Genomic DNA, 185,561 nt, shown 5'->3' with positions numbered 1-185,561 from the left:
CAGCGATGGGACCGTGTTGGTCTCGACACGCCTCCGCCTAGCGGCTCCGGCGGCTCGACCAGCGGGGGCCGGCTAGAGCTTGATGCCCAGGGCCGCGTCGACGACCTTGGAGATCGTCTCCCCGGCGAGAGCGTCGGAGGTCTCGGCGAGACCGCCCGCGCCGAGGGTGGCGGCGACCCACGCGTCGACGGCCTCGACCGCACGCGGGGCGTCGAGGTCGTCGGCCAGGGCACCGAGGACCGTCTCGACGACCGGGGCCGCGGGGGCGCCACGACCGAGGGCGACGGCCTTACGCCACTCGGCGACCTTGTCGACGGCGTCGAAGAGCTTGGCGTCGGTCCACTCCCAGTCGTCGCGGTAGTGGTGGCCGAGCAGCACCAGCCGGATCGCCATCGGGTCGATCTCGGAGTTGCGCAGGGCGGAGACGAAGACCAGGTTGCCGCGCGACTTGGACATCTTGTGGCCGTCGTAGGCCACCATCCCGCCGTGGGTGTAGATCTCGGCGAAGTCCTTGCCCGCCGACCGCGCGTGCGATCCGGACATCTCGTGGTGCGGGAAGACCAGGTCGGAGCCGCCGGCCTGGACGGTGAACCCGGCGCCGAGGTGCTCCAGGGCGATCGCGGTGCACTCGATGTGCCAGCCGGGGCGGCCGGGACCGTAGGGCGAGGGCCAGGACGGCTCGCCAGGACGCTCGGCGCGCCACAGCAGCGGGTCGAGCGGGTCCTTCTTGCCGGCCCGCTCGGGGTCGCCGCCCCGCTCACCGAAGAGCTCGATCATCTCCTCGCGCCCCAGGCGCGACTCCTCGCCGAACGCGTCGTCGACTGCCACCGAGGCGTAGACGTCCTCGTCGACCTTGTAGATCGCACCGGCCTCCTCGAGCTCGCCGATCAGCGAGAGCACCAGCGGGATCGACTCGACCGCGCCGATGTAGTGCTGCGGAGGCACGACCCGCAGCGCCTCCATGTCCTGGCGGAAGAGCTCGGTCTCGCGCTCGGCGAGCGCCTCCCACTCGATCCCGACCTTGTCGGCCCGCTCGAGCAGCGGGTCGTCGACGTCGGTGACGTTCTGCGTGTAGCCGACCTCGTGGCCGGCGTTGAGCCAGGCCCGGTGGAGCAGGTCGAAGGCGACGTAGGTGTTGGCGTGGCCCATGTGGGTCGCGTCGTAGGGCGTGATGCCGCATACGTAGAGCGAACGCCGCCCCTGACCCTGGGTCGGGACGACAGCGTCCCGCTGATGGTCATAGAGCTGCACCTCGGGTCCGTTGACGGACAGCTCTGGGACTTCGGGTGCAGACCATGCGCGCATGGGTGCAGCCTACTTGGCGGGGACCACGTGTCTCAGAAGGGCGGCCACGGGATGACATGGCGGTCGTACTCCGGCCGCGGGAAGACGCCCTCGGCGAGCAGGATCTCGCAGCGCCGGCCGAGCGCGTCGACCTCCCGACCCGTCAGGTACGCAGCCAGCTCCCGCCCCAGCGCGCCGGCGAGCCCCGCGTGGACCGCCCGGATGCCGGAGAGCTCCTCGGCGGAGAAGCCCTGTCCCCGCCATCCCCACAGGATGGTGCGCAGCTTCGGCTCCTCGTGGAAGGTCAGCCCGTGGTCGCAGCCGTATCGGCGCCCGCCGGAGACCGGCAGGACGTGACCGCCCTTGCGGTCGGCGTTGTTGGTGATCGCGTCGAAGACCGCCATCCGTCGCAGCCCGGGCGTGTCCTCGTGGGCCAGGGTCACGACCCGGTCCTGCTCGTCGAAGCCGTCGAAGACCCGCAGGTAGCCGTCGGGAACCGCCCCTTCCGGCACGATCGTGACCGGCTCGATGCTCTCGTCGGCATGGACCCACCGCTGGATCATCCCCGGGCCGTGCGGCCCCTCACCGAGCCAGGTCTCGGGGACCACCGACCATCCCAGCGTCTGCGAGACGAGGTGGGCGGCGACCTCGCGGTGCGCGAGCTGACCGTCGGGGAAGTCCCACAGCGGCCGCTCCCCCGCGATCGGCTTGTAGACCACCTCGGACTCGCCGAGCATGGCCAGGAACGTCGCGTTGGAGGCCGTGGTCAGCCGTCCGACGAGCTCCAGGGTCCCGTCGTTCTCGGGGGCACTGGGCGCGATCTCCGGAGCCGGATCCACAGGATCAGACCGGGTCACGCCGCTTGAACCCGTTCGCCCGCACACACAGGTGTCCCTCGGGGTCGATCGGGCTCCCGCAGAACGGGCAGTTGGGGCGTCCGGCGCCCAGCACCGCCTCGGCCCGCTTGACGAAGGCACGGGCGTTGCGCGGGGCGATCCGCACCAGGAGCACCTCGTCGGGCTCGGCCTCCTCCAACTCGATCTCGGCCTCCTCATCGACCAGCCTGCCGGACTCGTCGACCTCGGCGATCACCTCGACCTCGCTGATCGGGAAGACCTCGAGGACGACCAGGTCCTCGTCGGGGTCCCAGGCCAGCGTCATCGTGCCGGCCCGGAACTCCTCCTCGATCGGCTGCTCCAGCGGGCCGTTGTCGTCGAGGTCGTAGGGCGCGATCGCCGGCACCACGGCGGGCGCCGACTTCATCACCTCGTCGAGGAGCTCGTCGAGCCGCTCGGCGAGCACCGTGACCTGCTGCTTCTCCAGGGCCACGGAGACGACCCGCGCTCCCTCGCGCGCCTGGAGGAAGAACGTACGCGCCCCAGGCTCACCGACGGTGCCGACGACGAATCGCTCGGGCGGGTCGAAGGCGTGCATCACAGGCATGGTCAAACCTTATCCAGACCTGCCTCAGGACCCGAGCCACCGCCCACGACGGCGTCGTCGCTGCGGCGTCGCGGCGACTTGCGCCCCTTCTTCGCGGGCGCCCTCTTGGACGAGCCCTGTGGCGCCAGCCAGGACAGATCGCCGTCGTGCGTGTTCGTCGCCAGGACCGAGGGGCGCCCTTCGCCGTAGCGGACGACCGAGATCGAGGCCGGGTCGACGTGCAGCCGCTGGAAGAGGTCCAGGTGCATCCCGAGCGCGTCGGCCAGGATCGACTTGATCAGGTCGCCGTGGCTCACGCACAGCCAGACCGCCGCGTCCCCGTGGGCGGCCGTGACGGCGGCGTCGTGGCGGCGTACGGCCTCGACTCCTCGGGCCTGCATCGCGGCCATCGACTCGCCGCCGGGGAAGGTCACGGCGGAGGGCTGGGTCTGCACCGTCTTCCACAGCTTGCGCCGCGCCAGCGTCGTGATCTTCTCCCCCTGCCACTCGCCGTAGTCGCACTCGGAGACGCCGTCCTCGACGACGACGGACGGCTGCTCGGCGCGGCCCTCCAGGATCGCCGACAGCGTCTCCTGGCAGCGCTCCATCGGGCTGGTCACGGCAAGCGCCAAGGGCACCGGTGCGATCCGCTCGGCCGCTCGGCTCGCCTGCTCCCGACCGCGCTCGTCCAGCCTCACCCCGGGAAGTCGGCCGGCCAGGGTGCCGGATGCGTTCGCCGTTGTACGGCCGTGTCTCACCAGGATCATCGTCGCCACGTCGGGGACCCTATCCACACCGTGGGGAGCGGCCCACATGCCCTAACCTGACAATGTGATCGTCGACAGCGCTCTCTACCGCGCCGGTGAGCGCGACAAGACCGACTGCGCGCCCCACGACTACGCGTCGCTGCGCAGCGGCGTGACGGAGGAGGGCGACTTCGTCTGGCTCGGGCTCTACCAGCCCAGCCAGTACGAGCTCGACGAGGTCGCCGAGGCGTTCGGGCTGCATCCGCTCGCCGTCGAGGACGCGCTCACCGCCCACCAGCGCCCCAAGCTGGAGCGCTACGAGGGCGGGATGTTCCTGGTCGTCAAGACGCTCTGGTACGTCGACGCCGAGGACGCCGTCGAGACCGGCGAGGTCGCCTTCTTCATCGGCCCCGACTACGTCATCACCGTCCGCCACGGCCGAGGCTCCCGCCTCGCGCCGGCCCGTGAGCTGCTGGAGACCAGCGAGGAGCAGCTGCTCACCGAGGGCAGCTACTCGGCCGTCTACGCCGTGGTCGACTACATCGTCGACGGCTACGTACGCGTCATGGACGGCCTCACCGAGGACGTCGACGAGGTCGAGACCTCGGTCTTCTCCAACGAGCGCACCCGGGACTCCGCCCGGATCTATCGCCTCAAGCGGGAGCTGGCCGAGGTACGCCGGGCGGTGATGCCGCTGCGGGAGCCGGTGCGCCGCTTCGCCACCGGCGAGGGGGCTATCGATCCCGACCTGCGCCCCTACTTCCGCGATGTGCTCGACCACCTCTCCTCGATCGCGGAGACCGTCGAGAACCTCGACACCCTGCTCTCCTCCGCGTTCGAGGCGCACCTGGCCCAGCTCTCGCTGCAGCAGAACGAGGACATGCGCAAGATCTCCGCGGGTGCGGCGATGGTCGTGGTGCCCACTCTGATCGCCGGCGTCTACGGGATGAACTTCACCCACATGCCCGAGCTCGACTGGACCTTCGGCTATCCGTTCGCCCTGATCCTGATGGCCTCGGTGATGGCCGGCCTGTGGATCTTCTTCCGCAAGTCCGGCTGGTTCTGACCGCTTCGCTACCCTCTGCGCCACCAGCCGCGCGGCTGCCGCTCCGCGGCCTCGCGTGCGCACTCTCGCGCGCACTCTTGGAGCTCATGTGCCACGGCTCGATACACGGTGGCCCACTGCTCCCCCGAGAGTCCGCCGACCTGAAGGTCGCTGGTCCTGGCACTCGTGAAGACCTTGGCGTCTTCGACGTACTTCTCGGCTTTCGCTTCGAGCCACGCGATGTGGTGCTCGGTGCTACTCATCGCCCGCCAGTTTTCCACGTGTAGGCAACAAGGACGTCCCATCGGGAAACTGATCTCAACAGCCGAAACGGGACGAATACCCATACGAGTATCCGGACCGGCAGGTCGGGCTGGTTCTAGTCGAGCTGCTTGACCGGGCGGGCGTCGAGATGCTCCCGGTCGCACCACAGGGACAGGTCGTCGGCGAACTCCGACTCGCCCTCGCCGCCCTGCGCGTCGAGCTGCTCCCCCTGGTACCACTCGGTGAGCATCGCGGCGTCGTCGTAGGCAGCCGGCATCGGCGGACCCTGGTAACGCACCGCGACGACCTCGTCCCTGCGCATCGAGATCATCCAGGCCCAACCGGGATCCTCACCCTTGGCAGGCTTCCAGGCGAAGACCAGCGGGCCACGCTTGCCCTTCGTGGCGACACAGTGCGTACGCAGCGTCGGTGCCGAGCAGGGTTCGCGGGTCATCCAGGCGGGCGGGGAGGGCGCGGCGAGGACGTCGATGTCGGCGTCCGGCATGCCCGTGAAGTCAGGTGAGGAGCGCTGCAGCAGTCGACCGCCGATGGCCTCGGGGCCGAACCGCTCGCGAAGCGGGGACCGGATGACGCCCTGGTAGTAGCCATAACCCCCGCGGCCGCCGACATAGGCCTGGGCGATGCCGTGGTCGGTGTTGCGGACCAGCTCGTACGCATCAGGGTCGGGCTCGCCGCCCTCCCAGTCCTCCAGCTCCTCACCGAGAGCCAGGGTCGAGGAGGTCGCCTGGTAGCGGAGCCGCGGGTCCTCGACGACGGCGACCAGGTTCTCGACGCCGATCGGCATGTCGAGCTTGCGGGGGTCGCCGGTGATCGTGGGCCCGGAATAGCCGATCGAGGCGGTCTCGCCACCTTCGCGCAGCAGCACGATGCCGACGACTCCGGGGTCCTCCTCGGGCTCCTCATCGGTCCAGCGGAGCTGCATCTCGGCGCCCTCGACGTCGCTCGGCAGGTCGACGCAGTGCTGCCCGCCCTCAGCTGTGCAGGCACCGCCGTCCTCGGGCGGCTGGGCCGAGACGGCGACGCTGACCAGGTCGCCGTCGTACTCGCCGTCGGTGCCGTAGCGGAGGTCGACCGAGACCAGCTCGGGAGGTGTCGACTCGGAGGTGTAGGACGCGGCCCGGCTGGAGGTGCCGGTCGGTAGATGCTCGAGCGCGACCGCCGCGACGGCGCGGTGGGTGATCCGGTCGGGATCGCCGCCGGCATCGACCGCCTTGCCGGAGCACCCCGAGACGGCCACGACACCGGCCACGACTCCGATCATGGCGACCTTGGCGGAGATGCGCATCAGTGCAGGAAGGTGAACAGCGGTGAGTCCGGCTCGATCCGCTCGATGAGCAGATCGCTGTCGCCCATCCGCGCGAGCAGCCCGTCCAGGCCGTCGGCGGAGTCGAGGTCGATGCCGATCAGCGCAGGCCCGTGCTCGCGGTTGGACTTCTTGACGTACTCGAAGACGACGATGTCCTCGCCGTCGGCCAGGACGTCGTCGAGGAAGCCGCGCAGCGCGCCGGGAGCCTGCGGGAACGAGACCAGGAAGTAGTGGCGCAGACCCTGGTGGATCAGGGCGCGCTCGAGCACGTCGGCGTAGCGGGAGACGTCGTTGTTGCCGCCGGAGAGGACGGCCCCGATGCGCGTCGCGCCACGCAGGTCGATCTGCCCGAGGGCGGCCACCGCGAGCGCACCCGCGGGCTCGGCGATGATCCCCTCGGTCTGGTAGAGCTCGAGCATCTCCACGCAGATCGCGCCGACCGGCACGGAGACGAGCTCGTCGACGTACTCCTTGACGATCGGGTACGTCACCTTCCCCGCGGTCGCGACCGCGGCACCGTCCACGAACGTGTCGAGCGTGTCCAGCCGGACCGGCCCGCCGGCCTCGATCGCGGCCGCCATCGAGGCGGCGCCCGCGGGCTCGACCCCGATGATCCGGGTCTGCGGCCAGACCTCGCGCACCCAGGTCGACACCCCCGAGGCGAGCCCGCCGCCACCGACCGGCAGCAGCAGGACGTCCAGCGGCTCGCCGATCTGGGAGGTCAGTTCGTAGCCGACCGTGCCCTGCCCGGCGATCGTGCGCGGGTCGTCGAAGGCGGAGACGTAGGTGGCCCCGAGCCCGCGGCCGAGCTCGTAGGCGTAGGCCGAGGCCTCGTCGTAGGTCGAGCCGTGGAGGGTCAGCGTCACGTGGGAGCCGCCGAGGGCGGTGATCCGGTCGCGCTTCTGCTTGGGCGTGTTCGTCGGCACCACGATGTGGCCGGGCACGCCGAGGCGGGCGCAGGAGATCGCGACGCCCTGGGCGTGGTTGCCGGCGCTGGCGCACACGACGCCGCGCTCGAGCTCCTCGGGCGTCAGCGAGCTCATCAGGTTGTAGGCGCCCCGGACCTTGTAGGAGCGCCCGAGCTGCAGGTCCTCCCGCTTGAGCAGGACCTCGGCGGCGTACCTCTCCGAGAGTCTGACCGAGCGTTCGACCGCCGTGCGCGTGGCGATCGTGCGCGCGGCGGCCTCCTCGATGGCAGCGGGTGTTACGGCAGGCTTCTTGCCGCCGGAGGGATCGAGTGCAGCAGACACGTCCCTGAGTTTGTCACGATCACCACTCGGTGAGCACTCCCGCGCCGAGGAGCGCCAGAACCACGAGCCCGAGGACGACCCGGTAGATCACGAACGGGGTGTAGGTGTTGTGCGAGAGGTACTTCAGCAGCCACGCGATCACGGCGTAGCCGAGGACGAAGGAGACGATCGTGGCGACGATCGTCGGACCCCAGCCGTAGAGGTTGGCGCCATGGGCGATCTCGCCCATCTCGAACAGACCGGCACCGAAGACCGCCGGCAGCGCCAGCAGGAAGGCGTAGCGGGTCACGGTGGCCCGCTCGTAGCCGAGCGCGCGGCCCATCGAGATCGTGGCCCCCGAGCGCGAGACGCCGGGGATCAGAGCGCATGCCTGGGCGCAGCCCATCAGGATCGCGTCGCGCCAGGACAGGTCGTCGAACTGCTTGCGGTTCGCGCCGAGCCGGTCGGCGACACCGAGGACGATGCCCATGACGACGAGCATGGTGCCGACGACGTACAGGCTGCGCAGGTCGTGCTCGATGATGTCCTTCATCACGAATCCGATCACCACGATCGGGATCGAGCCGACGATGATGAACCAGCCCATCCGGGCATCGGTGTGGCTGCGCAGCTCGGCGTTGAAGAGGCTCTTGAACCAGGTCACGATGATGTCGCGGATGTTGCGCCACATGTAGAACACCACGGCCAGCTCGGTGCCGATCTGGATCACGGCGGTGAACGCTGCACCGGGGTCTCCCCAGCCGAGCAGCTCGGGGAAGATGCGCAGGTGCGCGCTGGATGAGATGGGCAGGAACTCGGTGAGTGCCTGAAGAATGCCCAGTGCGATCGCCTGCAGATAATCCACGGGCGGAAACTCTAAGGGGCAGGTACGCCGCACCCGACCGCTGCCTCCCCGTCGGTGTGTCCGCGGTCACTGCCAGCGTGTCCGGCCGGGGCCCTGCCACGGGCACGGATAGATTGGTCTCATGCAGAGCCGACTCCTCGGAGCCACTGGGCTGCGAGTCTCGTCTCTCGCCCTGGGCACCATGACCTGGGGCAGCGTGACCGACGAGCACGAGGCCCGCGAGCAGCTGGCCGGTTTCACCGAGGCCGGCGGCACGCTGGTCGACACCGCCGCCGGCTACGGCGACGGTGCCTCGGAGGCACTGCTCGGCTCTCTCCTCCAGGAGCGTGTCGTGGCTCGTGACGACGTCGTCGTGGCGACCAAGGGCGGGATCACCTGGCGCGGCGGCAACCGGGGCGTGGACACCTCTCGCGGTGGCCTGCTGACCGGCCTCGACGCCTCGTTGAAGCGGCTCGGCGTCGACCACGTCGACCTGTGGCAGGTGCACGTCTGGTCCCCCGATGTGCCGCTCGAGGAGACCCTCACCGCGCTCGACATGGCACTGAGCAGCGGCCGGGCCGCCTACGTCGGTGTCTCCAACTACAGCGGGTGGCAGACCGCCCAGGCCGCGACCTGGCAGAGAGCCGTCCCGGGCCGGGCGACGCTGGCCTCGACCCAGGTGGAGTACTCGCTGCTGGCCCGCGACATCGAGTACGAGGTGCTGCCCGCCACCGAGGCGCTGGGGATGGGCCTGCTGGCCTGGTCGCCACTGGCCGGCGGCGTGCTGACCGGGAAGTACCGCACCGGCATCCCGACGCACTCCCGCGGCGCCGACCCGAACTTCTCGGCACGGGTGGACGCCTTCGACGACGAGCGCTCGCGCGGGATCGTCACCGCCGTCGCCAAGGCCGCCGAAGGCCTGGAGTGGACGCCGCTGCAGGTCTCGCTGGCGTGGGTGCGCGACCGGCCGGGCGTCACCGCACCGATCCTCGGGGCGCGCACCGCGGCTCAGCTCAAGGAGGCGCTGCAGGTCGCCGACCTCACTCTCCCGCCCGAGATCGCGCTCGCCCTCGACGACGTCTCCGCCGTCTGACTCTCACTGCCGAAACAGCACCACGAGGGAACATCTCTTCCGGCACACTGGTTCTCCTGAGTAGTCCATCAGAAGGAGTGCCGCCTTGGCCCGAGCCGAACGCCGTCCGCCTCGTCCTGGAGTGATGTGGGAGTACGACAAGGTGATCTTCTCGCGTGAGTTCTCCCGCAACATCGTCACCAAGCTCCTCGTCGAGCGCGCCGAGCACGGTGGCTGGGAGCTCGACCGCGTCCGGATCACCGCCGACGGCACCCGCCGGGTGACGCTTCGGCGCAAGATCATCCGGCAGCGGCTCACCGTCTGAGCGCGTCTCCGCGCCCCTCGCGCGTCCAGATATTAGGGTCCTGCGGGTGATCCATCTCGTACGCCACGGCGAAGCCGCCGGCGGGGACACCTTCGACCCCGGCCTCTCCGACCTCGGCCGACGGCAGGTCCAGGCGCTCGCCAACCGACTCGCGTTCCGCCCGATCCGCCAGGTCCTGCACGGCCCCAGCCGGCGTACGACCGAGACGGCCTCCATCCTCACCGAGAACCTGGGTGCGGGGCCGGTGTCCTCCGACCTTCTCGCCGACCGCACCCCGGTGCCGTCGCCGGAGCGTCGTGGCGACTACCCGACCCACCGCTGGGAGTGGTTCGAGGACGTACCCGAGGCCGAGGCGGACCTCGACGGCGCCGACCTCACCACCGCCTGGCACAGGCTCTGGTTCGAGCACCACGACGAGGAGATCGTGCTGGTCACCCACGCGTTCGTGGTCGCCTGGTTCGTACGCGAGGTGCTCAACGCCCCGCCGGCGACCTGGATGCGGATCGGCCCGATCGGCAACGCGACCCTCACCAGCATCGGCCCCAACCTCGCCGGTGAGCCTGTCGTCGAGACGTTCAACGCCGAGGTCATCCTCCCGATCTGAGCCGATCCGGGCTGATCTGAGCTGATCTGGATAAGCGGCGCCCACAAGGCGCCAACAACATGGACATCTCGCCGCGACACGGCAGCTGGGGCCTGCTCGGCGCTGGCAGGATCCGCCCGTGATCTCGGCACTCGACACCCTGACCCCCGCCCAGCGCGACCTCCTCGACCAGTGGCTCCCCGGAGCCGAGGTGGTCACCGACCGCAGCGCACTGCACCGCGCCGGCACCACCGCACTCGTGCTCTCCGCCGGTGAGGACCGGTTCCTGGTGAAGACCACGGCGGAAGGCGTACGCCACATCGACCGTGAGCTCGCGGCCCACCGCAGCTGGCTGGCCCCCTGGACCGACGCCGGCCGCGCGCCGAGCCTCGTCGAGGCCGACCTGGACGCCCGCATCATCGTGATGACCCACCTCGACGGCGAGCCGGCGAGCACGTCGACGGCCATCCACGACCCGGAGATCTACCGCCAGGCGGGTGAGCTGCTCGCGACGTTCCACGGCCAGGCCAGCGTCGAGGACGAGGACTACGAGCCGGAGCTCGACGAGCGCGCCCTCGCCGCCCTGGACGGGACGGGTCTCGAGACCGACCTCACCGAGCGTCTTCGCACCGAGATCACCTCATGGCCGACGCCGACCACGGTGCTCGTCCCCACCCACGGCGACTGGCAGCCGACCAGCTGGGTCGTCGACGCCGGCATCCTGCGTGTCATCGACTCCGGCCGCTTCGGCTTCCGCCCGGCCCTCTACGACCTCTCCCGGCTCTCCGCGCAGGACTTCGTCCGTGACGACACCTTCGAGAAGGCCTTCCTCGAGGGCTACGGCTCCGATCCCCGCGAGCCCGAGGCCTGGCACCGCCTCCAGGTCCGCGACGCCATCTCCGTCGCCGCCTGGGCCCACCGCACCGGCCACGCCGAGGTCGCCACCCTGAGCGAGAACACCCTCGCCGCTCTCGTCCCCTGAACCGACGCCGACCCGGCCCATCCTGACCAAATCCCCTGCCGAGTCGGCTCGTCCTAACGAGCCGACTCGGCGCCGTTTCTCGTCAGGACGAGCCGACTCGGCGCGGGAGGTCAGACCTGGTCGAGGAAGCGGTCCATGACGCGCGCCCCGAACTGGAGCGCGTCGACCGGGACCCGCTCGTCCACGCCGTGGAAGAGTGCGGTGAAGTCCAGCTCCTCGGGCAGCCGCAACGGCGCGAAGCCGTACGTCCTCATCCCGAGCCGCTTGAAGTGCTTGGCGTCGGTGCCGGCGGACATGAGGTAGGGGGCGACCAGGGCGTCGGGATCCTCGGCGACCAGCGAGCGCTCCATCGCGGCGACGAGAGCGCCGTCGTAGGGGGTCTCCCACGGCATCTGGTTCTGGTCGAACTCGATGTCGATCCCTTCGCCGCACAGCTTGCGCAGCGTCTCGAAGAAGTCGTCCTCGAAGCCGGGCAGGAATCGGCCGTCGACGTGAGCGGTGGCCTCGGTCGGGATGACGTTGACCTTGTAACCGGCACTGGTCATGGTCGGGTTGGTCACGTTGCGCAGGGTGGCGCCGATCATCCGGGCGGCCGGGCCGAACTCCTCGACGAGCCGCTCGGCGTTCTCCGGGGTGGGCTCCTCCCCCGCGATCTCGCCGACCGCGGCGAGCAGCGTCTGCATCGTCGGGGTCAGCTGCACCGGCCACTCGTGGGCGCCGATGCGCGCGATCGCGCCGGAGAGCCGGGTGATCGGGTTGTCGCGGTTGATCATCGAGCCGTGCCCGGCAGTGCCACGGGCCGTCAGCTTCATCCAGGCCATGCCCTTCTCGGCAGCCTCGATGAGATAGAGACGGCGTCCCTTCACCGTCGTCGAGAAGCCACCGACCTCACCGACCGCCTCGGTGCAGTGGGCGAGCAGGTCGGGGTGGTCCTCGACGAGCACGTGGGCGCCCTTCATCCCGCCGGCTTCCTCGTCGGCCGTGAAGGCGAGCGTGATCGGGCGCTCCGGGATCCTTCCGGTGCGCTGGCGCTCACGGACGACCGCGAGCAGCATCGCGTCGAAGTCCTTCATGTCGACGGCGCCGCGGCCCCAGACGTAGCCGTCCTGGATCTCCCCGGAGAAGGGGTCGATCTGCCAGTCCTCGGCTGCGGCGGGGACGACGTCGAGGTGACCGTGCAGGAGCAGCCCGTCACCGGACGACCCACCCCACTGCGCGACGACCGACGCCCGGCCCTGCTCCGACTCGTAGATCTCGGAGGAGATCCCGACCTCGTCGAGCTGCGCCGCGACGTACTCGGCTGCCTTCCGCTCCCCCGGCCCCGGGTCGTTGCCGTAGTTGCTGGTGTCGATCCGGATCAGGTCACGGCAGAGGTCGACGACCTCGGTCTCGGCGCTGGTCATGAAGCCACCGTATCGACCGGGTGCGACAAACCGCCGTCTGACGTCCACCTGTATAAGGGCAAAGGATTTCAGTGTGTTCGGCCGGGTGGGTTTCCATGGACGCATGCAGAAGCGCGCCCTCCTCTCCGCTCACCGCGCCGCGGCGCGTCAGTCGGGGCACCGTGACAACTCCTGGGAGTCGCTCCTGGAGGCCGTCCGGATGGAGGTCGACTACGTCGAGTTCGACGTGCACCGCACCCGCGACGGCGAGTTCGTCCTTCACCACGACGGCCACATCCGCGACCGCATCGGCCGCAGGGTGAAGATCGAGGACAGGACGTACGCAGCACTCGCGAGGCTCGCACCGTTCCGCCTGGTGCGCTACCGGGAGGCTCTCGAACTGCTCGCCGCCCACGGCAAGCACGCCCACATCGACCTCAAGTTCGCCTCGCCGTCGAACCACCTCGGGCTCCCGCAAGAGGTCGACGCCGCCGAGATCGCCCTCGAGGTGATGAACGAGAGCTTCATCGTGACCACGATGGTCGACGAATCCGTACGCGCCCTGCGCGACTGGGCCGACCTCCGCTCCCCCTCGACGCTGGTCGGCCTCTCGCTCGGCGGCGTCGACTTCCGCCACCACCCGATCAAGCTCTTCCGGCTCAAGCTCTCGGAGTTCTTCCCCGAGGGCCGCATCCGCCGCTGCCGCTCCAACCTGGTCGTCGTCGAGCAGCGCCTCGCCGATGTCTGGCTGCTGCGCTGGGCGCATCACCGCAACATCAAGGTCCTGGTCTGGACCGTCGACAACCCCGGCCGCCTGCGCCGTTTCGTGTACGACAAGCGGGTCTGGATGGTCACCAGCAACCACCCCGCCCGCGCTCTTCTCCCGGCCTGACCTGGGCGTGTGCCCACAGGGCCATCCCGATTCGGCACCGGGACGGCCTCCTGATAATGTTCTTCTTGTTGCGCGCGGGTGGCGGAATAGGCAGACGCGCTAGCTTGAGGTGCTAGTCCACGTATTAGTGGGTGGGGGTTCAAGTCCCCCCTCGCGCACAGAGAGAAACCCCAGGGAGACCTGGGGTTTCTCGCGTTTCACCCGACCTCGTCGGGCCCTGTGGGGCCACCCGGCAATTGGCCTAGGCGAACGCCTTCTCGATCAGGCCCACGAGGTCTGGGTAGCGCTGAAGATGTGCACCACCATTGATGTCGAGCGTCTCGCCAGTGATCCACCTGGCGTCGTCGGAGAGCAGATACCGGATGGCTGCGCCGATCTCCTCCGGCTCACCCGAGCGTCCAAGCGGCGTGTTCTCCAAGTAGCCTTCACGGACACCTGGCAGACCCATCGCCGGCTCCGTCAACGGAGTGACCACGAGCCCGGGCGCGACCGCGTTGACGCGCACCTTTCGAGGAGCAAGCTCGAGCGCGGCGACCTCCGTCAGGGCGACCAGACCCGCCTTGGCTGCGCAGTACGCCGCCAACCCAGTGCCCGGCTGTCGTGCGTTGAGCGAGGTCAGGGAGACCAACGAGCCGCCGTCGGCGACACTTCGCCCGGCGTGCTTGAGAACCAGGAAGGCACCTGTCAGGCAGACGTCGACAACGCGGCGCCACTCAGTGATGTCGTGGTCGACGATCCGAGCCAGAGTGCTGATCCCGGCACAGTTCACCACGCCGGTGTATCCGCTCTCCTCGACGGCAACCCCTTCGAACAGGGCAGCCACGGACGCCTCGTCGGTGACGTCCACGGCTACGTCTGCGCCCGTCCCGGCGAGATCAGCAGTGATGACGCGATGGCCGGCGTCGCGAAGTACGCAGGTGGTCGCGGCGCCGATCCCGGACGCGGCACCGATCACGATCGTTGTGAGCATTCCAGCCTCCAGGTCCTCAGCTGACATCTGTCTAGGTCTATTGACACGTGTCAATTCACCGCCCTAACGTGACGGAGGTCACCTCGCTTTGTCAAGGGCTCTCTCCCGGGCCCACAGGGAAGGAGCACCGATGAGTGGTCCCACCGTCGCCGTGATCGGCGCGGGCATCAGTGGCCTCACGATGAGCAAGATGCTGGCCGACTACGGCCTCGAGTTCACGACCTTCGAGTCGTCCGATCGGGTCGGCGGCAACTGGGCCTTCGGAAACCCCAACGGGCACAGCAGCGCCTACCGATCGCTGCACATCGACACCTCCAAGCACCAGCTGTCCTTCAAGGACTTCCCGATGCCCGAGGAGTACCCCGACTTCCCGCACCACACCCAGGTGAAGGAGTACCTCGACAGTTACGCGGACGCCTTCGACATCCGTAAGGACATCGAGTTCGAGAACGGCGTCGTCCACGCGCGGCGCCACCCCGACCGGGGCTGGGAGCTCGAGACCGAGCGCACAGGCAGACGCCACTTCGACCGGATCGTCGTTGCCAACGGCCACCACTGGGACCCCCGGTTCGCGCACAAGCCGGGCGAGTTCACCGGCTTGACGATGCACTCGCACGCTTACGTCGACCCGCACACCCCGTACGACCTCAGCGGGAAGCGGATCCTGATCATCGGCCTGGGCAACAGTGCCGCCGACATCGCCGTCGAGCTGTCCAGCAAGACCCTCGACAACGATGTGGTCATCTCGACCCGTTCCAGCGCCTGGATCGTGCCGAAGTACTTCGCGGGCAAGCCAGCCGACAAGTACTACAAGACCTCGCCCCACATCCCCTTCGCGTGGCAGCGCAAGTTCGTCCAGCTGATGCAGCCGATGACCGCGGGTCGTCCCGAGGACTACGGGCTGCCGACGCCGAACCACAAGTTCTTCGAGGCGCACCCGACCCAGTCGGTGGAGCTGCCGCTGCGCCTCGGTTCCGGCGACCTACGCGCCAAGGGGGACATCGAGCGCTGGGACGGGCAGACCGTGCACTTCGCCGACGGCACGAGCGAAGAGTTCGACGTCGTCATCCACGCCACCGGGTACAACATCACGTTCCCGTTCTTCGACGAGGACTTCATCAGCGCGCCGGAGAACCAGATCCGCCTCTACAAGCGGATCTTCAAGCCCGGCTTCGACGACCTGGCGTTCGTCGGGTTCGCGCAGTCGACCCCGACCCTCTTCCCGTTCGTCGAGTGCCAGACCCGCCTGGTGGCCGCCTGGCTCGCCGGCCGCTACCAACCGCCGAGGGCGGAGGAGATGGAGCAGGTCATCGACGAGGACCAGGAGAAGTACACCGCGCACATGGTCCAGCGCCCGCGGCACACCCAGCAGGTCGACTACTTCCTCTATGAGCACGACCTGCGGGTCAAGGAGATCCCCGCCGGCCTGGCCAGGGCAAACCTCAGGGGTGCCCGATGAGCGACGAGCGCCTCTGGGCACGAATGGTGGACCGCCGCACCGTCAACCGTGGCGACCAGCGTCGCTCGGCGCTCCTCGAGGCGCTTGACGAGCTGCTCCGCGAGCAGACGCTCGAGGAGATCAACGTCGCCGAGATCTCTCGGCGCGCAGGCGTCACGCGATCGGCCTTCTACTTCTACTTCGAGAGCAAGGCGACCGCCGTCCTGGCCCTCATGGCCGAGCTGTACGACGACGCATCGGACGCCACCGACCTGCTGGTCAAGGCAGAAGGAGAGCCCCGAGCGCGGATCCGCACAGTCATCGCCACCCTCTTCGCGTCGGTCGACAAGACGCCGCACACCTATCGTGCTCTTCTCGAGGCTCGCGCTTCCAGCGCGGCGGTCCGCGAGCTGTGGGAAGCGGGGCGTGCCGAGTTCGCGGACATGACAGCGGAGATGATCGAGCGCGAGCGGGCCCTCGGCCACGCGCAGTCGGGCGTCGACGCGCACGCGCTCGCCGCTGTCCTGCTCGACCTCAACGACCACGCCGTCGAACGGCACGCGCTGGGGGTCGGCCCCGAGCGAGAGGCCCACATCGACGCGATCACCCACATCTGGATCCAGAGCATCTACGGGAGCACCCTGTGAGCAGAGTCTTCGACTTCACCTCCGCCGACGTGCGCTGCGCCGCGACCCACTTCGCGGGTGCCGACGGCGCCCCGGTCGTCATCCTCGCGCACGGCCTGGCCGGCACCCAGGACTCCGGCATGTGGCCCTTCGCCGAGGCGTTCGCCGCGGCCGGCCTGCACGCGGTGACCTTCGACTACCGTGGCTTCGGTGCCAGCGACGGCCAGCCCCGCCAGGTCGTATCGATCGCGGGTCAGGTCGCCGACCTGCACGCCGCCGCCGATGCCGCCAAGCGGCTGCCGGGCGTCGACCCCACCCGGGTCGTGCTCTGGGGCATCTCGCTCGGTGGCGGTCACGTGGTCTCGGCGGCGACACAGCGCACCGACGTCGCGGCGGTCGTCTCCGTCGTTCCCATGGTCGACGGACTGGCCGCCGCACGTCTCGCCACCAAGCACCACGCGCCCGGTCAGCTGCTGGCGTCGACAGGCCGCGGCCTCACCAGCGCCGTACGACGCAGAGCCGGCCGGGGCCCAGTGATGACTCCGGTCGTCGGGCGCCCTGGCCAGCCCGGCGCACTCACCCTGGAGGGCGCTTACGAGGACTATCTGGCGATAGCCGGCCCGACCTGGCGCAACGAGATCGCCGCCGACGTCGTGCTCGAGCTCGGCACCCGCGCGCCGTCCAATGCTGCCGCGAGTCTCAGGGTCCCGTGGCTGGTCCAGGTCGCCGACTTCGACCGCAGCGCTCCCCCGCAGGCAGCGATGAAAGCCGCCTTCGCCGGCCGCGCAGAGGTCCGTCACTACCCTGGCGATCATTTCGACCTGTTCTCAGGCAAGCCCTTCCACGGACCTGCCGTACGTCACGCGATCCACTTCCTGCGTCGTACGTTCTCCGATCTCGTGGCGGTCGACAGCTCCGAAGCGGGCGACGCCACTGACGCCGTGGAGGCCGTCCGCGGTTGACACCGGACCAGTGCAGGTCGGCGATCACAGCACGACTTCGCCGCGACACGAGCCCGAGACCTGGCCCTGACATGCTGAGCGCATGGACAACGCCTCGCTCGCTCCCGTCGGCACCCTCTTCGGGGTTCCCGCCCGCCCCGCAGACGCAACCAGCTCGGTCGCCGTCATGGGCGTGCCCTTCGACATGGGCTACCACCCGACCCGGGTCGGCGCGCGCTCGGGCCCGGCCCACGTACGCACCCACTCCGCCCTCGTCGCCGAGCATCTGGACGGCTTCGACGTCGACCTGATGGGCGAGCTCGGCGTCGTCGACACGGGCGACGCGAAGGTGCTGCCGGGCAACGTCGAACAGAGCTTCGACGCGGTCGAAGCCGGAGTCGCCGCGATCCTCGCCGCCGGCGCGACCCCACTGACCTTCGGCGGCGACGGCGCAGTGACCCTGCCGCAGCTGCGCGCGCTCAAGAAGACCCTCGGGCGCGAGTTCGCGGTTCTGCACTTCGACGCCCACACCGACGCCTACGAGGGCATCTACCCCTACGAGTACAACAACGCCAACACCTTCGTGCACGCGGTCCGCGAGGGACTCATCGATCCGGCAGGGTCTCTGCACGTCGGGATGCGCGACACTGCGTACGACGGGCGACCCGGCATCGTCGGCGTGGCGACCGGCCTCGGCTACGAGGTCATCACGATGGACCGGATCGTCGCGATGGGCATCCCCGCGCTCCTCGCCCGCCTCCGGGAACGGCTCGCCGGCGTGCCGATCTACCTCTGCTGGGACATGGACGTCTTCGACCCCTCGGTCTCCCCCGGCGTCGTCACCCCGTCCTGGGGCGGCATCACCGTACGCGAGGGGCTGACGATCCTGCGCGGACTGCGCGGGCTCGAGTTCGCGGCCTTCGACATCAACACCGTGAGCCCGCCGCACGACCACCTGGGCATCACCGCGAGTCTCGCCGCGCAGGTGGCGATGGAGTGCCTCTTCCTCCGCCACGCCGCCGCGTAGCCCCGACGCGACTCCGGGTGCGCGTCGTCACCCCGGGCGGATGAACCGCATCGGGCCGTGCCCCGGCGACGACTCACTGCTGCAGGAGCCCCAGTTCGCGAGCACGCCTGACCGCGGCGTTCCGGCGGCTGACACCCAGCTTCCGAAGGATGTTGCGCACGTGGGTGCGGATCGTGTTGACGGAGATGTACATGACGCCTGCTATCTCCTCGGTTGTGAGGAGGTTGGCCAGGTGGCCCAGGACCTCCATCTCCTTCTCCGTGAGCTCTTCGAACACGGGTGCAGACGGGCGCGCCGGGGTGGAGGTCAGCGCACCCTTCTGGACGGACGACCTCCGCGAGGGCGCCGTCGAGATCTCGAAGAGCCATGCGTGCTCGGCGCTCAGCTGCTTGTCCCGCACGAGCAGCTGCCGCACCACCGATGGCGCCTCGTGGAAAGGGCGTCGCACTCGTTCCGGCGAGGCCAGCACGAGGGCCCGGTGGAGCGCCGCGTGTGCCCGCGCTGATGGTCCGTCGTGGAGCCGGCGCGAGCACTCCACCAGCCAGCCGGAGACCTGGACCGGCACAGCAGCCCGCTTCGACAGGACCGTGGACATCGCGGCGTCGGCTGCGTTCGCATCACCCAGCTGCAGCTGCATGAGCCCGACGACGAGGGCCGCCTCGGGCTGGCCGCCAAGGCCCTCGATCTCAGCCGCCGCCGGCTCACCAGCGGCGACTCGAACGTGGGCGAGCTCGATGCGTAGCTGCTGACCGAGCCAACCACGCTCGTCCTTGACTCCCGCGGCCGCCTGCTCGAGCCTGCTGACCGCGCCCAGCCGGTCACCGTGCGCCACCTGGAGACGCGCCCTGATCAAGGCCAGGAAAGCAACTGGGATCGGATCACGCAGCGACAGGTCCAGACGCTCGACCGCCTGGACGTGATCGGCTGCCGCGCGCAGGTCGTACCGCTCCATCGCCACCCAGCCAAGGGCAACCCGGGCGGCGACCGCCCGGTCTGCCGCGTTGACACCGATGCACTCGGCCGCACCGAGCGCTCGATCCCCGAGTCTCGCCGCCCTGGACAGCTTGCCCCGGCAGCAGGCGATGACGGCCTGGTAGCCCAGACACTCCGCCAGGAGGGCCTCGGATCCGGCTCCGACGGCCGCTGTGACGCCGGACTTGAACATCGCATCAGCCGTCGCCAGCCTTCCCTGGCGCAGCGCCGCGATGCCCTTGCTGAGAAGGACGAGGGCAACCAGCTCGGGACGGGAGCTCCCCTTCGGCCCGCGGTCCGGCGCCTCTAGTGCCTGTTCGGCCGCCGTGGCGAGGGACATCGCTTCGCTCGGGTCCTCCGACGCCTGCGCGCCCACGGCTTCCAGCACCCTGACCGCAACGTTCGTGGCCCAAGGACGAGAACCTGATGACACACCCGGATCGGTCCGCACCTGGGCCAGCTCGTTCGTGAAACCGGTGGTGTCGCCGGCTCCCAACGCGAGGGTCGCCCGCACGACGGTGGATGCGGGGTCCTCCAGCTCGGACGGGATCGACCGCAACGACTGGGTCAAGGCGCTCGTGCTGTCGTCGAGCAACAGCTGGCCGACTGCCAGGTCGTCGACCACCTCTGCGGCCGCCTCTTCCCAGGCCTCGATCGCCACGAAGTGACCGACGGACGCAGTGACCTGGCCGTCGCGGGCGTACCACTCAGCCGCCGTTCGCTGCAGGTGTCTCATCTCATCCGGCGACTCGTAGGCGAGCACAGCGCGAAGGAGGTCCCGGAAGAGCGGGTGGTAGCGGTAGCACCCAGGACTCCCCGGTACGGGCTCGATGAGCACGTTGTCCCGGGTCAGAAGGTTCAGCGTACGTTCGGCCGTGGGACCGGCGAGCGCCTCGGCCAGTCCTGGTTGGATCGTGTCGGGAACGCTCGTCGCCAGGAGCAGGGATCGTACTTCTGGGCTCTGGGCGGCCAGCATCTCGCCCACGAGGTACTCCGCGATGTTTCCGGTGTCGCCGACGATCTCCGAGACGGTGTCGTCCGGATCCTGCCGCATCCGCAGCAGCTGTGCACCGAAGCGCAGCCCAGCGGCCCATCCCTTCGTCCGAAGGTTGAGCGCGTGCACGGACTCCGGCGTCAGGGTCAGTCCCGCCCGCAGGGTCAGCTCACCGGCTTCCTCATCGGTGAAGGCCAGGTCCGACATCCGCACCTCGACGACCGTGTCGTCGAGCCGGTACCGGTACATCGGAAGCACCGGATCGGCGCGCGTCGCCATCACCAGGCGGAGACGGTCGCCGGTATGTCGCAGCAGGAAGTCCAGATCTTCCGCGACCTCGGCAGAGAGCACGTCGTGTCCGTCCACCACGACCGTCAGTCGTTCCGAGTGGTCGCAGACCGCCTCCGCAACCGCCCGGCGAACCTGGCGGTCGAGCGGGCCCTCATCCCTGCGGACCGTCTCGGGTGAGACCGCCGCGCCCAGGCTTTCGAGGCACCCGAGGAGACCGGGCCAGAACGCGACATCCGTCTCCTCGAAGGTGATCCACGCCGTGCGGTCCCGCTCCCCACCTGCCGCGACCCAGTCCGCCAGCAGGGCCGTCTTACCGGTTCCGGCCGGCGCGCTGACCAGCACGAACGGGCAGGCGTCACTGCGATCGAGCAGCTGCAGGAGGCGGGGTCGCGGCACATATCCCGAGGGAACCGTCGGGACGCCGAACCAGCCATCGCCGGGGTGAGGTCCCATCGCGTCGACCTGCCTCCTAGATCGAACCGGTGCGCGAGAGCGCCCAACGGACACAAGGGGGAACGTCAGACCCGAGGAAATCACCACGCTAGTACGGCGTCCTGATGCCGTACATAGCCCGAATGCGTTAGCTCGGGTGAGTCAGTGGAGAAGGACCTTCATCCAGGTCAGACCCAGTCCGAGCAACCCACACGCCCCGGCAGCGACCAAGGATCCGACCCACGAGCGGCCCGTCCGGCGAAGCCAGAACAGCGGGACGAGAACCAGGAGCACGACGCCGGACCACATGGCCCAGGCGATGGCGCGTCCGTCCTCGAGCCACCCGATCGCGCCGAGGAACAGGATGAGCAGCGGGACGAAGACACCCTCCACGATCCCGATCTCGTGACGCACGCCCGCGATGAGGACACTGCGCCAGGGCTCGACCTCCGGCCCCGAGTCTGCCAGCATCGACGCGTAGACGTGCACGGTCCAGATCACCACGCTGGAGACCACGGCGAAGGCGAAGACTCGGCCGGCGGAGTCGTCGAAGTGTGAGGCCGCGGCGATGACGGCGATGACCGAGACGAGGCCGTAGACGGCACCGGCGACCGCGCGGGGCCCCCGACCCAGCTGCAGATCGTGTCCCCGATGCTCCCCGCCGACCTCGCGACCCACATCCTCGCTGTTCATCGGAGACCGGCCACCCGGATGTCCTCCACCGTCAGCCCCTCCGCATCCAGCATGCCCACGAGGTCGGCCAGGTCGAGACCCGCACCGGCAGTGGCTCGAAAGGTGGTGCACGGGTGCCGCTCGACGGCATCCGGTTGCAGCGCACAACGGAGCACCGGACCCAGCTCGCCCTCGACGGTCAGCTCGAACACGACCTCTGCCTCGGGCCCGGCCTCACTCATGCCTCGCCCCCGGTCGGCCCCTCGTCCGCCGTCCCGGTGATGAGCCTTCGGACCTCCACGACCTCGAGACCGAAGGTCCGAAGTCTCGCGAGCAACCCGTGGAGCTCGGCCTGGTCCCGACACCGGCAGATCAACACGGTCCTCGTCTCGCGTGAGGAGGTCTCGACGTCGGCGAGCTGCAGCAGGACCTGCTGCGGGACCATTCCGGCGACCCGTATCTCGAAGGCCTGGGCATCGGCGGCACCGGCGGTTCCCGGCTCCAGCGGGTTCTGACCCATGATCTCAACTCGACTTCCCGCGCTCGATGCTTCCTCGGCTGCGTCATGACCCTTGACCTGCGTCCTTCGGCGTACGAGCCGCATCATCGTCGGCCACAGCTGAACCAAGCCTGGTACGGAAGCAACGATCGGGCGTCGTCCGTGGTGGATGAGGACCGCGGCGTCGCCGGTCGAGCTACCCGGTCAGCTCGCTTGCGAAGTACTCGAGCGCTGTGGTCGTCTTGGTCCGCTGATCACCCGAGATCTCCAGCCCACGCCCGGCCAGGAACGCCTTGAGCTCCGCGGCGACCTGGAACGCGTTCACGGGTGCGCATCTGGAGGAGAGCTCGAGGACTCGCGCGCCATCCGGGTAGAACCACAGCTCGGCGACCAGCCGGCCCGCGTACTCCTGTGGCCTCAGCTTCTGCTTCAGAACGGTGATCGGGCCGAGCGGCACCAGGTCATCGAGCGCGAGGTCCGAGGCGGCGTTGGCCCGGAAGAAGCCCTGCTGCTCCTTCGTGTACAGCTTGTGGATCGGGCGCGTGCCCGCGGCGACCTCCTTGACGTCTGTCCGGCCACGGGTCGCCTTCATCGAGGCCGAACAGACGAAGCCTCCTGGCATCGCATCGACCTCGACGGTCAGGTTCTTGGACTTGCGCGCCGTCGAGAGCTCGGCCGGGTTGACGGGCCGCAGCTTCACGACGGAGTCGTCGTTCCGTCCCTGGATCCGACGCGCGCGGACGACGAGCCCGCGTTGGTTGAGCGCCAGGTCAGCAGTGTCGAAGAAGAACACCTGCCGGATCTGGGCATCCAGGGGATCGAGCCCCAGGGCGGCCACGGCCAGAGGTCGTTCGGCGTTCGGCACGGTCATCTTGAGCTCGACGCTGTCGGCCTGCCTGATCAGCTCGATCAGCTCACCGAGCTGTTCGGCGGAGAGCAGTCCCGGTGGCTGGGTACTTGCGGACATGGTCCGTCACGTTTCCACCCCGAGACGGCCGGGGCATCACCCCGGCCGGACGACTGGGGTGATGCCGCGATGACGAGCTCGCTGATGCGGGGCCGGTCAGTTGGTCAGGGCCTTCGCCTTGAGGGCGGCGAACTCGTCCGCCGTGATCGTCCCGGCATCGAGCAGCTGCTGGGCCTTGGCGATCTCCTCGGCGGGAGATGCGCCGGCGACCGAGCGGATGTAGTCGTCCTGGGCCGCCCGGGCGTCTTGGAAGGCCACGCTCTGACGCTCCGCCATCCCCTTGCCCCGGACGATCAGGTAGATGATGGCGGTGAGGAACGGCAGGAAGACGAGGCAGATCATCCAGACGGCCTTCATGACACCGGAGACCGACTTGTCCCGGAAGAGGTCGGTGACGATGTTGAACAGGATCATCAGGTAAGCCACGAAGGCGAAGGACACGATGATGAACCAGATGATGTCCCAGAAGCTCATGTGAGTAGTTCTCCTTCATTCAGGATGAGGCAGACAATGCTGGCCAGCACCCGAGCTCGGCTCAGCAGCATGGACCCATGGTTGGCGCTCCCGCACGAGTTCCCTTCACCCGCAACGGGTGATAGCCGACTCCGCTCAGCCGCAGGAACGACGCGGCTGCCTCACCCGAGTCAGGTGAGGCAGCCGCGCGCCCGCGGCGTTGCGATGGTGCGGTGAGCAACCCCGCGTACGCCACCGACGGCCGACCCAAGGCCCGATGCTGACCTGGCTGCGCGAGCGGATCACTCTGCCTCGCCATCTCTTCGATCGGCGTACGGCCCGACGCGATGCCGCTGCCGGCGCCGTGCTCGGCATCGAGTCGGTCCCGGACGGCCTCGCCAGCGGTCTTCTCGCCGGGGTGAACCCGGTCGCGGGACTCTACGGCTACCTGTTCGGGCTCGCCGGCGGGGCGCTGTTCACCGGGACCGCCACGATGGCGATCCAGGGCACAGGGGCGATGGCGATCATCGTCGCCGACGTGGACCTCGACGCGTACGACGACCCGGTGCGGGCGCTCGCCACCCTCTCGATCCTCACCGGCATCGTCATGATCGTCGCCGGTGCCCTCGGCCTGGGCAGGCTGCTGCGGTTCGTGTCCAAGTCGGTGATGACGGGGTTCATCTCCGCGGTCGGGATCAGCATCGTGCTCGGACAGCTCGACAACCTCACCGGCTACGACTCCCAGGGAAGCAACCGCGTCACCGCGGCGCTCGACCTGCTCCTGCACCTTCGCGGGGTCGACCTCGCGTCCCTGGTCGTCGGCCTGACCACCATCGCCGGCATCCTCGTCCTGCAGCGCACCCGCCTGGGCGCGACCGGACTGGTGGTGGCCGTCGCCGCGGGCTCCGCGCTGGCTGCCGTGCTCAACGCGCTGGGAAGCGACACCGTGGCGTTGGTCGCCGACGTCGCCGAGGTCCCCGGCTCGCTGCCGCTTCCGGTGTTCCCGGACCTGTCGGCCACGCTCGACCTCCTCCTCCCCGCCGCCGCCCTCGCGTTCGTCGGGATGGTCCAGGGCGCCGGGGTCTCGGCGGGCTTCCCGAACCCGGACGGCACCACCAGCCCCTCGCGCGACTTCATCGGCCAGGGAGCGGGCAACATCGCCTCCGGCCTCTTCCGCGGCGTACCGGTGGGCGGGTCGATGTCGGCCACCTCGCTGGTCGTCGGCGCGGGCGCCCGGAACCGGTTCGCCCTCCTCGTCGCGGCAGCCGTCATGGCCGCCGTCATCATTCTCTTCGCCGGCGTCGTCGAGCTCGTCGCCATGCCTGCCCTCGCCGGACTGCTGATCGTGGTCGGCGTCAGTACGGTCAAGCCGGCCAAGCTGCTCGCGGTCGGCAAGACCGGGCCGGTGCCGCTGACGGTGATGCTGACGACGCTGGTGCTCACCCTGCTGATGCCGCTGCAGTACGCCGTGCTGGTCGGTGTCGGGCTGTCGGTGCTGCTCTTCGTGATCGGCCAGTCCTCACGGCTGGTGACGCGCCGACTGGTGATGGGCGCGGACAACCGGGTCATCGAGACCAACCCGCCGACGAGTCTCGGCGAACGCGAGGTCGTGGTGCTCCAGCCGTACGGGCCGATCTTCTTCGCCACCGCCACCGCTCTGCGCTCCCAGATGCCGGATCTGACGCCGGCCTCACGCAGGTCCGTGGTGATCCTGCGGCTGCGTGGCGCCGACGATGCCGGCGCCACGCTGCTCGAGGTGCTGGGGACGTACGTTGCCGGGCTCGCCGACCTCGGCAGCAGGCTGGTGATCGTCACCGACAACGAGCGGCTGGTGCGCCAGCTGCAGACCGACGACACGCTCGGCTCGGCGGGTTCCGTCTACCAGGGCACCGCGGTGATCTGGGAGGCGACCCGCGAAGCCTACGACGATGCCGTCGCCTGGGTGGCGCAGGACACGGACGAGGCCGGCGACCGGGGGTGGCCGTCGGCCGGGCGCACCTACCGCGACCCGCACGAGGGCGACTGGCCACCGGACCAGATGGCCCTCTAGGAGAGCTGTCGCAGGCAGCCGGTTCACCCCTTTCCGGCGATCACCGAGACCTTCCGGCACGGGCAGTCTGGGAAGGTGACGAGCTCGGTGACCCTCGACGAATCGCGTACGGACTGGCGCGAACTGATCGCGATCGTGCTGCTGTCCGTGACGGCGATCCTGACCGCCTGGACCGGCTTCCAGGCGAGCAAATGGAGCGGAGCGATGTCGATCTCCTTCTCGCAGGCATCGACGAACCGGATCCAGGCCGCCCGGCTGGAGTCCACCGCCAACCGCAAGCTGTCGGTCCAGGTGTCCCTGTTCGTGCAGTGGCTCGAGGCGTACCAGAGCGGCGACACCGAGCTGACCGAGTTTCTCGAGGCTCGCTTCCCGGAGCCGCTGGCCACCGTCTTCCCGGCGTGGCTCGATGCCCGCCCGCTGAAGGACCCCGACGCTCCCGCCACACCGTTCGACATGGAGGAGTACGTCATCCCCGAGTCCGTGCGCGCGAGCGCCGCGGACGAGGCGGCCGACCGCAAGTTCGTCCAGGCTCTCCGCAACAACCAGCGCGGCGACAACTACACCGTCTTGACCATCGGCTTCGCCTGCGTGCTGTTCTTCGCAGCCATCTCCGAGCGCATGCGCCGGCGCCGAGCTCAGTGGGCGCTGCTCTGCATCGGCGGCGTGGGCTTCCTGGTCCTGACGATCGTGCTCATCTCGTTCCCGAAGATGATCTGAGGCCGGTCACCCGAAATAGGTGATCCTTTCGCCGTTTTTTGCCGTTTACTTTGAGTAGCATCGCAGCATAGCCGGGCGGGTATTACCGGCTCATCTACGGCGCGGTGACGCTCATCAGCACTCTCCCCCCAAACGAGCGCACGACGCCGGTGTCATCTGAGCTCTGACCGAGGGGAGAGGTTGTGCAGCGCAGCAGGCCGGCGCCCGCTACAGACCCGACGACAGCAGAATCCGCACCGATGCCGCGCACTGAGCCGGCGGTGATACCCACGGCCAGGGCCGGGGATGCCGCAGCCAGCGCCCCCTGGCCCCGCCTCCCGAGGGTCTACGTGCCGCGCCGCACGCTGTGGGACGACCTCGACCGCTCCGCAGATGCCGCGATCACCCTGCTGATCGCGCCCGCCGGCGCCGGCAAGACCCTGGGGGTCGCCGGGTGGCTGCGGCAACAGACCGACGACGGAGCTCCCCGCGCCCAGCGCTGGGTGGATGCCGACGGCACGATGACTCCCGACCAGCTCTCCGCGATGCTCGACGAGGCCGCCGAGGGCACGCCCCCTCGCATCGTCATCGACGACGCGCACCTGCTTCGTGCCGCCACGCACCGGATGCTCAACGAGCGGCTCAACGACGATCCCGACTCGATGCGGCTGGTGATGATCAGCCGTTGGGACCTGCCCTTCACCAGGCTCGTACCGGAGCTGCTCGGCAACTTCTCGGTCGTGCGAGGCAACGTGCTGCAGCTGAGCGACGCCGAGGCCGAGGCGCTCATCGTCGAGCACGCCCGCACCCATTCCAGGCCCGTCATCGACGCCATCGTCCACCAGGCCCGCGGCTGGTGCGCCGCGGTCGTCCTGGCGGCCCGGTCCGCCCATGCGAGCCCTCCGGGCAGGGCGGGCGAGTCCGCTTTCGAGGACGGCACCATCGGCCTCGGTGACCGGGTGGCGAGCGAGGTGTTCGCGTCGCTCTCCGCACGTGCGAGGCATCTGCTGCTGTGCACCTCCGCCGAGACGCTCGTGACCGCCAGGACCGCCGCGCATCTCTCCCAGAACCCGAGCGCCGGAGAGACGCTGACCGATCTGGAGAGCACCGGGCTGCTCGTGACCCGCGCGGTCCCGCTCATCCCCGACGCCGGAGGCGAGGAGGCCTACCGGATCCATCCGCTGCTCGCCGAGGTCGTACGCCGCCGGCTGGTCGCCGGCGGGGTCGACGTCGCCCGGGCGCGATCGACGGTGGTGCGTGCTGTCCGGATCGACCGCACGCGCGGCGAGACGCCGGGCGCGCTGCGCCGACTCGAGGCCGTCGGTGCCCACGAGGAGATGGCGGTCGTGCTCGCCGACGACGGAATCAGAACGGCGATGCGCGGCGACGGCGACCGCCTCCGCCCCTTCGCGCGCAACCTCGCCGAGCACGTCGAGACGACCCCGAGGGCCTGGTTCGCCCTCGCGGTGGAGGCCTGGCTCGAAGGCGACGTACCCGAGGCCGAGCACTGGCTCGACAGGTGTCTGGCGGAATCGGCCGCGATGTCGGAGGAGGAGCTCGCCTGCATCGGGTTGATGCGGGCACGGCTCGGCCTCGAGCCCCTACGAGCCGCGGTGGACCGGGCGGCCGAGGTGGTCCGGGGCAGGCACGGCGCCGGAGGCGAGGCCGATATTCTGCCGCAGCTGCTCACCGAGCTCGGCATCACCCAGAGCTGGCTCGGTCAGCTGCTGGAGGCGGAGCAGAGCCTGACCTCGGCGATCGGGCTCGCCCGCACCTGGGACATGCCGGCGGTCGGGGCCGATGCCTCCAGCCATCTGGCGATGACGGAGTACATGCTCGGTCGCGAAGCGGCCTGCGGGGAGATCGCCGAAGAGGCCGCGACCCTGCTGGAGCGGGCCGATCGAGGTCGCCCCCACGGCACCCGTAGCGACTTCACCCGCACCCGGACGGCGCTGGCCGCAGCCCTGGCGCGCAGCTCACGGCTCCCCTGGCTCGAGCTGGCGCCCATCGCGGACGCCAAGCTCCATCCCGCAGACCTGTGCACCCGGTTCTGGATGAGGCTCCGGGAGGCGCACATCACCCTCTCGGGCCACTCGGTCGTGCGCGCCCGCCAGATGCTCGGCGAGCCGTTGGACCTGCCCGGAGCCTTCCGGCTGCCGGACCACCTGCAGGTCACTCTGCTGATCAACCTGGCCGAGCTGGCCGCGCTGGCGACCGACCGACGTTCGCTGAAGTCTGTGGAGGACGAGCTCACCGAGCGCGGGATGAACGGCGAGGCCGCCCTGGCCAGGGCGTTGCGCGCGGACCTCGACGGAAACCGGCGCCTTGCCGCGGACCAGTTCGACATCGCAGCGCAGCAGGCGACCTGGTCCCAGCCGATGACCCGGGGGATCGCGCTCGTCGGGCGCGCGGAGCTGCTCCACGAGCTGGGGGAGGTGGACGCGGCGGCCGAACATCTCCAGCAGGTGGCGATCGAGACCGAGGTGCGCCAGAACGCGATCCCGTTCCTCGGCTGGACCCGACAGGGGACGCCTGTGCAGACCATGCTGGGACGGTTCCCAGCGCTCCGGCCGCATCGCTGGGTCGGCCGGATCGCGGCCGGCATCGCTGACATGCCCAGCCTGACGACCTACTTCGACCAGGGCACGCCCCGACCGACCGAGGCGGTCGACGAGTCGGCCGGGCCCCTCCCCGGGCTGAGCGCCCGGGAACGGGACGTCCTTCGTGAGCTCGCCCGCGGATCGACGTACGCCGACATCAGCGCCGCGCTCTTCGTCTCCGAGAACACGGTGAAGACCCACGTCAGCAGCCTGTACGCCAAGCTCGGTGCCTCACGGCGCAGCGAGGCACTGGCCGTGGCGCGGAGCCTGAACCTCATCTGACCGCATCGGGCTCGGCCGCCGTGGGACCCGGCGGCCGAGCCGATGTCAGTGCGGGTTCTGGACTGCGCTCATCCTCGAATCTCAGCTCTTGGCCTCGGCACGGAGGCGGAAGGCCATCACGATGGCGATGATGCCGACGGCGATCAGCCAGATGCAGGAGACCAGCAGGAGTGCGCCCAGCGACAGCTCCGGGTTGATGAGGAGCACGGCACCGGCGAGGACCGTGATGACACCGGCGGTGATTTCCCACAGGCGCCGCCCAGGGGCTGGCCGGAGGATGGCGCCGATGATGTCGACGATGCCTCCGATGACCCACCAGACTCCGAGCAGGATGGTGACGATGAGCAGCGTCTGGACCGGGTCCCGCAGGAAGAGCAGGCCGACGACGATCGCCAGCGCCCCCGAGAAGCCGACGACCGCTCGCAGACCGCCGTCCATGGACCTGCCGGCCACCGCGGCGATGAGCCGGAACACTCCCGACACGATGATCTGGATCGCGATGATCACCGCGACGACGACGAGCGTCTGCTTCGGCCAGACCGCCAGGATGACGCCGAGTACCGTGGTGACCAGCCCGTAGGTCAGGACCAGGCCCCAGTAGTCCCCGAGGCCCTCGAACACGGAGCCGGAGCCCACGGGACGGTCCTGGGGCGATGTGGCCGCACTCGGATCCTGTCCGGCACCCGGGCTCCGTACGTCGGGGCCCGCAGGCTCCGAGCCGGAGACGCCAGGGCCTGGGATGTCGGAGCTGGCCATGTCAGAGCTCGGCACGACTCGACATCAGCTGCGCGAGCGACCAGATGACGAAGATGTAGAGCGCCAGCATCGCGAGCGCCCAGAACGGGTAGTAGGGCATGAAGGCGAACGCGGAGATCGAGCCGATGACCGCGATCACGATGCCGGCGATACGGGCCCACGTCTGTCCGAGGAGCAAGCCGATGCCGACCGCTACCGCGATCGCGCCCAGGACGATGTGGATCCAGCCCCAGGCGGTGAGGTCGAACTGGTAGACGTAGTCGATGCCTTTGACGTAGACGGTGTCCTCGGCAACGGCAGCGATGCCGGTGAGGATCTGGAAGATGCCGACCGTCGTGAGGATGGTGCCTGCGAAGATCGCGCCGGAGAAGGCGAAGGCGGTCTTGACCGGAGAGTCGTAGCCTCCGCCTTGTGGTGTGGTCGTGCTCATGATGGGGTACTCCCTGTGGTCGTGAGCGGTTTCTCGTCGACCGCTTCGGTGGACGAGAAGTTAGGCCGCTTCGGCCCCGGCGGGCTCACCCGCAACGGGCGATCCTCCGGCACCGAAGACGTCACGCAGCGCTGCTTCCTGGCTGTCGGTCAGATCGGTGAAGATCGGGTCGGACGGCAGTCGCCCTCCGATCGTGTCCCTGACCGAGTCGACGACGCTGTCCGTGGTCAGCACGAACAGCGCCGAGGTCCCCGGGGTGACCCGGTCCCGGACCCTGTTGATGAAGCCGTCGTCGATCCCGACGGCGCTCAGCGCGTCCGAGACCAGCCCGGTGGCGGTGCCCAGGGCGGCTCCGAGCAGTGGCACGAAGAAGATGAAGCCGAGCAGAAGACCCCAGAAGGACCCGCCCAACGCTCCCCCGCCCTCGTCTGGATGCAGCTCGGTCGTCCTCAGCTTCATGCTGCTCGACGGCCAGGAGAGGGCCGCGGCGTCGTGGAGGTCGATGAGGCCCTCCCGAGCCAGCTCCTCGAGCGCGTGCATGGTCTCCTCGGCACCTTCAGGAGTGTCGAACCTCCACACGGCCAGAGTTCCTGTCGACATGTCCTCCCCCGCTCCTGGTGTCCGTCAGCCGAGCAGCTGCTGCTTGGCGGCTGCGAACTCCTCGTCGCTGAGCACCCCTTGGCTGTGCAACTCTCCCAGCTGCCTCAGCTGACCGATCAGGTCGCTCTGCGCCGGTGCCGCCGGTGCCGCCGGAGCGGGTGGCGGCTGAGGCGGCGGGGCCGCTGCGTACTGCTGTTGCTCGTACTGCTGTTGCTCGTACGCCTCTGACTGGGCCCGTTCCTGGGCCCTGGCCGCCTGCCGGCGGTTGACGGCGTTCGAGGTGGCGGTGGCTGTGCCGGCGATGACTGCCGTTCGTGCGGCGGCACCGATGAGACCGGGGCGGCCGACGCGTCTACCCAACATGACGTGACTCCTCTCTAGCGGGCGGCGGAGGCGAAGGCGACGTCGACGTCCTCGGGTGGCACCCGCAGGAACAGCTCGACCTCGGCACCGACGCTCCGGATGCGCCCGACGGCCTCCCGCGCCCAGACCTGCTCGTAGACGACCGCGAGGCCGGCCTGGCCGGGCTCGAGGGCGGTGGCGAAGGTTTCGATGTCGGCGTCGCTCAGCAGGTCGTTGGCGTCGATCTGAAGCCCCGACAGCTCCGCAGGCAGACCCTCCGCCTCTTCGAGGTCGAGGGCCCGGAAGCTGCCGCCGGCGTCCTTGGACATCAGCACGCAGTCGATGATCCGGATCACTCCGCTCTCGACCGGTTGCCGCAGTACCGCCGCGAGGTCGCCGAGCTCGACGTCCTCCGACATCGAAAGAAACAGGATCTCGACCGGGCCGCGTTCCATCGTGCCTCCCACCTATCGCGCGCCTGCCGGGCGGCAGGACTACTCCGACGCTAGGACGGGTTGCGCCCCTGCTGCTCACCCGCATCGGGTGACTTGGAGCGGTTCACTCCGGCCGGTCGGAGGGTGGCTCCTGCGAAGCGACCACCGCGGCGTGCGTGGACTCCCCCAGGATCTGGGTGGCCGGCTCGATGTGGACCCCGCTGAGCCGTTGGAGCGTGCCGTCCGCCGACCAGCGCTCGACGAGGTCCGGGTCGACCCCGGACAGATACAGACGCGCGCCCGCTCCGTCCAGATCCCGGGCGTAGTCCCCCACGACCTTCAAGAAGGTGGCGCCCAGCGTCGTACGCCCTCGCAGCCGCAGCACCACCGCGGTGGCCGCCTCCTCGCCCTGGTCCGGCTCCGGCCCTTCGGGCGGGAGCGGCAGCCGACGCTGCAGCGTCCTCGCCCCTGCGTAGAACAGCGAGCCGTACGCCTCGAGCACGACGAGGTCGCCACGCGTCAGCGTCCGCGGCACCGGGCTCTCGATGAAGCGCCCCTCCTCGTCCCGCTCGATGCGTACGAGCCTGAGGTCCAGGGAGTCCTGTCGCAGCTGCAGCAGGAGCGAGGCGATCACGCCGATGCCGACCGCCTGCGCGACCGGCAGCAGGAGGACGGCGACGAAGGTCGCCGTCATCGCGACGGCGGGGATGACACCCGTCCTCGCGACGGCCACCACCTCGCGGGGATGGATGGACGCGGCGCCGGCATAGATGAGCACAGCGGCGAGGGTCGGCATCGCGACCTCACCGACGACGCCGGAGAGCAGCACGAGGATCACCACCATCCAGATGCCCGCCCAGATCGCGCCCCAACGGGAGACGGCGCCGGCCGTCGCGTTGAGGGCCGTCTGGCCCACGGACCCGCCGACCGGCTGGCCGCCGAAGAAGCCCGAGGCGACGTTGGCGAGTCCCTGCGCGGTGAAGTCCCGGCGCATCGAGGACCTGCTGCCGTCGAGGTTCGGGACGGCCTCGGCCACTCCCGCTCCCTGGATGAGCACGAGCGCCGCGATGGCGATCCCACCGGTCACCATGTCCATGTCGAGCAGGCTCAGGTCGGGCAGCTGCGGGACGGGCAGGCCCTGCGGGATCGTGCCGGAGTCCTTGACCCTGACGACGTCGGCCCCCGTCACCAGGACGGCAAGGGTCGGCAGGACGAGCGCGACCAGCGACGAGGCCACCGCGAGCCGGGTCGGAGCCAGCACCAGCAGCAGGAACAGCGCCCCCAGCCCGGTCGCGACGGTGGGCAGACTGCTCTCGTCGAGCCGGGTGAGGAGGTCCCACGCCTTGGCCGCGGCGAAGGGCCCCTCGGCGTCGACGCCGGCGATGTCCGGGAGCTGACCGAGCACGATGTTGACCGAGACCCCGGTGAGGAAGCCGAGCATCACCGAGTAGGAGACGAACCTGATGTAGCGGCTCAGCCTCAACAGTGCGGCCAGGAGCATCACCCCGCCCGCGACGATCGTCAACAGCAGCATCGCCGCCGACCGGTCGTCGGCGTCGTGACCGGCCAGGACCGAGCCCGCGGCCAGCGCCGAGGCGCTGGTGGTCGTGACCACCATCATCCGGGTCGAGGAGCTCAGACCGCCCACGATGGGACCGGCGAAGGAGGCGTAGAGCCCGTGGGTGGGGTTGACCCCGGCGAGCACGCTCGACGCCATCCCGTCGGGCACGCTGGCGATGGCCCCTGGCAGCCCGGCGACGAGGTCGCGGCGCCAGTGGCGCTTCTGCGGGGTGATCTCCCGGACCTCTCTCCGCAGCACTCGTTGCGCACGTGCCTGGGTGCGACGCAGCGACCCCGCGTAGAGCCGCTGCAGCGACGTACGACCGTCCGGGTCGGGATCCATGTCGCCCTTGGCCACCGGCGCTCCAATCCAGGGAGGAAGAAAGGCGTACGGACGTCGGGCCCACGCCGTCAACGCATCATCCGCCGGCGGGGTGACCCCAGGCTCACCCCTTCCGGGCGATCCCGGAACGGGCCCGGCGTAGCAGCCTCACCGATCGTGGCCAGACTCATCGCTCCGTCGTTCAGCGGCTACTCGCCGTCCTGGATCAGGTCCGACGTCCTCGCCGGGCTCACGGTCTGGGCCGTGCTCGTACCGGAGTCGTTGGCGTACGCCACCATCGCCGGCGTGCCGCCGGTCGTCGGCCTCTACGCAGCAGTGCCTTCGCTGGTTCTCTACTGCCTGCTCGGCTCCTCGCGTCACGTGATCGTCGCGCCGATGTCGGCGACCGCAGCGCTCTCGGCCGGGATCGTGGCGGACTTCTCCTCCGGCGGGGCCGACGTCGTCGCGCTCACCGCCGGCCTGGCGATCGCGACAGGCATCGTCGCGCTCGTCGCCGGCCTGTTCCGCCTGGGCTTCCTCGCCGCCTTCATCAGCGAGCCGGTGCTGCGAGGGTTCATCATCGGACTCGCGCTGACGATCATCATCGGGCAGCTCCCATCGCTGGTGGGCGTGGAGAAGGGCTCGGGCAACTTCTTCGAGAAGGCCTGGGACCTGCTGCTCCAGCTGGGTGACGTCGACCCCCTGACCATCGCCATCGGCGTAGGCAGCCTCGCCGTCCTGCTCGTCCTGCGGCGGCTGGTGCCCCTCCTTCCCGCGTCCCTGTTCGTGGCGCTGTTCTGCATCGGGCTCACCGCCCTGCTCGACCTCGACAGCCACGGTCTCGCCATCGTGGGCCACATCGACGCCGGTCTGCCTACCATCGGGCTCCCGGACGTGTCGGGTCCCGACTTCCGCGACCTCATCGCGGCGGCCGTCGGGGTGATGCTCGTCGGATTCGCGGAGGGCCTGGGCGCCGCCAAGACGTACGCCGCCAAGAGCGGTTACGACATCGACCCGAACCGCGAGCTGCTCGGTCTGGGCGTCTCCAACCTGGGGGCCGGCCTGGCCAGCGGGATGGTGGTCAACGGCTCCCTGTCCAAGACCGCCGTCAACGGATCGGCCGGCGCGAAATCGCAGCTCTCGGCGGTGACCGCCGCCGTGCTCACGCTGCTCACGCTGCTGTTCATGACCCGGCTCTTCTCCGACCTTCCCGAGGCCACGCTCGCCGCGATCGTGATCGCCGCGGTGATCGAGCTCGTCGACATCTCCGCGTTGCGCCGACTGTGGCGGATCCGGACCGGGCAGCTCACCAAGGTCTACCAGCTCACCGCTCGCGCCGACTTCGTCGGCGCCGTCGCGGCGCTGATCGGCGTGCTCGTCTTCGACACCCTGCCCGGTCTCGTGATCGGCATCGTCGCCTCGGTCGTTCTGCTCATCGCACGGACCTCACGGCCGCACATCGCACCGCTGGCCCCCGTCGATGCTCCCGCTGACGGCGGCACCTCGCCGCACGCGGGTCTGTGGGTGGACCAGAGCCGCAACCCGGCGTACGCGGGAGTCCCGGGCTTCCTGGTGGTCAGGGTCGAGGCGTCCCTGTTGTTCGCGAACGCCGACTACGTGCGTGAGCGGGTCCGCGAGCTCGCCGCGGACGTGCCGGACCTCCGGCTGGTCGTGCTCGACGGCCGGGCCACGCCGTCGATCGACGTCACCGCCACCGCCATGCTGACCCAGCTCCGCGGCGACCTGCAGCGGCTCGGCGCCGACCTGGCGCTCGCCGGCGACGTGGGCCAGGTGCGCGACGTCCTGACCAAGGCCGCCGAAGAGGGCGAGCCGCTGATCTACCCGACCGTCGAGGCCGCGCTCGCGGCGGCGACCGGCAAGGCGGCTACTGAAGAGCCGCCGTCAGGCGCATGACGTTGTCGACGTACGCGGCCCCGCGCCCGCGCCGCGACCACTCCTCGGCGCTGAGATCGCTCGACCTCTCCCGGTAGTCGTCGAGCACGCTCTGCAGGTCATCGACCACCTGCTCGCTCTCGAGCAGCACGATGACCTCGTAGTTGAGCGCGAAGGAGCGGTAGTCCATGTTCGAGGAGCCGACGACGGCGATCGTGTCGTCGATCGTGAAGAACTTGGTGTGGAGGACGTACGGCGCCGGGTAGAGCCGGATCCGGACACCGGCGGCGAGGAGGTCGGCGTAGTAGGAGCGCTGAGCGTGGAAGACCATGAACTGGTCGGCGCCCTCGTTCACGAACAGCTCGACCTCGACACCGCGCTGGGCAGCGGTCGTGACGGCGTAGAGAAGCGACTCGTCCGGCACGAAGTAGGGGCTGACCAGGCAGATCCGCGACTGCGCGCCGTAGATCAGGGTGTTGAACAGGCGCAGGTTGTTCTCGGTCACGAAACCGGGACCGCTCGGCACGACCTGGCACGCCACCTTCTCGGCGGCTCGTTCCGTCCGCTCGATCTCCACAGGCGTACGCGGGACGAGCATGTCGCGGATGCTCTCGGCGGTCTCGGCATACCAGTCGGTCGCGAAGACGACTGCCAGGTCCCGCACCGCCGGCCCCTCGATCCGGATCATCAGATCGACCCACTCGCGCCCCGCCTTGTGGTTCTTCGGCTTGTCGTAGCCGGGCTCGATGAGGTTCTGCGAGCCCGCGAACGCGACCACGCCGTCGACGACGAGGATCTTGCGGTGGTTGCGCAGGTCCGGACGGCGGAGCTCACCGCGCAGCGGCCGGACCGGCAGCATCGGCGCCCACTTGATGCCGGAACCCTCGAGCCGCGACAGCATGTCCTGGTGGCCGGGGATGCCGCGCGAGCCGAGATGGTCGAAGAGGAAGCGCACCTCCACCCCGCGTGCGACCGCGTCGACGAGTGCGTCGAAGAAGTCGCTGGTGGCCTCGTCCCAGGCCGAGATGTAGAACTCCACGTGCACGAACCACCGGGCGCTGCGTACGACCTCGGTCATCGCCGCGAACGTCCGCGCATAGTCGGGATGGACCTCGATCCGGTTGTCGCCGGTCAACGGCAGTGACCCCAGGCGCTCGTTGAGCCGTACGGCGCCGCCCGAGGGGCCCGCCGGAGCCGTCTGTGCCGCCGGGTCGTACCTGATCTCGGCGCTGACCAACTCGTTGACCTGCCGCTGCCATGCCCGGCGCTTGCGGCCGACGCTGGTGCTCCCGAAGAGCAGGAACGCGAGCAGACCGAACGCCGGCAGCGCCAGGATGAGGAACAGCCAGGCCAGGCCCGTGGACGGCTTGCGGCCGCCGGGAATCACGCCCAGCGCCACCACACACACGGTGATGTGGGCGACGACGAGAGCTGCGCTGAGGAGGCTCGCGACCCAGGTGGACCCGTCCATCACAGCGACCCCACTCCGTCGCCGACCATCTTGGCCCCGAGCACGACGAGGAGGACCGTCATGATGGCGGCGTTGTGGGCGATCATCCAGACCTTGATGCCCTCCAGCAGCCGGGCCGCGCGCTCACCGGCCACCAGGTAGATGCCGAACGGCACCAGCACGCCCAGGCTGGCGACGACGGTGAAGACGGCCATCGCCACGATCCGCTCGCCGGTCACCGCTGTCGCCGTCGCGATCGTGCTGGCCGCCGAGACCACGAGCAGCAGGTTCTTGGGGTTGACCGATCCCAGGAGTACGCCCGTGCCGAACGCCTTGAAGGCGTTGAACTCGTCCAGCGCCGCCATCCACGACGGGGTCGGCGCGGCCTCCCCCTCCTCCGGCCTGCCCCGCCAGCTGCGTACGGCGAGCAGGAGGAGCAGAGCTCCGAGGACGATCTTCAGCAGTGACGCCCAGGTCGGGGTGTCCGCGTCTCCCGATCCGGCCGCACCGACGAGCAGCGCGACGAGCGTGCCGAGCACGAAGATGCCCGACAGCCACCCAGCGACGAAGGCCGCCCCGTTGGAGCCGGCGCGGCGGCTGACCAGCATGAGGACCAGTGCGACGATCGGCATGGGGCTGACGAGCACACCCACGGCGATCGGCAGAGACTCGCCTATTGCTTCGCCCATGGCCAGACTTCAGCGCGGCCCGGCGTCGGCCGGCCTCACCTTCTCCGGGTGAGAAACGTACGCACCTGCTGCACGAACCAGGCGATGACCGGATCCTCGACGAGCAGCCGGCCGAGCAGCGCACCGCCGACGATGATTCCGCCGAAGCCGATCAGCCAGGTCGAGAGCGACAGGATCACGCCCAGCATGCCGAACTGCTCGGCATTCGACTCGACATAGGCAGGCATCAACCACGCCGAGCCTCGGCTGTAGAGGACCTGCACGACGCCGGTCAGCACCGCACCCGGGAGCAGCAGCCATCCCCGGGTGCGTCCGAACAGCAGCACCCAGCTGCTCCCCCACCACACGGCGCACGCGCCGAGCATCTGGAGGAACGGACGGAGCAGGTCCCCCGGATCGGTGAGCAGGCTGACGACCGTGTTGACCACCCCGAGGCAGGCCAGCCAGGCGACGACCCAGAGCAGGCAGCGGCCCGCCCCCCGCAGGCCTCCGACGTGCTCCTCGTCCCAGACCCGCTCGAGCATCCGCTGCACGGCACGGCCGAAGGACGTCGCCGACACGATCGTGATCGCCAGGCCCACCGCACCGGTCTCGGAACGCACCTGATCCAGGTTCACCTCCCCCGACAGCTGGCGTACGGCCTCGTCACCGACTCCGGTGACCTGCGAAACCTGTTCCAGGGCGTTCCCGGTGAGCTGGGGCAGGAAGGCCGCCAGCACGACCAGCATGGGCACCATGGCCAGAAGCGCCTGGGCGGCGATCAGCATGCACCGGTCGATGAACTCGATCCGAATGGTCTCCGTGGCCAGATTCCGCAGCAGAGGGACGTGGTCGATCAGGGCGTCCACCCGGCCCCGCAGGTCAGCCACGTTCACGTGAGCAGTGTTCCCCGGGGCACGACCACTCACCCTCGCCCGTTTCCGGTGACCGCTCCGGGCGCCCGGCCGCTTACCTTGGTCAGACCATCGTCCAGGCCACCTGCTGGAGCCAAACATGAACGAACACATGATCGACGTGATGCGCTCATGACCCGGATCCTCATCCGGGTGGGCTCGTCAGTGTCGGACGACGTCATCGAGACCTTCCCCCACCTGACCCGGGCCACGCAGCGGGCGACGACCACCCTGGTCGGTGACCTCGCCGACGCCAAGGAGCTGCAGGGTGTGCTGGACCTACTCAGCTCTTTGGGGGTCGACGTCATCGAGATCGTCACCATCCCCGAGTAGCTCCACCGGGGCGCTTCCCGCGATGAGCGGCATCAGCCAGCGCTTCGCCGGGTCCGACTCCACGAAGACCGCGCGTACGAACAGACTGAACGGAACCGCCATCACGGCGCCGATCGGGCCCATGATCCACGACCAGAAGATCAGTGACAGGAACGTCAGCGTCACCGAGAGGCCCACCGCTTCACCGACGACCTTCGGCTGGATCACCGACTGGATCACCACGTTCAAGAGGCAGTAGACGGCGATGACGGCGAGCATCAGCGAGAGGTCGCCGTCCAGCAGCGCGAGGATCGCCGGTGGGATCAGCCCGATCACGAAGCCGATGTTCGGGATGTAGTTGGTCAGGAACGCGAGCAGGCCCCACACCAACGGCGCCGGCACGCCCAGCAGGTAGAGGGCCAGGGTGTCGAGGACGGCGACGATCAGTCCGAACACCGTCGAGACAAGCAGATAGCGTCGCGTCCCGACCGAGAACGAGGACAGGGCGTCGACGAGGCCCGGGCGTCGTCGACTGACCGAGGCGAGCTGACGCGGCAGCGCCGTCGCGTCGATGGCCATGAACAGGCACAGGGCCAGGATGAAGATCATCGTGGACAGCAGCCCGAACATGCCGTTGAGAGCACCTGAGACCACGGACAACAGGTTCGAGAGGTCGAACGACTCGACGATCTTGAGCACCTCGTCCGTGCCGATACCCACCTTGGAGAGCCAGTCGGTCAGGTCATCGACGCGCTCCTTGGCGACACCGCTGTAGGTGGCCAGCAAGGTGCCGAAGCGAGCCACCGCGAGCACCACGCACACGCCGAGACCGACGATCCCGACGACGACCGCGATGATGGAGAGGGCGGTGGCGACGCCGGACGGGAGGCGCCGCGCCAGCCAGTTCCGGGCCGGGTGGACGACGATGGTCAGCACCATCGCGAGGAACAGCGGTCCGATGATGCCCCTGGCTGCCTGCAGCCCGGCCACGAGGATCACCACCGCCGCGGATCCCAGCAGGACCGCCAGGACCCTGACCTGCGGTTGCCAGCTCATGGCCGAGTCTTCCGGGCTCTGCGTCCTGGGGCTCACGGCACCCATGGTCCAGCCCGTCCGGCCCGGCTGTATCGCCCGATAAGGGTGAGCGCGACAACCCCGCCGCGGGTATCCCCGGTCCGGTATATACGGGCCCTTTGCCTCCTTACTTTGCTGAAATGCTGCTGATTGGATGGTTGCGGGCATAGCCTTCGAGGAGATGGGAACACCGAAAGTTTGCGGATGTTAGATACTGGTTCTCGCGCCTACGTGGCGCCGACAAGGCTGCGGGTTCCGCGGATACAACCCACCTTCGTCAGCCGGGACCGGCTGGCCGAGGATGCCGTCGGCCAGTGCCAGCTCACCCTGGTTTGCGCCCCCGCGGGTTATGGGAAGAGCTTGCTCGTGGCCGACTGGGCCACCCGCGCCACCACCCGCGGGGAACCGGTGGCCTGGTTGTCGCTGCACAAGCAGGACGACAGGCCGTACGAGTTCTGGTCGGCGCTGATCGAGGCCCTCGTCCTGGCCGGGCTGCCCGGGACGACCGAGCAGCTCGACGGGTTGACTCCGCCCCGCCTAGGGACCGAACCGAGGTTCGTCACCAAGGTCGTCGAGTCGCTCCTGGTCGCCGGCGTGCGCTGGATCGTGCTGGACGACGTACATCTGCTCCACGACGACGAGGTGCTGCGCGGGCTCGACATCCTTCTCGCCGAGCTGCCGCCCGAAGTGGGGCTGGTGATGGCGTGCCGGTCCGAGCCGTCGATCGCGCTCCACCGGCTGCGGCTCGACGGGTCGCTCTCGGACGTACGCGGCAAGGACCTCGCCTTCACCGACGGCGAGGCGCTGGAGCTGTTCGCGGCCAGTGACCTGTCGATGACGGCGGACGCGATCTCCGATCTCGTCGGCCTGACCGAGGGCTGGGCCGCCGCGCTGCGAATGGCCGTGGTCGCGGCCATGGTCGGCGACGGCGACCCCGCCGAGGTCGTCGCGTCCTTCGACGGCGACGTCCGCCCGGTGATCGAGTACGTCCTGACCGAGATCGTCCACCGGCTCGACCCGGAGCTGGTCGAGTTCCTCTACGCGACCTGCGCGCCCCACCACCTGTCCATCGACCTGGCTGCCCACCTCTCCGGCAGGCCCGACGCCGGGGCCCTGCTCGACCAGCTGTGCACGGCCAACGCGCTCGTCAGCCAGTCGGGCGACTCAGCGTGGTACCGCTACCACGCACTGCTGCGGAGCTGCCTGCTCGCCGCCCTGGCCCGTCGTGACGTTGCCGCTCCGGCACGCCAGCACCGGGACACCGCCGTCTGGCTCGACGCCCACGGCGAACCCGCGACCGCGCTGCGGCATGCGGCCCGGTGCGGGGACCGGAAGCTGCTCGACGGCATGCTCCGCGCGAACGGGCTCCAGATGGTCCTCTCCGGTCGCGGCGATGTCGTCCGCGCGACGCTCGCGTCCCGCGGCGGGATCGTCACCGACCGGAGGGTCGCGATCATCGCGGCGCTGGCGGCACTGGACGTCAACGACCTTCCTGCGGCCGACGACGCGCTGAGCGCGGTGCCCACCGAGCAGGCGTCCAAGACCCCGTCCGATCCGATCGCCGCAGCGATGTTCGCCACGGCCGTCGTCCAGCGCGCACTCGCCGGGGGCGACGTCGTCGCGGCACTGCAGGACAGCGCGATCCTCGATGTCGCGCTGACGGGTGACAGCGACGTCAACCTGATCCTCCTCGCCCAGCGCGGACCCGCCCGGATGCGCGCCGGCGACTATCTCGGAGCCATCGACGACCTCCAGCAGGCGCTGGTGCTGGCCCGCAGCCGTCGCTACGACCAGGTCGTGCTCGAGACCATGTCCCAGCTGTCCGGGATGACCGGCGCCATGTGTGACTTCAACGCCTCACTCGACTGGTCCGACCAGGCCATCGCCTTCGCCACCCGACACGGCTGGCGGGACTCGCCGCGGCTCGCCTACTCCTACCTCGTGGCCGCATGGACCGCCTTCCAGACGGGAGACCGCCGACGGCAGCTGCAGTTCGCCGAGCTCGGCATGCGAGCTCTTGACGGCGTGAACAACGCAGAGGTCGAGCTCGGCGTACGCGGCATGCACGCCCTGGCGACCTTCGAGGCCACGACGGGACCGGACCGCGCCGCGGCCGCCGAGGCCTTCCGCCGGATCTGGCAGATCGAGACCGCCGACCATGTCTCTCCTGCGGCGATCAGCGCCGTCGCGCCCCAAGAGATCCGGATGGCACTCGCCGTCGGCAGCGAGGACTGGGCGGCCGAGACCGCGGCCCGCATCCGCCGCCAGATGCCGGGCAGCGCCGAGGGCACGATCCCGTACGCTCAGATCCTCGCCGCGACCGGACGGCCCCGCGAAGCGCTCACCGAGCTTGAGCCGGTGCTCGACGGAACCCGCCCGGCACACGTGCCGACGACGTTCGTCTACGCGCAGGTGCTGGCCGCGGCCCTGGAGTCCTCCCTGGACAACGACGTCCGCGCGTTCGACGCGCTCAGGAAGGCGCTCGAATGGGCGGCGCCCAACAAGTTCCGCCGGCCGTTCATCGATCTGTGGCCACATCTGGGGCCGCTGCTGTCGAGGAACCGCTCACGTTTCGGGCCCGCAGAGGACTTCGTCACGGCTCTGATCGCCGACCACGCCGAGCCGGAGCCCCGTGCCACCGGGGTCATCGGCACGCTGTTGAGCGCACGCGAGATCGACGTGCTCCACGATCTCCCCTCGCGGCTGACGATCCCCGAGATCGCGCGGGCCGAAGGGGTCAGCGAGAACACCGTGAAGACCCACATCCGCTCGATCTACCAGAAGCTCGGGGTCAACACGCGGTCGGCGGCGGTGCGCACCGCACGCGAGCGCGGGCTGATCTGACGCCGGGCATCAGCTCCCCTTCCGGTCCCGCTTGCTCCCGGCGGCGAGGGCTACGCCTCCGGCCAGCAGCAGGGCCAGGCCCAGCAGAGCCGCGACGGCGAGCCACGGGCCCGAGCCGGTGTCCGGCAGGAAGCCGGTGCCCGGGCCGTCGTCGTCACCGTCGCCGCCCGAGGCCGGCGGGAAGTCGTTGACCACCTCGAGGGTGACCTGCGCGCCGTCCGCGACCGTCACCACACCGACCGTCGGGTCACCGTCGTTCGGGGTGATGGTGGTGGACCGCGCCCCGCCGTCGTCGGTCTCCTCGAGGGTGCACTCGGCGCCCGTGGGGAGATCCACGTACGTCGTGGTCATCGATCCCTCGTCCAGGGTGCGGGTCGCGCCGCCCGGGATGTCGACGTCGGTGGCAGTGCCGTCGACGTCGTAGGTGCAGGCCAGCTCGACCTCGTAGGGACCCTCCCCCGGGCCGTTCACCGTCTTCTCCACCAACACCTCGCCGGTGTCGAAGGTGTTGGTGACCTCGAACTCCAGCGGCTCGACGGTGAGCTCCTCCCGGTTGGGGACCGGCTTCACGGTGAACTCGCTGACCTCGTTGCCGTCGGCGTCGGTGATCACCGAGCTGTTGGCACCGCCGGTCCCGGTCTCCTCGATGGTGCAGTTCGACCCGATCAGCAACGGGTAGTAGGTCGCCGTGTAGTCGTTGTCGGCGGACAGCTCCCGCGTCTCACCGCCAGGGGTGTTGAGCGGCCGCTGCTCACCGTTGACGTCGGTGTAGGTGCACGTCACCGTGACCTCGAACGGACCGGCACCGTACGCTTCGGCGCCCGGACCCTCCATCGCCTTGGTCACGGTGAGCTTGCCCGCGCCGAAGAAGTTGGTCACCACGACCCGCTTCGTCTCCGGCTCGTGGGTCTCCTCGTCGGCGGAGATGGTGACCGTCTTCGGAGTGACGAGGTGCGCGTTGGCCGCGCCGTCGTCGGTCTCCTCGATGGTGCATTCCGCCCCCGCGGCGATGTCGTCGATCCGGTAGTCCATCACGTCGTTCTCGACGTTGTCCTCGTCCGGCAGCACGATCTCGTCGTCGACGTAGACGATCTCGCCGTCCGGATGAGAGGCGTCGGTCAGGGTGCAGGTCACCGAGAAGGTGAACGGCCCCTGGCTGATCGGGTAGTCCCGCACCTGCTCCGGTACGAACTTGCGCAGGTGCAGGGAGCCGACGTCGTACTGGTTGTCGACCGAGACCTCGACCACGTCTCCGTCTCCGACGGCCACCGGCTGGTCAGGGGAGATCGTCACGCCGGCGGCGTCGGCCGAGTCCGGCTCGGTGACGGTGCACCTGGCTGCGGTCGGCAGGCCGGTGAGCTCGACCGTCTCGCCGTCCTCGATCGTGGCTGTCATCGGGTTCTCCTCGTAGCCGTCGGCTACGACGGGACGCCCGTTGAAGGTGCAGGAAACCGCGATCTCGAACGGGCCGTAGGCGATCGGCTCGCCTTCTTGGTCGACCGCGTCGGTGTCGACCGACTTGGTGACCGCGAGGTCGCCCGTGGCGAACGTGTTGGTCGCGGTCACCGTCACCGGCTCGGCGTTGTCGTCGCCGATGGTGGCCGGGCTTCCTTCGATGGTGTGGCTGGTGGCCCCGCCGTCGCCGGGTTCGGTCACCTCGCACGTCGCACCGGTCGGCAGGTTCTCGACGATGTAGTCGAGCTGGTCGTTGTCGACGTTGTCGTCGCGCGGCAGCAGGATCCGGTTGTCGTAGACCTGCTCACCGTCGGGGTGCGAGGCGTCGGTCAGCACGCAGGTGATCCGGAACCGGAACGGTCCGTCGGCCAGCTGCGGGTTGTCCTCCAGCGCGCCACCCGTGGACTCCTTGACCAGCTCGAGCGAGCCGGCATCGTAGGTGTTGGTCACCGTGACGACCTGGGTCGGCTCCTCGTCCTCGCCGATGATGATCGGCTCCTGCGGCGAGATGCTGGTCTCCACGGCGTCCGCGGTGCCGGTCTCCTCCGTGACGCACTCGGCACCGACCGGAAGCCCACTGATCACCCAGGTCTCACCGGCGTTGATCGTCTGCGTCATCGGGCTCGACTCGAAGCCGTCACCCCAGACCTCCTGGCCCTCGAAGGTGCAGGTGACCTGCATCTCGAAGGGGCCGTCGTAGGTGATCGGGTTGCCGTCCTGGTCGACCGCGTCGGTGTCGACCTGCTTGGTCACCGCCATCCCGCCGGCTCCGAACGTGTTGGTGGCGGTCACCTCGGCGGGCTCGGCCGGGTCGGTGCCGATGGTGACTCGGTTGGGGTCGACCGTGTGGCCGGTGGCCCCACCGTTGTCGGTCTCCACGATCACGCAGTTGGCGCCGCTGGGAAGGTCGTCGACCTGGTAGTCCATCTGCTCGTTGTCGACGTTGTCGTCCTCGGGCAATGTGATGCTCTGGTTGTAGACGACCTCGCCGTCGGGACGGGAGGCGTCGGTGAGCCGGCAGGTGATCTGGAACGTGAACGGCCCGTTCGCCAGGTCGGGGTCGTTGTCCAGAGCGTCTCCGGTGACCTCCTTGAGGAGGTGCAGCGAGCCGGTGTCGTAGACGTTCTCGACCTCGACCTCGATCGGGTTGCTGCTCGGGTCCTCGCGGGACCCGATGGTGACCTGCGCACCAGGCTCGTCGGGGTTCTCGTCAGGAGTGATGTTCACCTGGGCGGCGCCCGCGTCGTCCGTCTCGGTGATGGTGCACACCGCGCCGGTGGGGAGGTCTTCGACCGCAATCGTCTGGCCGTCCCGGATCTGGACGGGAAGCGCTCGGACCACCCGGCCGTCGTACCGGCAGATCACCCGGACGGCGAACGGACCGTAGGTCAGCGGATCGCCGTCGCCGTCGACGGCGTCGGAGGTGACCGCCTTGGTGATCTCGAGGTCACCGAGCGTGAACACGTTCTCCACCGTGATCAGGCCGATCTCGTCCTCCGGTCCACCGACGGTGGCCGTACCGATGGTCTGGTCGTACTGGCCCTGGTCCGTCTCGGTGGCGGTGCACTCCGCCCCCCAGGGCAGACCGTCGACCTGGGTCGGGTCGGCGCCCGGAGTCAGGGTGATCGGGTTGACCCCGGACAGATCCATCGGCTCGGTCTGACCAGGCACGGTGCAGGTCAGGTCGACCGTGAACTCGTCCGGTGCGTACTCCGCGCCCTCGCCCGAGACGATCTTCTCCAGCCGGATCGAACCGGTCGGGTAGGTGACGCCGACCTTGCGGCCCTCGGTGGGCACCACGGTGCCACGGGTGCCGGCGTCGTTGGAGGCACCGCCGGTGGCAACGGTGTTCCATGCCACCGGGTAGCCGACCTGCGCCGGGTTCTGGGGCGTCGTGCGGGTCTTGTACTGCAGAGTCACCGTCTCACCGGGGTCGAAGAGGCTCGGGTCCTCGAAGGTGACGACCGTCTTGATGCTCTTCACCTGGGCCGCGTCGACGCTGTCGTCGTACGGCAGCCAGGCGCCCTCCGGGCACGGGTCTCCGTCCAACGGGCTGAGGTCGGCGGTGCAGGGCTCGTAGGTGTTGGCGTAGAAGGTCGTCAAGGTGCCCGAGTTGCCGCTGTCGTCGACGAGCTCCATCTGGTTGGCCCAGGTCGGGGTCCACTCCGAGTTGCGGGGCAGCTCCACGATCACGCCGTTGTCGCCGACGTGCGGGAGCACGTCGACCGAGACCAGCTCGTCCAGCGGCAGCGTGCCGGAGTTGGTGATCGTGTAGCGCCAGGTCTCGGTATCACCCGGATACGTCACCGGGACGCAGGCGCCGCGGTAGAAGCCGTCCTCGTCGGCCTGGTCGTCGCAGTAGTCGTCCGGGAGGTCGGACCCCTCGGGAAGCGCCCGGCGGTCGAGGTAGATCTCCGGGATCCCGGCCTCCTCGACCGGCACGTCGGCCTTGACCTTCTTCATCGTGCTCAACGCGGCCACGCGAACCGGGGAGACACTGGTCTCGTCCCAGCACTCGCCGGTGTCGGCGTCGTAGCTGGGTGCACAGCTGGCCGGGTCGAACGGCTCGTCCGCGATGATCTTGTCGGTGTTGGTGACCACGTCCTCAGGCGTCAAGCCCGGCCGCAGCATCAGCTCGATGGTGATCGTGTACGTCTGACCCGGCTCCAGCACGCTGCCCTCGGGCATCGCGAAGGTGATCGTGTCACCGTCCTCGGTGATCGTGATCTGGTCCTGGTCGGTCGGCAGCGGATCACCGTTCGGCGGCTCCGGCGCGGCACCGGTCAGCTCGAAGCCATAGGGCGAGGTGCCAGGTGCGGCGTCCGGGTCGAAGATCAGCTGGTTGCCGTCGGCATCGGAGGGCAGCACATCGGTGAAGACCGGGTTGGTCAGCGCGTGCTCGCCGGTGTTGGTATAGGTCAGCTCGAACGGGATGACCTCACCGGGCTGCACCTGGCCGGTCGGGGTCTTGTCGACCTCGACCCCCACCGTCAGGTGCTCGTAGGTGTAGGTCGCATCGGCACTGTCATCGGCCTCGAGCCGGTCGTCGAGCCCGATCAGCACCGTGGTGCCGTGGACGTCGACGGTGTCGGTGAAGACGCCCGCCTCGGTCTCGCCTGGGGCGGGTTCCTGGTCGGAGCGCGTGGACGGCACCGGGCCGCCGCTGCGCAGCTCGGCGCGACGTACGACCTGGAAAGGCACCTGGATGTTCGGGTGGGCCGGGTTGACCCAGCCGTCCTCGCTGCCGGCCATGAACGCGAACCTGAGACCGTGGACCTCCCCCGCCGGGGCGGCGGCGAGGAAGTCCTTCGCCTGCTGCAGGGTGAGCTCGTCGTCATCGAACGGCGGACCGCCGCCGGGGAGTTCCTGGCAGGTCCAGGTGCCGCCGACTCCGCCCTCGTCACCGGCGAGGCCGGTCGCGACGGTCACGCCCGTGAAGATGCCGCCGGTCAGGTAGCAGGCCTGGACGTGCTCGACCGGCGTGGGCAGGGTCCACGACGGATCCATCTGGACGAAGTCCAACGCGTTCCAGAAGGTCGGGTCGTCGTCCTGCTGCCGCTCGATGTAGGGCCTGGCCGAGCCGCTGCTCTGGCTCCCGATGGTGACGGTGACCGGGGAGCTGTCGCCCTCCTTCTGCGAGGCGGGCTCGATCGTCTTGGTGGCCTCGATGTCGTACGTCGCGTCCGCGATCTCGATGGTCGCGGTGTCCTGCGCGCAGGCGAAGCGATCGCCCGGGTCCGGCGGGCAGGGCTGGATCGGGTCGACGTCGGCGACGATCCCCTGCGCGGTGTTCGCGACCGGTGAGTCCTCCGGGGTGATCGGATCGCCGGTGCTGCGGTTCTCCTGCCGGATCTGCATGTCCAGGGCGAGCACCCCGGTGGCGGCGCTGGCGATCCGGCCATCGAAGAGCACCTGCACCCCGGAGACGTCACACGGCATCGTGCCGAGAGCGAGCGCGAGCGCTTCGTCCCGGGTGTAGTCGCTGGTGCTGCCGTCCGGGCAGGTCAGGGTGACCGTAGTGTTCTCGGTGCCCTCCGGCTCGGTGATCGCACTGATCTTGTAGAGCCGGAAGTAGTCGAACGGGTCCTGCTCGGTGGTCGATCCCGGAGCGGGGTCGGTGATCTGCAGCTGGTCGACCTTCGCCGGCGTGGTGTTCTCCGTGGTCACGGTCATCCGGCTGAGCGGGTAGTCCTCCTCCGGGGTGCCGGGACCGGGGACCGAGATCGGGCCGCCGTCCCAGGTCTTGTCGGTCGTGGTGGTGATCGGTGCGTCGTTGATCACCACGTCGTCGAAGTCGGTGTCGGAGACCGGGTCGCCGTCGGCCGGGAAGCCGGTGGCGTTGGCGGTGTTGCGCACCACGCCGGCATCTGGCCGGTTGTAGTCGTCGACCGCGAGGGCTGGTGACCCGTCGGAGCGCTTGGTGTCACGCACCTGCCAGACCAGGGTGATCGCCCGGTCGTCGTCGATCGAGCGGGCCACGCCCGAGCCGACCGGCGGAGCGTCGAGATCGCCCTCGATCCTGTCGGCGCGGTTGGGGCTCTCGGCGTAGATCAGCTTGACCGCGAGGGTGGACTCCTGCTCGTCGGCGGTGAGGTCCATGCCCGGGAACGTGCCGTCACAGGCGTCCGGGCACGGGTTGTCGGCCGCCGAGGTCCAGGTGGACCCGTCCCACAGCTGCACGTCGGTGATCTGGTCGTAGACCAGGTAGGGATCGGTCTCCGGCGTGATCGGCTGGACCCGGATCAGGTTGAACGCGTCGTAGACGCTGTCGGCGACCGCGGTCCCCTCCGGGTCGTCGATGTCGGTCAGCTCGACGGTCTCGAAACCCGAGTAGCCCCCGGTGGACCAGTGCAGGGTCGAGGGGATGGTGTCACCGGAACGCTCGAAGACGGTCTTGTCGCCGCCCGAGCTGGACTGGCCGAACTCCTTGTTCATCAGGTCGGCGGTGCCGGGGTCGGTCGGGATCAGCTCGACCTCCGGGCAGTCCTCCGGATCCATCTGCGCCTCGCCGCCGGGCACTCCGTCGGTCGACGCGGTGGCGCTGGACTGGGCGCAGTTGGGGATGAAGGTGTGGTCGGCGTCGGTCGGCTCGGCGTAGGCCGGATCGGTGTAGCGACCGTCGTCCTGGGGACGCAGGGTGGCGGTGAAGTTCGGCTCCACGTCGGTGCCGGGGGCGAACCCGCCCTCGTCACCGGTGTAGTCGTAGACGAACCGGACACCGCCGGCGACCTCGGAGACATCAGCGGGGACGTCGGTGGAGTAGATGGTCGGACCGGCGATCGGACCGTCCAGGACGACCCATTCCCCGGTCGTGGTGTCGTAGTACTCCACGGTCAGGGTCGAGTCGGCCGGGACCGGGGTCTGCGCGATCGTGTCGAGGTCGAAGGCGTTCCACCAGAGGTTGCCCTCGACCGGGTCCATCGGGTCCTGGACCACGATCTGGCTGGCGTCGCCGGTGGTGCCGGTCGGGGTCTCCGGCGGGTTCGGGCGCTCGGTGGTGCCGCCCTGCAGGCTGATGGTGACGACGTTGCCGGGGTAGGCCAGGATCTGGCTGGGCCGGATCTGCTTGTCGACGTACGGCTCGATGACCTCGTCGTAGATGTAGAGGTCGTCGTCGGCGGTGGCATCGCCGGTGGCACCGTCGTTCTCGCCCTCGACGGCGATCTCGTTGTTCACGGTCTTGGGCAGACCGCTGGCGTCCGGGTCGGTGTCGACGTCGAACGGCACCGAGGTCTCGGCGCCCGGCTCGATGTCACCCTCGAAGACGATCTCGAAGGAGGTCACCGACTCCGCGCCCCCGGCCGGCGGTTGCGGGGTCTCGCCGTCGGCGAAGGAGACCTCTTCCCCGGAGGGCTGGTAGACGACCGTGCCGGAGGTGGCGCCGCTCGGGTAGTCGACGCCGCCGGTGAAGCCACCGAAGGTGTAGTCCTCCGGGAACGAGCCGGTCGACGGTTCGGTGATGGTCAGCGAGTCGATCGCGATGGCGGAGTCGTTGCTGCCGCCGATGGTCACGGTGCTGGACTCGCCGGCGACGACGACGTCGGGGTCGAAAACCTTCGTAGCGCCTACGGCGATGGTGTTGGCCTGCAGGGTGAAGTCGGCCTCCGCGTCGGCGGTGGCGTTCTCGCCGTCGCGGGTCACCTCGGTCTGGATCTGGTTGTTGACGACGGTGTCCTCGGAGACCCCGGCGGCCTCCTCGGTGGTCTCGAGATCCAGATCGACGGACGCGGTGGCACCGGCAGGGATGTCACCGGTGAAGGTGACTCGCGTCCCTTGCACGGCCGCGAGGTCGACTCCGGGGCAGGTCGGATCAGTGCACTCCACCCAGGCGCCGTCGACGTACACCTCGTACGTCGTGCCGGTGGCGCCCTCGGGCGGGACGACCGTGCCGAAGCCGGTGAAGCCGAGATAGGTGAACGGGTTGGGCGTGGCAGTCGGGTCGGTGGGGTCTTGGACGACCAGGGTCTCGACCGCGCCGTTGGTCTCGTTGGTGCCACCGAGATGGGCGATCACCGGGGTGCCGGCCGCAGCCAGCGCGGAGGTCGGCTCGAAGCTCTTGGTGGCGCTGGTCGCCAGCTCCAGCGGGATCGCGAGGGTGACGTCGGCCGCGTCGGTCACGTCGTTGGCGTTGGTCGCCTCGGCGGTGGCCTCGTTGGTGAGGGTGGCGCCGTCCCACTGGTCGTGGTTGACGTCCTCGGGCACCTGGACGGTGATCTGCACCTGGCTGGTGGTGTTGTTGACCATGCCCTCGCCGCCGGAGTCGAGCGGCTCGGTCCAGTCGACCCGGACGTTCTGTCCCTCGATGACCGGCTCGGCGTGGCTGTTCGGACCGGACGGTGTGACCTGCTGAACCACGAGCGGCTCCGGGATCACGTCGGTGGTGATCGCATCACTGCAGTCCACACCGACGTCGATCGCGGAGCAGCCCACCTGGATGGTGTAGACGATCGTGTCGCCCGGACCGTACGGCCCGGGATCCTCCACGCTCTTGGTGATGTCCAGCTGCGCGTTCGGATTCTCCGGATTCGGTAGCTCGTCCGCCATCGCGGGCGCAGCGACCAACCCGACGGCGAGGATCCCTGCGAGCAGGGCAGCCAGCCAGCAACGAACCGAGAACTCCCGAGATGTCTTCATGAATCGCTGCGTTTACCGGACCTCGGGGAGCACGGCGCTCCGTGAGACCGCCGATACCAGCGAGCCGATGGCGATCCCGATCACCAGGTTGATCACCATGGTGACGAGCTTGGTGTCCAGCGCGGCGTCGGACGTGAACGGCCACAGCGCCGCGATGACGGTGGCCAGACCGACGATCCACCCGAAGAAGGTCCGCGGCTGTGGTGTGGTCAGGAGGAGCACATGGGCGACGCCCGTGGCCAGCAACCCGCCGATCGCTGCCCACACGGCGTACCACCACGTCGAGGCATCTCCCCAGACCCCGTCGCCCTCGGGGGCGAGGATGGGTATGTCGAAGATTCCCCGGGCGATCACGATGCCCGCGACCGCGAGCAGGGCGGCCACCACCGCGGCGGCAGCGCCGCCCGCCCAGAGCCGGCCGGCGTTGACCGTGGGCTGCAGTCGTCGGGTGGGAGGTTGGTTCATCGCCATGATCAGTCTCCGTCGTCAGTCGGTTCTGTGGTCTCTGCGCGGAGGATCTCCTCGAGCTCCTCGGCGACCTCGTCGTCCAGCTCGGCGTAGACGAGCGTGGGGTTTCCGTGCTTCATGGCCGCGGCGACCGCGTCCGGGTCCCCGCCGCTGCTCAGCACGACGAGCGCGGACTTGCCTGGCCCGAGGTGGCCGGCGACCTCGGTGAGCAGCTCGTCACCGATGCCGGCCTGCCTCAGCCGTTGAACCGCGGCCGCGGACGCCGCCCCCACAACGGCGCCCGCGACCGGGTTGAACACGAGGATCCCGAGAAGACCCCCGACCAACGAGCCCTTGGCTGCGGCGGCCGTCGTACGGTGACGGAGGTGGCCGATCTGCGGCTCCTCCGCTCCCGGGAACCAGGTGAGCGTGATGGCGTCGTGAACCGTGAGCGCACCACGCTCCTGCAGGTCCTTGAGCCAGACCTCGGCGTCGGTGGCGCCCATGATCCGGTCGTAGACCCACGCGGTCAGGCTGGGCATGACGTCACTCGGCGAAGACCTCGCGCAGTGCCGTCTCCTGCTCACTGCTGAGGTTGGTGAAGATCAGCTCGCCCTCGTGGCCCTTCATCGCCTCGTGCACCTTGTCGATCACCGCGTCGGAGGTCATCAGGAACAGTGCCGAGGTGCCGGGAGTGACCTGGTCGCGGACCTTGTTGATGAAGGCGTCGTCGATGCCGACGTCGGTCAGCGAGCCGGTCAGGGCACCGGTCGCCGCACCGACCGCTGCTCCCAGCAGCGGTACGAAGAAGATGAGTCCGAAGAGCATGCCCCAGAAGGTGCCGCTCATCGCCCCCATGGCTTTGGTGCTGGTCAGCTGCCTGGTCTTCGGCTTCTTCTTGCCGACCTCCCAGCGCACGGTCGCGGCGTCCTCGAGGACGATGAGGCCCTGCTTGACGAGCCCCTCGAGGTTGTTCACAGCCTGGTCTGCGCCTTCGGTCGTGTCGTACTTCCATACCGTCAGGGTCGCCATCTCGAGTCCTTGCTGTCGTTGACTGCGTTCCTCGCCGACGATCCCGGCACGGTCGGGCCTCCAGCATCACCCGAATTCGGTGAACCACGGTGCCGGTGGGATTCGTAGCGTGCCGTACGTGAGCAGTCGAGGAAGACCATGACCAGGGTCCTGATCAGGGTGAACGGTGAGCTCTCCCATGAGCTTCAGAAGGCGTTCCCCCAGCTGTCCGTCCAGGCGCATCGCGAGCAGTCGACGCTCACCGGCGACGTTCCCGACCAGGAGGCTCTGCAGGGTGTCCTGCACGCGCTGCGCGCCGATGACATCGACGTCATCGAGGTCGTCACCATCCCCGACTGACCCGGCTGTGGAGGGCCGGTAGGTCAGGCGAAGATCGTCTCCCAGTCGCGAGCCATGCTGATCACTGTCCAGCCCAGCCGGGCGCCGACCTCGGTGATCGGCTCCGGCTCGGTGAAGGTCTGTGCGGTGCTGACGTAGGAGAACTCGCGCTCGGCGTCGTCGTGGTCGACGAGCAGTGCGAGCGTCGGGCCATCGCCCGCCGCCGCCCACTCCAGCATCTCCCGGTCGCCGCCGGAGTTGCCGACGGCGAGGATCGGGCGCCGTCCCAGCTGGGTCTGGATGTTCGACACCTTGGCGGTGCCCTCGTTGGCGGCGCCGACCAGGCGCCCCGACCGGCTCAGGCGCGGCGGGTCCGGGGCGTAGTCGTACTCGATGAGCGTGCCCACCACCGCCTCGGGCGGCACTCCGTAGAGCTCCTGGCTGATGGCGCGGACGAACTCGGTCCCTCCCCCGGTCACGACGGTCACCGAGAAGTCGCGGCGCCGCAGCTCGTCGATGAGCTCGAGCATCGGTACGTAGGTACAGGTGCGGTGCGGCCGCCCGAGGGTCGGGTGGTCGGCGCGAGCCATGAACTCTCGGGTCCGCGCGGTGAAGTCCTGAGGTGAGAGACCCGTGAAGAGCCCGGTGAGCGCCATCGCGATCCGCTCCAGCCCGATGTCGCCGATCGCCTGCTGGTCACCCGAGAGCAGGGCTGCGAACTCCGCCTGCTCCTTGATCGACGGGTCGGCCGCCGCGCTGGTGCGCAGCGCGTCGAGGAAGAAGTCGAGCTGGACGTAGGACGGACGCTCGCACCACAGGGTGCCGTCGTTGTCGAAGCAGGCCATCCGGTCGGCCACGGGCACGTCCTCGGAGGCGTCGAGGAAGGCCAGGACGGCGTCGCGGGTGACACCCGGACGCCAGGACGGCAGCAGTTGGTCGGTCACGGTGTCTCCTTCGGTTGCTGGGTCCCGGGGCGGCGTACGCATCGGAAGCCCATGTGGCTGGTGCCGGTGTCGACCATCTGCGGGCGACGGGCCGCGGGCCGGTAGCGCAGGCAGTAGGTGTCGGCGCACAGATGCGAGCCGCCCTTGACGACCTTGCGGGCGATCCGGAACTGCGGCTGCGCGGGATCGAAGCTCTGCTCGGCGTCGCCGCCGCGCGGGTCGACGGGTACGCAGCACGGCTTCGCGACCTCGTCGGGGTGCCGGTCGGTCCACCAGTCGCTGGTCCACTCCCACACGTTGCCGGCCATGTCGAAGAGCCCGAAGCCGTTGGCCGGGAAGCTCCCGACCGGGGAGGTGCGGGAGAAGCCGCTCTCGCGGGTGTGCCGCCACGGGAAGTCGGTTCCGTCCCAGGTGTTGGCCATGATCCGGCCCTGCGGTCGCGGCTCGTCGCCCCAGGTGAAGGCGGCTCCTTCGAGGCCGCCGCGGGCGGCGTACTCCCACTCGGCCTCGGTGGGCAGGTCGGCGCCGGCCCAGGAGGCGTACGCGAGGGCATCCTCCAGCGCGACATGGACGACCGGGTGGTCGGGCCGGCGCTTGACCGAGCTGCCCGGCCCGTCTGGCGCCGACCAGCACGCCCCCGGCGTCCAGGTCCACCACTGGCTGACGTGCCGGAGGTCGACCGGGCCGGGGGTCGGCGTGAAGACGAGCGAGCCCGGCTGCAGGTTCTCCGGCGGCGCGCCGGGGAAGTCGGCCGGGTCGACCGGCCGCTCGGCGACGGTGACGTAGCGGGTCTTGCGGACAAACTTCGCGAACTGCGCGTTGGTGACCTGGTGGGCGTCGATCGAGAACTCCCCGACCCGCACGCGGTGGGTCGGGGCCTCCTCCGGATAGTGGTCGTCGGAGCCCATGGTGAACGTGCCACCGGGAAGGTCGACCAGCATGTCAGCTGCTCGGAGCACCGGCCCTGAGCTTCGCCATCAACTGCTCGACGTTGAAGCTGGCCGGCTTCTGGCGCGGCGGGAAGTCAATGAGCGTCTGGAGGAACTGCCCCACGTACGCCTGCGCGGGGACGAAGGCCCAGACGTGGTCGAGGACCCAGTCGTAGTAGGTGTTGGAGGTGATGTCGGCCCGCTCGTACGGATCGGTCTTCAGGTTGAACAGCTTGGGGAATCGCAGCTCGATGAACGGCTCCGCCCAGATCTGCAGGGTGCCGGTCGCGCGCTGCTCGAGGAAGACGAACTTCCAGTTGTCGTAGCGGAGCGCCGTCAGGTCCCCGTCGTCGGAGACGTAGAAGAAGTGGTTGCGTGGGCTCTCCTCGACGGCACCGGTGACGTAGTCGAGCTGGTTGTTGCCGTCGAGGTGCACCTTGTAGGGCTTGCCTGCCAGGTCGGCGCCGGACTTGAGCCGGTCGGCGATGTCGTCGTCGCCGGCGGCGGCGAGCAGGGTGACGAACCAGTCGTTGTGGCTGACGATCCCGTTGCGTACCTCGCCGGCGGGGATGCGATCGGGCCAGCGGACCATCGCCGGGACGCGGTAGGCACCTTCCCAGTTCGAGTTCTTCTCGTTGCGGAATGGGGTCATCCCGGCGTCGGGCCAGCTGTTCATGTGCGGACCGTTGTCGGTCGAGTACATGACGATCGTGTTGTCCGCGAGGCCGTTGTCGTCGAGGAAGTCGAGCACCGAGCCGACCAGCTCGTCGTGGTCGACCATCGTGTCGTGGTATTCGGACTGCCACCGTCCGGCCTTGCCTCGGCTGCCGTCCTTGATGTGGGTTCGGAAGTGCATGTGGGTGGTGTTGAGCCACACGAAGAACGGGGTGTCGTTCGAGTTGGCGTCGCTCATGAACCGCAGCGCCTCGGGCACGACCTCGTCGTCGATCGTCTTCATCCGCTCCTTGGTGAGCGGGCCGGTGTCCTCGATGCGCTGGGTGCCGTCCTCGTTGGCCCACGAGTGGATGACGCCCCGCGGTCCGAACCGCTTACGGAAGTTCGGGAACTCCTCCTCGGACGGGTAGTCGAACAGCTCCGGCTCCTCCTCGGCGTTGAGGTGGTAGAGGTTGCCGAAGAACTCGTCGAAGCCGTGCGCGGTCGGCAGGAACTCGTCGCGGTCGCCGAAGTGGTTCTTGCCGAACTGCCCGGTCGCGTACCCCAAGGACTTCAGGGCCGTCGCGATCGTCGGGTCCTCGGCGCGCAGGCCCAGGTCCGCGCCGGGCATGCCCACCTTGGTCAGGCCCGTGCGGTAGGGGTTCTGGCCGGTGATGAAGGCCGCGCGGCCCGCCGTGCAGCTCTGCTCACCGTAGTAGTCGGTGAAGCGGACGCCCTCGGCGGCGATCCGGTCGATGTTCGGTGTGCGGTAGCCCATCAGCCCGTCGCTGTAGCAGCTCAGGTTGCTGATGCCGATGTCGTCGCCCCAGATGATCAGGATGTTGGGCTTGTCGGACATGAAGAACCTCCTCGTGGGTCTCTTCGGGAGGCTAGGCAGGCACGCGCGCGGGCGACCTCCCCCGACTCGGGTGACCTCCCGGACCACACAGTCGCGATGGAGTGGCGTCGTGAAGACGTGGCTGATCCCGACGATGCACGGCTACCACCGCTCCTGGCTACGCGGCGATGTGCTCGCCGGGCTCGCGACGGGGACGGTCGTGATCCCCCAGGCCATGGCGTACGCCACGATCGCGGGGATGCCTGCCAGCGTCGGGCTCTACACGTGCTTGCTGCCGATGGCGGCGTACGCCCTGCTCGGCGGCTCACGTGCGCTGAGCGTCTCGACCACGTCGACCATCTCCGTGCTGGTGGCCAGCTCGCTGGCCACCTTGCCCGAGCGTGACCCCGACGAGCTCATGCGGGCCGCGTTCACGCTGACCTTCCTCGTGGGCGTCTGCCTGCTGGTGATGCGGCTGGCCCGGCTGGGCGCGTTGGTCGAGAGCATCTCGCCGGCCACCATGACCGGCATCCGGATCGGCGTGGGGCTCACCGTCGTCGCCAGCCAGCTGCCGGCTCTGCTCGGCCTGTCGGCGGACCCGGAGGCGGAGGGCTTCGTCGAGGAGCTGGCCGCGGTCGCCCGCGAGCTCCCTGAGCTCTCGGCGGTGACCACGGTGGTCGGGATCACCGCGATCGTGGTGCTTCTGGTGCTCCGGCGGCTGGCGCCGGCCGTGCCCGGGCCGCTCGTCGTCGTCGCCGCGGGCATCGCGCTGGTGGCCGCCAGCGGCGTGGAGGATCGCGGCCTCGCCCTCATCGACCCGGTGCCGACCGGGCTGCCGTCACTGAGCCTGCCGGTCGTCGACGACGTGATCGGGCTGCTCCCCGGCGCGATCGCCATCGCGCTCATGTCGTTCCTGGAGACGGTGCTGGTGGCGCGGACCAACCGGCGCCGCCGGGAGCCTGCCATCGACGTGGACCGCGAGCTGGTTGCCACGGGCATCGGCGCCCTGGCCGGCGGGCTCACCCAGTCGCTGCCCCCGGCCGGCGGATTCTCGCAGTCGGCCGTGAACCTTCGAGCGGGCGCCCGCACGCAGCTCTCCGGGCTGGTGACGGTGGGCTTGGCGCTGCTCGTCGCGCTCGCGCTGGCGCCCCTGCTGGCCGACCTGCCTCAGACCATCCTGGCCGCCATGGTGCTGGTGGCGGTGGCCGGTCTGCTCGATCCACGCGAGCTCGGGACGTACGCCGCTGTCGACCGGGCAGAGCTCTGGGTCGCCCTCGCCGTCGCTGCCGTCGGCCTGACCGGCGGGATGCTCCTCGGCGTCGCCGTCGGGGTCGGTCTCACCCTGCTGCTGGTCATCCGCGCGGTGAACCAGCCGCGGGTGCGCCGGCTCGATCGCCCGTCGGCTTCGGCGGAGGTCCTCCCGCTCGTGCTCACCGGCGACCTCTACACCGGCAACGCCCAGGCCACCTACGACGCGGCGCTCGGGCTGGTCCAGGCCTCCGGGCCTCGAACGGTCACCCTCGACGTCTCCGAGCTCACCCACGTCACCGTGCCGCTGCTCAACACTCTCCGCTCGCTGCGCGACGACCTCGCCTCCGACGGGGCCGATCTGGTTCTCCTCGACGTGCCCGACGACGTGCTTCCCACTCTCCGCCTGGCACCGTGGTTCGCGGAGGCGGAGCAGGATGGATTCGTGGGATGAGCGGCCCCGCACGGCTGGTAAAGTGAAGGGGTGGGACTGATCGAGGTGGACAAGATCTAGCCACCGGACTGCCGGTGGCTTCGCCCGTGCGGGCATCCCGCACCGGTGAACGATCACTTCTCGACGCACGCGCGCGTCCGCCCTTGCCGGGCGTCGACGCGTGGAGCTCTCCGGCACGTTCGCGTTCCTGTCGACACGTACCTGATTCCCGTCGCGCCACTCGGCGCTCGACGGAAGAGACGAGAGAACAGCTATGCCCACCTCATCCGCCATCACCCTGCACGACGTGACCTTCGAGTGGCCCGACGGCACGGTCGCGCTCGACCGCGTCAACGGCACCTTCGGCACCGACCGCACCGGCCTGATCGGTCGCAACGGATCCGGCAAGTCCACCCTGCTCCGCCTCATCGCCGGCGAGCTCTCCCCGACGTCCGGGAAGATCGACGCCGGCGGCGAGGTCGGCTACCTGCCGCAGACGCTCACCCTGCGGCCGGACACGACCATCGCCGACCTGCTCGGCATCGACGGCATCCTCGCCGCGATCCGCGCGATCGAGGCCGGCGAGATCGACCAGCGTCACTTCGACGCGGTCGGCGACGACTGGGACATCGAGTCCCGCGCCGACGAGGCCCTGCACCAGATCGGCTTCTCCGCCGCCGACCTGGACCGCCGCGTCGCCGAGATCTCCGGCGGCGAGGGCATGCTGATCGCGATCACCGGCCTGCGCATCCGCCGCACCCCGATCACGCTGCTCGACGAGCCCACGAACAACCTCGACCGGGCCACCCGCGCCAAGCTCGCCGAGTTCGTCGACCAGTGGCCGGGGACCCTCGTGGTCGTCAGCCACGATCTCGAGCTGCTCGACCACATGGACAGCACCACCGAGCTGTATGCCGGGACGCTGAGCACCTTCGGCGGCCCCTACAGCGCCTGGAAGGAGCATCAGGAGCAGGAGCAGGCAGCCGCTCTGCAGACCGCTCGGTCCGCTCAGCAGGCGCTCAAGGTCGAGAAGCGGCAGCGCATCGAGGCCGAGACGAAGCTCGCCCGTCGCGAGCGGACCGCCAAGAAGACCCAGAAGGACGGCGGGATCCCGAAGATCCTGGCCGGCAACCGGGCCAGCAAGGCCCAGGCGTCCGCCGGCTCTCTCCGCTCCACCCTCGACGACAAGGTGAAGTCCGCCCAGGCCGCCGTCGATGCCGCAGGCGCTCGCGTACGCAACGAGGAGCACATCCACCTCACCCTCCCCGATCCCGGAGTGCCGCGCGGCCGGCGGATCGCGGAGCTGGAGGACGAGGGCCGGACCGTCGTGATCCAGGGGCCGGAGCGGGTGGCGCTGATCGGCGCGAACGGCTCGGGGAAGTCGACCCTTCTCTCGCATCTTGTGCGGGGTGACGACCCGGTGCCGGGGCGGCCGCACGGCCGGCTCCTCACCGATCTCGTCGGTCTCCTCCCCCAGCGTCTCGACGGCCTCGACGACGAGGCCAGCGCGATGGAGAACGTGCGCAGCGTGGCCCCGGACCTGCCACCCGGCACCGTCCGCAACCAGCTGGCCCGGCTCCTCCTTCGGGGCGACAGCGTCGACCGCCCGGTGCGTACGCTCTCGGGCGGCGAGCGCTTCCGGGTCTCCCTCGCCCGCCTCCTCCTGGCCGACCCGCCGGCGCAGCTGCTGATCCTGGACGAGCCGACCAACAACCTCGACATCACCAGCGTCGAGCAGCTCGCCGAGGCCCTCGACGCCTACCGTGGCGCGCTGCTCGTGGTCAGCCACGACTTCGGGTTCCTGGAGCGGATCGGCATCGACACCGTCATCGAGCTCGACGACGCCGGGCGGATGCGCCGGCGTCGTGACCTGGACGGACCGGCCGTTCCTCTCTAGGTCCTGGTCCCCAGCCGATCAGCTCGGGCTCTCGACCGAACGCGCTCGTGACCCGGCCGAGGGCGGTGCTGACGCGGTCGTCGGCAGGGTGTGCAGGTGGGTGCCCGAGCTCCTGTCCACGGGTGATGGTGCTCGCTGCGACGCTACGGCGCCGCGGCTCTTTCACCTTTTCTGTGCGAAGACCTGCGGCCGACGCCGCCGTATCGTCCCAGCGAGAGGGGAGGGCCTCGATGTCGCAGACGGCGGAGCAGTTGGCGATGGACCCGGCGGGGAAGACGCCGCTCGAGGTCGCTGAGCGGCTAGGTGTCGATCCGGCTCGAGGGTTGAGCACGGAGGAGGCCGCCCGCCGCCTGGCCGAGCACGGCCCGAACCGGCTGGCCGAAGGGAAGAAGGAGTCCGGGCTGCAGGCATTCCTGCGGCAGTACCAGGACTTCATGCAGATCGTGCTGCTGGTCGCCGCCGTGGTGAACCTGGTGGTGACCGGGGACGTCGGAACCTCGCTGGTGCTGGCCGGGCTGACCCTCTTCAACGCCGTGATCGGGCTGCGGCAGGAGGCCAAGGCCGAGGAGAGCGTCGCGGCGCTGGCACAGCTGATGAAGACGGTCGCGCGGGTGCGGCGCGACGACCAGGCCGTGGAGATCGACGCCTCCGAGCTGGTACGCGGCGACGTGGTGCTGGTCGAGGCCGGGAACCGGGTGCCGGCCGACGGTCGGATCACCCTCGCCGCCACTCTCGAGATCGAAGAGGCGGCTCTCACGGGCGAGAGCCTGCCGGTGGGCAAGTCGACCGACCCGGTGCTCGGGGAGGACGTGCCGCTCGGCGACCGGACCTGCATGGCCTACATGAACACCTCGGTGACCCGCGGACGCGGAGAGATGGTGATCACCGCGACCGGGATGGACACCGAGATCGGGCACATCGCCGACCTGCTGGCCAACACCGAGGCGGACAAGACGCCGCTGCAGAAGCAGCTCGACGGGCTCTCGAAGATCATCGCCTTCATCGCGGCGGTCGCCCTGGTGTTCGTCGTGGTGCTCGGCCTGGTGCGGGGCGAGTCCTTCGACACCCTGTTCATCACCGGCGTCGCACTGGCCGTGGCCGCGATCCCGACCGGCCTGCCGGCCGTGGTGACCGCCCTGCTCTCGATGGGCACCCGCGAGATCGCCAGGCGCAACGCGATCGTCAAGCGGCTGCCGGCGGTGGAGACGCTGGGCTCGACGTCCGCGATCTGCTCGGACAAGACCGGCACGCTGACGCTCAACAAGATGACCGCCCGGGAGATGGTGATCCCGGGCCAGAACGTGTTCACGGTCTCCGGCGAGGGCTACGGCACGGCCGGGGAGATCAAGCACGTCGGCGGGTCCCGGATCGACCTCGACCCCTACCTGCTGCCGATGGTGCTGTGCGCGGACGCGGTGCTCGACGGCGAGAGCCTGATCGGCGACCCGACCGAGGGTGCGCTGATCGTGCTCGGCGCCAAGGGCGGGCTCGACATCGACGCCACTCGGCGCGACTTCCCGCGGATCGCGGAGGTGCCGTTCGACTCCGAGTACAAGTTCATGGCCACCTTCCACGAGATGACCGGAGCCGACGGACGCCCGGTGGTCCGCTGCTACGTCAAGGGGGCGCCGGACGTCCTGATCGCCCGCGGCGGGTTCTACCGCTCCGCCGACGGTGGCGTCGTACCGGTGACCGACGAGAACCGGCACCTCGCCCTGGAGGCCAACGACCGGATGGCCGATTCCGGCGAGCGGGTGATGGTCGTGGCGCAGCGGGACTTCGAACCCTCCGGGTTCGATCCCACCGACGACCTGATCGGCCTGGTCAGCGACCTCACCCTGCTCGCGATGGTCGGCATCGTCGACCCGCCGCGGCCGGAGGCGAAAGCCGCCATCGCCGAGTGCCACTCGGCCGGGATCCGGGTACGGATGATCACCGGCGACCACGCGACCACCGCCGCCGCGATCGCGAGGGAGCTCGGCATCGAGGGTCGGGCGATGACCGGCACCGAGTTCGCGGCGATGAGCGATGAGGACCTGCTGGCCCAGCTCGACCGGATCGGGGTCATCGCCCGGGTGGCGCCCGAGGACAAGATCCGGCTGGTCCAGCTGCTCAAGCGCTCCGACAACGTGGTCGCGATGACGGGCGACGGGGTCAACGACGCTCCGGCGCTCAAGGCCGCCGACATCGGCGTCGCCATGGGCATCACCGGCACCGAGGTCTCCAAGGAGGCCGCGGTCATGATCCTCACCGACGACAACTTCGCCACCATCGTCAACGCCGTCTCCTACGGACGTACGCTCTACGACAACCTGGTCAAGTACCTCCGCTTCCAGATGTCCACCCTGGTCGCCTACATCGCGATCTTCCTGACCGCGGGCGTCCTCGACGTCGCCGGCGGGGTTCCTCTGAACCCGCTGCAGATCCTGTGGCTGAACATGGTCATCGACATCCCGATCGCGATCGCGCTCGGGTTCGACCAGGCCACCAAGGGGCTGATGGACCGCCCGCCCCGACCGGTGGCCGCCCCGGTGCTCTCCCGGTCCAACTGGGTCCGGCTGTGCGTCCAGGGCGCGATCATGACGATCGGCTCGCTGGTGGCCTACCAGATCGGCGACGACCTGGACGGCGCCGTGGTCGCGGCGACCATGCTGCTCACCACGCTGTCGATATTCCACGTGGTCGCCGGCCTCATGTCCCGCGACCAGGTCGGCACCCTCTTCGACCGCGACGCGCTGCCCGGGATGGCCCAGCTGCGCCGCTACGGCGTCGCGGTGCTCGCCATCGTCGCGATCACCACGATCGATCTGCTCGAGCGCATCTTCGGCACGACAGAGCTGGACGGCCGGCAGTGGGGCATCTGCATCGCCCTGGCTGCCTCCTTGCTCGTCGTCGAGGAGGTCATCAAGCTCTTCCTCCGCCGGCGCCCCGCGTCCGGCGTCCTTCCGGGCCCACCGCTCGCACCAGCGGTGGCCACCTGACCCAGGAGCATCCATGTCGTTCAACCTCCGCAACCGCAGCTTCCTCAAGGAGCTCGACTTCACCCCGGACGAGCTCCGGTTCCTGCTCAAGCTCTCGGCCGAGCTGAAGGCCGCCAAGTACGGCGGCTACGAGGCGCCCCGGCTGGCGGGCAAGGACATCGCGCTGATCTTCGAGAAGACCTCGACCCGCACGCGCACAGCCTTCGAGGTGGCGGCCAAGGACCAGGGCGCACACATCACCTACCTCGAGCCGAGCGGATCGCAGATAGGCCACAAGGAGTCGATGAAGGACACCGCTCGCGTGCTCGGCCGGACGTTCGACGGGATCGAGTACCGCGGGTACTCGCAGGAGTCCGTCGAGATCCTGGCGCAGTACTCAGGCGTCCCCGTGTGGAACGGCCTGACCGACGAGTTCCATCCGACTCAGATCCTCGCGGACATGCTCACCATGCTGGAGAAGAGCGAGAAGCACCTCGGCCAGATCGCGTACTGCTATCTCGGCGACGCTCGCAACAACATGGGCAACTCACTCATGGTCGGGGGCTGCAAGCTCGGCATGGACGTCCGGCTGTGCGCGCCCGAGCATCTGTGGCCGGCCGACGAGCTGGTCGAGTCCTGTCGTGAGATCGCCGACCGGACCGGGGCGCGGCTGACCCTGACCGCCGACGTGGACGAGGGTGTGTCCGGAGTGGACTTCCTCTACACCGACGTCTGGGTGTCGATGGGCGAGGACAAGAGCGTGTGGAAGGAGCGGATCGAGCTCCTCAAGCCCTACCAGGTCAATGCCGACGTGGTCGCTCGCACCGGAAACCCTCGGGTCAAGTTCATGCATTGCCTGCCCGCGTTCCACAACCGGGAGACGAAGGTCGGTGAGGAGATCTACCAGACCTACGGCCTCGACGGGCTCGAGGTGACCGACGACGTGTTCGAGTCCGAGCGCTCCATCGTCTTCGACCAGGCCGAGAACCGGATGCACACCATCAAGGCCGTCATGGTCGCGACCTTGGGTTCCTGAGGAGGCGGGCATGCGCGTGGTGGTGGCTCTGGGCGGCAACGCACTGTTGCGGCGCGGCGAGCCGATGACGACGGAGGCCCAACGCCAGAACGTGGCGAGGGCGGCGCCTGCGCTGGCCGCGATCGCCGTGGAGCACGAGCTGGTGATCTCCCACGGCAACGGCCCCCAGGTCGGCCTGCTGGCACTGCAGTCGGCCGCCTACCACGACGCCGAGCCGTCCACGCTCGACGTGCTCGGCGCGCAGACCCAGGGCATGATCGCGTACGTCCTGGAGCAGGAGATGCACAACGTCTTCCCGGCCACGGAGCGGTTCGCGACGATCCTGACGATGGTCGAGGTCGACGGGGACGACCCCGCGTTCGCGAACCCGACCAAGTTCGTCGGGCCCGTCTACACCGAGGAGCAGGCCCGACGGCTGGCGGCGGAGAAGGGGTGGCCGGTCCGCCAGGACGGCACGTCGTGGCGTCGGGTGGTCCCGTCCCCGCGACCGCAGCACATCTTCGAGCTGGACGCGATCCGGATCCTGCTCGACCGCGACGTCGTCGTCATCTGCGCCGGCGGAGGCGGGATCCCCACCCTGGTCACCGAGGTCGACGGCAGACCGCGCCTGACCGGCGTCGAGGCGGTCATCGACAAGGACTTCGCCACCGAGCTGCTGGCCCGGGAGGTGGGTGCCGACCTGTTCGTGATGGCCACCGACGTCGACGGCGTCTACCTCGACTGGGGCACACCGGACCAGAAGCGCCTGTCCACCGTGACTCCCGAGGAGCTGCGTCGGCTGGAGTTCCCGGCCGGATCGATGGGACCGAAGGTCGAGGCAGCGGCCGCGTTCGTCGAGGCCACCGGCAAGCGGGCCGCGATCGGAGGCCTCGCGGACATCACCGATGTGGTGGCGGGCAGGGCGGGCACCCAGGTCGTGCCGGCCGGAGCGAGAGAGGAGGAGCAGCGATGACAGCGTTAGGAGTGCACTCGGAGGTCGGTCGTCTCAGGCAGGTCATGGTGCACCGCCCGGAGCTCAGCCTCCAGCGGTTGACGCCGTCCAACCACGACGATCTGCTCTTCGACGACGTCTTGTGGGTCGAGCGTGCCCAGTACGAGCACGACCAGTTCGTCGAGCGGATGCGGGAGCACGGTGTCGAAGTCTTCCTGCTCCAGAACCTGCTGGCGGAGGCGCTGGCCGCCAGCGATGAGGGCCGCCGGCGCCTCATCGAGGTGGCGGCCTCGGAGTACACCGTCGGCCTCTCGCTCGTCGACGAGGTCAGGGCGGTCCTTGCGGAGATGAAGCCCACCGCACTGGCCACCCATCTCATCGGTGGGCTGACGGTGGCGGAGTCGGGTCTGGACCTGGCGAGCTACCGTCAGCGTTCCCTGCCCGCGGCGGCCCTCGACGACGAGAGCATGTTCGTGCTCCCACCGCTGCCGAACACCCTGTTCACCCGGGACTCCTCGTGCTGGATCTACGGCGGGGTCTCGATCAACCCGATGTTCTGGCCGGCGCGGCGGCTCGAGGCGTACAACGTCGCGGCGATCTACCGCTACCACCCGATGTTCGCGGATGCGGACTTCGACTACTGGTACCCGCACCTCGGTGACGACGGCAGGTTCGAGGCACACGACTTCGGCCGTTCCTCCCTGGAGGGAGGCGATGTCCAGCCGATCGGCAACGGCACCGTGCTGATCGGGATGAGCGAGCGCTCCCAGGCGCGCATGATCGAGCAGATCGCCGCCGCCCTGTTCGACAAGGGGGCCGCCGAACGCGTCATCGCGGCCGTGATGACCAAGGACCGCGCGCACATGCACCTGGACACGGTGTTCACCATGCTCGACCGCGACAAGGTCACCGCCTACCCCCGGGTGGTCGGCGGCGTACGGGCGATCAGCCTCCGGCCGGGCAGCAACGGGCAGCGTTTCCACGTCACGGAGGAGGACTCGTTCCTCGGTGCCGTAGCCGATGCGATGGGTGTCCCGAAGCTGCAGGTCGTGGAGACCGGCGGCGACGCGTACCAGCAGGAACGGGAGCAGTGGGACGACGGCAACAACGTGGTCGCGCTGGAGCCGGGCGTCGTCGTCGCCTACGAGCGCAACACCTACACGATCGCGAAGATGCGCGCGGCCGGCGTCGAGGTGGTCACGATCGAGGGATTCGAGCTGGGCAAGGGCCGCGGCGGTGGCCACTGCATGACCTGCCCGCTGACCCGGGACCCGGTCTGAGAGGGCGGTGTCATGTATTCCGAGCTGCCCCGCTGGGTCATCGTCGTGGCTGTGCTGGCCTGTGTCGTCGGGCTGGTCCTCTGGGCCCGCGGGCCGGTGCACCACCACGGCCGGTACGTCGGCTCGCTGGGAGCCGACCAGGTGACGATCGTCGTCCGGGACGGCGTCTAGGAGGCCGCCATGGCCCACGTGGCTGAGGGTCCGGTGGAGGACGGAGCGGCGGGACGCGGGCCCCGTCCACCGACGCTCCTCGACGCGCTGCTGCCGATCGTCGTGCTCATCGCGCTGCTCGCGCTCACCATCATCGTCTTCGGGATCGACGCCACCAACGGGCCGCTCCAGGTGGCGCTGCTGATCAGTGCGGCCTTCGCGAGCCTGATGGCGTTCAAGAACGGCTACACGGTCGCCGGTGTGGCCGAGGCTGCCGTCGGGGGCGTCACCTCGGCCGTGGGAGCGATCTTCATCCTGCTCGCGGTCGGGTCCCTGATCGGCACCTGGAACATGGCCGGCACCATCCCGACGATCGTCGACTACGGCATCGCGATCGTGAGCCCGACCTGGTTCTACCTCACCGCCGCGGTCGTGTGCGCGCTGGTCGGGATGGTCACCGGCAGCTCCTGGACCACAGCCGGCACCTTGGGCGTCGCGTTCGTCGGGATGGCCTCGGTGATGGGCCTCTCGGAGGCGACGGCTGCGGGTGCGGTGATCTGCGGTGCGTACTTCGGCGACAAGATGACCCCGCTCTCGGAGACCACCATCCTCGTGCCCCGGCTCGTGGGCGGTGGGCTGACCGTGGGCGAGCACGTCCGGAACATGTTCTGGACGGCCGGCCCGGCTCTCGGGATCAGCCTGGTGATCTTCTTCTTCCTCGGCCTCAACGCCGACCCGGACGCGGCGATCAGCACCGACGCCGCGCGCGAGGCGCTGGGGCAGGCGTTCGACATCTCGTTCCTCAATCTGCTGCCGCTGCTCCTGCTGGTGGTCTTCGCCGTGTTCAAGTTCCCACCGTTCCTCTCGATCCTGGGCTCGGCGCTGTTCGCGGGCATCCTGGCGCTGTTCACGCAGTGGGACGCGGTCACCGCGTTCGTCGACAACCCCGACTACGGCCCGTTCCTGACGGGGGTCCATGCCGTCTTCGCAGCCATGGCCACCGGCTTCGTCAGCGACTCGGGCGTCGAGCCCATCGACGAGCTGTTCTCGCGGGGCGGGATGGCCAGCCTGCTCACCACGATCTGGCTGGTGCTCGGCGCCCTGTCGTTCGCTGCGGTCATGGAGCACGCCGGGTTCCTGCAACGCCTCCTGCAGCCGATCGTCTCCCGTGCCCGCAGCCGCGGCTCCCTCATCCTCGCGGTGAACTCCAGCGGCATCGGGCTCAACGTGATCGCCGGGGACCAGTACGTCGCCGACGTGCTGCCCGCGCGCATGTACCGGCGCGAGTTCTCCCGCCGTGGCCTGGCGCCACAGGTCCTGTCCCGGGCTGTGGAGGACTCCGGGACCGTGACGTCGGTGCTGGTGCCGTGGAACACCTGCGGCGCCTACATCTCCGGCGTGCTCGGGGTCTCGACCGCCGCCTACTTCCCGTTCGCCTTCTTCAACCTGCTCAGTCCCCTGCTGGACATCGCCTACGGATACCTCGGGTTCAAGGTCCCGAAGGCCACCAGGGACTGGGCGGACGACGCCACCACCCCGCAGGACCCGGACCAGGACCAGGACCCAGAGGAGCCTCACCATGAGTGACCAGCCCGTGTCCCCCACGCCCGAGGCCGGGCCCCGATTCCGGCTGCCGTCGGCGTACACCATCCTGTTCGCGCTCATCGTGCTGATGGCTCTGGCCACCTGGCTGATCCCGGCAGGTGCCTACGACCTCGACCCGGACGGCGCCCCCATACCGGGGACGTACCACGAGGTCGAGGGGGACCCCGCACGGATCCTGACCGACTCGCTGACGGCACCGATCAACGGTCTCTACGGCATCGAGGACGACAAGGGGAACATCAGCTACTACAACAGCGGCGTCCTCTTCGGGGCGATCGACGTCGCCCTGTTCATCATCATCATCGGCGGCTTCCTCGGGGTCACGATGCGCACCGGCGCCATCCAGAACGGGATCGGCAGCCTCGTGGCGAGGCTCCGCGGCCGCGAACGCTGGATGATCCCGATCCTGATGATGGTCTTCGCCCTCGGCGGCTCCACCTACGGGATGGCCGAAGAGAGCCTGGCGTTCTACAGTCTCGTCATCGCGGTCATGATCGCGGCCGGCTACGACGCGATGACCGGAGCCGCGGTCGTCCTCCTCGGGTGCGGCATCGGCACCCTCGGCTCCACCATCAACCCGTTCGCGACCGGCATCGCCTCCGGGTTCGCCGGCATCAACATCAGCGACGGTCTGCTGTCCCGGCTGATCATCCTGGTCGTCGGGCTGGCCATCGGGATCTTCTTCGTCATGCGCTACGCCGAGCGGGTCCGCCGCGACCCCACCAGGTCGGTCGTGCACGAGATGAAGGAGGCCAACGAGGGCCACTTCGCGGTGCAGCAGGACGATGCCGGGGCGAGCGGGATGTCCGGGCGCGAGAAGTGGATCCTGATCACCTTCGGGCTGGCGTTCGGCCTGATGATGTACGGCGTCATCCCCTGGCAGGACATGGGCATCGGGCTGCCCACGCTGTGGTGGTGGTTCCCCGAGATGACCGCCCTGTTCATCCTCTTCTCCGTCATCATCGGCCTGATCGCGCGGATGAGCGAGACCGAGCTCACCGACTCCTTCGTCGCCGGGGCGCGCGACCTCCTCGGCGTGGCGCTCATCATCGGCATCGCTCGCGGCATCACCGTCGTCATGAACAACGGCGGCGTCACCGACACCGTGCTGAACTGGGCCGAGCAGGCCGTGGAGGGGCTCGGGTCCGTCGGGTTCGCGGTCGTCGCGTTCCTGCTGTTCCTGCCCCTCTCGTTCCTGATCCCGTCGTCCTCGGGGCTGGCGACCGTCGCCATGCCGATCATGGCGCCGCTGGCCGCGTTCGTCGGGGTCCAGGCCGATCTGGTGGTCACGGCCTTCCAGAGCGCCAACGGGCTGATGAACCTCTTCATCCCGACCTCGGCGGTGGTCATGGGTGGCCTGGCGATCGCCCGGGTGCCGTACGGCACCTATCTACGCTGGGTGTGGCCGCTGCTGGCGATGCTCGGTGCGCTCGTCATCGTCGTCCTCGGGATCGGGGCACTCGCGTCCTGAGCTCGGATGCGCTCGTAGAACGCCCGGTGGGCGACGGCGGCGCGCGCCCAGGTGTGATGCGCCGCGAGGTCCCGCCCGGCGGCCGGGTCGGGAGGCGTGTCCAGGACCTTGCCCAGCGCCAGGGCGATCTCCGCCGGCGTCGCGGCGTAGGCGACGGTCTCGCCGAAGACCTCGCGGAGCACGGGCAGGTCCCGCGCCACGACGGGTACGCCGGCGGCGAGCGCCTCCAGGGCCGCGAGCCCGAAGCCCTCCTTGGTCGAGACCATCGCGAGTGCGCGCGCCTCGGCCACCAGAGGCGGGAGCTCGTCCTCCGCGAGCACGCCGGTGACGACGACGGGCACCCCCAGCTCACGCGCCCGGGCGTCGAACGCGGCCCGGTAGTCGCGGTAGTCGAAGAGCGTCTCGCCGCCACCGAGGACCAGCGTCAGGTCCTGGTGGCGGGGATCGGATGCGCGGAGCGCGGCGTACGCCTCGAGCAGGTCGAGCGAACCCTTGCGCGGCTCGATCCCGCCGAGCGCGAGCACGTAGCTGCCCAGCCGCTCGCGCCAGGCCTTTCGCCCGGCCTCGTCGGCGGCTCCGGCGGCGAACCGGGTGGCGTCGACGCCGTTGGGGATGACGGTCGGGGTGAGCCCCCACCCGGCCGAGACCTCGTCGGCCACCGACTGCGAGACACAGATCCGGGCGTACGGCTCGACGACCGCCTTCTCGTGGCAGGCGGCGAGCTGCGGGGTGGTGAAGTGGTCGAGGTGGTGGATGGTGCGGAGGCAGGGCAGGGCGGCGTTGGCGCTGATGCAGTCCTGGGCGTGCACGATGTCGTAGTGGTCCCGCCGCCGCGCGAAGGCGGCTCTCAGCACGTCGATGGAGCGCACGATCCGCTCCCCCACGGTCTCCTCCTCGCGTGCCTCGAACGGCACGGCGTGAACCGTGACGGCGGGCGCGACCGGGCGGAAGAACGCCGTGTCGCCGTGCCGGCCCAGCGTCCAGACGTGCACGTCCTCGCCGAGCGCGGCCAGCGCCTCGGCGAGCGCCAGCGTGTGCACGACGCCGCCGCGCGGCCGGGTGGAGTAGGTGAGCAGTGCGATCCTCATCGTGCCAGCCTCATCGAGGGCTCCCCGGGAACGTGTACGCCGTCGGGGTCAGCTCCTTGAGGTGGTGCAGGACCCGCCGGGACCGGGAGACCTCCGCCTCGACGTCGATCTCCGCGACGGCCAGGCCGCCCTTGGAGGTGGTGCGGGCGAGGATCTCGCCACCGGGACCGACGACCTTGGCCTGGCCCAGGAACCGCAGGCCGCCCATCACCCCGGTCTGGTTGGAGGAGACCCAGACGACCTGGTTCTCGGCCGCGCGGGCCTGGTCGTAGAGGTCGAAGAGCCGCGACTGCCGGTCCTGCGGGAGCCGGGAGGCACGGTCGGTGACCGAGGCCGGCCAGGCCGAGAGACAGGCGATCACCGAGGCTCCGTCGAGGGCGAGGGTGCGGGCCGCCTCCGGAAAGGTCTTGTCGTAGTCGATGAGCATCCCCAGCCGTCCGACCGGGGTGTCGAAGGCCGCGAACCTCTCCCCCGCCGCGTACACGAGGGACTCGCCGGCGGGCTGGTGCACCTTGCGGTGGCGTCCGAGGACCCCGTCGCCGCTGAGGCACACGGCGGAGTTGTAGAGCCGAGCCTGGCCCTCGACGACGACCTCCTCGGCGTAGCCGAGGCAGACCACCATCTCGCCGGCCGCGGCGATCACCCGGCCCATCTCGAAGGAGTCCTCGGTCAGGGCGGGCGGCAGCGCGTGCGGGTCCGGATGGCGCAGGTCGGAGAGGTAGCCGCCGAGGGTCGCGTCGGGGAGGACCAGGAGGCCGACGCCGTTGCGGCGGGCGTCCTCGACGATCCCCTCGAGCTTCGCGATCGCACGGGTCAGGTCACGCCCGAAATGGGCCGCGACCGCCCCGATCCGCACCTTCGACATGGTCCTCAACCTATCCGTCGTCATCGCGCTGGGCCGCGATTCGCTCAGGCCACCGCGGCCGAGGCGTCCAGGGGGCCGGGTGAGTGCCGGCGCGCCAGGTCGGCGGCGGGCTCGGTCGTCTCGCCGGCTCGGCCGGTGATCACGCCGGTGACGTGCTCCGCGTCCGCGGCGATGCCGAGATAGCGGCCCGATCCCCAGGTGTGCAGCCACGGCAGCCCGAGGAAGCAGAGCCCGGGGACCGCCGTCACCCCACGCGTATGGGTCGGCCTCCCGGTGCCGTCGAAGACCCCGGCACGGACCCAGCGGTAGTCGGGCCGGTAGCCGATCGCCCAGATGATCGTGGTGATGCCTGCCTCGGCGAGGTCGAGTCCGGTGGGGTCGGACTCCGGCTCCCAGACCGGGCGGTACGCCTCGGCGGGGGCGACCTCGAGTCCCTGCGCCTCGATGTGGGCGTCGATGTCGCGGCAGATCGAGCGGTAGACGTCGTCGGCGGAGTCGAGCGCGTCGCGCAGGGTCGGCGCGAGCGTGAGTTCGGTGCCGACTCCTGATTCGAGCCGCCCGTAGAGCCGCATGCCCTCGGCGGCGAACTGGCGCAGGTCGATGTCGCGCCCGCCGTCGCGGCCGGTGACGTAGTGGTTGGTCTTCTCTCGCGCGGCGAGCCCGCCCGGGTAGCTGGTGACCGGGGTGTCGTAGAGCCCCATCTCGGCCAGCCAGGTCATGCAGTCCCGCCCCCGGTGGAACCGGGCGACCCGGGGAGCGTCGCCGATCGCGAGATGCACCTGGCGTCCCTCCAGGTGCAGGTCCTCGGCGATCTGCGCCCCGGACTGCCCCGAGCCGACCACCAGCACCGCGCCCGGGCGGAGCCGCGCGGCGCTCTTGTAGTCCGCCGAGTGCAGCTGGTCGATGCCGGGGTCGAGCGCGGGAGCCCAACCCGGGACGACAGGGACGTGGTAGCCGCCCGTGGCGACCACGACATGGTCGGCCTCCCAGGTCTCGGCGCCGTCAGGACCCTCGGCCTCGATCAGGAACCCGCCTCCGGCGCGCTGGGTCAGCGAGGTCACCCGGGTGTGCTCGCGCACCGGCGGACCGAAGGTCGGCGCGTAGCCGGCAAGCCACGACACCACCTCGTCGCGGGTCATGAAGCCGTCCGGGTCGGGGCCGGCGTACTCGTAGCCGGGCAGCCGGCAGTGCCAGTTGGGCGTCACCAGGGTGAAGTTGTCCCAGCGGGTTTCGGCCCACTCGTGACCGGCGGTGCCCGCCTCGAGGACGACGTGGTCCACACCGTCACGGACGAGGAACCAGCTGGCCGCGAGACCTGCCTGCCCGCCGCCGACGATCGCGACGGTGGTGCGGTGGGTGCTCATCGGGACTCCTGCGGGCTCGGCGTGGCGGGGAGGGGCGGGTGCATGGCCAGGACGGTGACGGGCTGCCCAGGGGCGTACGCAGCGGCCGAGGCACGCAGCTGATCGGAGGTCGCCATCGCGCTGGTGCAGGCGAAGCCGAACTTCACCCGGACCCGTTCGGCGGCGGTGGCCAGCGCGGTGAGGCTGCGGTCGAGGAAGTCGTCGACGGCGTACGTCCGGCCGATCGTCAGGTGGTCGTGCACCACCAGCGAGGGCGAGTAGCAGTCCTCCACCTTTCCGTCCGGCCAGCGCACGGTGAAGGTCATCTCAGGCACGGCCATCACCCACCTGGGAGAGGGGCTCGGCGGTCGCCAGCGCGGTGGGGTACGCCTCGGGCCGGCGGTCACGGAGGTGGAACATCGCCCGCCGCGCAGTCGCCAGCGCGCTCGGCACGTCCAGCTCGGCCACGGCCATGCCGGCGTTCACGCCGGTGGTCGCCAGGAGGTCGCCTCCCGGACCGACCACCTTCGCGTTGGCGACGAACCGGAGCTTGCCGAAGGTCCCGTGCTGGTTGGAGGCCAGCCAGACCACCTGGTTCTCCAGTGCCCTGGCGGCGTCGAAGAGGTTGAACCGCTTCGTCCAGCGGTCGTTCTCGATCGACGCGCTGGTGGCGGTGCGCGAGGCCGGCCAGGCAGAGATGCAGGCGATCACCTCGGCGCCGTCGACGGCCAGCGCCCGCGCTCCCTCGGGGAAGGCCTTGTCGTAGCAGATCAGGGCACCGATCCGGCCCGCCGGAGTATCGACGCAGCCGAATCCCTCCCCCGCCGCGTAGTAGAGGTTCTCCCCGAGCGGCTGGTGCACCTTGCGGTGAGATCCCAGCACGCCGTCGCCGGTGATGATCGCCGCGGTGTTGTAGCGGTCGGTCCCGTCGGACTCGCACAGGCCGACGACCACGGTCATGTCACCGGCCATCTCGGCGACCCGCCGGAGCTCGGGGCCGTCGATGTCCATCACGGGCGGGAGGTCCTCGGGCGTCTCGTCGTGGTCGCCGTCGCGCCCGGCCCCGAGGACGGAGAGGTAGCCGCCCAGGCACGCCTCGGGGAGGGCGAGCAGGCCGACGCCGGCTCGGCGGGCATCCTCGATGAGGCCGGCGATCTGGGCGAGGTTCTCGTCGACGTCACGGCCGAAGCCGGCGCAGACGGCCGCGACGGCGGTGCCGCGGTGTGGGGCGGTGGTGGTCATGTTGCAGGTCCTAGTCCGGTGACGGTGTGGTCGATGGCGTCGGTGACGGTGCCGTCCGGCCAGCGCAGGCCGACGCCTGTGCCGGGGACGAGCTCACCGCAGACGGCGGAGGTGACGAAGCCGGGCAGAGCGGGCCGGGCGGCGCCGCGGCCGGGCGACTCCGCGGTGAGCATCGCGAAGCCCGGGAAGCAGGTGAGCCAGTCCGCGGTCGACGCCGCGGCCGGGGTGGGGACGGCGGCGACGTCGATGATCGCGCGGCATCCGCTGGCCTCGGCCAGCATGCCCGCGGTGCCGACGAGGCCGGCCATGCTGACGTCCTTGGCCGCTGCGGGTGCCAGCGCGGGTACGACCCCGGACAGCGCGCGCAGCTCGGCCGAGGTGCGATGCGAGGAGGAGTCCCACTGCCGGCCGCGGTAGCCGGGCCGCCATCCTCCACCCAGGTCCGCGCTGAGCCGGAGACGGTTGCCGGGTGCTCCCCCACCGCCCGGAACCGGTCGTTCCGCACGTCCCAGCGCGGTGACCGAGAGCGCGGCCGGGACGCCGAGCTGGGTGTGGCCGCCGAGGACGGGCACGCCCCAGGCCTGCGCCGCCTCGGCCAGGCCGCGCACGATCCGCCGGGCGAAGGAGGCGTCCCGGGCGCCGATGGCGTCGAGCAGGCCGACCGGCTCGGCGCCCATCGCGGACAGGTCGTTGACGTTGACCAGGACCGAGCACCACCCGGCCCACTCGGGGTCTCGCTCGACCATCGAAGGCAGGATCGCGTCGCAGGCGGCGACCAGGTCGCTGCCCGGGACCGGCGCGCCATCGTCGCCCCGGAAGCCGGGGGTCGAGCGCCCGACCAGGGCGCCGACCAGGTCGCCCAGCGGCGACTTGGTGGCCTCGGAGAGCTGCTTGATGCGTACGAGCGGCCATTCCATGACCACGTGGGTCATCTCGTGCAGGTGGATCCGCTCCCGCGGGACCCAGCCGAGCCTGCGGAACAGGGCCTCGTTGCGCGCCTGGACGGTCGCGTCGAAGCGGAGCGCGCCGGCCTGCTCGGCCGCGGCGCAGGCCGCCCGGACGAGCGCCGCACCCACGCCCAGGAGCTGTCGCGCGTCCTGCTTGACCGCCAGCCGGCTGCCGCGCCACCAGCCCACATCAGGTGCGTTCGGCCGCGCCGGGTGGAGCCGTACGCCACCCAGCACCTCGCCGTCGTCGGCCCGGGCCAGCAGCACGATCCGGCGGGGGTCGTCGTCGACGTCGTCGAGGTCGGAGCCCGCGAAGAGGCCCTGCTCGGTGACGAAGACCTCGCGGCGCAGCCGGAGGTAGGCGTCCAGATCGGCCGCGGAGCCTGCCGCGACCACGGTGTAGCCCTCAAGGCCTGGCGAGCGACGTGCCGCTCCGGCCAGGATGACGTCGTCGAGAAGCTCGGTCATGCCGACTCCTCCCGGCAGGCGCCGAGTGCCGAGCAGGCACCGCACGCAGCGCAGCCGGCGGCCTGGTCGGTGCCGGCCATCCCGGCCCGGCGCAGAAGTGCCGCGACCCGGGAGGTGACCCGGTAGACGTCGGCGTGCGGCGGTGCCGGGACGCCGTCGACGTCCTTGGCGAGGGTGCCGACCAGCGGGCGGTAGGGCACCACGAACGGGTAGACGCCCATCGCGATGAGCTCCTCGCAGCCGGCGACCAGCTCGTCGGGGTCCTCGCCGAGTCCGACCAGGAGGTAGGTCGAGACCTGGTTCCAGCCGAAGACCCGGACCGCCTCGGCCCAGGCGGCCCGGTATTCGCCCAGCGGCACCGCTCCCTTGCCCGGCATCCAGCGCAGCCGGGCGGCGTCGTCGAGAGACTCGACGTGGATCCCGATCGAGCGAGCACCCGCGTCATAGAGGTCCTGGATCGAGGCGAGGTCACCCGGCGGCTCGCACTGCACCTGGATGGGCAGGTCCGGCACCGCCTCCCGCACCGCCCGTACGCAGCGGGCCAGATGCGTCGCGCCGCGGTCGCGGCCTCGGGAGGTGCCGGTGGTCATGACCATCTGAGTGACACCGTCCAGCTCGACCGCCGCCCGGGCGACCTCGGCGAGCTGGGCCGGCTGCTTGACCGCGATCGTGGAGCCCTGGCTCAGCGACTCCTCGATCGCACAGAAGCGACAGCGCTCCTCGACGTCGTAGCGGGAGCAGGTCTGCACCACGGTCGTGGCGAGCACGTTGGCCGAGTGCAGGCGGGCGATCTTGTCGTAGCCGACGCCGTCGGCGGTGACCAGGTCGTAGAAGCGGGGGCGGGCGACGGCCTCGACCCCGAGACCGGTGTCGGCCCCGTCGAGGAGCAGCTTGCCGCCGCGTACGGAATAGGGGCTGCGGGGGTTGAGCGGGATGGCCGCGCCGACCCCGTCCAGGAGGACGTGGCCGTCGTCGCTCGGTCCCGCGCCCGAGCGGCGGGCGACGGGGGCGTCGAGCAGGCGGATCCCCTGGATGGCGACGTCGACGCGGGTGCTGGACGAGATCGGCGAGGTCATGGCCGGTCCCTCAGAGGTTGTAGGTCGAGTTGATGATGGCGCCCTTGCGGGCGTAGTGGATCAGCGCGTCCTGGACGTCGAGCGGGTGCGAGGGCACGACACCCTCGATCAGGTCCTCCTCGCGGAGGCCGTGGAGTCCCATCCCGAAACGGCAGCAGAAGACCGTGCCGCCCTCCTTGATGAAGGTCTCGATGGCGCCGTTGGTGTTGAGCTCCCCGGGGAACCCGGCATCGCCCATCGTCGGGAAGCCACGCGAGGCCATGCACGCGAGCGTGCCCGGCCCGTAGAAGTAGATGGCGGACTCGAAGCCCTTGCGCAGGGCCCGGGTCGCCTGCAGGACGGCGACGAAGCTGACCGAGGACTCGTGCGGGATGCCGTGGACGAGGGTGAAGTAGGTCTCCCCCTCCTCGGCCCGGTAGTCGGGGAAGATCTTGGTCGAGCCGTAGATGTTGGTGCCCGGCTGCTGCGAGGGGTGCGGGATCTCGCCGAGCGACTTGGCCATGTTCTCGGCGATCTGGGCGTCGATGTCAGCGGTGTCAGTGGTCACGGGGTCTCCAGAGAGGTCGGATGGGCGATGCGGGATGGGAGCGGGCTCGTCGTCCTTGACGAGTGGCCGGCGGCGGAGCCGCCGGTCTCAGCCGTAGAGGGCTGAGAAGTTGTGGTGGAAGAAGGCATCGGCGAGCTCGCCGTCGCCGGCCGCGGCGGCCAGCCGCGCGTGCTCACCGGCGAAGTCGCCCCAGGGCGCGTCGGTGGCGAAGAGGATGCGGTCGTGCCCGACGCCGCGGCGCTCGATCTCCTGCACCAGCCAGGCAGGCGCGAAGCCGATCGCCCAGCTGGTGTCGGTGTAGACCTGCATCCCCGCCTCGATCCAGTCGAAGAGGCGGCCGCCGATCAGCTTCATGTGGCCGCTCATCCCGCCGCCGAGATGCACGAGATGGAGACGTACGTCGCGGGCATAGCGCTCCACGAGCGTGCCGATCTGGTCGACGTCCGAGGCGGCACCGGGCGAGGTGTGCACGTGCACGGTCAGGTCGTGCTCCCGGGCGGCCGCGAAGACCTTGTCGAGCTGCTCGAGGCAGTCGGGGTCGGTGGGGTGGCCGCCGAGCAGGAAGCTGGTCTTGAGCGCCGCCACGCCCTCCTCGCCGGCAAGGGCCAGGGCCGCGTCGTTGCGGGCGGAGTCGCCCGGCTTCGGGGAGACCCACAGGCCGCACCGGATCCGGTCGTCGCTCTGGGCGGCCTCGATGGCCAGGTGGTTGAGGCCGAAGGCGGCGTCGGGGTCGGGCACGCCGTAGTTCGGCAGCACGAGCGCCCGCTCGATCCTGTCGGCGTCGAGGTCGGCGACCAGCTCCTTCACAGTGGCGCGCGCGGTCACATCGGCATTGATCGCCGGACCCCCGTAGAAGGGGTACGCCGGCAGCCGGCCGATGTGGCGGTGCGCGTCGCGGAGGGGCTTGGTCATGGGATCAAGCCTTTGGGCCAGGCGTTTCTGGCTGGTTACGCCTGGAATACGGAGTGCGCGTCAGCTCGTAAGTTCGAGGTAACGCGGGTCGCGGGGCGGTCGGTCAGGCGCCCTCACCCAGGAGGGCGGCGACCGCGGTGGCGTACATCGTCGACTTGATCTTGCCGAGCGTCTCGGCCGGCTTGCCCGCGAGAGGGGCGACGCGTGCGATCGCCTGCTCGAGGAGCTCGGCCTCAGGTGCCGTGCCGTCGACGATGCCGGCGGCGAGCGCGTCGGGGCCGGGGAAGCGGCGGCCGGTGGTCATCGAGTCGGTCGCCGCGCGCGGGGTGAGCTTGGCCTGGATCAGGGCGGCCATGCCGGGGGTGAACGGGATCTGGATGTCGACCTCGGGGAAGCAGAAGAAGCCGCGGTCCTCGCGCATGATCCGCCAGTCGAGGGTCATCGCGAGCATCGCGCCGGCACCGAAGGCGTGCCCGTTGATCGCCGTCGCCGTCGGCACCGGGAGGACCAGGAGGCGGGCGAGCAGGGCTTGCACCTGGGCGACGTACGGCTCGAACTGGTCGGCGTTCTGCCCGAGCCAGTCGAGGTCGAGCCCGTTGGAGTAGAACTTGCCGGTCGCGGCCACGACCAGCGGCGCGGGCGCTGCCACGACCTGGTCGAGGGCCTCGTTCACCGAGGTCATCCAGTCGGGGCTGAACCGGTTCTCGGTGTCGCCGATGTCGAGGACGTACACGCCGTCTCGCTGGGTGAGGGTCGCTGTCATTGGGGTGTCCTTTCAGGGTCAGCCGCGCGGGGAGCGCAGGCTCTCGAGGCCGTTGTTGAGGAGGTACTGGGTCACGTTGAGCGCCGCGTGCCGGTCGGGCGCCGGCTCCTTGCCCTTGGCCATCCGCCACATCTGGACGCTGTAGTAGGTCAGCTCGGTGAGGCTGTCGAGCATCCGGATGCCGCTGCGCCGCGGGTTGACGACGCTCTCGTCGGCGCGGCCGGCCAGCAGTTGCGCCGGGAAGTCGGGCTGCACGGTGAGCGGCCTTCCCAGGCCGACGAGGTCGACGGCACCGGACTCGACGGCGTCGACCATCCCGCCGGCCGTCCGGAACCCGCCGGTGAGCATCAGCGGCAGCGTCGGGAGCTCGGCGCGGACGCGTTCGGCGTAGGAGAGGAAGTACGCCTCCCGCCTCCGAGTGCTCGCCTTCAGTGACGGGTCCACGCCGAGCATCGCCGCCGAGGTGTAGGTGCCGCCGGAGATCTCCAGCAGGTCCAGGCCCTCCTCGGCGAGCGCATGGACCACCTCGAGCGACTCCTCCTCGTCGAAGCCACCCTTCTGGAAGTCGGCGGAGTTGAGCTTGATCGCGACGGGTGTCTGTTGTCCGACTTCCGCACGGATCGCGCGGAGCACCTCGATCACGAAGCGCCGCCGCTTCTCCGGGGTGCCGCCCCAGGCGTCGGTGCGCTGGTTGGAGAGCGGCGAGAGGAACTGGCTGATCAGATAGCCGTGCGCACCATGGATCTGTACGCCGTCGAAGCCCGCCCCGGTCACGACCTTCGCCGTGGTCGCGAAGCGCTGGATCAGGTCCTCGATCTCGCCGTTCGTCAGCTCCCGGGGCTCCGCGAAGAGACCGCCCGTGCCGGGCACCGCGATCGCCGAGGGCGCCACCGGATGAGCGGTGAGCGTACGCGGCGTCTGCCGGCCCGGGTGGTTGATCTGGACCCAGACCTTCGAGCCGCCTGCTTTGGCGATCTGCGCCCACTCGGCCAGGTCCTCGACGTGGCGATCGTCCTCGACCACGACGTTGCCCGGCTCGCCGATCGCGGTGCGGTCGACCATCACGTTGCCGGTGATCGAGAGCCCGACGCCGCTCTCGGCCCAGCGCCGGTAGAGGTTCTTGATCCGGCTTCCCGGGGTGAAGTCGCGGCGCCCCAGGCCCTCGCTGAGGGCGGCCTTGGCGAGCCGGTTCGGGATCACGAACCCGTTCGGCAGCTCCAGCGGCTGCGCCAGGATCGACTGGTCTCGGGTCACGGGTTGCTCCTCGTTGTATGCGGTGATGCCTTGGCCTGACGCGGCTCGAGCGGGACCGTGAGGATGGCGCGGACCGCGGCCTCGAGCCGGGCGGCGGTGGCCTCGTCGGCCTCGCGGTCCTCGAGGATGCAGCGGCGCAGGATCCCGCCGGGCAGGTCGACCACGCAGACCGCGATCGCCTCCACCGCGACCCGGTCACCGCGGTCCCACACGCCACGCGCCAGGGTGATCAGCACCTCGACGAACTTCTCCTGCACGGTGGCCAGCTCGGTCTCGATCTCGGGTGGAAGGTCGGCGGAGAAGAGCTGGTCACGGCGCTGGGCGAAGAAGAGCCGAGCGCTGGCCGGGAAGCGGCGTACGAACTCGACGGGGGTCAGCGCCACCGCGACGACGGCGTCCTCACCGGTGGCCCCCTGCCCCATCGACTCCGCCATCAGGTCGCCCAGCCGGCACCAGGACCGCAGCCACAGCCGCGCGAGCAGCACGTCCTTCGACCCGAACGCGTGGTAGATCGTCCCGTTCGACGCCCCCGCCGCAGCAGCCAGCGACCGCAGCGTCAGCCCCGACGGGTCGCCGCTGGTCACAATCTGCTCGGCGACATCGAGCAGATCGTCGAGCGTGTGGAGCCGCTGCCGGGACATGCGAACAATCTAAATAGAGCGAATGCTCTAGATCAACGGTTCGGCGCTGTGTCCGGCGTCACAACGGCAAAGTGGCGCCGCCGCGGGAACGGCGCGGCGACGCATCGCCGTCCCCTCCGGCTGGTGTACTCGAATTCCTGTCGGCGATGACGAGCAACGAGGAGAACATTCGTGAGCCACGACGAGTCTTGGGACGGAACGGTCGTCAAGAAGTCACGAGCGATGCTGGACGGTTCGAATCTCTACCGCCGCGTGAAGATCCGTACGGAGTCCGGCCAGACCCAGAAGGTCCGCGTCGACCGCGCTCTGTGGAAGGAGCTCGAGGTCGGAGATCGCATCGTGAAGGAAGCCGGGCAGGACCCGCACCGGATTTGAGCATCGCTTCATGAGCACGTCCGTGACGAACCGGCCAGACCCTGTGTCTGCCGCCGAGGACTTGGTCCGCGAGTGGTTTCCCAGAGCGCAGCAGGCGTGGTTAGGCGGGTCGGTCGTCCTGGGCGGGGCGACGCCGATGTCGGACCTCGACATCACCGTGCTCGACGCGACCGCGACGGTCCACCGCGAGTCGCTGCGTCATCGGGGCTGGCCGGTGGAGCTCTTCGTGCACACCGAGGCGAGCATCCGCCACTTCGTCAGCCAGGATCTGGCCGAGCGCAAACCGACGATGGCACGACTCGTCGCTCGAGGCGTACCTCTTCTTCCCGGCGACGGCGGAGCCGCCGTACGTCGCTACTGCGAAGAGGTGCTCCAAGCCGGCCCCGCTCCCCTGCCGGCCGAGACGCTGGCACGCGCTCGGTATGCACTAAGCGATCTCCTCGACGACATGCAGGGCGCCGCCCCAGGCCCCGAGGGCACCGCGGTCGCCGTCGAGACGTGGCGACGTACGGCCGAAATGGTCCTCGACGTCAACGGCTGCTGGCGCGGTGGCGGGAAGTGGCTGATGCGCGAGCTCATCTCCCTCGACACCGAGGCCGGGACCTCCTGGGTTTCCCGCCTCGACGCAGGCTTGGCCGCAGCCCTCGCCGGCGACACCACGCTGCTCCGGGTGACCGCCGAGGAGTGCCTCTCGCTGGCCGGTGGCTGGCTCTGGGAAGGCTTCCACCAGGCGGCCTCCATCGACGAGAGCCGCTGACCCTCATCGTCTGGCATCCTCCATCTGGCGGAGCCGGCTATTGCGCGTCGCGGCCAGTGCCGCCACGCCCCGTCCGTCGACCATGACGCGATCAGATCACGGCACCTTGGTCGCTGCCGACACGAGGGAGCGCGATGAAGACGACGATGCCGACCAACGCACCGCCAAGAAGACAGAGCGACGCGACACGGTACACATTGGCGTTGAGCCAGTTGACCATTGTCACGCGATGACTCGCACCGCGGATGACGCTGCGCTCTTCGCCCATCTCGTAACGGTCGCACGAGTGCCCGGTGAACACTGCCGGCTGCCCGACAGGCGTTTTCACCGACCGCCAGGTGATCTCGTACTTCGGATGACGCTCGACCTCCGGCTGGCCCGAACCGCCTACCTCAACGGTCGTGCACGCGTTGCTCTGTCCAGCAGGGAGCGTCTCCACGCCAACAACCTCGGCTCGCTCAACTCGCTCGCCCCACGCGACCTCCGCCCACGCAGGGACATACAACGCGAGCAGGCCAGCCGCGACGACTCCTCCCGCCCAGGCTGCACGAGCGCTTGGGCGCTTGCTCCGCAGCCCCAAGTGTCGCCGCCACCTCAATCTGCGCGTCACCCGCTCATCTCAGCAGATCATCGCTGGCTGGGTGCTGAAATTTGGACGTAGACCTCACGGTCTGGGAGTCGGGCTGCGAGTCGCCTGATGCCGACCAGGACCCCGATCTTGTCGATACGGTGCTCGGGGTTGTCGAACCCGTCGGACCAGTAGTTGTGCGGACCGGCCGCGACGCCACCGTTCTGGATCTCGGTCCCGGGCGCGTCGTCGGTCCAGCCGCGGTAGAGCACGCGGCCTCCAGGTCGTTCACGCCTGTCTCGGGGATGGACCGCTCGCCACGCAGCGAATGCTCTAGAGAGACGATTTCAAATGTGTCGAGCGTCGCGTCGCACCGAGATGAGGTCGATACCGAGGTCGCGGATCCGGCCGAGCAGGCCGTGCAGCTCGGACTGGTCCTGGACCCGGCACCGAAGCGTGGTCGTGCCGTCAGGCTCGTGGATGAGCACAGAACAACCGAGCGAGGTGGCCCAGTGCTCGTCCAGATGGGTGGCGATCCTGACCTCGTAGTCGAGCGGCGCAGACATGGTCACCGCCTCGACCTGCGAACGATCCACTCGGCGACGGCGAGGTTGAGGACCCAGCCCGCGCTGATCGACAGCGCGGTGCTGAGCTCGCCGGTGCCGAAGACGGCCTCGCCGACTCCCTGGGTGAAGACCTGGCTGCCGGCGCCGAGGGCGAGGGCGTACGCCCGGATCATCCAGGCTCGATGCGTGGGGATGTCGCGTCGCCGGATGGCGGCGAAGCCGAGGACCAGCGCGGCCCCCATGGCGGTGCTGACCACGATCCGCACCGCCCACAGCAGGCCACCGCCGGGCGCGCCGGCGTAGAAGAGGGTCATCCACAGGCCGGAGCCGGCGACCGCGAGACCCGCGACGACGAGGACCCGGCCGGTGCGGCGGTGCCAGGCTGGATGAGCCCGGCGTATCCGGGCAGGGAACTGGAAGGCCCCGGTCACGGCGTAGGTCGCGGCGGCGAGCACGTGGACGATGACCGGTGCCGGCGAGGCGTCGACACGAGGGTTCTGCGGGAGGACGACCGGCCCGCCCGCCAGCTCGACGAGGCGGAGCGTGCCGGCGACGAGCGGGAACGCGACCAGCGCGAGCATGGCCGCAGGGACCGGCCAGGTCCTCATCGCGCACCCGCGGTCCGCGCGCCTTCGGCCGGCCGCGTGGTCACCAGGCGTGCAGACGCCCACAGGGACAGTCCGAGGCCGATCATCGCGATTCCGTTGGGAAAGGCGAGCAGTCGGTAGAACGCGTCGGGCATCACCGTCAGCAGTGCCGAGACCAGCCCGCCGATGGCGAGCAGGAGCGTGGCCCAGCGGGCGAGCACGCCGGCGCGGAACAGCGCGATCCCGAACAGCAGGCCGCCACCGAGGTAGGCGAATCCCTGGAGCTGGAGGACGACACCGAGCGCACCGAGGTCGCCACTGGGGCTGCCGCCGGTGGCCGCGGCGATGAAGTCCTCGACGAAGCCGGGGTCGCTGGAGACGACGTGGGGCAGGACGTACGCCGAGGCCAGGGTCGTGGCGAGGACGAGCAGGTAGCCAGCGCTGATCAGCGTGTAGCCGACGAGTCCGAGGAGGCCGTTGCGGCGGATCTGGCTGAGGTGCATGCCGGTGAACCCGGCCAGTGCCAGTGCGCACATCAGCACCTTCAGCGAGCTCCGAACGACGACCTCGGTCGTGGCGATCGAGGTGACGTCGAGGTGCGGGTGGTTGAGCTGTACGCCGATGAAGATCAAGCCCGCTGCGGTCGCGGCGACGCCGGCGGCTCGGGTGAGGCTCTGGGGTGTCGGGGTAGTGCGGTGGGTCATGACGAGCTCCTCTCGCGTGGCCGGGCGGTTGTCCGGCGATGTCCTTCGGACGTTAGGAACCGACCTGATGACCGGGCATCACACGATGATGTGACCGGGTTGGTGATTCGCCCTCGGCGTTCACACGAGGCCCAGATCGCGGGCCCGGCGTACGGCCCGCGCGCGTGTGGTGACGTCGAGCTTGGTGAAGATGTGCCGGGTGTGGGTGCGCAGGGTGTTGACGGAGACGAACAGCCGGCGAGCGATCTCGGGACCGGTCAGCTCCGTCGCGAGCAGCCTCAGCACCTCCAGCTCTCGGTCGCTGAGGGGCTCGGGGAGTATCTCGGCGGCTGCCTTCGGCCCCTCGGCCTCGCTGGTCCGCAGAGCGGCGATCGCGGCCGTTGCCGGCGAGCGGCGCTGCGCGAGGGCGAGGAGCGCTGCCATCGCCTCCCCCTCGTCGAGGAAGATCCGGACGTACCCGGCGGGCACCCCGGACTCCAGCGCTCCGGTGAGCGGCGGCATCGCCGCGTCCAGGGCACCCTCGGCGTGGTGGGCGAGCGCCTGGAGCATGTCGATCTCGATGAGGCTGCCGCCCCTGCCTTGTCGCTCGGCGTCGGGGCGGAGACGGCCGAGCAGGTCGAGCGCGGTCGCTGCCGGGTGGGTCGCGATCAGGAGCCGGGCGAGGGTCAGCTGGTTGCACTCGTCGAGATAGCCGCCGTCACCGGTGGGACGGGTCTCTCGAGTCCATCCCTCCGCGAGGTCCAGCCGGCCGCGGAGAATGTCGATGCGGGCACGCAGAGCCGGCAACGGGCGGGTCTCCGGGAAGAACCCGGGCAGATAGAGCAGGCGGGCGTGGTCCAGATGGGCGGCGGCTGCCTCGAGGTCCCCCTCGGCGCGGCGGAGCGCGGCCATCGCGACGTACCAGCGGTGCCGGTTCTCCGGGATCGAGGCGACGTCGCCGAGCTCTCGCGCGGTACACAGATGGGCGGTCGCCCCCGTCAGATCGCCACGCTCGCAGAGCACGCCGGCGAGGCCGACGTGCAGGTCACCGGTCACGGGGAGCGCGACGTCGGGATGCTCGCGAGCCGTGGCCAGCGCCCGCTCGTAGAGCCGCTCGGCCTCGACGGGACTCCCCTGCGCGAGCGCGAGCTCGGCGAGGACCACCGTCCCGCCGAGCTCGTCGGCGAGGTTGCCGGCGGAGTGGAGGCTGCGTACGGCCTGGGTGAAGGTGTCCCGGGCGGAGTCGATGTCACCCTCGGCCCACGCGGAGAGTGCGAGGAAGCCGGATCCCGCGCCACGGACGAGATGGTCGTCGGGACCGGCGAGGTCCAGCATGGTCCGCGCCTGGACAGCGACCTCCGGAGGGTCGCCGCGAGCTTGGGCGATCGCGGCACGGTACATCGCGATCGTCATCGGCAGCTGCCTCAGGTCGTCACGTCCGCTCGTCCGGTCCTCAGGCATCTCCGCCAGCACGCGTGCGGCCTCGTCCAAGCGCTTGCCTGCCTCGGCCACGTCGCCCGCGCCGAGCCGGCCCCACGCGGCGGTCACGTTCAGCACCGGGCGCTGCCGGACGAGGCGGTCCGGCAGCCCTCGCAGCCATTGGAGAATGAGGCGGTCCTGGCGTCGACGGGACGCCTCCGGCAGCGCCTGTTCGACCAGGTCCGCGGCGTACTCGAAGTCCTGGGCAGCGACCGCGTGCTGGACCGCGTCCTGCGGACGCTGGTTCACTTCGTGCCAGCGAGCCGCCGCGGCGTGAACTGCCCGGGATCGGTCCGGGTCCTCAGCCGCGAGCCGCGCTCGGAGCGCATCGGCGAAGAGCTGGTGATATCGATACCAACGCCGGTCCTCGTCGAGCGGGACCACGAACAGATTGGCGCTTTCGAGCTCCTCGAGCATCCGGCGCCCGTCCTGCCGGCCCGTCAACGCGTCGCACAACGGCCCGGTCAGCCGGTCCAGGATCGAGGTGTCGAGCAGGAACCGACTCACCTGCTCGTTCTGCCGGTCCAGGACCTCCTCGACGAGATAGTCGAGCACGAAGCGGTGTGTGCCGGCGAAGCGTTCGACGAATCGGGCTACGTCAGCGCCCGCCCGCAACGCGACCGCCGCGAGCTGGATCCCGGTGACCCACCCTTCGGTGCGCTCGCCCAGCGACGCCACGTGATCCGCACCGATGTCGAGACCCATCACGTCGATGAGGAACGCGTTCGCCTCCTCCTGGGTGAACCGCAGATCGACGGCCCGGAGCTCGAGCAGCTCGCCACGGGCGCGCAGCCTGGCGATCGGGAGTGGCGGGTCGGCCCGGGTGGTCATCGCGATCGCTGCGTTCGCCGGGAGGTTGTCCAGCAGGAACGTGACCGCGGCATGCACCTCGGCCGACTCGATGACGTGATAGTCGTCCAACGCGATCACGAGCTCCCCTCCGAGCCCGTCGATCGCGTTGACCAGGCTCACCAGCACCGACCCGACCGGCGTACGTTCATCGGCCTCCAGGTCGACGGCCACCCGCACCGCCGCCACCAGGCTCTCCAGGAAGGCCCGCGCGTCGCCGTCGCCGACGTTCAGCGACACCCAGGCCACCCGTCGAACCGCTCCCGCCGCACTCCCCTGCCACCGGTTGGCCCACTGCGTCAGCAGCGTCGTCTTGCCGAACCCCGCAGGCGCGGAGATGAGCACGAGCCGCGGCAGCCGCTCCCCTCCCGACGGCATCCGCCCGAGCAGCCGCTCCCGGGCGACGAGCTCCCGCCGCGCCACAGGCAGCCGCAGCCTGGTGTCCAACAGCACCACCGCTTCAGCGTACGAAGCCGACGCCGCAACGTGTCCGGCGCGAGCCACGACCTCCCACATGTCGGGGACAGCGGCTGCGTCTCATCGCACGGCGACGAGGACGCCGATCTTGTCGATGCGGTGCTCGGGGTTGTCGAACTCGTCGGACCAGTAGTTGCCGGCCGCGTGATCCTCGGGCGTGGCGCAGGTCGACAGCGTGATCATCGCACGGGTGGGCTCCTCCCCTGGCTTGCCGGGGACCGGCGCACGCTGCGCCCGCAGCGACGCCTCCGAGCGGAACGAGGTCTCCCGCGTGCCGGTGATGCGATAGACGTACGTCGCCTCCTCGGTGCGCACGGAGACCCGGTCCCCTCGCCGGAGCTCGGGCAGCCTGAGGAACGCCTGCGTGGACGAGAGCCGGTGGGCGGTCACCTGGTAGTTGCCGATCCCGCCCGGCCCGGTGCCGCCGCGAGGGCCGTACGGACTGGCCGCGACGCCGCCGTTCTGGATCTCGGTGCCCGGGGCATCGTCGGTCCAGCCGCGGTAGGGCACGACCTCCAGGTCGCTGACGCCGATCTCGGGGATGGACAGCTCGCCGCGCATCGGGCGGCCCTCGGACGACAGCGGCGGTGTCTCGGTGACGGTCGGTGAGGGCGCGGGGGTCGGGGGTGCCGTGACCGACGGGGCACCAGAGGGTGTCGGCGTGCTCTTCACCGTGGGCGATTCTGTGCCGCACCCGCCGAGCGCGAGAGCGCCGAGGACCGTGGCGACGGCCCGGAACGATGTGAACTTCATGGCGCCGCCTCGGGCGAGCTGCTGGTTTCGGCACCCACCGTACGCCGCAGCGCCAACCCCGGCCTGCTCGGACGGGATCAGAACAGCCGGTAGAACCGCCAGAACCCGAACTCCTCGATTGGGAGCACCTCGAACCCGCTGAACCCCGCCGCCTCGCCGTACCCCTGCAGCGTCGACGGCCGCATCACCGTCCCGGTCCCGACGCTCGGCGGCGACGAGAGGCCGTCCGGCAGGCACACGAAGAGGCTGAACCCGTACATGATCCGCTCCAGGTCGTCGCCGTTCGGCGCGAAGCTGTCCGCCACCGCCTCGTCCATCACCACCAGCGACCCGCCGGGCACGAGCGTCGACCGGACCGCACTGAGCACCTCGACCGGCCGCGGCATGTCGTGCACGCACTCGAACGCGAACGCCACGTCGACCGTCCCCGCCTGAAGGGTGGCCGCGTCCTGGCACAGGAACCGCACCCGGTCCTCGACACCTGCCTCCCGGGCGTTCGCGATGGCCATCTCGACCGACGGCCGGTCGATGTCGATCCCGAGCACGGTGGCCTTGGGGTACGCGCGAGCCAGGGCGATGCTCGACCATCCCCCACCACTGCCCACGTCGAGAATCCGGCACCCTTCCGCGGAGAGTGCCTCATGGACACCCGGCACACCGGCCAGCGCCGGCCCGAGCTGCTTCTCATACCAGGGCCGGTTGGCGTCCGCCTGCGACTCCCGAGCGTCATTCCCGAGCTCGTCCCAGCTGACCCCACCCCCGTTCCGGTACGCCTCCAGCAGCCGAGGCAACGCCGGCCCGACCGCCCCGAACATCCGCGCGATGGGCACCAGATAAGCCAAGCTGCTCGAGTCCGTCATCACCTCCGCCGTGCTGGCCGGGATGGCAAACCGCCGATCGTCAGGACCGCCGTCGGCCTCGACCACCAACAGCCCCGCCACCGCCTGCTGCTCGAGCCACTCCCGTGCGTACCTAACCTGCGTCCCCGTACGCCCCGCCAGCTCGCCCGCACTCGCCGGCCCCTCATCCGCCAGGGAGCGATACCAGCCCAGCCGGTCCCCCATGAAGACCGAGACGATCTCGACCGTTCCGAGGAGCGAGCCGAAGAGACGCTCGGCAACCTCATCCGCCGTCTGCTGCGATGCATCCATCGCTCCACCATCGGCCCGGCCCCATGCGCCTGCGCATCCTTGTTCGGTCGTTACTTTGTTTGAGGTACGACCCGTCGACTTCCGATGCGATGCTCACGTTGGGTGACGCAACGAAGCACTGGCCGCGATGCACTCGGTGTCGTGCACGGTCACCCGCCAGCTTGATGACAGTACGCACTCCCACCATCGCCCATCAGCTGGCGCCCCAGGCTTACATCGACCCTCGAACGCCGCTGAGATGGACATTGAAGAGCGTCGCCAGTACGTCCAAGAGTGCCGCGCCCTTCTCTGCGCTTGCCAACGAAGGGCTGCCAACAATGCCTGTTTCAGTGTATGGACGCAGGCCGTGGGTAAGCAGGTGGGGACGGCTGCCGGACAGATGATCCCGGTGCTTGAAGTTTGAGCCGACAAGCCCCGGGGCGCAGTGCAGCAGGATGCTGACCTCGAGCTCTCCGGCGTGCATGTCGTCGTGAGCGTTCGTCTCCAGGCCAGCAGCCTCGCGCGCAGCGGTCCAGCCGCTGCTACCAGGGAAGATGGAGAGGCCACTGGCTTCTTGGACGATGTTCTGCAGGACGTAGTTGCCGCCGTGCCCGTTGATGAGCACGACGTGCTCAGCGCCTTGCGCGCGGGCTGAGGCGACGATGTCTTCGACCAACCGGATAAGGGTGGCGGCGGGGATGCTGAGGGTGCCTGCCCAGTCAGCGTGCTCCTGGGAGCAGGAAACGGTTATCGGGGGTAGCAGCCAAAGGTCGTAGGCGCGGGCGACCATGGAGGCGATCTGGGTCGCGACGATGGTGTCGGTCGACAACGGCAGGATGTCACCGTGCTGCTCGAAGCTACCGATCGGGAGCACCGCGATCTTGCTGCCTCGCGCCGCAACATCGGGGCTGGCCTCGGTAGAGATCACGTCGGGGCTCGTCATCGGAGCACTCGCGCCTTCCATGCCGTGGTTGCTCTGAGGAACGGGCACGTCAGGTCGTTCCAAAGGTCCCGCCGCTACTCGACATCGAGTAGATGACGGTTGGGTTGACGTGCCAGGACGGAAAGATCAGGGATCTGAATGACGGCACGGCCCGCTGCGGCAAGCGTCTCCGCACCTATGCAGTCCACGAACGTCGATGGCTCACGCCACGCATACACGATCCTCGGGATGCCCGCATTGAGGATGTGCTGGGTGCAGGTCACAGGTCGTGAAGCCCGGGTGCTGCATGGCTCGAGAGATGTGTAGATCGTCGTGCCGACAAGCTGAGTGCCGCGTGGCAGCGCAGCGAGCGCAGCCTCCTCAGCATGCTCGTGCGGATCGTCTTTGCGGGACCAGCCTTCGCTGAGCACGGCACCGTCAGGTGCAGCGATGAGCGCCCCGACGGAGAATGCAGTGGTCGAGGGCGGGCACCGCTCGGCGAGCTCGATCGCACGAATCAACAACACGCGGTCGAGGTCGGAAGCGTCTTGTGTCGTAGTCATCGCGGGAGGTAACGAAGGAGTACGCAGTCACCGATCTGGCGGGTCTCGGCGAGGCGCATGCGGTGGCTGGGGTCTTGCGGGAAGGCGCCCGCGTTGACGAAGCGCGGCGCCGACGTGTCGCCGACAAGGAACGGAGCGAACACCAGATGGACCTCGTCGACGAGACCCGAGGTGAGGAACATCGTATGGACGGTCCCACCGCCTTCGACCATGAGTCGTTCAACGCCACGTGATCCGAGGTCGTCGAGGATCGCCCCAGCGTTGACAGTGGGCCCGACTCCAACGACTGTTGCTACGTCTACGAGCCGCTCAGCGAGTCCGGCGGATGACGAGTCGGTGGTGTAGACGATCTTGCCGACGTCGCCGGTTGCGAAGAACTTCGCGTCAGCGTCGAGGTCGCCGGCATTGGTGATCGTGACCTTGATCGGTGTCGCCGCCTTTCCGTCTGCCACTCGCTTGTCGCGGCGCTCATCGGAGCGAACCATCAGGCGAGGGTTGTCTGCCCGGATGGTGTTGGCGCCGACCAGAATCGCGTCGACGCTCGCTCGCACATCGTCGACCCGGTCGAAGTCCTCGTCATTCGACAAGAGCAGGCGATCGGGACTGGCGTCATCGATGTAGCCGTCCAGGGACGCTGCAACGGACAGTAGGACGTACGGACGACTCAAAGCGGGGTTCCAATCTCGTGCATTGTGCGCTCGATGAGGGCTGTGAACTCGGCGGGTGTCGTGCACCGGGCGAGTTCGCCGATGCGGCCGCTGCCAGTCCGATCCGTTGCCAGCAGCGACTCCAGCGTACGTGCGGCAGTGCCGCCGCTGGGACCGTACGGCAGGACCGGAATGCCAAGGGCCCGGGCGATGGTCACCTCGATCGCGGTGCCGGATGCGCCGCCGACGACGATCATGAGGTCCGATCCGTGAACGACGTTCTCGCGACCGAACCGGGCCGTGCTCGTCGAGAACCCGGCCGGGCGGAACTGGTCAGCAACGTAGGTGACGACCTCGATACCGATCCCTACAGGTCCGTGATTCACGACAACACCCGAGAACGCCACGAACCGTGAGAGCGCGGCCACCGTCTCGTCAAGCAGATCGTTGTCGCATCCAGGGGAACGGCTACCGCTGATCACCAGTTGGGGCGGCGACGGACGGCCGTCGCCGGCCGAAGTCCCGGGGTCTTGGGCGAGCATCTCCTCGAGTTCGACTGCCGAGACGTTGAGCAGGCTTGCGAGCTGGGGTCGGAACGTCGCGAGTGGCGTGGCTTCGCCCGCCTCCCAACGGGCGATCGTGGAGCGGTCGACCTTCATCGCATCGGCCAAGCGCTCCTGTGAGAAGCCGGCGAGCCTTCGCTGGCGAGCGAATTCACTTCGCCGTGACATCCACCCTCCCACACCCGAGATGACCCTGCTGAGCGACGACTCCTGAGACAACGCTGCACAGATGCGACAACAGTGCAGCACCGACGCCATGTCCACCGCGCGCTGCCTCGCGTTGACTGGAGATCAGCAGAAAATGCACCTGCACCAACCGGACTCGAAGGCACGAGTCGACGGAACAACGCTAGCCCAAGTCCACGTGTCTCGGGCGAGCAAGCGTCCGTGCTGGACCCCGTTCGTCGGGAAATGGTCGGTGAAGGGCACCTCAATCACACAAGGAGATCGACATGAACCAGGACGACATGACTCAGCCCCTCGAGCATGCCAACAAGGCGGGCCGGAATCTGGAGGTGATCGAGCTCGGCGACGCGGCCGAGCTCACTCTGGGCAGTGGCGGCTCCGGTAGCGAGGACAAGCGTCGTCAGTACAACTGACCCCCCTACCCGGCATCGGGAGGGCCTGCCATGCAGGCCCTCCCCCGTCCACATTCGCGTCCCTTCACGAAACGAGGTTGAGCATGTTCTGGATGGCTGGCTACTTCGGCGACCGCTCCTTGTCCCGCACCCCGCGAGGGGCACGCCGGATCGCTGCCCGAGGGACATCGATCGTCTGGGTCGTGGACGAACTCAGTGGCGCTCCTGCACCGCAGTACCGGTTGGTCACGGGAGACGTGAGTGACCTGATACTCATCGGCACCGCCTCGGTTGTTGAGTCGGACCTCGCGGCCGTTGCCAAAGGCGCTGTCCCTGACGACGTGACTTGGCGGTGGCCCGGCGCCTACACCGTGATCGAGGAGACCGAGACGCACCTCTCGATCTGGTCCGACCTGGCAACCGCCGTCCCGATCTACACCTGCCACGCCGACGAGGGCCTTTACTGGGCAACCTCAGCGCGCTGCCTCGCCGGGTTGACCGGCCAGGGCGAGCACTCTCTCGACATCGAGCGGATCGCCGGCGAGCTCCATGCGCCAGGAACGCCGAGACTCTTCGGGGATCGCACATACTTCGACGGCGTACACGTCGTCCTTCCCGGTCACCGCTACACGTTCGGCCGCAACGGAGCGGCGTGGCGCAGCCGCACGTGGGTGGCGGGAGAACGACATGGCTCCGCACCGAGCGGGCCGACTGGTCTTCGTGGCGAACTCACTGCCGCGGTCCAGACGCGGGTCAACGATGCGACCGCCCCGAGCGCCGACCTCTCCGGTGGCCTTGACTCAACCGCGCTCACGCTTCTCGCCGCGGGGGCCCTGGTCCCGAGCGGGCGGAGAATCTCGGCATTCACGGTCCACGAACCCTCTGCCTACGCTCCCGGGGCGCCCATGGGCGACCTAGCTCACGCGCTGCGGGCTGCCGAGCATCCGGGCGTCGGACACCATCTGCTCGCTCTCGGCGGTGCTCATCTCCCCTACGGCCATCTTGACGGCCTGCCAGTGACTGATGAGCCCGCACCGTCGGCCAGGGCCTACGCCAGGTTCGTGTTCCAGCTCGATGCGATGCAGGAGCGCACCGCCACCGACTGCCACCTGACCGGCGACGGTGGCGACACGGTGTTGATGACGTCGGTCGCGTGGATCGCGGACGCGATTGCTCATCATCGGTTCGCCGCCGCAGCAGCTGAAGCCCGCCGACTCGCCAGGCTGCGGCGTACGGCTCCGGCAGAGATTCTCCGCGCGGCCACAGACCTTCTCCGCCACACACCGGCACAGGGGCTGGCAGCAAGTGCAGCGTGGTGGCACTCCGGTCACGCGACCAAGTCCGAGCGTGCCGCGGCCAGCGCATGGCTGACAGTCGCGGCACCGCCGCCGTGGGTGACCAGGCACGCCGGTCTCTGTGCGGCGTCGCTGGCGAACGCGGCCCCTGCGCTACCGCACGCCCGTGGTGCGCTTACGGCGCACGCAATCGTCCACGACGCGGTAGAGGTCGGCAGGACAGCTCACTCCGACGGCCAACTGGCCGCCCATCATGGCGTGCCCCTGCACAACCCGTTCGTCGACTCCCGCGTCCTGGCCGTTGTGCTGAGCGTGCCAGTCGCCGCGATGCCCCGCCCGAGCGAGTACAAGCCGCAGATCCGGGAAGCACTAGCGAACGTCTACCCGCCTGGCCTGGCAGCCAGGACCACCAAGGGCAACTTCGCATCGGACTACTTCGCGGGGCTACGGACGAACCTGTCCGCTCTGCTCGACCTCGCCGACGGACGTCTGAGCGACCTCGGGCTCGTCTACACGGACGCGCTACGGGCCTCGATCCGTGCAGGCGCAGCCGGGGCCACCGGGGCGGCCGTCTGCATGCCACAGCTCGACGCCGCACTCAGCCTAGAGAGCTGGCTGCGCGCGCTGGAGCGGACCGAGATCGTCAGGTGGGACCGGCAAGCGATCCCAGCTGAGGTGAGCTCATGACGACCACGACCATTCCGTCTCGCGGCCCGGACCTGTACGCCTGCCGCTTCAGCGACACCACCCTCGTGGTCGACTACCGCACCGGTCTGGTCCGCCTGTTCTGCACAGAACGCGAGAGGGAACAGGTCGGTGCTGGGTCGCCCGACCCTGACGATCTCCTCACAGATCGCCTCCGCGAAGCGCTCGGGCGGCGCAGCAGTGACACCCTGTTCGTGCGTGTCGTACCTGGCGACCCTGCCGCGCTTTCGTTCGGGGCCGACGAAAGCGAGGCCGGCCTCCCGGCGGTCGAGGGCGTCTACCCGACGCCTGTGGAAGTCGTCGCCTCGGCGACAGCCCTCGCGGCCGTCCTCCTCCTCAAGGCACTCGGACACCGGGCGCAGACGATGCGGCGCCTGACCACTCTTCTCAGCGGCGTCGGCCTCCTCCCCCTCCCCGCTGCGACCCTCAGCGAAGCCGAACGAAGTGTTCTTAACATCAGGCGGATGGGACGCTGGTTCCCTGGGCGTGTCGCATGCCTGGAAGAGTCGGTCGCGACCACAGTGGCTCTGGCGCTTCTCGGCCGATCGGTCACGTGGTGTCACGGTGGCGCCTCCGACCCCGTCAGGCTCCACGCCTGGGTGCAGGTGCGATCCTGCGGCACCGGCGTCGCGGCTGCCGAACCCGAATCCACCAGCCGCTACACGATCCTGCGCACAATCCCCGAACACCTCGACCACCCAAGGAGCGCGACATGACCAACTCAAACATGTGGTTGACCCACGACGGAGTCGGGCTCGGACCGCTCCGCGCCGACCTGGCCGAGGCCTACTGGAGGTGGGAGTCAAGCCTGCGAGTCATGGCCGGATACGGCAGGCTCGGCGCCGAGACATTGTCGGAGCGTACAGCCGGCTTGGACTCGCAACTGCGTCACTCTGACTCCCAGGCGCGATTCACCATCTACCAAGAGACAGACGGCGGAGAGTGGGACCCGGTGGGCAGCTCATCTCTGGCGCTGGACCACCGCTACGGCACCGCCGAGTTCTTCATCTACCTCGGCGAGGAGACCGCCCGCGGCCGCGGAATCGGCACCACTGCAACCACGCTGGTGCTCGACTGGGCATTCCACCTCGCCCAGCTCCGGTCCGTCTATCTGTCCGTGATTGCCGAGAACACGGCAGGGGTCCGCGCGTACGAGAAGGCCGGCTTCAAGGTCATCGGCACACGACGACGATCTGCGTGGTGGCTCGGCCGGCCCGCCGACGAGATCCTCATGGACGCCGTGCCAGAGGACTACGCCGGTCCCCGCCTCGTAGAAGCTGCTGTGCTCGGCGACCGCCTCTAACGATCGACGTCACGGTCCAGACGCCACCACGAGTGCGAGACTGGGCATGTGTCCACCAAACCAGCCCCGCACGTACTCGTCCTCTTCGGCGCGACAGGTGACCTGGCCGCGCGGAAACTGTTCCCTGGGCTGTACCGGCTCGCCCTGGCGAAGCGGCTTCCGGATCAGCTCGCGATCATCGGCAGCGGGCGGCGCTCGCCGGGGACCGATGAGGATTTCCGGAGCCACGTGCACCAGGCGCTGAAGGAGTTCGTCGGGGAGGTTGACGAGACGGTGGCCGGGCCGCTGCTGGAGCGGATCAGGTTCGTACCCTCCTCCGCCGAGGACGGCACAGACCTGGCCGAGGCGGTGCACGAGGCCGAGGATCGGCTGGCGCTGGCGAGCGGGCAGACGGTGGGCGACGTACAGCGTCTTCTCTATCTTTCCGTGCCGCCGCAGGCGGTGGAGCCGATGGTCGGGATGCTGGCCCGGGAGGGGCTGAACGCCCGCAGCCGGCTGGTCGCGGAGAAGCCGTTCGGGACCGACCTCGCCTCGGCGCGCGAGCTCGATGCCGTGCTCAGCGAGGCGTTCGACGAGAAGCAGATCTTCCGGATCGACCACTTCATCGGGAAGGAGGCCGTGCAGAACCTGCTGGCGCTGCGCTTCGCCAACGGTCTCTTCGAGCCCGCGTGGAACCGGCACAGCATCGAGTCGGTGCAGATCGACGTACCGGAGAAGCTCACCGTCACCGGGCGCGGCAGCTTCTACGAGGGCACCGGCTGCCTGCGCGACATGGTCACCACCCACCTGTGCCAGCTGCTCGGGTTCGTGGCGATGGAGGACCCGCACGCCTTCCGGGAGGGCGCGATCCGCGCGGCGAAGGCCGCCGCCTTCGCGGCCGTGCGGCCGCTGGACCCCGAGCGCGTGGTCTTCGGGCAGTACGACGGCTATCGCGAGGAGCCCGACGTCGCCGCCGAGTCCGACGTGGAGACGTACGTCGCCATCGAGGCGTGGATCGACAACGACCGCTGGCGCGGGGTGCCGTTCTACCTTCGCACCGGCAAGGCGCTCGCCGCCGGACGGCGGACGATCACGATCCGGTTCATCGACCCGCGACACCGGTGGCTGCAGGCGGCGGATCCTGGTGCGACCGAGCCCAACGAGCTGGTGATCGAGCTCAGCGACGACCCCCGGATCGAGATCGAGGTCCGGGCCAAGCGGCCCGGCCCCGGCATGGCGTTGACCGATGCCGTCTTCCGCCTCGATCTCGCCGGTGACGCGCCGGACTCCGGGCCGCTGGAGGCCTACGAGCGGCTCATCCTCGACGTCATGAACGGCGACCGGACCCTGTTCACCAGTGCCCGCGAGGTGGAACGGCTGTGGGAGATCTGCCAGCCGGTGCTCGAGCATCGGCCCGCCGTGGAGGGTTACCCGCAGGGATCCTGGGGGCCGGAGTCGGCGCTCGAGCTGCCGATCGGCGGCTGGCGGCTGGGCCGGACGTCACGGGACCATCCAGCCGAGCACCGGGGTCGACTGTAGGGCGACCAGGACGCACATGAAGGCCAGCATGGCGATGCTCCAGCCGAAGACCTTGCGGAAGATCTCGCCCTCCTTGCCGGCCATGCCTACCGCGGCTGCGGCGATGGCGAGGTTCTGCGGGCTGACCATCTTGCCGAGCACGCCACCGGACGAGTTCGAGGCGGCCATCAGCACCGGATCGAGCCCCGCCTCCTTCGCGGTGGTCACCTGCAGGAGCCCGAAGAGGGCGTTGGACGAGGTGTCCGAGCCGGTCACGGCCACACCGAGCCAGCCGAGGATCGGCGAGAGGATCGCGAACGCACTGCCGGCGCCGGCCAGCCAAGCACCGATCGAGCCGGTCTGACCGGAGAAGTTCATGACGTACGCCAGGCCGAGCACAGCCATCACGGTGACGATGGCCGGAGCCAGCTGCCGATAGGTCGCGCCGTACGTCCTGGCGACCGCGTCCGGCCGGATCCGGAGGCAGATCGCGGTGAGGATGCCCGAGATCAGGAGCATCGTGCCGGCGGCCGGGAACCAGTCGAACTTGAAGCCACCCTGGGCACCGGCGACGTCGTCGAGGCCCGGGAAGATCACCGTGGGGGTGTAGTCGGTCCCGGAGAGGGTGAACGGCGGGTGGGCCAGCGCGTCCTTGATCGCGGGGATGCTGACGATCACGAAGATCACCACGATGATCATGTACGGCAGGAAGGCCTTGAAGACCTCTCTGCTGCTGTCTCGCACCTCTCCGTCGCCGGTGCCCGCCGGGGCGCCTGACCCAGTGCCGGACCCAGAGCCGGCGGAGGTTGCCGCAGCGGCCCCGACCAGCGACTCGGCGTAGACCTTCTCCCGCGGCTGCCACACCCGCAGCAGGCCGACGACGACCAGGACGGAGAAGAGTGAGGCGATGATGTCGGCCAGCGGCACGGAGATGTAGTTCGAGGCCACGAACTGGGCGATGCCGAAGCCGATGCCGCAGAGCAGCGCCGGGATCCAGGTCTGCCTGAGACCACGCCTGCCGTCGACCACGAAGACCAGGATGAGCGGCACGAGAACCGCCAGGACCGGGGTCTGGCGGCCCACCATCGCCCCCAGCGTCTCGACGCTGAAGCCGGTCTGGTCTGAGAGCGCGTTGATGGGCGAGGCCATCGCGCCGTACGCCACCGGGGCGGTGTTGGCGATCAGTGCGACCGCAGCTGCCTTGACCGGCTTGAAACCCATCGCCATCAGCATGACCACGGTGATCGCGACGGGCGTACCGAACCCGGCCAGCGCCTCCAGCAGCGCGCCGAAGCAGAAGGCGATGATCAGCGCCTGGATCCGCTGGTCGTCGCTGATCTTGCTGAACGCCCGGCGCAGCACGTCGAAGTGACCGGTGTGCACGGTGAGGTTGTAGACGAAGACCGCGTTGATGACGATCCACATGATCGGGAAGAAGCCCGAGAACAGGGCGCCCTGGGCAGCGGACAGGATGGCGTCGTCGGCCGGCATCTCGAAGAGAGCGACGGCGACGACGAGGGCGACGACCAGCGAGATGATGCCGGCCCGCCAGGCCTTCATCCTGAGCCCGCCGAGAAGGACGAACATGGTGATCAGTGGCAGGGCGCCGCACAGGGCGCTGAGGACTAACGATCCGCCGACCTGGTCGGCTACTGGCTCAAACATGGCGACTCCGAGGGTCGAGTGTGGGAGATGAGAGTCAGATGGTGCGGGTGCGCAGCCCTTCGGGTGAGGAGCCGCTGATCGAGGCGTCGAGCACCTCGACGAGATGGGCCATGCCGAGCTGATGTCCCTGCGCGGTGATCGCCGAGGCGACCTGGAGCAGACAGCCCGGGTTGGCGGTGACGAGCACCTCGGCGCCGGTGGCGACGATGTTGCGCGCCTTGCGCTCGCCCAGCTCGCGGGCGGGCTCGGGGTTGAGGATGTTGTAGATGCCGGCCGAGCCGCAGCAGATCTCGCCCTCGGCGATCTCGCGCAGCTCGATGCCGGGGATGCCTCTCAGCAGCGCCCGCGGCTGGGTGCGTACGCCCTGGGCGTGGGCGAGGTGGCAGGCATCGTGGTAGGCGATGGTGAGGTCGAGCGGGTGACGTTCGGCGACCGGGCCGAGCTCGTCGAGGATCTCGGCGATGTCACGGACCCTGCCCTCGAACGCCGCGGCCTTGGCTGCGTACGCCGGATCGTCGGCGAGCAGCCGGGCGTAGTCCTTCAGCGTCGAGCCGCAGCCGGCGGCGTTGATGACGATCTGCTCGACGCCGGCGTCCTCGAACGCGTCGATGATCCGGCGTGCGTACGCCTGGGCCTCCCGCTCACGACCGTTGTGCACCGAGAGCGCGCCGCAGCAGCCCTGGTCGGGCGGGATGACCACGTCGCAGCCCTCAGCGGCGAGCACCCGGGCCGTGGCGGCGTTGACGCCCGGGAAGAACGCGCCCTGTACGCAGCCGGTGAGCATGCCGACCACCGCACGCCGCTCCCCCACCGCCGGCACGAGCTCGGGCAGCGTCTCGGCGGAGGTGATGGTCGGGGTGAGCCGTTCCATCGCGGCCAGGTGCGGCGCCATCCGGTCGAGCAGGCCGGTCCGGCGCAGGCGACGGTCCAGGCCGGTGCGCTGCAGCAGCCGGAGCGGGCCGCGCACCGCCCGGAGCCGTCTGGGGTGCGGGAAGATCGCGAAGATCAGGTTGCGCAGCGCCTTCTCCTGGGGCGTACGCACGTGGTTGCGCTCGACCTGGGCGCGGGTCTGCTCGATGAGGGTGTCGTAGCGGACGCCCGAGGGGCAGGCCGTCACACACGACATGCAGCCCAGGCAGTTGTCCCAGTGCTGCACCATCGAGTCCGACATCGGATCGCCCTCGAGGCCCTCCTTCATCAGGTAGAGCCGCCCGCGTGGGGAGTCCATCTCCTCGCCCCACAGCAGGTAGGTGGGACAGGTCGGCAGGCAGAAGCCGCAGTGCACGCAGTCGTCGAGCAGCTGCTGGTCGGGCGGGTTGTGTTCGTCGAAGGCGCCCAGGTTCCGGATGTCGATGTCCGTCATCAGATTCCTCCTACGAAGCGGCCCGGGCTGAGCCGGTGGTCGGGGTCGAACTCGTCCTTGACCCGGCGCATCAGCTCCAGGGCCGGGACCGGTCCCCACAGGTCCAGCTGCCGCTTGATCTCGCCGGGAGCGTCGAGGACCACGGCACTGCCGCCGTGGCGTGCGGTGGTCTCGCGCAGCCTCGCGAGCGTCGCCTGGATCTCGGTGATGTCGCGGTCGGCCGGGACGGCGACGTACGCGACGCCGACGCCGGCCGAGCCCCGCAGTCCGAGATCGCCCGCGGCCCGGATGACATCGGCGAGGCCGGAGAGCCGGAAGGTCACCTTGATCCCGAGGTGCGTGTCGGCGGTGTCGTCCCAGGGGTAGCGGCCCCAGCCGACGGGCGGTGCCTCGCTGGTCTCGGCGCCTGGGAGCAGCTCGGTCAGGACGGCCGTACGCCCCGCCACGCCCTCCGGGCGTCCCTCGACCAGGACGTCGACCCGCACCCCGCCGGCGGTGGCGTCCACCTCCAGAGCCGAGGCCACCGTCTGGGAGTGCAGGACCGCCTGGGTGAGCTCGGCGGCGTGCGCGGCGTCGCGCGCGGCGACGCTCACCCAGCGGCGGGTCTGTGGGACCGGGTGGAGCCGGAAGGTCGCCTCGGTGACCACCGCGAGCGTGCCGTACGAGCCGACCAGGAGCTTGCCGACGTCGTAGCCGGCGACGTTCTTGACGACCTTGCCGCCGGCCTTGGCGACAACCCCGTCGGCGCGGACCATCGTCACGCCGATGAGCAGGTCGCGCATGGTGCCGGCGAGCATCCGCAGCGGGCCGCTGGTGTTGGTCGCCAGGGCACCGCCGACGGTAGTGCCGGGGACCGTCTCGTCGAGGGCGAGGCGCTGGTCGGCCGCGGCGACGTGCTCCTTCAGCCGGGCCAAGGGTGTCCCGGCCCCTGCGGTGGCGATCAGGTCACCGGAGGCGTGCTCGTTCACCTGGTCGAGCGCGGAGAGGTCGAGCAGGATGTCGGCCGAGGCGGGTGGGTTGCCCCAGCTCAGCTTGGTGCCGGCTCCGGTCGGGACCACGGACTCCCCTGCGGCCGCCGCGGCGCGCATGACTTCGGCGACCTCGGCAGTGCTCGCCGGGCGCTCGATCCGTCCCGGCGCGACCCCGGAGATGGTGATGTCGGACATCAGAACACCTCCGCCACGCCGGCCTCCTGGAGCGGATGCGCACCCTGCCGTCGACCCGGACGCTCACCGCACAGCCGTGGCGTCGGGAAGATCTTGCCCGGGTTGGAGATCCGGTCCGGGTCGAAGGCGCACCGGACCAGCTGCATCGTGTCGAGGTCGTCGGCGGCGTACATCTTCGGCATGTGGGCCGCTTTGTCGGCACCGACCCCGTGCTCTCCGGTGATGGAGCCGCCGTGCTGCAGGCACAGGTCGAGGATCCCGCGGCTGACCTCCTCGGCGGCGTCGCCGGCCCCGGGCACGGCGTCGTCGAAGAGCACCAGCGGATGCAGGTTGCCGTCGCCGGCGTGGAAGACGTTGGCGACGCGTACGCCGGAGCGCTCGGAGAGCTCGGCGATCGCGCGCAGCACCTCCGGCAGCGCGGTCCGCGGGATCACGCCGTCCTGCACGATGTAGTCGGGGCTGATTCGGCCGACGGCGGCGAAGGCGGACTTGCGGCCCTTCCAGATCAGGACCCGCTCCTCGGGGGTCTTCGCGGTGCGGGTCTCGAAGGCTCCGGTCTCCTCGCAGAACCTGACCACGTCGGCGTACTCCGCATCCACCTCGGCGGCCGGGCCGTCCAGCTCGATGACCAGCACCGCGCCCGCGCCGTCTGGATAGTTGCAGTGCACCGCGGCCTCGGCGGCCTCGATCGCGAGCGCGTCCATCATCTCGATCGCCGCCGGTACGATGCCGGCCGCGATGATCGCGGACACCGCGGCGCCGGCGCGGTCGGTGGAGTCGAAGCCCACCAGCAGGGTGACCACCTTCTCCGGCAGCCGCACCAGCCGCACCGTCACCTCCGTGACGATCCCGAGCGTGCCCTCCGACCCGACGACGGCACCGAGCAGGTCGTAGCCGGGGCTGTCGGGAGCGTCCCCGCCGAGACGTACGCGGTCACCGGCGGCGGTGACGAACTCGGCGCCGAGCACGTGATTGGTGGTGAAGCCGTACTTGAGGCAGTGGGCACCGCCGGAGTTCTCCGCGACGTTGCCACCGATCGAGCAGATCTGCTGGCTCGAGGGGTCCGGCGCGTAGTAGTAGCCCTCCGGGGTCGCCGCGCGGGTCACGTCGAGGTTGATGACGCCGGGCTCGACCACCGCGCGCTGGTCCTCTCTCCGGACCTCCTTGATGGCCCGCAGCCGCGAGGTGACCACCAGTACGCCCTCGGCATGGGGCAGGCTGCCGCCCGAGAGCCCCGTGCCGGAGCCGCGGGCGACGTACGGGATCTGCTGCTCGGCACAGCACCGCACGATCTCGGCCAGCTGCTCGGCGGTCTCCGGGATCACGACGAGCGCGGGAGTCACCCGGTAGTGGGCCAGCCCGTCGCACTCGTACGTCCGCAGCCGGGCGGGGTCGGTGATCACGCCGTCATCGGGGAGGAGCGCTCGTGCCGTCGCGGTCAGTCTCTGCAGCGGTGTCATGGCAGGTTCATCCGCTTCTCCAGGATTTCGTATCGTGGAAGCTTCCTTCTACCCAATGGAAGGCTAGAGGATGAAGGGTGTCGGGGCAATGGGTTCGTGTGACTCCGGTCACCAATTTCCTCGGCGGAGGCCACCCCCTACGATGAGCACGATGTCGATGACCAGCCCACCCAGCGCCCGCCGCCTCCTGCTCGTCGTCGACGCACCGTCGCTGCTGCACCGCAACCATCACGCCCGTGCGCACACCCGCATGATCGACCGTGCCGGCCGGCCCGCCTGGGCGCTGCACGGCATGCTGCGGCAGATCCTCGACTCGATCGACGCCTTCGCTCCTGATGCGGTGCTCTTCGGCCTCGACGACCGCACCGCGTCCGTACGCCGCGACGCCTATCCCGACTACAAGGCGGGGCGCGCCGAGAAGGACCCGCTCCTGGTCGAGCAGCTCGAGCGGGCCGGGGCGATGCTCGATGCCCTCGGCCTCGCGACCGTCACTCCCCCGGGCCTCGAGGCCGACGACGTCAACGCCTCCGGTGCCGCGTGGGCCGGCCGCAACGGGTGGGACTGCGTCGTGATCACCTCCGATCGCGACGCGTTCGCGCTGATCAGCTCGCACACCAAGGTGCTGCGGCTGATCAACGGTGGGATCAACGGCTCTCCGCTGCTCAACCCCGCTCGCCTCTATGCGATGTACGGCGTCCCGGCCTCCCGCTATCTCGAGTTCGCGGCCCTGCGTGGCGACGCGAGCGACAACCTGCCGGGCGTGAGCGGCATCGGCGAGAAGACGGCGGCGGCCCTGCTCGACCAGGTGGGCCCGATGGAGGGCGTCTGGTCCGACATCTGTGACAACCACGGGCAGAAGGTGACCGAGGTCCTCGACGCGTGGGCCGCCGACACCGGCGTACGCCGCATCGCCCCGCGCGTCGTCCGAGCCCTCTCCGCGCCCGGCGCCCGGGAGCGCTACGACTTCAACCTGCGGATGATGTCGTGCCGCGAGGACCTCGACCTCCGCCTCACCCCCGACATCCCCGGCACCCCCGGCCTCCTCCCCCTCGACATCGACCGCGTCACCCGCGTCGTCGGCTTCCTCGGTGTCGAGGCGACCACCGCGGTCGCGCAGCGGGTGCTGAGCACCAATCCCGCCTCGACGGTCTCCTAGACCCCTAGATCCGAGGTCGCCATGGCCTCACCGAGAATCACCGAACCCCGAGCCAGACTTGCGACGCAGCCGGAACCCGCCGACCGATCAGGTCACGCACGGCGTCGAGGGGCGCGGTTGGCTCAGGCCCACCGGTCCTGAAGGTCGGCGACCAGCTTCTCGGCTTCGCGCGTGTCGGGTGCGCGTACGGCGTCCAGGCTCGACTGCGGAAGCACCACGTATCGACCGGCCCCGTTCAGGCCGAGCTCGCTCAGCGCGTCGATCGAGTCGGTCTGGGACAGGTCGAGAACCTGAATGTCCTCGCCGATCCGGTCGAGCACGTCTTGGCCGGAGCCGGACTTCACTCGGTCGATCTGCACGGCGAGCTCCGACGCGGCGGCGCGGGTGTCACGTACGGCGAGCTCCGCTACCTTCATGTTGTTCTCCGCTGCCTGCATGTTCTGCATGGCCGCGTCGTGCTGCTTCTCGGCTTCCTTCTTGTTCTGGTCGGCAGCGCTCGCGGCGCCTTTCGCTGCGGCGCCGGTCACCGACACCCCGAGGAGCGCACCGAGCACGAACAGCGCGATGTTCTGGACCCGGTCGATGATGCCGAGCAGCTGCTCCCAGTCTTCCTGCTCCTGTGCCTCGCTGTGCTGGACGATGTACATCCAGCCGAACGTCAGGACCACGAGCACAGCGATCAGCGCGACCGCAGCGATGGCCGCCGAGACCTGCCATGGCCACTTGCCCACTGCTGGCGGGCTCTGCACCGCCGGAGTCTCCTCGACAGGCTCCGGCTTCTGGAGATCGGTCGGAGCTTCGACATTCCCCTTCGCGTTCTGCGTCATGGCGCCTCCCCTGGGCTGTAGAAGTGAGTCGACGCTCCTCCCCGGAGAACGCTGGTGCGGGACCCCGAGGCCAGGTACCGAGTATTCGGCACGCAGTGCGAGTACGTGGCGTACGAACGGTCCCTCAGTAACCGGGGGTATCGGAGAGGGCGCGGTCGAGGTCGGTCATCAGGTCCTCGGGGTTCTCCAGGCCGATCGAGAGGCGTACGAGGTTGGCCGACGGTTTGGCGTTGGCCGCGACGGGACGGTGGGTGAGGCCGGCGGGGTGCTGGACGAGGGAGTCGACTCCGCCGAGGGAGACGGCGTGGGTGAAGAGCTGGACCGAGGAGGTGAGGCGGGCGGCGGCTTCGTACCCGCCGCGCAGCGCGATCGCGATCATGGCGCCCGGGCCGGTCATCTGCTTCCCGACGAGGCCACGATCATCCTCGCAGCCCGGGAAGTAGACGTGCTCGACCTCCCGGTGCGACTCCAGCCACGCGGCGATCTCGATGGCGGCGGCCTGCTGGGCGCGGATGCGGGTCGGGAGGGTGGCGAGGCCGCGGTGCAGGAGGTAGGCGCCGAGGGGGTGCAGGAGGCCGCCGGTGACCGCCCGGACCTGGCGAAGAAGCACCGCGCTCTCCTCGCCGCAGGCGATCACGCCACCGACGACGTCGCCGTGGCCGCCGATGTACTTGGTGGCGCTGTGCAGCGACATCGCCGCGCCGAGGGTGAGCGGGTTCTGCAGGACCGGGGTGGCGAAGGTGTTGTCCACGAGCACCGGTACGTCACCGGCGGCCGCGACGACGGAGGCGATGTCGACGAGGTCGAGTGTCGGGTTGGCCGGGGTCTCCAGGACCACCAGCGCAGTATCAGCGCGCACGGAGGCGGCGACCTCTTCCTCGGCGCAGAAGGTGGCCTCCACACCGAGCAGACCGGAGGCGAGCAAGTGGTCCGTACCGCCGTAGAGAGGCCGGACGGCGACGACGTGCCGCTTGCCGCTGAAGGACGTGCTCGCGATGATCGCTGCGGTCATGGCCGCCATGCCCGAGGCGTACGCGACCGACGTCTCGGCCTGCTCGAGCTGCGCCAGCGCCGACTCGAACCGCGCCACGGTGGGGTTCCACAGCCGCTGGTAGACGGCCCCGCCGTCCGGGAGAGGATGACCGCCGGTCGCCATCGCCTCGTAGGACGCGCCGCCACGCTCGATGTCGGGAAGCGGATTCGTCGAGGACAGGTCCAGCGGCAGGGCGTGGACGCCGAGCATCGCCAGGTCGTCCCGTCCGGCGTGGACGGCGAGGGAGTCGAGGTGGGGGTTCGCGATCGGCATGAAGCGATGCTGGCGGGAATCACAAGATCAAGCCAGATTGATTGCCGAAGATCCCAAGGAGACCCTGATACTGACATCTTCGAGCAACTCGGACCCAGACCCAGGTAGGAACCGTTGGCGAAAGAACAACCCTCCGCAACCACCCTCGACTCCGTCGATCGCCGCATCCTGAGCGAGCTCGGCACCAATCCCGAGCTCACCAACAAGGCCCTCGCCTCGCGTCTCGGCCTCGCCGAGTCGACCTGTGCCTACCGGCTGCGCGCCCTGCGCGACAACGGCGTCATCACCGGCCGCCGCCTCGACGTCGACGTCCGTTCCCTCGGCTATCCGTTGCAGGCCGTGATCAAGGTGCGGCTAGGGAGCCACAGCCAGGAGCACGTCGAGAAGCTCTATGACGACCTGACCGCGACCCACGGCGTGATCCAGGCCTTCCATCTCGCCGGCGCGGACGACTTCCACCTCCACGTCGCCGTCGAGGACGCCGAGGCCCTACGCGACTTCGTGCTGCAGCACGTGACCGTCCACCGGGTCGTACGCCAGACCGAGACGCAGCTCGTCTTCGAGCTCCGCGAGGGGCCGGGCGTGCTGCCCCGCGACCCCGCGTAGCGGCGCCGTCAGTCGTCCTCCATCCGGAAGCCGACCTTCAGCCCGACCTGGAAGTGCTGGATGCCGTCGTCGTCGACGTGTCCGCGGATCTGGGTGACCTCGAACCAGTCCAGGTGACGAAGCGTCTTGCCTGCTCGGCCGACGCCGTTGCGGATCGCCTGCTCGAGTCCTTCGTCCGAGGTTCCGACGATCTCGGTGACGCGGTAGGTGTGTGAAGCCATGGTCTCGCCCCTTCTCTCGATGCTCGCTCTACCCACCATGGGCGCGACATCGGGACCGTGCAAGGGCGACCTTCCGAGAACACCGTTGTCGAACACTGATGTTCGAGTTAGTATCTCGTACATCAGTGTTCAACTTGTCCCCTCGAGGAGGAGCGCCATGACTTCAGATACCGACGAAACCGTCGACCAGTCCGCCGATCCGCGCCGATGGCGGCTGCTCGGGCTGCTGGGGCTGGCGCAGTTCATGCTCATCCTCGACGTCACCGTCGTGGCGATCGCGCTGCCGCACATGGGCGCCGACCTGGGGCTGGGGCGCGATGCGCTGACCTGGGTGGTGAGTGCGTACACGCTCGCCTTCGGCGGGTTGATGCTGCTCGGCGGCCGGGCTGCCGACCTGTTCGGCCCGAAGCCCGTGGTGCTCGTGGGGCTCACGACGTTCACGGTGGCCTCGCTGGCCACCGGCCTCGCCACCAGCGCGGAGCTGGCGATCGGCGGGAGGGTCGCGCAGGGGGTCGGCGCGGCGATGCTCTCCCCCGCCGCCCTCTCGATCGTGGTCCGGCTCTTCGACGGCGAGGAGCGCAACCGCGCGCTCGGGATCTGGTCGGCGCTGGGGGCCGGAGGGGCGGCGATCGGCGTGCTTCTCGGCGGCGCCCTGACCGCCGGGCCGGGTTGGGAGTGGGTGTTCCTGATCAACGTGCCCGTCGGCATCGTCGTGGCGGCCCTCCTGGCCCGACTGCTCCCGCCGCTGCCCGCCTGGGGAGGCGACGTACGTCTCGACCTCGTCGGCGCATTGATCGTCACCGCCTCCACCGGGCTGCTGATCCTGGGCTTCATCGAGGCCGGCGACGAGGGCTGGACCTCGAGCCGCACCCTCGGCCTCATCGGCGCCGGGATCCTCGGATATGCCGTCCTGGCCGGCTGGCTGAGGCGTACGCGACACCCCCTCATCGATCCCGGCCTCGTCACGCGGCGACCGGTCCTGTCCGGCACGTTCGTGCTGTTCGTCGCGACCGGGCTGATGGTGGCGGTCTTCTTCCTCGGCACGTTCTACCTGCAGGGCGCGGCCGGGCACGGGCCGCTCGCGACCGGGCTGCTGTTCCTGCCCGTCGCCGCCGCGACCATGGTCGGCGCGCAGCTGGCCGGCAGGCTCATCGGCCGCCTCGGTGCTCGCGCCCTCGGCGTCGCCGGGCTCCTCATCGCCGCGGCCGGGCTGGTCGTACCCGCGATCAGCATGAGCACGGCGTCCACCGTGGTCGCGGTCAGCGTCGGCTCCGCCGGCCTCGGCGTCCTCTTCGTGGTCGCGGCCGCGACGGCCCTGAGCCAGGTCGAGCCGCAGCTCGCAGGCGTGGCCTCCGGGATCCTGAGCACCTTCCACGAGCTCGGCGCCTCGCTCGGCGCCGCGGTGATGTCCGGCGTCGCCGCGGCCAGCCTCGTCGAAGGCACCACCGACGGCTTCGAGAGGGCCTACCTGGTCGCGGCCGTCATCGCCGCGCTCGCCGCCGTCCTCGCCGGGGCGCTGATCCCCGGACCCACACCCACCACCACCCACCAGGAGACCGCGTCATGACGAAGGCCACGAGATCACCCAGGCTCACCTTCGCGCTCCACTACCTCCAGATGATCATCGCGATGCTCGTCGGGATGATGGTGCTCTACCCGCTCTGGATGCTCGCCACCGCCAGCCAGCCGGCGGACGCCTGGCCGCACCGCACCGACGTCGAGTCGCTGGTCATGGCCACCACGATGGTGATCCCGATGGCCGCCTGGATGCGCTTCCGCGGCCACGCCTGGAGGCCGGTCGTGGAGATGTCGGCCGCGATGTACGCAGGCTTCGTGGTCCTCTTCCCGTTCCTGTGGCTCGGGGCCATCGACGCCGACGGCCTGATGCTGCTCGGCCACGTACTCATGCTGCTCCTCATGCTCGCCGCGATGCTCGCGCGCCCCGGCGAATACTCCGGCGGCCATGCGCACCACGCCCGCACCGCCACCGACCAGGAGCCGGCATGACACCCACCCGACCCGACGTCGTCGTACGCGAGGCCACCCCGGAGGACGCGGAGACCGTGCTGATGCTCGTCAAGGAGATCGCCGCCCACCAGGCCCAGTCCGACTCGGTCACCGTGACCGCCGAGCAGTGGGCCGGCTATCTCGGGCGCCCGGACATCACCGTGCTGCTCGCCGAGATCGACCGAGAGCCGGCCGGCTACGTCTCGTCCGTACGCCGCCTGCACCTGTGGTCGGGCAGCGACATCGTCGCCCTCGACGACCTCTACGTCCGCCCCGGCCATCGCGACGCCGGCGTCGGCCGGCTGCTCATGACGGAGCTGGCGAGACGCTCGGGCGGCCTGACGATCACCTGGGGCGTACAACCCGACAACGACGCCGCGATCCGGTTCTACCGACGCCTCGGCGCCGCCGTCCGCGCGAAGGTGATGTGTGCGTGGAGCGGAGCCGCGCAACCTATACAATGATGTTCAACATCTCGTGGGAGGTTCAGGCAGTGACGACCCTCAAGCGCGCCGACGCACGCAAGAACATCGAGTCGATCATGGACGCGGCCACCGCCTGCCTCGCCCGCGATCCCGACGTCAGCGTCGCCGACATCGCCAAGGCGGCCGGCGTCGGCCGGGTCACGCTCTACGGCCACTTCGAGTCCCGAGCCATCCTCGTGACCCAGGTCGTCGAACGCGCGATCCAGCAGTCCGACGAGGCCCTCGGAGCCGTCGATCTCGACGGCGATCCCCGTGCCGCGCTCAGCCGGCTCCTCGAGGCTTCGTGGCGCCTGACCCAGCAGTACGGCGCGCTGATCGTCGCCGCCGAGCAGAGCATGCCCCACGAGCAGTTCCAGGCGGTCCACCTCGGGCTGATCGACCGCTGGAAGCCGCTCATGGAGCGCGGTCGCGGCGACGGCAGCTTCCGCGACGACCAGCCGTTGCAGTGGCAGCTGACCCTGCTCCAGAGCGTCCTCCACGCGGCCTCCGGCGCCGTCTACCGCGGCGAGATCGCGGCCGCGGACGCCGCCGGCCTGATCGACGGCACCGTCCAGGCCGCCCTCACCCCTCCCGGCTGACCCGCTCACTCCGGAAGGTTGCCGACCGCCGCGCGCTCACCGCCGAAGTAGCTGGCCAGCAGCGAGTCGGCATTGCGGGCACCTCGTCTCTCCAGCCGGACCCGGCCCTTCGCAGTCCGGCCGAGGACCCGATACCTGACTAGGTTCAGCGGCACCACGTAGGCGTGCGCCCACGGCGGCCTCGTCGGCAGGCCGAGCTCGCGCATCGACGTGACCCCGAGGAAGACGGTCAGCATCGAGAGGAGCCGCTCCGTCTCGTACCAGCCACGCACCCGCTGCAAGGGAGCCGGCCAGCCCGGATAGCTGCGATCGCGCTGGACCTCGACCGCCGCCTGCGCCAGCTGCGGACCGGCCGCGGAGATCTCGGCCTGCGAGAGCAGCACGTGATAGTTGATCCGGTGCCGCTCCCACTCGTCGTCGACGAGGAAGTCCTCGTCGACGCCCATCAGCCAGCCGACGTACTTCCACAGATGCATCAGCGCCCGGGCGTCCCGCCTGGAGACCGGCACTCCCAGTGCCCGGCACCCGATGATGAGTACGCCGTCGAACAGGCCCAGCGTGGCCGCCTGGTCGGCCTGGTTGATCGGCAGGCCCCATCTGCCGGTGTCCCACCGCTGCTCGAACCCGGCGTTGACCAGCGCATGCATGGCGCGTACGTGGACGGTGAGCCGCCACGCCTCACCCGATGGCGATCCCGGCTCCGGCGGCCGCAGCCCACCAGGCGTACGCAGGCTCACCGCCCAGTGCTGGGTCTCCCCCAGGCGCCGCCGGGTGGTGCTGCCGGTCAGGCCGCCGGTGGCCACGAGCAGGTCCGGCGGGCCACCGAACCGGTAGCCGCTGATGAGCGAGAGCTGCAGCAGCACGTCGGCCGCGTTCTGGCCGAGTCGCGCGAACACGCGGCCGCCCTCGTCGACAAGGTCCCGGTCGACCCAGTCCGGGGTGGCCTCGACCTGGGCGAAGAACTCGGCGAGCGCCGGGGGCGGGGAGTCCACCGCCGCGACACCGTGCTCCAGAGCAGTACGCAGCTGGGTCATCGTGACCTTGCCCGGAGTCCCGGCTCGCATCCGGATCGCCTCCGCGAGGCGCGCCCCGGCGTCGTCACGCTCGCCGAACGCCCGCCCGATCCGCTCCATCAGGTCCTCGTCGACCTCGTCGATGCGGCCCAGGAGGCGCAACGGCCGGCCGAGACGGCGGCCGCGCGCCTCACCTTCGCGAAAACGTGTCGGGAATCCGGTGGGTTGGGTGCCCTGCTGCGCGAGTGTGGTCATACCTCCAGCGTGATGCGAGCAGGAGCTCGCTTTCAATTCGCGTTCTGCCTAACGTAGAGGCATGCGCAAGACACCCACCCAGGCCCGTTCGAAGGCGACTGTCGAGCGCATCCTGGAGGCCGGGCGCCAGGTGCTGGTCGACGACGGCTACGAGACGTTCTCGACCAATCGCGTCGCGGCCGCTGCCGGCATCAGTCCGGGTTCGCTCTACCAGTACTTCTCCGACAAGGCCTCGATCCTCGACATCGTGATCAGCCGCTACTGGGACGACGTCTCCGAGCGCACCGCCTCTGCGCTGGCGCTGCAGACGACCAGCACCGGCATACCGGCGATCCGGTCGGTCGCTGACGCACTGCTCGCGGGGCTGGAGCAGGATCCGACCCTCCTGCGCGTCCTGATCGAAGAGCTCCCCGCCTCCCGCAACCGAGATCGCCACGCGGCCCTCGTCACCCGCGTACGTGACCTCACGGCCGCCTATCTGCACGCCGGATCGGTCGCGAAGACCCGCCCGGACCCGCAGCTCACCGCCTGGGTGCTGGTGGTGGCGATGGAGAACATCGCGCTGCGCTGGGTGCTCGACCGACCGCCCTACCCGCGCGAGGCCGTCCTCGAGGAGATGGTGGCGCTCACCGCGGGCTACCTGGGCCACGCCGCTGGATCAGGCGAGGCCATCCGGGACGCGGGGTCGTCATGATCCTTCGGCCACGGTCTGCTCGAGGATCACGAAACGGTTCCCGTCGGGGTCGTCGAAGGTGAACATCGGCGGTACGCCCGGCCAGAGCAGCAGCTCGCCGACGCTCACCCCGCGGGAGCTGAGCGCGTCGCGCTCGGCGGCCGCGTCGGGGACGTTGAACCGGATCCCCGTCTCGATGACCTCCCCTGCCGGGCGGTCGCCCGCGACGAGGGCGAGGGAGACGTCGGCCCCGGCCGGCGCGACCTCGATCCAGCGGGTCGGACCGTCGACGTCGAGTCGTACGACGAAGCCCAGGGTGTCGCGGTAGAAGGCGATGGCCTTGTCCTGGTCGGCGGTGGTGATGCCGACGGTGCGGATATCGGTGATGGTGCTCATCAGGGTTCCTCTCGGTCGATGACGTCGATGCAGGATCAGCTGGGGCCGTACATCTGCGAGCCCGGGGTGGTCAGGGTCTCCCCCGTCTCCAGCCAGGTCTTGAGGCCGGACAGGATCATGGGCCAGCCGCCGTAAAGCTCCGGAGGCGCGTCGCCGCGCAGCTGGTCGTGGGTGACGGTGAGGCGGCAGGAGTCGCCGACCGGCTCGATCTCCCAGGTCACCCGCGTGGTGCCCTGCTCCTCGGCAGCTTCGGACCAGAGCGTGCGTATCGACTGCACGAGTCGTGTCGGCGGCTCCACGACGATGTTCTCGCCCTCCGCGAGCGGGCCGTCGGCGCCCGGGTGCACCATCGTGAAGGCGGATCCCGGGGTCCAGTCGGAGTGCACCCCGACGCCGAAGTGATACTTCGCGCGGATCTGCGGATCGGTGATCGCCGCCCACAGTCGCTCCGGTGTGGTGCGGACGTAGATCTCGAAGACTTTCTCCATCGTGCGCTCCAGGTCTCGTTTCAGCTCGGCGAGGCCACTCGCCCAGGTCTCGGTGTACTTCGTCACCCAGCGGTCATGGATCTCGCGGATGGGTACGACGTTGAGGAAGTGATGCTTCTCGCGCCCCCGGCGCGCGACGACCACCAGTCCGGCGTCCTCGAGGATCGCCAGATGCTTGGCCACCGCCGGGCGGGTCATGGCATGGCGGCTGACCAGCGAGGAGAGCGTCTGCCCGTCCTCCTGCAGCAGTGCGTCGAGCAGCGCCCGCCGAGTCGGGTCACCAAGGGCTCGAAACACCTGTTCCACACGGCCACAATAGGAAACCATTTGGTTTCATGTCAAGGGACGGAAACGGGCCGTTCGCGACCCCGGGCGACAGCGCCTAGGACTCCTCCGGCTTGTAGAGGGCCGTCATCTTCCCCTGCGGGTCCAGGCGGGCGAGCAGCGCGTCGCCGACCTTGGTGAGCTCGCGAACCTGCTCGGCGCTCAGCCCGTCGAGCACGTTGCCGCGTACGTTCGCGACATGGCCGGGCGCGGCAGCGACCACGACCTCCCAGCCGGCATCGGTGAGGCGGGCGTTCGTGGCGCGCGCGTCCTCTGGGCACGGGAACCGCTCGACCAGCCCCCGCTCCTCGAGGCGACGCACCACATGGGACAGCCGTGCCAGCGTCGAGTTGGTGCGGTGGGCCAGAGCGGTCATCCGCAGCGTGCGGTCCTCCGCCTCGGACAGCATGGCCAGGACGAAGTACTCGAAGTGGCTCAGGCCGGCATCACGGCGCAGCTGGGAGTCGAGCACCCCCGGCAGCAGCTCCACGATCGCGATCAGGCGCAGCCAGGCCGCCATCTCGTCCTCATCCAGCCAGACATCATCCACAGGCCCATTCTAGCCCGGCTGCTTGTCACTACAACCAAAAACTTGACGCTACAACCTTTTCGTGAGAGTTTTGTTGTAGCAACAACTTTTCATTCGAGGAGAATCCGACATGACAGACATCTCGATCATCGGCACCGGCAACATGGGCCAGGCCATCGCGGCACTCGCCGGCCGCGGCGGACACTCGGTCCAGCTGCTCGGCAAGGCAGACGCCGCCACCCCCGCGAGCGGCGACGTCGTCGTGCTCGCCGTCCCCTACCCCGCGCTGAGCGAGATCGTCTTGCAGCGCGGCGCCGACCTCGCCGGCAAGATCGTCGTCGACATCACCAACCCGGTGAACTTCGAGACCTTCGACTCCCTCACCGTCCCCGCCGACAGCTCCGCCGCCGCGGAGATCGCCGCAGCGCTGCCCGACTCGCGCGTGCTGAAGGCGTTCAACACCACCTTCGCCGCGACCCTGGCCGCGGGCGCGGTCGGTGACCTGACCACCGCCGTCCAGATCGCCGGCGACGACGCCGACGCCAAGGCGACACTGGCCGAGGTCGTCACCTCCGCCGGCCTGCGTTCCATCGATGCCGGCGCGCTCAAGCGGGCTCGCGAGCTCGAGGCGCTCGGCTTCCTGCAGATCTCCCTGGCCGCGGCCGAGCAGGTCTCCTGGACCGGCGGCTTCGGCGTCGTCGCCTGATCGCTCTCACCCGAGGAGTCCCACGATGACCGTCAGCCCGGTACGTCTCAACCACGCCGTCCTGTTCGTCTCCGACCTCGAACGCAGCATCGCGTTCTACGAGGCGGCCTTCGGCATGACGGTCATGGCGCGCGAGCCGCGTGCCAACGCCGCCTTCCTGCGGCTTCCCCTGTCCGGCAACCACCACGACCTCGGCCTGTTCGGGGTCGGGCCGCAGCCGCCGCGGCCGCACGGCTCCCTCGGCCTCTACCACCTCGCCTGGCAGGTCGACACGATCGACGAGCTCGAGCAGGCCCGGATGACGCTGGCCGAGCTCGGGGCCTTCACCGGGGAGTCCAGCCACGGCGCCACCAAGAGCATCTACGGCGCAGACCCCGACGGCAACGAGTTCGAGGTGATGTGGATGCTGCCGCGAGCCGACTGGGGCGAGTTCGAGAACGCCGCCCCGGTCGACCGGCTCGACCTGGCCAAGGACGTCGCCCGCTGGAGCGGGGTCCGTACGGCCGCCGAGCTGAACCGGCCGGAGGAGCGATGAGCACCCCGGTCCACACCGCGAGCCACGGCAGCACCGACCCCGACGCTCCCCTGGTGGTGCTGCTCCACGGCCGCGGGTCGCACGAGCACGAGATCATCGAGCTCGCCAAGCATCTTCCCGCCGGTCCGGCCTATGTGGCCGTACGCGCCCCGATCGCCGAGGGCGGCGGGTATGCCTGGTTCGCCAACCGTGGGATCGGCCGCCCCGTCGCCGAGTCCTTGACGGAGACCATGGGCTGGTTCCGGGAGTGGCTCGACGGTGTCGCGCCGGAGGGTCGTCCGGTCGTCCTCGTCGGGTTCAGCGGCGGCGCCGCGTTCGCCGGCGGGCTGGCGCTTCAGGAGCCTGGCCGGTTCGCCGGCGTCGCCGTCCTGTACGGCACGCTTCCCTTCGACGCCGGCGTCCCGGTCGAGGCCGGCCGGCTCGCCGACCTGCCGGTCATGGTCGCCCAGGGCGAGGCCGACCAGGTCATCCCGCGCGAGCTGCTGGACCGTACCTGGCGCTATCTGCTCGAGGAGTCGGGCGCCCCGACGGTGGCGCACCGAGACCCCGGCGGCCACGGCATCACCGCGGCCGCGGTGATCGAGCTCGCTTCCTGGGTCGCCACCCACGTACGCCCCAGCTGAACGCCCCCTGAACACCACGAGAAGGAACACATGAAACTCGGACGATCCCTCCCTGCTCCCGCCGTCGACCTGGGTCTGCTCGCCGCCCGGCTTCTCGTCGGGACCGTCCTCATCGCCCATGGCTGGCAGAAGTTCGCCACCTACACGCTCGACGGGACCGCGCAGTCCTTCGAGGCGATGGGTGTCCCGGTCGCTCAGGCGGCCGCGACCTTCGCCGCGCTCGTGGAGCTCGCCGGCGGCGTGCTGCTCGTGCTGGGTCTGCTGACGCCGGTGGCCGCCGCCCTGGTCCTCATCGACATGATCGGCGCCTTCTGGTTCGCCCATCGTGGATCCGGCGTGTTCGTCGACCAGGGCGGCTGGGAGCTGGTCGCGGTCGTCGCGGCCATCGCGATCGCCCTGGCCGCAGCAGGTCCGGGCCGCGTCAGCATCGACCACGCCATCGGCTCGAGGGCCCGGGCCGAGGCCTGAGGATCACTCGTCGACCACCTCCGCCGTGCCTCCGCCCACGCGCACTCGCCGCGACGCGGAGGCGCGGCGGATCCAATGACGGTCGTGTGTGACCGTCACGACCGTGCCGGGATGGGCGTCGAGCGCATCCTCGAGCTGTTCGACGAGCTCGGGGTCGAGATGATTGGTCGGCTCGTCCAGCAGCAGTACGTCACCGGGATCCGCCAGCGCGATCGCCAGGTCGAGGCGGCGGCGCTGCCCGACCGAGAGGGCCCGCACCTGACGACCCAGGTCCTCGGCGCGAAGCAGCCCGAACCGGCGCAGCCGCTCGACGGCGTCGTCGCGATGGATTCCCACGGCACGGGCGAACACGCCGATGACCGAGCCGGCCGATGGTGCCGCGACATCCTGCCGGAGCCACGAGACCCGCACTCCCGAGGCTCGGTCGATCGCCCCGGTGCCCGTGGCGATCTCGCCGGCCAGCAGCCGCAGCAGGGTGGTCTTGCCGGCCCCGTTGGGACCGGTGACCAGCCAGCGGTCCCCGGCATGCAGCTCCCACTCGGCCATCCTCAGCCGAGCGCCCGCCTCGTGGCGTACGTCGTGAAGAGCGAGGTAGGGCTCGTCGGCCGGCGCCCGCTCTCCCGCGAGACCGGCCGCGAACCGGAGCGGCTCGGGCGGCGGCGCGAGGGGCGCGGCCCGTAGCCTGGCCACGCGCTCCTTCGCCATCCGGATCCGCCCCATCGCCCCGTGGTCGCGGCTGCGCGCACGGAACGCGCCGTGCCCGAACCCGTCGCGCTCGAGCTTGCGCGGGAGCGCGTCGAGCCGGAACGCGTTCGCCGCGACGAGGGCCTCGTTGCGGGCAAGCTCCGCCTTCCACTGCTCATGCCGCTCGGCCTGGCGTCGTCGCTCGGTCGCCCGCGCGACCAGGAAGCCGGCATAGCCGTTGCCGTAGCGACGCAGCCCGGAGTCGCGCACCTGGACGATGACGTCGGCGAACCGCTCGAGGAAGGCGCGGTCGTGCGTGACCACCACCATCGCACCGCCATGCGCGGCAAGACGCTCCTCGAGCCATGCCAGCGACGTGCCGTCGAGGTCGTTCGTCGGCTCGTCGAGCAGCAGCAGGTCGGCGTTGGACGAGAGCGCGACGGCGAGGGCGAGACGAGCTCGCTCTCCTCCGGAGAGCTCCTGGACCAGGCGTCCGCGGTCGAGGCCGCCCAAGCCGAGCTGGTCGAGGGCGGCGTCGACGCGACGGTCGACGCCGTAGCCGTCGCGCGCCTCGTAGGCATCGACGAGGTCGCCGAGCTCCTCGAGCAGCGCAGGCTGCTCGTCATCGTCGGCGACCGAGAGACGATCGGAGCAGGACCTCATCCGTGACTCGAGCGCGCGCAGGTCCGCGAGCAGGAGGTCGACGGAGTCCTGTACCGTCGCTCCGGCCGGGAACCGGGGCTCCTGGGAGGCGTGCGCGATGCCGCCGGGGACGACGACGCGAGTCTCTCCGGCGACCGGTGTGACGACACCGGCGAGCACATCGAGCAGCGTCGACTTCCCGGCGCCGTTGTCGCCGATCACGACGAGACGGTCGGTCGGGCCGACCACGAGGTCGACACGGTCGAGAACGATCCGCTCGGCGAAGCGGACCGTCGCCGAGCGCAGCTCGCAGACACGATGGCTGCGCTCGGAGGTGGAACGGAATGAAGCAGACGGGAACATGAGGACTCCTCTCCGCGGCGGGGCACCACCACGGCGATACGCATCGGCCGGATGCGGGATCGGAAACGGACCTCGAGCGCGCCGATCGGACGACGCGGTCGCTCAGGACCCGCTGCGGAGAAACCTCGACGCAGCGTCCCGATCGGTTACTTCAGAGTTCCCATCGCCGTGAACGTTAGCGGGCCGAGTGCCCGCGCGCGATCCATTTGTTCGAGACGCCCCCACGACGGAAAGTGTTCGACAGGCGCACCCGGCCCTGCCAACGTTCCGTCCATGCATGTCAGACCCGGGTCGGTCGCCGACCTCCCCGACGCCCTGAACCTCCTCGACGCCGCTGTCGCCTGGCTCGCCTCACAGGGCCGTACCGGGCAGTGGGGCGCGGAGCCGTTCTCCACCATCGAGGCCAGGGTCGAGCAGATCCGGACGATGCTCACCGAGCGCACCGCGCGGATCGCCGAGGCCGACGGCCAGGTCGTCGGGGTGTGCGTCCTGGCCGAGGAACCACTCCCGTACGTCGAGCCCGCACCGATCCCCGAGCTCTACCTGCAGCTGCTCGTCACCGACCGGGCCCGAAGCGGTTCCGGCCTCGGCCGGATGCTGGTCGACGACGCCGTCGAGATCGCACGACAGCGGGGTGCGACGCAGATGAGGCTCGACTGCTACGCCGGCGACGACCAGGCGCTCGTCCGGACGTACGAAGGATTCGGGTTCGTCCTCGAGAAGCACTTCACGGTCGACACCGGTCAGCCCGAGCCCTGGCCCGGTGCGCTCCTGCGGATGGAGATCCCTGCGGCTTTGTAAACTGCCACCGCCGGCACGTCGAGAGAGGTGGACGCGATGACCGAGCTCGATGCCTGGGTGACGGCGTTCGCCGCCGAACAACGTCGCCCGGAGGAGGTGGCCCGCTGGGCAGCCTCGACGGCCGACGCGATCCTGGCCGACGGCGAGGTCGACCTGGCCGATCTCCGGCCGCTGCTCCTGGCGGCCGTCGAAGAGCACTGGTACGCCTTCCTGGACGGCCTCACCCAGTCGAACGAGCCGTTCGAGCTGGTGCCGACCGCGCGCACCGTGGCGCTCGAGATCGCCCGCCGCCATCTCGGTCTCCCGCTGCTGCTCAAGATCTACCAGCGGGCGCAGGAGGCGAGCTGGGACTTCGCGGTGCAGGTCGTCGAGGAGGCGCCGAGCGACCTCGACCGCGCGGGCCTGCTGGTCTGGTTCTGGACGAAGGCGACCGCGTGGTTCGGCTCCTCGGTCGAGCAGTCGGTGCTGCTGCACCAGACCGAGATGGACCGGATCCGGCAGCGTGGGGACGCCCGCCGCTTCGAGGTGGTCTCGCAGGCGCTGGGCGACCGCAGCGTCTCCCCCGCCGAGCTGTCCGCCGCCCTCGACGGCCATCCGGTCCAGATCCCCGGTCACGTCGCGCTGGTCGCGCACGCGCTCACCGCCGATGCCATCGAGCAGCTCGAGCCGGCGCTCGGCGCTGTCGCCCGCGGCGCGGGCCACCCCCGTTCTGTGCTGGTGCGCCCCGGCGGCCGGGAGGTGTGGGCCTGGCTCGCCATGGGTGAACGGCGCGAGACCATCGACGGGACGGGCATCGATCCCGCCGCCGTCCGGGTGACCGTCGGTGTCGGTGGAGGCGGTCTGGACGGCTTCGTCGCCGCGCACCGGGACGCCCGGGCGGCCCAGCGGGTCGCGCTGGCGCGAGGGCGCCAGGAGGCGGTGACCGCCTACGGCGACGTGGCCGCGCTGGTGCTCATCGCGCACGACCCCGCGGCCGCCGAGCGGTTCACCCGGACGACGCTGCGCGGCCTGGGCGACGCCCATCACGACCGGCTGCGCGAGACCGTGCGGGAGGTGCTCACCTCCGCCGAGACCGCGGACCGGCTCGCCGAACGGCTCGGCATCCACAAGAACACCATCCGCTACCGCCTCGCCCAGGCCGAGGGGCTCCTGGGCCACCCGCTGCGCGAGCGGGCCGGTGACCTGCTGCTGGCGCTCGACTACCACGACGCCTTCCTGCGGCCATGACTGTGAAAAAACACAGTAATCCGTGACCGATTCGGCCTGATCGGCCAGAGACTTCCCTGCTGCCTACGTCCATTCTGACAGGAGACGTAACCGACCTCACAGGAGGCAGCAGATGACACTCGACGCCAGCGGCACCGTCGACAGGGGCTCCACCGAGAGGTGGCGGGACCGGAAGCGCTACCTGTGGCTCCTCGGACTCGTGGTCCCGTCCTTCGCCTTCATCGCCGTGGGCGGCTACGCCCTGACGGGGTGGGGCGTGTTCCTGTGGACGGGTCCGATCGTGGTCCTGGGACTCGTCCCGGCCATCGACTTCGCGGCGGGCCTGGACCGCTCCAACCCGCCCGACGACGTCATCGAGGAGCTCGAGGAGGACAGGTACTACCGCTACATCACCTTCGCGTTCCTCCCGATCCAGTACGCCGGGTTCGCCTTCGCGATGTACCTGATCGCGATCCAGGACTGGCCGTTGGCGCACAAGATCGGCCTGGCCCTCACCATCGGGTTCATCGGCGGCATCGGCATCAACACCGCCCACGAGCTCGGCCACAAGAAGGAGAGCCACGAGCGCTGGCTGTCCAAGATCGCGCTCGCGCAGAGCTTCTACGGTCACTTCTACATCGAGCACAACCGCGGCCACCACGTACGCGTCGCGACCCCCGAGGACCCGGCCTCCTCCCGGATGGGCGAGACCCTCTACGGGTTCTGGTTCCGCACGGTCTTCGGCTCGCTCAAGAGTGCCTGGGGCCTGGAGGCCAAGCGCTACCGGCGCAAGGGCACCCACCCGTTCCACCTCGGCAACGACGTGCTCAACGCCTGGCTGATGAGCGTGGCCCTGTGGACCGCCATGACGCTGTGGCTGGGCGTCGGGATCCTGCCCTACCTCGTCCTCCAGGCCGTCATCGGGTTCTCCCTGCTGGAGGTCGTCAACTACCTGGAGCACTACGGGATGCTGCGGCAGAAGACCACGTCGGGGCGCTACGAGCGGGTGCTGCCGATGCACTCGTGGAACTCGAACAACATCGCCACCAACGTGCTCCTCTACCACCTGCAGCGGCACAGCGACCACCATGCCAACCCGACCCGGCGCTACCAGACCCTGCGTGACTACCGGGAGTCCCCGGCACTGCCGACCGGCTATGCCGGGATGATCGTGCTGGCCCTGGTCCCGCCGCTGTGGCGCCGGGTGATGGACAAGCGCGTGGTCGCGCACTTCGACGGCGACGTACGGCTGGCCAACGTACGTCCCGGACGGCTCGACAAGCTGCTCGCCACGTTCCCGCCCCCGGCCGCCGAGCCGACGCACGAGGACGTCGACGACGTCACCCGGCAGACCTTCCACGACGAGGTCGCCGCCGGCCGGTGCCCGGGCTGCGGCTACGTCTACGAGGTCGCGGTGGGCAACGAGCTCGAGGGCTTCGCGGCCGGCACCGCCTGGCGAGACATCCCCGACGACTGGTGCTGCCCGGACTGCGGCGTACGCGAGAAGGTCGACTTCGTCCCGCTGACGGACCACGACCTGAAGGAGGTCGCGCGATGAGTGCCATCGAAGCGGACAAGACGGTGTGCGAGGGCATCGGCATGTGCGAGACCCAGGCCGACACCTACTTCCAGATCGGCGACGACGGCCTCGTCGAGGTCCTCACCGACGAGGTGCCCGACGCCGACCGCGGGTACGTCCGGGCCGCCATCGACTCCTGCCCGGTCTCCGCGCTCCGTCTCCGGGGGTGAGCATGTCCTCTCTCCACGACCGTCATCTCCTGGTCGTCGGGGCCGGCCTGGCCGGGCTCCGCGCCGTCGAGGGCGCGCGTCAGGCCGGCTGGTCCGGGCCGATCACGATGGTCGGCGACGAGCGCCACCCGCCGTATGACAGACCGCCGCTGTCGAAGGCGGTTCTCTCCGGCGAGGAGGAGCCCGGCGTGCCGGTGCTGCGCTCGAGCGAGGTGCTCGAGGAGCTGCGGGTGCACCACCTCTCCGGGGTGCGGGCCCACGGCCTCGACACCGAGCGGCGCACGGTGGCCACCAGCGCCGGAGAGCTCGGCTACGACGCGCTCGTGATCGCCACCGGCAGCACCGCCACCACCCTGCCGGGGCTGACAGGGCTGCCCAACGTGCACGTGCTCCGGCGCTACGACGACGCACTGGCCGTCAGGGACTCGCTGGCCCGCGCGCGCCACGTGGTGATCGTCGGCGCCGGGTTCATCGGCTCCGAGATCGCCTCGAGCGCCCGCGCCCGCGGCATCGAGGTCACCGTCGTCGAGGCGAGCAGCCGCCCGCTGGAGCGCGCGGTCGGCCCGCTCGGCGCCGCGCGGCTGATGCAGCTCCACGCCGACGCCGGCGTCAGGCTGCTCACCAGGACCACCGTCTCCGGCGTACGCAGCTCGGACCGCGGCATCGAGAAGATCGAGCTGAGCACCGGTGAGACCCTCGCCGCCGATGCCGTGGTCCTGGGCATCGGCGCCCGTCCGGCGACGGCGTGGCTCGCCGGGAGCGGCGTCGCCCTGGACGACCGCACCGGCGGAGTCCTCTGCGACCGCCGGCTCGCCACCGGCGCGCCCGGGGTCTGGGCCGCAGGTGACGTGGCGTGCGTCGACGGCGAGCGCAGCGAGCACTGGACCGCCGCCGGAGAGCAGGGTCGGGTCGCCGGGGCGAACGCCGCCGGAGCAGGCGAGGTCTTCGCCTCCGTCCCGTTCGCCTGGTCGACCTGGCACGGTCGCCGGATCCAGGTCGTCGGCGAGACCACGGCAGCCGAGGAGGAGGAGCGCGAGGACGGGTTCATCCTCTACCGGCGAGACGGCAACGAGGTGGGCGCGGTCGGGATCGACAGCCCGGGCCCGATCGCCAGGCTCCGGCGCGCGCTGGCCGGCCGCCGCTGAGCCCACACCGAGAGCCGCGCCGTCGTCCGGCGCTCACACCGCGCTCACACCGCGCTCACACCGCGGTCGCCGGAGGCGACGTGTCGGCGCGGGAGAGCGCCGAGGGGACCACAGCGACGACGCTGTGCGCGTGGTCCAGGAGGTGGCTGGCCACGCCTCCGTTCCCGCCGACCACGACCATGTGCATGGTCTGGGACTGCTCCGCGAGCGCGTGCGCCAGGCTTCCCGACTCGATCCGCAGGCGCGGGTGCATGTCCGGAAAGCGCTCCCGCAGTCCTGCCACGCACTCCGCTGCCAGCAGCCGGTACTCGTCGCGACGGTCGGCGCCGTGGAGGCGGTAGCAGTACAGCACGGTGATCGGCAGGTTCCGCAGGGCTGCCTGAGCGAAGCCGAACTCCAGGGCGGGCGCCGAGTCGGCGGTCCCGTCGATGCCGACGATCACCCCTCGGCCCACGGCTCCCCCACCCGGGCGCAGCACGACCACCGGACACCGTGCGTCCTTGACAGTGGACCTGCTGACCGAGCCGAGGATGCGGCTGCGGATCGGCCCTCTCCCCCGCGATCCGAGCACGAGGAGCGACGCGTTCCTGGAACCTTCGTCCAGCGCACGGGCCGCGGACCCGATCTCCAGCACGATGCTCACCACCGGACGCCGGTGGCCGATGAACGTCGTGGCCCTGGAGAGCTCGTCGAGGCGAAGCTCGGCGTAGCTCCTCACCCTGTCCAGCACGGTCGCCCCGTAGTCCTGCTCGGGCTCCGAGGGACCACCCGCCCGGAACCCGGGCGGGGTGTCCAGGGTCGTGGCGGACACGACATGGAGCAGGCACAGGTCGCGTCCGTCCCGGAACGCCTGCTCGGCAGCCCAGGACACGCTCTCGGCCGCTGCCGGCCAGCTCTCGACGCCGACCAGGACAGCGCCCACGGGGATGATGGTTTCGTACGTCATCTCGACTCCTCAGACCGGCACCACGCGCCGGCCGGTGATCTGGCTCGGGGTGATGCAGACGAACAGCGTCCGCCGGCCGTCGGCCCACGGCTCCGGCTTGAGGTCGTGCGCGGTCAGCCAGACGCCGTCGACGAACTCCGCGGTCCCCCGCACCAGGACGCTCCAGCCCGAAGAGGTGTAGGAGTCGAACTCGTCGATCTGATACGACACCGGTCCGGTCCCGACATGGTCCGCCATGGCCGTGTGCGGGGCGGTGCGGAACACGATCCGCTCTCCGACCATGACGTGGTTGACCGGTAGGACCATCGGTCCCTCCGAGTCGCCGAAGGCGACCCGTCCGACCTCGCTGCGCTCGAGCAGCTCCAGGCACTCGTCGCGGTCGATCGTGGTCAGGTGTCCCGGAAACCATCGTGCTGCCAGGTACATCCTCTGCTCCTTCATCACGGTCGTCCGGAGGGGGCCGGCTCGTCGGCTGTCGTGCCGAGGCCCACAGTGGCCTCGGCGGCCCCGGCGCCCCCCTCGAACGCCGGGGCCACGTGTGTGTTGATCTCGACCGGGCAGCTGCTCTCCCGAAGCACCGCCCGGGAGGTTCCGCCCAGCTGCCCCAGGCCGAGGAGGTGCCGGCCCCTGCCCAGGATCAGCAGCCCGGCATGCCGGGACGCCTCGACCAGGGCGTACGCCGCCTGGGCGTGCACCACCTCGATCCGTGCGTCCACCCGGGCGGTCGACGGGTCCGAGGTGCTCCGGGCGGCCTCGAGGGTCGCGGTCAGCTCGCGCTCGGCCCGGTCGGTCCACGCCCGCTCCTCGCTCCCGACGGTGAGGTAGTCCTGGTACGCACCGAACGTGTGCCAGGCGTGCAGCAGCCGTAGCCGGGCCCCGCGTGCAGCCGCCACCTCCAGACCGCGGCGTACCAGGGCGACGGAGGTGGTGGCGTCCTGGATGCCGATGACGATGTTGCGAGGTCCGTCCTCTCCCGACCAGGCGGAGGGGACGACGACCATCGGTACGGCCGAGTGTGCCGCGACAGGGCCGAGGATCGAGGAGGTGATGAGCCGGTCGAACATGCTGCGTCTCTGGTCACCGAGCACGAGCAGGCGCGCCTTGGCGGCCGCCTTGACCAGCACCGACGCCGGGCGGCCGAGCAGCAGGTAGGTGCTCACCACCGCGCCGCTGTCCGCGACGGCGTCCTCCGCCTCGGCAAGGATCGCTCGCCCCAGCTTGCCCATCCTCGAGTCCGGGTCCCTGGGCGCCGGCGGCCAGGTCGGCAGCGGCGGTGCATACGGGTCGACCACATAGACGAGGTGCAGCGCGACGCCGGCCCGGGCCGCCTCCGTGGCGGCGTAGCGAGCGGCGGCCAGCCCGCCATCGGTGCCGTCGACCCCCGCGAGGATCAGATCCCTGCTCTCGCTCATGACTCCAAGCCTTGGGGAGCGAGGTGATCGGCGGACAGGGACCGTCGGCCCGAACCAAAGGCCTTTGGTCGGTCCGGGACCGGCATGAGCCGACATGGGCCAGGTCCGCTCAGCCGACGCCGTGGTGCCCCGTGGCCAGCAGGACCTTCGCGTCGAGGACCGCCAGGCCGTGCTCGTGCACGATGACGGGATCGAGATCGACCTCGGCGACCTGAGGTAGGTCGTCGGCGAGGCGGCCGAGGCAGATCAGCAGGTTCTCCACGGCGGCGACGTCGGCTTCGGGGGCGCCGCGGTGCCCGAACAGCAACGGCGCTGTGCGCAGCTCTCTGAGCGCCGAGGCGGCATCGGTCTCGCTCAGCGGCGCCAGCCGGTACGACCGGTCGCCGATCAGCTCGGTCGCCATCCCGCCGTAGCTGCACGTCACCAACGGCCCGAACACCTCGTCCTGGGCGACACCCACGATCAGCTCGGGTCCCGGCCGGGCCTGGCGCTGCACCAGGAGGCCCGGCCGCCCCGTCGGGATCTCCAGCAGCTCTCGCGCCGCTGCGCGGGCACCGTCGGGGTCGGTGATGTCGAGGCGTACCCCACCCAGATCCGTGCGATGGACGATGTCGGGGTCGGCGAGCTTCATCACGACCGGGAAGCCCAGCCGGTCGGCGGCCTCGACCGCCTCCTCGACCCCGTCGGCCAGGGCGCCCGGCACGACCTCGATCCCGTACGCCCCCAGCAGCCGCTCCACCTCGGGCGGCGAGAGCGACCGGCTGGTCGGGGAGTCGGCCAGGACCTCTCGCACGACCGCCCTGGCCGCGGCTCGGTCCGCGCCGTCGACGGACGCCGGCCGGCCGGGTGGGGTGGCCCGCCATTCGGCATGGCGGGCGATGGGGGCGAGCGCCCGAGCGGCGTCCTCGGGGAACCAGAACATCGGCACCCGATGCCGACCGGCGCTGACCGGCCGGGTGGCACCGATGCGCCCGAGCATCACCCCGACCGTGGCCACCGGGACACGCTGTCCCGGACCGGTCGAGTTCAGCCCCCGGCACGCCGTCCGCACCGCCCGCTCGAAGGCTGCGTCGCTCAGCGCGGGCAGCGGGGTGTGCAGGGCGATCAGCATGTCCACCTCCCCGCTGTGCCCGAGGGTGGCCAGCACCTCTGCGTACTCCTCGGAGGTGACCCCGGAGCCGAGGTCGACGGGGGTGCGTACCGACGGCGCCCCCCGGGACGATCTCCCGGATCCGGGCGACCATCGGCTCGCTCAACGTCACCGGACGCAACCCCTCGACCAAGCAGGCGTCGGCGGCGAGCACCGCGGGGCCACCGGCGTTGCTCACGATGCCGACCCGGCCTCCCAGCGGCAGGGGCTGGTTCGCCAGGACGCTCGAGGTCTGCAGCAGCTGCTCCAACCCCGCGACACGGATCACCCCGCACTGGCGGAAGAGCGCGGCCACCGCGGCGTCGCCGGCTGCCGCATCGCCGCTCCCCCCGACGAGCGCGACGATCGGCTTGTGCCGGGACAGCAACCTGGCGACCCGGGAGAACTTGCGCGGATTCCCGAAGGACTCCAGGCAGAGCGCGACCACGTCGGTGGCGTCGTCCTCGGCCGCGTACATGAGCAGGTCGTTACCACTCACGTCTGCCTTGTTCCCCGCCGAGATGAAGCACGAGAGGCCGACACCGAGATCCGCCGCCCGACGCAGCGCGGCGATGCCGACGGCACCGGACTGGGTCATCATCGCGATCCGACCGCGATGCAGCGGCGTGGCGGAGAAGGTCGCATCCAGGCGTACCTCCGGGTCGGTGTTGGCGATGCCCAGGCAGTTGGGGCCGACCAGGCGCATGTTCGCGGACCGGGCCGTGGCCAGCACCTCGTCCTGCAGCCTGGCTCCCTCCGGGCCCGACTCCGCGAAGCCGTCGGCAAGGATCACCAGGTCGCGGACGCCGCTTCGCGCGCACTCGTGGACCACCTCGACGACCTCGGCGGCGGGCACGGCGATCACCGCCAGATCGACCACCTCGGCGATCTGGCGGACCGAGGAGGCGCAGGCCAGACCGAGGATCGTCTCGCGGTGCGGGTTGACGGGGTAGATGCTCCCGGTGAAGCCCGCCTGCAGCAGGTTCTGCACAACCAGGTGTCCGGGATGGTTCTCCCGCCTGCTGGCTCCGACCACGGCCACCGACCGTGGCCTCAGCAGCCCCCGGACGGAGGAGGCGTCGGCGCTCATCTCTCGCGCTGTCGCCGCCGCGATCACGCCTTCCATCGGCCAGACCGGGAACCGCACCTCCACGGTCTCGCGGTGCGGCGTCGCGGCGAGCACGAAGCCGGAATGACGCAGGACGTCGAACGCAGAGGCGTCCTGGGCCAGGACATAGGCCACGAACGTGGAGACGCCGGCCCGGCGCGCGGCCAGCGCGAGGTGCTCGAGCACCAGGGTCGCCAGACCCCGCCCTGCGTAGTGGTCGGCGACGACGACCGCCAGCTCGGCCTCGCTGTCGCGCACGCTCAGCCCGCTGGCGAGCGCGACCACCCGGTCCTCGACGACCGCCAGCTCGGCGACCGCCTCCCCCGCGGCCAGTCCCGACATCAGGTCGTCGACGAAGCGCGAGGCGTCGGTGCGGCCGAGGTGGAAGAACCGCAGATAGCGACCGCGGTCGGAGAGACCGTTGTGGAGCGCGATCAGGGCGTCGCGGTCGTTGACGTCGACGTCGCGGACGTGGGCGATGGTGCCGTCACGCAGCAGCACGTCCTCGGCCATCGCTCAGCCCTCAGCGGCCAGGACGGTCCGGGTGACGGCGACGACAGAGTCCGGGGTGACGCTGATCGAGTCGATCCCGAGCCCGACCAGCACACGCACGACCTCGGGGTGGTCAGAGGGCGCTTGGCCGCAGATGCCGGAGTGGATGCCGTTGCGGCGACAGCCCTCGACGGCGAGGCCGATCATCCTCTGCACCGCCGGGTCACGCTCGTCGTAGTCGAAGTCGACCAGCTCGCTGTCCCGGTCGACCCCGAGGGTGAGCTGCGTGAGGTCGTTGCTGCCGATCGAGAACCCGTCGAACCGCTGCGCGAAGTCGTCGACCAGGACGACGTTGGCCGGGATCTCGCACATCGCGTAGACCTTCAGCCCGTGCTCGCCACGGCGCAGCCCGAGCTCCGCCATCCGGGCCAGCACACGGTCGGCCTCGTCGAGGCGACGCACGAACGGCACCATGACGACGACGTTCTCCAGCCCCATCGTCTCGCGCACCCGGCGCAGCGCGGCGCACTCGAGGGCGAAGCCCTCGGTGTAGGCGGGGTGTGCGTAGCGAGCCGCGCCCCGGAAGCCGAGCATCGGGTTGGCCTCGGCCGGCTCGAAGGCAGCGCCGCCGAGGAGCGCGGCGTACTCGTTGGTCTTGAAATCGGAGAGCCGCACGACGACGGGCTTGGGGTGGAACGCGGCCGCGATCGTGCCGATCCCCTCGGCGAGCCTCTCGATGACGTACGCCGCACCGTCCTCGCCGACGAGCCGCTCGACCTCCGCCCGCTGGCGGTCGTCCGCGATGCGCTCGGGATGGAGCGCGGCGAGCGGGTGCACCCGGACGTGCTCGGCGAGGACGAACTCCATCCGGGCCAGCCCTACCCCGTCGTTGGGCAGGAAGGAGGACTCGAACGCGATCCCGGGGTTCCCGAGGTTGACCATGACCTGCGTACGCGGACGTGACGTCAGGTCGCCGGCCACCTCGACCGTGTGGAAGTCCGCCCGACCTCGGTAGACATGGCCATCGTCCCCCTCTGCGCACGAGACGGTGATCCTCTCGCCGTCTGCGATCGTGCTGGTCGCGTCTCCGGTCCCGACCACGGCCGGGATGCCGAGCTCGCGGGCGACGATCGCTGCGTGACAGGTGCGCCCGCCGTGCTCGGTGACGACCGCCGAGGCGATCTTCATCAGCGGCTCCCAGTCAGGGCTGGTGCTGGGTGCGACCAGCACGTCGCCGGGCGCGAAGACCTTGTCCTCCCCGATGTCGTGCACGATCCGGGCCGGTCCGGCCGCGACCTTGGCGCCGACCGCGCGGCCGGTGGTGAGCAGGTCGCCGTGCGCCTCGATGACGTAGCGGGTCGTGGCTGCCGGTCGTCTCCTGGCGGCGACCGTCTCGGGCCGCGCCTGGACGACGTACAGCAGCCCGTCGGTGCCGTCCTTGGCCCATTCGATGTCCATCGGTCTGCCGTAGTGGCGCTCGATGGTCATCGCCGCGCCGGCCAGCTCGAGCACCTCCTCGTCGGAGAGGCAGAAACGGTCGCGCTCGCGTGGCGGCGTGGGCTCCTCGCGCACCGGCTCGGTCTCACCCAGCACCATGCGCACCGCCTTGCTGCCGAGATGACGGCTCAGCACGGCGCGGTGGCCGGCGGCGTACGTCGGCTTGTGCACGTAGAACTCGTCGGGCTCGACCAGGCCCTGGACGACGTTCTCCCCCAGGCCGTAGGAGCCGGTCACGAACACGACGTCCCTGAATCCCGACTCCGTGTCGAGCGTGAACGAGACTCCCGAGCAGGCCAGGTCGGAGCGCACCATCTTCATCACCCCGACCGAGAGCGCCACCGACAGCTGGTCGTAACCGTGCCGCGCGCGATAGTCGACCGCCCGGTCGGTGAAGAGCGAGGCGAAGCAGCGGCGTACGGCGTCGAGCAGCGCTTCCTCCCCCTGGACGTGGAGGAAGGACTCGTGCTGGCCGGCGAAGCTCGCGTCGGGCAGGTCCTCGGCGGTCGCCGAGGAGCGGACGGCGAGTGCGACGTCACGCCCGTACTCCTGTTGCAGCGCCTGGTATCCCGCCACGATCTCCTCGGCCAGGTCCGGGGGAAGCTCCGCGTCGAGGAGCAGGCCGCGGGCTCGGGCCGACCGCTCGGCGAGGTCCTTGCGGTCGTCGACGTCGAGACCGTCGAAGACCGTCTCCAGCGAGGAGTCGATGCCCGACTCACGCAGGACGTGGCGATAGCCGTCGGCTGTGACGGCGAACCCGTCGGGCACACGGATGTCGCGATCATGGAGGCGGCGATACATCTCGCCCAACGAGGCGTTCTTGCCGCCGACCAGGGCGACGTCATCGATGCCGATCTCGCCGAAGGTACGCAGGTGGCTCATGATCCGGCCGTCATCGCAGCCATCCGTGGTGCATCACGACCGGCACGCGTGCCCACTGCTTGCCGAAGCCCCAGGTGTCACCGGCGTACGTCAGCGCCAGCACGCCGACGGTCAGGGCACCGAGCAGGTGGTCGTCGATGATCGGGTTGTTCTCCAGCGGGAAGCTGGAGAGCCACATCAGCGTGTACATGGTCGCGCCGGCGATGGCGCCGATCCGCATGCCGATCCCGAACGTGAGGGTGAGTCCGACCCCCAGCAGGCCGATCATGAACAGCCAGTCGACCCACCACACACCCGCCATGTCGTTCCACATGCCCTGCAGCCAGTTGTGCTCGGGCACGTTCGAGAGGTAGCCCTCGGTCGGGCTGCCTCCGTTGACCCAGGCCTGGCCCTCGGCGAAGAAGTCGATGCCGGTGCGGGTGCCCGCGTCGTCGGTGATCGCGCCGGTGTGGAAGCCCAGCGCGAGCAGCTTGTCGAAGAAGGCCCACAAGAAGGTGAGTCCGAAGGCGATCCTCAGCACGGCCAGCAACCGTGCCGCGGGCATCGGGTAGTGCCCGGGCAGCGTTGTGGCCGAGCCGGGCGTCGAGATTGAGGTCATGAGTCCTCCCTGGGTCTCGCCGGCCCGTGCTGGCCGGACGCCTTCAGCCAACCGCCGCCGAAGCCGTCGCGGCGAGGGAACGGGGTCCGCCCAGGGCAGGTCCTTCGTCCCCGGCAGGTCAGGACGGTCGGCCCCCACGCGTGCCTCACCTCCGGTAGGACCCGGCCAACCGCCCGGTAGGGGCCTGATGCGTAACCAGCCCCTACCGGGCGTCTTCCCCGGGTCCGGCCCACACCCCCTGTGGTCGGCTCCCGGAGGCTCTTCGGCCGGTCTCCCTAGCCCGTCATCGCAGCGCTCCAGGTCATCGGCTCAACCATCTCGGTCGGCTGGGTCGGAGTGACAGGGCACTACCGCGACAGGCACCTCTGCGCTGTGGATCACCTCGCGCGCGACCGGACCGAGACCCCAGGTGCCACGTGCGTCATGGCGTCGTCCGAGCACGACCAGCTGAGCGCCGATCGACCGGGCCGAGATGATGCTGGCGGCGTGGCCGCGGTCGCGCTCGATCGTGACCTGGACCTGCGGATACTCCTCGCGCAACGGCTTGATCGCCGCCTCGAGGTCCATGCTGCTGCGTTCCTGTCCGTCTCGTACGAGCGGTGCGTTGACGGTCGGGTCCCAGACGAGCACGGGATGCAGGTTGACCGAGTGCATCACCACCAGCTCGACCCGGTCGCGGCAGGCGCGCTCGAACGCGGCGCGCAGCACCGGCTCATGGAGACCGTCCGGGTCCACGCCGACGACGACCGGTTCCCCGAGGTGATCCGCAGGGCCCCACCCTGGCGGCACGACCACCACCGTCCCGAGGGCCCGTCCGGCGACTCTCATCGCCGTCGATCCGACCTGGAACCGACGAGAGCCGCCGAGGCCACGCTTGCCGACGACCAGCAGATCTTCCACGTCCGCGTATCCGAGCAGGGCCGGCACCGGGTGGTCGAACTCGATCAGCGACACCGTCCGGACGTCGGCATCTGCAGCCTCGACCTGGCGCTCGATCCGCCTCAGCACGGGCCAGAGGCGCCCGTCAACGGCGCCGTCCTGGTGCCGCACCGGATGCCGAACGGCCCCGATCGGCACGAGCGGCCGGCCAGAGGCGGCCACCTCCGCGATCGCGTAGGCCACCGCGGCCCGGTTGGACTCGGAGCCGTCCACGCCGACCACGACCCTCGGTTCCAGCGGAAGCGGCGGACGGGCCGGTCGACTCGAGGGCTCCCCATTCACAGTGGTCGGCCAGCCCGGACTCGAGGTCGCGGTCATATATATGTCCCTCCATCGCGAGATCGCGTGATCGCTCCAGTGGTCTCCAGCGAATCCCGCCCATGCGCGCGGTGCCAGGGACGTAGGTCGGGCAGGTCGGGTCCAAGGTCCTCAGGACCGAGGCTCGGTGCGTGCTTCGTCGCTGCCCGGCGTCGCGCCCCGGAGGTAGCGCTCCGGCCCACCTGCCGCCCGGGCACCGGAGCGGAACCACGCCTCCAGTCCCGACGCGTCGCGCCGCTCGAGCTCATCGAGAAGCACCTCGCGGATCTCGACCGCGCGCAGCTTCGCACTCAGGTCCGTGACCCGGTCGAGGGCGACGTAGCTGGATCGCCAGGCCCTGCACAGGTCCGTGTCGGTCAGCCCGTCGGTGACCGCCAAGACGGCCTCGACCGGGTCGACCGGGTCGACCGCCTCCGGTCCGATGGCTGCTGCCGCCGTTCCTGCGTACGCCCTCCGCCTGCCGAGCCGGTCGCGGCTCTTCAGCGGTCGTTCCGTGCGCGGCGGCCGACCGAGCCACCCCAGTTCCCAGACAGAGGCCAGCCCCGCCGTGATCACCAACAGCGCGCTGGTCAGACCGAGCGCGAGGACGAGCCCTGCGGCGGCCAGCGCCGCGCTCGGCCACAGCAGGCTTCTGCTGAGCAGGACAGGCCACCGGATCGACTTCTCCTCGGGCCCGAGGCACATCAGCATCGTGAAGGTGATGAAGCTCCCGCCCGCCCACCACCCGACCGTCATGGGCACCGACCATGCCATGAGCGCGGCCACACCGCAGCCGACCACCATGCCCAGCACAGCGGCCCACACCCAACGTCTCATGAGCTCACTTTCCCGGTAGGCCGGGGCCGGGCGGAGGGGCCACGATTCCTCCCGGTCCGGGACCAAGGCCCCGACACCGGCAGTCGTTGGCCACTCGCTGCGCCTCCATCGCCCGGCGCACTGTCGGGGCATGCGGTTCGGCGAACGATGAAGGAGCTCGCGATGATGTACTGGTACGGCTCGGGGATGAGCGGCTGGGCCTATGCCCTGATGACCATCAGCATGATCCTGTTCTGGGGTCTGATCATCGCCTCGGCCGTCGTGGTCGGTCGCAGGCTCCTCCGCGACGAGCCGCTGCCCACCGGAGCGCCGAGCACGCCCGAAGACGTGCTCGCGATGCGTCTGGCGCGTGGCGAGATCGACGAGGACGACTACGAGCGGCGCATGGCGACGCTGCGAGCCCGGGAGATCACCGGACCACGCTGACCGCCACGGCTCGGCCCGCCGCTCAGCCGGCGCGGGCCGGGCCGGCCCTCTCGAGTCGACCCTCGCGCTCGAGGACGAGGTCGTCGACCATGAGCACATCGGGGGACGGAGGATGGATCTCGACCGGGCAGCGGCTCTCGCGGATGACCGCACGCCCCGTGTTGCCCAGGCGGCCCAGGGGGAAGGAGTGGCGGCGTCGATCGATGACCAGGAGGTCGGCGTTCCTGGTCTCCTCGGTGATCTTCCTGGCCGGCTGGCCGTGGCGAACCTCGATCCGGACCGCCACGTCCGAGGCGTGCGGGACCCGACGACGGGCGCGCCCCAGGGCGTCGTCCAGGGTGAGACGGGTGGCGTTCTCCCAGTCGCTCATGTCCAGATGGGCCACAGTCATGTCGTCGTAGACGGTGTCCAGCTGCCAGGCGTGGAGCACGACCAGCTCCGCGGCCCGGTCCGCCGCGTGCTTCAGCGCCCGGGCGAGCAGCCCCACCGAGCTCGCGCAGTCCTTGACCGCGACGACCACCCGGCGACTCGGATCGTCGGGCGACCAGCCACTCGGCACCACGACGACCGGGGCCGGCGCATGGCCAGCGACCCGGTTCGTGACCGACCCGGTCATGATGCGCTCCAGGCCCTGCCGACGATCATCACCGAGCACCACCAGCCGCGCGGCGGCAGCGCAATGAACCAGACCGGGGACCGCGGAGCCCTGCAGGAGGGTGGCCGTCACCCGCTCTGCGCCGACATAGGCGACCGCCTCCTCGGTGGCCTTCTTCAACAGCGCGTCCGCCGCTGCGCGGAGGTCGCCTCCGATCCAGGAGTAGGGATAGGTCGGCTCGGACGGGGTCACGTGGACGAGCCACAGATCGGCGTCGTCCAGGCCCGCCTCAGCCGCGGCGTAGGCGATCGCCGCCCGTCCGCCCACTCCCCCGTCGACGCCCACCAGGATCGGGTCGTTCTCGCTCATGTCGTCTCCTCACGGGCGCGACGCACCCCGCCGTCCCCCGAGCCCACTCTCATCCGCCAGGACGCCAGGTGGCAGGGACGTCGGAGGTCGATCCCGGGGACCTTGGTCCGCACTCACCGGTCGCGCTGCCGGAAGGCCTCGACCGCGGTCGGGAGCGTCGGGAAGAGGTGATCCGCACCGATTCTGTCCAGGATGCCGGATGGAGCCAGCGAGTCGCGCAGGTCCTGCTTGATCCTGGCGATCGCGAGGACGATGCCCCGCTCGCTCAGCGCCGTGCGCAGCGCCTCCAGCGCGTCGACGGCGGTGACGTCGACCTCGGTGTTCGCCTCGGCGTTCAGCAGGAACCACTCCACCGGCCACTCGGCATCATCGACCGCGGCGAGCGCCCGGGTGCGGAAGTCCTCGGCGTTGGCGAAGAAGAGCGGCGAGTCGTAGCGGTAGACGAGCAGGCCGGGCACCTCCTCCGCGTCGGGGTAGTCGTCCACGTCGTGCATCCCCGCCAGCCCTGGGACGTGACCGAGGACCGCGTCGTGCGGATGCGCGACCCGGCGCAGCAGGTCGAGCACCGAGAGCCCGACCGCGATCAGCACGCCCCACATCACGCCGGCGGCGAGCACGGCCACCGTCGTGACCAGAGCGAGGACCAGCTCGCTGCGCCGGAACCGGGCGAAGCGGCGCAGCTCCCCCACCTCGACCAGCTTGGTGGCGGCATAGACCACCACGGCACCGAGCGCGGCCTCGGGAAAGGCCTCCAGGACCGGCGCCAGGAGCAGCACCGCGGCCACCGTGGTGGCCGCGGCGACGTACGAGGTCAGCTGGGTGCGCCCGCCCACGGCGTGGCCGATGGCGGTCCTGCTGCCGCTGCTGCTGACCGGGAACCCGTGCACGAGCGCCGAGCCGAGGTTGGCCCCGCCCAGGGCGAGCAGCTCCCGGCGAGCGTCGACGCGTTCGCTGCGGCGGGCGAAGGCGCGGCCGGTGAGGATGTTGTCGGTGTAGCCCACGAAGGCGACGCCGAGCGCCGGGCCGAGCATCGAGACGATGGCGCCCGGGTCGAGTGCCGGCAGGCCCGGGGCCGGGGGCCGGCTCGGGATCTCGCCGACCAGCCGCAGCCCGGAGTCGTCTCCGAGCAGCGCCACCAGCGCGGTGGCGGCAAGCATGCCGATCAGCGCGACCGGGGCACGCGGGGCGAGCAGGGAGCCGACGATCATCGCGGCGGCCGCACCGCCACCGAGCAGCAGCGTGGGGACGTGGACCTGGTCGAGGTTGCCGATGAAGCTGCCCACCTCCGCCAGCACCCCGTCGCCGGTGACCGTGACGCCGGTGAGGTTGTCGAGCTGGGAGACGACCATGAGCACCGCGATCCCCGCCATGTAGCCGACCAGCACCGGCCGCGAGAAGAGCTCGGCCAGCACCGAGACCCGCAGGAACCAGCCCACCACGCAGATCGCGGCTACGACGAGCGCCAGCGTCGCTGCGAACGAGGCGGGGTCCTCGGCCGCCGCCGGGATGGCGCCGATCGCCGCCGCCGTCATCAGCGCGGTGGTCGACTCCGGGCCGACCGAGAGCAGCCGGGAGGTGCCCAGCAGCCCGTAGACCATCATGGCGCCGACGCACGCCCACAGCCCGGTCTCGGGAGGCAGGCCGGCCAGCTCGGCGTACGCCATCACCTGGGGCACCAGGTAGGCGGTGATCGTCACCCCGGCGAGCAGATCGAGCCACAGCCAGCGCCGCTGGTAGCCGCGGGCCCACGACGGCATCATGCGGCGTACGTCCATGGCAGCACTGTCCCACGAGCCGCCGTCCGCCGGCCGCGGTCAGCCCAGAGGGACCGACCACTCCACCAAGGTCCCCTTCGGGGGCGCCGGCTTCACGGTGCACCGCCCACCGTGAGCCTCGGCGCGGTGGCGCATGTTCGCGAGACCGCCCTCCACCACGCCCTCCGGAATCCCGTCTCCGTCGTCGCGCACGCGAAGCACGAGGTCATCGGCGGCGGAGAGCGACACGTGCACCGCGCTCGCGTGCGCGTGACGGACCGTGTTCGAGAGCGCCTCGCCGAGGACGGCGATGACGTCCTTGGCCAGCTCCGGAGAGGTCCGCAGCCGGATCGGGCCGTCGAAGTCGAGCTTCGGGCGGAACTTGAGGGACGCCGCCGCTCGGTTCACCAGGTCGGTGACCTGGGACTGGATGTCGCCGTCGTGCTCGGGAGTGCCGAGCTCGAAGACCGCGCGCCGGAGGTCACGGATGGTGTCGTCGATGTCATCGACCGCCTGGTCCAGGCGGTCGCGCAGCTTCGGGCTCTCGGCCATGTTGAGGCCGCCCTGGAGGCGTAGGCCGATGACGAAGAGCCGCTGGATCACGATGTCGTGCAGGTCGCGACCGATCCGGTCGCGATCGTCGTAGACGGCGAGCCGCTGCCGCTCGTCACGGTTCTGGGCCAGCCGGATGGCCAGCGCCACCTGGCCCGCGAACGCGTCGGCGACGGCCAGGTCGATGTTCTGGGCCTGCTCGGCGTTCGCCCGCCGCCAGGTCAGGGCGAGCACGCCGACCGCGTTCATCTCCTCCGACGGGTCGGTACGTCCCAGCGGCACGAACACACCGGGGCCGAGGTCGCTCATGTCGATGACCGCGGCGGCACTTCCGCCCGCGGCCGCGCTGGCGACGTCCTCCACCATCATCGGCACTCCATCGAGGATCGCCCGTCCCGCGATCGACTCCCGCAGGGGGGCACGCTTCAGCACGTCGAGGTCGACCTCGGTGCCGGAGACCACCTCCACCCGCAGACGGTCGGCGGCGGGTCCCGTCACGATCCAGGCGACGTCGGCGCCGGAGATCTCACGGGCCCGGTCCGCCACGAGCTGAAGGGCGGTGCCGCGGTCGATATCGCCCATGAGCGCGCTGGTGATCTCGGCGCGCGCGTCGAGCCAGCGACCGCGGCGCGCGGCCTCCTCGGCCAGCAGGGCGTTCTCGATCGCGACGCCGGCAGCCGCTGCCAGGGCGACCACGATGCTCTCGTCCTGGTCGGTGAACTCCGCGCCGTCGGTCTTCTCGGTGAGGTACAGGTTGCCGAACACCTTCTCACCGATGCGAACGGGAACACCCAGGAAGGAGCGCATCGGCGGATGGTGCGCGGGGAACCCGAAGGAGGCCGGATGCTCCTCGATGTCGCGCAGACGGACCGGCTCCGGATGGTCGATCAGCAGGCCGAGCAGACCGTGACCGGTGGGCAGGTCTCCGATCCGGAGCTCCTGCTCGGGGGTGAGACCACGGTTGATGAACACCCGCAGCCGCCGCTCGCCACCGCTGGCCAGGACCCCGAGAGCCGCGTACCTCGCTCCGGCCAGTGCCTTGGCGACCTCGACGATCCGGTTCAGCAGGTCGTCGATCGACAACCCGGCACCCATCGTGACGATCGCGTCGAGCAGCAGTCTCCACCGCACCTGCTCGTCTCGAGCGACCGTGACCCGGTCGAGCACTTCGGTCAACAGCTCGTCGAGCGGTGTGTTGCTCAGCGTCTTCGTTGCCGTGTCATCCGGTGAACGGCGCGGCCGCGGTGGCGTACTTCCCACGTCGACCCTCCACGTCACATGAGTGGTACACCCCTTAACGTATCAGCCTTGCAACGTCTTGGTGACAAGAATCGCGGCCTGCGTCCGGCTCTCCAGGCCCAGCTTGGCGAGCAGGGAGGAGACGTAGTTCTTGACCGTCTTCTCCGCCAGATGCATCTCCTTGCCGATCTGCCGGTTGGTCATGCCCTCGCCGATGAGCTCCAGGATCCGGCGCTCGTGGTTGGTCAGGTTCTCGAAGACCGAGTTGGACTTCGGCCCGCTGCGGATCCGCTCGAGGACCTGTGCGGTGACCGCGGGGTCCAGGGTCGATCGGCCCGCGGCGACCTGGCGCACGGTGTCGACGAGGTCGGCGCTGCGGATCTGCTTGAGCAGGTAGCCGGCCGCGCCCGCCATGATCGCGGAGAACAGCGCGTCGTCGTCGTCGAACGAGGTCAGGATGAGCGCTGCGATGCCGGGGTCGACCGAGCGGACGTCGCGGCACACGTCGATGCCCGACCCGTCGGGAAGCCGGCCGTCGAGGATCGCGACATGGGGACGCAGCGCGGGGATCCGGCGCCGGGCCTCCTCGGCGAGCCCGGACTCGCCCACGACGACGATGTCGTCCTCGTCCTCGAGGAGATCCTTGATCCCGCGGCGGATCACCTCATGGTCGTCGAGCAGGAAGACCCGGATGGGCTCTGCTGCTCTCTCGGGGTCTGCAGATTCGGTCACCTGCTCAACCTACGACCGAGGACGGCGCTCGCCAATGCTCGTCTTACCCGTGCGCCGAGGACCAAGGTCCCGCGACGCACCCGCGGGAGCGCGCTCACGGCTGCCCGGTTCCGACCGGGTCCTCGACGGGCTGCGGCACCAGCGCCTCACCCGTCGGCGCGGACGGTTCCGGCGGCGCGGGCCCGACCGGGTCGCTCCCGCCCTGGTCGAGCCGGAAGGGCGGGTAGCTGTCGGTCATCAGGAAGACGTACGCCCCGACCCGGGCCGCCCACCGGTCCATCCCGAGGACGAGGTCGAAGATGCCTCGCGGGTAGCCGCGCCCGAAGAGCATCGCCACGCCGGCGAAGAGGACCAGCAGCCCGATGATCCCGCTCCCCCAGGCCCAGGCCCAGGTGTCGGGATCGCCGCTGGTCTGCGCCACGTACAGGCCTCCCCCCAGGAAGAAGCTCAGGAGCATCAGGTGCGGGATCGCCAGCAGCCACGACTTCACCAGCACCAGACCGCGCGAGAGCCGCTCGGGGTAGGCGATGTGCAGACGTGCCGGGTATCCGGGGACGTCCTCGAGCGTGAACGGCGGGTAGGCGTCGGTGCCGAGCGCGGCGTAGCCGTAGTAGTCCACCCGCCAGGTCCAGCGCAGGACGCCGAGGTTGAAGTCGAAGATCGCCCGCGGATAGCGGGCGGTGAACAGGATCGCGAACCAGGCGACGACGGTGAGCACGGAGAAGGCGATCCAGAGGAAGAACAGGATGATGTAGTGCGGGATCAGCAGGAGCCACTTGACCAGCCACAGGGCTCGGCTGACCCTGGTGTCCAGCTGCCCCTCGAGCACTACCGGGGAATGGGAAGTGTTCATGCCTCCAGCCTCCGCACCGCAGGACGCCATGGCATCGGACCAAGGTCCTCTGGTCGGGGACGTGTGCCACTGCCTGGGCACGTACCTTCGGCCGCAGCGTGGTGCCAACGGCACCACGCAGGGGGCGTGGCGCCGACGGAAGGACGTGAACAAGATGCGAGCAGCCGTCGTCTACGAGTCGATGTTCGGCAACACCGCGACCATCGCCACCTCGGTCGCCAACGGTCTGCGCAGCGCCGGTGTACAGGTCAGGGTGATCCCGGTGACGGCAGCCGGCGACGACGTGCTCCGCACCCACGATCTGGTCGTCATCGGCGCCCCGACGCACGCATTGGGCCTGAGCCGGCCGAGCACCCGCGCCGATGCCGTCCTGCGGGGCGCCCCGGCGGAGGTCGAGGCCCGCGGTGTCCGCGAGTGGCTCGACGACCTCCAGGACGCGCGCTCGGTGCGCATCGCCGTGTTCGACACCCGGGCGCGGGCGATGCGCCACCTCCCCGGCTCCGCCGCCCGGCACGTCGCCCACCTGCTCCGCCGCCGCGGCTACGACGTCGCCCCCTCGACGAGCTTCTACGTCGGCGGCACGGAGGGACCCCTGGGCCGCCACGAGGAGGCGCGCGCCGGTGACTGGGCCACCGACCTGGGCCATCAGGTGATGCGGCAGGTCGTGGCCTGAGATGTCGGTGCTCCCCGACGAAGCGACCCTGCGGGCGATCGTGACGCTGGCCTGTCGCGCACCGTCGGTGCACAACACCCAGCCCTGGGCATGGGCCGTACGCGATCGGATGCTGGTGCTGCGCGCCGACCCGCATCGCAAGCTCCTCCACGCCGACCCGAACGAGCGCGATCTGGTGATGAGCTGCGGTGCCGCGCTGCACGAGCTCGTCGTGGTCGCGGCGGGCACCGGCTGGCACTGCGACGTACGCCGCACGCCCGAAGGCGGCCGCACCGATCTCCTCGCGGTGGTGACCTTCGCGCGCCGCGAGCCCGACGTCGCCGACCTCGGCAGGCTCGCCGCCATCGAGCAGCGGCACACCGACCGCCGTCAGGTCTCGTCGTGGCCGGTGCCTCGCGCGCGCCTCGACCATCTCTCCGGCCTCGTGCGTGAGTACGGAGTCGTGGCCGGCATCGTCCCCGACCACCTGCGCCCTGTCGTCCTGGCGGCACTGGAGGGCGCCCGTGCCCGGCAGAGCACCGACGAGGACTACCTGGCCGAGCTGTACTCATGGACACGTGGAGGCAGCGAGGACGGGATCCCGGAGTCCAGTCTCCTGACCGCGGACAGCGACCCGGCCTCCTTCACCCGGTTCCCGAGCGGCACCCTCGACGACGGCCACCGCGAGGCCGGCCCCTCGGCCGAGGAGTGGCTCGTCCTGGCGACTGCCTCGGACGACCGGGGCTCCTGGCTCCGCGCCGGAGAGGCACTGGACGCGATCTGGCTCTCCTGCACCACCTCGGGGCTGGCCCTGGTGCCGTACACGCAGCCGATCGAGATCGGTGCCACCCGGCGTACGCTCCAGCACGATCTGCTCGGTGAGAACTCCTGCCCACAGGTCCTGGTGCGGATCGGCTGGCCACAGCGGCAGCACCCGCCGCTTCCGCCGACCCCTCGGCGCGCGCTCGACGACGTCCTCCACCACGAGAGCGCCGCCTCCTCGTGAGCGCCCCGGCGATCACCCGGGCAGACCACGAGGCACCGCGTTGGCTATCGAGGGTGATCGCCGTCGCACGCACGTAGTCGCTGTCCACGCCCGCCACGTCGGATCGGTCGATCAGCTCCCGTTGTGCTCGATGGCGACGCGCGTGGTCTTCGGCTCCTCGAGGGCATACGGCACCCGAACCTCCAGCACGCCGTTGATGTAGGTGGCACGGACCTCTTCGGCCTTGGCACCGCTGGGCAGCGGAAGCGTGCGCTCGAACGAGCCGTAGTGCAGCTCTCGCCGGTTGCGGTCGTGCTCCTCCTCCCGGCGCTCACCTCGGATCGTCAGGAGGTCGCCGCTGACGTCGATCTGGATGTCCTTGTTCGGGTCGACCCCCGGCATCTCCGCTCGTACGACGTAGTGGTCGTCCTCGACGAAGTCCTCGACCCTGATGTAGGGCGTCACACCGAAAGAACGCATCGCCGCCGACCCCGACTCCAGCCAGCCCAGCAGGTCCGCGAGCGGGTTGGCCGGGCGCTTGATGATGGTGCTCATCTGATCTCCCTCGATCTGCGGGCGCCCGTGCGGCACCCCGTGCAGTCCCCAGTCTTGTTCCGATCGAACCCGACCTCACGAGACCTTGGTCATCTGTGCCGGGACCTCCGCCACCTGCCTCGTCCAGCCCGCGATGGTTGCCTGGGAGGCAGCCCGACGACTCAGGAAGGTCCCAGATGCACGCCTCACCCGACGTCGTCACCATCACCTTGAACCCGGCGCTGGACGACTCCTTCTCCGTTCCTCGGCTGATCCCGGGCAGCAAGATGCGATGCAGCACACCCCGGATCGATCCCGGCGGCGGCGGCATCAACGTGGCCCGGGTCCTGCACGTGCTCGGAATCCCCACGCTGGCGGTCTTCCCGGTGGCAGGCCATATCGGCCGGGCCCTGAGCGAGCGGCTCGAGATCGAACGGCTTCCGTTCGCGGGGGTCGAGGTCCCGGGTGAGACCCGGCTGAGTCATCACGTGACCGAGCTCGAGACCGGCTTGGAGTACCGCTTCGTGCTGCCTGGGACGGAGCTCGCCCGCGCCGATCTGGATCGTTGCCTCCAGGCGGTGCGGCGCGGAGGGCGACACGCGGCATACGTCGTCCTCAGCGGCAGCCTGCCGCCGGGGGTCTCCGCAGACGTCGTCCCTCGGGTACGGTGCCTGAGCGATGCCCTCGGCGCCCGGCTCGTCCTGGATGCCTCCGGGGGCGCCCTCGCCCAGGCTCACGGGGCCTATCTGATCAAGCCGAGCGTGCGGGAGCTGAAGGAGCATCTCGGGCGCGAGCTGGACACGCTCGCCGAACAGGTGGCGGGAGCGCGAGAGCTGCTCGACGACACTCACGCGAGCGCCGTCGTGCTCTCCCGCGGTCACCTGGGGATCGCGCTGGTCACCCCGACGGGTACGCAGCTGCTTCCCGCGGTCGCCGGCGACGTGGTCAGCGGCGTGGGTGCCGGTGACGCTCTCGTCGCCGGGATCGTCGCGGGGCTGACCCACGGCTGGAACCTCCCGCGGGCCGCCCGGCTCGGTCTCGCCTGCAGCGCGGCCATGATCGCGACCGCGGGCACCTCGGTGTTCTCCCGCGACGACCTCGCCGCGTTCACCGACGTCCTCCCGGGCGAGGCCGCCCGAGGGCGGACACTACGGCGCGACGCGGTCTGAGCCTGATGGCTTCGTGCCCCGCCCGCTCGTCATCGGGTCGCGTCCAGGACCGCGACGCCACGCACGCGGTCCTCGGCGAGGTCGGCGAGTGCCCGGTCGGCCTCCCCCAGGGCGTACGGAGTGACCTCGGCGCGCAGGCCCAGCCGGCCGGCGAGCCGGAAGAGCTCGGCCCCGTCGGCACGCGTGTTGGACGTGACGCTGGTGAGCGTGCGCTCGCGGAAGAGGTGGCGCTGGTAGTCGAGAGGGGGGAGGTCGGAGAGGTGGATGCCGGCGACGGCGCAGGTCCCGGACGGGCCCAGGCCGGCCAGCGCCTGGCGGACGACCTCGCCCGCCGGCGCGAACACGATCGCGGAGTCGAGCGGCGGGACGGCGTCGCCGGGCGCGACCGCCGAGGCGGCGCCGAGGTCGAGCGCGAGCCGGCGCGCCACCTCACCTCGGGTGACGACGTGCACCTCGGCCCCTTGGCGGATCGCGATCTGCGCGGTCAGATGAGCGCTCGCCCCGAACCCGTAGAGCCCCAGGCGACCTCCCGGCGGGAGGACCGAGCGCCGCAGGGCCCGGTAACCGATGATCCCCGCACACAGCAGCGGCGCCGCCTGACTCGGTTCCAGCGAGTCCGGGATCCGGTAGAGGTACGCGGTCGGGGCGACGGCGTACTCGGCGTAGCCGCCGTCGGCGTCCCACCCGGTGTATCGAGACTGCTCGCAGAGGTTCTCCGCGCCCGTACGGCACCAGCGGCAGCGCCCGCACGTGGAGCGCAGCCACGGCACGCCGACCCGGGTGCCGATGCGCGGTCCGTCGGCGTCGTGGTCGAAGCGGGCCAGCACCCGACCCACGATCTGGTGACCCGGCACCACCGGGCTCCGGCGAGCGGGAAGGTCGCCGTCGACGACATGAAGGTCGGTCCTGCACACGCCGCACGCCTCCACCCCCACGAGGACCTCGCCCGAGTCCGGCTCCGGGACGGAGAGCTCGGCGATCGAGAGGCAGCCGTCGCCTCTCGTCCGCCACCCTCGCATCGCCGCCATCAGGGTTCCTTTCCGGCGCCGGCGGGCGGGAGCAGGCCTCTCAGGGCGGGCTCCGAGGCCTGCGGCGACGGTTGCAGCCGGACCTTCGCATCGACGACAGAGATCCCGCGCTCGTGCACGATCAGGGGATTGAGGTCGATCTCAGCCACCTCGGGCAGATCGTCGGCGAGACGGCCGAGGGACACCAGGAGATGCTCGACGGCGCCGGCGTCCGCCGGCGGTGCGCCGCGGTATCCCCACAGCAGCGGCGCGGTGCGCAGGTCCCGGAGCGCCGCTGCCGCATCGGAGTGGCTGAGCGGCGTCAGCCTGAAGCTGCGATCACCGATCAGCTCGGTGAAGGCGCCTCCGTATCCCACCATGACCAGCGGCCCGAAGAGCGCGTCCTGGGTGACGCCGGCGATCAGCTCGACGCCGGCGGCGACCTGGCGCTGGACGATCAGGCCCGGATGCTCGACCCGGACGCCGAGGAGCGCGTGGGCGGCGACGCGTACCTCGTCGGGACCCTTCAGGCCGACACGAACGCCACCTACATCGGTGCGATGCACCAGACCGGGGTCGGCGACCTTGAGCACGACCGGGTAGCCCACCCACTCGGCGGCGTCGACAGCCTCCTCGACACCGTCGGCGAGCACGCTCGGCAAGACACCGATCCCGTACGCAGCGAGCAGCTGGCGCGTGTCCGGCTCGGTCAGCCGGCCCCCTTCCGGTGTCGCCCGCAGCGTCCGGGCGATGACGTCGCGACCGGTCGCGCGGCTTCCGGGGGGCGCCTCGGTGACGGGGGTGTGGGGCCCGGCGCGCCACTCCGCGTACCTGACGATCGGGCCGAGGGCACGCGCGGCATCCTCCGGGAACGCGAAGACGGGCACACGACCGCTTCCGACGCTGATCGGCCGGCCAGGGCCGTGCGGGTCGAGCATGACGGCCACGGTCGCGACCGGCGGTGCGGTCTGTCCCGGATCGGCGCGCAACGCGGTGCGCAGCGCACGCGTGAAGGCTGCGTACGGAAGAGCCGGCAGCGGCGTGCGCAAGGCGATCAGCATGTCGACCTCGCCGCTGCGGATGATCGTCGAGACCACCTCGGAGTAGGCCTCCCAGCCGATGCCGGAGCCGAGGTCGATGGGCACCTGGACGGACGACGCGTCGGGCACGATCCCCCGGATCGCGGCCATGGTCTCCGCGCTCAGCGTGGCGAGCCGCAGATCTTCGCCCTCGCAGGCGTCGGCGGCCAGGACGCCCGGCCCGCCGGCGTTGCCGACGATCCCGACCCGGCGGCCACCGGGCAGCGGCTGGTTCGCGATCACGCTGGTGGTCTGCAGCAGCTGCTCGAGGCTGTGCACGCCGATCACCCCACACTGCCGGAAGAGCGCGTCGACGGCCTCCGCGGACGTCACCGCCGAGGCGGTGTGGCCGACCGCCGCCCGCCGGCCGGCTTGGCTTCTCCCCCCGACCAGGGCGACGACCGGCGTGTGGTCGGCCAACCGCCGGGCCAGCCGAGAGAACTTGCGCGGGTTGCCGAACGACTCCAGATAGAGCGAGACCACCTCGGTCGCCTCGTCCTCGGCGGCGTACATGAGGAGGTCGTTGCAGCTGACGTCGGCCTTGTTGCCCGCGGAGATGAACGCCGACAGCCCCACGCCGAGCTCGTCGGCCCGTTGCAGCGCGGCGATCCCCACCGCGCCGGACTGCGCCATCATCGCCACCCTCCCGCGGCCGGTCGAGGTGGGCGAGAAGGTGGCGTCCAGACGGACGTCGGGGTCGGTGTTGGCGATCCCGAGGCAGTTGGGTCCCACCACCCGCATGCCCGATTCGCGGGCGACCGCCAGGATCTCGTCCTGCAGGCGTCGTCCGTCCGGGCCCGCCTCGGCGAAGCCGCTGGAGAGGATCACCAGGTCGCGTACGCCGCTGCGGGCACACTCCTTCACGACCTTCAGCACCTCGGCCGCCGGCACCGCGACCACGGCCAGGTCCACCGGCCCGACGTCGAGCACCGACGCGTGGCAGCGCTGGCCCAGCAGGAAGTCACAGTGGGGGTTGACGGGGTGGACCGTGCCGGCGAACCGCGCCCGCAAGAGGTTGCGCACGACCTGGTGGCCGGGATGGTCCGCGCGCCGGCTCGCGCCGATCACGGCCACCGAGCGCGGCCGCAGCAGCGCGGCGACGGAGTCCGCGTCCGTCCGCTGCTCACGGGAGATCATCGCCTCCAGCACGCGCTCGGTGAGCCGCACCGGGAAACGTACCTCGACGGTGTCCTCGTGCGCGGTCGAGGTGAGGTCGAAGCCGGCGTGCTGCAGGACGTCGAACGCGGGGGCGTTCTCAGCCATCACGTACGCCACCAGGTCAGTCACGCCCGCTCCGGCCGCCGCGACGGCCAGGTGCTCCAGGAGAAGGGTGGCCACACCGTGGTGGACATACCGGTCGGCGACGACGAGGGCCAGCTCGGCCTCCCCGTCCGCACCCGTCCTCGTGCCGCTCGCCAGCCCGACGATGCGGCCGTCGACGACGACCACCTTGGCGACCGCCTCGCCGACGGCCAGGCGCGGCAGCAGGTCCTCGACGAAGCGGAGACCGTCGAGCTCCCCGACGTGGAAGAACCGCTCGTAGCGATGGCGGTCGGAGAGCAGGTCATGGAGCTCGACCAGCTGGCCCCGGTCCCCCGCCGCGGCATCGCGTACGCGGGCGATGGTGCCATCACGCAGCAGCACGTCCTCCCCGGCCGCTCCCTCTCCCTCGGGCACTCTCATGGAGCCTCTGCCACCGGAGGAACCACCTCGACGGGACATCCGGACTCGCGCAGCAGAGCGTGGCCGGTGCCGCCCAGGCGGCGCAGCGGGAAGGCGTGCCCGCGGCGGCCGATGACCAGGAGGGCTGCCTTCTTCGCTGTCTCCATGACCACCTGGGCCGGCTGACCCCGGTGTACCTCGATCCACGCGTCGACGCCGGCAGAGTTCGGGACCAGCTGTCGTGCGCGTTCGAGGGTCTGCATCAGCTGGTGACGCGCGTCCGCCGCCAGACCTGCCGCATCCAGCTTCCCCAGCGTCGACTCGTAGTAGATGGCCGGGACCTCCCAGGCGTGCACGATCACCAGGCCGCCACCACGCTCCACCGCCTCTGCGAGGGCCCGGACGACGAGCTCCGTGGAGGCGTCGCAGTCGGCGACGGCCACGACCACCGTGCGGGCGTCCTGGCCGTGGGGCCAGACGGCCGGCACGATCACGACGGGCACCGGCGCGCGAGAGGCGACCCGTCCGGTCACCGAGCCCGTCACGATGCGGGACAGGCCGTGGTGGCGCTCGTCGCCGAGAACGACCATCGTCGAGTCGGCCGCCGCGTGCACGAGCTCCGTCACCACTCCCCCGTCGCGGAGCGTCGAGGTCACGTTCTCCGACCCGACGATCTCGGCGGCTTCCTTCTCCGCGTGCTCGAGGGCGGTCGTCCCGGCCTCGCGAATCTGGTCCGCCAGGCCCGCATAGCCGTACGGGTAGAAGACGCCCGTCGCGATGGCGAGGTCGATCACATGGACGAGCCACAGATGTGCACCGCTTCGGCCGGCTCGCTCGGCGGCATGCCGGATCGCCGCTCGGCCACCTTCTCCCCCATCGATGCCGACCAGGATCCGGTCGTGCTCGGCCATCTTCCCTCCTGCGGGCTCGGTGTGTACGTCGGTGATGCTCCCAATCTCGCCGGGCCTCTTCACGGGTGTCAGGGCCATCGGTGCCGCGAGAACGGGACCTAGGTCCGCAGCCCGCACGGGGTGCCGGCTGGTCCGGACCCTGATGACGTTCGTCCGTCGGATCGATGACGAAGGTCCTTCCGTCGGGCCGAAGGTCTTGTGCCGACGGGACCTTGCACTCATGACCGCTCTCGACCGCTCCACGAGGCTCGCCCCATAGCAACCGAACCCTTGCCACGGAGTTGATCATGCTGGTCCGAGAGATCATGACCTCGTCACCCGTCACCGCACGGAGAGACACTCCCGTCCGGGAGGCGCTCGCGCTTCTTCGTGACCACCACATCACCGCGATGCCGGTGGTGACCTCCGCGGGCCGCGTCTGCGGCGTCGTCGCCGAGATCGACCTGATCCGCGACCGTGTCCTGCCGGACCCCCGCGCCCACGTGCTCTCACCGGATCCGGTGACCGAGCTGCCCCCGGCGTACGTCGAGCGGGTGATGAGCCCGGTGACCGTCGCCGTGCGCGAGGGTGCCGAGGTGTCCGTCGCCGTCGACATCATGGCCGAGCGGGCGCTGAAGAGCCTGCCGGTCCTCGATGAGGACGATGTCCTGGTCGGCGTGATCAGCCGGAGCGACGTCGCCGCCGCCCTGGCCCGCGACGACGACACCCTGGATCGGGAGCTGACCGCGCTCATCACCAAGCTCGGTCATCCCGACTGGCTCGTCGTGGTCGCCGACGGGAGTGTCGTGATCAGCGGGCCGAGCACGCCGAGGGACCGCGCTCTGGCCGAGTCCGCCGCGGCGACGGTCACCGGAGTCACCCGGGTGCGGATCCACGAGCCGGAAGCCCTGAGCCCCGAGGTGTGAGCAGGCGCCTCTCGGGTCGGCAGGCGTTATCCCTTCACCGCCCCCTCGAGCCCCTCGCTGCGCAGGAAGAGCCGCTGGAAGAGGAGGAAGAAGAGGATCGGCAGCGCCGCGGAGATCGCCATCGCGGCGAGCAGGACGGAGAGGTCGGTGGTCGGGGCGATCGACGGCAGCCGGACCGCGATGGGCTGCTTGGCCGGGTCGGGCAGCACGATCAGCGGCCAGATGAAGTCCTTCCACGCGGCCAGGACGGCGAACACCGACACCACCCCGAGCACCGGACGCGACATCGGCAGGACCACCGACCAGAAGAGCCGGTACGGCCCGGCGCCGTCGATCCGCGCGGCGTCCAGGATCTCCCGGGGCAGGCTGTCGAAGAACCGCTTCATGATCACCACGTTGAACGCCGAGGCGCCCGCGGGCAGGAAGGCTCCGGCGTACGTCCCGACCAGGGACCAATGCACGACCGGCAGGCTCAGCACGGTGAGGTAGAGCGGGACGAGGAGCAGCACGATCGGCACGAACATGGTGGCGAGCACGGCTCCGTAGATGACCCGTCCGAACCGCGGCCGCAGCACCGAGAGCGCATAGCCCGCGGTCGTGGCGACCAGCACCTGGACGGCCCAGGACCCGGCGGCGATGACCACCGTGTTGACCAGGTAGGCCGACAGACCCAGCTCGGTCCACGCCTGCGTCACGATCGAGAGGTCCGGCCCGTTCGGCCACAGCGAGATCGGCGAGCGCAGCGTGTCCTGGGTAGGGGTCACCGCCGACTTCGCCAGCCACAGCAGCGGCCCGAGGCAGACCACCACCAGTCCGAGCAGCATCGCCGCCTGCACGCCGCGAAGACCCCAGCGCACCGACGTACGCCGCCGGTCGAGGGAGGAGACGAAGCTCATCAGTCGCTCCATCCGCGAGTCAGCCGGAAGTAGAGCCACGACAGCAGCGCCAGCCCGACCGCCATCATCAGGCTCAGCGCGGTCGCCGAGCCGTAGTCGCCGCCGCCGGTGGTGCTGCCGAAGGCGTACTCGTAGATCAGGAGCAGCAGCGTCAAGGACGCGTGCGAGGGTCCGCCGCCCGTGAAGAGGTAGGGCTCCAGGAAGACCTGGGCGGTGCCGATGATCTGGAGGATCAAGGTGATCAGCAGCACCGGGCGCAGGTGCGGGAGGGTGACGTGCCAGACCTTGCCGAGCACGCCCGCACCGTCGGCCGAGGCGGCGTCGTAGAGCTCCTGCGGCACCGTGGTCAGCGCCGCGAGATAGATGATCACCGTGCCGCCTGCCGCGGCCCAGGTCGCCTCCATCACCAGCGAGGGCAGCACCCAGTCGGCCGACTCCAGCCAGGGCACGGGCCCGAGCCCGACCCAGCCCAGGACCGTGTTGAACACTCCCCCGGAGCCGGCGTCGTAGAAGGTCTTCCACAGCAGCACCGCCACGGCCGGCGGCACCACGACCGGCAGGTAGGCCAGGCAGGCGTAGAGGCCGCGCAGCTTCCGCAGCGAGCTGAACACCACCGCCATGACCAGCGGGATCGGATAGCCGAAGACGAACGCGATCGCCGCGAAGACGGCCGTGTTGCGCAGCGCCAACGGGAGCAGCGGGTCGCTGAGCACGGTGCGGAAGTTGTCCAGGCCCACCCACTCCGCGGGCCCGACGAGGTTGGTCTCCTGCAGGCTCATCACCACGGTCCGGGCGATCGGCCACCACGAGAACAGCCCGAAGACGAGGAGCATCGGCAGCAGGAAGACCAGGGTCGCCGCGCTGCCGCGCCACCATCCCGCGACCAGGGAGACGAAGGACGTACGCCGGCGGGCCGGCCCTCTCACGAGAGCCGGCCCACCCACGCGGGAGATGTCGACGGCCACCCTCACCCCTTGTCCAGGATCTGCTGCACCGAGGCGTCGGCATCCTTCAGCAGCGCGGGGATGTCGGCGCTCTCGTCGCTGAGCACCTTCTGAACGACCGGGTCGAGCGCGCCGTACACGGCCTGCGTCTGCGCGGGCGGCTCGGCGACCAGCGTGAGGTCGAACATCCTCGAGGTGTAGCCGGTCATCTGGTCCAGCGGCACGTTGACGTAGTCCTTCACCCAGCCCTGGTAGGTGGTGTACGACGCCTCGTCGAAGATCGGGAAGGTCGGCGTCCCCACGGGCTGCTCGGCCGCGGTCTGGGTCTTCGCGTCGGCGACGGCCGCGTCCTCGTCGGTGTACTTGCGGACCCGGAAGAAGTCCGCCCAGGCCACGGCTGCCTCGGCCTCCGCCTCGCTCGCCTTGGCGCTGACGACGTTGACGGAGCCACCGCCGAGAGCGCCGGCGTCGGCCGAGTCCCCCATCGGGACCGCGGTGAGCCCGTACGACTCGGGGTCGATCGCCGCGGTGGTGACGAGGGAGTTGTAGACGTCCGAGCCGCTGATGTACATCCCGACCTTCCCTGCCGCGAACGCCTGGTTGATGCTGTTCCAGTCGTAGGCGGTGCTGCCGGAGAAGGACTTGTCCGTCCAGCGCATGTCGTGCAGCAGCTGCAGCGCCTGCTCGGTCTGCGGGTTGTCGACGGTCGCGGTGAACGCGTCCCCGTCCTGTGTCTCCATCCGGCCACCGAGGGCATAGACCAGGGTCGTGAGGATCCAGCCGCCGGTGTTGCCCGTGGTCATCTCGGCATACCCGGTGGCACCGGTCCGGTCGTGGATCTGCTTGGCGGCCGAGCGCAGCTCCTCCCACGTGGTCGGCGGCTTGTCGGGGTCGAGACCCGCCTTCGTGAACAGGTCGCGGTTGTAGTGGAGCGCGTTGGCGTAGACGTCGGAGGGCAGCCCGTAGACCTTCCCGTCGGTGCCCTGCGCCGCGGCCAGCACCGTCGGGTTGAGCTGATCGAAGTAGGGCAACTCACGGACCTCCGCGTCGACGTCGGCGACCTGCTTGCGCTCGACGAGACCCTTGGTGTCGGTGAACGGCACCCGGAACGAGATCGGCAGCGTGCCGCCCGAGAGCTGGGCAGGGAAGGTCTGCGCGTTCCACTGCCACTCCACCGGCTTCACGGTGATGTCGGGATGCTCCTTGTTGAAGGCCGCCGCCTGCGCCTTGACGGCGTCGATCGTGGCCTGCTTGTCGCCGGGGCGCCAGCCCTCGACGGTGATGGTGACTCCGTCGCCGTCGTCCGACGACTCGCCGCAGGCGGCGAGCGAGCCGAGCGCGACGGCCGCGACCGCGGCGAACGCGACACTGCGCAACCGAGTGGATCTCATGGGTCTGTCTCCTGGAATGTTGTGGTGGGGTCTCAGGTCGTGGGCCGCAGCCAGACCGCGGCATCGGGGGCGAGCCGACCCGCGTCGAGCGGCGAGCTGGCGAGCCAGACGTGGTCGCTGCTCGGCAGCTCCACGGACGTGTCGGTCAGGTTGACGACGCACGCGAAGTGCGCGCCGCGGCGGAAGGCGATGATCCCGGGAGCGGTCTCGATCCAGCGGAAGTCGCCGGTGGCGAGGTCGGGATGCGTACGCCGGATCAGCAGCGCCATCCGGTGCAGGCTGAGCATCGAGCGCGGGTCGGCCGACTGCGCCTGCGCGGTCAGGTGCGCCCACCCCTCGGGCTGAGGCAGCCAGGTCTTCGCGCCCGTCGGGCTGAAGCCGTACGGCGGCCGGTCCCCGCTCCACGGCAGCGGCACCCGGCAACCGTCCCGGCCGGGGTCGACACCACCGCTGCGGAAGTGCATCGGGTCCTGGATCCGGTCCGGCGGGATGTCGGCCTCGTCCAGGCCCAGCTCCTCGCCCTGATAGAGGTAGTACGCCCCGGGCAGCCCCATCGCCAGCATCGCCGCCGCCCGCGCCCGCCGCTCGCCGAGAGCTCGGTCGGTCGGGGTGCCGTAGCGCTTGGTCTCGAACGCGAACGCGGTGTCCACGCGGCCGTAGCGGGTCACCGGACGGGTGACGTCGTGGTTGGAGAGCACCCAGGTGGCCGGCGCGTCGGCCTCGCCGTGCACCCGCAGCGTGGTCTCGATGGAGGTACGCAGCGCCTGGGCGTCCCACGGCGCGGTCATGAAGTCGAAGTTGAACGCCGCGTGCAGCACGTCGGGGCGCAGGTAGCGGATGAACCTGGCGGTGTCGGGGAGCCAGACCTCGCCGATCAGGGCCCGGTCGGTGCCGTACTCCTGGGCGATCCGGCGCCAGCCACGGTAGATCTCCTGGAGCTCCTCGCGGTCGACGTAGGGGTGCTCCCCAGGTCGCGGGTCGGCGGGGACGTCGGGGAGGTCCGGGTCCTTGGCGAGGAGCGCGGCGGAGTCGATCCTTATCCCGGCAACCGCGCGGTCGAACCAGAACCGCAGGATCTCCTCGTGCTCGAGGCGTACGTCCTCGTGCTGCCAGTTGAGGTCGGGCTGCTCGGCGGAGAAGAGGTGCAGGTACCACTGCTCGGGGACGCCGTCGGGCGTCGAGAGCCGGGTCCAGGCGGTGCCACCGAACTCCGAGGTCCAGTCGTTGGGCGGCAGCTCGCCGTCAGGGCCACGGCCGTCGCGGAACCAGAACCGGTCCCGCTCGGGTGCGCCCGGTCCCGCGGCGACCGCGGCCCGGAACCAGCGGTGCTGGTCGGAGACGTGGTTGGGGACGATGTCGATGATCGTGCGGATGCCGAGCTCGAGGGCGTCCTGGATCAGCGCCTCCGCCTCGGCGAGGTCACCGAAGAGCGGGTCGATCGCGCGGTAGTCGGCGACGTCGTAGCCCCCGTCCGCCATCGGCGAGGGGAACCACGGGGTGAACCAGATCGCGTCGATCCCGAGGTCGCGCAGATAGGTCAGACGGGCTCGCACCCCGGCCAGGTCACCGGTGCCGTCGCCGTTGGCATCGGCGAAGCTGCGCGGGTAGATCTGGTAGATCGCCGCGGAGCGCCACCAGTCGGTGGGGCGCTCGGTGAAGACCGCGAGCGGCGCCGGTGCCGGCTCGCTCCGTCGAGATTCCGTGGCGGTCACGGGCACTCCGTTCTCGGCAGCTCACACTCATGTGATCGCCGTCACCCTGACGGCGTGCAGCGACCGTAGAGCCAGCCGCAGAAGGTGCGCAAGAACTTGACAGTGCGTAATTAATTTCAGGACTTTGCGCGCCGGCTTGCAGGTCCGGTCGAGCGCCGGACCACCAGCTCGCCCTCGAAGAGCAGCTCGTCGACCGGCCCGAGCGTGCCGTCGATCTGGCTCACCAGGAAGTCGACCGCCGCCCGGCCCATCGCCTCGATCGGCTGCCGGATGGTGGTCAGCGGCGGGTCGGTGAAGGCCATGAACGCCGAGTCGTCGAACCCGATCACGGACACGTCCGCCGGCGTCGAGAGCCGGGCCCGGCGCACCGCCCTGACCGCTCCCAGCGCGAGCGGGTCGCTGGCACACACGATGCCGGTCGCGCCCTGCTCGACCAGGCGCGCCGCGGAGGCCTGTCCGCTCTGGAGCGAGTAGAGGCTGCGTACGACCAGATCCTCGTCGAACGGCACCCCGGTCCGGTCGCAGACGGCACGGAAGGCGGCCAGCTTGCGCTCGGAGGGAACATGGTCGCGCGGGCCCAGGACCAGCCCGATCCGCTCGTGCCCGAGCGCGATCAGGTGCTCGGCGGCCTGCTCCATCGCATCGGCGTCGTCACAGACCACCCGAGGGAACGGCAGGTCGTCGATGGCCGCGTTGATGAGCACGACGGGAAGGTTGCGGCCGGCGAGACGGTCGTAGTGGGCATGGCCCGCGTCCCGCTGGGCGTAGGCGCCCCCGGCGAACACGACGCCGGCCACCTGCTGCTCCAGGAGCAGGTCGACGTACTCCGACTCGGTCACGCCGCCAGCGGTCTGCGTGCACAGCACCGGGGTCAGCCCCTGCTGGGCGAGGTGGGCGCCGAGGACCTCGGCGAGCGCCGGGAAGATCGGGTTCTGCAGCTCGGGCAGAACCAGACCCACCAGCCTGGCGCGCTCGCCGCGAAGCTTCACCGGCCGCTCGTAGCCGAGTACGTCGAGCGCGGTCAGCACCCGCTCGCGGGTCGCCGCCGAGACCCCCGGCTTGCCGTTGAGCACCCGGCTCACGGTCGCCTCGGAAACCTTGGCGCGGGCCGCTGCGTCGGCAAGACGTCTACTCATGGGCGCAAGAATATAACTGCTTTACGCAAGCTGTCTGCAAGCATCGTCGTCCTTGACGCGCAATTCAATAAGTGATTTAGTCACTTTCTGTGACCAGCAACACACCATCGCTCTCTGAACGCATCGCCGACGGGATCGTCGCCATGATCGAGGCCGCGGGCCTGGAGCCGGGCGACGCCCTGGCGTCCTCCCGCGAGCTGGCCAAACGGTTCGAGGTGACCACACCGACGATCCGGGAGGCGCTGCGCCGCCTGGAGGCGACCGACGTGATCCGCTTCCGGCACGGATCGGGCACCTACGTGAGCGGCGGGGTGAACCGGCGGCTGCTGGTCAACCCGCATGTCTCGGAGTCGCGCAGCGAGTCGGTCATCGAGCTCCTCGACGCCCGGATCGTGCTCGAGCCGCCGGTCGCGGCGGCCGCGGCCGCGCAGCGCACCGACGAGGACCTCGCCGCGCTGACCCTCTCGGCCGACAACTCGCTCAAGCCGCAGTACGCCGACGAGCGGCCCGAGCTGCACTTCCACGTCGCGCTCGCCGGCGCCTCGGGCAACCTGCTGCTGCGCGAGACCGTCGAGGCGCTGCTGCAGGTGAGGGCCCGCGACCAGATCGAGATCCGGCACCGCTACACCGACCGCGACCGCGACCACGCCGACCACCTCCGGATCGTCGAGGCCGTACGCGACGGGGACCCCGAGGCCGCAGCCGCCCTGACCCGTGAGCACCTGCTCGCGATCCGCGAGGCGATCGCCTCCACCCTCGGTCCGGAGCAGGCCCGATGACCCCGAAGCTCGCCGAGATGACCACCCTCGAGGCCGCGGCGGCCGCCGAGAGCGGGACGGTCGTCGTCATCCCCGTCGGTGCTTTCGAGCAGCACGGTGCCGGCCTGCCCCTGGCCACCGACCAGATCCGCGCCGAGGCCCTCGCCGACTCGGTTGCCGAGGCCCTCCCCGGCAAGGTCGTCATCGGTCCGGGCGTACCGGTCGGCGTCTCTCCCCACCATCAGGCCTTCGCCGGCACGGTGAGCCTGCGCCCGGCGCTGTTCGCCGCCGTCGTACGTGAGTACGTCGAGTCGCTGGCCGCCCACGGCTGGCGCCGGTTCCTCGTGGTGACCGGTCACGGCGGCAACAACGCCACTCTCGGCACGCTGGCCCAGGAGCTGCTGCGAGACCGGCCCGACCTGGAGCTCGCCTGGGCTCCGGTGACCGCACTCGCCAAGGACGCCGTGGCCGGCATGGAGCTGAGCGAGGTCTCCGGTCACAGCGGCGAGGCCGAGACCGCCCAGATGCTGCACATCGCCCCTCATCTCGTACGCCACGACCTGCTCGCCCCGGGCACGACCGCGCCCGACCAGCTCGACCCGTTCGCCCGGCTGGCCCGCTCGGTGAGCCATCCCGCCGTGGCCCTCCCCTACGACCGTCTCTCCCCCACCGGCGTGCTCGGTGACCCGCGTCGCGCCACCGGCGAGGACGGCCGCGCGATCCTCGCCGAGGCCACCGACCGCCTCGTCGCCTTCATCAAGGAGTGGCTCGACACCTAGGCCACCCGCCCACCCTCCAGCTCGGGACCCCGACCGGGACGCGCACCGCGTCGCCGGGCGATCCAGCACACCCTCATGCACCCAGATGATGCCCCGAAAGGAGCACGACATGTCCCCACGACACCTCCGCCTGCTGGCGCCGGCAGCCGCTGTCGCCGCCGTGGCCGCGCTGTCCCTGGCCCCGACCGCGACCACCGCACTGTCCTCGACCTCGGCCCCGGACCGTGCGACCGGCGAGACGACGCGCTGCGCCAAGCCCACCGACCAGGAGCCCGACAGCAGCCAGAAGTACGAGCTGAGCAGCGGCGACCTCGAGCGCAGCTACGTGCTGCGCCTGCCCGAGGGCTACGACCGCCGTGACGACTGGCCGCTGATCCTCGCGTTCCACGGCCGCGGCAGCACCGGCGTCGAGGTCGAGGGCTTCTCCGAGCTCTCCGACCTCCCGGCGGTGGTCGCCTATCCCGACGGCGCGATCGGCACCGGGTCGGGCTATCGCAAGGCCTGGCAGGGCGCGCCCTACGAGGCCCCCGGCGTCGACGACGTCGCCTTCACCCGCGACCTGCTCGCCACGATCGAGGCCGACCACTGCATCGACACGACCCGGGTCTATGCCACCGGGAAGTCCAACGGCGCCGGGCTGGCCGCTCTGCTCGCCTGCCAACTGCCGGACACGTTCGCCGCGGTCGCCCCGGTCGCGCCTGCCCTCTACCCGGGGGCGCGCACCGGCTGCGCCGAGGCGCCGCCGACGCCGATCCTGGAGATCCACGGTGTCGCCGACGCGACCATCCCCTACGCCGGCGACGCCGACCGTGACCTGCCCGCGATCCCCGAGTGGATCCAGGGCTGGGCCGAGCACAACGGCTGCACCACCTCCACCACCCGCACCCGCCGCGACATCGCGACCACCCGGTGGACCGGGTGCGACCAGGGTGCCGAGGTCCAGCACGTCGCCGTCGACGGCGGGGGCCACGTCTGGCCGGGCGGTGACATCTACTCCGGTGGCGGCCACGTCACCCACACCATCGAGTCCGCGACGGTGATCTGGGACTTCTTCTCCCGCCACCGCCTCACCAGCGAAGGGTGACTGACATGACCAGCACCGCAACCCCCACCAGCAGCGACAGGCTGCCATGGATCATCCGCGCCATGGGCGTGGTCGAGCGCGTCGGCAACGCCCTGCCGCACCCGTTCTGGCTCTTCTGGATCCTCGCCGCGATCCTCGCCGTGATCAGCGCGATCTGTGCCGCCGCCGGCGTCTCGGTGATCTCGCCGAGCGACGGGGAGGAGGTCGTCGTCCAGAGCCTGCTCAGCGGCGAGGGCCTGGCGATGGCGGTCTCGACGATGGTCTCCAACTTCGCCGAGTTCCCGCCGATGGCGACCATCGTCGTGGTCATCATGGGCGTCGCCGTCGCCGAGCGCACCGGTTTCCTCACCGCCGCGATGAAGACCGGCATCTCCCGGGTGTCCGTCGGCTGGGTGGTCTTCGCCGTGGCGTTCACCGGAACGGTCGCCCACGTGGCCTCGGCGGCTGCGTACATCATCCTGGTTCCGCTCGGTGGACTCGCCTTCCGGGCCGTAGGACGTTCGCCGATCCTCGGGATCGTGGTCGCCTACACCGCGATCGCCAGCGGGTACGACGCCAGCCCGATCCCCACGCCCAACGACGCGATCTTCGCCGGTATCACCACCGCCGCGGCCCAGATCGTCGACGAGAGCGCGTACGTCTCCCCGGTCAGCAACTGGTTCTTCAACATCGCCTCCTCGCTGCTGCTGGCCGCGGTGATCACCCTGATGACCAAGTTCGTCCTCTCCAAGCGGCCCGACCTCGACGCCGACGAGGACGCCGACGACGGCGACTTCGGCACCCTCGAGCTCGACGGCCGCGAGCGTCGTGCGCTGCGCTGGTCCCTGGTGAGCCTGCTGGTCGCGATCGTGGTCGTCGCCGCCGTCGTGATCCCGCCGTCCTCTCCCCTGCGCGGCGAGGACGGGTCGCTGACCGAGTCGCCGTTCCTCACCGGCATCGCCGCGATCGTCGCGGTGCTCTTCGGCCTCGCCGGCACCGTGTACGGCACGCTGTCCGGTTCGATCACCAAGGCCGGTGACGTACCGGCGCTGATGGGCCAGGGGATCAAGCAGATGGCGCCGGTGCTCGTGCTCTTCTTCGCGATCGCGCAGTTCCTGGCGTACTTCGAGTGGTCGCACCTCGGCGACGTGCTCGCGGTCAACTCCGCCGAGGCGCTGGAGACCAGCAACATCCCGGTGTGGGTGGTCTTCCTGCTCGTCCTGGCGCTGCTCAGCGTCGTCAACATCATGGTCACCAGCGGCTCGGCGATGTGGTCCATCGCCGCACCGGTCCTGGTGCCGATGCTGATGCTGCTCTCGGTGCCGCCGGAGACCACCCAGGCGCTCTTCCGGATCGCCGACTCCGGCTCCACCGCGATCACCCCGATGAGCCCGTACTTCGTGATGGCCCTCGGCTTCCTGCAGCGCTACCGCAAGGACGCCGGCATCGGCACCCTCGCCTCCTACACGCTGCCGCTGGCGATCGCGATGAGCCTGGCCTGGACCGCCCTGTTCTTCCTGTGGTGGGCGCTCGGGATCCCGCTGGGGCCGGGGGCTCCGGTCCGCTGACCCACCTCCGGCAGGGCCGGCCGGGCTCGCCTCAGGCGCGCCCGGCCGGTACCGGCTCAGGTGAATGTGAAGGCGATGGCGCGAGCGCTGTCGCCTGCTCCTCGGCGAGCTTCTTGTAGAGCCGGCGCAGCCGGACCACACCGAGGTCGTGCTGGTAGAGGTTCTCGGCCTGGTCGGCGTCCTCGGACATGGCCTCGAGCATGACCCGGTCCTGCTCGAGCACGTGCCAGTGGCGGGCCTCGAGCTTGGTGCGGTAGAGGAAGCGCCACACGTCGCGCTCCCAGCCGCTGACCTTGCGGTAGCGCCAGAAGAAGACGGCGGTGGTGTGCTCGTCGATCGGGGTGCCCATGCCGACGATGCCGAAGGAGCCGCCGGGGCCGGCGGTCGGCGGGTACGGGATGGAGAGGTCGACCCAGTCGATGCCGGTGCGGCAGAACTCGACCCAGTCGAAGTTCACGCCGCGCTGGTCGGTCTTCTCGAAGAAGAAGCCGCGGTCGGTCTCGCGGATGCGGAACCTGGCCTCGACATCACCGCCGAACATCGAGTGCGACTCGCGGTGAAGGAACGCACCGTGCATCGGGTCGAGCAGGTTCTCCATGGCGTAGCGCCACGGGGTGTCCCACTCGGCGTAGCAGAGGAACGAGGAGATCTCCTCGTCGACCAGCGGGTCAGGCAGGGCGACCGGGGCAGGATCGGGGTGCTGCTCGTCGCCGATGTAGGCGAGGATCGCGCCGCCCAGCTCCTGCAGCGGCGGGCTGGGCACCAGCGTCTTGCCCTCCAGGTTGCAGCCGGGCAGGCCGGGCACCGAGACGACCTTGCCGGTGCCGTCGACCTGGACGCCGTGGTAGGCGCAGGCGATCTTGCTGCCCAGGTGCTGGCCCTGCGAGAGGGGCGCGCCCCGGTGGGGGCAGCGGTCCTCGAGCATCCGCAGGGTGCCGTCGGACTCCCGGAACAGCACCCAGTCGATCCCGAGCCGGCGCACCCGATGGACGCCGCCCTGCGGCACCATCTCGGAGGGGCAGATCGCGTACCACTGGTTGCGCAGGCCGGTCGCGAGGATCTGGTCCGCGCTCAGCTGTCGTTTGACCATCGGTCCCATGGCTCAGTCCTCCTGCTTCCCCGCCGCGGCGAGCTCGGCGATCGCTGTCGTGAATCCCTCGGCGGTCCACTGACCGCCGCCGGGAGCCGGGATGCCGAGCTCGTTGAGCCCGTCGACGAGACCCGGCAGGTCGTGCCGCCCGCCACCGAAGACCTCTTCGATGGCACCGGCGAGCTTGGTCTCCCACGGCGTCGTCTCGGTGACCGCCGCCTGGATCGGCGCTAGATAGCCCATTGCTGTGTTCTCCCTCGTGTGCAGTCGATACGGCGCGTCAGATGTCGAGCGCCAGCTCGGGGGTCCGCGCCCGGGAGACGCAGATCATCATGGTGGAACCGGTCGCCTGCTCGGTGTCGCTGAGCAGGGAGTCGCGGTGGTCGGGGGTGCCGGCGAGCACCTTGGTCTCGCACGTACCGCAGATGCCGTCGCGGCAGGAGCTCGAGACCGTGATCCCGGCACCCTCGAGGGCGTCGATGACCGGTACGTCGGCAGGAACCTGCACGACCCGGCCCGATCGGCGGCAGTCGACCGAGATCGGCTGCTCGCCGTCGGGGTCGACCTCGATCTGCTTGGCCTTGAAGCGCTCGACCTGGAGCGTCCCGTCGGGCCAGCCCGCGGCGTGCTCCTCGACAGCGGCCAGCAGCCCCTCGGGTCCGCAGCAGTAGACCAGCGTGCCGGGGTCGGGCGTCGGCAGCGCAGCGGCGAGGTCGAGCCTGCCGTGGGTCTCCTCCGGGATGACCCGCACCCGGTCCCCGTACGCAGCCAGCTCGTCGAGGAACGCCATCGAGTCCTCGCGGCGGCCGCCGTACCACAGCTCCCAGTCGGTGCCCTGCCGCTCGGCCTCGGTGAGCATCCCGAGCAGCGGGGTGATCCCGATGCCGCCGGCGACGAAGACGTAGCGCTTGGCGGGCAGGAAGTCGAAGTTGTTGCGGGGGCCGACCACGCGGAGGCGGTGTCCGGGGCGCAGCCCCTCGTGGACGTACTCCGAGCCGCCGAGGGCGGCCTGCTCGCGCAGCACCGCGACCCGGTAGCCGCCGCGGTCGGCGGGGTCGCCGCACAGCGAGTACTGCCGCACCAGCGACCCCTTCAGGGTCAGGTCGACGTGGGCGCCCGGGCTCCACTCCGGCAGCGGGTCGCCGTCGGGGTGGACGAGCCGCAGCGAGAGTACGCCGTCGGCCTCCAGGGTCATCTGCTTGACCAGGAGCTCCAGCTCCTGCTCCTCGGTGGCGAGACTCATGACGACCTCCTCGTGGTCGGTTCGGGGACCTTGACCGGTGGGGTGAACGGCCGCGGCATCGGGCCGAAGGAGGTCAGATCGACCTCGACGAGCACCGGCCCGCGCCGAGCGACGGCTCGGTCGAGCTCGGTCGCGGCCTCGGCGGCGGCGCCGATGCGCTGGTACGGCAGACCGAGCGCGCCCGCGAGCGCGGCGAAGTCGGGGGTGGTGAGGTCGACGCCGGCGCGGTCGACGCCGCGGGCCTCCTGCATGTTGCGGAGCACGCCGTAGCCGCCGTCGTTGAAGACCAACAGCACCAGCCACGGGCGCTCCTGGGCGAGGGTGAGCAGCTCGCCGAGATGTACGGCCAGGCCGCCGTCACCGGCGATCACCACGGTCGGTTCGTCGGGGCGGCCCATCGCGGCGCCGAGCCCCATGCCGAGGCCCTGGCCGATGCCGCCGCCGCGCGGGAAGACGTTGTCGCGGGGGTCGTAGACCTCGAAGAGCCGGTTGCCCCACGACGAGGACGCGATCGTGACGTCGCGGGCGAGCACCGATCGGCGCGGCAGCGCGGAGCGCAGCGCGTCGGCGAGCACGGCGTGGTCGCCGAGCCCCTCCCGCTGGGTGGCGCGTACGTCCTCGCGGGCCCGGGTCACCCGGTCCCGCCACTCCCCCGCGACCCGCTCGCGCCCGCGCCCGCGCACCGCCGCGGTGAGCGCGGGCAGCACATCACGGGCGTCGGCGGCCACGCCGGCGGCGACCGGGAAGACCCGCCCCAGGGCGGCCGGGTCGAGGTCGACCTGGACGTGCACCGCGGGCAGGACGAGGTCGTAGTCGCGGGTCTCGTTGGACCGGAAGTGGGTGCCGATGCTGAGCAGCAGGTCGGCCTCGGCGAGCAGCCCGCCGCCGCCCGGGGTGGCGCCGTAGTTGCCGACCACGAGCGGGTGGTCCTCAGGGACCGCGCCGCGGCCGGAGTTGGAGGTCAGCAGGCCGGCGCCCCAGGTCTCGACCAGCTCGGTGAGCAGGTCGCCGGCCTCGGCGACGCCGCCACCGGCCCAGATCAGCGGGCGCTCGGCGGCGACGACCAGGTCGACCAGCTCCTCGAGACCAGCGGGAGCACCAGGACCCGGCTCAGCCGACGCGTCCTCGACCAGGGTGACGACCTCGCGCTGCGGCAGGTACTGCAGGTCGATGGGCCACTCGACGCTCACCGGGCCACCGGCCCGGCCGGGAGCGCCGAGGGCCCGGTCGACGGCGGCGCGCAGGATGCCGGCCGACTCCTCGAGCGAGGGCACACAGACCGCGTCGAGCGAGATCGCCTCGAGCATGCCGAGCTGGTCCTTGGTCTCGTGGATGAAGCCGCGGCCGGAGCCGAGGTAGGCCGACTCGACCTGGCCGGTCACGTGCAGCACGGAGGTGGCCGAGCTCAGCGACTCGATCAGCGAGCCGGCCGCGTTGCCCGCGCCGGTGCCGGTGCTGGTCAGGGCGCAGCCGAGGCCGCCGGTCGCCCGGGCGTAGCCGTCGGCCGCGTTGACGGCGCTCGCCTCGTGGCGTACCGGCACGAACCGCAGCTCGCGCGAGACCGCCTCGACGAGCGGCAGGTTGTGCACGGAGATGACGCCGAAGACGGTGTCGACGCCCACCTCGCGGAGCACCGCGACGAGCAGGTCGCCGCCGTCGGCGTAGGTCACCACATCGGGTGCGGGGGCGGTGGTCAGGTTGGTCATCTCGGTCTCCTCAGGCCACGTAGCGGGCAACGCCGCCACACACGTCGAGCGCAGCGCCGGTGACGTACGAGGCGCGCGGGGACAGCAGGGTCACGACCATCGCGGCGACCTCCTCGGCCCGGCCGAACCGGCCGAGCGAGATGCCGCGGTCGGCGGCGAGGTCGCGTTCGAACGCCTCGTAGGAGGCGGCGGTCTCGTCGACCTCGAAGCGCCGCCGCCACTGGCCGGTGTCGATCAGCCCGAGGCAGACGCTGTTGACCCGGATGTCGGGTGCGTACTCGGAGGCCATCGACTTGGTCAGGTTGAGCAGCCCGGCGCGCGCGGCCGAGGTGGTGACCAGGCGCGGCTCGGGCTGGCGGGCGAGCACCGCGTTGATCGTCACGATCGCGGCGGCGTCGGAGGCCCGCAGGTGCGGAAGCGCGGCCTCGGTGACGTTCAGGACACCGCCGAACTTGAGGTCGAGCTCGTCGCGGAAGTCCGCGACGGTCGCCTTGTCCAGCCCGAGCATCCGGGACTGGCCGGCGTTGTTGACCAGCCCGTCGATCCCGCCGAACCGGGCCACCCCGGCCTCGACGAGCGCGTTCACCTGGTCGGCGTCGCGTACGTCGCAGCTGATCGCGAGCACCCGGTCGGCGGGCGCACCGAGGTCGGCGAGCGCCTTCTCGAGCACGTCGAGCCGGCGGGCACAGGTGATGACGTTCGCGCCCTCCTCGAGGAGGGCGGCGACGGTCGCGAGGCCGACGCCGGAGCTGCCGCCCGTGACGAGCACGGTGCGATCGGCGAGATGGAGGTCCATGGTCTGGGGGTCCTGTCAGTGGAAGACGAAGCCGCCGTCGACGACGAGCTGCTGTCCGGTGATGTAGGCGGCCTCGGGGCCGAGCAGGAAGGCCGCGGCTCCGACGACGTCGGCGGGCTCCTGGTCCCGGGTCAGCGCCCGGTTGTCGCGGTAGAGCTGGTGGCGGTGCTCGGGGATCTGCCGCGCCGCCTCGGTGGTCGTCAGGCCGGCCGCCAGGGTGTTGACGGTGATCCCGTAGGGACCGAGGTCGCGCGCCATCGCCCGGGTCAGCGCCGCGAGACCGCCCTTGGAGGCGATGTAGTGGGCGAGGTTCGCCGAGCCGTAGAGCGCCGAGTCCGAGCCGATGTTGAGCACCCGGCCGCCGCCGGCCTCGATCATCCCGGGGACGACCTCGCGGCTGACCAGCCACGGACCGCGCAGGTTGACCGCCATCAGCGAGTCCCACTCGGCGGGGTCGATCTCGTGGACCGGCTTGCCGCCGACCCCGTCGGCGCGGGCGGCGTTGTTGACCAGGCCGTGAACCGGCCCGGTCTCCTTCACCATCGCCCGCACCGACGCCTGGTCGGTGACGTCGACCGGGACGGTCGAGACGTCGTGGCCCTCCTCGCGGAGGGTGGCTCCGGCGGTCTCCAGCCAGTCCTCGCGAATGTCCGCGAGCCACACCCGGGCACCGGCCTGGGCCAGGCGCCGGGAGATCGCCAGCCCGAGGCCGCGGCCCGCGCCCGTGACCAGAACCGGTGCACCGTCGAGACTCATGGGTCAGTCCCGGGTGACGCCGTGCATCGCGGAGGTCTCCGGGTACGTCGGGACCTGCGGCTTCTGGGCGCCGATGATCACGCAGAAGAGCGCGTCGGTGTCGCCGTTGTTCTTCAGGCTCCGCGGCACGCCGGCAGGCACCACGATCATGTCGCGGTAGCCGAGGGTGCGCTTGACGACCTGACCGTCGCGGTGCACGCCGACCTCGACCTCGCCCTCGAGGACGAAGAAGGCCTCCTCGGCGTCGTGGTGGGTGTGCTCGGGGCCCTCGCCGCCCGGGGGCAGCAGCATGTTGGAGAAGGTGAAGCCCTGGGACTTGATGGTGCGGTTGTCGTTCTCGTGGTTTCCGGTCGCGCCGGAGCCGACGTAGCGGACCTGGGCGCGCTTGAACTGGTCGCCCGCCTTGGCCTGGAAGCCGAGCGTGTCCCAGTCCTCGTGCCGCGAGGCGCGGGTCAGGATGATGGAGTCGGTGAACTCCTCCAGGCTCTCGGCCGTCTCGTACGTGAGGGGCTGCTGGGTGATCGACATGGGGTGGTTCCTTTCGGTGCGGTGTTCGTTATCGGGTTTCGGGAGTGGCGTCAGCCGTAGAGGCGCTCGACGATCCCGACGAAGGAGGAGAGCCAGGCGTTGAACGCCTCGGGCGACTCCTGGTTGGCAAGATGGCCGGCCCCGCGCAAGGTCACCAGGACCGCGTCGGGGATGCCGCCGGCCAGTGCCTGCGACTCGGTGATCCCGGTGACCTGGTCCTGGTCCCCGCAGAGCACGAGCGTCGGGGTGTCGATGGCGGCCAGCTCGGGCGTGAGGTCGGTGGTCGCCATCGACTCGGCGGCGAGGCCGTAGCCGGGAAGCCGGATCGAGTCCCGCATCGTGGCGACGACCCGGTCGACGAGCTCGTCCGGTGCGGCGGCGCTCACCAGCCGGGGGCCGCGACCACCGGCGAAGGCCGCGCTCCCGGCGGCATCCAGCTCGGCGGCCCGCGTACGCATCGCCGCGGCCTTCTCCGGCGACGTGCCGGAGCCGCGGCTCGCGTCGGCGAGCACGAGGCTGCGGACCAGCTGCGGGTGACGGGAGGCCAGCCGGACCGCGATGACCCCGCCCCAGGAGACACCCAGGACGTGGACCGGGCCGGCTGCTGCGTACTCCTCGATGACGGCGGCCGCCGCGTCGGCGAACCCGTCGAGGTCGAGAGAGGTGTCGGGGTCGGCGGAGCGGGCGTAACCGGGTGCGTCCCAGGCCAGCAGCCGGAACTCGCCGGCGAGCGCGGCGATCTGGGGCGCGAACGAGGCCGAGCTCGAGCCGATGCCGTGCAGGCACAGGATGGTCGGACCGCTGCCGGTGTCCTCGACGTGGACCCCGGTGGCACGGAGCGTGGTGGTGGTCATCGCGGCCTCAGATGATGCTGACCGCGCCGACCGGCCGGCCGACGAGCATGGACAGGGACCGGACCACGGCGCGCGAGACCACACCGCTGGTACGCGGGTTGGCGGCCGAGGGGTGGTTGCGGATCTCGAAGCGGTAGCTGCCGGCGTCCGCGTCCGCCTCGATGACATGGCTGGTCAGCGAGGCGGCCGGGTCGGCGATGAGGCGGACCTCGACCAGCTCCAGGTCGCCCACGGCCAGCCCGACGGTCGCCGCGACGTTGAGCGAGCGCGGGAAGTAGAGCGCGGCCTCCGCGGCCGAGCCCTGGAAGATGGTCGTCGGCTCGGTGGTGGCGCGGACCCGCGCCTGGGTCTCGTCGTCCATCCACGGCTGCAGCAGGGTCGCGGGCAGCTTGGTGGTGGTCACCGACGCCCGGTGCACCGCACCGTGGCTCGCGGCGCTGACCAGCAGGTCGATGCCGCCGATGGCGCCGGAGGTGATGAACATCCGTCCCGGGCCGGCCGCCCTGAGGGCCGCCACCAGCTCCTGGTCGGCCAGTGCCCCCGCCGAGGTGATCAGCAGGTCACGACCGGCGTCGAGGATCTCGGCCCCGTGCCGGGAGACGACCGCCTGACCGGCACACTCGACGATCACGTCGCTGCTCTCGATCGCCTTCGCGAGCCGGATCTGCGGCACCGGACACTCGCCGACCGGGGTGTCGTTGACGACACCCACGACCTCGACGTCCTCGACGGCGCCGCCGACCAGGGCCTCGATCACGGGCCGGCCGATGGCTCCCGCGCCGATGATGCTGACCTTCGTCATCGGGCCACCTCCACCAGGTCACGAGCCGTCGCCGGGGCGTAGGACGCGGCCAGGTCAGGACGGTCGGCGAAGACGCCCGCGTCCTCGATGCCGGCCATGTGGCTGCGTACGTCCTTGGACGGCGGGCCTGCGGTCCCCCACAGGTCGGACAGCTCGGGGACCCGGCGCCACACCTTGCACAGCCACTGGTCCTCGACGACCTGGGCGACGTCGGAGGTGTATTCGCACACGAGCCCGGCAGGGTCGGCGAAGTAGGAGAAGGTGTTGTTGCCCGGACCGTGGCGGCCGGGACCCCACAGCGGGGTGACGCCCTGCTGCTTGAGCGAGCCGATGCCTCGCATGAAGTGGTCCATGCTCGGCATCTCGTAGGCGACGTGGTTGACCGAGGTCCACGCGGCCTGGTTGAAGGCGATGCTGTGGTGGTCGGTGTTGCAGCGCAGGAACGCCATCTGGTGCTCGGACCAGTCCGAGACCCGCATCCCGAGGACGTCGGTGTAGAACGCCACCGCGCGGTCGATGTCGACCGTGTTGAGCACGACATGCGTCACCCCGATCGGAACGGGACGGTCCCGGTCGAGCGGCTTCACCGCGTGGACGTCGGCGACGAGCTCGATCACCCGGCCCTCGGGGTCGGCGAAGCGGATCCCGTAGCCGCCGCCCGCCTGGTCCAGGGCACCCGGCTCGGCGAGCATCGGGATCCCACGGAGGGCGAGCCGGCGAGCGGCCTCGTCGACCTCGGCCGGCGTACGCACCGCGAACGAGATGGCGCCGAGACCGTTGCGCGCCGCGCGGGTCAGCTGGAGGACGTGGTGGTTCTCCCCGGTGCCGCGCAGCCAGGTGTCGTCGTGGTCCTGCTCGACGACCGAGAGGCCCCAGACCTCGGAGTAGAAGTCCGTCGACTCGGCGAGCGTCGGCACCTGCAGCTGGACGCTGCGCAGTGAGTGCAGTGTGGCGATCGACATCTCGACTCCTTTCTCTTAGTGGTTAATATTTAAGCGCTTAGGCTTTTTCGTGTCAAGAGGAAACCGTGGCCCAGGTCACCTTGTGCTCAGCCGGCCCAGGGGTGCGGCGCCTCGTCGAGCCCCCAGTAGAGGCTCTTCTGGCGCGTGTACTCCGCGATGCCGCGACGGCCCTTCTCGGTGCCGAGGCCGCTCTCCTTCATCCCGCTGAACGGGGTGGAGATGCTGAACTGCTTGTAGGTGTTGATCCACACCGTGCCGGCGTCGATCCGGCGAGCCACCCGCCAAGCCGTCCGGTAGTCACGGGTCCACAGGCCGCACGCCAGCCCGTAGACCGAGTCGTTGGCCCGCGCGACCAGGTCGTCCTCGTCGTCGTAGGTGAGCACCGAGAGCACCGGCCCGAAGATCTCCTCCTGGCAGGTCGGCGAGGAGTTGTCCAGGCCTGCGATGACGGTCGGCAGGTAGTAGGCACCCGCTGCGTACGCCTCCCCCTCGGGCACCCCGCCACCGACCAGCACCTCCCCGCCGGCCGCGCGAGCCCGGTCGACGTGGCTGGCGACGCTGTCGCGATGCCGGTGATGGACCAGCGGCGCCACCTGGGTGAGCGGGTCGAGCCCATGGCCGATGCGCAGGCGCGCGACGGCCTTGACCAGGCGCTCGAGGAACTCCTCGGCGCGGGCAGCGGGGAGGAAGAGCCGCGACCCGGCGATGCAGCTCTGCCCCGAGCTGGAGTAGATGCCGAACAGGATCCCCGCGATCGCGGCCTCGACATCGGCGTCCTCGAAGACGATCGTCGGGGACTTGCCGCCCAGCTCGAGCGTGACCGGCATCAGCTTCTCGGCCGCGGCGTGGGCGATGAGACGGCCGGTCGTGGTGCCACCGGTGAAGGAGACCTTGCCGACGCCGGGATGGCACACGATGGCGTCGCCGACGACCGCCCCCCGGCCGGGCAGCACCGAGACCAAGCCGGGCGGAAGCCCCGACTCGGTGATGATGCGGCCCAGGGCGAGCGAGACCAGCGGGGTCCATTCGGCCGGCTTGAGCACGACGGCGTTGCCGGCGGCGAGCGCGGGTGCGATCTTCTGGGCATCGCTGGCGATCGGCGAGTTCCACGGGGTGATCGCGCCGACCACCCCGATCGGCTCATGGACGCTCATCGTGAGCGAGCTGCCCCGAGGAGCGGTCAGCTCCTCGTCGAAGGTCTCCAGCGCGGCCGCCATATAGCGGAACGTGCCGGCCGCGCTGGCGACCAGCGCCGAGGTCTCGGTCAGCGTCTTGCCGGTGTCACGGGTCTGCAGCCGGGCGAGCCGCTCGGCCGAGCCCTCGATCCCGTCGGCGATCCGGTGCAGGTGGCGCGCCCGTTCGTGCGGGATCCGCCTGCCCCACGCTGCGGCGGCCTCGGCCCCGCGGGAGACAGCCTCGTCGACATCGTCGGTCGAGGCGTGGTGCACGGTGGTGATCACGCAGCCGTCGGCGGGGTCGATGCTCTCCGAACCCGCTCCGCCGCCGCGGCGCCACTCCCCCGCGACCAGGATCTCGTCAGCCGGGACGACCAGGTCCGTCAGGTCCGGAGCGCTCACTGGGAGATCTCCTCCAACGTACGCTCGCGGGTCTCGACCGCGAACACGGCCGTGGTGAGCGCGCCGACGACGGCGACCGCACCCATGACGACGAAGACGTCGGCGATCGAGAACCCGCGGCCGATGAGGCCACCGACCACGAGCGGGCCGACGATGATGCCGAGCCTGCCGAACGCCCCGCCGACGCTGACGCCCAGCGCCCGCATCCGGGTCGGGTAGAGCTCGGCGGTGTAGACGTAGAGCGCGAGGTTCACCGCGAAGATGAACATCGCGGAGAGCGCCGACCAGATCAGGACGGTGCCCGCGCTGGTCGCGCCGGTCGAGGCGAGCACGAACAGGGTCGCGGCACTGCCGAGCATCGCGACCGCGATCGCCGCCCGGCGCCCGACGACGTCGATGGTCAGCGCGATGACGATGCAGCCGATGATGCCCGCGACGCTGGTGGCGACGCTGTAGCGCAGGGCGGTGTCGACGTCGAGGTGGAAGACCCGGCCATAGATGGTCGGCAGCCAGGCGGCGATGCCGTAGTTGACGAAGTACGCCGTGAGCCAGGCCGTCGCCAGCATCAGCGTGCGCCGCAGGTAGACACCCTGGAACAGCTCCGAGAGACGGGCCCGGCCCTGGCGGACCGCCTGCGTCGCACCGGTCGCGGGCTCGGGCAGCTCACCCTTCTGAGCGGCGACCTCCGCCTCGATCCGGCGCGTCGCCTGGTCGGCCTCCTCCAGGCGGCCGCGCGCGGCGAGCCAGCGGGGCGACTCCGGGACGCGCCGCATGAACGGCACCAGGATCAGCGGGATGGCGCCGAGCGCGAACAGCCAGCGCCAGCCGAAGGTGGGAACGACCCAGGCCGCCACCAGCGCCGAGGCCACCAGCCCGGCCGGGAAGATCAGCTCGTAGATCAGGACGAAGCGACCGCGGCGGTGGGCGCGGGTGATCTCACCGATGTACGTCGCCGCGACCGGGACCTCCGCGCCGAGCCCGAAGCCCTGGACGAACCTGAGCACCAGGAAGATCCACAGCGTGGAGGTGCCCGCCATGAGCAGGCTCATGACGGCGTACAGCACCAGCGAGCCGATGAGGACCGGCACCCGGCCGACCCGGTCGGCCAGCCAGCCACCAGCCAGCGCGCCGAGCAGCATCCCGATGCCGCCGATGGCGATCGTCCAGGCGATCAGGCCGGGGTTCAGGCCGAAGAACGGGATGAGCACCGGCAGCGCGTAGGCGATCATCAGCTGGTCGAAACCGTCGAAGAACGTGGCCACGCCGACGAGCACGCGGGTCTTGACGTGCCAGCGCGAGAGCGGCAGCCGCTCGAGCCGGGCACTGATCTGCTCGGCCGTGACGGCCGGCGGCACCGGGGTGATGTTGACCATGTGAGGGGTACTTTCGGTTCGCAGCACTCTACAGACGAAGAATCCCTAAGTGCTTAATCGTTAAGTGCTTAGAGTGTGCGCTGCGTCACGAACGGCCGTCAACCCCTCGTGCGTTAACTTCCTGTCTCATCACGCCCGACCCGGCTCGTACACTGCGACCATGACCGACACCGGATCCAGCGCCGACCAGCCCTCGGGCAGCGACGACGCGGTCGACGCGATCGTCTCCCAGTGGGCTCACGAGCGCCCCGACCTCGACCCCTCTCCGATCGCGCTGTTCGGACGGGTGCACCGGATCTACCTGCGCTACCAGTCGGTCCTGACCCAGGTCTTCGGCCGCCACGACCTCAACTCGGCCTCGTTCGACGTCCTTGCCGCGCTGCGCCGCGCGGGCGCGCCCTACCGCAAGACCGGCCGCGATCTCGCGAACGGCTCGCTGCTCTCCTCGGCAGGCGTGACCTTCCGGCTCGACCGCCTCGAGGCTGCCGGACTCATCACCCGCCAGCGTGACGCCGACGACCGCCGCGTCGTCTACTCCCAGCTCACCGACGAGGGCCTCGAGGTGATCAACCGCGCGATCGAGGACCACCTGCGCGCGGAGGACGCACTGCTCCACCACCTCACCAGAGCGGAGCGCGACGAGCTCGCCCGGCTGCTCAGCAAGCTCGAGCGCTCCATCGTGGAGGCCGACTTCGACACCGACGGCGAGGTCGCCTCCTGAGACGTCCCCGGTGAGGACGTACGCCCGACGGTCAGGATTCCGTCGGCGATGACGGCGTCGCGTCCGGGCCGACGAGGTCGAAGAGTCGCTCGATCTCCTCAGCGGTCGGCTTGGGAAGACCGGACCGGCCGTGGGCGAAGCCGATGCCCGCGTAGACCAGCAGGCCGGCCAGGACACGGGCCTCGGCAGGGTCGCCGCGAAGCTCGAGCAGGGCGCCCTCGACGAGGGAGAAGACGAACCGGTCGCCATCGGCGATCACCTCGGCGACGGTGGGCTCGGTGCGGGCCCAGTCGCGCAGCGCACGCTCGACGCCCCAGTTGGAGTCGTCGAGGAGGCGCATGGTCATCGCCCTGAGTCGTTCGCGCGGTGGTAGCAGGTCGAGCTCGGCCAGCTGCTCGAGGACCTCCCGGGTCTGCGCCGACCAGTGCTCGGCCATCGCCGCATGCAGGGCGGCCAGGTCGGCGAAGTGCCAGTAGAAGCTGCCTCGCGTGACGCCCGCGTGACGACAGACGGCATTGATGTCGACGGCGCCGATGCCTTCGGCCACCAGCACGTCGAGAGCGGCCGCGGCCCAGTCGTCGGCCGTGAGCCGGGATCCGCGGGAGCGTCGCACCTGGGTCGCCATCGCCCCATCCTCCTCGGTCGGTCAAACAGAACCATACACAGATGTACGGTTCTCGGTTAGGGTGACGGGCAGCACGAGCGATCAGGAGATCCCATGAGCACCGACGTGCACACCCCGCCACCCCCGTCCGGAGCCCCGGGCGAGGTCTGCCCGACGCGGTTCCAGTACTGGAACCGCAAGGACCTCCCCCACTGGCAGCGCCGGCGCAACGTGTTCCGGAGGCTGACCGGGCACGACCTCTTCCCCACCGACGAGCAGGCCCGGCTGCTGTGCGAGGACCAGTTCGCCGGCGACCCGCTGGCTGAACGGTTCGTCGCCGAGGTCTTCTTCGGCGGGACGTACGGGCATGGCGAGGGCCGCGCGATGCTCGACCAGGCGCTCGACCACGGCATCGAGTCCGTGCCCGACGCTCCGGAGTCGATGAAGGCGCTCTTCGCCGACCTGGAGACCGTGCCGGACTGGGTCGATCGCGACCTCGTCGAGCAGGGGGCGGCCGTCTGGACCCGCTGGGGCACGATGCTGTTCAGCGTCGCCGGCGCGATCACGCTGGAGATCTACACCGAGGGCGCCGTGGCGATGCCGCTGTCCCTGGCGGGCGGGTACGCCGGGGACACCGCGCTGCGCCGCTTCCTCGAGACCGTGAAGTTCTGGATCGACGTCTCCGAGCCGGGCCAGCTGTTCGAGAGGAACTCCCAGGCACGCAAGACCGCGATGCTGGTGCGAGTCATGCACGTCGCGGTCCGCAAGCGGGTGGGCGACCACCCCGAGTGGGACCACGAGGCGTGGGGCCTGCCGATCAGCCAGACCTACGAGCAGATGACCCAGATCGGCGGCGCCGTCGCGCCCGCCCTGGCTCTGTGGCTCACCGGCGTCCAGACGACGCCGAAGGAGATGCGGGCGCTGATCCACTTCAACCGCTACATGGGCCACCTGCTCGGAGTGCAGCCGCGGTGGGCACCGAACACCATCATCGAGCAGCTGCAGGTGCTGTTCATGAGCACCGCCGCCCGCAGCTACGACGCCGGCCCCGCCGGCAAGGAGCTGATCGAGTCGTTCCCGGCGGCCTTCGCACCGAGGCCGGGGCAGCACGGGCTCAAGCGGCTGCGGGCGGCGTACAACTACCGGATCTACTCGGCCTACTGCGCCCTGTGGATGGCTCCGGAGACCCGCAGGATGTACGACGTGCCGCCGGCGTTCCCGTGGCTGCTGATCATCCTCGTGCGGTTCCCGCTGGTGACGGTCGTCGAGCTGCTGCGTCGACTGCCCGGCCTGCGTCAGCTGCACGCGAGGGTGATGAACCGCCATCGCCGCAGCTGGTACGCGGCTCAGATGGAGGGCCGGCAGGCCGAGTTCGACGCGACCAGTGCGCTGCGGCGCTGACCCCAGGAGAGAGCAACGTGGCGATCACCATCACCGAGGGCTGGAGCGGCCCCGGCAGCAAGGACGGCAAGCTGACCGTCGTCGAGCCGCGCGACAACGCGCTGCACCCCGCCGACTCGAAGTGGGCCTTCGAGCACTGGTACTTCGACGCCCGCCTCGACACCGGTCACACCGTCGTCGTCTTCCTGCAGAAGCGCCGGCCCGAGGAGCCGCCGGGCAGCAAGCCGGTCGTGGAGGTCGTCGTCTACCACCCCGACGGCACCCGCAGGCAGGTCATCAAGCACTACCCGCACATGGCCTTCGAGGCCTCCGCCGAGCAGTGCCGGGCACGCGTCGGCCACAACATCGCCGAGCTGGTCGGCACCGAGCCGCTGCCCGTGCACCGGGTCAGGGTCGCCGAGGACGGCATCGAGTTCGACCTCACCTTCACCAACCGGACACCGTCGTGGATGCCCGGCCAGGGCTGGACGAAGTACGGCGACAGCGACTTCTTCGGCTGGGTGGTCCCCGGCCCGCGGGCCGTCGTGAGCGGCACCGTCGTCCTCGACGGCGAGACCATCGAGGCCCACGGCATCGGCTACCACGACCACAACTGGGGCGTCGGCAACATGCCCCGGATCATCGACCGCTGGCACTGGGGCCGTCTCTACACCGAGGACCTCTCCCTCGTCTACGCCATGGTGAGGACGCAGAAGCGGTTCGACCACCACGAGTCGAAGCCGCTCATGCTGGCTCTCGGCGACACGATCGTGCTGAGCACCGGCGAGGTCACCGTGACCGAGGGTCCGCTCGAGCACCATCGCGACGCCCATCGCGGCTACCCCACCTGGCTCCGCCTGGAGACCGCGGCCTCGGCCGACGGGGTCAGCGAGGCATCCGTCGACCTGCGGCTCGACGTACGCGAGGTCATCCACGGCCACGATCTGCTCGACGACGTCCCGGTCGTCGGCACCAGGGTCGGCGGCGCGCTGCTCAAGCCGATCGTCCGTCGACTGGTCGGCGAGCCCGGCTACTTCCGCTTCCTCTCCGACTTCGAGCTCACCGTGACGATCGGCGGCGACACCCGGGTCGAGCGCGGCCGCACGCTCCACGAGCTGGTCGCGCTGCACTAGTTTTCTAACCCACATTCAATTCTGACGCTACACTCGGAGTACGCCGAATCGGGACGGAAGGCAGGCCCGCATGAGCATCGCCGAACAACCCACCGAGACCAACGAGAACGATGCGTACGGACTGGCCGATCTCATCGCCGAGCAGGCGTTGATGCTCGGAGCCGGATCGACCGTGTTCTTCCAGCTCGCCGAGAAGGGGGTCGGGCTCGGCGTCGCCGAGCACAGCACCACACTGCAACGGCCCGCCGACCGGCTGCGGACGACGATGACGTACGTCTATGTCATGATCCTCGGCTCCGAGGAGGAGCGCCGGGCGATCTCGAAGATGGTGAACAGGGCCCACCGCACGGTCCGCTCCCCCGGCCGCTACACCGCCTTCGACCCCGAGCTGCAGCTGTGGGTCGCCGCGACGCTGGCGCACAACGGGATCTTCATCCACGAGCGGATCTGGGGTCCGCCGAGCCGGGAGGTGCGGCTACGGCTCTACCGCGACGCGCAGATCTTCGGCAACGCCCTGCAGGTGCGCCCCGAGCAGTGGCCCGAGACGCTCGAGGAGTTCGACGCCTACTGGGAACAGAAGATCGCCGAGCTGGAGCCCGACCCCGCCGTCCAGGACTTCTGCCACCGGCTGATCACCCAGGGCGCACCGGTCTGGCTGCGCTGGATGACGCCGCTCCAGGCCCTGCTCGACCGCGGCAACCTGGACCCGCACACCCGCGAGATCCTCGGTTTCGAGTGGACGGCGAAGGACCAGCGGCGCTACGACCTGTTCTGGAGGGCGTTCCCGCCGATCTACCGGCGGATGCCCCGCCGGCTGCGCCAGTTCCCCGCCCGCTTGACGCTGTGGGACATGCGCCGCCGGATGCGCACCGGGGCGCGGGTGATCTAGAGCTCCTCGAGCATCGCGACCAGGGCCGCGCCGAGCTGCCTGCGCGCCTGCTCCGGCGAGATCGTCCTGTGCTCGACGATCTCGCGAGCCATCGCCTTCACCGCACCGCCGAAGGCGCGCACGGTCGCGTGCGCCACCGCGCGCTCGGCCTCGGTGCCGGCGAAGCCGATCACGTCCAGCACCCGGTCCGCGGCCCGGTTGTCGGCTTCGTCGAGGATCTCGCGGACGTCTGCGTCGGCACCGCCGGCTCCGGCGTACCTGAGCCAGACGACGCCGTAGGTGTCGATGACGTTCACCAGCCAGCCGACGGCGGCATCGACCCGTTCGGCGATGGTGCCCGAGACCGGGCCGATCTCCTCCGGCGGCGGCAGGAAGAGCATCGTGCGCACGGCCTCGAGGTAGAGGTCGCGTTTGGTGCCGAAGTAGTGGTTGAGCAGCCCACGCGCCACGCCCGCCTGCGCGGCGATCTCCGTGGTCGAGACCGCCGCGTAGGGACGCTCACCGAAGAGCCGGACCGCGCACGCCAGGATCTGGTCGCGCCGCTCGTCCGGATCCAAACGACGCCACCGTGGTGCGACAGCGGTGGTCATGTCCGCCATCGTAGGAGATCGCTAGAAGGGGCGGATGTCGGCAACCTTCCAGGTCTCGCCGCTGCGGCGCAGCTCCACGACGACACGGCTCTGCGCGACGACCATCGGCGCCTCGTTCTCGGTCTGCTTGCTGGCCACCAGCACCTGGTCGACGAAGACCAGCGTGGTCACCTTGCTCTCGCCCGCGCTGAGGACACCACCGCCACGGACGACCGCCCTGGTCACCGCCTGCTTGTCCTTCGCGAGCTTGCCGACGGTCTCGTCGTAGGTCCCCGCGAACTCCTCGGCGAAGGCCGGCGTCATCTGGGCGGTCGCCTTCGCGCGGCTCTGGTCGAGGGTGCGGTAGTCGTAGGTCAGCGCCGCGGGCAGGGCCTCGACGGCCACCTCGAGGGCGTCCTGCGCAGTCGGCACCGTGCCGGCCCGGTAGCCGTCCTTCGAGGTCACCGGGCGAACCGGGTCGTCCACGGGTGCGCCGAGCAGCTGCCAGGCGAGCAGGCCCGCGGCGACGAGGACCAGGGCGGCCAGCGCGGCGTGGAGGCGGTTGGCGCCGAGCGTGGACCGCAGCGATCCGAGGTCGAGGCGGCGGGCCTCCTCGACCGTCCGGTCCGAGGTCTCTTCCGGGGTCTCCTCAGGAGTCTCCTCAGGCGTCTCCTCAGGGGTTTCCGGAGCAGGCTCCTGCGTGGTCTCGCTCATCCGATCTGCTCCAGTCCCGACACCTTCCAGGCGCCATCGTCCTGCTTCGTCAGCCGCACCCGGGTGCGGTAGCGCGAGTCGCTCGACTCGCTCTTCGAGGTCGAGTGCACGTCGACGGCGACGAGCACCTGGGCCGAGGTCCGCGACAGATACTCCAGCGCGGCGCCGTCACCGGGCACCGTCGCCTTCACGACCATCTTGTTCGTGGTGACGCTCTCGACGATGGCGGAGCGCTTGGCGGCGTACTCCTTCTTGAACGTGCCCGTCGAGAGCGCCACGACCGCGTCGACGTCCTTGCCGGGGTCGGCGTGGTTCAGGCTGAAGAACCCGGTCACGGCCTGCTGGGCGACCACGCGTGCGGCCCTGCCGTCCTCGTCGGTCGTGGCGCGGATCCTGACCACGACGTTGGCGGCGACCAGCAGCACCAGCGCGAGCGCCAGCACCCCGGTCACGATCTTTCGCGTGCTCATCGTTCTCCTCTCATGGCGCCGGTCAGAAGCCAACCGAGCCGGTCGCCCGCCGCGGACGGCGGCGCGGACGTGTCCATCCGCACCGTCCCGTCAGGGGTCGCGACGGTGTGGGTGGTGGGGTCGTAGAGCGCGATCTGCGGCGCCGAGGAACCCTGGGTGGAGTGCTGTCGTTCGACCCGTGGCGTCCCCGGGACCTCGACGTTCTGGGACCCGCGTACGTCGGGAGCGACCGGATCGGTCGGGTCGACCGTGCACCGTGCCTCGAGATTGGGATCGGCATCCTTCTCCTGCGGCGGCCCGTCGCCCTCGAGCGGGGTGCCGTCGGGCAGGTAGCGGGTGGTGCCCTCGTAGCCCTCGGTGCACGGGAAGTAGGACTGGCCGCCGCGCCGGCCGGGGACCTCGGGGAGCTGCAGACCCACGTAGGCCGAGTAGAGCGGTCGGCCGTGCTGGTCGTAGTGGCACGAGCTCTTCACCGGCTCGGCCGTCTTCGGGTCGATCTCGTCGCAGTAGCGGAACACGGCCGAGACCGACTCCTGGATCCACGGCAGCATGACCAGAAGCTTGCGGACCGACGGCAGCCGCGCATCGAGCATCTCCACCGTGTGGAGCGTGTCGTCGAGGAGCAACGCGATGGCCGAGGAGTTGGCGGAGAGCAGGCCGTTGAGCTCGGTGCCGGCGCGTACGCCCTGGGTGAAGACCTCGCCGATCTCCGGATCGATCGCCTCGAGCTGGGAGAGCAGCCCGGCGATCTGCTCGAGGAACATGCTCGTGGTCGGCGCCAGGTCGGCCTGGGTGTCGAGGACGGTGCGGGCGTTGTCGATCAGCGAGTTGATCTCCTCGACGTTGTCGAGGGCGACCTTGGAGATCTCGGCGGAGTCGTCCAGGATCTGCTCGGTGGCCGGTCCCGAACCGCCCGAGAGGCCGGTCGAGAGCTCGTCGAGCACCGTGCCGAGGTCGCCGGGATCGACCGAGCTCATCAGCGCGTCGACGTGCTCGAGCAGCGTCGCGGTGTCGACCGGTGTCTGGGTCGCCGCCACCGGGATCACGTCACCGGCCCGGAGATGGGGGGCGCCGGCACGGGTGGGGGTCAGCTCGACGTACTGCTCCCCGATCGCCGATTTCACCCGGATCCGGGCCTCGACCGCTCGGGGGATCTGCACGCCCTCCTCGACCGCCATGACCACGGTGGTCCCGGTGCCTGGGCCGGGCCTGAGCTCGGTGACCTCGCCGACCTTGGCGCCGAGCAGCTCGACGTTGGCCCGCGGGTAGACACCACCCGAGCCGGCGAACTCCGCCGAGACCTCGTAGGGCGGGGAGACGAGGTGGCCCGCGTCGAGATAGCGCACCGCTCCGTAGCCGATCGCCAGCACGGAGACCAGCACGAAGGCGGTCAGCTGGACCCGGGTCACGCGCCTCATGGGGTGCCTCCGCCCAGCATGCCGCCGAGGATGCCCCCGAGATCCATGGGCGGCGCGGAGCCGAGCAGGTCGCCCAGCGGGAGCTCGGCCAGCGGGTCCGGGCCCTCCTTCTGCTGCGTCGAGGCGGCACCGTCCGCGGCGTCCTTCGCCGTCTCGGCCGCCAGCGAGCCGGCCTGGGGCATCAGCAGCTGGTTGAGGAGGTCGACGTCGACCACGATGTTGGCGAGCGCGCCGCCGTAGTCGCCCTTCATCACCGCCATCGTGTTGGTAGGGAAGGGGAACGTGCTCAGCCGCTCGATCATCATCGCCAGGTCGTTTCCGCTGCTGGCCAGCGACTCCATGACCGGTACGAGCCTCTCCAGGTCGGCGACCGTGGCCCGCTTGCTCCGGTCGATCACGGTGGTCGCCCGCTCGGAGAGGTCCTGCACGGCGACCAGGGTGCTGACCACCTGGGGGCGCTCCTGCTCCAGCACCCGCAGCCCGGCGGGGACCGAGTCGATCGCGGCCGCGATCGCCCTGCGCTGCTCGGCCAGCCGGGCCGCGAACCGGTCGAGCGAGTCCAGCGTCCTCACCAGGGTGGCGCGGTTGGTGTCCATCGTGGCGACGAACCGCTCGAGCGCCTTGAGCGTCGCCGGGACATCGGTGCCGGTGAGCACCGCGTTCAGCTCGTCGACGATCGAGGCGACCTTGCCGAGGTTGCCTCCGTTGAGCACCTGGGAGAGGGCGCTGAGCACCACCTCGACGTTCGGGCTGATGTGGGTGGCGGCCTCCTCGATGGTGGCGCCGGCGGCGAGCACACCACGCTCCTCCTCGCCCGCGGGCGGCTCGAGGGCGACGTACCTCTCCCCCAGCAGGCTGGTCTCGGCCAGCGTCGGGGAGAGGTTGGCGGACAGCTTCACCGACCTTCGCACCCGGCACACCACGTGTGCGCGCAGGTCCTTGCCCAGGGTGACCGACTCGACCGACCCGACGATCGCGTCGTTCATCCGGCAGGTCTCGTTGGGCACCAGGTTGTTGGCGTCGGCGAAGACCACCGTCACCGGATAGGTGTCGTCGCCGTGGACCGCACCGGGCAGCGGCAGATCCTGTACGCCGGTGAAGGAGCATCCGCTCATCGCGACCGACCCTGCGGCGAGCGCGATGGCGAGCCGTCTCATTCGACGCCTCCCGTCAACAGACCCGGCAGGGTGGTGGTCCTGGCGCCGGAGAGCTGCAGGATCCCGTCGGGTGATGCGTGCACGAGCATGTCGAGCACCTTTCCGATGTCCCCGCCCGCGGAGCGCAACGCGCCGCAGATCCCCGCGAGCTGCACCTTCAGGTCGGCAGGGAACTCGGCGCAGATCGTGTCGAAGACCGTGGCCAGGGTGACGTCGAGGCTGTCGAGGAGGTTGGCCCGCAGCACCAGCGACCCGGCCCGCGCGGCCGGGTCGAGCTTGGTGACGTCCTCGATCTTCGAGTTGATCGGGACGAACGACTCGATCAGGTTCGACAGCCCCGCGGGGGTCAGGCTGAGCACCTCGCCGACCTCGGCGCTGTGGTCGTCGACCTGGTCCACGACCGCGGTCAGGTCGGCGATGGTCCGGTCGAGGTTGCCACGGTTGCCGTGCACGAAGTCGGCGAGCGCCCGCGGCGCCAGCCGCAGCTGGACGACGGCCGCCTTGATGTCGCCGCGCTGGCCGTTGAGCTGCACACCGATGGTGGCCAGCGCGGTGACGACCGCCCGGATCTCCTCGTCGCTGCCGGCCAGGGTCTTGGTGGTGGTGTCCAGGTTGGTCACGGTCGCGGACGCGTCGTCGCTGCTGGTCGCGAGCGTGTCGAGCGCGGCGGCCAGCTCGGTCACCGTCTCGCGGTAGAGCTCACCGTTGCCGTCGAGCGCTTCCGCGGAGGAGGCGAGCAGGTCCGAGAGCGCACCGTCCCGGTTGGCCCCGTCCGGCCCGAGCCCGACCGCGAGCTCGTCCAGTCCCTCGAAGGTGTCGTCGAGCTCGAGCGGCACCCCGGAGCGTTCGACGCCGAGCCGGGAGTCGTCGGGCAGCACCGGCCCGTCGAGGTAGGCCGGCGCCAGCTGCACGAACCGGTCGCCGACCAGCGAGGGCGGCACGATCATCGCGTGCACGTCCTTCGGCAGGAGTACGTCCCGGTCGTAGGTCATCGTGACCGCGACCTCGGTGCCATCGACCTCGATCCGGGTGACCCTGCCGACCTTGACGCCGAGGACCTTGACCGCGGCGCCCTCGTAGAGGCTGGTGGTGCGGCTGAACATCACCGTCAGGCGACGTTCCCGCTCGTGCAGGTCGAGCACCGTGGCGCCGGCCGCGACGAGCAGGATCGCCACCACCAGCGCCATCCAGATCCTGAAGGTTCTCATCGGCTCACCTCTTCACCGCGGGTCCGGCCGGCAGGCACGGCTGGCCGGACTGGTTGAGGGCCTCGTTGACCCCGCTCAGCAGCCCGCCGACCAGGTCGCCCAGGTCGCCGGCGTCGGGCTGCAGGCACACCGCGGCGCCCTGGGGCAGCCCGACGGTCGCGTCCAGCCAGCGCCCGGTGCCGGCAACGCCCATGAAGGAGCGGGCGTAGGCGAGGCTGTTCTCGAAGATCGCGTCGAGCTGCTCGCGGTTGGCCCGCAGCACCTGGAGCACCGCGTCCAGCTTGGCCAGGGTGGGCTCGAGCAGCTTCTCGTTCTCGGTGATCACCGCGCGCGCCTGGGTGGCCAGCAGCTTGGTGCCGGCGATGAGCTGGTCGAGCACCTCACGACGCTCCTCGAGCATCTGCAGGACCTGCGCGGAGCTGGCCAGCAGCTCCTGGAGATCCTGGTCGCGGGCGGCGACCACGCCGGAGACGGTCCTGGTGTTCTCGAAGAGCTCGCGGATCTTCTCGTCGCGCGAGCTGATCGCCTGGGAGATGTCGGTCAGCGACCTCAGCGTCGGCTCCAGCTGGGGCGCGGCCCGGTCGAGCACCGTGGCCAGCGCCGCGAAGGCCTCGGCCATCTTGGCCGAGTCGAGCTCGGCCGTCTTCCTCCCGAGCTCGTCGAGCGTGGGGACGATGTCGACCGGGGTCGAGGTGCGCGCCAGCGGGATGGTGCCGCCGTCCTGCAGCGGCTCTCCGTGGGTGCGCAGGCTGACGTAGTGCTGGCCGAGCAGGGTCTTGATCTCGATCCGGGCCGTGCTCTGCTCGCCCACCTCGATGTCGGCGACCTCGAAGCCGACCAGCACCTTGCCTCTGCCGAGGCTGATGTCGGTGATCGTGCCGACCTTCACCCCGGCCACCCGGACGTCCTCGCCCTCGACGAGTCCGGAGGCGTCGGCGAACTCCGCGGTGTAGGTCGTGGTGCCACCGCTGACCAGCGGCAGCCGCTGCCAGTTCATGACCGTGACGAAGGCGAGCGCGATGGCGAGCGTGCCGAGCAGGGCGAAGCGTACGAGGTCCTTGTCCGAGCGTGTCCGGTTCACAGCTCACCCCCACCGCAGACCGTGTCGCGTTCGTTGGCCGAGACCGACGGGCTGCTCAGGTTGATCACTTGCCCGTCCAGCAGCGTGATCTGCAGGCCGATCTGGCAGGCGAAGAAGTTGAACCAGGAGCCGTGCGAGGCCGCCCGGTTGGCCGCGCGCAGCTTGATCGGCGCGCGATCGAGCGACTTGTCGAGGATGTCGCGGTCGTCGTTGAGCTGGGCAGCCAGGTCGCTGAGCGGGACGAGGTTGTCGTGCAGCGGGCTGCGTACGTCACGCAGCAGCGCCCCGCCCGTGGTCAGCAGCTCCGCGGTGTCGGTGAGCGAGGCGCTGATCGTGTCCTTGTCGGCGGCCAGGCCGGCCATCAGCTGCTTGAACTCCACGATCAGCGCGGTCAGGTTGGCGTCGCGCTCGCCGACCGTGGTGAGCACGGTGTTGAGGTTGTCGATGACCCGGTCGATGGCCTGCTGGCGGTCGGCGATCGTGCTGGTCAGCGACTCCAGGTGGGTCATCAGCGAGGTGATCCGCCCGGCCTCGCCCTGGAAGGCGCGCACCAGCTCCAGGCTCAGCTGGTTGACCTTCTCCGGGTCGATCGCGCGGAACAGCGGCTGGAAGCCGTTGAACAGGTCGGTCAGGTTGAGCGCCGGGGTGGTGTGATCGACCCCGTAGGTGCCCTCGGGCGGCATCATGACGCCGGAGCCGGGCTCGGCGGCGATCGAGAGATAGCGCTGGCCGAGCAGGTTCTCGTAGCGGAGCTGGAGCCGCGCCGCGGCGTACATCGGGATCTCCTCGTCCACCTCGAAGATCACCCTCGCCAGGTCGTCCCCATCGAGCTCGACGCCCTGCACCGAGCCGACGTCGACACCTGCGAAACGCACCCGGTCCCCCTGCTGTACGCCGGTGGCGTCGGTGAACAGCCCGGCATAGGTGTGGGTGGTGCGGAAGCTGATGTTGCCGATCGTCACCGCGAGCAGGCCCAGCAGGACCGCGCACACCGCGGCGAAGCCGAGCAGCTTGACCGCGGAGGCCGGCAGCGGGCTCCTCCTCATGGCAGGTCCACCTCTCCGTCGGAGACCAAGGGGGTCAGCAGCATCCCGGCGTAGCCGGGCACCTCGTCCTGAGGCGTGCTGGTCAGCGAGGCGGCCATCGCCCGGGCCAGCGCCTCACGCGCCCGGGCGACCGCCGCGTCGGTCATCGCGGCGCTCTCGCGCTCGCCGGCCGGCGCGGTCTGGCCGCTCCCCGCCTCGTCGGTCCCGCGAGCCTCGTCCAGGTCGAGCACGACGCCGGGGAGCAGCTGGGAGTAGGGACCGTGGTTCCGCATCGCCAGCACCGCGTCGGTGAACTCCGGGCAGTGCGGCTCCCAGCCCGGGTAGATCGCGGGCAGCCTGCTGTCGTGAGCGGTCGACGACGGGTTGGTCGGAAGGTCGTCGGGGTAGGTGTAGGGCGCCTGGTCGGTGAGCATGTCGATGGTCAGGCTGACGTAGGGGCCACGCGAGCCCATCACCTCGTTGGCCAGGGTGTCGACGATCCGCGTGCCGGTGATCGTGCACCCGAGCACCGAGGAGTACTCCTCCAGCAGCTCGGTCACCGGCTCGAGGCGCCCGCTCACCTTCACCAGCGTGTCCCCGCTGGTGTCGAGAAGGTCCGAGGTCTGCTTTGAGACGCCCGTGACCTGGTCGAGCATCTGGTCGAAGGTGCGCTGTCTCGGCACGAGCAGGTCCTGGCTCAGGCCGGCGGCCGAGGTGAGGATCGTGCCGAGATCGTCGGCCCCCTCGGCGTAGACGTCGGCGGTGCGACCGAGCGAGCGCAGGTCCGCCACCAGCGTGGGCAGGTGGGGGTCGACCTGCTCCAGGAACTCGCGGGTCCGGTCGAGCGTGGCCGCGATCTGGCCGCCGCGGCCGTGGAGCACCTCGGCGATCACCGACAGCACCGTCGACAGCTTCGCCGGGTCGACCGCCGCCAGGATGGGCTCCAGCCGGCTGAACAGGTCGCTGACCTCGACCGCGACCTGGGAGACACGCAGCTCCTGGCCCGACCTCAGCCGGCTCGGACCGGGGTCGGGCGAACCGACCAGGTCGACGAACTTGTCGCCGAAGAGGGTCTTCGGCACCACCCGCGGGGACACGCTCGCCGGGATGAGGGCGAGCTTGTCCTTCTCGATGGCCAGGTCGACACGTACGCCGTCGGGGCGGGGGTGCACCGCCGAGACCTGACCGACGAGGACGCCTTGGAACTTCACGTCCGACTGCGGGTTCAGCCCGAGCCCGGCCCGAGCCGCGACCAGGGTGACCTCCGCGGTGCGCTGCCAGGGCATCGCCTTGCGGTAGATGCCGACGCACAGCGTGACCAGCAGCGCCAGGACGAGGCAGTAGACCACCCCGTACGCCGCTCGGCGACCGATCCGCGACATCACCTCACCCCGCGATCCGGACGGTGGTGGTCGACCCCCACAGCGCCAGGCTGAGGAAGAAGTCGGTCACCACGATCATCACCAGCGAGAGCCGCACCGCGCGCCCGACCGCGACCCCGACCCCGGCGGGGCCGCCGGTCGCGTTGAAGCCGTAGTAGCAGCAGATCAGCGTCATGACGAGCGTGAAGACGATGACCTTGCCGAAGGAGTAGAGGATGTCGATCGGCGGCAGGAACAGGTCGAAGTAGTGGTCGTAGGTGCCGACGGTGAGCTCGTAGTAGTGCACCGAGACGGCCTGGGTGGCCGCGTACGTCCCCATCAACCCGATCAGGTACAGCGGGATCACGGCGAGCAGCGCGGCGACGATCCGGGTGCTGACCAGGTAGCGGACCGAGTGGATCGCCATCACCTCGATGGCGTCGATCTCCTCGCTGATCCGCATCGCGCCCAGCTGCGCGGTGAACCCGGCGCCGACCGTGGCGACCAGGGCGTTCGCGGCGACGAGAGGGGCCACCTCGCGGGTGTTGAAGTAGGCGGAGAGGAAGCCGACGTACGGCTGGATCCCGACCTGCTTCAGCCCCTGGTAGCCCACCAGCCCGACGACGCTGCCGACCGCGAGCACCTCGAAGATGATGATGCCGACCGTGCCGGCGACCAGGACGAGCGCGCCGCGGCCGAAGCTCACCTCGGCGAGCTGGCGCAGCACCTCCTTGCGGTGGCGGACCAGGGTCAGCGGTACGCCGGCGAGTGCTCGTCCGAAGAAGACCACCTGGTCCCCCAGGCCAGCGAAGGCCTCGACGCCGGCACTCACAGCTCGTCTGGTGGACGCCATCACATGCCCTTCGGCGGGACGATCTGGTAGTAGAGCAGCGTCATCGCGGCGTTGACGATGAAGAGCAGCACGAACGAGATCACCACCGACTGGTTGACCCCGTCGCCGACGCCCTGCGGCCCGGACTTGGCGTTGATCCCCTGATAGCAGGCGACCGTGCCCGTGATCAGCCCGAAGACGAACGCCTTGAGCTCCCCGATCCACAGGTCGGCGAGCTGGGAGAGGGTGGTGAAGGAGTGGATGTAGGCCCCGGGCGACCCACCCTGCACGAGTACGTTGAACGCGTAGCCGCCGCCGACCCCGACCGTCGTCGCGACCGCGTTGAGGAGCGTGGCCACCACCGCGAGCGCGACCACGCGCGGCACCACCAGACGGCGGATGGTGTTGATGCCCAGCACCTCCATCGCATCGATCTCCTCACGGATCGTGCGCGCACCCAGATCGGCGGCGACCGCCGTGCCCGCGGCGCCGGCCACCACGAGCACCGTGACCACCGGAGCGGCCTGCTGCACGATCCCGAGGACCGCGACCGACCCCGTGAACGACTGCGCCCCGAGCTGGGCGAACAGCGACCCGATGTGAAGCGAGAGAACCGCCCCGAACGGCACGGTGATCACGGCCGTCGGCAGCAGCGAGACGCGCACCGCGAACCAGGCCTGGTCGAAGAACTCCCGCGTCGCGAAGCCGCCGCGGAACAGCTCACGCAGGACGTCCCAGGCGAAGGCGAAGTAGGCACCGACCGGCACCATCACACGCGTGGCGGCAACCGCTGGCTGCAGGCTCACGAGGGCCTCCTGCGTTGGGGACGGTGCTTGTTGGCAAACTGACAACGAGAGAGGTGCACGAAAGTAACGCACGTCACGCCGATCCGTCGAGAGCACTAAGTAAATCGTGATTCACACGCTTGGTCGCTCCTCGGAAACGCGTCAGCC

The 185,561-nt window shown here is 70.2% G+C and carries 177 protein-coding genes, 1 tRNA gene and 1 pseudogene; 63 read left to right on the top strand and 116 right to left on the bottom strand.

Annotated elements, in window-relative coordinates; genetic code table 11:
- Positions 1 to 72 precede the first annotated feature (72 nt).
- The 4 genes from mshC to ACFV9G_RS01805 are packed head-to-tail and all read right to left on the bottom strand — an operon-like array spanning position 73 to position 3,482.
- Positions 73 to 1,305, bottom strand: a complete 1,233-nt coding sequence (gene mshC / locus ACFV9G_RS01820; protein ID WP_378724366.1) for a cysteine--1-D-myo-inosityl 2-amino-2-deoxy-alpha-D-glucopyranoside ligase — start codon at positions 1,303 to 1,305, stop codon at positions 73 to 75.
- A gap of 32 nt (positions 1,306 to 1,337) precedes the next feature.
- Positions 1,338 to 2,141 (bottom strand): SCO1664 family protein, encoded by an 804-nt coding sequence (locus ACFV9G_RS01815; protein ID WP_378724364.1) that lies wholly within the window; start codon positions 2,139 to 2,141, stop codon positions 1,338 to 1,340.
- Positions 2,128 to 2,727, bottom strand: coding sequence for a DUF3090 domain-containing protein (locus ACFV9G_RS01810; protein WP_378724362.1), 600 nt, complete (start codon positions 2,725 to 2,727; stop codon positions 2,128 to 2,130). The genes ACFV9G_RS01815 and ACFV9G_RS01810 overlap by 14 nt, the downstream gene beginning before the upstream one ends.
- Positions 2,728 to 2,729: 2 nt before the next feature.
- Complete coding sequence (locus ACFV9G_RS01805) at positions 2,730 to 3,482, bottom strand: histidine phosphatase family protein (RefSeq protein ID WP_378724360.1); 753 nt, start codon at positions 3,480 to 3,482, stop codon at positions 2,730 to 2,732.
- A gap of 55 nt (positions 3,483 to 3,537) precedes the next feature.
- Between ACFV9G_RS01805 and corA the strand changes: the two genes are divergently transcribed.
- On the top strand, positions 3,538 to 4,518 hold the full coding sequence (gene corA, locus ACFV9G_RS01800; protein WP_378724358.1) for a magnesium/cobalt transporter CorA: 981 nt from the start codon (positions 3,538 to 3,540) through the stop codon (positions 4,516 to 4,518).
- A gap of 8 nt (positions 4,519 to 4,526) precedes the next feature.
- On the opposite strand, the gene ACFV9G_RS01795 is transcribed toward corA, so the two are convergent.
- The 4 genes from ACFV9G_RS01795 to ACFV9G_RS01780 all read right to left on the bottom strand — a co-directional run bounded on the left by ACFV9G_RS01795 (position 4,527) and on the right by ACFV9G_RS01780 (position 8,182).
- Complete coding sequence (locus tag ACFV9G_RS01795; protein ID WP_378724356.1) at positions 4,527 to 4,760, bottom strand: hypothetical protein; 234 nt, start codon at positions 4,758 to 4,760, stop codon at positions 4,527 to 4,529.
- Positions 4,761 to 4,876: 116 nt separating this feature from the next.
- Positions 4,877 to 6,067, bottom strand: coding sequence for a hypothetical protein (locus ACFV9G_RS01790; protein WP_378724354.1), 1,191 nt, complete (start codon positions 6,065 to 6,067; stop codon positions 4,877 to 4,879).
- Entirely contained in the window at positions 6,067 to 7,338 is a 1,272-nt protein-coding gene (ilvA, locus tag ACFV9G_RS01785; RefSeq protein WP_378724352.1) for a threonine ammonia-lyase IlvA, read from the bottom strand. The genes ACFV9G_RS01790 and ilvA overlap by 1 nt, the downstream gene beginning before the upstream one ends.
- Before the next feature lie 19 nt (positions 7,339 to 7,357).
- A complete protein-coding gene (locus ACFV9G_RS01780; RefSeq protein WP_378724351.1) occupies positions 7,358 to 8,182 on the bottom strand; it encodes an undecaprenyl-diphosphate phosphatase in 825 nt (274 codons plus the stop codon).
- A gap of 121 nt (positions 8,183 to 8,303) precedes the next feature.
- Here ACFV9G_RS01780 and ACFV9G_RS01775 point away from each other — a divergent pair, with 121 nt between their 5' ends.
- The 4 genes from ACFV9G_RS01775 to ACFV9G_RS01760 all read left to right on the top strand — a co-directional run bounded on the left by ACFV9G_RS01775 (position 8,304) and on the right by ACFV9G_RS01760 (position 11,123).
- Complete coding sequence (locus ACFV9G_RS01775) at positions 8,304 to 9,254, top strand: aldo/keto reductase (protein WP_378724349.1); 951 nt, start codon at positions 8,304 to 8,306, stop codon at positions 9,252 to 9,254.
- Positions 9,255 to 9,378: 124 nt separating this feature from the next.
- A complete protein-coding gene (locus ACFV9G_RS01770) occupies positions 9,379 to 9,558 on the top strand; it encodes a DUF5703 family protein (RefSeq protein ID WP_160028907.1) in 180 nt (59 codons plus the stop codon).
- Between the two features lie 46 nt (positions 9,559 to 9,604).
- Complete coding sequence (locus ACFV9G_RS01765) at positions 9,605 to 10,162, top strand: histidine phosphatase family protein (RefSeq protein WP_378724348.1); 558 nt, start codon at positions 9,605 to 9,607, stop codon at positions 10,160 to 10,162.
- A 118-nt stretch (positions 10,163 to 10,280) separates the two neighbouring features.
- A complete protein-coding gene (locus tag ACFV9G_RS01760; protein WP_378724346.1) occupies positions 10,281 to 11,123 on the top strand; it encodes a phosphotransferase family protein in 843 nt (280 codons plus the stop codon).
- A gap of 110 nt (positions 11,124 to 11,233) precedes the next feature.
- Here ACFV9G_RS01760 and ACFV9G_RS01755 read toward each other — a convergent pair whose 3' ends face one another.
- Positions 11,234 to 12,526 carry a M20/M25/M40 family metallo-hydrolase gene (locus ACFV9G_RS01755; RefSeq protein WP_378724344.1) on the bottom strand — a complete coding sequence of 431 codons (1,293 nt, stop codon included), beginning with the start codon at positions 12,524 to 12,526 and terminating at the stop codon, positions 11,234 to 11,236.
- A 103-nt stretch (positions 12,527 to 12,629) separates the two neighbouring features.
- On the opposite strand from ACFV9G_RS01755, the gene ACFV9G_RS01750 reads away from it, so the two are divergent.
- Together ACFV9G_RS01750 and ACFV9G_RS01745 are read left to right on the top strand one after the other, a co-directional pair.
- Positions 12,630 to 13,397: a glycerophosphodiester phosphodiesterase gene (locus ACFV9G_RS01750; RefSeq protein ID WP_378724342.1), complete on the top strand. Its 768-nt coding sequence runs from the start codon at positions 12,630 to 12,632 to the stop codon at positions 13,395 to 13,397.
- A gap of 72 nt (positions 13,398 to 13,469) precedes the next feature.
- Positions 13,470 to 13,555 (top strand) — tRNA-Leu (locus ACFV9G_RS01745).
- An 83-nt stretch (positions 13,556 to 13,638) separates the two neighbouring features.
- Here ACFV9G_RS01745 and ACFV9G_RS01740 read toward each other — a convergent pair.
- A complete protein-coding gene (locus tag ACFV9G_RS01740; RefSeq protein WP_378724340.1) occupies positions 13,639 to 14,367 on the bottom strand; it encodes an SDR family NAD(P)-dependent oxidoreductase in 729 nt (242 codons plus the stop codon).
- A 130-nt stretch (positions 14,368 to 14,497) separates the two neighbouring features.
- On the opposite strand from ACFV9G_RS01740, the gene ACFV9G_RS01735 reads away from it, so the two are divergent.
- The 4 genes from ACFV9G_RS01735 to ACFV9G_RS01720 all read left to right on the top strand — a co-directional run bounded on the left by ACFV9G_RS01735 (position 14,498) and on the right by ACFV9G_RS01720 (position 18,399).
- A complete protein-coding gene (locus ACFV9G_RS01735; RefSeq protein ID WP_378724338.1) occupies positions 14,498 to 15,826 on the top strand; it encodes a flavin-containing monooxygenase in 1,329 nt (442 codons plus the stop codon).
- Positions 15,823 to 16,452 (top strand): TetR/AcrR family transcriptional regulator, encoded by a 630-nt coding sequence (locus tag ACFV9G_RS01730; RefSeq protein WP_378724336.1) that lies wholly within the window; start codon positions 15,823 to 15,825, stop codon positions 16,450 to 16,452. The genes ACFV9G_RS01735 and ACFV9G_RS01730 overlap by 4 nt, the downstream gene beginning before the upstream one ends.
- Positions 16,449 to 17,393, top strand: coding sequence for an alpha/beta hydrolase (locus ACFV9G_RS01725; protein ID WP_378724334.1), 945 nt, complete (start codon positions 16,449 to 16,451; stop codon positions 17,391 to 17,393). The genes ACFV9G_RS01730 and ACFV9G_RS01725 overlap by 4 nt, the downstream gene beginning before the upstream one ends.
- Before the next feature lie 82 nt (positions 17,394 to 17,475).
- Entirely contained in the window at positions 17,476 to 18,399 is a 924-nt protein-coding gene (locus tag ACFV9G_RS01720; RefSeq protein WP_378724332.1) for an arginase family protein, read from the top strand.
- A 73-nt stretch (positions 18,400 to 18,472) separates the two neighbouring features.
- Here the strand turns inward: ACFV9G_RS01720 and ACFV9G_RS01715 are convergent, their stop codons facing one another.
- From ACFV9G_RS01715 to ACFV9G_RS01690, 6 genes are all read right to left on the bottom strand, one after another.
- Complete coding sequence (locus ACFV9G_RS01715; RefSeq protein ID WP_378724330.1) at positions 18,473 to 21,052, bottom strand: LuxR C-terminal-related transcriptional regulator; 2,580 nt, start codon at positions 21,050 to 21,052, stop codon at positions 18,473 to 18,475.
- 198 nt (positions 21,053 to 21,250) lie between these two features.
- Positions 21,251 to 21,781 carry a hypothetical protein gene (locus tag ACFV9G_RS01710; protein WP_378724328.1) on the bottom strand — a complete coding sequence of 177 codons (531 nt, stop codon included), beginning with the start codon at positions 21,779 to 21,781 and terminating at the stop codon, positions 21,251 to 21,253.
- Positions 21,778 to 22,002, bottom strand: coding sequence for a hypothetical protein (locus ACFV9G_RS01705; RefSeq protein WP_378724326.1), 225 nt, complete (start codon positions 22,000 to 22,002; stop codon positions 21,778 to 21,780). Before ACFV9G_RS01705 ends, ACFV9G_RS01710 begins: the two co-directional genes overlap by 4 nt.
- Entirely contained in the window at positions 21,999 to 22,280 is a 282-nt protein-coding gene (locus tag ACFV9G_RS01700; RefSeq protein ID WP_378724324.1) for a hypothetical protein, read from the bottom strand. The genes ACFV9G_RS01705 and ACFV9G_RS01700 overlap by 4 nt, the downstream gene beginning before the upstream one ends.
- Positions 22,281 to 22,455: 175 nt before the next feature.
- Positions 22,456 to 23,226 carry a hypothetical protein gene (locus ACFV9G_RS01695; protein ID WP_378724322.1) on the bottom strand — a complete coding sequence of 257 codons (771 nt, stop codon included), beginning with the start codon at positions 23,224 to 23,226 and terminating at the stop codon, positions 22,456 to 22,458.
- A 96-nt stretch (positions 23,227 to 23,322) separates the two neighbouring features.
- Positions 23,323 to 23,700: an SHOCT domain-containing protein gene (locus ACFV9G_RS01690; RefSeq protein ID WP_378724320.1), complete on the bottom strand. Its 378-nt coding sequence runs from the start codon at positions 23,698 to 23,700 to the stop codon at positions 23,323 to 23,325.
- Between the two features lie 256 nt (positions 23,701 to 23,956).
- Here ACFV9G_RS01690 and ACFV9G_RS01685 point away from each other — a divergent pair, with 256 nt between their 5' ends.
- The 3 genes from ACFV9G_RS01685 (at position 23,957) to ACFV9G_RS01675 (ending at position 29,307) form a co-directional block, all read left to right on the top strand.
- Entirely contained in the window at positions 23,957 to 25,729 is a 1,773-nt protein-coding gene (locus tag ACFV9G_RS01685) for a SulP family inorganic anion transporter (RefSeq protein ID WP_378724318.1), read from the top strand.
- 87 nt (positions 25,730 to 25,816) lie between these two features.
- On the top strand, positions 25,817 to 26,446 hold the full coding sequence (locus tag ACFV9G_RS01680; RefSeq protein WP_378724316.1) for a hypothetical protein: 630 nt from the start codon (positions 25,817 to 25,819) through the stop codon (positions 26,444 to 26,446).
- Between the two features lie 239 nt (positions 26,447 to 26,685).
- On the top strand, positions 26,686 to 29,307 hold the full coding sequence (locus ACFV9G_RS01675) for a LuxR C-terminal-related transcriptional regulator (RefSeq protein WP_378724314.1): 2,622 nt from the start codon (positions 26,686 to 26,688) through the stop codon (positions 29,305 to 29,307).
- An 81-nt stretch (positions 29,308 to 29,388) separates the two neighbouring features.
- Here ACFV9G_RS01675 and ACFV9G_RS01670 read toward each other — a convergent pair whose 3' ends face one another.
- The 6 genes from ACFV9G_RS01670 to ACFV9G_RS01645 all read right to left on the bottom strand — a co-directional run bounded on the left by ACFV9G_RS01670 (position 29,389) and on the right by ACFV9G_RS01645 (position 33,787).
- Positions 29,389 to 29,943 carry an HdeD family acid-resistance protein gene (locus tag ACFV9G_RS01670; RefSeq protein WP_378724312.1) on the bottom strand — a complete coding sequence of 185 codons (555 nt, stop codon included), beginning with the start codon at positions 29,941 to 29,943 and terminating at the stop codon, positions 29,389 to 29,391.
- A 121-nt stretch (positions 29,944 to 30,064) separates the two neighbouring features.
- Positions 30,065 to 30,493: a hypothetical protein gene (locus ACFV9G_RS01665; RefSeq protein ID WP_378724310.1), complete on the bottom strand. Its 429-nt coding sequence runs from the start codon at positions 30,491 to 30,493 to the stop codon at positions 30,065 to 30,067.
- Positions 30,494 to 30,553: 60 nt separating this feature from the next.
- Complete coding sequence (locus ACFV9G_RS01660; RefSeq protein WP_378724308.1) at positions 30,554 to 31,093, bottom strand: DUF1269 domain-containing protein; 540 nt, start codon at positions 31,091 to 31,093, stop codon at positions 30,554 to 30,556.
- A gap of 24 nt (positions 31,094 to 31,117) precedes the next feature.
- Positions 31,118 to 31,456 carry an SHOCT domain-containing protein gene (locus ACFV9G_RS01655; RefSeq protein ID WP_378724306.1) on the bottom strand — a complete coding sequence of 113 codons (339 nt, stop codon included), beginning with the start codon at positions 31,454 to 31,456 and terminating at the stop codon, positions 31,118 to 31,120.
- A 14-nt stretch (positions 31,457 to 31,470) separates the two neighbouring features.
- Positions 31,471 to 31,890, bottom strand: coding sequence for a DUF6325 family protein (locus ACFV9G_RS01650; protein WP_378724304.1), 420 nt, complete (start codon positions 31,888 to 31,890; stop codon positions 31,471 to 31,473).
- A gap of 103 nt (positions 31,891 to 31,993) precedes the next feature.
- The gene (locus ACFV9G_RS01645) at positions 31,994 to 33,787 is read right to left on the bottom strand and encodes a SulP family inorganic anion transporter (RefSeq protein WP_378724302.1); all 1,794 of its coding nucleotides are present in this window, start codon (positions 33,785 to 33,787) and stop codon (positions 31,994 to 31,996) included.
- 141 nt (positions 33,788 to 33,928) lie between these two features.
- On the opposite strand from ACFV9G_RS01645, the gene ACFV9G_RS01640 reads away from it, so the two are divergent.
- Complete coding sequence (locus tag ACFV9G_RS01640) at positions 33,929 to 35,665, top strand: SulP family inorganic anion transporter (protein WP_378724300.1); 1,737 nt, start codon at positions 33,929 to 33,931, stop codon at positions 35,663 to 35,665.
- Here the strand turns inward: ACFV9G_RS01640 and cls are convergent.
- The 3 genes from cls to ACFV9G_RS01625 are packed head-to-tail and all read right to left on the bottom strand — an operon-like array spanning position 35,637 to position 38,658.
- The gene (gene cls / locus ACFV9G_RS01635) at positions 35,637 to 37,115 is read right to left on the bottom strand and encodes a cardiolipin synthase (RefSeq protein WP_378724298.1); all 1,479 of its coding nucleotides are present in this window, start codon (positions 37,113 to 37,115) and stop codon (positions 35,637 to 35,639) included. The two genes, ACFV9G_RS01640 and cls, sit on opposite strands and share 29 nt — an antisense overlap.
- The gene (locus ACFV9G_RS01630; RefSeq protein WP_378724296.1) at positions 37,115 to 37,783 is read right to left on the bottom strand and encodes a GAP family protein; all 669 of its coding nucleotides are present in this window, start codon (positions 37,781 to 37,783) and stop codon (positions 37,115 to 37,117) included. Before ACFV9G_RS01630 ends, cls begins: the two co-directional genes overlap by 1 nt.
- A 35-nt stretch (positions 37,784 to 37,818) precedes the next feature.
- Positions 37,819 to 38,658 carry a YhjD/YihY/BrkB family envelope integrity protein gene (locus tag ACFV9G_RS01625; protein ID WP_378724294.1) on the bottom strand — a complete coding sequence of 280 codons (840 nt, stop codon included), beginning with the start codon at positions 38,656 to 38,658 and terminating at the stop codon, positions 37,819 to 37,821.
- 150 nt (positions 38,659 to 38,808) lie between these two features.
- Here ACFV9G_RS01625 and ACFV9G_RS01620 point away from each other — a divergent pair, with 150 nt between their 5' ends.
- The gene (locus tag ACFV9G_RS01620) at positions 38,809 to 39,009 is read left to right on the top strand and encodes a hypothetical protein (RefSeq protein ID WP_091047354.1); all 201 of its coding nucleotides are present in this window, start codon (positions 38,809 to 38,811) and stop codon (positions 39,007 to 39,009) included.
- Here ACFV9G_RS01620 and ACFV9G_RS01615 read toward each other — a convergent pair.
- Positions 38,956 to 40,044, bottom strand: a complete 1,089-nt coding sequence (locus ACFV9G_RS01615) for an AI-2E family transporter (RefSeq protein WP_378724292.1) — start codon at positions 40,042 to 40,044, stop codon at positions 38,956 to 38,958. The two genes, ACFV9G_RS01620 and ACFV9G_RS01615, sit on opposite strands and share 54 nt — an antisense overlap.
- Before the next feature lie 384 nt (positions 40,045 to 40,428).
- On the opposite strand from ACFV9G_RS01615, the gene ACFV9G_RS01610 reads away from it, so the two are divergent.
- Positions 40,429 to 42,906 carry a LuxR C-terminal-related transcriptional regulator gene (locus ACFV9G_RS01610; protein WP_378724290.1) on the top strand — a complete coding sequence of 826 codons (2,478 nt, stop codon included), beginning with the start codon at positions 40,429 to 40,431 and terminating at the stop codon, positions 42,904 to 42,906.
- A 9-nt stretch (positions 42,907 to 42,915) separates the two neighbouring features.
- Here the strand turns inward: ACFV9G_RS01610 and ACFV9G_RS01605 are convergent, their stop codons facing one another.
- The 4 genes from ACFV9G_RS01605 to ACFV9G_RS01590 are packed head-to-tail and all read right to left on the bottom strand — an operon-like array spanning position 42,916 to position 52,974.
- On the bottom strand, positions 42,916 to 51,495 hold the full coding sequence (locus ACFV9G_RS01605; RefSeq protein ID WP_378724288.1) for a DUF5979 domain-containing protein: 8,580 nt from the start codon (positions 51,493 to 51,495) through the stop codon (positions 42,916 to 42,918).
- 12 nt (positions 51,496 to 51,507) lie between these two features.
- Entirely contained in the window at positions 51,508 to 51,960 is a 453-nt protein-coding gene (locus tag ACFV9G_RS01600) for a DUF6069 family protein (RefSeq protein ID WP_378724286.1), read from the bottom strand.
- An 8-nt stretch (positions 51,961 to 51,968) separates the two neighbouring features.
- On the bottom strand, positions 51,969 to 52,484 hold the full coding sequence (locus tag ACFV9G_RS01595) for a DUF1269 domain-containing protein (protein WP_378724284.1): 516 nt from the start codon (positions 52,482 to 52,484) through the stop codon (positions 51,969 to 51,971).
- Positions 52,485 to 52,488: 4 nt separating this feature from the next.
- Positions 52,489 to 52,974 carry a DUF1269 domain-containing protein gene (locus ACFV9G_RS01590; RefSeq protein WP_091047342.1) on the bottom strand — a complete coding sequence of 162 codons (486 nt, stop codon included), beginning with the start codon at positions 52,972 to 52,974 and terminating at the stop codon, positions 52,489 to 52,491.
- 138 nt (positions 52,975 to 53,112) lie between these two features.
- Here ACFV9G_RS01590 and ACFV9G_RS01585 point away from each other — a divergent pair, with 138 nt between their 5' ends.
- Entirely contained in the window at positions 53,113 to 53,313 is a 201-nt protein-coding gene (locus ACFV9G_RS01585) for a hypothetical protein (RefSeq protein WP_378724281.1), read from the top strand.
- Positions 53,314 to 53,336: 23 nt separating this feature from the next.
- Here the strand turns inward: ACFV9G_RS01585 and ACFV9G_RS01580 are convergent, their stop codons facing one another.
- Genes ACFV9G_RS01580 through ACFV9G_RS01570 form a run of 3 tightly spaced genes read right to left on the bottom strand, consistent with a single transcriptional unit; the run spans position 53,337 to position 56,678 of the window.
- Positions 53,337 to 54,236, bottom strand: a complete 900-nt coding sequence (locus ACFV9G_RS01580; protein WP_378724279.1) for an HAD family hydrolase — start codon at positions 54,234 to 54,236, stop codon at positions 53,337 to 53,339.
- On the bottom strand, positions 54,233 to 55,195 hold the full coding sequence (locus tag ACFV9G_RS01575; RefSeq protein ID WP_378724277.1) for a formylglycine-generating enzyme family protein: 963 nt from the start codon (positions 55,193 to 55,195) through the stop codon (positions 54,233 to 54,235). Before ACFV9G_RS01575 ends, ACFV9G_RS01580 begins: the two co-directional genes overlap by 4 nt.
- Complete coding sequence (locus ACFV9G_RS01570) at positions 55,179 to 56,678, bottom strand: arylsulfatase (protein ID WP_378724276.1); 1,500 nt, start codon at positions 56,676 to 56,678, stop codon at positions 55,179 to 55,181. The genes ACFV9G_RS01575 and ACFV9G_RS01570 overlap by 17 nt, the downstream gene beginning before the upstream one ends.
- Before the next feature lie 109 nt (positions 56,679 to 56,787).
- Here ACFV9G_RS01570 and ACFV9G_RS01565 point away from each other — a divergent pair, with 109 nt between their 5' ends.
- The 9 genes from ACFV9G_RS01565 (at position 56,788) to ACFV9G_RS01525 (ending at position 69,668) form a co-directional block, all read left to right on the top strand.
- A complete protein-coding gene (locus ACFV9G_RS01565; protein ID WP_378724275.1) occupies positions 56,788 to 58,359 on the top strand; it encodes a SulP family inorganic anion transporter in 1,572 nt (523 codons plus the stop codon).
- A gap of 253 nt (positions 58,360 to 58,612) precedes the next feature.
- Positions 58,613 to 60,235: an ABC-F family ATP-binding cassette domain-containing protein gene (locus ACFV9G_RS01560; protein ID WP_378724273.1), complete on the top strand. Its 1,623-nt coding sequence runs from the start codon at positions 58,613 to 58,615 to the stop codon at positions 60,233 to 60,235.
- Positions 60,236 to 60,465: 230 nt separating this feature from the next.
- Positions 60,466 to 63,216: a cation-translocating P-type ATPase gene (locus ACFV9G_RS01555; protein WP_378724271.1), complete on the top strand. Its 2,751-nt coding sequence runs from the start codon at positions 60,466 to 60,468 to the stop codon at positions 63,214 to 63,216.
- A gap of 13 nt (positions 63,217 to 63,229) precedes the next feature.
- Positions 63,230 to 64,231, top strand: a complete 1,002-nt coding sequence (gene argF / locus ACFV9G_RS01550; protein ID WP_378724269.1) for an ornithine carbamoyltransferase — start codon at positions 63,230 to 63,232, stop codon at positions 64,229 to 64,231.
- A gap of 10 nt (positions 64,232 to 64,241) precedes the next feature.
- The gene (gene arcC / locus ACFV9G_RS01545) at positions 64,242 to 65,183 is read left to right on the top strand and encodes a carbamate kinase (protein WP_378724267.1); all 942 of its coding nucleotides are present in this window, start codon (positions 64,242 to 64,244) and stop codon (positions 65,181 to 65,183) included.
- A 44-nt stretch (positions 65,184 to 65,227) separates the two neighbouring features.
- Positions 65,228 to 66,442 (top strand): arginine deiminase, encoded by a 1,215-nt coding sequence (locus ACFV9G_RS01540; RefSeq protein WP_378724372.1) that lies wholly within the window; start codon positions 65,228 to 65,230, stop codon positions 66,440 to 66,442.
- 12 nt (positions 66,443 to 66,454) lie between these two features.
- Positions 66,455 to 66,613, top strand: a complete 159-nt coding sequence (locus tag ACFV9G_RS01535) for a hypothetical protein (protein WP_378724265.1) — start codon at positions 66,455 to 66,457, stop codon at positions 66,611 to 66,613.
- 9 nt (positions 66,614 to 66,622) lie between these two features.
- Complete coding sequence (locus tag ACFV9G_RS01530; RefSeq protein WP_378724263.1) at positions 66,623 to 68,179, top strand: Na+/H+ antiporter NhaC family protein; 1,557 nt, start codon at positions 66,623 to 66,625, stop codon at positions 68,177 to 68,179.
- Positions 68,172 to 69,668 carry a YfcC family protein gene (locus ACFV9G_RS01525; protein ID WP_378724261.1) on the top strand — a complete coding sequence of 499 codons (1,497 nt, stop codon included), beginning with the start codon at positions 68,172 to 68,174 and terminating at the stop codon, positions 69,666 to 69,668. Before ACFV9G_RS01530 ends, ACFV9G_RS01525 begins: the two co-directional genes overlap by 8 nt.
- Here the strand turns inward: ACFV9G_RS01525 and ACFV9G_RS01520 are convergent.
- The 12 genes from ACFV9G_RS01520 to ACFV9G_RS01465 form a co-directional block, all read right to left on the bottom strand.
- Positions 69,584 to 70,756, bottom strand: coding sequence for an MSMEG_0565 family glycosyltransferase (locus tag ACFV9G_RS01520; RefSeq protein WP_378724259.1), 1,173 nt, complete (start codon positions 70,754 to 70,756; stop codon positions 69,584 to 69,586). The genes ACFV9G_RS01525 and ACFV9G_RS01520 overlap by 85 nt on opposite strands.
- Positions 70,757 to 70,766: 10 nt before the next feature.
- Positions 70,767 to 71,621: a carbon-nitrogen hydrolase family protein gene (locus ACFV9G_RS01515; RefSeq protein ID WP_378724257.1), complete on the bottom strand. Its 855-nt coding sequence runs from the start codon at positions 71,619 to 71,621 to the stop codon at positions 70,767 to 70,769.
- Between the two features lie 44 nt (positions 71,622 to 71,665).
- On the bottom strand, positions 71,666 to 72,985 hold the full coding sequence (locus tag ACFV9G_RS01510) for an MSMEG_0569 family flavin-dependent oxidoreductase (protein ID WP_378724255.1): 1,320 nt from the start codon (positions 72,983 to 72,985) through the stop codon (positions 71,666 to 71,668).
- Entirely contained in the window at positions 72,982 to 73,305 is a 324-nt protein-coding gene (locus tag ACFV9G_RS01505; protein ID WP_378724253.1) for an MSMEG_0570 family nitrogen starvation response protein, read from the bottom strand. The genes ACFV9G_RS01510 and ACFV9G_RS01505 overlap by 4 nt, the downstream gene beginning before the upstream one ends.
- Positions 73,292 to 74,206, bottom strand: a complete 915-nt coding sequence (locus ACFV9G_RS01500) for a carbon-nitrogen hydrolase family protein (protein ID WP_378724252.1) — start codon at positions 74,204 to 74,206, stop codon at positions 73,292 to 73,294. The genes ACFV9G_RS01505 and ACFV9G_RS01500 overlap by 14 nt, the downstream gene beginning before the upstream one ends.
- Positions 74,203 to 75,621, bottom strand: a complete 1,419-nt coding sequence (locus tag ACFV9G_RS01495; protein WP_378724250.1) for an MSMEG_0567/sll0787 family protein — start codon at positions 75,619 to 75,621, stop codon at positions 74,203 to 74,205. Before ACFV9G_RS01495 ends, ACFV9G_RS01500 begins: the two co-directional genes overlap by 4 nt.
- Positions 75,618 to 76,697, bottom strand: a complete 1,080-nt coding sequence (locus tag ACFV9G_RS01490) for an MSMEG_0568 family radical SAM protein (RefSeq protein WP_378724248.1) — start codon at positions 76,695 to 76,697, stop codon at positions 75,618 to 75,620. Before ACFV9G_RS01490 ends, ACFV9G_RS01495 begins: the two co-directional genes overlap by 4 nt.
- 10 nt (positions 76,698 to 76,707) lie before the next feature.
- On the bottom strand, positions 76,708 to 77,244 hold the full coding sequence (locus ACFV9G_RS01485) for an MSMEG_0572/Sll0783 family nitrogen starvation response protein (protein ID WP_378724246.1): 537 nt from the start codon (positions 77,242 to 77,244) through the stop codon (positions 76,708 to 76,710).
- An 87-nt stretch (positions 77,245 to 77,331) separates the two neighbouring features.
- Entirely contained in the window at positions 77,332 to 78,156 is an 825-nt protein-coding gene (locus ACFV9G_RS01480; protein ID WP_378724244.1) for an amidohydrolase family protein, read from the bottom strand.
- Between the two features lie 103 nt (positions 78,157 to 78,259).
- Positions 78,260 to 78,919, bottom strand: a complete 660-nt coding sequence (locus ACFV9G_RS01475; RefSeq protein WP_378724243.1) for an enoyl-CoA hydratase-related protein — start codon at positions 78,917 to 78,919, stop codon at positions 78,260 to 78,262.
- Positions 78,920 to 78,937: 18 nt separating this feature from the next.
- Entirely contained in the window at positions 78,938 to 80,173 is a 1,236-nt protein-coding gene (locus ACFV9G_RS01470) for an NADH:flavin oxidoreductase/NADH oxidase family protein (protein WP_378724242.1), read from the bottom strand.
- A complete protein-coding gene (locus tag ACFV9G_RS01465) occupies positions 80,170 to 80,814 on the bottom strand; it encodes a TetR/AcrR family transcriptional regulator (protein WP_378724240.1) in 645 nt (214 codons plus the stop codon). The genes ACFV9G_RS01470 and ACFV9G_RS01465 overlap by 4 nt, the downstream gene beginning before the upstream one ends.
- Positions 80,815 to 80,985: 171 nt before the next feature.
- On the opposite strand from ACFV9G_RS01465, the gene ACFV9G_RS01460 reads away from it, so the two are divergent.
- Together ACFV9G_RS01460 and ACFV9G_RS01455 are read left to right on the top strand one after the other, a co-directional pair.
- Positions 80,986 to 81,189, top strand: a complete 204-nt coding sequence (locus ACFV9G_RS01460; protein WP_378724238.1) for a hypothetical protein — start codon at positions 80,986 to 80,988, stop codon at positions 81,187 to 81,189.
- A gap of 136 nt (positions 81,190 to 81,325) precedes the next feature.
- The gene (locus ACFV9G_RS01455) at positions 81,326 to 81,946 is read left to right on the top strand and encodes a hypothetical protein (protein ID WP_378724236.1); all 621 of its coding nucleotides are present in this window, start codon (positions 81,326 to 81,328) and stop codon (positions 81,944 to 81,946) included.
- Positions 81,947 to 82,037: 91 nt separating this feature from the next.
- Here the strand turns inward: ACFV9G_RS01455 and ACFV9G_RS01450 are convergent, their stop codons facing one another.
- The 12 genes from ACFV9G_RS01450 to ACFV9G_RS01395 form a co-directional block, all read right to left on the bottom strand.
- Positions 82,038 to 82,385, bottom strand: a complete 348-nt coding sequence (locus ACFV9G_RS01450; RefSeq protein WP_378724234.1) for a hypothetical protein — start codon at positions 82,383 to 82,385, stop codon at positions 82,038 to 82,040.
- A gap of 188 nt (positions 82,386 to 82,573) precedes the next feature.
- Complete coding sequence (locus tag ACFV9G_RS01445) at positions 82,574 to 82,786, bottom strand: hypothetical protein (protein WP_378724232.1); 213 nt, start codon at positions 82,784 to 82,786, stop codon at positions 82,574 to 82,576.
- 75 nt (positions 82,787 to 82,861) lie between these two features.
- Positions 82,862 to 83,080 carry a hypothetical protein gene (locus tag ACFV9G_RS01440; protein ID WP_378724230.1) on the bottom strand — a complete coding sequence of 73 codons (219 nt, stop codon included), beginning with the start codon at positions 83,078 to 83,080 and terminating at the stop codon, positions 82,862 to 82,864.
- 2 nt (positions 83,081 to 83,082) lie between these two features.
- Complete coding sequence (locus ACFV9G_RS01435; protein ID WP_378724228.1) at positions 83,083 to 83,688, bottom strand: DUF2306 domain-containing protein; 606 nt, start codon at positions 83,686 to 83,688, stop codon at positions 83,083 to 83,085.
- Entirely contained in the window at positions 83,685 to 84,371 is a 687-nt protein-coding gene (locus tag ACFV9G_RS01430; protein WP_378724226.1) for a hypothetical protein, read from the bottom strand. The genes ACFV9G_RS01435 and ACFV9G_RS01430 overlap by 4 nt, the downstream gene beginning before the upstream one ends.
- A 120-nt stretch (positions 84,372 to 84,491) precedes the next feature.
- Complete coding sequence (locus ACFV9G_RS01425; RefSeq protein WP_378724224.1) at positions 84,492 to 87,134, bottom strand: LuxR C-terminal-related transcriptional regulator; 2,643 nt, start codon at positions 87,132 to 87,134, stop codon at positions 84,492 to 84,494.
- Positions 87,135 to 87,215: 81 nt separating this feature from the next.
- Positions 87,216 to 87,908: a class E sortase gene (locus tag ACFV9G_RS01420; RefSeq protein WP_378724222.1), complete on the bottom strand. Its 693-nt coding sequence runs from the start codon at positions 87,906 to 87,908 to the stop codon at positions 87,216 to 87,218.
- 77 nt (positions 87,909 to 87,985) lie between these two features.
- Positions 87,986 to 89,059 carry a class I SAM-dependent methyltransferase gene (locus ACFV9G_RS01415; RefSeq protein WP_378724220.1) on the bottom strand — a complete coding sequence of 358 codons (1,074 nt, stop codon included), beginning with the start codon at positions 89,057 to 89,059 and terminating at the stop codon, positions 87,986 to 87,988.
- A gap of 211 nt (positions 89,060 to 89,270) precedes the next feature.
- Complete coding sequence (locus tag ACFV9G_RS01410; RefSeq protein ID WP_378724218.1) at positions 89,271 to 89,981, bottom strand: creatininase family protein; 711 nt, start codon at positions 89,979 to 89,981, stop codon at positions 89,271 to 89,273.
- A gap of 74 nt (positions 89,982 to 90,055) precedes the next feature.
- A complete protein-coding gene (locus ACFV9G_RS01405; protein ID WP_378724216.1) occupies positions 90,056 to 90,523 on the bottom strand; it encodes a dCMP deaminase in 468 nt (155 codons plus the stop codon).
- Positions 90,520 to 91,257, bottom strand: coding sequence for a RibD family protein (locus tag ACFV9G_RS01400; protein ID WP_378724214.1), 738 nt, complete (start codon positions 91,255 to 91,257; stop codon positions 90,520 to 90,522). The genes ACFV9G_RS01405 and ACFV9G_RS01400 overlap by 4 nt, the downstream gene beginning before the upstream one ends.
- Positions 91,188 to 91,901, bottom strand: a complete 714-nt coding sequence (locus ACFV9G_RS01395) for a helix-turn-helix domain-containing protein (RefSeq protein WP_378724212.1) — start codon at positions 91,899 to 91,901, stop codon at positions 91,188 to 91,190. Before ACFV9G_RS01395 ends, ACFV9G_RS01400 begins: the two co-directional genes overlap by 70 nt.
- Positions 91,902 to 92,185: 284 nt before the next feature.
- Here ACFV9G_RS01395 and ACFV9G_RS01390 point away from each other — a divergent pair, with 284 nt between their 5' ends.
- The 5 genes from ACFV9G_RS01390 (at position 92,186) to zwf (ending at position 97,132) form a co-directional block, all read left to right on the top strand.
- Entirely contained in the window at positions 92,186 to 92,332 is a 147-nt protein-coding gene (locus ACFV9G_RS01390; protein ID WP_378724210.1) for an albusnodin family lasso peptide, read from the top strand.
- A 92-nt stretch (positions 92,333 to 92,424) separates the two neighbouring features.
- Positions 92,425 to 94,293 carry an albusnodin/ikarugamycin family macrolactam cyclase gene (locus tag ACFV9G_RS01385; protein WP_378724208.1) on the top strand — a complete coding sequence of 623 codons (1,869 nt, stop codon included), beginning with the start codon at positions 92,425 to 92,427 and terminating at the stop codon, positions 94,291 to 94,293.
- Positions 94,290 to 95,027: a lasso peptide biosynthesis B2 protein gene (locus tag ACFV9G_RS01380; RefSeq protein ID WP_378724206.1), complete on the top strand. Its 738-nt coding sequence runs from the start codon at positions 94,290 to 94,292 to the stop codon at positions 95,025 to 95,027. Before ACFV9G_RS01385 ends, ACFV9G_RS01380 begins: the two co-directional genes overlap by 4 nt.
- Positions 95,024 to 95,614 (top strand): GNAT family N-acetyltransferase, encoded by a 591-nt coding sequence (locus tag ACFV9G_RS01375; RefSeq protein WP_378724204.1) that lies wholly within the window; start codon positions 95,024 to 95,026, stop codon positions 95,612 to 95,614. The genes ACFV9G_RS01380 and ACFV9G_RS01375 overlap by 4 nt, the downstream gene beginning before the upstream one ends.
- A gap of 48 nt (positions 95,615 to 95,662) precedes the next feature.
- The gene (gene zwf, locus ACFV9G_RS01370; protein WP_378724202.1) at positions 95,663 to 97,132 is read left to right on the top strand and encodes a glucose-6-phosphate dehydrogenase; all 1,470 of its coding nucleotides are present in this window, start codon (positions 95,663 to 95,665) and stop codon (positions 97,130 to 97,132) included.
- Here zwf and ACFV9G_RS01365 read toward each other — a convergent pair.
- The 4 genes from ACFV9G_RS01365 to ACFV9G_RS01350 are packed head-to-tail and all read right to left on the bottom strand — an operon-like array spanning position 97,094 to position 102,765.
- A complete protein-coding gene (locus tag ACFV9G_RS01365; protein ID WP_378724201.1) occupies positions 97,094 to 98,776 on the bottom strand; it encodes an L-lactate permease in 1,683 nt (560 codons plus the stop codon). The two genes, zwf and ACFV9G_RS01365, sit on opposite strands and share 39 nt — an antisense overlap.
- 34 nt (positions 98,777 to 98,810) lie before the next feature.
- Positions 98,811 to 100,139 (bottom strand): glycolate oxidase subunit GlcF, encoded by a 1,329-nt coding sequence (gene glcF, locus ACFV9G_RS01360; RefSeq protein ID WP_378724199.1) that lies wholly within the window; start codon positions 100,137 to 100,139, stop codon positions 98,811 to 98,813.
- Entirely contained in the window at positions 100,139 to 101,305 is a 1,167-nt protein-coding gene (locus ACFV9G_RS01355; protein WP_378724197.1) for an FAD-binding oxidoreductase, read from the bottom strand. The genes glcF and ACFV9G_RS01355 overlap by 1 nt, the downstream gene beginning before the upstream one ends.
- Entirely contained in the window at positions 101,305 to 102,765 is a 1,461-nt protein-coding gene (locus tag ACFV9G_RS01350; RefSeq protein WP_378724195.1) for an FAD-linked oxidase C-terminal domain-containing protein, read from the bottom strand. The genes ACFV9G_RS01355 and ACFV9G_RS01350 overlap by 1 nt, the downstream gene beginning before the upstream one ends.
- Before the next feature lie 151 nt (positions 102,766 to 102,916).
- On the opposite strand from ACFV9G_RS01350, the gene ACFV9G_RS01345 reads away from it, so the two are divergent.
- Positions 102,917 to 103,921: a 5'-3' exonuclease H3TH domain-containing protein gene (locus tag ACFV9G_RS01345; protein ID WP_378724193.1), complete on the top strand. Its 1,005-nt coding sequence runs from the start codon at positions 102,917 to 102,919 to the stop codon at positions 103,919 to 103,921.
- Positions 103,922 to 104,043: 122 nt separating this feature from the next.
- Here ACFV9G_RS01345 and ACFV9G_RS01340 read toward each other — a convergent pair whose 3' ends face one another.
- Together ACFV9G_RS01340 and ACFV9G_RS01335 are read right to left on the bottom strand one after the other, a co-directional pair.
- Positions 104,044 to 104,748, bottom strand: coding sequence for a hypothetical protein (locus tag ACFV9G_RS01340; protein ID WP_378724192.1), 705 nt, complete (start codon positions 104,746 to 104,748; stop codon positions 104,044 to 104,046).
- A gap of 124 nt (positions 104,749 to 104,872) precedes the next feature.
- Positions 104,873 to 106,054, bottom strand: a complete 1,182-nt coding sequence (locus tag ACFV9G_RS01335) for a trans-sulfuration enzyme family protein (protein ID WP_378724190.1) — start codon at positions 106,052 to 106,054, stop codon at positions 104,873 to 104,875.
- Between the two features lie 114 nt (positions 106,055 to 106,168).
- Between ACFV9G_RS01335 and ACFV9G_RS01330 the strand changes: the two genes are divergently transcribed.
- On the top strand, positions 106,169 to 106,660 hold the full coding sequence (locus tag ACFV9G_RS01330) for an Lrp/AsnC family transcriptional regulator (RefSeq protein WP_378724188.1): 492 nt from the start codon (positions 106,169 to 106,171) through the stop codon (positions 106,658 to 106,660).
- 8 nt (positions 106,661 to 106,668) lie between these two features.
- Here the strand turns inward: ACFV9G_RS01330 and ACFV9G_RS01325 are convergent, their stop codons facing one another.
- On the bottom strand, positions 106,669 to 106,881 hold the full coding sequence (locus ACFV9G_RS01325; protein ID WP_378724186.1) for a dodecin: 213 nt from the start codon (positions 106,879 to 106,881) through the stop codon (positions 106,669 to 106,671).
- A gap of 157 nt (positions 106,882 to 107,038) precedes the next feature.
- Between ACFV9G_RS01325 and ACFV9G_RS01320 the strand changes: the two genes are divergently transcribed.
- Genes ACFV9G_RS01320 through ACFV9G_RS01305 form a run of 4 tightly spaced genes read left to right on the top strand, consistent with a single transcriptional unit; the run spans position 107,039 to position 109,951 of the window.
- A complete protein-coding gene (locus ACFV9G_RS01320; protein ID WP_378724184.1) occupies positions 107,039 to 108,448 on the top strand; it encodes an MFS transporter in 1,410 nt (469 codons plus the stop codon).
- Positions 108,445 to 108,888 carry a hypothetical protein gene (locus tag ACFV9G_RS01315; protein ID WP_378724182.1) on the top strand — a complete coding sequence of 148 codons (444 nt, stop codon included), beginning with the start codon at positions 108,445 to 108,447 and terminating at the stop codon, positions 108,886 to 108,888. Before ACFV9G_RS01320 ends, ACFV9G_RS01315 begins: the two co-directional genes overlap by 4 nt.
- Complete coding sequence (locus ACFV9G_RS01310; RefSeq protein ID WP_378724181.1) at positions 108,885 to 109,352, top strand: GNAT family N-acetyltransferase; 468 nt, start codon at positions 108,885 to 108,887, stop codon at positions 109,350 to 109,352. The genes ACFV9G_RS01315 and ACFV9G_RS01310 overlap by 4 nt, the downstream gene beginning before the upstream one ends.
- 29 nt (positions 109,353 to 109,381) lie before the next feature.
- On the top strand, positions 109,382 to 109,951 hold the full coding sequence (locus ACFV9G_RS01305; protein WP_378724179.1) for a TetR/AcrR family transcriptional regulator: 570 nt from the start codon (positions 109,382 to 109,384) through the stop codon (positions 109,949 to 109,951).
- Between the two features lie 5 nt (positions 109,952 to 109,956).
- Here ACFV9G_RS01305 and ACFV9G_RS01300 read toward each other — a convergent pair whose 3' ends face one another.
- Positions 109,957 to 111,219: an oxygenase MpaB family protein gene (locus ACFV9G_RS01300; RefSeq protein WP_378724178.1), complete on the bottom strand. Its 1,263-nt coding sequence runs from the start codon at positions 111,217 to 111,219 to the stop codon at positions 109,957 to 109,959.
- A gap of 61 nt (positions 111,220 to 111,280) precedes the next feature.
- Between ACFV9G_RS01300 and ACFV9G_RS01295 the strand changes: the two genes are divergently transcribed.
- Positions 111,281 to 111,913 (top strand): TetR/AcrR family transcriptional regulator, encoded by a 633-nt coding sequence (locus ACFV9G_RS01295; protein WP_378724176.1) that lies wholly within the window; start codon positions 111,281 to 111,283, stop codon positions 111,911 to 111,913.
- Here ACFV9G_RS01295 and ACFV9G_RS01290 read toward each other — a convergent pair.
- The 3 genes from ACFV9G_RS01290 to ACFV9G_RS01280 form a co-directional block, all read right to left on the bottom strand.
- A complete protein-coding gene (locus tag ACFV9G_RS01290) occupies positions 111,908 to 112,288 on the bottom strand; it encodes a VOC family protein (protein WP_378724174.1) in 381 nt (126 codons plus the stop codon). The genes ACFV9G_RS01295 and ACFV9G_RS01290 overlap by 6 nt on opposite strands.
- Before the next feature lie 35 nt (positions 112,289 to 112,323).
- Entirely contained in the window at positions 112,324 to 113,082 is a 759-nt protein-coding gene (locus tag ACFV9G_RS01285) for an ArsR/SmtB family transcription factor (protein ID WP_378724172.1), read from the bottom strand.
- Positions 113,083 to 113,158: 76 nt separating this feature from the next.
- Positions 113,159 to 113,650 (bottom strand): MarR family winged helix-turn-helix transcriptional regulator, encoded by a 492-nt coding sequence (locus ACFV9G_RS01280; protein ID WP_378724169.1) that lies wholly within the window; start codon positions 113,648 to 113,650, stop codon positions 113,159 to 113,161.
- A gap of 109 nt (positions 113,651 to 113,759) precedes the next feature.
- On the opposite strand from ACFV9G_RS01280, the gene ACFV9G_RS01275 reads away from it, so the two are divergent.
- Genes ACFV9G_RS01275 through ACFV9G_RS01260 form a run of 4 tightly spaced genes read left to right on the top strand, consistent with a single transcriptional unit; the run spans position 113,760 to position 115,961 of the window.
- Positions 113,760 to 114,335: an NADPH-dependent F420 reductase gene (locus ACFV9G_RS01275; protein WP_378724166.1), complete on the top strand. Its 576-nt coding sequence runs from the start codon at positions 113,760 to 113,762 to the stop codon at positions 114,333 to 114,335.
- Positions 114,336 to 114,360: 25 nt separating this feature from the next.
- Entirely contained in the window at positions 114,361 to 114,870 is a 510-nt protein-coding gene (locus ACFV9G_RS01270) for a VOC family protein (protein WP_378724163.1), read from the top strand.
- Positions 114,867 to 115,493 (top strand): alpha/beta hydrolase, encoded by a 627-nt coding sequence (locus ACFV9G_RS01265; protein ID WP_378724160.1) that lies wholly within the window; start codon positions 114,867 to 114,869, stop codon positions 115,491 to 115,493. The genes ACFV9G_RS01270 and ACFV9G_RS01265 overlap by 4 nt, the downstream gene beginning before the upstream one ends.
- A gap of 30 nt (positions 115,494 to 115,523) precedes the next feature.
- On the top strand, positions 115,524 to 115,961 hold the full coding sequence (locus tag ACFV9G_RS01260; RefSeq protein WP_378724157.1) for a DoxX family protein: 438 nt from the start codon (positions 115,524 to 115,526) through the stop codon (positions 115,959 to 115,961).
- Positions 115,962 to 115,964: 3 nt separating this feature from the next.
- On the opposite strand, the gene ACFV9G_RS01255 is transcribed toward ACFV9G_RS01260, so the two are convergent.
- Positions 115,965 to 117,650 (bottom strand): ABC-F family ATP-binding cassette domain-containing protein, encoded by a 1,686-nt coding sequence (locus ACFV9G_RS01255; RefSeq protein ID WP_378724154.1) that lies wholly within the window; start codon positions 117,648 to 117,650, stop codon positions 115,965 to 115,967.
- A 273-nt stretch (positions 117,651 to 117,923) separates the two neighbouring features.
- On the opposite strand from ACFV9G_RS01255, the gene ACFV9G_RS01250 reads away from it, so the two are divergent.
- From ACFV9G_RS01250 to ACFV9G_RS01230, 5 genes are all read left to right on the top strand, one after another.
- The gene (locus ACFV9G_RS01250; protein WP_378724151.1) at positions 117,924 to 118,451 is read left to right on the top strand and encodes a GNAT family N-acetyltransferase; all 528 of its coding nucleotides are present in this window, start codon (positions 117,924 to 117,926) and stop codon (positions 118,449 to 118,451) included.
- A 36-nt stretch (positions 118,452 to 118,487) separates the two neighbouring features.
- Complete coding sequence (locus ACFV9G_RS01245) at positions 118,488 to 119,678, top strand: helix-turn-helix domain-containing protein (protein WP_378724148.1); 1,191 nt, start codon at positions 118,488 to 118,490, stop codon at positions 119,676 to 119,678.
- 112 nt (positions 119,679 to 119,790) lie between these two features.
- Positions 119,791 to 121,215: a fatty acid desaturase gene (locus ACFV9G_RS01240; RefSeq protein WP_378724146.1), complete on the top strand. Its 1,425-nt coding sequence runs from the start codon at positions 119,791 to 119,793 to the stop codon at positions 121,213 to 121,215.
- On the top strand, positions 121,212 to 121,406 hold the full coding sequence (locus tag ACFV9G_RS01235; RefSeq protein ID WP_378724143.1) for a ferredoxin: 195 nt from the start codon (positions 121,212 to 121,214) through the stop codon (positions 121,404 to 121,406). The genes ACFV9G_RS01240 and ACFV9G_RS01235 overlap by 4 nt, the downstream gene beginning before the upstream one ends.
- Before the next feature lie 2 nt (positions 121,407 to 121,408).
- Positions 121,409 to 122,551, top strand: coding sequence for an NAD(P)/FAD-dependent oxidoreductase (locus tag ACFV9G_RS01230; protein ID WP_378724141.1), 1,143 nt, complete (start codon positions 121,409 to 121,411; stop codon positions 122,549 to 122,551).
- A gap of 55 nt (positions 122,552 to 122,606) precedes the next feature.
- On the opposite strand, the gene ACFV9G_RS01225 is transcribed toward ACFV9G_RS01230, so the two are convergent.
- From ACFV9G_RS01225 to ACFV9G_RS01185, 9 genes and pseudogenes are all read right to left on the bottom strand, one after another.
- Positions 122,607 to 123,497, bottom strand: a complete 891-nt coding sequence (locus ACFV9G_RS01225) for a universal stress protein (protein WP_378724138.1) — start codon at positions 123,495 to 123,497, stop codon at positions 122,607 to 122,609.
- Between the two features lie 9 nt (positions 123,498 to 123,506).
- Positions 123,507 to 123,923 carry a pyridoxamine 5'-phosphate oxidase family protein gene (locus tag ACFV9G_RS01220; protein WP_378724135.1) on the bottom strand — a complete coding sequence of 139 codons (417 nt, stop codon included), beginning with the start codon at positions 123,921 to 123,923 and terminating at the stop codon, positions 123,507 to 123,509.
- 14 nt (positions 123,924 to 123,937) lie between these two features.
- On the bottom strand, positions 123,938 to 124,909 hold the full coding sequence (locus tag ACFV9G_RS01215) for a universal stress protein (protein WP_378724132.1): 972 nt from the start codon (positions 124,907 to 124,909) through the stop codon (positions 123,938 to 123,940).
- 109 nt (positions 124,910 to 125,018) lie between these two features.
- The gene (locus ACFV9G_RS01210; RefSeq protein ID WP_378724129.1) at positions 125,019 to 126,056 is read right to left on the bottom strand and encodes an acetate--CoA ligase family protein; all 1,038 of its coding nucleotides are present in this window, start codon (positions 126,054 to 126,056) and stop codon (positions 125,019 to 125,021) included.
- 283 nt (positions 126,057 to 126,339) lie between these two features.
- Positions 126,340 to 127,488 (bottom strand): annotated as a pseudogene (locus ACFV9G_RS01205) (GNAT family N-acetyltransferase); the annotation flags it as partial.
- 174 nt (positions 127,489 to 127,662) lie between these two features.
- A complete protein-coding gene (gene ppsA / locus ACFV9G_RS01200; protein ID WP_378724126.1) occupies positions 127,663 to 130,017 on the bottom strand; it encodes a phosphoenolpyruvate synthase in 2,355 nt (784 codons plus the stop codon).
- A gap of 10 nt (positions 130,018 to 130,027) precedes the next feature.
- On the bottom strand, positions 130,028 to 130,615 hold the full coding sequence (locus ACFV9G_RS01195) for a hypothetical protein (protein ID WP_378724123.1): 588 nt from the start codon (positions 130,613 to 130,615) through the stop codon (positions 130,028 to 130,030).
- Positions 130,616 to 130,924: 309 nt separating this feature from the next.
- The gene (locus tag ACFV9G_RS01190; protein ID WP_378724120.1) at positions 130,925 to 131,872 is read right to left on the bottom strand and encodes a universal stress protein; all 948 of its coding nucleotides are present in this window, start codon (positions 131,870 to 131,872) and stop codon (positions 130,925 to 130,927) included.
- Between the two features lie 111 nt (positions 131,873 to 131,983).
- On the bottom strand, positions 131,984 to 132,688 hold the full coding sequence (locus tag ACFV9G_RS01185) for a hypothetical protein (RefSeq protein WP_378724117.1): 705 nt from the start codon (positions 132,686 to 132,688) through the stop codon (positions 131,984 to 131,986).
- A 162-nt stretch (positions 132,689 to 132,850) separates the two neighbouring features.
- Between ACFV9G_RS01185 and ACFV9G_RS01180 the strand changes: the two genes are divergently transcribed.
- Positions 132,851 to 133,114 (top strand): SHOCT domain-containing protein, encoded by a 264-nt coding sequence (locus tag ACFV9G_RS01180; RefSeq protein ID WP_378724114.1) that lies wholly within the window; start codon positions 132,851 to 132,853, stop codon positions 133,112 to 133,114.
- Positions 133,115 to 133,136: 22 nt separating this feature from the next.
- On the opposite strand, the gene ACFV9G_RS01175 is transcribed toward ACFV9G_RS01180, so the two are convergent.
- The 5 genes from ACFV9G_RS01175 to ACFV9G_RS01155 form a co-directional block, all read right to left on the bottom strand.
- Positions 133,137 to 134,078, bottom strand: coding sequence for a universal stress protein (locus ACFV9G_RS01175; RefSeq protein ID WP_378724112.1), 942 nt, complete (start codon positions 134,076 to 134,078; stop codon positions 133,137 to 133,139).
- 113 nt (positions 134,079 to 134,191) lie between these two features.
- On the bottom strand, positions 134,192 to 135,853 hold the full coding sequence (locus ACFV9G_RS01170) for a SulP family inorganic anion transporter (RefSeq protein ID WP_378724109.1): 1,662 nt from the start codon (positions 135,851 to 135,853) through the stop codon (positions 134,192 to 134,194).
- 39 nt (positions 135,854 to 135,892) lie between these two features.
- The gene (locus ACFV9G_RS01165; RefSeq protein ID WP_378724106.1) at positions 135,893 to 137,644 is read right to left on the bottom strand and encodes a GAF domain-containing protein; all 1,752 of its coding nucleotides are present in this window, start codon (positions 137,642 to 137,644) and stop codon (positions 135,893 to 135,895) included.
- A gap of 42 nt (positions 137,645 to 137,686) precedes the next feature.
- Positions 137,687 to 138,355, bottom strand: coding sequence for a response regulator (locus ACFV9G_RS01160; protein WP_378724103.1), 669 nt, complete (start codon positions 138,353 to 138,355; stop codon positions 137,687 to 137,689).
- A gap of 94 nt (positions 138,356 to 138,449) precedes the next feature.
- Positions 138,450 to 139,208 (bottom strand): DUF4389 domain-containing protein, encoded by a 759-nt coding sequence (locus tag ACFV9G_RS01155; RefSeq protein ID WP_378724100.1) that lies wholly within the window; start codon positions 139,206 to 139,208, stop codon positions 138,450 to 138,452.
- A gap of 154 nt (positions 139,209 to 139,362) precedes the next feature.
- Here ACFV9G_RS01155 and ACFV9G_RS01150 point away from each other — a divergent pair, with 154 nt between their 5' ends.
- Positions 139,363 to 139,881, top strand: coding sequence for a flavodoxin family protein (locus ACFV9G_RS01150; RefSeq protein ID WP_378724370.1), 519 nt, complete (start codon positions 139,363 to 139,365; stop codon positions 139,879 to 139,881).
- Position 139,882: 1 nt separating this feature from the next.
- On the top strand, positions 139,883 to 140,866 hold the full coding sequence (locus ACFV9G_RS01145) for an Acg family FMN-binding oxidoreductase (RefSeq protein ID WP_378724097.1): 984 nt from the start codon (positions 139,883 to 139,885) through the stop codon (positions 140,864 to 140,866).
- 111 nt (positions 140,867 to 140,977) lie between these two features.
- Here the strand turns inward: ACFV9G_RS01145 and ACFV9G_RS01140 are convergent, their stop codons facing one another.
- Positions 140,978 to 141,400, bottom strand: coding sequence for an Hsp20/alpha crystallin family protein (locus tag ACFV9G_RS01140; RefSeq protein ID WP_378724095.1), 423 nt, complete (start codon positions 141,398 to 141,400; stop codon positions 140,978 to 140,980).
- A gap of 176 nt (positions 141,401 to 141,576) precedes the next feature.
- Here ACFV9G_RS01140 and ACFV9G_RS01135 point away from each other — a divergent pair, with 176 nt between their 5' ends.
- Entirely contained in the window at positions 141,577 to 142,548 is a 972-nt protein-coding gene (locus ACFV9G_RS01135; protein WP_378724092.1) for a 1-phosphofructokinase family hexose kinase, read from the top strand.
- Positions 142,549 to 142,577: 29 nt separating this feature from the next.
- Here the strand turns inward: ACFV9G_RS01135 and ACFV9G_RS01130 are convergent, their stop codons facing one another.
- The 3 genes from ACFV9G_RS01130 to ACFV9G_RS01120 are packed head-to-tail and all read right to left on the bottom strand — an operon-like array spanning position 142,578 to position 147,207.
- Positions 142,578 to 143,576 (bottom strand): zinc-dependent alcohol dehydrogenase family protein, encoded by a 999-nt coding sequence (locus tag ACFV9G_RS01130; protein ID WP_378724089.1) that lies wholly within the window; start codon positions 143,574 to 143,576, stop codon positions 142,578 to 142,580.
- The gene (locus ACFV9G_RS01125) at positions 143,576 to 146,317 is read right to left on the bottom strand and encodes a GNAT family N-acetyltransferase (protein ID WP_378724087.1); all 2,742 of its coding nucleotides are present in this window, start codon (positions 146,315 to 146,317) and stop codon (positions 143,576 to 143,578) included. The genes ACFV9G_RS01130 and ACFV9G_RS01125 overlap by 1 nt, the downstream gene beginning before the upstream one ends.
- Positions 146,314 to 147,207 carry a universal stress protein gene (locus ACFV9G_RS01120; RefSeq protein WP_378724084.1) on the bottom strand — a complete coding sequence of 298 codons (894 nt, stop codon included), beginning with the start codon at positions 147,205 to 147,207 and terminating at the stop codon, positions 146,314 to 146,316. Before ACFV9G_RS01120 ends, ACFV9G_RS01125 begins: the two co-directional genes overlap by 4 nt.
- 287 nt (positions 147,208 to 147,494) lie before the next feature.
- Between ACFV9G_RS01120 and ACFV9G_RS01115 the strand changes: the two genes are divergently transcribed.
- Positions 147,495 to 148,112 carry an HPP family protein gene (locus ACFV9G_RS01115; RefSeq protein ID WP_378724082.1) on the top strand — a complete coding sequence of 206 codons (618 nt, stop codon included), beginning with the start codon at positions 147,495 to 147,497 and terminating at the stop codon, positions 148,110 to 148,112.
- A gap of 26 nt (positions 148,113 to 148,138) precedes the next feature.
- Here ACFV9G_RS01115 and ACFV9G_RS01110 read toward each other — a convergent pair whose 3' ends face one another.
- The 5 genes from ACFV9G_RS01110 to ACFV9G_RS01090 form a co-directional block, all read right to left on the bottom strand.
- Positions 148,139 to 149,008, bottom strand: coding sequence for a carbohydrate ABC transporter permease (locus ACFV9G_RS01110; protein WP_378724080.1), 870 nt, complete (start codon positions 149,006 to 149,008; stop codon positions 148,139 to 148,141).
- Complete coding sequence (locus tag ACFV9G_RS01105) at positions 149,008 to 149,973, bottom strand: carbohydrate ABC transporter permease (RefSeq protein WP_378724077.1); 966 nt, start codon at positions 149,971 to 149,973, stop codon at positions 149,008 to 149,010. Before ACFV9G_RS01105 ends, ACFV9G_RS01110 begins: the two co-directional genes overlap by 1 nt.
- Positions 149,974 to 149,975: 2 nt before the next feature.
- Positions 149,976 to 151,343: an ABC transporter substrate-binding protein gene (locus ACFV9G_RS01100; RefSeq protein WP_378724075.1), complete on the bottom strand. Its 1,368-nt coding sequence runs from the start codon at positions 151,341 to 151,343 to the stop codon at positions 149,976 to 149,978.
- Positions 151,344 to 151,375: 32 nt separating this feature from the next.
- The gene (locus ACFV9G_RS01095) at positions 151,376 to 153,055 is read right to left on the bottom strand and encodes a glycoside hydrolase family 13 protein (protein WP_378724071.1); all 1,680 of its coding nucleotides are present in this window, start codon (positions 153,053 to 153,055) and stop codon (positions 151,376 to 151,378) included.
- A 116-nt stretch (positions 153,056 to 153,171) separates the two neighbouring features.
- Positions 153,172 to 154,191, bottom strand: a complete 1,020-nt coding sequence (locus ACFV9G_RS01090) for a LacI family DNA-binding transcriptional regulator (protein WP_378724068.1) — start codon at positions 154,189 to 154,191, stop codon at positions 153,172 to 153,174.
- 89 nt (positions 154,192 to 154,280) lie between these two features.
- Between ACFV9G_RS01090 and ACFV9G_RS01085 the strand changes: the two genes are divergently transcribed.
- From ACFV9G_RS01085 to ACFV9G_RS01070, 4 genes are all read left to right on the top strand, one after another.
- Entirely contained in the window at positions 154,281 to 154,970 is a 690-nt protein-coding gene (locus tag ACFV9G_RS01085) for a FadR/GntR family transcriptional regulator (protein WP_378724065.1), read from the top strand.
- A complete protein-coding gene (locus ACFV9G_RS01080) occupies positions 154,967 to 155,728 on the top strand; it encodes a creatininase family protein (protein WP_378724062.1) in 762 nt (253 codons plus the stop codon). Before ACFV9G_RS01085 ends, ACFV9G_RS01080 begins: the two co-directional genes overlap by 4 nt.
- Before the next feature lie 109 nt (positions 155,729 to 155,837).
- Positions 155,838 to 156,812, top strand: coding sequence for an alpha/beta hydrolase family esterase (locus ACFV9G_RS01075; RefSeq protein ID WP_378724059.1), 975 nt, complete (start codon positions 155,838 to 155,840; stop codon positions 156,810 to 156,812).
- A 5-nt stretch (positions 156,813 to 156,817) separates the two neighbouring features.
- Positions 156,818 to 158,359, top strand: coding sequence for an AbgT family transporter (locus ACFV9G_RS01070; protein ID WP_378724057.1), 1,542 nt, complete (start codon positions 156,818 to 156,820; stop codon positions 158,357 to 158,359).
- A gap of 31 nt (positions 158,360 to 158,390) precedes the next feature.
- Here the strand turns inward: ACFV9G_RS01070 and ACFV9G_RS01065 are convergent, their stop codons facing one another.
- From ACFV9G_RS01065 to ACFV9G_RS01010, 12 genes are all read right to left on the bottom strand, one after another.
- Positions 158,391 to 159,458: a Rieske 2Fe-2S domain-containing protein gene (locus ACFV9G_RS01065; RefSeq protein WP_378724054.1), complete on the bottom strand. Its 1,068-nt coding sequence runs from the start codon at positions 159,456 to 159,458 to the stop codon at positions 158,391 to 158,393.
- 3 nt (positions 159,459 to 159,461) lie between these two features.
- Positions 159,462 to 159,692 (bottom strand): recombinase-like helix-turn-helix domain-containing protein, encoded by a 231-nt coding sequence (locus ACFV9G_RS01060; protein WP_091047123.1) that lies wholly within the window; start codon positions 159,690 to 159,692, stop codon positions 159,462 to 159,464.
- Positions 159,693 to 159,729: 37 nt separating this feature from the next.
- Positions 159,730 to 160,692 carry a PDR/VanB family oxidoreductase gene (locus tag ACFV9G_RS01055; RefSeq protein WP_378724052.1) on the bottom strand — a complete coding sequence of 321 codons (963 nt, stop codon included), beginning with the start codon at positions 160,690 to 160,692 and terminating at the stop codon, positions 159,730 to 159,732.
- Positions 160,689 to 162,398 carry a thiamine pyrophosphate-binding protein gene (locus ACFV9G_RS01050; protein WP_378724049.1) on the bottom strand — a complete coding sequence of 570 codons (1,710 nt, stop codon included), beginning with the start codon at positions 162,396 to 162,398 and terminating at the stop codon, positions 160,689 to 160,691. Before ACFV9G_RS01050 ends, ACFV9G_RS01055 begins: the two co-directional genes overlap by 4 nt.
- A gap of 10 nt (positions 162,399 to 162,408) precedes the next feature.
- A complete protein-coding gene (locus tag ACFV9G_RS01045) occupies positions 162,409 to 163,194 on the bottom strand; it encodes an SDR family oxidoreductase (RefSeq protein ID WP_378724047.1) in 786 nt (261 codons plus the stop codon).
- Between the two features lie 15 nt (positions 163,195 to 163,209).
- Positions 163,210 to 163,950: a 3-oxoacyl-ACP reductase family protein gene (locus ACFV9G_RS01040; RefSeq protein WP_378724045.1), complete on the bottom strand. Its 741-nt coding sequence runs from the start codon at positions 163,948 to 163,950 to the stop codon at positions 163,210 to 163,212.
- Between the two features lie 3 nt (positions 163,951 to 163,953).
- Positions 163,954 to 164,478: a cupin domain-containing protein gene (locus ACFV9G_RS01035; protein ID WP_091047114.1), complete on the bottom strand. Its 525-nt coding sequence runs from the start codon at positions 164,476 to 164,478 to the stop codon at positions 163,954 to 163,956.
- 50 nt (positions 164,479 to 164,528) lie between these two features.
- Positions 164,529 to 165,332 carry an alpha/beta fold hydrolase gene (locus ACFV9G_RS01030; RefSeq protein ID WP_378724042.1) on the bottom strand — a complete coding sequence of 268 codons (804 nt, stop codon included), beginning with the start codon at positions 165,330 to 165,332 and terminating at the stop codon, positions 164,529 to 164,531.
- 7 nt (positions 165,333 to 165,339) lie between these two features.
- The gene (locus ACFV9G_RS01025; RefSeq protein ID WP_378724039.1) at positions 165,340 to 166,134 is read right to left on the bottom strand and encodes an aspartate dehydrogenase domain-containing protein; all 795 of its coding nucleotides are present in this window, start codon (positions 166,132 to 166,134) and stop codon (positions 165,340 to 165,342) included.
- A complete protein-coding gene (locus ACFV9G_RS01020; RefSeq protein ID WP_378724037.1) occupies positions 166,131 to 167,096 on the bottom strand; it encodes a VOC family protein in 966 nt (321 codons plus the stop codon). The genes ACFV9G_RS01025 and ACFV9G_RS01020 overlap by 4 nt, the downstream gene beginning before the upstream one ends.
- 86 nt (positions 167,097 to 167,182) lie before the next feature.
- On the bottom strand, positions 167,183 to 168,673 hold the full coding sequence (locus tag ACFV9G_RS01015; RefSeq protein WP_378724034.1) for an aldehyde dehydrogenase: 1,491 nt from the start codon (positions 168,671 to 168,673) through the stop codon (positions 167,183 to 167,185).
- Entirely contained in the window at positions 168,670 to 170,046 is a 1,377-nt protein-coding gene (locus ACFV9G_RS01010) for an MFS transporter (RefSeq protein WP_378724031.1), read from the bottom strand. Before ACFV9G_RS01010 ends, ACFV9G_RS01015 begins: the two co-directional genes overlap by 4 nt.
- Before the next feature lie 160 nt (positions 170,047 to 170,206).
- Between ACFV9G_RS01010 and ACFV9G_RS01005 the strand changes: the two genes are divergently transcribed.
- Positions 170,207 to 170,767, top strand: a complete 561-nt coding sequence (locus ACFV9G_RS01005) for a MarR family winged helix-turn-helix transcriptional regulator (RefSeq protein WP_378724029.1) — start codon at positions 170,207 to 170,209, stop codon at positions 170,765 to 170,767.
- 31 nt (positions 170,768 to 170,798) lie between these two features.
- Here the strand turns inward: ACFV9G_RS01005 and ACFV9G_RS01000 are convergent, their stop codons facing one another.
- Positions 170,799 to 171,392, bottom strand: a complete 594-nt coding sequence (locus tag ACFV9G_RS01000) for a TetR/AcrR family transcriptional regulator (protein ID WP_378724026.1) — start codon at positions 171,390 to 171,392, stop codon at positions 170,799 to 170,801.
- Between the two features lie 93 nt (positions 171,393 to 171,485).
- Here ACFV9G_RS01000 and ACFV9G_RS00995 point away from each other — a divergent pair, with 93 nt between their 5' ends.
- From ACFV9G_RS00995 to ACFV9G_RS00985, 3 genes are all read left to right on the top strand, one after another.
- Positions 171,486 to 172,772, top strand: a complete 1,287-nt coding sequence (locus ACFV9G_RS00995; RefSeq protein WP_378724023.1) for an oxygenase MpaB family protein — start codon at positions 171,486 to 171,488, stop codon at positions 172,770 to 172,772.
- Between the two features lie 17 nt (positions 172,773 to 172,789).
- Entirely contained in the window at positions 172,790 to 173,884 is a 1,095-nt protein-coding gene (locus ACFV9G_RS00990) for a hypothetical protein (protein ID WP_378724020.1), read from the top strand.
- A 70-nt stretch (positions 173,885 to 173,954) separates the two neighbouring features.
- Positions 173,955 to 174,773 (top strand): oxygenase MpaB family protein, encoded by an 819-nt coding sequence (locus tag ACFV9G_RS00985; protein WP_378724017.1) that lies wholly within the window; start codon positions 173,955 to 173,957, stop codon positions 174,771 to 174,773.
- Here ACFV9G_RS00985 and ACFV9G_RS00980 read toward each other — a convergent pair.
- From ACFV9G_RS00980 to ACFV9G_RS00930, 11 genes are read right to left on the bottom strand one after another with little or no spacing between them, the layout of a single operon-like run.
- The gene (locus ACFV9G_RS00980) at positions 174,770 to 175,363 is read right to left on the bottom strand and encodes a TetR/AcrR family transcriptional regulator (RefSeq protein ID WP_378724015.1); all 594 of its coding nucleotides are present in this window, start codon (positions 175,361 to 175,363) and stop codon (positions 174,770 to 174,772) included. The two genes, ACFV9G_RS00985 and ACFV9G_RS00980, sit on opposite strands and share 4 nt — an antisense overlap.
- A gap of 21 nt (positions 175,364 to 175,384) precedes the next feature.
- Positions 175,385 to 176,056, bottom strand: coding sequence for a hypothetical protein (locus ACFV9G_RS00975; protein ID WP_378724013.1), 672 nt, complete (start codon positions 176,054 to 176,056; stop codon positions 175,385 to 175,387).
- A complete protein-coding gene (locus ACFV9G_RS00970; RefSeq protein ID WP_378724011.1) occupies positions 176,053 to 176,526 on the bottom strand; it encodes a hypothetical protein in 474 nt (157 codons plus the stop codon). Before ACFV9G_RS00970 ends, ACFV9G_RS00975 begins: the two co-directional genes overlap by 4 nt.
- Positions 176,523 to 177,944: an MCE family protein gene (locus tag ACFV9G_RS00965; RefSeq protein WP_378724009.1), complete on the bottom strand. Its 1,422-nt coding sequence runs from the start codon at positions 177,942 to 177,944 to the stop codon at positions 176,523 to 176,525. The genes ACFV9G_RS00970 and ACFV9G_RS00965 overlap by 4 nt, the downstream gene beginning before the upstream one ends.
- Positions 177,941 to 179,101 (bottom strand): MCE family protein, encoded by a 1,161-nt coding sequence (locus ACFV9G_RS00960; RefSeq protein WP_378724007.1) that lies wholly within the window; start codon positions 179,099 to 179,101, stop codon positions 177,941 to 177,943. Before ACFV9G_RS00960 ends, ACFV9G_RS00965 begins: the two co-directional genes overlap by 4 nt.
- Complete coding sequence (locus tag ACFV9G_RS00955) at positions 179,098 to 180,309, bottom strand: MCE family protein (protein ID WP_378724004.1); 1,212 nt, start codon at positions 180,307 to 180,309, stop codon at positions 179,098 to 179,100. The genes ACFV9G_RS00960 and ACFV9G_RS00955 overlap by 4 nt, the downstream gene beginning before the upstream one ends.
- Before the next feature lie 4 nt (positions 180,310 to 180,313).
- Positions 180,314 to 181,390 (bottom strand): MCE family protein, encoded by a 1,077-nt coding sequence (locus tag ACFV9G_RS00950; protein ID WP_378724003.1) that lies wholly within the window; start codon positions 181,388 to 181,390, stop codon positions 180,314 to 180,316.
- Positions 181,387 to 182,436, bottom strand: coding sequence for an MCE family protein (locus ACFV9G_RS00945; protein WP_378724001.1), 1,050 nt, complete (start codon positions 182,434 to 182,436; stop codon positions 181,387 to 181,389). The genes ACFV9G_RS00950 and ACFV9G_RS00945 overlap by 4 nt, the downstream gene beginning before the upstream one ends.
- Positions 182,433 to 183,797, bottom strand: coding sequence for an MCE family protein (locus ACFV9G_RS00940; protein ID WP_378723998.1), 1,365 nt, complete (start codon positions 183,795 to 183,797; stop codon positions 182,433 to 182,435). The genes ACFV9G_RS00945 and ACFV9G_RS00940 overlap by 4 nt, the downstream gene beginning before the upstream one ends.
- Before the next feature lie 4 nt (positions 183,798 to 183,801).
- A complete protein-coding gene (locus ACFV9G_RS00935) occupies positions 183,802 to 184,629 on the bottom strand; it encodes an MlaE family ABC transporter permease (RefSeq protein ID WP_378723996.1) in 828 nt (275 codons plus the stop codon).
- Positions 184,629 to 185,378 (bottom strand): MlaE family ABC transporter permease, encoded by a 750-nt coding sequence (locus ACFV9G_RS00930; protein WP_378724368.1) that lies wholly within the window; start codon positions 185,376 to 185,378, stop codon positions 184,629 to 184,631. Before ACFV9G_RS00930 ends, ACFV9G_RS00935 begins: the two co-directional genes overlap by 1 nt.
- Positions 185,379 to 185,561: the final 183 nt, after the last annotated feature.

The sequence above is a fragment of the Nocardioides sp. NPDC059952 genome (assembly GCF_042730435.1).
Lineage (GTDB): Bacteria > Actinomycetota > Actinomycetes > Propionibacteriales > Nocardioidaceae > Nocardioides.
This window is presented reverse-complemented; position numbering and strand designations above follow the sequence as displayed.

What these genes read in the sequence shown, in the direction of transcription:
- ACFV9G_RS01265 (WP_378724160.1), top strand. Translation starts at nt 114,867, where the DNA reads ATGAGCACCCCGGTCCACACCGCGAGCCACGGCAGCACCGACCCCGAC.
- ACFV9G_RS01510 (WP_378724255.1), bottom strand. Translation starts at nt 72,985, where the DNA reads ATGAGCACCCACCGCACCACCGTCGCGATCGTCGGCGGCGGGCAGGCA.
- ACFV9G_RS00945 (WP_378724001.1), bottom strand. Translation starts at nt 182,436, where the DNA reads ATGAGGAGGAGCCCGCTGCCGGCCTCCGCGGTCAAGCTGCTCGGCTTC.
- ACFV9G_RS01340 (WP_378724192.1), bottom strand. Translation starts at nt 104,748, where the DNA reads ATGACGCAGAACGCGAAGGGGAATGTCGAAGCTCCGACCGATCTCCAG.
- ACFV9G_RS01125 (WP_378724087.1), bottom strand. Translation starts at nt 146,317, where the DNA reads ATGAGAGTGCCCGAGGGAGAGGGAGCGGCCGGGGAGGACGTGCTGCTG.
- ACFV9G_RS01335 (WP_378724190.1), bottom strand. Translation starts at nt 106,054, where the DNA reads ATGCCGATCGCGAACCCCCACCTCGACTCCCTCGCCGTCCACGCCGGA.
- ACFV9G_RS01735 (WP_378724338.1), top strand. Translation starts at nt 14,498, where the DNA reads ATGAGTGGTCCCACCGTCGCCGTGATCGGCGCGGGCATCAGTGGCCTC.
- ACFV9G_RS01705 (WP_378724326.1), bottom strand. Translation starts at nt 22,002, where the DNA reads ATGAGTGAGGCCGGGCCCGAGGCAGAGGTCGTGTTCGAGCTGACCGTC.
- ACFV9G_RS01310 (WP_378724181.1), top strand. Translation starts at nt 108,885, where the DNA reads ATGACACCCACCCGACCCGACGTCGTCGTACGCGAGGCCACCCCGGAG.
- ACFV9G_RS01035 (WP_091047114.1), bottom strand. Translation starts at nt 164,478, where the DNA reads ATGTCGATCACCCAGCAGCCCCTCACGTACGAGACGGCCGAGAGCCTG.
- argF (WP_378724269.1), top strand. Translation starts at nt 63,230, where the DNA reads ATGTCGTTCAACCTCCGCAACCGCAGCTTCCTCAAGGAGCTCGACTTC.
- ACFV9G_RS00985 (WP_378724017.1), top strand. Translation starts at nt 173,955, where the DNA reads ATGAGCATCGCCGAACAACCCACCGAGACCAACGAGAACGATGCGTAC.
- ACFV9G_RS01555 (WP_378724271.1), top strand. Translation starts at nt 60,466, where the DNA reads ATGTCGCAGACGGCGGAGCAGTTGGCGATGGACCCGGCGGGGAAGACG.
- ACFV9G_RS01570 (WP_378724276.1), bottom strand. Translation starts at nt 56,678, where the DNA reads ATGTCCGACAAGCCCAACATCCTGATCATCTGGGGCGACGACATCGGC.
- ACFV9G_RS01415 (WP_378724220.1), bottom strand. Translation starts at nt 89,059, where the DNA reads ATGGATGCATCGCAGCAGACGGCGGATGAGGTTGCCGAGCGTCTCTTC.
- ACFV9G_RS01225 (WP_378724138.1), bottom strand. Translation starts at nt 123,497, where the DNA reads ATGACGTACGAAACCATCATCCCCGTGGGCGCTGTCCTGGTCGGCGTC.
- glcF (WP_378724199.1), bottom strand. Translation starts at nt 100,139, where the DNA reads ATGACGGACATCGACATCCGGAACCTGGGCGCCTTCGACGAACACAAC.
- ACFV9G_RS00980 (WP_378724015.1), bottom strand. Translation starts at nt 175,363, where the DNA reads ATGACCACCGCTGTCGCACCACGGTGGCGTCGTTTGGATCCGGACGAG.
- cls (WP_378724298.1), bottom strand. Translation starts at nt 37,115, where the DNA reads ATGGACGGGTCCACCTGGGTCGCGAGCCTCCTCAGCGCAGCTCTCGTC.
- ACFV9G_RS01650 (WP_378724304.1), bottom strand. Translation starts at nt 31,890, where the DNA reads ATGGAACGCGGCCCGGTCGAGATCCTGTTTCTTTCGATGTCGGAGGAC.
- ACFV9G_RS01195 (WP_378724123.1), bottom strand. Translation starts at nt 130,615, where the DNA reads ATGACCTCAATCTCGACGCCCGGCTCGGCCACAACGCTGCCCGGGCAC.
- ACFV9G_RS00960 (WP_378724007.1), bottom strand. Translation starts at nt 179,101, where the DNA reads ATGAGACGGCTCGCCATCGCGCTCGCCGCAGGGTCGGTCGCGATGAGC.
- ACFV9G_RS01050 (WP_378724049.1), bottom strand. Translation starts at nt 162,398, where the DNA reads ATGACCAACCTGACCACCGCCCCCGCACCCGATGTGGTGACCTACGCC.
- ACFV9G_RS00935 (WP_378723996.1), bottom strand. Translation starts at nt 184,629, where the DNA reads ATGGCGTCCACCAGACGAGCTGTGAGTGCCGGCGTCGAGGCCTTCGCT.
- ACFV9G_RS01495 (WP_378724250.1), bottom strand. Translation starts at nt 75,621, where the DNA reads ATGACCGAGCTTCTCGACGACGTCATCCTGGCCGGAGCGGCACGTCGC.
- ACFV9G_RS01145 (WP_378724097.1), top strand. Translation starts at nt 139,883, where the DNA reads ATGTCGGTGCTCCCCGACGAAGCGACCCTGCGGGCGATCGTGACGCTG.
- ACFV9G_RS01675 (WP_378724314.1), top strand. Translation starts at nt 26,686, where the DNA reads ATGCCGCGCACTGAGCCGGCGGTGATACCCACGGCCAGGGCCGGGGAT.
- ACFV9G_RS01690 (WP_378724320.1), bottom strand. Translation starts at nt 23,700, where the DNA reads ATGAGCTTCTGGGACATCATCTGGTTCATCATCGTGTCCTTCGCCTTC.
- ACFV9G_RS01355 (WP_378724197.1), bottom strand. Translation starts at nt 101,305, where the DNA reads ATGTCCGACATCACCATCTCCGGGGTCGCGCCGGGACGGATCGAGCGC.
- ACFV9G_RS01530 (WP_378724263.1), top strand. Translation starts at nt 66,623, where the DNA reads ATGGCCCACGTGGCTGAGGGTCCGGTGGAGGACGGAGCGGCGGGACGC.
- ACFV9G_RS01170 (WP_378724109.1), bottom strand. Translation starts at nt 135,853, where the DNA reads ATGGACGTACGCCGCATGATGCCGTCGTGGGCCCGCGGCTACCAGCGG.
- ACFV9G_RS01220 (WP_378724135.1), bottom strand. Translation starts at nt 123,923, where the DNA reads ATGTACCTGGCAGCACGATGGTTTCCGGGACACCTGACCACGATCGAC.
- ACFV9G_RS01605 (WP_378724288.1), bottom strand. Translation starts at nt 51,495, where the DNA reads ATGAAGACATCTCGGGAGTTCTCGGTTCGTTGCTGGCTGGCTGCCCTG.
- ACFV9G_RS01390 (WP_378724210.1), top strand. Translation starts at nt 92,186, where the DNA reads ATGAACCAGGACGACATGACTCAGCCCCTCGAGCATGCCAACAAGGCG.
- ACFV9G_RS01750 (WP_378724342.1), top strand. Translation starts at nt 12,630, where the DNA reads ATGCAGAAGCGCGCCCTCCTCTCCGCTCACCGCGCCGCGGCGCGTCAG.
- ACFV9G_RS01180 (WP_378724114.1), top strand. Translation starts at nt 132,851, where the DNA reads ATGATGTACTGGTACGGCTCGGGGATGAGCGGCTGGGCCTATGCCCTG.
- ACFV9G_RS01525 (WP_378724261.1), top strand. Translation starts at nt 68,172, where the DNA reads ATGAGTGACCAGCCCGTGTCCCCCACGCCCGAGGCCGGGCCCCGATTC.
- ACFV9G_RS01135 (WP_378724092.1), top strand. Translation starts at nt 141,577, where the DNA reads ATGCACGCCTCACCCGACGTCGTCACCATCACCTTGAACCCGGCGCTG.
- ACFV9G_RS01055 (WP_378724052.1), bottom strand. Translation starts at nt 160,692, where the DNA reads ATGAGTCTCGCCACCGAGGAGCAGGAGCTGGAGCTCCTGGTCAAGCAG.
- ACFV9G_RS01000 (WP_378724026.1), bottom strand. Translation starts at nt 171,392, where the DNA reads ATGGCGACCCAGGTGCGACGCTCCCGCGGATCCCGGCTCACGGCCGAC.
- ACFV9G_RS01100 (WP_378724075.1), bottom strand. Translation starts at nt 151,343, where the DNA reads ATGAGATCCACTCGGTTGCGCAGTGTCGCGTTCGCCGCGGTCGCGGCC.
- ACFV9G_RS00955 (WP_378724004.1), bottom strand. Translation starts at nt 180,309, where the DNA reads ATGAGAACCTTCAGGATCTGGATGGCGCTGGTGGTGGCGATCCTGCTC.
- ACFV9G_RS01365 (WP_378724201.1), bottom strand. Translation starts at nt 98,776, where the DNA reads ATGTTTGAGCCAGTAGCCGACCAGGTCGGCGGATCGTTAGTCCTCAGC.
- ACFV9G_RS01535 (WP_378724265.1), top strand. Translation starts at nt 66,455, where the DNA reads ATGTATTCCGAGCTGCCCCGCTGGGTCATCGTCGTGGCTGTGCTGGCC.
- ACFV9G_RS01250 (WP_378724151.1), top strand. Translation starts at nt 117,924, where the DNA reads ATGCATGTCAGACCCGGGTCGGTCGCCGACCTCCCCGACGCCCTGAAC.
- ACFV9G_RS01315 (WP_378724182.1), top strand. Translation starts at nt 108,445, where the DNA reads ATGACGAAGGCCACGAGATCACCCAGGCTCACCTTCGCGCTCCACTAC.
- ACFV9G_RS01070 (WP_378724057.1), top strand. Translation starts at nt 156,818, where the DNA reads ATGACCAGCACCGCAACCCCCACCAGCAGCGACAGGCTGCCATGGATC.
- ACFV9G_RS01075 (WP_378724059.1), top strand. Translation starts at nt 155,838, where the DNA reads ATGTCCCCACGACACCTCCGCCTGCTGGCGCCGGCAGCCGCTGTCGCC.
- ACFV9G_RS01320 (WP_378724184.1), top strand. Translation starts at nt 107,039, where the DNA reads ATGACTTCAGATACCGACGAAACCGTCGACCAGTCCGCCGATCCGCGC.
- ACFV9G_RS01440 (WP_378724230.1), bottom strand. Translation starts at nt 83,080, where the DNA reads ATGTCTGCGCCGCTCGACTACGAGGTCAGGATCGCCACCCATCTGGAC.
- ACFV9G_RS01375 (WP_378724204.1), top strand. Translation starts at nt 95,024, where the DNA reads ATGACCAACTCAAACATGTGGTTGACCCACGACGGAGTCGGGCTCGGA.
- ACFV9G_RS01045 (WP_378724047.1), bottom strand. Translation starts at nt 163,194, where the DNA reads ATGGACCTCCATCTCGCCGATCGCACCGTGCTCGTCACGGGCGGCAGC.
- ACFV9G_RS01130 (WP_378724089.1), bottom strand. Translation starts at nt 143,576, where the DNA reads ATGGCGGCGATGCGAGGGTGGCGGACGAGAGGCGACGGCTGCCTCTCG.
- ACFV9G_RS01140 (WP_378724095.1), bottom strand. Translation starts at nt 141,400, where the DNA reads ATGAGCACCATCATCAAGCGCCCGGCCAACCCGCTCGCGGACCTGCTG.
- ACFV9G_RS01660 (WP_378724308.1), bottom strand. Translation starts at nt 31,093, where the DNA reads ATGTCGACAGGAACTCTGGCCGTGTGGAGGTTCGACACTCCTGAAGGT.
- ACFV9G_RS01480 (WP_378724244.1), bottom strand. Translation starts at nt 78,156, where the DNA reads ATGACCAAGCCCCTCCGCGACGCGCACCGCCACATCGGCCGGCTGCCG.
- ACFV9G_RS01620 (WP_091047354.1), top strand. Translation starts at nt 38,809, where the DNA reads ATGACCCGGATCCTCATCCGGGTGGGCTCGTCAGTGTCGGACGACGTC.
- ACFV9G_RS01790 (WP_378724354.1), bottom strand. Translation starts at nt 6,067, where the DNA reads ATGCGCATCTCCGCCAAGGTCGCCATGATCGGAGTCGTGGCCGGTGTC.
- ACFV9G_RS01595 (WP_378724284.1), bottom strand. Translation starts at nt 52,484, where the DNA reads ATGCCCAGCCTGACCGCGTGGGTCTACGACCGGATCATGGGCGCCACC.
- ACFV9G_RS01695 (WP_378724322.1), bottom strand. Translation starts at nt 23,226, where the DNA reads ATGTCCGCAAGTACCCAGCCACCGGGACTGCTCTCCGCCGAACAGCTC.
- ACFV9G_RS01720 (WP_378724332.1), top strand. Translation starts at nt 17,476, where the DNA reads ATGGACAACGCCTCGCTCGCTCCCGTCGGCACCCTCTTCGGGGTTCCC.
- ACFV9G_RS01740 (WP_378724340.1), bottom strand. Translation starts at nt 14,367, where the DNA reads ATGCTCACAACGATCGTGATCGGTGCCGCGTCCGGGATCGGCGCCGCG.
- ACFV9G_RS01395 (WP_378724212.1), bottom strand. Translation starts at nt 91,901, where the DNA reads ATGTCACGGCGAAGTGAATTCGCTCGCCAGCGAAGGCTCGCCGGCTTC.
- ACFV9G_RS01700 (WP_378724324.1), bottom strand. Translation starts at nt 22,280, where the DNA reads ATGGGTCAGAACCCGCTGGAGCCGGGAACCGCCGGTGCCGCCGATGCC.
- ACFV9G_RS01065 (WP_378724054.1), bottom strand. Translation starts at nt 159,458, where the DNA reads ATGGGACCGATGGTCAAACGACAGCTGAGCGCGGACCAGATCCTCGCG.
- ACFV9G_RS01600 (WP_378724286.1), bottom strand. Translation starts at nt 51,960, where the DNA reads ATGAACCAACCTCCCACCCGACGACTGCAGCCCACGGTCAACGCCGGC.
- ACFV9G_RS01505 (WP_378724253.1), bottom strand. Translation starts at nt 73,305, where the DNA reads ATGGCCGTGCCTGAGATGACCTTCACCGTGCGCTGGCCGGACGGAAAG.
- ACFV9G_RS01380 (WP_378724206.1), top strand. Translation starts at nt 94,290, where the DNA reads ATGACGACCACGACCATTCCGTCTCGCGGCCCGGACCTGTACGCCTGC.
- ACFV9G_RS01150 (WP_378724370.1), top strand. Translation starts at nt 139,363, where the DNA reads ATGCGAGCAGCCGTCGTCTACGAGTCGATGTTCGGCAACACCGCGACC.
- ACFV9G_RS00995 (WP_378724023.1), top strand. Translation starts at nt 171,486, where the DNA reads ATGAGCACCGACGTGCACACCCCGCCACCCCCGTCCGGAGCCCCGGGC.
- ACFV9G_RS01215 (WP_378724132.1), bottom strand. Translation starts at nt 124,909, where the DNA reads ATGAGCGAGAGCAGGGATCTGATCCTCGCGGGGGTCGACGGCACCGAT.
- ACFV9G_RS01465 (WP_378724240.1), bottom strand. Translation starts at nt 80,814, where the DNA reads ATGTCCCGGCAGCGGCTCCACACGCTCGACGATCTGCTCGATGTCGCC.
- ACFV9G_RS01025 (WP_378724039.1), bottom strand. Translation starts at nt 166,134, where the DNA reads ATGACGAAGGTCAGCATCATCGGCGCGGGAGCCATCGGCCGGCCCGTG.
- ACFV9G_RS01685 (WP_378724318.1), top strand. Translation starts at nt 23,957, where the DNA reads ATGCTGACCTGGCTGCGCGAGCGGATCACTCTGCCTCGCCATCTCTTC.
- ACFV9G_RS01080 (WP_378724062.1), top strand. Translation starts at nt 154,967, where the DNA reads ATGACCCCGAAGCTCGCCGAGATGACCACCCTCGAGGCCGCGGCGGCC.
- ACFV9G_RS00970 (WP_378724011.1), bottom strand. Translation starts at nt 176,526, where the DNA reads ATGAGCACGCGAAAGATCGTGACCGGGGTGCTGGCGCTCGCGCTGGTG.
- ACFV9G_RS01655 (WP_378724306.1), bottom strand. Translation starts at nt 31,456, where the DNA reads ATGTTGGGTAGACGCGTCGGCCGCCCCGGTCTCATCGGTGCCGCCGCA.
- ACFV9G_RS01755 (WP_378724344.1), bottom strand. Translation starts at nt 12,526, where the DNA reads ATGACCAGCGCCGAGACCGAGGTCGTCGACCTCTGCCGTGACCTGATC.
- ACFV9G_RS01185 (WP_378724117.1), bottom strand. Translation starts at nt 132,688, where the DNA reads ATGAGACGTTGGGTGTGGGCCGCTGTGCTGGGCATGGTGGTCGGCTGC.
- ACFV9G_RS01540 (WP_378724372.1), top strand. Translation starts at nt 65,228, where the DNA reads ATGGTGCACCGCCCGGAGCTCAGCCTCCAGCGGTTGACGCCGTCCAAC.
- ACFV9G_RS01020 (WP_378724037.1), bottom strand. Translation starts at nt 167,096, where the DNA reads ATGTCGATCGCCACACTGCACTCACTGCGCAGCGTCCAGCTGCAGGTG.
- ACFV9G_RS01120 (WP_378724084.1), bottom strand. Translation starts at nt 147,207, where the DNA reads ATGGCCGAGCACGACCGGATCCTGGTCGGCATCGATGGGGGAGAAGGT.
- ACFV9G_RS01405 (WP_378724216.1), bottom strand. Translation starts at nt 90,523, where the DNA reads ATGACTACGACACAAGACGCTTCCGACCTCGACCGCGTGTTGTTGATT.
- ACFV9G_RS01190 (WP_378724120.1), bottom strand. Translation starts at nt 131,872, where the DNA reads ATGACCGCGACCTCGAGTCCGGGCTGGCCGACCACTGTGAATGGGGAG.
- ACFV9G_RS01040 (WP_378724045.1), bottom strand. Translation starts at nt 163,950, where the DNA reads ATGAGTCTCGACGGTGCACCGGTTCTGGTCACGGGCGCGGGCCGCGGC.
- ACFV9G_RS01775 (WP_378724349.1), top strand. Translation starts at nt 8,304, where the DNA reads ATGCAGAGCCGACTCCTCGGAGCCACTGGGCTGCGAGTCTCGTCTCTC.
- ACFV9G_RS01420 (WP_378724222.1), bottom strand. Translation starts at nt 87,908, where the DNA reads ATGAAGTTCACATCGTTCCGGGCCGTCGCCACGGTCCTCGGCGCTCTC.
- ACFV9G_RS01030 (WP_378724042.1), bottom strand. Translation starts at nt 165,332, where the DNA reads ATGACCACCACCACGCTCCGTGCCACCGGGGTCCACGTCGAGGACACC.
- ACFV9G_RS01255 (WP_378724154.1), bottom strand. Translation starts at nt 117,650, where the DNA reads ATGTTCCCGTCTGCTTCATTCCGTTCCACCTCCGAGCGCAGCCATCGT.
- ACFV9G_RS01245 (WP_378724148.1), top strand. Translation starts at nt 118,488, where the DNA reads ATGACCGAGCTCGATGCCTGGGTGACGGCGTTCGCCGCCGAACAACGT.
- ACFV9G_RS01295 (WP_378724176.1), top strand. Translation starts at nt 111,281, where the DNA reads ATGCGCAAGACACCCACCCAGGCCCGTTCGAAGGCGACTGTCGAGCGC.
- ACFV9G_RS01345 (WP_378724193.1), top strand. Translation starts at nt 102,917, where the DNA reads ATGTCGATGACCAGCCCACCCAGCGCCCGCCGCCTCCTGCTCGTCGTC.
- ACFV9G_RS01275 (WP_378724166.1), top strand. Translation starts at nt 113,760, where the DNA reads ATGACAGACATCTCGATCATCGGCACCGGCAACATGGGCCAGGCCATC.
- ACFV9G_RS01060 (WP_091047123.1), bottom strand. Translation starts at nt 159,692, where the DNA reads ATGGGCTATCTAGCGCCGATCCAGGCGGCGGTCACCGAGACGACGCCG.
- ACFV9G_RS01230 (WP_378724141.1), top strand. Translation starts at nt 121,409, where the DNA reads ATGTCCTCTCTCCACGACCGTCATCTCCTGGTCGTCGGGGCCGGCCTG.
- ACFV9G_RS01270 (WP_378724163.1), top strand. Translation starts at nt 114,361, where the DNA reads ATGACCGTCAGCCCGGTACGTCTCAACCACGCCGTCCTGTTCGTCTCC.
- ACFV9G_RS01115 (WP_378724082.1), top strand. Translation starts at nt 147,495, where the DNA reads ATGCTGGTCCGAGAGATCATGACCTCGTCACCCGTCACCGCACGGAGA.
- ACFV9G_RS01235 (WP_378724143.1), top strand. Translation starts at nt 121,212, where the DNA reads ATGAGTGCCATCGAAGCGGACAAGACGGTGTGCGAGGGCATCGGCATG.
- ACFV9G_RS00975 (WP_378724013.1), bottom strand. Translation starts at nt 176,056, where the DNA reads ATGAGCGAGACCACGCAGGAGCCTGCTCCGGAAACCCCTGAGGAGACG.
- ACFV9G_RS01090 (WP_378724068.1), bottom strand. Translation starts at nt 154,191, where the DNA reads ATGAGTAGACGTCTTGCCGACGCAGCGGCCCGCGCCAAGGTTTCCGAG.
- ACFV9G_RS01615 (WP_378724292.1), bottom strand. Translation starts at nt 40,044, where the DNA reads ATGAGCTGGCAACCGCAGGTCAGGGTCCTGGCGGTCCTGCTGGGATCC.
- mshC (WP_378724366.1), bottom strand. Translation starts at nt 1,305, where the DNA reads ATGCGCGCATGGTCTGCACCCGAAGTCCCAGAGCTGTCCGTCAACGGA.
- ACFV9G_RS01795 (WP_378724356.1), bottom strand. Translation starts at nt 4,760, where the DNA reads ATGAGTAGCACCGAGCACCACATCGCGTGGCTCGAAGCGAAAGCCGAG.
- ACFV9G_RS01810 (WP_378724362.1), bottom strand. Translation starts at nt 2,727, where the DNA reads ATGCCTGTGATGCACGCCTTCGACCCGCCCGAGCGATTCGTCGTCGGC.
- ACFV9G_RS01665 (WP_378724310.1), bottom strand. Translation starts at nt 30,493, where the DNA reads ATGAGCACGACCACACCACAAGGCGGAGGCTACGACTCTCCGGTCAAG.
- ACFV9G_RS01560 (WP_378724273.1), top strand. Translation starts at nt 58,613, where the DNA reads ATGCCCACCTCATCCGCCATCACCCTGCACGACGTGACCTTCGAGTGG.
- ACFV9G_RS00930 (WP_378724368.1), bottom strand. Translation starts at nt 185,378, where the DNA reads ATGGTGCCGGTCGGTGCCTACTTCGCCTTCGCCTGGGACGTCCTGCGT.
- ACFV9G_RS01710 (WP_378724328.1), bottom strand. Translation starts at nt 21,781, where the DNA reads ATGAACAGCGAGGATGTGGGTCGCGAGGTCGGCGGGGAGCATCGGGGA.
- ACFV9G_RS01585 (WP_378724281.1), top strand. Translation starts at nt 53,113, where the DNA reads ATGACCAGGGTCCTGATCAGGGTGAACGGTGAGCTCTCCCATGAGCTT.
- ACFV9G_RS01175 (WP_378724112.1), bottom strand. Translation starts at nt 134,078, where the DNA reads ATGAGCGAGAACGACCCGATCCTGGTGGGCGTCGACGGGGGAGTGGGC.
- ACFV9G_RS00965 (WP_378724009.1), bottom strand. Translation starts at nt 177,944, where the DNA reads ATGAGGCGCGTGACCCGGGTCCAGCTGACCGCCTTCGTGCTGGTCTCC.
- ACFV9G_RS01240 (WP_378724146.1), top strand. Translation starts at nt 119,791, where the DNA reads ATGACACTCGACGCCAGCGGCACCGTCGACAGGGGCTCCACCGAGAGG.
- ACFV9G_RS01500 (WP_378724252.1), bottom strand. Translation starts at nt 74,206, where the DNA reads ATGACCACCACCGCCCCACACCGCGGCACCGCCGTCGCGGCCGTCTGC.
- ACFV9G_RS00940 (WP_378723998.1), bottom strand. Translation starts at nt 183,797, where the DNA reads ATGTCGCGGATCGGTCGCCGAGCGGCGTACGGGGTGGTCTACTGCCTC.
- ACFV9G_RS01770 (WP_160028907.1), top strand. Translation starts at nt 9,379, where the DNA reads ATGTGGGAGTACGACAAGGTGATCTTCTCGCGTGAGTTCTCCCGCAAC.
- ACFV9G_RS01730 (WP_378724336.1), top strand. Translation starts at nt 15,823, where the DNA reads ATGAGCGACGAGCGCCTCTGGGCACGAATGGTGGACCGCCGCACCGTC.
- ACFV9G_RS01410 (WP_378724218.1), bottom strand. Translation starts at nt 89,981, where the DNA reads ATGACGAGCCCCGACGTGATCTCTACCGAGGCCAGCCCCGATGTTGCG.
- ACFV9G_RS01325 (WP_378724186.1), bottom strand. Translation starts at nt 106,881, where the DNA reads ATGGCTTCACACACCTACCGCGTCACCGAGATCGTCGGAACCTCGGAC.
- ACFV9G_RS01430 (WP_378724226.1), bottom strand. Translation starts at nt 84,371, where the DNA reads ATGACCCACCGCACTACCCCGACACCCCAGAGCCTCACCCGAGCCGCC.
- ACFV9G_RS01290 (WP_378724174.1), bottom strand. Translation starts at nt 112,288, where the DNA reads ATGAGCACCATCACCGATATCCGCACCGTCGGCATCACCACCGCCGAC.
- ACFV9G_RS01005 (WP_378724029.1), top strand. Translation starts at nt 170,207, where the DNA reads ATGACCGACACCGGATCCAGCGCCGACCAGCCCTCGGGCAGCGACGAC.
- ACFV9G_RS01435 (WP_378724228.1), bottom strand. Translation starts at nt 83,688, where the DNA reads ATGAGGACCTGGCCGGTCCCTGCGGCCATGCTCGCGCTGGTCGCGTTC.
- ACFV9G_RS01520 (WP_378724259.1), bottom strand. Translation starts at nt 70,756, where the DNA reads ATGAGGATCGCACTGCTCACCTACTCCACCCGGCCGCGCGGCGGCGTC.
- ACFV9G_RS01515 (WP_378724257.1), bottom strand. Translation starts at nt 71,621, where the DNA reads ATGTCGAAGGTGCGGATCGGGGCGGTCGCGGCCCATTTCGGGCGTGAC.
- ACFV9G_RS01260 (WP_378724157.1), top strand. Translation starts at nt 115,524, where the DNA reads ATGAAACTCGGACGATCCCTCCCTGCTCCCGCCGTCGACCTGGGTCTG.
- ACFV9G_RS01110 (WP_378724080.1), bottom strand. Translation starts at nt 149,008, where the DNA reads ATGAGCTTCGTCTCCTCCCTCGACCGGCGGCGTACGTCGGTGCGCTGG.
- ACFV9G_RS01300 (WP_378724178.1), bottom strand. Translation starts at nt 111,219, where the DNA reads ATGACCACACTCGCGCAGCAGGGCACCCAACCCACCGGATTCCCGACA.
- ACFV9G_RS01590 (WP_091047342.1), bottom strand. Translation starts at nt 52,974, where the DNA reads ATGGCGACCCTGACGGTATGGAAGTACGACACGACCGAAGGCGCAGAC.
- ACFV9G_RS01630 (WP_378724296.1), bottom strand. Translation starts at nt 37,783, where the DNA reads ATGGGCGAAGCAATAGGCGAGTCTCTGCCGATCGCCGTGGGTGTGCTC.
- ACFV9G_RS01490 (WP_378724248.1), bottom strand. Translation starts at nt 76,697, where the DNA reads ATGACCTCGCCGATCTCGTCCAGCACCCGCGTCGACGTCGCCATCCAG.
- ppsA (WP_378724126.1), bottom strand. Translation starts at nt 130,017, where the DNA reads ATGAGCCACCTGCGTACCTTCGGCGAGATCGGCATCGATGACGTCGCC.
- ACFV9G_RS01455 (WP_378724236.1), top strand. Translation starts at nt 81,326, where the DNA reads ATGTCGGACCTCGACATCACCGTGCTCGACGCGACCGCGACGGTCCAC.
- ACFV9G_RS01010 (WP_378724031.1), bottom strand. Translation starts at nt 170,046, where the DNA reads ATGGTCAACATCACCCCGGTGCCGCCGGCCGTCACGGCCGAGCAGATC.
- ACFV9G_RS01155 (WP_378724100.1), bottom strand. Translation starts at nt 139,208, where the DNA reads ATGAACACTTCCCATTCCCCGGTAGTGCTCGAGGGGCAGCTGGACACC.
- arcC (WP_378724267.1), top strand. Translation starts at nt 64,242, where the DNA reads ATGCGCGTGGTGGTGGCTCTGGGCGGCAACGCACTGTTGCGGCGCGGC.
- ACFV9G_RS01475 (WP_378724243.1), bottom strand. Translation starts at nt 78,919, where the DNA reads ATGACAGCGACCCTCACCCAGCGAGACGGCGTGTACGTCCTCGACATC.
- ACFV9G_RS01350 (WP_378724195.1), bottom strand. Translation starts at nt 102,765, where the DNA reads ATGACACCGCTGCAGAGACTGACCGCGACGGCACGAGCGCTCCTCCCC.
- ACFV9G_RS01385 (WP_378724208.1), top strand. Translation starts at nt 92,425, where the DNA reads ATGGCTGGCTACTTCGGCGACCGCTCCTTGTCCCGCACCCCGCGAGGG.